General features: G+C 70.2%; 174 protein-coding genes, 1 tRNA gene and 1 pseudogene (1 of these 176 cut by a window edge). 84 read left to right on the top strand and 92 right to left on the bottom strand.

Translation table 11 applies throughout. From position 1 onward, the window contains the following. From AABA78_RS27120 to AABA78_RS27130, 3 genes are all read right to left on the bottom strand, one after another. Positions 1 to 4,123: AMP-binding protein (locus AABA78_RS27120; protein WP_338267229.1), on the bottom strand; the 4,123-nt coding region annotated here is incomplete at its 3' end. Positions 4,124 to 4,206: 83 nt separating this feature from the next. Continuing rightward, positions 4,207 to 5,625: a cytochrome P450 gene (locus AABA78_RS27125; RefSeq protein WP_338267232.1), complete on the bottom strand. Its 1,419-nt coding sequence runs from the start codon at positions 5,623 to 5,625 to the stop codon at positions 4,207 to 4,209. Between the two features lie 39 nt (positions 5,626 to 5,664). Next, the gene (locus tag AABA78_RS27130; RefSeq protein ID WP_338267234.1) at positions 5,665 to 7,461 is read right to left on the bottom strand and encodes an ABC transporter ATP-binding protein/permease; all 1,797 of its coding nucleotides are present in this window, start codon (positions 7,459 to 7,461) and stop codon (positions 5,665 to 5,667) included. Between the two features lie 253 nt (positions 7,462 to 7,714). Between AABA78_RS27130 and AABA78_RS27135 the strand changes: the two genes are divergently transcribed. Beyond that, complete coding sequence (locus AABA78_RS27135; protein WP_338267237.1) at positions 7,715 to 8,977, top strand: winged helix-turn-helix domain-containing protein; 1,263 nt, start codon at positions 7,715 to 7,717, stop codon at positions 8,975 to 8,977. Positions 8,978 to 9,028: 51 nt separating this feature from the next. On the opposite strand, the gene AABA78_RS27140 is transcribed toward AABA78_RS27135, so the two are convergent. The 13 genes from AABA78_RS27140 to AABA78_RS27200 all read right to left on the bottom strand — a co-directional run bounded on the left by AABA78_RS27140 (position 9,029) and on the right by AABA78_RS27200 (position 26,972). Further along, positions 9,029 to 10,183 (bottom strand): cytochrome P450, encoded by a 1,155-nt coding sequence (locus AABA78_RS27140; RefSeq protein ID WP_338267239.1) that lies wholly within the window; start codon positions 10,181 to 10,183, stop codon positions 9,029 to 9,031. Continuing rightward, positions 10,180 to 11,103 (bottom strand): acyltransferase domain-containing protein, encoded by a 924-nt coding sequence (locus AABA78_RS27145; protein ID WP_338267241.1) that lies wholly within the window; start codon positions 11,101 to 11,103, stop codon positions 10,180 to 10,182. Before AABA78_RS27145 ends, AABA78_RS27140 begins: the two co-directional genes overlap by 4 nt. Beyond that, a complete protein-coding gene (locus tag AABA78_RS27150) occupies positions 11,100 to 12,020 on the bottom strand; it encodes a prenyltransferase/squalene oxidase repeat-containing protein (RefSeq protein ID WP_338267244.1) in 921 nt (306 codons plus the stop codon). The genes AABA78_RS27145 and AABA78_RS27150 overlap by 4 nt, the downstream gene beginning before the upstream one ends. Further along, positions 12,020 to 20,104: an RHS repeat domain-containing protein gene (locus tag AABA78_RS27155; RefSeq protein ID WP_338267246.1), complete on the bottom strand. Its 8,085-nt coding sequence runs from the start codon at positions 20,102 to 20,104 to the stop codon at positions 12,020 to 12,022. Before AABA78_RS27155 ends, AABA78_RS27150 begins: the two co-directional genes overlap by 1 nt. Positions 20,105 to 20,132: 28 nt before the next feature. Beyond that, positions 20,133 to 21,155: a hypothetical protein gene (locus AABA78_RS27160; protein WP_338267248.1), complete on the bottom strand. Its 1,023-nt coding sequence runs from the start codon at positions 21,153 to 21,155 to the stop codon at positions 20,133 to 20,135. A gap of 84 nt (positions 21,156 to 21,239) precedes the next feature. Continuing rightward, complete coding sequence (locus tag AABA78_RS27165) at positions 21,240 to 21,950, bottom strand: hypothetical protein (RefSeq protein ID WP_338267250.1); 711 nt, start codon at positions 21,948 to 21,950, stop codon at positions 21,240 to 21,242. A 68-nt stretch (positions 21,951 to 22,018) separates the two neighbouring features. Continuing rightward, positions 22,019 to 22,516, bottom strand: a complete 498-nt coding sequence (locus AABA78_RS27170; protein ID WP_338267253.1) for a hypothetical protein — start codon at positions 22,514 to 22,516, stop codon at positions 22,019 to 22,021. Positions 22,517 to 22,549: 33 nt separating this feature from the next. Then, complete coding sequence (locus AABA78_RS27175; RefSeq protein WP_338267255.1) at positions 22,550 to 23,398, bottom strand: phytanoyl-CoA dioxygenase family protein; 849 nt, start codon at positions 23,396 to 23,398, stop codon at positions 22,550 to 22,552. Between the two features lie 104 nt (positions 23,399 to 23,502). Further along, positions 23,503 to 23,937, bottom strand: coding sequence for a response regulator transcription factor (locus AABA78_RS27180; RefSeq protein ID WP_338267257.1), 435 nt, complete (start codon positions 23,935 to 23,937; stop codon positions 23,503 to 23,505). A 363-nt stretch (positions 23,938 to 24,300) separates the two neighbouring features. Then, positions 24,301 to 24,399 (bottom strand) — tRNA-Sec (locus AABA78_RS27185). 43 nt (positions 24,400 to 24,442) lie between these two features. Continuing rightward, positions 24,443 to 25,411: a methyltransferase domain-containing protein gene (locus AABA78_RS27190; RefSeq protein ID WP_338267258.1), complete on the bottom strand. Its 969-nt coding sequence runs from the start codon at positions 25,409 to 25,411 to the stop codon at positions 24,443 to 24,445. Between the two features lie 164 nt (positions 25,412 to 25,575). Beyond that, the gene (locus tag AABA78_RS27195) at positions 25,576 to 25,869 is read right to left on the bottom strand and encodes a hypothetical protein (RefSeq protein ID WP_171412506.1); all 294 of its coding nucleotides are present in this window, start codon (positions 25,867 to 25,869) and stop codon (positions 25,576 to 25,578) included. A gap of 29 nt (positions 25,870 to 25,898) precedes the next feature. Then, positions 25,899 to 26,972, bottom strand: a complete 1,074-nt coding sequence (locus AABA78_RS27200) for a metallopeptidase family protein (protein WP_171412507.1) — start codon at positions 26,970 to 26,972, stop codon at positions 25,899 to 25,901. An 88-nt stretch (positions 26,973 to 27,060) separates the two neighbouring features. Between AABA78_RS27200 and AABA78_RS27205 the strand changes: the two genes are divergently transcribed. Both AABA78_RS27205 and groL read left to right on the top strand, forming a co-directional pair. Beyond that, positions 27,061 to 27,417, top strand: a complete 357-nt coding sequence (locus AABA78_RS27205; protein ID WP_120529801.1) for a response regulator — start codon at positions 27,061 to 27,063, stop codon at positions 27,415 to 27,417. Positions 27,418 to 27,597: 180 nt separating this feature from the next. Then, positions 27,598 to 29,241 (top strand): chaperonin GroEL, encoded by a 1,644-nt coding sequence (gene groL / locus AABA78_RS27210; RefSeq protein ID WP_171412508.1) that lies wholly within the window; start codon positions 27,598 to 27,600, stop codon positions 29,239 to 29,241. An 86-nt stretch (positions 29,242 to 29,327) separates the two neighbouring features. On the opposite strand, the gene sinK is transcribed toward groL, so the two are convergent. Next, positions 29,328 to 30,845: a hybrid histidine protein kinase/response regulator SinK gene (gene sinK / locus AABA78_RS27215; protein ID WP_338267261.1), complete on the bottom strand. Its 1,518-nt coding sequence runs from the start codon at positions 30,843 to 30,845 to the stop codon at positions 29,328 to 29,330. A gap of 167 nt (positions 30,846 to 31,012) precedes the next feature. Between sinK and AABA78_RS27220 the strand changes: the two genes are divergently transcribed. Next, positions 31,013 to 31,402 carry a demethoxyubiquinone hydroxylase family protein gene (locus tag AABA78_RS27220; protein WP_338267262.1) on the top strand — a complete coding sequence of 130 codons (390 nt, stop codon included), beginning with the start codon at positions 31,013 to 31,015 and terminating at the stop codon, positions 31,400 to 31,402. A gap of 14 nt (positions 31,403 to 31,416) precedes the next feature. Here the strand turns inward: AABA78_RS27220 and AABA78_RS27225 are convergent, their stop codons facing one another. After that, entirely contained in the window at positions 31,417 to 32,799 is a 1,383-nt protein-coding gene (locus AABA78_RS27225) for a GGDEF domain-containing protein (RefSeq protein ID WP_338267264.1), read from the bottom strand. A gap of 52 nt (positions 32,800 to 32,851) precedes the next feature. Between AABA78_RS27225 and AABA78_RS27230 the strand changes: the two genes are divergently transcribed. The 4 genes from AABA78_RS27230 (at position 32,852) to nadC (ending at position 39,474) form a co-directional block, all read left to right on the top strand. Then, positions 32,852 to 33,667, top strand: coding sequence for a chemotaxis protein CheW (locus tag AABA78_RS27230; protein ID WP_338267265.1), 816 nt, complete (start codon positions 32,852 to 32,854; stop codon positions 33,665 to 33,667). 117 nt (positions 33,668 to 33,784) lie between these two features. Continuing rightward, on the top strand, positions 33,785 to 35,053 hold the full coding sequence (locus AABA78_RS27235; RefSeq protein WP_338267266.1) for a response regulator: 1,269 nt from the start codon (positions 33,785 to 33,787) through the stop codon (positions 35,051 to 35,053). 53 nt (positions 35,054 to 35,106) lie between these two features. After that, positions 35,107 to 38,586, top strand: coding sequence for a valine--tRNA ligase (locus AABA78_RS27240; protein ID WP_338267267.1), 3,480 nt, complete (start codon positions 35,107 to 35,109; stop codon positions 38,584 to 38,586). Between the two features lie 9 nt (positions 38,587 to 38,595). Next, positions 38,596 to 39,474, top strand: a complete 879-nt coding sequence (gene nadC / locus AABA78_RS27245; RefSeq protein ID WP_338267269.1) for a carboxylating nicotinate-nucleotide diphosphorylase — start codon at positions 38,596 to 38,598, stop codon at positions 39,472 to 39,474. 89 nt (positions 39,475 to 39,563) lie between these two features. Here the strand turns inward: nadC and AABA78_RS27250 are convergent, their stop codons facing one another. Continuing rightward, entirely contained in the window at positions 39,564 to 41,183 is a 1,620-nt protein-coding gene (locus AABA78_RS27250) for an alkaline phosphatase family protein (protein WP_338267270.1), read from the bottom strand. A gap of 93 nt (positions 41,184 to 41,276) precedes the next feature. On the opposite strand from AABA78_RS27250, the gene AABA78_RS27255 reads away from it, so the two are divergent. From AABA78_RS27255 to AABA78_RS27270, 4 genes are all read left to right on the top strand, one after another. Beyond that, positions 41,277 to 41,687, top strand: coding sequence for an acyl-CoA thioesterase (locus tag AABA78_RS27255; RefSeq protein WP_338267271.1), 411 nt, complete (start codon positions 41,277 to 41,279; stop codon positions 41,685 to 41,687). A 43-nt stretch (positions 41,688 to 41,730) separates the two neighbouring features. After that, positions 41,731 to 42,696: a class II fructose-bisphosphatase gene (gene glpX, locus AABA78_RS27260; RefSeq protein ID WP_171412518.1), complete on the top strand. Its 966-nt coding sequence runs from the start codon at positions 41,731 to 41,733 to the stop codon at positions 42,694 to 42,696. 45 nt (positions 42,697 to 42,741) lie between these two features. Then, complete coding sequence (locus AABA78_RS27265; RefSeq protein WP_014396139.1) at positions 42,742 to 43,167, top strand: type II toxin-antitoxin system RatA family toxin; 426 nt, start codon at positions 42,742 to 42,744, stop codon at positions 43,165 to 43,167. Between the two features lie 419 nt (positions 43,168 to 43,586). Beyond that, positions 43,587 to 43,766 (top strand): hypothetical protein, encoded by a 180-nt coding sequence (locus AABA78_RS27270; protein ID WP_171412519.1) that lies wholly within the window; start codon positions 43,587 to 43,589, stop codon positions 43,764 to 43,766. 107 nt (positions 43,767 to 43,873) lie between these two features. Here AABA78_RS27270 and AABA78_RS27275 read toward each other — a convergent pair whose 3' ends face one another. Beyond that, positions 43,874 to 44,962 carry an ADP-ribosylglycohydrolase family protein gene (locus AABA78_RS27275; protein WP_338267277.1) on the bottom strand — a complete coding sequence of 363 codons (1,089 nt, stop codon included), beginning with the start codon at positions 44,960 to 44,962 and terminating at the stop codon, positions 43,874 to 43,876. A gap of 80 nt (positions 44,963 to 45,042) precedes the next feature. Between AABA78_RS27275 and eno the strand changes: the two genes are divergently transcribed. From eno to AABA78_RS27290, 3 genes are read left to right on the top strand one after another with little or no spacing between them, the layout of a single operon-like run. Next, positions 45,043 to 46,341, top strand: a complete 1,299-nt coding sequence (gene eno / locus AABA78_RS27280; RefSeq protein WP_338267279.1) for a phosphopyruvate hydratase — start codon at positions 45,043 to 45,045, stop codon at positions 46,339 to 46,341. A gap of 2 nt (positions 46,342 to 46,343) precedes the next feature. Next, a complete protein-coding gene (gene surE, locus AABA78_RS27285) occupies positions 46,344 to 47,135 on the top strand; it encodes a 5'/3'-nucleotidase SurE (RefSeq protein WP_338267281.1) in 792 nt (263 codons plus the stop codon). Positions 47,136 to 47,179: 44 nt separating this feature from the next. Continuing rightward, positions 47,180 to 48,064 carry a peptidoglycan DD-metalloendopeptidase family protein gene (locus AABA78_RS27290; protein WP_338267283.1) on the top strand — a complete coding sequence of 295 codons (885 nt, stop codon included), beginning with the start codon at positions 47,180 to 47,182 and terminating at the stop codon, positions 48,062 to 48,064. Between the two features lie 29 nt (positions 48,065 to 48,093). On the opposite strand, the gene AABA78_RS27295 is transcribed toward AABA78_RS27290, so the two are convergent. The 4 genes from AABA78_RS27295 to AABA78_RS27310 all read right to left on the bottom strand — a co-directional run bounded on the left by AABA78_RS27295 (position 48,094) and on the right by AABA78_RS27310 (position 52,407). Beyond that, entirely contained in the window at positions 48,094 to 48,726 is a 633-nt protein-coding gene (locus AABA78_RS27295; protein ID WP_121781480.1) for a CHRD domain-containing protein, read from the bottom strand. Between the two features lie 108 nt (positions 48,727 to 48,834). After that, a complete protein-coding gene (locus AABA78_RS27300) occupies positions 48,835 to 49,719 on the bottom strand; it encodes a LysR family transcriptional regulator (RefSeq protein WP_338267288.1) in 885 nt (294 codons plus the stop codon). A gap of 151 nt (positions 49,720 to 49,870) precedes the next feature. Beyond that, positions 49,871 to 50,881, bottom strand: a complete 1,011-nt coding sequence (locus AABA78_RS27305) for a 2-dehydropantoate 2-reductase (protein WP_338267290.1) — start codon at positions 50,879 to 50,881, stop codon at positions 49,871 to 49,873. After that, positions 50,878 to 52,407, bottom strand: a complete 1,530-nt coding sequence (locus AABA78_RS27310; protein ID WP_338267291.1) for an acyl--CoA ligase — start codon at positions 52,405 to 52,407, stop codon at positions 50,878 to 50,880. Before AABA78_RS27310 ends, AABA78_RS27305 begins: the two co-directional genes overlap by 4 nt. Positions 52,408 to 52,558: 151 nt before the next feature. Here AABA78_RS27310 and AABA78_RS27315 point away from each other — a divergent pair, with 151 nt between their 5' ends. The 7 genes and pseudogenes from AABA78_RS27315 (at position 52,559) to AABA78_RS27345 (ending at position 60,769) form a co-directional block, all read left to right on the top strand. Continuing rightward, positions 52,559 to 53,341 (top strand): SDR family NAD(P)-dependent oxidoreductase, encoded by a 783-nt coding sequence (locus AABA78_RS27315; protein WP_171412528.1) that lies wholly within the window; start codon positions 52,559 to 52,561, stop codon positions 53,339 to 53,341. A gap of 150 nt (positions 53,342 to 53,491) precedes the next feature. After that, the gene (locus AABA78_RS27320) at positions 53,492 to 54,460 is read left to right on the top strand and encodes a hypothetical protein (RefSeq protein ID WP_338267295.1); all 969 of its coding nucleotides are present in this window, start codon (positions 53,492 to 53,494) and stop codon (positions 54,458 to 54,460) included. A gap of 16 nt (positions 54,461 to 54,476) precedes the next feature. Continuing rightward, a complete protein-coding gene (locus AABA78_RS27325; RefSeq protein WP_338267297.1) occupies positions 54,477 to 55,619 on the top strand; it encodes a tetratricopeptide repeat protein in 1,143 nt (380 codons plus the stop codon). Between the two features lie 151 nt (positions 55,620 to 55,770). Beyond that, entirely contained in the window at positions 55,771 to 59,025 is a 3,255-nt protein-coding gene (locus AABA78_RS27330) for a COR domain-containing protein (protein WP_338267300.1), read from the top strand. A gap of 173 nt (positions 59,026 to 59,198) precedes the next feature. After that, positions 59,199 to 59,408: a hypothetical protein gene (locus AABA78_RS27335; RefSeq protein ID WP_338267302.1), complete on the top strand. Its 210-nt coding sequence runs from the start codon at positions 59,199 to 59,201 to the stop codon at positions 59,406 to 59,408. Positions 59,409 to 59,619: 211 nt separating this feature from the next. After that, positions 59,620 to 60,188 (top strand): annotated as a pseudogene (locus AABA78_RS27340) (imm11 family protein). Positions 60,189 to 60,223: 35 nt separating this feature from the next. Next, a complete protein-coding gene (locus AABA78_RS27345; RefSeq protein ID WP_338267303.1) occupies positions 60,224 to 60,769 on the top strand; it encodes a hypothetical protein in 546 nt (181 codons plus the stop codon). Between the two features lie 84 nt (positions 60,770 to 60,853). Here AABA78_RS27345 and lexA read toward each other — a convergent pair whose 3' ends face one another. Further along, entirely contained in the window at positions 60,854 to 61,522 is a 669-nt protein-coding gene (gene lexA, locus AABA78_RS27350; RefSeq protein ID WP_120601829.1) for a transcriptional repressor LexA, read from the bottom strand. A gap of 196 nt (positions 61,523 to 61,718) precedes the next feature. Here lexA and AABA78_RS27355 point away from each other — a divergent pair, with 196 nt between their 5' ends. The 6 genes from AABA78_RS27355 (at position 61,719) to AABA78_RS27380 (ending at position 77,079) form a co-directional block, all read left to right on the top strand. Next, a complete protein-coding gene (locus AABA78_RS27355) occupies positions 61,719 to 65,057 on the top strand; it encodes a response regulator (RefSeq protein WP_338267308.1) in 3,339 nt (1,112 codons plus the stop codon). Further along, positions 65,054 to 66,892 carry a sensor histidine kinase gene (locus AABA78_RS27360; RefSeq protein WP_338267310.1) on the top strand — a complete coding sequence of 613 codons (1,839 nt, stop codon included), beginning with the start codon at positions 65,054 to 65,056 and terminating at the stop codon, positions 66,890 to 66,892. The genes AABA78_RS27355 and AABA78_RS27360 overlap by 4 nt, the downstream gene beginning before the upstream one ends. A 33-nt stretch (positions 66,893 to 66,925) precedes the next feature. Next, on the top strand, positions 66,926 to 67,924 hold the full coding sequence (locus tag AABA78_RS27365) for a FecR family protein (RefSeq protein ID WP_338267312.1): 999 nt from the start codon (positions 66,926 to 66,928) through the stop codon (positions 67,922 to 67,924). A 183-nt stretch (positions 67,925 to 68,107) separates the two neighbouring features. Then, a complete protein-coding gene (locus tag AABA78_RS27370; protein WP_338268032.1) occupies positions 68,108 to 70,012 on the top strand; it encodes an Ig-like domain-containing protein in 1,905 nt (634 codons plus the stop codon). Positions 70,013 to 70,311: 299 nt separating this feature from the next. Further along, the gene (locus tag AABA78_RS27375) at positions 70,312 to 73,935 is read left to right on the top strand and encodes a flagellar motor protein (protein ID WP_338267315.1); all 3,624 of its coding nucleotides are present in this window, start codon (positions 70,312 to 70,314) and stop codon (positions 73,933 to 73,935) included. 24 nt (positions 73,936 to 73,959) lie between these two features. After that, on the top strand, positions 73,960 to 77,079 hold the full coding sequence (locus tag AABA78_RS27380) for a hypothetical protein (RefSeq protein WP_338267317.1): 3,120 nt from the start codon (positions 73,960 to 73,962) through the stop codon (positions 77,077 to 77,079). Here AABA78_RS27380 and AABA78_RS27385 read toward each other — a convergent pair. Next, positions 77,063 to 78,418 carry a DUF4388 domain-containing protein gene (locus tag AABA78_RS27385; protein ID WP_338267319.1) on the bottom strand — a complete coding sequence of 452 codons (1,356 nt, stop codon included), beginning with the start codon at positions 78,416 to 78,418 and terminating at the stop codon, positions 77,063 to 77,065. The genes AABA78_RS27380 and AABA78_RS27385 overlap by 17 nt on opposite strands. A gap of 27 nt (positions 78,419 to 78,445) precedes the next feature. Between AABA78_RS27385 and AABA78_RS27390 the strand changes: the two genes are divergently transcribed. Both AABA78_RS27390 and AABA78_RS27395 read left to right on the top strand, forming a co-directional pair. Further along, positions 78,446 to 78,835, top strand: a complete 390-nt coding sequence (locus tag AABA78_RS27390; protein ID WP_338267321.1) for a VOC family protein — start codon at positions 78,446 to 78,448, stop codon at positions 78,833 to 78,835. Positions 78,836 to 78,894: 59 nt separating this feature from the next. Beyond that, the gene (locus tag AABA78_RS27395; protein WP_338267324.1) at positions 78,895 to 80,634 is read left to right on the top strand and encodes a GspE/PulE/PilB domain-containing protein; all 1,740 of its coding nucleotides are present in this window, start codon (positions 78,895 to 78,897) and stop codon (positions 80,632 to 80,634) included. A gap of 7 nt (positions 80,635 to 80,641) precedes the next feature. On the opposite strand, the gene AABA78_RS27400 is transcribed toward AABA78_RS27395, so the two are convergent. The 5 genes from AABA78_RS27400 to AABA78_RS27420 all read right to left on the bottom strand — a co-directional run bounded on the left by AABA78_RS27400 (position 80,642) and on the right by AABA78_RS27420 (position 86,571). After that, positions 80,642 to 81,601 carry an alpha/beta fold hydrolase gene (locus tag AABA78_RS27400; RefSeq protein WP_338267326.1) on the bottom strand — a complete coding sequence of 320 codons (960 nt, stop codon included), beginning with the start codon at positions 81,599 to 81,601 and terminating at the stop codon, positions 80,642 to 80,644. 161 nt (positions 81,602 to 81,762) lie between these two features. After that, positions 81,763 to 82,683, bottom strand: a complete 921-nt coding sequence (locus AABA78_RS27405; protein WP_338267328.1) for a serine protease — start codon at positions 82,681 to 82,683, stop codon at positions 81,763 to 81,765. Between the two features lie 190 nt (positions 82,684 to 82,873). Beyond that, positions 82,874 to 84,106, bottom strand: coding sequence for a hypothetical protein (locus tag AABA78_RS27410; RefSeq protein ID WP_338267330.1), 1,233 nt, complete (start codon positions 84,104 to 84,106; stop codon positions 82,874 to 82,876). 71 nt (positions 84,107 to 84,177) lie between these two features. Then, complete coding sequence (locus AABA78_RS27415) at positions 84,178 to 86,127, bottom strand: serine/threonine-protein kinase (RefSeq protein ID WP_338267332.1); 1,950 nt, start codon at positions 86,125 to 86,127, stop codon at positions 84,178 to 84,180. 57 nt (positions 86,128 to 86,184) lie between these two features. Continuing rightward, on the bottom strand, positions 86,185 to 86,571 hold the full coding sequence (locus AABA78_RS27420) for a PEGA domain-containing protein (protein WP_338267334.1): 387 nt from the start codon (positions 86,569 to 86,571) through the stop codon (positions 86,185 to 86,187). 349 nt (positions 86,572 to 86,920) lie between these two features. Between AABA78_RS27420 and AABA78_RS27425 the strand changes: the two genes are divergently transcribed. From AABA78_RS27425 to AABA78_RS27485, 13 genes are all read left to right on the top strand, one after another. Further along, the gene (locus AABA78_RS27425) at positions 86,921 to 87,925 is read left to right on the top strand and encodes an isopenicillin N synthase family oxygenase (protein ID WP_338267335.1); all 1,005 of its coding nucleotides are present in this window, start codon (positions 86,921 to 86,923) and stop codon (positions 87,923 to 87,925) included. Continuing rightward, the gene (locus AABA78_RS27430) at positions 87,918 to 88,649 is read left to right on the top strand and encodes a PIG-L deacetylase family protein (protein WP_338267337.1); all 732 of its coding nucleotides are present in this window, start codon (positions 87,918 to 87,920) and stop codon (positions 88,647 to 88,649) included. Before AABA78_RS27425 ends, AABA78_RS27430 begins: the two co-directional genes overlap by 8 nt. After that, the gene (locus tag AABA78_RS27435; protein ID WP_338267339.1) at positions 88,646 to 90,574 is read left to right on the top strand and encodes a glycosyltransferase; all 1,929 of its coding nucleotides are present in this window, start codon (positions 88,646 to 88,648) and stop codon (positions 90,572 to 90,574) included. Before AABA78_RS27430 ends, AABA78_RS27435 begins: the two co-directional genes overlap by 4 nt. Positions 90,575 to 90,613: 39 nt before the next feature. After that, on the top strand, positions 90,614 to 91,717 hold the full coding sequence (locus tag AABA78_RS27440) for a methyltransferase domain-containing protein (RefSeq protein WP_338267341.1): 1,104 nt from the start codon (positions 90,614 to 90,616) through the stop codon (positions 91,715 to 91,717). Between the two features lie 279 nt (positions 91,718 to 91,996). Then, positions 91,997 to 92,572 (top strand): thioredoxin domain-containing protein, encoded by a 576-nt coding sequence (locus tag AABA78_RS27445; protein WP_338267344.1) that lies wholly within the window; start codon positions 91,997 to 91,999, stop codon positions 92,570 to 92,572. Further along, positions 92,572 to 94,071, top strand: coding sequence for a methyl-accepting chemotaxis protein (locus tag AABA78_RS27450; protein WP_338267345.1), 1,500 nt, complete (start codon positions 92,572 to 92,574; stop codon positions 94,069 to 94,071). Before AABA78_RS27445 ends, AABA78_RS27450 begins: the two co-directional genes overlap by 1 nt. A 42-nt stretch (positions 94,072 to 94,113) precedes the next feature. Then, positions 94,114 to 95,325: a proprotein convertase P-domain-containing protein gene (locus tag AABA78_RS27455; RefSeq protein WP_338267347.1), complete on the top strand. Its 1,212-nt coding sequence runs from the start codon at positions 94,114 to 94,116 to the stop codon at positions 95,323 to 95,325. Positions 95,326 to 95,459: 134 nt separating this feature from the next. After that, on the top strand, positions 95,460 to 96,944 hold the full coding sequence (locus tag AABA78_RS27460; RefSeq protein ID WP_338267349.1) for a hypothetical protein: 1,485 nt from the start codon (positions 95,460 to 95,462) through the stop codon (positions 96,942 to 96,944). Between the two features lie 41 nt (positions 96,945 to 96,985). Next, positions 96,986 to 97,555 (top strand): hypothetical protein, encoded by a 570-nt coding sequence (locus tag AABA78_RS27465; protein ID WP_338267350.1) that lies wholly within the window; start codon positions 96,986 to 96,988, stop codon positions 97,553 to 97,555. Positions 97,556 to 97,584: 29 nt separating this feature from the next. Further along, complete coding sequence (locus AABA78_RS27470; protein WP_338267352.1) at positions 97,585 to 98,034, top strand: hypothetical protein; 450 nt, start codon at positions 97,585 to 97,587, stop codon at positions 98,032 to 98,034. A gap of 170 nt (positions 98,035 to 98,204) precedes the next feature. After that, a complete protein-coding gene (locus tag AABA78_RS27475; RefSeq protein WP_338267354.1) occupies positions 98,205 to 99,317 on the top strand; it encodes a tetratricopeptide repeat protein in 1,113 nt (370 codons plus the stop codon). Between the two features lie 72 nt (positions 99,318 to 99,389). Next, the gene (locus AABA78_RS27480; protein ID WP_338267355.1) at positions 99,390 to 100,016 is read left to right on the top strand and encodes an SRPBCC family protein; all 627 of its coding nucleotides are present in this window, start codon (positions 99,390 to 99,392) and stop codon (positions 100,014 to 100,016) included. Further along, positions 100,016 to 100,345 carry an ArsR/SmtB family transcription factor gene (locus tag AABA78_RS27485; RefSeq protein ID WP_338267357.1) on the top strand — a complete coding sequence of 110 codons (330 nt, stop codon included), beginning with the start codon at positions 100,016 to 100,018 and terminating at the stop codon, positions 100,343 to 100,345. Before AABA78_RS27480 ends, AABA78_RS27485 begins: the two co-directional genes overlap by 1 nt. Positions 100,346 to 100,376: 31 nt before the next feature. Here the strand turns inward: AABA78_RS27485 and AABA78_RS27490 are convergent, their stop codons facing one another. Further along, positions 100,377 to 101,558 carry a WD40/YVTN/BNR-like repeat-containing protein gene (locus tag AABA78_RS27490; RefSeq protein WP_338267359.1) on the bottom strand — a complete coding sequence of 394 codons (1,182 nt, stop codon included), beginning with the start codon at positions 101,556 to 101,558 and terminating at the stop codon, positions 100,377 to 100,379. 186 nt (positions 101,559 to 101,744) lie between these two features. Between AABA78_RS27490 and AABA78_RS27495 the strand changes: the two genes are divergently transcribed. Continuing rightward, positions 101,745 to 102,260, top strand: coding sequence for an OmpA family protein (locus AABA78_RS27495; protein WP_338267362.1), 516 nt, complete (start codon positions 101,745 to 101,747; stop codon positions 102,258 to 102,260). Between the two features lie 85 nt (positions 102,261 to 102,345). On the opposite strand, the gene AABA78_RS27500 is transcribed toward AABA78_RS27495, so the two are convergent. Then, positions 102,346 to 104,037: a DUF4114 domain-containing protein gene (locus AABA78_RS27500; protein ID WP_338267363.1), complete on the bottom strand. Its 1,692-nt coding sequence runs from the start codon at positions 104,035 to 104,037 to the stop codon at positions 102,346 to 102,348. A gap of 47 nt (positions 104,038 to 104,084) precedes the next feature. On the opposite strand from AABA78_RS27500, the gene AABA78_RS27505 reads away from it, so the two are divergent. Beyond that, positions 104,085 to 104,822 carry a class I SAM-dependent methyltransferase gene (locus AABA78_RS27505; RefSeq protein WP_338267365.1) on the top strand — a complete coding sequence of 246 codons (738 nt, stop codon included), beginning with the start codon at positions 104,085 to 104,087 and terminating at the stop codon, positions 104,820 to 104,822. 40 nt (positions 104,823 to 104,862) lie between these two features. Next, positions 104,863 to 105,990, top strand: a complete 1,128-nt coding sequence (locus AABA78_RS27510) for a peptidoglycan-binding domain-containing protein (protein WP_338267368.1) — start codon at positions 104,863 to 104,865, stop codon at positions 105,988 to 105,990. A 42-nt stretch (positions 105,991 to 106,032) separates the two neighbouring features. Here the strand turns inward: AABA78_RS27510 and AABA78_RS27515 are convergent, their stop codons facing one another. From AABA78_RS27515 to AABA78_RS27530, 4 genes are all read right to left on the bottom strand, one after another. Next, entirely contained in the window at positions 106,033 to 107,370 is a 1,338-nt protein-coding gene (locus tag AABA78_RS27515) for a peptidoglycan-binding protein (protein WP_338267371.1), read from the bottom strand. A gap of 136 nt (positions 107,371 to 107,506) precedes the next feature. Beyond that, positions 107,507 to 108,265, bottom strand: coding sequence for a PA5033 family protein (locus tag AABA78_RS27520; RefSeq protein WP_338267373.1), 759 nt, complete (start codon positions 108,263 to 108,265; stop codon positions 107,507 to 107,509). 155 nt (positions 108,266 to 108,420) lie between these two features. After that, on the bottom strand, positions 108,421 to 109,446 hold the full coding sequence (locus AABA78_RS27525; protein WP_338267375.1) for a methyltransferase: 1,026 nt from the start codon (positions 109,444 to 109,446) through the stop codon (positions 108,421 to 108,423). 25 nt (positions 109,447 to 109,471) lie between these two features. Next, a complete protein-coding gene (locus AABA78_RS27530; protein WP_171412074.1) occupies positions 109,472 to 110,299 on the bottom strand; it encodes a crotonase/enoyl-CoA hydratase family protein in 828 nt (275 codons plus the stop codon). A 124-nt stretch (positions 110,300 to 110,423) separates the two neighbouring features. Here AABA78_RS27530 and AABA78_RS27535 point away from each other — a divergent pair, with 124 nt between their 5' ends. Beyond that, positions 110,424 to 110,996, top strand: a complete 573-nt coding sequence (locus tag AABA78_RS27535; protein WP_338267379.1) for a hypothetical protein — start codon at positions 110,424 to 110,426, stop codon at positions 110,994 to 110,996. 15 nt (positions 110,997 to 111,011) lie between these two features. On the opposite strand, the gene AABA78_RS27540 is transcribed toward AABA78_RS27535, so the two are convergent. Genes AABA78_RS27540 through AABA78_RS27550 form a run of 3 tightly spaced genes read right to left on the bottom strand, consistent with a single transcriptional unit; the run spans position 111,012 to position 113,541 of the window. Beyond that, a complete protein-coding gene (locus AABA78_RS27540) occupies positions 111,012 to 111,788 on the bottom strand; it encodes an endonuclease/exonuclease/phosphatase family protein (protein WP_338267382.1) in 777 nt (258 codons plus the stop codon). Between the two features lie 10 nt (positions 111,789 to 111,798). Further along, positions 111,799 to 112,560, bottom strand: a complete 762-nt coding sequence (locus tag AABA78_RS27545) for a DUF72 domain-containing protein (protein ID WP_502260925.1) — start codon at positions 112,558 to 112,560, stop codon at positions 111,799 to 111,801. 51 nt (positions 112,561 to 112,611) lie between these two features. After that, positions 112,612 to 113,541, bottom strand: a complete 930-nt coding sequence (locus tag AABA78_RS27550; RefSeq protein ID WP_338267387.1) for a LysR family transcriptional regulator — start codon at positions 113,539 to 113,541, stop codon at positions 112,612 to 112,614. Between the two features lie 104 nt (positions 113,542 to 113,645). On the opposite strand from AABA78_RS27550, the gene AABA78_RS27555 reads away from it, so the two are divergent. Further along, complete coding sequence (locus AABA78_RS27555) at positions 113,646 to 114,284, top strand: glutathione binding-like protein (protein ID WP_338267388.1); 639 nt, start codon at positions 113,646 to 113,648, stop codon at positions 114,282 to 114,284. A gap of 64 nt (positions 114,285 to 114,348) precedes the next feature. On the opposite strand, the gene AABA78_RS27560 is transcribed toward AABA78_RS27555, so the two are convergent. Beyond that, the gene (locus tag AABA78_RS27560; protein WP_338267391.1) at positions 114,349 to 115,635 is read right to left on the bottom strand and encodes a DUF445 domain-containing protein; all 1,287 of its coding nucleotides are present in this window, start codon (positions 115,633 to 115,635) and stop codon (positions 114,349 to 114,351) included. A 413-nt stretch (positions 115,636 to 116,048) separates the two neighbouring features. On the opposite strand from AABA78_RS27560, the gene AABA78_RS27565 reads away from it, so the two are divergent. Together AABA78_RS27565 and AABA78_RS27570 are read left to right on the top strand one after the other, a co-directional pair. Continuing rightward, entirely contained in the window at positions 116,049 to 116,813 is a 765-nt protein-coding gene (locus AABA78_RS27565) for an endonuclease/exonuclease/phosphatase family protein (RefSeq protein WP_338267393.1), read from the top strand. Continuing rightward, entirely contained in the window at positions 116,804 to 117,484 is a 681-nt protein-coding gene (locus tag AABA78_RS27570) for a hypothetical protein (protein WP_338267395.1), read from the top strand. The genes AABA78_RS27565 and AABA78_RS27570 overlap by 10 nt, the downstream gene beginning before the upstream one ends. 18 nt (positions 117,485 to 117,502) lie before the next feature. On the opposite strand, the gene AABA78_RS27575 is transcribed toward AABA78_RS27570, so the two are convergent. The 4 genes from AABA78_RS27575 to AABA78_RS27590 form a co-directional block, all read right to left on the bottom strand. After that, complete coding sequence (locus tag AABA78_RS27575; protein ID WP_338267397.1) at positions 117,503 to 118,426, bottom strand: hypothetical protein; 924 nt, start codon at positions 118,424 to 118,426, stop codon at positions 117,503 to 117,505. A gap of 1 nt (position 118,427) precedes the next feature. Beyond that, positions 118,428 to 121,175, bottom strand: coding sequence for a TonB-dependent receptor (locus AABA78_RS27580; RefSeq protein ID WP_338267399.1), 2,748 nt, complete (start codon positions 121,173 to 121,175; stop codon positions 118,428 to 118,430). A gap of 74 nt (positions 121,176 to 121,249) precedes the next feature. Further along, positions 121,250 to 121,597 carry a hypothetical protein gene (locus AABA78_RS27585; protein ID WP_338267401.1) on the bottom strand — a complete coding sequence of 116 codons (348 nt, stop codon included), beginning with the start codon at positions 121,595 to 121,597 and terminating at the stop codon, positions 121,250 to 121,252. A 105-nt stretch (positions 121,598 to 121,702) separates the two neighbouring features. Continuing rightward, positions 121,703 to 122,467 carry a hypothetical protein gene (locus AABA78_RS27590; RefSeq protein WP_338267403.1) on the bottom strand — a complete coding sequence of 255 codons (765 nt, stop codon included), beginning with the start codon at positions 122,465 to 122,467 and terminating at the stop codon, positions 121,703 to 121,705. 24 nt (positions 122,468 to 122,491) lie between these two features. Between AABA78_RS27590 and AABA78_RS27595 the strand changes: the two genes are divergently transcribed. Further along, complete coding sequence (locus AABA78_RS27595; protein ID WP_338267406.1) at positions 122,492 to 122,659, top strand: hypothetical protein; 168 nt, start codon at positions 122,492 to 122,494, stop codon at positions 122,657 to 122,659. Positions 122,660 to 122,670: 11 nt separating this feature from the next. Here the strand turns inward: AABA78_RS27595 and AABA78_RS27600 are convergent, their stop codons facing one another. The 6 genes from AABA78_RS27600 to AABA78_RS27625 all read right to left on the bottom strand — a co-directional run bounded on the left by AABA78_RS27600 (position 122,671) and on the right by AABA78_RS27625 (position 135,770). After that, the gene (locus tag AABA78_RS27600; protein ID WP_338267408.1) at positions 122,671 to 123,411 is read right to left on the bottom strand and encodes a class I SAM-dependent methyltransferase; all 741 of its coding nucleotides are present in this window, start codon (positions 123,409 to 123,411) and stop codon (positions 122,671 to 122,673) included. Positions 123,412 to 123,463: 52 nt separating this feature from the next. Beyond that, complete coding sequence (locus AABA78_RS27605; RefSeq protein WP_338267411.1) at positions 123,464 to 127,414, bottom strand: M36 family metallopeptidase; 3,951 nt, start codon at positions 127,412 to 127,414, stop codon at positions 123,464 to 123,466. Between the two features lie 90 nt (positions 127,415 to 127,504). Beyond that, a complete protein-coding gene (locus AABA78_RS27610; protein ID WP_338267414.1) occupies positions 127,505 to 131,140 on the bottom strand; it encodes a choice-of-anchor A family protein in 3,636 nt (1,211 codons plus the stop codon). A 133-nt stretch (positions 131,141 to 131,273) separates the two neighbouring features. Beyond that, positions 131,274 to 133,127 carry a Hint domain-containing protein gene (locus AABA78_RS27615; RefSeq protein ID WP_338267415.1) on the bottom strand — a complete coding sequence of 618 codons (1,854 nt, stop codon included), beginning with the start codon at positions 133,125 to 133,127 and terminating at the stop codon, positions 131,274 to 131,276. 63 nt (positions 133,128 to 133,190) lie between these two features. Next, positions 133,191 to 134,510 carry a S8 family serine peptidase gene (locus AABA78_RS27620; protein WP_338267418.1) on the bottom strand — a complete coding sequence of 440 codons (1,320 nt, stop codon included), beginning with the start codon at positions 134,508 to 134,510 and terminating at the stop codon, positions 133,191 to 133,193. A gap of 369 nt (positions 134,511 to 134,879) precedes the next feature. Continuing rightward, positions 134,880 to 135,770, bottom strand: coding sequence for a sigma-70 family RNA polymerase sigma factor (locus AABA78_RS27625; protein WP_338267420.1), 891 nt, complete (start codon positions 135,768 to 135,770; stop codon positions 134,880 to 134,882). Positions 135,771 to 135,961: 191 nt separating this feature from the next. Between AABA78_RS27625 and AABA78_RS27630 the strand changes: the two genes are divergently transcribed. The 4 genes from AABA78_RS27630 to AABA78_RS27645 all read left to right on the top strand — a co-directional run bounded on the left by AABA78_RS27630 (position 135,962) and on the right by AABA78_RS27645 (position 140,031). Next, a complete protein-coding gene (locus tag AABA78_RS27630; RefSeq protein WP_338267422.1) occupies positions 135,962 to 137,032 on the top strand; it encodes a serine/threonine-protein kinase in 1,071 nt (356 codons plus the stop codon). Between the two features lie 130 nt (positions 137,033 to 137,162). After that, positions 137,163 to 138,038: a hypothetical protein gene (locus AABA78_RS27635; RefSeq protein ID WP_338267425.1), complete on the top strand. Its 876-nt coding sequence runs from the start codon at positions 137,163 to 137,165 to the stop codon at positions 138,036 to 138,038. Between the two features lie 41 nt (positions 138,039 to 138,079). After that, a complete protein-coding gene (locus AABA78_RS27640) occupies positions 138,080 to 138,976 on the top strand; it encodes a hypothetical protein (RefSeq protein ID WP_338267427.1) in 897 nt (298 codons plus the stop codon). A gap of 134 nt (positions 138,977 to 139,110) precedes the next feature. Next, positions 139,111 to 140,031, top strand: coding sequence for a hypothetical protein (locus tag AABA78_RS27645; protein WP_338267429.1), 921 nt, complete (start codon positions 139,111 to 139,113; stop codon positions 140,029 to 140,031). A gap of 62 nt (positions 140,032 to 140,093) precedes the next feature. Here the strand turns inward: AABA78_RS27645 and AABA78_RS27650 are convergent, their stop codons facing one another. From AABA78_RS27650 to AABA78_RS27665, 4 genes are all read right to left on the bottom strand, one after another. Beyond that, positions 140,094 to 140,927 carry a hypothetical protein gene (locus AABA78_RS27650; protein ID WP_338267431.1) on the bottom strand — a complete coding sequence of 278 codons (834 nt, stop codon included), beginning with the start codon at positions 140,925 to 140,927 and terminating at the stop codon, positions 140,094 to 140,096. 86 nt (positions 140,928 to 141,013) lie between these two features. Then, the gene (locus tag AABA78_RS27655) at positions 141,014 to 142,342 is read right to left on the bottom strand and encodes a PQQ-dependent sugar dehydrogenase (RefSeq protein ID WP_338267433.1); all 1,329 of its coding nucleotides are present in this window, start codon (positions 142,340 to 142,342) and stop codon (positions 141,014 to 141,016) included. Between the two features lie 60 nt (positions 142,343 to 142,402). Then, positions 142,403 to 143,545, bottom strand: a complete 1,143-nt coding sequence (locus AABA78_RS27660) for an esterase/lipase family protein (RefSeq protein ID WP_338267434.1) — start codon at positions 143,543 to 143,545, stop codon at positions 142,403 to 142,405. A gap of 87 nt (positions 143,546 to 143,632) precedes the next feature. Beyond that, a complete protein-coding gene (locus AABA78_RS27665) occupies positions 143,633 to 147,766 on the bottom strand; it encodes an MG2 domain-containing protein (RefSeq protein ID WP_338267436.1) in 4,134 nt (1,377 codons plus the stop codon). A gap of 189 nt (positions 147,767 to 147,955) precedes the next feature. Between AABA78_RS27665 and AABA78_RS27670 the strand changes: the two genes are divergently transcribed. Continuing rightward, on the top strand, positions 147,956 to 148,408 hold the full coding sequence (locus AABA78_RS27670; protein ID WP_338268035.1) for a GNAT family N-acetyltransferase: 453 nt from the start codon (positions 147,956 to 147,958) through the stop codon (positions 148,406 to 148,408). Positions 148,409 to 148,579: 171 nt separating this feature from the next. On the opposite strand, the gene AABA78_RS27675 is transcribed toward AABA78_RS27670, so the two are convergent. Continuing rightward, a complete protein-coding gene (locus AABA78_RS27675) occupies positions 148,580 to 149,059 on the bottom strand; it encodes a hypothetical protein (RefSeq protein ID WP_338267438.1) in 480 nt (159 codons plus the stop codon). A gap of 13 nt (positions 149,060 to 149,072) precedes the next feature. After that, on the bottom strand, positions 149,073 to 151,895 hold the full coding sequence (locus tag AABA78_RS27680; RefSeq protein WP_338267441.1) for an alpha/beta hydrolase: 2,823 nt from the start codon (positions 151,893 to 151,895) through the stop codon (positions 149,073 to 149,075). A 251-nt stretch (positions 151,896 to 152,146) separates the two neighbouring features. Between AABA78_RS27680 and AABA78_RS27685 the strand changes: the two genes are divergently transcribed. Then, positions 152,147 to 152,530 carry a hypothetical protein gene (locus tag AABA78_RS27685; protein ID WP_338267443.1) on the top strand — a complete coding sequence of 128 codons (384 nt, stop codon included), beginning with the start codon at positions 152,147 to 152,149 and terminating at the stop codon, positions 152,528 to 152,530. 19 nt (positions 152,531 to 152,549) lie between these two features. Here the strand turns inward: AABA78_RS27685 and AABA78_RS27690 are convergent, their stop codons facing one another. From AABA78_RS27690 to AABA78_RS27730, 9 genes are all read right to left on the bottom strand, one after another. Further along, a complete protein-coding gene (locus tag AABA78_RS27690) occupies positions 152,550 to 153,566 on the bottom strand; it encodes a trigger factor (protein WP_338267446.1) in 1,017 nt (338 codons plus the stop codon). Between the two features lie 194 nt (positions 153,567 to 153,760). Then, positions 153,761 to 154,789 (bottom strand): hypothetical protein, encoded by a 1,029-nt coding sequence (locus AABA78_RS27695; protein WP_171412048.1) that lies wholly within the window; start codon positions 154,787 to 154,789, stop codon positions 153,761 to 153,763. A gap of 169 nt (positions 154,790 to 154,958) precedes the next feature. Beyond that, positions 154,959 to 155,393: a hypothetical protein gene (locus AABA78_RS27700; protein WP_338267447.1), complete on the bottom strand. Its 435-nt coding sequence runs from the start codon at positions 155,391 to 155,393 to the stop codon at positions 154,959 to 154,961. A gap of 340 nt (positions 155,394 to 155,733) precedes the next feature. Next, complete coding sequence (locus AABA78_RS27705) at positions 155,734 to 156,699, bottom strand: SMP-30/gluconolactonase/LRE family protein (protein WP_338267449.1); 966 nt, start codon at positions 156,697 to 156,699, stop codon at positions 155,734 to 155,736. Between the two features lie 99 nt (positions 156,700 to 156,798). Continuing rightward, positions 156,799 to 157,164 (bottom strand): formate/nitrite transporter family protein, encoded by a 366-nt coding sequence (locus AABA78_RS27710; RefSeq protein ID WP_338268037.1) that lies wholly within the window; start codon positions 157,162 to 157,164, stop codon positions 156,799 to 156,801. Between the two features lie 12 nt (positions 157,165 to 157,176). Beyond that, entirely contained in the window at positions 157,177 to 158,013 is an 837-nt protein-coding gene (locus AABA78_RS27715) for an SRPBCC family protein (protein ID WP_338267451.1), read from the bottom strand. A 294-nt stretch (positions 158,014 to 158,307) separates the two neighbouring features. Continuing rightward, positions 158,308 to 159,582: a hypothetical protein gene (locus tag AABA78_RS27720; RefSeq protein WP_338267452.1), complete on the bottom strand. Its 1,275-nt coding sequence runs from the start codon at positions 159,580 to 159,582 to the stop codon at positions 158,308 to 158,310. A gap of 258 nt (positions 159,583 to 159,840) precedes the next feature. After that, complete coding sequence (locus tag AABA78_RS27725; protein WP_338267453.1) at positions 159,841 to 161,244, bottom strand: UdgX family uracil-DNA binding protein; 1,404 nt, start codon at positions 161,242 to 161,244, stop codon at positions 159,841 to 159,843. Beyond that, positions 161,244 to 162,494 (bottom strand): putative DNA modification/repair radical SAM protein, encoded by a 1,251-nt coding sequence (locus tag AABA78_RS27730; protein ID WP_338267455.1) that lies wholly within the window; start codon positions 162,492 to 162,494, stop codon positions 161,244 to 161,246. Before AABA78_RS27730 ends, AABA78_RS27725 begins: the two co-directional genes overlap by 1 nt. Before the next feature lie 126 nt (positions 162,495 to 162,620). Between AABA78_RS27730 and AABA78_RS27735 the strand changes: the two genes are divergently transcribed. Together AABA78_RS27735 and AABA78_RS27740 are read left to right on the top strand one after the other, a co-directional pair. Further along, entirely contained in the window at positions 162,621 to 163,562 is a 942-nt protein-coding gene (locus AABA78_RS27735) for a sigma-70 family RNA polymerase sigma factor (RefSeq protein ID WP_338267457.1), read from the top strand. Positions 163,563 to 163,572: 10 nt separating this feature from the next. Beyond that, positions 163,573 to 164,367, top strand: coding sequence for an alpha/beta fold hydrolase (locus AABA78_RS27740; RefSeq protein WP_338267460.1), 795 nt, complete (start codon positions 163,573 to 163,575; stop codon positions 164,365 to 164,367). Positions 164,368 to 164,416: 49 nt separating this feature from the next. On the opposite strand, the gene AABA78_RS27745 is transcribed toward AABA78_RS27740, so the two are convergent. Beyond that, entirely contained in the window at positions 164,417 to 165,328 is a 912-nt protein-coding gene (locus AABA78_RS27745) for a hypothetical protein (RefSeq protein ID WP_338267462.1), read from the bottom strand. A 334-nt stretch (positions 165,329 to 165,662) separates the two neighbouring features. Between AABA78_RS27745 and AABA78_RS27750 the strand changes: the two genes are divergently transcribed. Then, the gene (locus AABA78_RS27750) at positions 165,663 to 166,166 is read left to right on the top strand and encodes a hypothetical protein (protein WP_338267464.1); all 504 of its coding nucleotides are present in this window, start codon (positions 165,663 to 165,665) and stop codon (positions 166,164 to 166,166) included. Between the two features lie 74 nt (positions 166,167 to 166,240). Here AABA78_RS27750 and AABA78_RS27755 read toward each other — a convergent pair whose 3' ends face one another. Both AABA78_RS27755 and AABA78_RS27760 read right to left on the bottom strand, forming a co-directional pair. Next, on the bottom strand, positions 166,241 to 167,194 hold the full coding sequence (locus AABA78_RS27755) for an NmrA/HSCARG family protein (protein ID WP_338267466.1): 954 nt from the start codon (positions 167,192 to 167,194) through the stop codon (positions 166,241 to 166,243). Positions 167,195 to 167,235: 41 nt separating this feature from the next. After that, positions 167,236 to 168,522 (bottom strand): SET domain-containing histone-lysine N-methyltransferase, encoded by a 1,287-nt coding sequence (locus AABA78_RS27760; RefSeq protein ID WP_338267468.1) that lies wholly within the window; start codon positions 168,520 to 168,522, stop codon positions 167,236 to 167,238. Between the two features lie 165 nt (positions 168,523 to 168,687). On the opposite strand from AABA78_RS27760, the gene AABA78_RS27765 reads away from it, so the two are divergent. Beyond that, a complete protein-coding gene (locus AABA78_RS27765) occupies positions 168,688 to 169,218 on the top strand; it encodes a sigma-70 family RNA polymerase sigma factor (RefSeq protein ID WP_171413771.1) in 531 nt (176 codons plus the stop codon). Between the two features lie 16 nt (positions 169,219 to 169,234). On the opposite strand, the gene AABA78_RS27770 is transcribed toward AABA78_RS27765, so the two are convergent. Continuing rightward, on the bottom strand, positions 169,235 to 171,067 hold the full coding sequence (locus tag AABA78_RS27770) for a PHA/PHB synthase family protein (RefSeq protein WP_338267470.1): 1,833 nt from the start codon (positions 171,065 to 171,067) through the stop codon (positions 169,235 to 169,237). A 12-nt stretch (positions 171,068 to 171,079) separates the two neighbouring features. Further along, positions 171,080 to 171,805, bottom strand: coding sequence for an acetoacetyl-CoA reductase (gene phbB, locus AABA78_RS27775; RefSeq protein WP_338267473.1), 726 nt, complete (start codon positions 171,803 to 171,805; stop codon positions 171,080 to 171,082). Positions 171,806 to 172,025: 220 nt separating this feature from the next. Here phbB and AABA78_RS27780 point away from each other — a divergent pair, with 220 nt between their 5' ends. Together AABA78_RS27780 and AABA78_RS27785 are read left to right on the top strand one after the other, a co-directional pair. Then, a complete protein-coding gene (locus tag AABA78_RS27780) occupies positions 172,026 to 173,168 on the top strand; it encodes a patatin-like phospholipase family protein (protein ID WP_338267475.1) in 1,143 nt (380 codons plus the stop codon). A 36-nt stretch (positions 173,169 to 173,204) separates the two neighbouring features. Continuing rightward, positions 173,205 to 173,531 carry a hypothetical protein gene (locus tag AABA78_RS27785; protein ID WP_338267476.1) on the top strand — a complete coding sequence of 109 codons (327 nt, stop codon included), beginning with the start codon at positions 173,205 to 173,207 and terminating at the stop codon, positions 173,529 to 173,531. 75 nt (positions 173,532 to 173,606) lie between these two features. On the opposite strand, the gene AABA78_RS27790 is transcribed toward AABA78_RS27785, so the two are convergent. Continuing rightward, positions 173,607 to 175,058: a hypothetical protein gene (locus AABA78_RS27790; protein ID WP_338267478.1), complete on the bottom strand. Its 1,452-nt coding sequence runs from the start codon at positions 175,056 to 175,058 to the stop codon at positions 173,607 to 173,609. A 184-nt stretch (positions 175,059 to 175,242) separates the two neighbouring features. On the opposite strand from AABA78_RS27790, the gene AABA78_RS27795 reads away from it, so the two are divergent. Then, positions 175,243 to 175,548, top strand: a complete 306-nt coding sequence (locus AABA78_RS27795; protein ID WP_171413765.1) for a hypothetical protein — start codon at positions 175,243 to 175,245, stop codon at positions 175,546 to 175,548. Positions 175,549 to 175,670: 122 nt separating this feature from the next. Beyond that, positions 175,671 to 176,087, top strand: coding sequence for a hypothetical protein (locus tag AABA78_RS27800; protein ID WP_338267480.1), 417 nt, complete (start codon positions 175,671 to 175,673; stop codon positions 176,085 to 176,087). 59 nt (positions 176,088 to 176,146) lie between these two features. On the opposite strand, the gene AABA78_RS27805 is transcribed toward AABA78_RS27800, so the two are convergent. The 4 genes from AABA78_RS27805 to AABA78_RS27820 all read right to left on the bottom strand — a co-directional run bounded on the left by AABA78_RS27805 (position 176,147) and on the right by AABA78_RS27820 (position 185,086). Continuing rightward, positions 176,147 to 176,767, bottom strand: a complete 621-nt coding sequence (locus AABA78_RS27805; protein WP_338267483.1) for a glycoside hydrolase family 19 protein — start codon at positions 176,765 to 176,767, stop codon at positions 176,147 to 176,149. A gap of 72 nt (positions 176,768 to 176,839) precedes the next feature. Next, complete coding sequence (locus AABA78_RS27810; RefSeq protein WP_338267485.1) at positions 176,840 to 181,576, bottom strand: nSTAND1 domain-containing NTPase; 4,737 nt, start codon at positions 181,574 to 181,576, stop codon at positions 176,840 to 176,842. Then, entirely contained in the window at positions 181,573 to 182,778 is a 1,206-nt protein-coding gene (locus AABA78_RS27815; RefSeq protein ID WP_338267487.1) for an ABC transporter substrate-binding protein, read from the bottom strand. The genes AABA78_RS27810 and AABA78_RS27815 overlap by 4 nt, the downstream gene beginning before the upstream one ends. Further along, the gene (locus tag AABA78_RS27820) at positions 182,771 to 185,086 is read right to left on the bottom strand and encodes an MFS transporter (RefSeq protein WP_338267489.1); all 2,316 of its coding nucleotides are present in this window, start codon (positions 185,084 to 185,086) and stop codon (positions 182,771 to 182,773) included. Before AABA78_RS27820 ends, AABA78_RS27815 begins: the two co-directional genes overlap by 8 nt. A gap of 218 nt (positions 185,087 to 185,304) precedes the next feature. Here AABA78_RS27820 and AABA78_RS27825 point away from each other — a divergent pair, with 218 nt between their 5' ends. From AABA78_RS27825 to AABA78_RS27845, 5 genes are read left to right on the top strand one after another with little or no spacing between them, the layout of a single operon-like run. Continuing rightward, complete coding sequence (locus tag AABA78_RS27825) at positions 185,305 to 186,450, top strand: porin (protein ID WP_338267491.1); 1,146 nt, start codon at positions 185,305 to 185,307, stop codon at positions 186,448 to 186,450. Positions 186,451 to 186,466: 16 nt separating this feature from the next. After that, positions 186,467 to 187,225 carry a hypothetical protein gene (locus AABA78_RS27830; RefSeq protein ID WP_338267493.1) on the top strand — a complete coding sequence of 253 codons (759 nt, stop codon included), beginning with the start codon at positions 186,467 to 186,469 and terminating at the stop codon, positions 187,223 to 187,225. Beyond that, positions 187,222 to 189,282: an MFS transporter gene (locus AABA78_RS27835; protein ID WP_338267496.1), complete on the top strand. Its 2,061-nt coding sequence runs from the start codon at positions 187,222 to 187,224 to the stop codon at positions 189,280 to 189,282. Before AABA78_RS27830 ends, AABA78_RS27835 begins: the two co-directional genes overlap by 4 nt. After that, positions 189,279 to 190,331: a D-alanine--D-alanine ligase family protein gene (locus tag AABA78_RS27840; protein WP_338267498.1), complete on the top strand. Its 1,053-nt coding sequence runs from the start codon at positions 189,279 to 189,281 to the stop codon at positions 190,329 to 190,331. Before AABA78_RS27835 ends, AABA78_RS27840 begins: the two co-directional genes overlap by 4 nt. Then, positions 190,328 to 191,308: an ABC transporter substrate-binding protein gene (locus tag AABA78_RS27845; protein ID WP_338267499.1), complete on the top strand. Its 981-nt coding sequence runs from the start codon at positions 190,328 to 190,330 to the stop codon at positions 191,306 to 191,308. The genes AABA78_RS27840 and AABA78_RS27845 overlap by 4 nt, the downstream gene beginning before the upstream one ends. Here the strand turns inward: AABA78_RS27845 and AABA78_RS27850 are convergent. Further along, entirely contained in the window at positions 191,280 to 192,092 is an 813-nt protein-coding gene (locus tag AABA78_RS27850; protein WP_338267502.1) for a hypothetical protein, read from the bottom strand. The two genes, AABA78_RS27845 and AABA78_RS27850, sit on opposite strands and share 29 nt — an antisense overlap. A gap of 130 nt (positions 192,093 to 192,222) precedes the next feature. After that, complete coding sequence (locus AABA78_RS27855) at positions 192,223 to 193,470, bottom strand: hypothetical protein (RefSeq protein ID WP_338267505.1); 1,248 nt, start codon at positions 193,468 to 193,470, stop codon at positions 192,223 to 192,225. Between the two features lie 169 nt (positions 193,471 to 193,639). Here AABA78_RS27855 and AABA78_RS27860 point away from each other — a divergent pair, with 169 nt between their 5' ends. The 5 genes from AABA78_RS27860 (at position 193,640) to AABA78_RS27880 (ending at position 200,046) form a co-directional block, all read left to right on the top strand. After that, a complete protein-coding gene (locus AABA78_RS27860; protein WP_338267507.1) occupies positions 193,640 to 195,385 on the top strand; it encodes a hypothetical protein in 1,746 nt (581 codons plus the stop codon). Between the two features lie 208 nt (positions 195,386 to 195,593). Continuing rightward, positions 195,594 to 195,707, top strand: a complete 114-nt coding sequence (locus AABA78_RS27865; protein ID WP_171420196.1) for an RCC1 domain-containing protein — start codon at positions 195,594 to 195,596, stop codon at positions 195,705 to 195,707. 175 nt (positions 195,708 to 195,882) lie between these two features. Then, positions 195,883 to 196,872 carry an alpha/beta fold hydrolase gene (locus AABA78_RS27870; protein ID WP_338267509.1) on the top strand — a complete coding sequence of 330 codons (990 nt, stop codon included), beginning with the start codon at positions 195,883 to 195,885 and terminating at the stop codon, positions 196,870 to 196,872. A gap of 1,872 nt (positions 196,873 to 198,744) precedes the next feature. Next, a complete protein-coding gene (locus tag AABA78_RS27875; protein WP_338267511.1) occupies positions 198,745 to 199,572 on the top strand; it encodes a hypothetical protein in 828 nt (275 codons plus the stop codon). Positions 199,573 to 199,584: 12 nt separating this feature from the next. Beyond that, positions 199,585 to 200,046: a hypothetical protein gene (locus tag AABA78_RS27880; protein ID WP_338267512.1), complete on the top strand. Its 462-nt coding sequence runs from the start codon at positions 199,585 to 199,587 to the stop codon at positions 200,044 to 200,046. 74 nt (positions 200,047 to 200,120) lie between these two features. Here the strand turns inward: AABA78_RS27880 and AABA78_RS27885 are convergent, their stop codons facing one another. Continuing rightward, complete coding sequence (locus AABA78_RS27885) at positions 200,121 to 200,885, bottom strand: hypothetical protein (protein WP_338267514.1); 765 nt, start codon at positions 200,883 to 200,885, stop codon at positions 200,121 to 200,123. Positions 200,886 to 200,924: 39 nt separating this feature from the next. Next, positions 200,925 to 201,278, bottom strand: a complete 354-nt coding sequence (locus tag AABA78_RS27890; RefSeq protein WP_338267516.1) for a DUF488 domain-containing protein — start codon at positions 201,276 to 201,278, stop codon at positions 200,925 to 200,927. Positions 201,279 to 201,382: 104 nt separating this feature from the next. Between AABA78_RS27890 and AABA78_RS27895 the strand changes: the two genes are divergently transcribed. Then, positions 201,383 to 201,730: a hypothetical protein gene (locus AABA78_RS27895; protein WP_338267517.1), complete on the top strand. Its 348-nt coding sequence runs from the start codon at positions 201,383 to 201,385 to the stop codon at positions 201,728 to 201,730. A gap of 36 nt (positions 201,731 to 201,766) precedes the next feature. On the opposite strand, the gene hrpA is transcribed toward AABA78_RS27895, so the two are convergent. Continuing rightward, positions 201,767 to 205,477, bottom strand: a complete 3,711-nt coding sequence (gene hrpA, locus AABA78_RS27900; protein WP_338268038.1) for an ATP-dependent RNA helicase HrpA — start codon at positions 205,475 to 205,477, stop codon at positions 201,767 to 201,769. An 88-nt stretch (positions 205,478 to 205,565) separates the two neighbouring features. Here hrpA and AABA78_RS27905 point away from each other — a divergent pair, with 88 nt between their 5' ends. From AABA78_RS27905 to AABA78_RS27915, 3 genes are all read left to right on the top strand, one after another. Further along, positions 205,566 to 206,003 (top strand): hypothetical protein, encoded by a 438-nt coding sequence (locus AABA78_RS27905; protein WP_338267520.1) that lies wholly within the window; start codon positions 205,566 to 205,568, stop codon positions 206,001 to 206,003. A gap of 374 nt (positions 206,004 to 206,377) precedes the next feature. Next, positions 206,378 to 209,356: a chemotaxis protein CheB gene (locus tag AABA78_RS27910; protein WP_338267523.1), complete on the top strand. Its 2,979-nt coding sequence runs from the start codon at positions 206,378 to 206,380 to the stop codon at positions 209,354 to 209,356. 97 nt (positions 209,357 to 209,453) lie between these two features. Next, a complete protein-coding gene (locus AABA78_RS27915; protein ID WP_338267525.1) occupies positions 209,454 to 211,139 on the top strand; it encodes an ATP-binding protein in 1,686 nt (561 codons plus the stop codon). A 126-nt stretch (positions 211,140 to 211,265) separates the two neighbouring features. On the opposite strand, the gene AABA78_RS27920 is transcribed toward AABA78_RS27915, so the two are convergent. Then, positions 211,266 to 211,754 carry a VOC family protein gene (locus AABA78_RS27920; RefSeq protein ID WP_338267527.1) on the bottom strand — a complete coding sequence of 163 codons (489 nt, stop codon included), beginning with the start codon at positions 211,752 to 211,754 and terminating at the stop codon, positions 211,266 to 211,268. Between the two features lie 195 nt (positions 211,755 to 211,949). Next, the gene (locus AABA78_RS27925) at positions 211,950 to 212,915 is read right to left on the bottom strand and encodes a M91 family zinc metallopeptidase (protein ID WP_338267529.1); all 966 of its coding nucleotides are present in this window, start codon (positions 212,913 to 212,915) and stop codon (positions 211,950 to 211,952) included. Positions 212,916 to 213,167: 252 nt separating this feature from the next. On the opposite strand from AABA78_RS27925, the gene AABA78_RS27930 reads away from it, so the two are divergent. Continuing rightward, positions 213,168 to 214,499 carry a carotenoid oxygenase family protein gene (locus AABA78_RS27930; protein ID WP_338267531.1) on the top strand — a complete coding sequence of 444 codons (1,332 nt, stop codon included), beginning with the start codon at positions 213,168 to 213,170 and terminating at the stop codon, positions 214,497 to 214,499. A 57-nt stretch (positions 214,500 to 214,556) separates the two neighbouring features. Here AABA78_RS27930 and AABA78_RS27935 read toward each other — a convergent pair whose 3' ends face one another. Then, the gene (locus AABA78_RS27935) at positions 214,557 to 214,853 is read right to left on the bottom strand and encodes a hypothetical protein (RefSeq protein WP_338267534.1); all 297 of its coding nucleotides are present in this window, start codon (positions 214,851 to 214,853) and stop codon (positions 214,557 to 214,559) included. Positions 214,854 to 215,106: 253 nt separating this feature from the next. Between AABA78_RS27935 and AABA78_RS27940 the strand changes: the two genes are divergently transcribed. Continuing rightward, entirely contained in the window at positions 215,107 to 216,408 is a 1,302-nt protein-coding gene (locus AABA78_RS27940; protein ID WP_338267537.1) for a trypsin-like serine peptidase, read from the top strand. A gap of 128 nt (positions 216,409 to 216,536) precedes the next feature. On the opposite strand, the gene AABA78_RS27945 is transcribed toward AABA78_RS27940, so the two are convergent. The 4 genes from AABA78_RS27945 to AABA78_RS27960 all read right to left on the bottom strand — a co-directional run bounded on the left by AABA78_RS27945 (position 216,537) and on the right by AABA78_RS27960 (position 218,101). Further along, on the bottom strand, positions 216,537 to 216,776 hold the full coding sequence (locus AABA78_RS27945) for a hypothetical protein (protein WP_338267539.1): 240 nt from the start codon (positions 216,774 to 216,776) through the stop codon (positions 216,537 to 216,539). 164 nt (positions 216,777 to 216,940) lie between these two features. Further along, entirely contained in the window at positions 216,941 to 217,507 is a 567-nt protein-coding gene (locus AABA78_RS27950; protein ID WP_338267541.1) for a hypothetical protein, read from the bottom strand. Between the two features lie 7 nt (positions 217,508 to 217,514). Beyond that, on the bottom strand, positions 217,515 to 217,928 hold the full coding sequence (locus AABA78_RS27955) for a hypothetical protein (RefSeq protein ID WP_338267543.1): 414 nt from the start codon (positions 217,926 to 217,928) through the stop codon (positions 217,515 to 217,517). Further along, positions 217,925 to 218,101, bottom strand: a complete 177-nt coding sequence (locus AABA78_RS27960; RefSeq protein WP_338267545.1) for a hypothetical protein — start codon at positions 218,099 to 218,101, stop codon at positions 217,925 to 217,927. Before AABA78_RS27960 ends, AABA78_RS27955 begins: the two co-directional genes overlap by 4 nt. Positions 218,102 to 218,475: 374 nt before the next feature. On the opposite strand from AABA78_RS27960, the gene AABA78_RS27965 reads away from it, so the two are divergent. Beyond that, positions 218,476 to 219,909, top strand: coding sequence for a sensor histidine kinase (locus AABA78_RS27965; protein WP_338268040.1), 1,434 nt, complete (start codon positions 218,476 to 218,478; stop codon positions 219,907 to 219,909). A gap of 87 nt (positions 219,910 to 219,996) precedes the next feature. Here the strand turns inward: AABA78_RS27965 and AABA78_RS27970 are convergent, their stop codons facing one another. Then, complete coding sequence (locus tag AABA78_RS27970; RefSeq protein ID WP_338267547.1) at positions 219,997 to 220,737, bottom strand: hypothetical protein; 741 nt, start codon at positions 220,735 to 220,737, stop codon at positions 219,997 to 219,999. A 392-nt stretch (positions 220,738 to 221,129) separates the two neighbouring features. On the opposite strand from AABA78_RS27970, the gene AABA78_RS27975 reads away from it, so the two are divergent. After that, entirely contained in the window at positions 221,130 to 222,269 is a 1,140-nt protein-coding gene (locus AABA78_RS27975; protein ID WP_338267549.1) for a UTP--glucose-1-phosphate uridylyltransferase, read from the top strand. 42 nt (positions 222,270 to 222,311) lie between these two features. Here the strand turns inward: AABA78_RS27975 and AABA78_RS27980 are convergent, their stop codons facing one another. Together AABA78_RS27980 and AABA78_RS27985 are read right to left on the bottom strand one after the other, a co-directional pair. Further along, the gene (locus AABA78_RS27980; protein ID WP_338267550.1) at positions 222,312 to 222,953 is read right to left on the bottom strand and encodes a glutathione S-transferase family protein; all 642 of its coding nucleotides are present in this window, start codon (positions 222,951 to 222,953) and stop codon (positions 222,312 to 222,314) included. A 103-nt stretch (positions 222,954 to 223,056) separates the two neighbouring features. Beyond that, a complete protein-coding gene (locus tag AABA78_RS27985) occupies positions 223,057 to 224,697 on the bottom strand; it encodes a HAMP domain-containing protein (protein ID WP_338267552.1) in 1,641 nt (546 codons plus the stop codon). Positions 224,698 to 225,192: 495 nt separating this feature from the next. Here AABA78_RS27985 and AABA78_RS27990 point away from each other — a divergent pair, with 495 nt between their 5' ends. After that, positions 225,193 to 229,728, top strand: a complete 4,536-nt coding sequence (locus tag AABA78_RS27990; RefSeq protein WP_338267554.1) for a hypothetical protein — start codon at positions 225,193 to 225,195, stop codon at positions 229,726 to 229,728. A gap of 171 nt (positions 229,729 to 229,899) precedes the next feature. Here AABA78_RS27990 and AABA78_RS27995 read toward each other — a convergent pair whose 3' ends face one another. Beyond that, positions 229,900 to 230,686, bottom strand: the 3' portion of a protein-coding gene (locus AABA78_RS27995; RefSeq protein ID WP_338267556.1) for an AraC family transcriptional regulator. The gene runs 149 nt beyond the window's last position; only the last 787 of its 936 coding nucleotides appear in the window; the start codon falls outside the window, past its right edge — the gene reads right to left on this strand; it ends in the stop codon at positions 229,900 to 229,902.

Consider the following 230,686-nt stretch of genomic DNA (forward strand, 5'->3'; position numbering starts at 1 on the left):
AGACGGAGAGGTCGAAGCAGACGGAGGTGCTGGCCAGTACTCCGGAGCGCTCCTCGGGGGAGAAGCAGTCGCGAGCCCAGAAGAGCATGGCGGCAGCGCTGCGGTGGCTGATGGCGACAGCCTTGGGACGCCCCGTGGAGCCCGAGGTGTAGATGAGGTAGGCGAGGTTGTCCGGGAAGAGGTGCAGGGGCGGAGGAAACGAAGGCCGCGAGGCGACTTCGTCGGCCACCTCATCGAGGCACAGCGCACGGTGAGCGCCCGGGGGCAGCCTGTCGCGGAGCGCGGAGTGGGACAGCACCAGGCCCGCGCGAGAGTCCTCGAGCATGAGGGCGAGGCGCTCGGAGGGGTAGGCGGGGTCGAGGGGGACGTAGGCGCCACCAGCGCAGAGGATGGCGAGGAGGCTGGTGGCGAGCTCGTCGGAGCGCTGGAGGAAGACGCCGACGGTGACTTCGGGGCCGACGCCCAGCAGGCGCAGGTGGTGGGCGAGGCGGCAGACGCGCTCGGAGAGGGAGCGGAAGGAGAGCTGCGTCTGCGAGGTGAAGAGGGCGGTGGCGTCCGGCGTGCGCGCGGCCTGGGCGAAGAAGAGGGAGGGGAGGGAGAGCTCCAGCGGGTAGGGTGTGGCGGTGGCGTTGAGCTCCACCAGCAGCCGTTGACGCTCGGCCTCCGGCAGTACCGGCACGGTGGAGACCGGCTGGCCGGGATCCGCGACGATGCTTTCGAGCAGCGTCATGAACCGGCTGCTCATCCGCTCGACTGTCGCCGCCTCGAACAGGTCCGAGTTGTATTGGAACGCGCCGACGAGCTCCGCGTCGTGCTCGGCCATCATCAGGGTGAGGTCGAACTGCGACACCTGCTGTTCGAGCGCGATGGCCTCGAACGGGAGTCCGCCGACCGTCATCGTGGCCCCCGAGGAGCCCAGCGCGAACTCAGGCAGGCCACGCAGCGCCGAAGGCAACTGGGCCTGCTGCAGGGTGAACATGGCCTGGAAGAGCGGTGACCGGCTCGCATCCCGCTTCGGGTGGAGGCGGTCGACGAGCAGGGCGAAGGGGAAGTCCTGGTGCTTCAGCGCCTCCAGGACGACCTGCCGCATCCGCCGTAGGAACGACTCGAAAGCGGGCCGTCCTGACAGGTCGGCCCGGAGGACGACGGGGTTCACGAAGTAGCCCACGACGTGGGCCGTGCCCGCCTCGGTCCGCCCCAGCGTCGGGGAGCCGACCAGGATGTCCTCCTGCCCGCTGTGCCGGTGCAGCAGCACCTGGAATGCCGCGAGCAGCGCCGTGAAGAGGGTTGTCTCGGCGCCACGCGCGAGCGCCTTGAGCTTCCCGCTGAGCTCGGCGCCCACCCTGAAGTGAACGGAGCCGCCACGGTAGGTCTGCACGGGCGGCCGCGGATGATCCGTCGGGAGGTCGAGGACGGGCAGCGTGCCCGCGAGCCGCTCACGCCAGTACGCCCAGAGCCGCTCCCCCTCGCCGCGCTCCAGCCGCGCGAGCTGACGCCGCACCGTGTCCGTGTAGCGCATGGACAGCGCGGGCAGGTTCGCCGGGCGGCCCGCGACCGCGGCGGGATAGAGCTGATCCAGCTCGCGGATCATCACCGTCAGCGACCACAGGTCGGCCACGACGTGGTGGACGACCAGCAGCAGCACGTGCTCCTGCTCCGAGCGCTCGAAGAGGTGGACGCGCAGGAGCGGACCGCGCTCCAGGTCGAACGGGCGGTGGGCCTCCGCGGTCAGCCGCTCCCTCAGCCACGCCTCGCTCGGGGCGGAGGCCTCCTCCAGCAGGAAGCATCCGTCGTGGAAGGGCGCGAGGACCTGCACCGCGCCGCCCGGCTGATCCACGAAGGTGGAGCGAAGCTGCTCATGCCGCTCCACCAGGGCCCGCAGCGAAGCGCGCAGCGCCGCCAGGTCCAGGGGGCCGCGGATCCGGACAGCGCTCGCGATGTTGTACGCGACGCTCCCGGGATCGAACTGCTGAAGGAACCAGAGGGCCTGCTGGCCCGGCGAAAGCGGAACCCTGTCCGAGCCGGCCTCCGCCGTGGGCGCGACGACCTCAACGCTGGGAGCATCCGACTGCGTCTCCAGCGCGCGCAGCACCAGCGCCGCCAGGTCGCCGAGCGTAGCCCCCTCCAGCACGTCCGCCATGGGCAGCGGCACGTGGAGGCACGACTCGACGCCGTGCTGGAGCTCCACGGCCATGAGCGAGTCGAGCCCCAGGCCGCTGACCGGTTGCCCCGAGGGGACCTGTGTGGGCGCCACCTGGAGGAGCCGGGCCACGCGCTCCCGCAGGTCCTGCTCCAGGAGCCCCGGTCGCTCTTCCGGAGCGGCCGCCAGCAGCCGCTCCCGGTCCAGCACGGAGGCCTCGGCTCCCTGTTCGACGCGGGCCGGCCCGCTGCGGCCGATGACGTCCAGGGCGCCCGCGCGGAACTCCTCCCGGCAGGCATTGCGTTGAATCTTCCCGCTCGACGTCTTCGGGATGCCGCCGGTCCGGATGAGGACGACCTCGGAGACGTAGACGCCATGCTGCTCGGAGAGGGCCTTCCGGATGGCGGCGGCCACGGACTCCGGGTCGGTCCGCAGATGCTGGCGGTCCAGCTCGTACACGATGACGAGCTGCTCCTCGCCGTCCGCTTCCATCGAGAACGCCGCGCCACAGCCGGAGCGCAGCGCGGGGTGGCTCTGCTCGGCGGTCAGCTCCAGGTCCTGCGGGTAGTGGTTGCGGCCCCGGAGGATGATCAGGTCCTTGAGGCGGCCCGTGACGAAGAGCTCGCCGCCCTCCAGGAAGCCCAGGTCCCCGGTCCGCAGGAAGGGCCCCTCCGTGCCTCCCGCGAGGTGCGCGTGGAAGGTCTGCGCCGTCTGCTCCGGACGGCGCCAGTAGCCCTGCGCGACGCTCGGGCCAGAGACCCAGATCTCTCCGACGTGCCCGGGCGCCAGCTCCACCCCCGTCCCCGGCTCCACGATGAGGATCCGCTGTTCAGGAAGGCTCTGGCCGCACCCGATGAAGGAGCGTGCGCCGTCGGTGCCGGGAGCCGCCTCGATGAACCGGTTCTGCTCCAGCGCCTCCGCTCGCGCGCTCCGCATCACCGGGAGCGCGGTGTGCTCACCGCCGGAGACGATCAGCGTCGCCTCGGCCAGGCCGTAGCAGGGGTAGAAGGCATTGCGGCGGAAGCCACGAGGCCCGAACACCTCCGTGAAGCGGTCGAGCGTCTCCGTCCTCACGGGCTCCGCGCCGGTGAAGGCGACATTCCACGCGCTGAGGTCCAGCTTCTCCACGTCCTCGGCCGTCGCCCGGCGCGCGCACAGGTCGTAGGCGAAGTTCGGTCCGCCGCTGGTCGTCGCACGCTCCCGCGAGACGGCCTCCAGCCAGCGCATGGGGCGCTGGAGGAACGCCAGCGGCGACATCAGCGTGACGGGGAATCCAACGAAGATCGGCTGGAGGATTCCGCCGATGAGCCCCATGTCGTGGTACGGCGGCAGCCAGATGACGCCCCGGCTCTCGGGCGTGTGCCCGAAGCAGCGCTGGATGAGCGTCAGGTTGTGCAGCAGGTTGCCATGCGTGAGCACCACGCCCTTGGGCGTGGACGTGGATCCGGAGGTGTACTGGAGGAACGCGAGCGTGCCGGAGGTCATCTCCGGGGCCCGCCAGGCCTCCGCGTGCGCGGCGACGTCCTCGCCATCCGTGGCCAGCCACTTCAGCGCCGCCAGGTCCGGCATGTCCGTGAAGAAGCCCTGGAGCATCTCCAGGATGGGCGACGTCGTGAGCGCCAGCTCCGCCTGGGCATCGGCCGCGATGGCCTGGAGCCGGGGGGCCTGGCGGGGCCGCATCGGCGGATAGGCCGGCACCGCGGTGACGCCGGCATACAGGCACCCGAAGAACGCGGCGATGTACTCCGGCCCCGGTGCGTACAGCAGCAGCGCCCGGCGCCCCGCCCAGCCCCCTTGGAGCAGGAGCGCGCCAATGGCCCGGGCCTGACGGTCCAGCTCCGCGTACGTCAGCAGGGCCTCTTCCGACTCACCGTCCAGCAGGAAGGTGAACGCACGGGCGTCGGGCTGATGGAGCGCCCGCGTGCGCAGCAGCTCGACGAGCGTGGAGAACCCGGGGGCGGTAGGGGAGCGCGAAGCATTCATGGCGGAAGGGGCCTTGGCGTGAAGGCATGGAGGTGCGGACGCGGCGTTGCCGCGCCTGCCGTTTCCCCCACACCGCGCTTCGTTCAGGAGAGGTCGACCATCTCGTGGATGTTGCCGCGCACGCCCGCGCGCACCGGCAGGCGTCCGGGCTCGCCCAGCGTCATCGGGATGCCGCGCTTCGGGAACAGCGTCAGCCGGACGCGGCGGTCGATCCTCGCGCCAGCGTCCAGCTGCATGCTGAAGCGCTGGAGCAGGATGGCGAGGACGATCTTCATCTCCATCATCGCGAACTCGGCGCCGATGCAGCGGCGCGCGCCCGCGCTGAACGTCATGAAGCCGTAGGGGTTCGCCGGCGCCTTGTGCCAGCGCTCGGGCTTGAACTTGCGCGGCTCGGGGTACAGCTCCGGCAGCATGTGCGTCATGTAGATGCTGAGGATGACGAGCGTGCCCTTGGGAATCGTGTACGCGCCCAGCTCCACCGGCTCGTTCACCACGCGCATGCTGTAGGTGCCCGGCGGCAGCAGGCGCAGGCTCTCCTTGATGCACCCCTCCAGCAGCGGCAGCTGGCCCAGGTGTTCGACGCCCGGAGCGCCGCCGCGCAGCACGGACTTCAGCTCCTCCAGCACGTTGGCGAGGATCTCCGGGTGCTGGGACAGCAGGAACAGCGTCCAGCCCAGGGCGTTGCCGCTCGTCTCATGGCCGCCGTTGAAGAGGTTGTTGGCCTGGCCGATCAGCTCGTGATCGGTCATCTCCGTCCCCTCCTCGTCGCGCGCCTGCATCAGCAGCCACAGCAGGTCGTGCTGCGACTGCGGGTTGGCGCGCTTCTGCTCGATCTTCTTGAGCAGGTGCGCCTCCAGCGTCTCGGACAGGCGCAGCAGCCGGCGGTAGGGCGTCCCCGGCAGGTCGCGCGGGAAGGCGAACACGCCCAGGCTCGTCTGGGTGTCGATCCACTTGCGGATGACGCCGCCCAGCAGCGAGGCCTCCGTGCGGGAGTCGGTGCCGAAGAGCGTCTTGCCCACGATGATGAGCGCCAGGTGCTGCATCGCCTTGGCGATGTTCAGCGGCTGTCCGACCTTCCACCCGGAGATGTACTCCTCCGTCACGCGGACCATGTCCTCGCAGTACACGTCCAGGTGCTTCTTGTGGAACACCGGCATGATGAGCCGCCGCTGCTTCTTGTGCCGCTCCCCGTTCATGGTGATGAGCCCGGAGTTCAGCCGGTCCAGGCTGGAGCCTGGCGGGATGGGCAGCGTCAGCGACATGGAAGGGATGTGGAACGTCGTGTTGTCCGTGAGGACGCGCTGGTTGTTCTCCGCGCCGAAGGCATAGACCCACTTCGGGTCCTGCTTCGCGAACGCGACGACGTTCCCGTAGGTCGCGTGCGCCTCGCGCATGTGCGCGACGGGATCGAGCGAGAACTTGATGAGGCTTCCCTGGAGTCCCAGCAGCGGCAGCGCGCTCGGTCCGGGGATGGACGGGGAGGATGGACGGGCAGTCGTCATGGAGGGTTCCTGGCGGTGGGTTCCTGGGAGTGCCGGGCGCTACTTCACGTACCAGCGGAGCCAGCGGGACATGGCCCAGAGGCCACCCGCGGCCATCACGAAGAGGACGGCGAGATCCAGGTAGAACCTGGGGCCAATCGTCCCGCCCAGCGCGTGCCGGAGGGCATCCGCCGCGTAGGTGGGGGGAATGGCGTAGCCGAGCATCCTCAGCGGGACGGGGAGGGCGGCCTCCGGGATGAAGACGGGGGCCGCCATGAGCAGGACGAAGACCAGCGCGTTCGTCACCATGACGATGAGGTCCACGCTCTTGAGCGCCGTGCCCAGCGTGACGCCCAGCGACGCGAGCGACAGGATGGTCAGCGGCATCAGCACCAGCACCCACGGGCTGAAGTGCAGGTCCACGTCGTACAGGACGGGCCCGGCGAACAGCGGGATGAGCATGCCCGGCAGCGTGACGGAGAGCCGGGACAGCATCAGGGAGATGACGAAGGCCGTTTTGCTGATGGGCAGTGAGGCGTAATAGAGCAGCAGGCCGTCGCGCTTCATGATGCCCACGCGCTGGGCCATGGTGACGACGCCCTCGACGACCACCGCGAACACGGACGCGCCGCTGATGATGTAGAGCAGGCTCTCGCGGTCGTTCAGCCCGCGGCCGACCCGGGCGAGCCCGAAGATCATGGCCAGCGGCATGAACAGGGAGAAGACGAGGAACAGGGGCCAGGACCTGCGCACCTCCCCCATCTGCTCCAGCCACAGGTGCTGGATGTCCACGAGGAACTTCCGCCAGCCGGTCAGCCGGGGCTCCCCGGGACGAGGCCGGAGGCGGGTGGGCGCCGCGGGCAGCAGCTCCACTGCCGCGTCAGCGGGCGCCGCCTCCACGACGACAGGGGAGGGCGTGGGCGGCGGGACGCCCGGGTCCTTCAGCTCCAGGTAGACGTCCTCGAGCGACGGCGGCGCGAGCCGGAAGTCATCGAGCCGGGCCAGCCCGAGCTGGTTGACCACGAGGTCGGTGGCGAGCGCGACCTGGAGGCTCGGCAGGTAGAGGCGATACCGCCCGGGGTGGGGTTGCTCCAGGTCGCCCATGGCCGACAGCTTGAGGTGGTTCTCCGGGGCCAGGCCCTCGCCGTCCCGCAGCTGCAGCTCCAGCCGGACCCGCGCGCCCAGGCGGGCCTTGAGCTCGCCGGGGGTGCCCAGGGCGATGATGCGTCCGGACTGCATCACCGCGACGCGCCGGATGACCTTCTCCGCCTCCAGCACGTTGTGGGTCACGAGGATGCAGGTCGTCCCGTGCTCGCGGTTCAGCCGCGCGATGACGTCCCACACCAGCCGGCGCTTGTGCGGATCCAGTTCATTGGTGGGCTCGTCCAGCAGCAGCACGGGAGGCCAGCCCATCAACGCCATGGCGAAGTTGACGATGCGCGTCTGGCCACCACTCAGTTGATATACGTACTGTCTGGCGCACTCCGTCAGGCCCAGTTCCTCTATCAGCTCCCGCGCCTGCTTCCGGGCATCCGCTTCCGTCTGTCCACGCAGGCGCCCTACATAGACAAGGGCCTGCTCGGCCTCCACGAAACGCAACCCCAGGCGTGTCTGTGGCAGGAATCCCACCAGTTCCTTGACGAGCTGGGGACGCCGGGTGACATCGATTCCCTCCACCAGGATGCGTCCGGAGCTGGGCTGGAGCAATCCCAGCAACTGGCTCACGAGCGTGGTCTTCCCGGCGCCATTCGGCCCGAGCAGCCCGAAGACCTCGCCTCGGCGGACCTCAAACGACAATGCGTCGTTGGCGACAATCTGGCGTTTGTCGCGCCCCTCGCCCTGGAAGGTGCGGGTCAAGTTCTCGACTGTGATTGAGACAGGTTCCAGAGACATGACCGAGCGTCACCCCAAAGGCGTCTGGCGGGTGCGCAATAAGACAGAGCGAATTGAACAAGTCGAGTAAATATTGATATTTAGGAAAGACACGTAATTCTACGTAGAGCTATGTATGTGATGTCTATTGTCGGAATTGTCTCGCGTGGCTTGAATGGTGAGACGCATCGTGTTGCCTGCGCTGGGACGGTGCGCGTGGTAGGTTCCGCGAGCGTTCATGCGCTCCGCTCAATCCCTCAAGACCCTCTCCCTCACGACGGCACGCCGGCTCGCGCTGTCCCGCCAGCACCTCGCGGGAAGCCGCGCGGCGGGCCCGGCCCGTTTCCTGGACGTGGTGCGCGACCTGTGCTGCCTCCAGCTCGATCCCACCCAGGTCGTGGCGCGCAGCCACCTGCTGGTGCTGTGGAGTCGCCTGGGCGCGTATCCCCTGGCGGACCTGGAGTCCTTCATCTGGAAGGAGCGCCAGCTCTTCGAGTACTTCGCGCACTGCGCCTCGCTGGTGCTGACCGAGGACTTCCCCATCCACCGCGCGCGGATGCGCCACTTCACGGCGGGCAGCTCCCTGCGCGAACAGCAGGCCGCACGCTGGTTGAAGGACAACGCGGGCTTCCGCCGCTACATCGTCGGAGAGCTGCGGCGGAAGGGGCCGCTGCCCTCGGACGCCTTCGAGGACCGGTCGCGCGCGGGCTGGCGCTCTGGCGGCTGGAACACGGGGCGCAACGTGAACCAGATGCTGGAGCTCCTGTTGGGCCACGGGTACGTCCTGGTCGCCGGAAGGGCGGCGGGGCAGCGCCTCTGGGGGCTCCCGGAGCACTGCCTTCCAGGCTGGACCCCGCAGGACGTGCTGTCCGTGCGTGACGCGGTCCGGCTCGCGGCGCAGCGGTCGCTGCGCGCACTGGGGGTCGCGCAGGCGGCGCACATCCGGCGCTACTTCGTCCGGGACACGTATCCCGGACTGCCCGACGCGCTGAGCGACCTGGAGGCGGAGGGGCGCATCCTCCGCGTGCGGATCCGGGACGGGAGCCGCGACATGCCCGGAACCTGGTACGTGCACGCGGAGGAACTCCCCCTGCTCGACAAGCTCGAGGCGGAGGAGGGCTTCTGGGAAGGACGCACCGTCCTGCTCTCGCCCTTCGACAACCTCATCTGCGACCGGGCCCGCACGGAGGCGCTCTGGGACTTCCGGTTCCGGCTGGAGATCTACGTGCCTCGGGAGAAGCGGCAGTACGGCTACTTCGTCATGCCGCTGCTGCACGAGGACCGGATGATCGGCCGGGTCGACCCGGAGCTGGACCGGGAGCACGGACGGCTGATCATCAACGCCATCCATGTGGAGGAGCACGCCGCCCGCTCAGCGGAGCCGGCCCGGGCGGTGGCCAGCGCGCTCAAGTCGCTGGCGACCTTCGTGGGCGCGCGGGAGCTCCACTACCCGGGCCCGGTGCCGAAGGCGTGGCGACGCGCGCTCGTCGCGGGGGCGTGAGGGGGGCTGTCGCTGCATTCGCGGCCCCCTGGGCGCCCAGGAGCTGGAAGCTCACCATCGCAGGGGCAGATGCCGGGGGCCACGGAGGGCCGCGAGCCCATGGGGCTCCATCGCCTGGATGTCGACGTGGAACACGCCCGGCGTTCGCCACAGTCCTTCGAGGATCACCCGGGCCTGCATCATCGCGAGCCCCGCCCCCGGACACCGATGGCTCCCCGCGCCGAACGCCAACCCATGCCGTGGCGCGCGCGAGGCGCCCTCGTTCGCGGACACCGGGCAGGGGTCGCCGCCCGTCGCGCCCAACCGCAGCAGCAACCGGGTGCCCTTGGGAATCCCCACGCCCGCGAGGCACACCTCCTCCGCGGCCTCCCGCACCGTGAGCTGCACCGGCGAGTCCTGCCGCAGCGCCGCTTCCAGCAGCAGGGTCAGGGCCTCCGCGCTTCGGGGCGCGGGAGGTCCTTCCCCCGCGGCCCGTTGCGCCGCCAGCAGCGCGCTTCCCACCAGCAGGCAGGTGGTGTCCGCCGCGCCCTTCATCACCGTCACCGCCAGGTCCAGCACCTGCGCGGCCTGGAGCTCGCCCCGATCCCTCGCGGCGACGAGCGAGGCCAGGAGCCCCGGCTCCGACGTCACCGGGAGCGATGCGAGGGCCTCCGACAGCTCGCGGGTCATGTCCTCGAAGGAGGCCCGCAGCCAGGGGGGACGCGACTGCGCGTTGCACAGCGCGCACACCCGCATCCACCGCGCGACGTCCGCCCGGCGGGCCTCGTCCAGGCCGAGCAACGCGGTCATCACCGCCACTCCCACCGGAACGCAGACGTCATCGATGACATCACACGTCCCACGGGGCGCGCTCACCGCCATCACCGCGTCGAACCCGGCCCGCGCGGTGGCCTCCAGCCGCGCGACATTCCTCGCGGAGAACGCCGCGCCAAGCTGGCGGCGCAGGTGCGGGTGGACCGGCGCATCCGACGCGAGCAGCGTGTCCCGGGCCGCCAGCGGCGCGGCGTCTCCGGGCGCGCGAAGCTCGAAGCTGTCCACGCCCAGCGTGCCCGCGCTGAAGCGCGAGTCGTCGCGCAGCACGGCCTCCACCTCCCGGGCACCGCTCACGACGTAGATTCCGTGGGCTTCGTCGTGGAGCACCCGGGGCGGCTCCGAGCCCTCCGGAGGCTCCGGAGGCACGGCGCTCTTGGCTGGAGCGGAGCTCATGACAGGGCCCCCGCCGTGGTGAGCGCCGTCTCCAGCGAGATGGCGCGCGCGCCCAGCCGTGGCGCCAGCTGGGACATCTCCGCGACGGGGCCGACCTCGATGAGGAGCGGTGCCCCCACCGTGCCCAGGGCCGGCACCGAGTCCAGGAAGCGCACCTGACCGCGGAGCATGTCCCACCAATGCGAAGCCGCCACGGAAGCTCCTGTCTCGAACCACCGCGCCCGAGCGCCGGACAGCATGGGCCGGGTGAGGGGCAGGGACGCACGTCCCTTCAGCGCGGCTTCGAGCGCCGCGCGTCCCTCCCGCAGCGAGCGCACGTGGACGCCCCAGGGAAAGGGCAGTGCCCGGATGCGGATGCCCGCCGCCGTGAGCCTCCGCTCGAGCCCCGCCACCGCGTCCGCGTCTCCCGACAGCACCGTGACGCCCGGCTCCATCCTCGCGCCAATACCCACCGCGCCCTCTGGCAGCGTCGCCAGCAGCGCGGCGCACTCCGACTCCGGCAGCCAGGTGATCAACATGCGGTGACGCCCGGCCTCGGGCTCCAGGCTCCGTCCTCCGTGGAGCGCGATCCGCAGCGCGTCCTCCCAGCCGAAAGCCCCCGCCGCGTGGGCCGCGGAGACCTCGCCCGCGCACACGCCGAAGACCGCATCCCCATCCACGCCGTGGGCGCGCAGCGCCGCCAACGCCGCGACCTGGACCCCCACCACCAGCGGAAACGTCACCGACACCGCGAGCCGGGGACCGCCCTCCGCGCGCAGCTCCAGCAGGGGGGACCAGCCCGCCTCCTGGCGGACGAGCGCATCCCCCGCGTGGAGCATCTCCCGGAACACCGGCTCCCGTCGCGCGAGCCCCAGGACCCACGCTCCGTCCAGTACCGTGCCTCCCGGGAAGGCCAGCACCTGTTTCACCGCGCCGCTCATGCGGACCGTCCTTCCACGCGCGCGAGCGCCTCCAGGCACAGCGCCGTCGTCAGCTCCTCCGAACCCCAGAACACCGCGTGCGGCGTGGGCGGCTCCGGGCCCGCGTAGAACGCCTCCCGCTCCCAACCGCCCTCGGGCGTCTGCCGCGCCAGCAGGGTGTCCACCGCGCGGTGCTCCTCCGGGCCCAGGTCCACCCCGTGCGCGAGGAGCGTGCAGAGCGCCATCGCGAGCGACAGCGAGCCCCCTTCCGCAGCGAGCGCCTGCCTCGAGCGCGCCACCGCCGCGTCCCGGCAGACGCCGAAGCCGCGCACGCCGTGCTCGAACGCCCGCGCCACCGCGTGGTGCAGGGACAGGGGCTGGACGTAGTACGCGCTCGCCCGGTCATCGCGGCCCTGGAGGATCTCCTCGATGACCAGGTCCCGGGCCGCCAGCGTCTCCGGGCGCTCGCCCAGGTACAGCAGCACGTTCGCGTTCACCACCGCGTCCAGGTCGTTGTTCCGGTTGGGCGGACGCAACCACGTCAGGAACAGCCCCGACGCGTGCCGGTTCGCAAGCAGCGCCGGCACGTTGTTCTCGATCCCCGCGTCGTCCCGGAGCGCGAACGAAGCACAGCACGTGTCATCCACGTCGGGGTCAATGGGCTTCCCATTCCGCGAAGACCAGTACCGCCAGACGCCGGGCGCCTCCTGCTCCTCCCGCAGGAAGGCGCGTGCCTTCTGCGTCATGGCCTCCACCGTGGGACCGCTCACGTAGTCGAGCGCGTGCAGCACGAAGGTCGTCACGAACGGGGACGAGTCGAACGTGCCCTCGTCCCGGAGGTGCGAGTCGAAGTGCAGGGTGCTGGCGAACTCCCCGTGCGCGAGCTGCCTTCGCGCCAGGAAGTCCACCGCGCGCTCGATGGCCGGACGGGGGCGCATCACAGCCCCGAGTCGTCGTTGAGGATGGTGTTCTGGGCGTTGAGGGCCTGGTTGCGCCGGAAGGCGTTCTCGTTGGCGCGCGCCTGCTGCCGCTGGACCTGCTTTTCAATCTTGTAGTTGGTGACCTCCGGGACCAGTCCGTTCAGGGCGCCGAAGGCGACACCCTGGATGAAGCCGATGAGCGTGGAGGTGGCATCCGCCTTCGTGAGCGCGGCGTTGACCGGGGCACTGGCCAGGCCTCCCGCCACACCGGCACTCACGCCCCGGATCGTGGCCTGGACCGTGCCCTTCAGGGAGGTGGTGCTCAGCGGCTTCTTGAGGATGCCGCCGACGCTGCCGCCCACCGCCGAACCGATGGTGCCCGTGACGAAGCTCTGCCATGCCGCCGTCGCGGGATCCTCTCCCATCAGCGCCGCCTGCGCCGAGGCCTGGGCCGAGGACACGCCGCCCTCCACCACCGCGCCCACCGCGATCGTCGTGGCGGTGGCCAGGGTCGCGTTGGTGATGACCGATTGCGCCGCGATCGCCACGCCGCCCGTCAGCCCGCCACTCAGCGCGCCGCCCACGGTGCTGATCGCCAGGGTGCCGAAGAAGATGCCCGCCGCCTCACTGCCCTTGGCGCCGGAGCTGGCCACGGACACCGCGCCATTCACGATGCCCGCCACCGCTCCGAGTCCCGCGCCAATCGCGATGGCGGGGGCCACTTCGACGATGGCGGCGGCCACCGCGGTGGCGGCGGCGACGAGCGCGGCGATGAGCTCCACGAAGAACTCGCCGTCCGGGTCGATGTACACCAGCGGGTTGTTGCCCGCGTAGGCGTACGGGCTGCTGAACTGATGGCGCGGATCCGTGGAGCGCAGCCGTCCCTGGCGCGGCGAATACATGCGCGCCCGGAAGTCGTAGTCCCCCGTCTCATCCAGCTCCCGCGCCACGAACCGGTAGGGGATGACGTCCGGCTGCGACCCCAGCGCGCCCCCGTCCGTGTCGCCGTAGGGCAGGTAGTCGTAGCCCGCGAGCAGGTTCGCCTGTTCGTCCAGCACCGCGCGGATGGAGCCGAGCCGGTCCGTGACGATGAAGCCCCGGAGGCCTGCGCCGCGAAGCTGCACGGGCCCGCGCGGGCCCCAGATGTACTGGACGCTGTCTCCACCCGTCACCTCCGCGAGCACGTCGTTGCCCGCGCCCCGGAGGTACAGCTTGGACACCGACTGACCGGTGCCCTGCGTCACCGTCTTCTGGAGCCGCCGGGCGTCGCGGCCGTAGCGCACGTCCACCCGGGTGCCATTGCCCATCCGTGTCTCCAGCACCCGGTCGCGGAAGCCGTCCCAGGTGGACGTGGAGCCTTCATCGCCACCGGTGGTGTCGACGAGGGTCGTCTGGTTGCCGTTGGCGTCGTAGCCGAAGGTGACGGCCTCCGGCGGCGCGCTGAGGCTCTGCGCGCGGTCCTTCGTGGCCGGGGTGTACGTCTGGGTGAGGTCCGCCTGCTTCGTGAGGTTGCCGTTGGCGTCGTAGGTGTAGGGCTGCGCACCCTGGCCGTCGCCGGCGTCGACGCTCGACAGCCAGCCGCGCGGATCCATGCCGAAGTTCGACACGCGCTCGGGGCGGGGACCGCGGGCCGCGGTGGTGATGCGCGAGGGCATGCCCCCGTACCAGCCGGCGCCTCCGCCCGGAGGCAGCGCGTAGTCGGTGGTCTCGCTGAACTGGCTGCCCTGCGTCTGCTGGAGCCAGCCGGGCGGCGCATACGCGAACGTCCGCGTCACGCCCACCTGTTGTCCCGCGTCCGTGTACACGGCCTCCGTCGCGACGCCGCCGTTCGTCCCATACGTGTACGCCGCGACACGCTGGCCGTTGACGAGGATGCCGGCCACCCGGCCCGCCACGTCGCGCTGGTAGTCCAGGGACACGCCGTCGGTGCCCGGGTAGCCGATGAAGCCGACGTCACCCTGGTTGTCGTAGGTGTAGTGCGTCACGTAGACGGTCGGGTCGCCCGACACCTGCACCGAGTACTGGCGGATGGTGATGTAGATGTCGTGGGTGATGATCTCCGTGGACGTGAAGCCATCGGTCCCGGGCACCGCTGGATCCACCTGGTTCTGGCTCACCACCTTCACCAGCTGGCCCAGCGAGAACAGGTTGTCGGGCGTGAGGGTCGGGCTCACCTGGTCATAGGTGTAGAGGTTGGACGCCGTGGCCTGGGGATAGGACTGATCCTCCAGGTGCTGGGCCAGGGTTCCCGGCCAGGCCGAGGGCGCGCAGCCCTCCTCGACGACGCGGGACTTCGCGTCGTACTTCCAGTAGCGGATGTAGGGCGTCGTCGCGGCGGCACCCCGGGCATCCTGCTGGAAGCGCAGCCGTCCCCGGGCGTCGTACATGGAGCGGGTGGTGCCCGCGTTGGCGCGCGTCTCCGTGAGCGGCTGCCCGATGAAGTCGTAGCTGAACGTGTCCGTCCAGCCCATGGGCATCGTCGTCGAGGTGCACCGGCCCGCGGCGTCGTAGACGCTGCGGGTGATCTGCCACGTGGCGGGAGCGGAGGCCGCGCTGCTCCTCACGGCGGTGAGGATGCTGGAGCCGCGCTGGTCCACCATCGCGACGGAGGTGATGCCGTCCGGGGTGATGGAGGTGGTGCGCGCGAGCTTGCCCGCGGTCACGCCCAGGCTGCCGTCGTTGAGGCCGTACTCCCAGCGGGCGGTGTGCGCCGGGGTGCCGGGGCTCGTGGGGATGGCGTAGGCGTCACCCGGCACGCCGCGCTCGACCTCGCGGCCCAGCGGCGAGGCCTCGTAGCGCGAGCGGGTGTAGGGGAACGCACCCGAGGCGGGGTTCTGCGTCTTCACCAGGCCCGACATCGTGAGCGTGCCCCAGTCGAAGGTGGCCAGGTCCTGCCGGTACGCACCCCACGTCGCGCCGGTGGGCGTCACCACGGCCCCCTGGGTGCGGATGGCGTCGCGGCCCATCGTGTCGTGGATCGTCGCGGTGCCGAGCAGCCCGCTGTCGAGCGCCACCTGCTCCTGGTTCAGGCGCCCGCCGCCGTCCAGGTAGCTCAGCTGCACGTCCGAGTCGGTGATGAAGCAGGCTTGATCGAAGGCCACCCCATCCGTCGCGACCAGCGCGAAGTCGCGGGAGGGCGTCTGCGCGCAGAGGTGCGTGAGCGCCAGCCCGCCGTCCGTGATGAGGATGAGCTGCGCGTCCTGCACGAGCACCAGCCACTGCTGCGGGAACGCGGTCACCTGCACCGCGCCATTGCCCGCCACCAGGTAGTAGCGCGCGCGGCTGGCCGCGTCGCTCACGCACCAGGCCTGACCGGACGCCAGGACGACGACCGTGGAGGCCGGGGCCAGCGGGAGGCCGGCCAACATGAACAGGTTCAGGAACTCCGGGGGCAGCGTGCCCGCGTCGAGCGTCCCCGTGAACGACGAGGCCACGTCCAGCAGCGAGCGCACCGGCGCGGTCGCCACCGTGCCGCCGTTCTCCTGAAGGGCCCAGGTGGCCTGCGACGGCTGCCAGAGCAGCTGGAGCGCTGGCCCCAGCAGCATGCCCACCTGCGAGGTGAGCAGCCCGTCCGGACGCACGCGGACCGACACGCCGAAGCGGTCCTGCAGGCCCTCCGTGGGCTCCGGGAAGCCGGTGTAGTGGATGGCGCCCTGCTGGTGGGAGGCGACGTGGTGGAGCGCGGCGCCGCTCGTCGTCCACTCGCTCGGCACCTCGCTGGTCCAGGTCCCCGCGAAGACGTCACCGACGTTGAAGCTGTCGTAGATGCCCACCCCGCGCGGCTTGAGGGTGATGAGGCAGTTGGGGTCCTGGGCGCTGAAGCTCCCCTGGTTGCCCCGGCGGGAGAGGTACGCGCCCTTCATCAGGATGACGTCCTCGAGCGCGTCCACGGTGAGGTCCGTCTCCTGGAAGTCACCCTGCACGCGACGGCGCATCGCACCCATGTCCAGCACCTGCGCGTCCTCCACCAGGCGCACGGCGTCGTAGATGGAGCCGGTGAAGGTGGCGGCGAACGGCGAGAAGCGGATGTTGTCGATGCGCAGCTCCTGGCCCCGCGTGTTGCTGAAGCCGAGCGTCAGCGCCTGGGGCGAGGTGTCCGCCGGCAGGTCGAACAGCACGTAGAAGTACGTCCACGCGCCGCCCGTGTCGGGAATGGCCACGCTGGCGAGCGGGCCCGAAGCGCCGGTGACGTAGCAGCTGGCGCCGCCCGGCCCCGCGTCGAAGCCGGTGGGGGTCTTCAACCAGCAGGACACGATGTAGCGCTGGCCCACGGTCTCCGTCACGTTGAGCGTGCGCTCCAGCGGGGACGCGGCCTGGGTGCCGGCCAGGCCGACCGAGCGCAGGCCGGTGAACGAGTCGCCGGAGGCGATGGCCGCGCTCAGCGTCGCCGCGCTGCCCGCGAGCGTCCAGCCGGTGAGGTCCTCGTAGGACTCGAAGTCCTGGTACGCCACCTGTCCCGCGACGACGCTGGCGTTGCCGAAGGTGGCGACGACCAGCTCCTGGGTGGTGTCCAGGAGCTTCGCGTTCGTGAGCCCGTCCTCGGCGATGTACTCCTGGATCTCCCCGCGCAGGTCCCGCTGCGTCACCTCCCAGCGCCGCTTCCAGTGGGAAGCGGAGGGCAGGGTGGTGTTGGCCCAGTCCGTCGGGCTCAGCGTGGCGCCGGCATCGAGCGCGAGGAAGTTGCGGAAGGCCGCGGGCGCCAGGTAGGCGCCCACCTGCGTCCAGGTGGTGGCCTCGCTGAGGACGATGGCCCCATCCACGGTGACCGTCCGCTGGGCGCGGGGCGCGAGCAGGTTCACCGCGGGCGTGGCGAACGCGGGGTACTTCTCGTAGGCGTAGACGAAGGACTCGGTGACGGTCTCGTCCGCGCCCGTCGCCGGGTTGTAGTTGGTGCTGACGGACGAGCGCACCTGTCCGTTCGCCTCGTCGTAGAGGGTGGACGTCACGCGGGTGAGGGGCGGCTGCGCGGAGGCGCCCATCGGGTTGACGTCGAAGACGGTGTCCGACGTCTGCTTCTGGCGGACGTAGGCGCCCAGCAGCTTCCGGGACGCGCCGGTGGCCGCGTCGATGACGGTGCGCACCACCTCCCATTCCCGCACCGTGCGCGCGACCTCGTGGCCCGCGCTGTCGTATCCGGACACCCGCTTCAAGAGGCCGTTGAGCAGCGAGTACGGCGTGTTCGAGGTGTCACCCTGGGGCGTGAGGCCGTCCTGGTACTCGTAGACGGAGTAGCCCTCCGGGCACGACGTCGTCTGGTTCGTGCCGAGCGCGGCCTTCACCTGGCTGAACTGGCTGGCCAACCCGTACGGACCGCAGTTGCCCACCGAGCCCGGCAGGTTGTAGTCGAACGCCGCCTGCACCGGCACGCCCAGCCCGTCCCGTGACTCCACCGACGCGACCACGAACGTGGGCACCTGCCCGCCGGTCTGCTGGTTGAGCACGCGGTGCAGGGTGAGCGAGTCCGGTTCGTCGAAGGACGACCCCACGTACGTCACGAAGGCGGAGGGGCCCACCAGGTCCGTCCCCGGGCCGGTGGCGTCATCAGGCACGTAGACGCGGCCGGTGAGCAGCGTCGCGTCCTGCGCGAGCACGCCGTTCTTCATCAGCCACGCGTAGGACGTCCCGTCCGGCATGCCATACGCGAGGAAGTACGGCGCCTGGTTCGCCACGTAGACGGAGTCCAGGGGCAGCTGCTGGTCGAGCAGCACGAGCTCGCCCGTGGGCTGCTGCTCGTAGATGCGATTGCGGACGGTGACGAGCCGCCCGTTGAGGGTGGGGGACGCCGGGCCCTGGGTGCCACCCGCGGGGATGAGGGTGACGAACTGGTCGCCGTACGGGTCATAGGTGGCGATGGCGCTCTTGTCGCTGCTCACGCCCACGGCCAGGTCGCCGCCGTAGGCGAAGCGGGCCACGGCCGTGCCTTCGTTGAAGTCGCCAAAGGTGCCGCGCTGCCACTGGTCGCCGTTGAAGCGCAGCAGGTTGCCCACGTTGCCCACCAGGCTGCCGGTGGCGCTGGACTGGAAGATGGGCTCCTTCGTGTCGGCCGGAACGTCCGTGGCGATGATGGCCGGCGGCTGCGGCAGCGGGTTGAAGTCCCGGTCCCACGGATAGACGCGCACCGTGTAGTCCACCGTGTTGCGGGACTCATCCGCCGCCGTCAGGTACGTGGCGGTGACGAAGGTGCTGGAGAGGCTGAAGGACAGCTTGGGCAGCTCCTCGTTCCAGACGTACTGGGGGATCGAGTCCAGGGGCGCGAGGCTGTCGTTCCAGTTCCGCGTCACCGGATCCAGGTAGTGCAGCGTGAGCGTCAGCGGCATGCCCTGCTGGTACTGGCACACGGTCAGCACGTTCTCGTTGGCGCCGAGCACCCACTGGCCATCCATGGTGGTGGTCAGCAGCAGATCATCCCGCACCCAGCTCCGGTCGCGCGGGTTCCAGGTGTACCGGGCGATGTCGGACTGGCCCGCGACGGCGAGCGCCACGAACGCGCGTCCGGTGACGGCCTGGTAGCTGTTGTCCTGGGAGAGGACGTCCGGCGTGTCGAGCGCGACGGCGTCCCAGTCCCCGTAGCGGCCGAAGGCGGGCGTGACGGCCCAGGCGACGAGCTGTCCGTTGGTGCCCGCGCCGCCGGTCATCCCGCTGACGAGGAAGAAGTCGTCCTGGAACGACACGTCCAGCGTGGACAGGTCCAGCCCGTAATCCAGCTGCTGGGACAGCGGCTGGGACGGGAGCCACCGCCCGTTCCAGTCGTAGACGCTGACGGTGAGGCGCTGGCCGTCCGCCGCGTCGTAGTGGGTGACGACGACGGCGTCCGGACCGAACCAAGCGCGGGGGATGCCCGGCACCCAGTCCGGATCCGTGCGTTGCAGCGTCAGGTCCAGCGCGGTGCCCTGCAGGGGCTGGGCGCGGTAGGCGTACGTCACGGTGCCGCCGCTCGGGAAGGTGAGGCTCTTGAGCGCGCCCCGGTGCACCGGCCCGGACGCCGGCTCCGTGCCGGTGTAGTAGTCGAAGCGCATGCCGGGCAGCAGCTTGCCCACGCCGTTCACGGTGGTGATGCCGCGCAGGTAGCGCTTGTAGAGCGACGAGGACGGGCCCGGCGTCGAGGGATCCGCCAGGTTTTCCACGGAGTATTGCAGGCGCAGCGTGAAGACCTCCACGGGCGACTGGGCCACGTCCTGGAGGACGGTGACGCTGTCCAGGAAGCGCGTCTCGTAGCGGTCCTGGAAGGCCTCCACGTTGGACGTCGGGTTCTGGTGCGGCTTCTGGTACTCCGCGATGGTGGGGGTGTTGAGCTTGTCCGCGTAGTGGAAGTTCACCGTGCGCCCGGAGGGGTCGCGGATGCCCGTCAGGTACGAGGCGCGGCTGTACGTGAGGCCGCCCTGTCCACCGATGCGGACCTGATCATCCGAAAAGCGCGAATAGGAGAAGAGGATCTGGTCCCCCCACGCGTTCTGCACGGAGGCCAGGTTCCAGCTGATGGGGAAGGTGCTCTGGCCGCCCTGGACGCTGCTGTCGGTCCAGTTGCCCTGAGTGCCGCCCCACTTGATGGCCATCCGGAGCGCGTTCGGATCCTCTCCGGCCTGGACGTCCGCGCCGTAGATGCGCACCAGCCCGTCCGTGGTGGTGATGCGCCACACCTGCTGCTGGGGCTGGTAGACGATGCGGGAGAAGTCCTCGTTCTCCGACTCGAACGTCCACTCCGTGGACGTGCGGTTCGTGAGGAAGAGCTGGCTGCGGGAGCCGTCCGTCGCGGCCAGGTAGTACGCGTCGTCGTACTGCGACACCGAACCCCGGACATCGAGGACGATCATCTCGTAGGGCAGCGACCAGCCCAGGCCCACGATGCCGGTGGGGCTCTCCAGGTTGCGGGTGGACACCTCCACCTGCACCTCGCTGTCGTAGCTCAACAGGACGTCCGCCTTCAGCCCGCCCCGGTTCTCCAACGTCAGCAGCGGGAGCTGGAAGGACACGTTGCCGCGGAAGAGGTTGACGTTGTCCGTCAGGCCCGCGTCGGAGGCGTTGAGGTTCTGGAAGGTGCGCAGACTCGGGATCGTCGCCTCTTCGGTGACGCCCACGGGGTTGCTGGAGGTTTCGATGCTCATGGTGTGCTCCTAGGCGGGGCGGAAGGGCTCACTGCTGGAAGAGGTAGACGTTCAGCCGGTGCACGCCACCGGGAGCGATGCCGAGCCCGAGACAGCCGATGCCGACCCTCCGGGCGTGCAGGAGGGGCAGCGGGTCGCGGAGCGGAAACGGGTGCAGCGGGAGCACGTCCGTCTGGGTTCGCAGGACGTCCACCGCCTGCTCCAGGGACAGGCCCGCGCTGCGCGTGCACACGTCCGCCTTCGCATCCACGAGCGCGCCGGTGCGCAGCTCGAAGCCGGCGGAGAAGGTCAGGGCCCTGGGAGGCACCGCCCCCCGGACGAGCACGCTCGTGAGGAAGGCGATGAGGGTGGGCGCTTCCAGCAGCGGAAGCGCGAAGGAGGACAGCGGCGCGGGAGCCTCCAGCCGCCAGTAGAGCTTGGCCCGGGCCCGAGCGGGGCTCTCACCCTCGAGCCCCACGCCCAGCAGCCGGCACCCCGGCGCGAGCGTGGACACGAGGCGCAGGGCCTCCTCGGGCCGGGGCAGCAGGGCGCGCACCCAGCGGCGCGCCGCGTCCCAGGCGCCCGCGCCCGGAGGAGGGCTGGCGTAGAGCCCCACGCCCGGGGTGCCCAGCGGGAGCGCGAGCCGCAGGATGCCGGTGGGGTACTCGCGCAGGGACGCTTCGTCCCAGGGCACCACCACGTCCAGCGTGTCCATCAGCGGGGCCGTGAGGGCCTGGGCCCGGCCCGCGGCCAGCGCGGCGCCGAGCGCGGCGCGGCTCGCGTGGGCGCGGGCCACGGCGTCGGGTTCGTCGAAGCAGGGATCGCCAATCAGCCGCGACGCCCAGCGCTCCGCGCGCCCGGCCAGCAGCAGCTGCAGCGGGGAGCCGTTCGCGTTCAGGTCGGAGACGCCCGGGGGATGGCGCCCTTCGGACGGCGCGCCGTGCAACAGCACGCGGGCCTGCGCGGAGAGCTCCTCGCGGGGGCGGCCGGTGAGGGTGGCTGCGACGTCCAGCAATCCCTCCCACTGGAGCGGGGCGGGGGAGGCCAGGGCGGTGGCGTGGGAGGAGGGCATGGAGCGCGAGTGCGGCGGGGAGGGGACGGACAGCGACCCGCGCGGGGCCGACAGGGCGGCACCCGCGCGGGCATGGAGGGGGCCTCAGCCCTGGGGCTTGATGACCTTGATGATTCCGATGTTGCCGGTGGACGAGCCGGGCTGGCCGTCGACGCCGTTGGCGCCCGCAGTCTGGCCCTGGACGCCCTGCTTGCCCTTGTGCGCGTTGTAGCCGGCGCCACCGCCCTGGCCGCCCGCGCCGGGCTGGCCGCCCACGCCGCCCTTGCCCGGCGCGCCGACGACGCCCGCCAGGGCGTTGGTCGTCACCTGCCCGCCCGGGGTGTTCACCGTGACGGTCACCTGCTGGGCGTAGCCGCCGCTGCCGCCGTTGCCGCCGTTGCCGCCGGGCGCGCCATTGGCACCGTTGCCGCCGTCACCGCCGTCGCAGCCCACGGCCTGGCACGAAGGCCCCGTGCCGCCGTTGCCGCCGTTGCCGCCGTTGCCGCCGTTGCCGCCGTTGCCGCCCTGCTGGCCGGGACCGCCCTGGGACCACACGGCCAGCGTGCCCGTCAGCGTGCCGATGCTGATGTCCGCCTGCAGCGCGGTGGAGCCCGTCAGGCCGGGCTGGCCCGCGAGGCCCGCGGTCCCGACAGCGCCGTCCACGCCGCGCTTGCCGTCGACGGAGCAGTGGGAGTTGCCCCAGACGCAGCTGCCGCCTTCGCCAGCCGGGCCGTTGACGCCGGGGTTCCCGTTGCCCCCGTTGGCGGCCTGGTTCTGGACCGCGCCCATGATGCCAATGTGATAGGGTTTGCTCATTGGTAGGTGTCTTCCGTGTGTGTGTTTCAGGGTTGTTCAGCGGGGTTTCACGAACTGGGAGGGATGGCTCAGCTGGGCGTGTACTGCATGACCAGACGGGTCACGTTCAGCGTGAAGTTGGTGGTCTGCGTGGTGATCCACGAACCATCCGGGATGTTGAGGGTGTCGTAATTCCAGACCACCGGATTGCCATTGGGCCCGATGAGCGTCTCTCCGGGCGGCAGGGTGCCGGTCCCCATGGAGACCACCGCGAGCGTCAGCGGGAACGACTCCGCGCAGTGGGCCTCGTGCTCCGCGGACAGCTCGCGGGTCCCGAAGAGGTAGCCATTGACGTGGTGCTCCAGGGGCAGCTCCTGACCCGCCGAGGCGTTCGCCACCGCGTCGAGCATCGCCTGCCGGGCCTCGCGCGCCTTCGGGTCCTGCGGCTGGACCAGCTTCTTCAGCTCCTGCATCGACTGGACCACCACGGTCGTCGCCTGGTGACCCTTGCTGTCGATCTCCGCGCGGCTGTGCCCGAGCTGGGCGGCGCGCGCATAGAACTCGTTGCTACCAACGAACTTCGCCATGGTTCTGCTCCTTGGGTTGTACAGGGGGACTGCTCACGACACCGCGGCGTGGGACGCCCGGAAGGCCTGCTGGTGGAGCTGGTTCAGCTCCGCGGAGCTCAGCTGGGGAATGGCGCCATCGGCGAAGCCGAGGCTCTCCACGCCCTGGGGCCGCTCGCCCACGATGTTGCGCAGGTAGAAGGCGTCATCCACGCGGAAGACCTCCGGGCGCCGGTCCTCGCGGCTGCGGTCGAGGTAGCCGTGGATGAGGTCGGCCTCCTCGGGGACCAGGGCCAGGTTGACGGCGAGCCGCGCCTGACCGCTCACGTTGTGCGGCGAGGCGTGGACGAGACCGTGGTCGTAGATGACGGCGTCGCCCGCGCGCAGGGGCAGCTCGGTGAGGAAGCGCTCGCGGATCTCCTGCGCGAGCGTGACGTAGGGGTTGGGGAAGAACGGGCCGCGAAGGACGCGCACGAAGTTGTGGCTGCCCTTGAAGACGTGGAGGCGGCCGTTGGCGGGCGTGGTGTCCACCAGGGGGCACCAGACGTTGAGGGAGCGCAGGCGCGGCTCCTCCACGAAGCTCCAGTCCTGGTGCACGGGGACCTCGCTGTCGCGGCGCCCGTGCTCCTTCATCACGAAGTTGCCCACGACGGCGCGGTAGCGCGACAGCAGGGGCAGGACCTTGGGGGCCAGCAGCTCCCGCACCGCGATGTCCACCCGCGTGCGCAGGGCCACGTCGCGGCTGAACATGGTGGCGTGAAAGCCCATGCCCACGCTGGGAAGATGGGCGTGGTAGGCCTCATGGAGGGATTGGACTTCGCTGGCATCCAGCAGGGGAACGACGACTGCCCCTTCGCGCTGAAACAGGGCTTCATGCGCGGGGTCACTGAAGACGCGTCTCATGGTTTCTCCCAGACCGTGAATCCATCTGTCTGGGAAAGGAATGACGGATTCCGCCATTCACATCCATGGGCACTTCGGTGACGGTCGCTGCGGTTGACCGTGTTTCACGGGACGTCAGAGGTTGCCACGGCGTGCTGGAGTTCCACGATGAGATCGCGTCGCGAGCTCAGTCTGAGTTTGACGAGCGCGCGGCGCAGGTGCGTCGCGATCGTGGACTCGGTGAGCTTCAGTTCGATGGCGATGAGCTTGTTGGAGTGTCCCTGGATGGCCTGGAGGACGACCTCCTGCTCGCGCGAGGAGAGGCAGGAGAGCGAGGGCCGGTCCAGGCCAGGCTCCGGGGGGCTCACCGAGAACCGGACCAGCAGGTCGGCGCGGGAGTAGACGCCCTGCTTCTGGTAGATGGCGGCGATCTGGTTCGCCACGGTCCCCACGCTGGTGCCACGGCATGCGGCGATCTGCTTGTTGGTCCAGCCCTGGAGGAGGAGGTCGACGATCTCCTGTTCGGCGCTGGTCAGGGGGCGGGAATCGAAGGGATTCACCTGAGCCCTCCTGGCGGGAGGATGAAACACGGACTCGAGGGAAGGGGCGCTTGGTTCATGAGGGGGGGGCGCCGTGAAGCAGGACGCTGCTTGCACGCACACGCGCCGCCGGCTGCAAGGCCAGGACCATTGTCGCGACCTGCTGAAATCACGTGCTACGCCCGTAGCATTCACGGGCGTCCTGCGTGCTGGCCGGACGCAACTGCGTCAGCGTGCGCGCGTCACCCGCGTGGGAGATGGACCTGAGGGGTCGATAACCTTCACACCGGATGGTTACGCCCGGATAGCAAAGCGGCCGTCTGACGCCCGCGCGACCAGTGGCTGGCTTTGAGCGGTTGATTGCGATCAGCGCGCCGTGAGGTTTGGCGGTAGGGCACGGGAATCGAACTCGCCAGGGACTGCTCTCGCAGCCCCTCACCGGTTTTGAAGACCGGGCCGGCCACCAGGTCCGGAGGCCCTACCGCCGCGGATTACCGCCGCTTTGGCGCCGGCCCGTCAACCACCGTCACGGCTTGCGCGCGGACACGACGGCGTACTCGTCGCAATTGAACAGCGCGGTCCACTGGCGCTGCTCCGGCGTCATCCGCATGGCCCGGTGCACGTCCGCGCGCACCTGGTGCAGGGACGTGCTCCCCGGCTTCTTCTCCAGCTGCGTCATCCCGCGCAGCGCCACGATCGCCGTGTTCACCGCCGGGTACACGTCGTCCGCGATGGACTCCACCTTCGCGTCCTGGAACCCCGCCCGCCGCAGCTCCGACAGGTAGCGCTCCGTCGACCAGACGTTCTCCTCCGGAAAGGCAATGAGCCCCCGCCAGTAGCGGTAGCGCAGCCGCTGCCGCAGCCCGGCGCCCGACTCGCGGTCCGTCTTCTGCGCCATGTCCGCCATCACCAGCCGGCCTCCCGGCTTCAGCACCCGGAACGCCTCGCGCAGGAAGTCCTGCCGCGTCCGGAAGTGCATCGCGGACTCCAGCGCGAACACCACGTCGAAAGCCGCCTCACCGCCAGGCAGCGCCGTCGCGCTTCCCACCTCCAGCCGGACCACGCCCTCCAGCCCCGTCAGCTTCAACCGCTCGCGGCCCACCCGGACCTGGTTGGGCGTGATGTTCACCCCGACGATGCTCGCGGGCTTGAACTCCTCCGCCCACAGCAGGTCCTGATCCGCGTACCCGTTGCCGCAGTCCATCACCGCGTCGCCGGGCCCCAGCTTCGCCGTCCTCGCCAGCAGGCGCGCCATCTCCGCCTGCGCGGACCGGAACAGCTCCCCCACGCGCTCCACGTTGGTGTCGTCCACCTTCTCCACGTGCTTCCAGTAGCCCAGGTTGATCCAGAAGGGCTCCCGGCCCGTCGTCACCCGGATGTCCTGCGGCGCCGGCAGCCCCGCCACCCAGGCCCCTGTCTCGTTCGTGTAGAACCGCTCCGGGTCCGCCAGGAGCGCACTCTTCAACCGCGTCGCGACCTGCCTCACGTTGACCATCCCAAGCCTCCTTGGCCGTCCAACCGATGGCCGGAACCCTAGCCGGTGTCACGGTGATTCCAGGCCTGGCTCGCATGTCGGTTTTCACTGGTGAAAGGAGCGGGGACGCCCGCCCGCTGTCCCAGGGGGCGCCGAGCCCGGGGCCTGACGCGTCCGCCGTGGCCCTACTGGCAGATGCCCGGGCAGTCCGCGGACCTGCCGGGCTGGCACGTGTCGGTCGGATCATCCACGCAGTTCGTCCCGGACACGTCCGCCACGCAGGCTCCGAAGAGGCCGCCGCAGCAGCCGACGTAGCCCTCCGGCACGTCACACGGCGTCGGGAACGCCTGGCACGTCCCGGTGTCCGAGCGCGCGAACACCACCACCTGCGGACACACTCGCGGAGTGTCGTCCCCGCCGCCCGTGCATCCCGTCAGGCCCAGCACCGCCATCAGCCCCAGCTTCGTCCATGCTCGCATGACGAGCATCAGGGCAGGGGAGATGCGCGCTAGTCCAGACCCCGCTCCCACAGGTCGTCCTCATCCAGACCCATCAGGTGACCGACCTCGTGCATCACCGTGATGCCAATCTGCTCGATGAGCTCCTCGCGGGTGCGCGCGAAGCGCTCCAGGTTCTTCTGGTACAGCACGATGGAGGGCGGGAAGTGATCCGCCGCGTCCATCACGCTGCGCTCGCCCACGGGCGTGCCCCGGAACACCCCCAGGATGCACGGCGACAGCGGCGGCTGCTGACCCAGCAGGTCCTCGTCCGACGGCAGGTCCTCCACCGCCAGGGTCACGTTGTCCATGTACTGCTTCACCTGCGAGGGCAGGGCGCGCATCGCGTCCTCCACCGCGCGGTCGAACGCCGCCTCCTCCAGGGCCACCGGCGGCGGCAGCTCCTCCGGGGCCAGCACCTGCGCCCGCGTGAAGCGCTTCTTCGCCTCGCGCGCGTCCTTGCGCCGCTCCGCGATGAGCCCCAGGTAGTGGTGCGCCCACGGCTCGTCCGGCGCGTCCTTCAACACCCGCTCGAAGGCCTCCTGCGCGGGCGCGAAGCGGCAGAGTTCAAAAAGCGCGATGCCCCGCTCCAGCTGTGCGTCCGGGGAGCGCGGCATGTGCGTCAGCGCCTGGTCCAGACTCTTGAGCGCGGCCTCGCACTCCCCCAGTTGGTTGAGGCCCATCCCTTCCAGCAGGAGGAACTCGTAGACGAGCTCCACGTCGTCGGCCTTCTGCGCAAGCTTCCGCCCGCGGCCGCACCACTCCAGCCCCTCCTCCACCGCCTCGCGGTCCTCGCCCGTGCGGCACACGAGGAACTCCGCCGCGCCGAAGAGGATCTCCAGGTCCTCCGGGGCGGCCTTCAGGGCGGCGCCATAGGCCCTGCCCGCGTCCTCCAGGCGGCCCACCTCCACCAGCGCGGCGGCCCGGTAGTGCAGGGCTTCTGCCGAGTCCGGAACGTCCCGGAGCAGGGCGTCGGCGCTGGCGAGCGCGGCCTCGAAGTCCTGCGCCTCGAAGGCGTCAGCCACCCCCTCCAGTCGCGCGTCCACGCCCCTCGCCTCCCCTTGCTTCGCCGTGCGCTTCGCCATACGGGCAGGCAGCTAAGAAGCCGTCCTTCGCGTTGTCAACGACCGGCGTGGCTGTTACCTTCCAGCGCCCCGTTTTGGCCCGAACCCCGTGAACATCCTGGTCGTCGACGACGATTACGAGCTGTGCACCATGCTCTCTCGCTACCTGGAGATGCATGGCTACACCGTGTTCTCGGCGTCGGACGCGCTCCAGGCCCTGGACATCATGGAGCGGCATCCCGTGGGGCTGGTCATCACCGACTACCTGATGCCCCACCTGGACGGCATCCACTTCACGGAGATGCTGAAGGCGGACCCCCGCTTCCAGAACATCTCCGTCCTGATGATGACCGCCAGCAACGACGCCAACATCTCCGACCGCGGCCTGCGCAAGGGCGTCGCCATCACCCTGCAGAAGCCCCTGGACATGGGGCAGTTGCTCAACCTCGTGCGCTTCGCGGAGTAGGGCCTTCCAGAGGTCGCCTGAACCCCCCACCCGGGCGGGCCAGAAGGCGTCCTCAGGCCCACACGCCTGCCCCTTTCCGTTGACATCGTCGACGCGACCCTTATGTTGGCGCTCGACATGGCCGAGTGCTAACGGCCATCCCCATTTGTAAAAATTCCCCAAGCATTATCGGAGGTTGCGATGGCAGCGAAGGAAATCTTCTTCCATCAGTCCGCGCGGGATTCCATCCTGCGTGGCGTCCGGATCCTCGCGGATGCGGTCGCGGTGACGCTCGGTCCCAAGGGCCGCAACGTGGTCATCGAGAAGAGCTTCGGCTCGCCCACCATCACCAAGGACGGCGTCACCGTCGCCAAGGAGATCGATCTCGAGAACCGCTTCGAGAACATGGGCGCGCAGATGGTGAAGGAGGTCGCGTCGAAGACCTCCGACAAGGCGGGCGACGGCACGACGACGGCGACGGTGCTGGCGCGCGCCATCTACGAGGAGGGCCTGAAGCTGGTGGCCGCCGGCCACAGCCCCATGGACCTCAAGCGCGGCATCGACAAGGCGGTGGAGGTGGTGGTGGCGGAGCTGAAGAAGCTCTCCAAGCCCACGTCCGACAAGCAGGCCATCGCGCAGGTGGGCACCATCTCCGCGAACGGTGACGAGACCATCGGCACCATCATCGCGGACGCGATGGAGAAGGTGGGCAAGGAGGGCGTCATCACCGTCGAGGAGGCCAAGGGCCTGGAGACGACGCTCGACGTGGTGGAGGGCATGCAGTTCGACCGTGGCTACGTGTCGCCGTACTTCGTCACGAACCGCGATCGCATGGAGGTCGTCATGGACGACCCCTACATCCTCATCAGCGAGAAGAAGGTCTCGTCGATGCAGGACATGATCCCCGTGCTGGAGCAGGTGGCGCGCTCGGGCAAGCCGCTGCTCATCATCGCGGACGACATCGAGGGCGAGGCCCTGGCCACCCTGGTGGTCAACAAGATCCGCGGCGTGCTGAACGTGGCCGCGGTGAAGGCGCCGGGCTTCGGTGACCGCCGCAAGGACATGCTCAAGGACATCGCCACGCTGACGGGCGGCATGGTGGTGAGCGAGGAGCTGGGTCACAAGTACGAGAACCTGACCCTCACCGACCTGGGCCGCGCCAAGCGCATCACGGTGGACAAGGACAACACCACCATCGTGGACGGTGCCGGCCAGAAGGCGGACATCGAGGGCCGCATCAAGCTCATCCGCACCCAGATCGAGACGGTCACCAGCGACTACGACCGCGAGAAGCTCCAGGAGCGCATGGCGAAGCTCGTGGGCGGCGTGGCGGTCATCAACGTCGGCGCGGCGACCGAAGTGGAGATGAAGGAGAAGAAGGCCCGCGTGGAGGACGCGCTGCACGCGACCCGCGCGGCCGTCGAAGAGGGCATCGTCCCTGGCGGCGGCGTGGCCTACATCCGCAGCCTCAAGGCGCTGGACGGCCTGAAGCTGGGCGGCGAGCAGGACTTCGGCGTGGACATCATCCGCAAGGCGCTCCAGGAGCCCCTGCGCAAGATCTCCAGCAACGCCGGCGTCGAGGGCGCCGTCGTCATCAACAAGGTCAAGGACGGCACCGGCGCGTTCGGCTTCAACGCCCGCACGGAGACCTACGAGGACCTGGAGAAGGCCGGCGTCATCGACCCGACGAAGGTCGAGCGCACCGCGCTGCAGAACGCCGCCTCCGTGGCGTCCCTGCTGCTCACCACCGAGGCGATGATCGCCGAGCGCCCGAAGAAGAAGGCCAAGGGCGGCGCGGGTGGCGGCGCCATGCCGGAGTACGGCGGCGACGACATGGACTACTGAGCCGCTTGAAGGCTCCGTAGCGCCGTAGGGTTTTTCCGGCCCCGGTGGGCTCCGCGCGAAGCGGGGCACCCGGGGCCGGAGTCTTTTCAGGGGGACGTCTTCTTGAAGGCCAGGCCCAGCTCCCGGCTGAGCGCCGCGGTGTCGGAGAGCAGCTTGGGCAGGCACGCGGCGGCCCCGGCGCGCAGCGACGCCAGCGCCGTCTCCATGGTGAGGTGCTCCGCCAGCACGACGAAGGGCGCGCCCTGGCTCAGGCCCCGGGCCAGCTCCAGCGCCTTCTTGCCGTAGGCCGGCGCGAAGTCCCACGACACCACCACGCCCACGGGCGGCTCCAGCGCGGCCACCTCCGCGCCCGCGACGACGCGGGCCTCCAGCCCCAGCAGGCCCAGCGCCTCTGAAATCAGCCGCGCGGTGGCCGGGTTGTCCTCCAGCACGTCCACCCGGCGCATGGTGGCGCTGGGGGCTGGGGTGGGCGGCGCCGCGGGCGTGTACAGCGCCTGTCGCAGGAGCGCGCGCACCTGGCGGATGTCGTCGAAGGGCTTGAGCAGGTAGTCCACCACGCCCAGCTGCAGCGCCTGCTGCGTCGTCACCAGCGACGGGTAGCCCGTCATCAGGATGACGCGCGAGGCGGGGTCCAGCTTGCGCGCGTGCTGGGCCAGCTCCAGGCCGGACAGCCCGGGCAGGTTCTTGTCCGTGACGATGAGGTCCACGCGCGACGCGCGCAGAATCTCCAGCGCGGCCTCGCCCGTGGCCGCTTCAATCACCTCGCACTCCTTCTCCATCAGGTCCTTGAAGACCATCCGGATGATGCCCTCGTCGTCCACCACCAAGAGCCGCTTGCGCGGCGGGCGGGGCGCGTCCGTGGGAGGGAAGAGCACGCGGAACACCGTGGCCGGGGGCGGCACCTCGCGCAGCGTCGTCGGCGGCACCAGGGCGATCTGCGCGTGGTGCTCCTGCGCGATGCGCCGACAGACGGCGAGCCCCAGGCCGGTGCCGCGTTTGCTGGCGGAGACGTAGGGCTCGAAGATGCGCGTCTTGAGGTCGTCCGGGATGCCCGGTCCCCAGTCGGACACGTAGAGGGCCGCGGACGCGCCGTCGCGCGCGAGCGTCACCTTCACGCGGCCCCGGCCGGACATGGCGTCGCGCGCGTTGTTGAGCAGGTTGAGCGTGAGCTGCTCGATGAGCCGCGCGTTGCCCTGGATGGTGAGGTCCTCGGGGGCCTCCACCTCCAGGGAGATGCGCGCCGAGTCCGGGTTGACGCTGAACACCTTCGCCGCCGCCCAGATGGGCGCGGCCAGGGCCAGCCGCTGCTGCGGGGCCGGCCGCTCGCTGGCCAGGCGGATGAAGTCGGAGACGATCTGCTCCATCCGCTCCACCTGCGCGAGCAGCAGCTTCAGCGGACCGCTGGCGCCTCCCTCCTCGGCCAGCAGCTGGGCGTAGGCCTTCGCGCCCAGCAGGGGCTGGCGCAGCTCGTGGAGGACCTCCGCGGCCACCTGGTGGGTATGGGCGTTGGCGCGTTGCAGCGCCGCCGCCGCGAGCCGTGCCTTGTCCAGGTCCCCCGCGTCCAGGGCCTGGAGCAGCTGCGCGAGCGGCGAGGGGGTCTCCATGCGAAGGAGCATGACGGACGCGGGTGTTCAGGCGCAACGCACCCCCAGCGGGATTCGGTTGACCCCGCTCGCGACCGAACGGATGCTCGCGACCGCCCTCAGCGGGGCCTGACGGGACGCGCATGCCCGCTCGCCTGCTGGGGACTCTCCCTGTCGCAGAGGCCCTCATGCCGCAGACGAACCCGTTCCACTCGCTGGTGCCCCGGAAGCTGACGGACTCCGAACTGGCCCGCTCCATCCGGCTCAACATCGAGGCGGAGCTGGACGCCATCAACCTCTACGCCGCGCACCTGGACGCGACGGACAACGAGGAGGCGAAGGCCATCCTGCGGCACGTCATGGACGAGGAGCGCGAGCACGCCGCCCTGTTCTGGCAGCTCATCGCGCGGTTGGATCCGGAGCAGGCCCAGCACGACCGCGAGGCGTCGCAGAAGTACCGCCTCATCACCACCGGCGCGTCCCACGAGGAGGTGGAGGCGGTGGGCGAGGGCGGTGGTGCCGAACCCGCGGAGGTGGAGCTGCCCAAGCGCCTCACCGTGGGCAGCCTGCGCAAGTAGCGCGGGCCCTGCCGTCAGCCCTGCGGGGGCGGCGGGTTCTGACGGCGCTCGGCCGGGGTGGCTTCCAGGTCCTGCGCCGCCATGTAGACGACGTTCCGGGTGCCGCGCTTGCCCCGGTACATGGCCCGGTCGGACAGGTCCAGCAGGTGGTCCTTGTCCTGGGCGTGCTCCGGGAAGCTGGCCACGCCGATGCAGGTGGTGAGCTTGAGCGCCAGCCCCTCGCGGCCCAGGAACTGGTGGGTCTCCATGGTGCGGCGGATGCGCTCGGCGACCTTGAGGGCGCCGCCGGAGTCGGTGCCGCGCAGCAGCACCACGTACTCGTCGCCGCCGAAGCGCGCCACCACGTCCGGGTCGCGCACGCAGCCCTTGAGCACGCGCGCGGCCTCCACCAGCACGCGCGAGCCCACCAGGTGCCCGTGCGTGTCGTTGATGGCCTTGAAGCGGTCCAGGTCCAGGAACAGCAGGGAGAAGGGCCGCTGCGTCTGGAGGGCCTCGTTCACCTCGCGGTCCAGCACCAGGTGCAGGTAGCGCGTGTTGAACAGGCGGGTGAGGTCGTCGACGTACGCCAGGTCCTCCACGGCGGCGAAGCGGCCCAGGTTGCGCAGGGCCAGCGCCCAGTTGCGCACGAGGAAGCTCACCGTCTCCGGGTGGTGCTCCGGAGGGGCGCTGTCGTGGAAGAGCACCGCGTGGCCCAGCACCGTGTCGCCGTCCACCGCGGGGAAGGTGAGGGTGCGCGGCCAGGGCACCTGCAGGCCGTCGAGTGACTGGGGCGTGCGCGTTCCCGCGAGCCGCTCGGTGAGCTGCGGCACCAGCGCTTCGTACAGGTCCTCCGGCAGGCCGCGCATGCCGTGCGAGCGGAAGCCCGAGGCCCCGGGGTCGCGCTCCAGGAGCATCACGGCGGAGGCGTTGGCCATGGACTCCAGCGCGTCCGCGGTGGCGGCGGCCAGCCGCTCGCGGTCGAGCGTGGTGGCGATGCGCTGGCCCGCCTCCAGGAGCGCGACGTGCTGGCGCAGGGACGCGTTCTCGCGCATCAGGTCGCGCGTGGTGAGCGCGCGGCGCAGGGCGTGCTGCAGGGCCTCCGGCGCCACCGGCTTGACCAGGTACTCCGCCGCGCCGCTCTTGATGGCGCGCACCGCGGGGGCGACCTTGTCCAGGCCGGTGATGACCACCACCTCCACGCCCGGATAGCGCTCGCGAACGTGGCGGAGGATCTCCATGCCGTCGCCGCCGGGGAGGATGAGGTCCGTCACCACCGCGTCGAACCGGCCCGCGGCGAGGGCGGTCTTCGCATCCGCCACGGTGGCGACCGCCGTGACGATGTGTCCCGCGGCCGTGAGGTAGTCGCCGTAGAGGTTGCGGGCGATCTTTTCGTCGTCGACGAGGAGCAGTCGCGCCATGACTGTTCAGGGCTTAGCACCCAACCCTGGAAGGCTGCTAGGGTCCCCCGCCGTGTCGCCCTTTGAAAGCGGACGGCGGCTCTGCCTGCTGGTGGAGGCCGGTGAGACGCGCTACGCGGTGGAGGCCACGTCCGTCATCGAGGTCGCGATGCCGGGGGCTCGCGGCGCCAGCCTGCGCGGCGTGCTGGAGGTGAAGGATCTCTCCGCGCTGCTCGGCGGCCCCCCCGAGGACGTGCCGGGCATGGTGGTGGTGCTGGACGTCAGCCCCACGCTCGCGGTGCGGGTGCGCTCCGTGGTGGAGGTCGCGGACGTCGCGCGGGATCCGTTCTTCCTCCTGCCCCCCGGCCTGGCGGACTCGCTGGCGCCCCTGAGCCGGGGCGCGGTGCTGCACAAGGACCGGCTGTACCTGGAGCTCATCGTGGAGGCGCTGCCGCACCGGGCGGGCCCCCGGGCGACCCCGCCGGAGCCCCGGCCCGTGCACTGGGCGGACGCGCCCCCGGAGCGGGCGCTGGTGCTGGAGTCCCAGGGCGTGCTGTTCGGCGTCCCGCTGGGCAACGTCTCCCAGGTGGTGCCCCGGGGCGAGGCGTTCAGCGTCCTGCCGGTGCAGAGCGGGCCCGTGGCGGGCGTCTATCCGCACGCACAGGCCCTGTGGCCCATCTGCTCGATTCCGGCGCTCCTGGGGGCGCCGGCCCGGGTGGAGGACCTGTTCGTCCTGACGGAGCTGGCGGGGCGGAATGTGGGGCTGGCGGCCACCCGGGTGCTCGGCGTGCTGCAGAAGTTCAAGCCGGCCGAGCTGACCGGAACCTTCCGGGCGCCGGGGCTACCGGATCCGGTGATGTTACTGGACCTGCAGCGCATGTTTTCTTGATCGGCCCAAAGCGCGAATCCTAAGCTTCTCCGATTGACACAGGGCGTGCAGGCAGGCTTGCTCGCCCGAAATCTCAAACGAATTCAGGGGGGTATGCGCCCCCCGAGGCCGGAGCCGATGCCCAAGAATCTACTGATCGCCGACGACTCGCTCACCATCCGCAAGGTGATCGGGATGATCTTCGCGACGGAAGACTTCCAGGTGACCGCGGTGGACAACGGGCTGGACGCCATCTCCCGCACGCGCGAGCTGCGTCCGGACGTGGTGCTCGCCGACGTGATGATGCCGGGCAAGAGCGGCTACGAGGTCTGCGAGGCGCTCAAGAGCGACCCCTCGACGCAGGCCATCCCGGTGCTGCTGCTGGCCGGCACCTTCGAGGCGTTCGACGAGAACCGCGCGAAGGCCGCCCGGGCGGACGACCACATCACCAAGCCCTTCGAGAGCCAGATCCTCCTCGACAAGGTGAAGGCCCTGGTGGGCCAGAAGTCCAACACCATGCCCGCGTCCGCCGCGACGCGCGTGCTGCCCCAGACCGCCGCGCCGGTGGCCCCGGCCGCCGCGCCGCCCGCCGCCGCCGCGCCTCCGGGTGCGCGTCCCGCGGGTGCGCCTCCTCCGGGCGCCATGCCTCCGGGCGCGCGTCCTCCGGGTCCGGGCATGCCGCCTCCGGGCGCGCGTCCTCCGGGCGCGGGAGTGCCGCCGCCTCCGGGCGCCGCGCGTCCGCTGCCGGGCGCCGTGCCGCCGGGCGCGCGTCCTCCGGGTGCGCCGCCGCCGGGCGCCATGCCGCCGGGTGCGCGTCCTCCGCCGGGCGCCGTGCCGCCGGGCGCGCGTCCTCCGGGTGCGCCGCCGCCGGGCGCCATGCCGCCGGGTGCGCGTCCTCCGCCGGGCGCCGTGCCGCCGGGCGCGCGTCCTCCGGGTGCGCCGCCTCCGGGCATGGCCGCGCGTCCTCCGGGCCCTGGCGCTCCGAACATCCCGGGTGGCTTCCCGCGTCCTCCGGGCGCCGCGCCGCTGCCCTCCGCGCCCCCGCCCGCCGCGGTGCCTCCGGCGGCCCGGGCCCGCGACCCGTTCGGCCTGGGTGCTCCATCCGCTCCGGCCGCGCCTCCCGCCGCGCAGGCCCGCACGGAGAGCATCCGCATCGAGGACTCGCTGCCCGAGCCCAGCGGCGCGGAGGAGATCTCCCTGGACATCGGCGGTCCGTCGCCGGCCACTCCGCCCGCGCGCGCCCGTCCGGCCGCGGATGGCGGCGAGGCGCAGCTTCGCGAGGCGCTGTCGAAGGCGTCCCGCGAGGTCATCGAGAAGATCGCCTGGGAGGTCGTCCCGCAGCTGGCGGAGACCATCATCCGGGAAGAGCTGGAGCGGCTCATCAAGGACCGCGAGACCCAGCACTGATTCGCAGTCCCCCCTGATTCCCCGCCGGCCCCGTCGGGGGCCGGCCGCTTGCAATGACTGACACGACTGAACTGTCCAAGGCCTACGAGCCCTCCGAGGTGGAGGCGCGGTGGTACAACCACTGGCTGGAGCGCGACTACTTCCGCGCCGAAGCCCCTTCCGCCAAGCCGCCGTTCAGCATCGTGCTGCCGCCGCCCAACGTCACGGGCAGCCTGCACATCGGCCACGCGCTCACCGCCACCATCCAGGACATCCTCACGCGCTGGAAGCGCATGAGCGGCTTCAACGCGCTCTGGCTGCCGGGCACGGATCACGCCGGCATCGCCACGCAGATGGTGGTGGAGAAGGAGCTCAAGAAGACCGAAGGCAAGAGCCGCCACGACCTGGGCCGCGAGGCGTTCCTCGAGCGCGTCTGGACGTGGAAGGGCAAGTTCGGCGCGCGCATCGGCGAGCAGCACCGCTACCTGGGCGCGTCGCTGGACTGGAGCCGCGAGCGCTTCACCATGGACGAGCAGTCCTCGGCCGCGGTGCGCGAGGTGTTCGTCCGGCTGTACGAAGAGGGCCTGATGTACCGGGCCCAGAAGCTCATCAACTGGTGCCCGTCCTGCCGCACGGCCCTCTCCGACCTGGAAGTGGAGCACGAGGAGAAGAACGGCTCGCTCTGGCACATCCGCTACCCGGTGAAGGACAGCGACCGCTCGCTCACCGTGGCGACGACGCGCCCGGAGACGCTGCTGGGCGACACGGCGGTGGCCGTGCACCCGGACGACCCGCGCTACCTGGGCCTGGTGGGCCGCAGCGTGTCCCTGCCGCTCACGGACCGCGAGATCCCCATCATCGCGGACGCGGAGCTGGTGAACATGGAGTTCGGGACGGGCGTGGTGAAGGTCACGCCCGCGCACGACTTCAACGACTACCAGACGGGCCTGCGCCACAAGCTGCCGATGCTGTCCATCCTGGACGAAGCGGCGCGGATGACGAAGGACACCGGCAAGTACGCGGGCCTGGACCGGACCGAGGCGCGCAAGCAGGTGCTGGCGGACCTGACGGAGCTGGGCCTCCTGGAGAAGGAGGAGCCGCACAAGCTGAGCGTGGGCACGTGCCAGCGCTGCGCCACGGTGGTGGAGCCGCGCCTGTCGCCGCAGTGGTTCATCAAGATTGAACCGCTGGCGAAGCCCGCCATCGAGGCCGTGCAGCAGGGCCGCACGAAGTTCGTCCCGGAGTCGTGGACGAACACGTACTTCCACTGGATGAACAACATCCACGACTGGTGCGTGAGCCGCCAGCTGTGGTGGGGCCACCAGATCCCCGCGTGGTACTGCACGGCGTGCACGCCCCCGGAGGCGCGCTCGAAGGACACGGCGGACGTCATCGTGTCGCGCACGACGCCGGAGTCCTGCCCCAAGTGCGGCGGCACGGAGCTGACGCAGGACCCGGACGTGCTGGACACCTGGTTCTCGTCCGCGCTGTGGCCGTTCTCCACGCTGGGCTGGCCCAGGCAGACGGCGGACCTGAAGACCTTCTACCCGACGTCCGTGATGGAGACGGGCCACGACATCATCTTCTTCTGGGTCGCCCGGATGATGATGATGGGCCTGCACTTCATGGGCGATGTGCCCTTCCGCACCGTGTACCTGCACGCGATGGTGCGCGACGAGAAGGGCGAGAAGATGTCCAAGACGAAGGGGAACGTGATCGATCCCCTGGACGTCATCCTCGGCGCGAAGGCGGACGCGCTGCAGCCGTCGCTGCGCAACCGCTTCCCTCAGGGCATGCCCGCGCACGGCGCGGACGCGCTGCGCTTCACGCTGGCGTCGCTGACGCAGCAGGGCCGCGACATCAAGCTGTCCATGGATCGCCTGGGTGGCTACAAGGCGTTCTGCAACAAGCTGTGGAACGCCAGCCGCTTCGCCCTGATGAACATGGGCGACTTCAGCCTGGACCGCACGCCGCTGGAGGGCCGCAAGCTGACGCTGGCGGACCGGTGGATCCTCTCCCGGCTGCAGACGGCCACGGAGCAGACGCGCGCGTCGCTGGAGGCGTTCGGCTTCGCGGAAGCGGCCTCCACGCTGTACCAGTTCCTGTGGGCGGAGTTCTGCGACTGGTACATCGAGCTGGCGAAGGGCTCGCTGTACGGCGAGGACGCGGAGGCCAAGGACACCACGCGCGCGGTGCTGGTGACGTGCCTGGACCGCATCCTGCGGCTGATGCACCCGTTCATGCCGTTCATCACCGAGGAGATCTGGCAGAAGCTGCCGATGTCCAGGCCCACGGAGAGCATCTGCATCGCGGCGTACCCGGAGCCGGAGACGGCGTGGGTGGACGCGGCCGCGGAAGGTGAGATGGCGCCGGTCATCGCGGCCATCGAGGGCCTGCGCACGCTGCGCGGTGAGAGCAACCTGCCGCCGTCCGCCAAGGTGAAGGCGGTGGTGCAGAGCCCGGACGCGACGACGCGCGAGCTGCTGGAGCGGTGGCGCGCGTACCTGATGCCGCTCGCGGGCCTGTCCGAGGTGGTGGTGGGCCCGCCGGGCGCCAAGCCTCCGCAGGCGGCGGCGTTCGTCAGCGGCAACCTGGAGATCTACGTGCCCCTGGCGGGCCTGGTGGATCTGGACGCGGAGCGCGACCGCCTGAAGAAGGAGATCGCCCGCGCCGAGCAGGAGCTCTCGAGTTTGCAGCGCAAGCTGGACAACCCGAACTTCGTGGCCCGTGCTCCGCCGGACGTGGTGGAGAAGGACAAGGCCCGGGTGACGGAGCTCCAGGAGCGCACGGTCAAGCTGCAGGATCACCTCCAGCGCATCGCCCCGGAGCCCCCCATGTCCGAGACGCCGTCACCGTTACCGGGCAGCACCGAGTCCGAAGCCCCTGAAGCGTCCGAGAACATCGCGCCCGAGAGCGCGCAGGTGAAGGTGGCCGCCGAGCCGCGGGCACCAAAGGACGAAGGCGTGAACCTGGGCCAGGAGCTGAAGGGCGAGATTGAAGCCGAGGAGGCTTCACAGGCGCCCAAGGCGGCGGACCCGGTGGTGGAGGAGGCGCTCAACAAGCTGCGCGAGGGCACCAAGGAAGGGCTGTCCGCGGCGGACCACCACGACCTGGGCGTCGCGTACATGAGCATGGGCCTCGTGGACGACGCGATGCGCGAGTTCGACCGGGCCAAGGAGGGCGGCGACGCCCGCGAGGCGCCGGAGGGCTCGGCGAAGCCGGTGAAGAAGGCCGCTGGGAAGAAGCCGGCCGCGAAGAAGGCTCCGGCGAAGAAGGCCTCGGGCAAGAAGCCGGCCGCGAAGAAGGCGGCGGGCAAGAAGGCCCCCGCGAAGAAGGCCGCTGGGAAGAAGCCGGCCGCGAAGAAGGCGGCGGTGAAGAAGGCCCCTGCGAAGAAGGCGGCGGGGAAGAAGGCCGCGGGCAAGAAGACGGCCGCGAAGAAGGCCCCTGCGAAGAAGGCTTCCGCGAAGAAGGCGGCGGGGAAGAAGGCCGCCGCGAAGAAGTCCGCGGCGAAGAAGACCACTCGGGGCAAGCCGGCGCGCAAGGCGCGCCGGTAGGAGGCGGAAGTGCAGCAGGATTATCTCGATCGGCTCATCGCGCTGTCCCTCGACGAGGACCTGGGCGCGGCGGGGGACGTCACCTCGCTGGCGGTGGTTCCCGCTGACGCGGAGGGCAGTGGTGAGCTGGTCGCGAAGGAGCAGATGATCGTCGCCGGCCTGGATGCCTTCGTCCGCGTCTTCCACATGGTGGACGCGGAGGTGGAGGTGGAGGTCCTCAAGCGCGACGGCGAGGAGATCAAACCGAAGGTGGTCGCCGCGCGCGTCCACGGCAAGCTGCGCTCGCTGCTCGCCGCGGAGCGCACCGCGCTCAACCTGGTGCAGCGCGCCGCCGGCATCGCGACGCTGGCCCAGCAGGCGATGACCTCCGTGCGGGGGTCGAAGCTGCGGGTGCTGGACACGCGCAAGACACCGCCGGGCATGCGGGGCCTCGCGAAGCACGCGGTGCGGATGGGCGGCGCCTCCAACCACCGCTTCGGCCTCTTCGACGGCATCCTCATCAAGGACAACCACATCGCGGCGGTGGGTGGAGACATCACCGAAGCGGTCCGCCGTGCGAAGCTGAATGGCCCTCGGCTGGTGAAGATTGAAGTGGAGGTCACCAACTTCAAGCAGTTGGAGGAGGCCATCGCCGCGGGCGCGGACGTCATCATGTTGGACAACATGGACGACGCGCAGATCCGCGAAGCGGTGAAGCTGACGGCGAGCCGCGTGCCCATCGAAGTCTCGGGCGGCGTCACGTTGGATCGGCTGCCGAGGCTCGCGAAGCTGGGCGTGGACTTCGTGTCCATGGGCGCGCTGACGCACTCGGCGCGGGCCATGGACCTGTCGCTGGAGATCGCGACGACGAAGAAGCCCGCGCGAAAGTCCCGCCCCACACAGGGCTGACGCGACACTTCATTCCACGTTGTTTGAAGGGCAGGGCGGGCCGGTGGAACCGGATCCGACCTGCCCTTTGCTTTCGACGGGCGCCGCGCTCACCGCGCCCCGGTGAGCGCCTCCGCGCGCGGCTTGCCCTCCGCCGACGCGGGCATGCCCATCTCCAGCAGCGCGGACAGGGTAGGGGCCACGTCCACGGGGTTGATCTCCTCCAGGTACAGCCCCGCCTTCACGCCCTTGCCCGCGAACACCACGGGCACCTGCGTGTCATAGGAATACGGCGTGCCGTGGTTCGTGCCGCGCGGATAGTCACTGATCACCTGGAAGGGCTTCGACATGTACAGCACGTCGCCGCTGCGCATCGGGTAGTAGCCGCGCCGCATCGCCGCCATGAGCCCATCCGGATCCGCCGCCGTGGCCAGGTCGTCCTTCGCCACCGCCCACACGGTGTAGGGCTGCTTCGCCAGCCACGCCGCCGCCGCGCGCCGCACCGCCACCGCGTCCACCTTGCCGTCGTCCAGCGCCTTGCCGCCCAGGTACACGTCCAGCTCCAGCAGCTTCACCGTCACGTCCACGCCGAACTTCGCCTTCAGCTCCTGCGCCAGCCCCTTCGCCGCCTCCACCGGGTTGAGCCGCGCCGCCGGCACGCCCGCCTGCGCCCACGCCTCCGGGATCTCCGCGCCGCCGTGGTCCGCCGACAGCGCGATGACCAGGTTCGCCTTCCCGCCCGCCGCGCGCTCGGCGGCGGCAATGAGCTCGCCCATCGCCTGATCCAACCGCAGCATCGTGTCCTGCATCTCCCACGAGTACGGCCCGAACGCGTGGAACACCGCGTCCGTGCCGCTGAAGCTCACCGCGAGGATGTCCGGCACTTCGTCCCTGCCCAGCCCTTCACCTTCAATGGCCGCCTTCGCCGCCTGCACCAGCAGGTCATGCGAGAACCCCGACACCGCGAACGCCCGGTACGACGCGGGCCCGGGCGCCTGGAGCCCGCCCTTCAGCGCGTGGGGGAACACGCGCCCCATGCCATAGGCCTCCGGCTCCACCGCGCGGTCATCGTCACCCACGTACTCGGCGCGCGGGCGCAACAGCTCCCACGTCTTGCTGAAAGTCGCGTCCGCCAGCTTGCGCGCGTTGAACGCCTGCATCCACGCGGGCTCCGCTTTCGCGTACCAGGTGCTCGTCACCATCCGCCCCGTGGCCTCGTCGAACCACCACGCCTGGCCCTGCCGCCCGGCCAGCGGAATGGCCGCTCGCGACTTGTACGACAGCGCCACCACCTTGCCCCGGCCCTGCGTGGACACGCGCAGCCGGTCCGCCAGCGTCTCCGCCATCAGGTTCACCGGGCTCGTGTCCGACCCCGGGGGCGTCTCCCCGTTCAGCACCGGATGCGTCGGGTCCGTGTAGACCTGCACCGCCTGTCCGGCCGCGCGGTCGTAGACGTCGTTGTCCACGATGCCGTGGCGCCAGGGGTTCGCGCCCGTGGCCAGCGTCGCGTGGCCCGGGGCCGTGCGCGCCTCCGCGTAGGCGTACCGGGCGTAGGGGTAGTACGCGCCCGTGGAGAGCAGGCGGCCCAGGCCTCCGGTGAGGCGCGGACGGCTTCGGAGCAGGAGGTCGCTGCCCATGGCGTCCACGCTGATGAACAGCGTGAGCTTGGGGGCCTTGGCGGCAGCCGGCAGGGCGAACAGGACGAGGAGGGCGGCGAGGAAGCGCGACATGGTGCGGCAGCCTCTCCGGCCGGATGAACAGAAGCAACCAACATGCGCGCCCACCGCTTGGACACGTCACCCCGCCCTGATATGGGCGCCTCAATGGTCGAGGCACGGCTGCGCGTCATCTACGGCGACACGGATCAGATGGGGGTCGTCTACTACGCGAACTACTTCCGCTACTTCGAGTTCGCCCGCAGCGAGTTCTTCCGTGCCCACGGAGGCAGCTACCGCGAACTGGAGAGCACCGGACTGCTCTTGCCCGTGGTGGAGGCCAGCGCCCACTACAAGGCGTCCGCGCGCTACGACGACCTGCTCCTCATCCGCACCACCCTGGACGAGTTGCGCCGTGCGTCACTCGTGTTCACCTACGAGCTGCTGCGCGACGGTGACGCTCCCACGCTCCTGTGCACCGGCCGCACGATGCACGCCTGCGTGGGGCGCGACGGTAGACCCCAGCGACTGCCCCAATCCATCGCCCGCCTGAAGGCCGCGGACGACACCGACACCTGAAGCTTTTCCCCTTCCCGAATTCCCGAACGAGGAGCACCCGACAATGGATCGCAACCTGGCAATGGAGGTCGTGCGCGTCACCGAGATGGCGGCCATCGCCTCCGCCCGGCTCATGGGCCGCGGCAACAAGGACGAGTCCGACCAGGCCGCCGTGGACGCGATGCGCCGCGCCTTCGACGCGCTGAACATCGACGGCACGGTCGTCATCGGAGAGGGCGAGCGCGACGAGGCGCCCATGCTCTACATCGGTGAGCGCGTAGGCGCCCGCGCCGCCGGCGCCCCCGAGGTGGACATCGCCCTGGACCCGCTGGAGGGCACCAACCTGTGCGCCTACGGCCGCCCGGGCTCCATCTCCGTCGTGGCCATGTCCAGCCACGGCGGCCTGCTCAACGCGCCCGACACGTACATGGAGAAGATCGCCGTCGGCCCTCGCGCCAAGGGCGCCATCGACCTGATGAAGTCCCCCACGGACAACCTGCGCTCCATCGCGGAGCGCATGAAGCTCTACGTGGAGGACCTCACGGTCATGATCCTCGACCGCGAGCGCCACGCCGACCTCATCAAGGAGGTCCGCGCCGCGGGCGCCCGCGTGCGCCTCATCGAGGACGGTGACGTGGCGGGCGCCATCGCCACCTGCTTCGAGGGCTCCGGCGTGGACGTGCTCATGGGCATCGGCGGCGCGCCCGAAGGCGTCATCGCCGCGGCGGCCATCCGCGCCACCGGTGGCGACATGCAGGGCCGGCTCGTGCCGCGCAACCAGGGCGAAATCGAGCGCGCCAAGAAGATGGGCATCGCCGACATCCACAAGATCTACGCCGCCGAGGAGCTGGCCCGCGGTGAGGTGATGTTCGCCGCCACGGGCGTGACCAGCGGCGACTTCCTCAAGGGCGTGCGCTTCTTCGGCGGTGGCTGTGAGACGCACTCCGTCGTCATGCGCAGCAAGACGGGCACCGTCCGCTTCATCCAATCCATCCACAAGTTCGACAAGAAGCCGGGCTACGCGCCGTAAGCTGTCCCCCAGCCTGAGTCCTTCACGCCTCCCGGAGACACCGTCATGGCCGGCGCCACGCGCACCATCACCATCAACGCCCCCGTCGAGAAGGTCTTCGACATCATCACGAACTACGACCGCTACGCGGAGTTCCTCCCGGAGGTGAAGAAGGTCTCCACCTCGCAGCGCCAGGGGAACACCGTCCAGGTGCACTACGAGGTCGATGTGGTGAAGCGCATCCGCTACACCATCCGCGTCACCGAGGAGCGCCCCAAGCGCATGTCCTGGACCTTCGTCGAGGGCGAGGTGATGAAGGACAACAAGGGCAGCTGGACGCTGGAGCCCGAGGGCGAGGGCAAGACGCGCGCCACCTACAACGTGGAGATGGCCCTGGGCGCCCTCATCCCCAAGGCCATCATCAACACCCTCACGGAGACCCAGCTCCCCAAGATGCTGGAGGCCTTCAAGCGTCGCGCGGAAGCCCCCTGACGGCTTTCGTCGACGGCCTCCGTCACCGCTGACGTTCCGCGTCAGCTCCCCGCCCGCCAGCCTGTCTTCCCACGCGGCCCACGCCGTGCAAGGGAGCAGGAGGGCGGGCGGGCCCTTTTCGGCTGGAGCCGTGCCGCGCGAGGGCAGGGGGGCCACCTGAAATGAGTCGTGTTGCGGCGCGCGGTGGGCGCATTAGGATCAGGCGAATTTTGAACGTCCACGGACGTCTCCCTGACATCCGTGGCACGGTTGCCCTGTCCCGGATGTCGGGAGCTGGACGAGCAGCCATGCGGAATCAGGGCGGCGTCCCCAGAAAGAAACCGGGGTTCTTAATTTGCATCAAAGAGATGTGGAAGTGGTAAGGGGGCGGGACGGCGGGCGTACATCGGGGTACGTAGGCTGAGGGAGAGACCGAACCCATGCTCGACGCGTTCATCATTGAAGAAATCAAGCGCCGCGAGCGGCTCCGCCGCGAGGATTACGAGCGGCCGGTAGTGGAGCTCCCACTGCCCGCACCCGATGACCGTCCCCACCGGAGGACGGACACCGAGGACGAGAAGCCGTCGCGAGGCGTCGTCGTCATCGACCTCCTCGGCTGATGACCCATCCCACCCGTGGCCCCGGAGCCACGGCGTGTCCTCAAGCCCGCGGACGGGCCTTCCCTCACCGGACGGCCCCCGCGGGCTTCGCATTTGCGGGGCTTTCCTTAGGCCGGGGCCAGCAGCAGCAGGTGCCGGGGGTGGTACACCTCCCACAGCACCGTCCCCTTCTGGAGGGGGTTGTAGGGCTGGAGGGCCAGGAGGACCTTCTCGCACCACTCCTCCGGCAGCGCCCCTTCACCGTGGAAGGCGCCCACCAGCGCGCCGGTGACGGAGGCGTGCACCTCCGTGTCGCCGCCCCGGTGGATGACGTCCAGGAGCGCGGCCTCCGCCGTGGGCACGTGGAGCAGCTCCCAGAAGGCCAGCCGGAACGCGGCACGCACCGCGTTATTGCCGGGCCGGTGCATGTGCAGCTCCGGGCCGTAGAGCTGCGGGTCGTCCTTGGCCGCCAGGGCCAGGTCCTCGCGCAGGAGGCCCGCGGCCTGGGACACCTCCTGGACGTAGTCCTTCTCCTGCTTCCCCAGGGCGGCGGCCGCCAGGGAGATGCCCACCTCCGCGGCCGGCAGCAGGTCCTCGGCCTTCAGGTTCGGCCCTCCCGTCACCGCCTTGGCGATGGCGGCGCACAGCCCCGCGCTGGCCAGCTGGCTGCGCGGGTCGAAGTGGGTGAGGGCGGTGTCCTCCAGCGCGGCCCTGGCCAGGGCGAAGGAGTCCTTCGCCAGGACCACGCCCAGGGGCACCACGCGGGGCAGGGCGCCCGCGGGGGCCAGGCGGCGGAAGTTCTTCTGCCAGACGCGCTTGCCGGCGTCCTTCAGCTGGGGCGTGGGGCTCGCGTCACACTCCTGGAACAGCTCCCGCATGGGCTCGCTGACGGAGATGGCGTGCGGCTGCCACGCCCGGTAGCGCTTGAGCGCGTCCCCTGCGTCATAGCGCTTGAGGTCGCGCAGGCTCAGGGCCAGCGCCACCGCGAGCTGGGTGGGCTCCGTCACCTGCCCCTTGCGCAGGTCGTGTTGTCCACCGCCGTGCATGCCCTGGTACGGCCCCTCGGCGAGCTGGGGGAAGGCCGGTGCGTAGAAGGGCCTTCCTGCGGTGGGCACGGCCAGGGCGTTGCCGATGGCGAGGCCCAGCAGGGCACCCCGGGCGCGTTGACCGGGAAGCGGGTCGGGGCCCGTGGCGCGGCGCTTGGGAGGAGGAGGCATTCGGCGGCTGGACACTGTAGCAGGCGGCCCGTGCGAGCGCGCTTGCCCGTTCCGGCCGTGCCTCGTAGAAACGGCCGCCTATGACCGAGATCGCTCAAATCCTGGCGCGTGAAGTGCTCGATTCCCGTGGCAACCCGACCGTGGAGGCCGAAGTGCTGCTCGTGGGCGGCTCGCGCGGCCGCGCGACGGTGCCCTCCGGCGCCTCCACCGGCGAGCACGAGGCGCACGAGCTGCGCGACGGTGACAAGGGCCGCTACCTGGGCAAGGGCGTGCAGAAGGCCGTGGACCACGTGCGCGACACCATCGGGCCCGCGCTCATCGGCATGGACGCCGTGGACCAGGTCGCCGTGGACCAGCGGATGATTGAACTGGACGGCACGTCCACCAAGTCCAAGCTGGGCGCCAACGCCATCCTCGCCGTCTCCATGGCCGCCGCGCGCGCCGCGGCGGACGCGCACGGCCTGCCGCTGTACCGCTACGTGGGCGGCCTGCAGGCGCGCACGCTGCCCGTGCCGCTGATGAACATCCTCAACGGCGGCGCGCACGCGGACACCCGCGTGGACGTGCAGGAGTTCATGGTGGTGCCCGCCGGCGCGAAGACCTTCGCGGAGGGCCTGCGCTGGGGCGCGGAGGTGTTCCACGCGCTCAAGAAGATCCTCAAGGGCCGCAAGCTGGCCACGGGCGTGGGCGACGAGGGCGGCTATGCCCCGGACCTGCCGGCCAACGAGGAGGCGCTCAAGCTCATCATGGAGGCCATCGACGCCGCGGGCTTCAAGGCGGGCGAGCAGCTGTTCCTGGCGCTGGACGTGGCCGCGAGCGAGTTCTTCGACAAGGGCTCCAAGAAGTACAAGCTCAAGGGCGAGGGCAAGGAGTACGACTCGCAGGGCCTGCTGGAGTACTACCGGGGCCTGACGCAGAAGTACCCCATCATCTCCATCGAGGACGGCATGGCGGAGGATGACTGGGAGGGGTGGAAGAAGCTCACCGACGCGCTGGGTGACAAGGTGCAGCTCGTGGGCGACGACCTCTTCGTCACCAACGTGGAGCGCCTGGCCAAGGGCATCCAGACGGGCACGGCGAACTCCATCCTGGTGAAGGTGAACCAGATTGGCTCCCTGACGGAGACGTTCGACGCGGTGCGCATGGCGCACAAGGCGGGCATGACGTCCATCATGAGCCACCGCTCCGGCGAGTCCGAGGACACCACCATCGCGGACCTCGCGGTGGCGCTGGACTGCGGGCAGATCAAGACGGGCTCGGCGTCGCGCTCCGACCGCGTGGCCAAGTACAACCAGCTGCTGCGCATCGAAGAGGAGCTGGGCGCCGGGGCGCGGTACGCGGGCCGTACGGCCTTCCGCTCGCTCGCGAAGAAGCAGTGACCGTGAGCACTTCGCGCCCCCGCATCCTCGTCTCCAACGACGACGGCTACTTCTCCGAAGGGCTGCAGACGCTCGTGGAGGCGGTGAGCCCCCTGGGCGAGGTGTGGGTGGTGGCGCCTGACCGCGAGCAGAGCGCCGCCTCCCATGCCATCAGCCTGCACCGGCCGCTGCGCATCAAGGAGGTGCGCGAGCGGTGGTTCGCCGTGGACGGCACCCCCACGGATTGCTCGTATCTGGCGGTGAACCACCTGCTGAAGGACAATCGTCCCCAGCTCATGGTCTCCGGCATCAATCACGGCGCGAACCTGGCGGACGACGTCACGTACTCCGGGACGGTGGCGGCGGCCATGGAGGCCGCGTTCCTGGGCGTTCCGGCCATCGCGTTCAGTCTGGTGACGCGGGGGCCGTTCGACTTCGGGCCGGCGGGCCGCTTCGCGCGGGCGCTGGTGACGGAGGCGCTGTCGCGGCCCCTGCCGCCCCGGATGCTCCTCAACGTGAACATCCCGGGGGGCGTGGAGCCGGACGGCTACGTCATCACCCGGCAGGGGCGGCACTCCTACGGCTACAACGTCGTGGAGAAGGAGGACCCGCGCGGCCGCAAGTACTACTGGATTGGCGGCACGGAGTACGCGCACGAGGACATCCCGGGCAGCGACTGCAACACCGTCTTCGACGAGAAGCGCGTGTCGGTGACGCCGCTGCACTTCGAGATGACCGACCACGGTCGCATCCCCGAGCTGTCGGGGTGGAACCTGCAGGGCTTCAAGCGGCACGGTTCGGGCGGCGGTGCCTGAGTTTGGGGCCGGGCGGCTCCAGCCGAGCGGGCAGGGCGCTCTGGGTGTTGCTCGCGGCCGCGCTGTTCAGCGGCTGCGTGGGCACCCAGGCCGCCTCCTCCTCGCAGCTGGACACGGCGGACGCGCGCTCGGTGTCCACGAGTGACGGCAAGCCGCTGTCGTTCGCGCTGAGGCCCACGCACGAGGAGCCGGAGCTGGTGGCGGTGCGCCACCGCGTGGGCCCGGGCGAGACGATGTACCGCATCGCCAAGACGTACGGCATCACGGTGGAGGAGCTGGCGCGGGCCAACGGCATCAAGGATCCGCGCGAGTTGTCCGTGGGCCAGGAGCTGATGATTCCGGGGGAGGAGCCCCCGAAGTACGGCGACCCGGGGCCGCTGTCCGACGAGGAGCCGGAGCTGGTGCTGTCGAAGCCGGGGCAGGCGCCGGTGTCCACGCCGCGCCGCTCGGTGCCCGCGGTGTCGCGCCGCGAGGATCCGCCGCGTGCGCGCGTGGTGTCGGGGCGGCCGGGCGCGCCGTCGCGTCCGAGGCTCGCGACGCAGGGGTTGCTCGACTGGCCGTTGAGAGGCGTGCTGTATGGCCGCTTCGGAAAGAAGGGCAAGGAGCCGCACGACGGCATCGACCTGGCGGCGCCCGCGGGCACGCCCATCAAGACGGCGCAGGAGGGCACGGTCCTCTACGCGGGCGAGCAGAAGGGCTACGGCCTCATCGTCATCGTGGAGCACGCCCCTCCGCTGATCACCCTCTACGCGCACAACCGCGACCTGCGCGTGAAGACGGGACAGAAGGTCCGGCGCGGGCAGGTCATCGCCACGGTGGGCGAGTCCGGCCGCACGTCCGGCCCGCACGTGCACTTCGAGGTGCGCGCGGATGGGAAGCCGGCGGATCCGCTGGAGTACCTGGGCGTGATGCCGTCCGCGTCCGAGTAGTCCTCGTTCCGCCGGACACGAGGCGGCGCTCAGGGCTGGACGGCGTAGAGCTGCCCGCGCATCTCTCCGTAGTAGGTATGGGCCTTGGTGTGCAGGTTGAAATAGAGCACGCCCTTGCGCGCGAGCGACTCGAGCCCGGCCAGCGTCCGCGTCTGGGCCAGGAAGCCCAGCTCCGCCGGACAGCTCTCCGGGAGCCCGGACTTCATGCCCTTCATGTCCTTGACGAAGGTGATGTTCGCGTTGGTCAGCTCCACCGACCAGCGTCCGTTGGCGAGCGTCTTCGTCAGGTTGCCCGACTCGCCGAAATCCACCACCACGGGACCCAGGACGCCCGGCGGTCCGCAGTGGATGTGGAACATGAGGATGTCGGCGGGATTGACGCCGGTCATCTCGACCTCGACGTAGGCCCGCGTCAGGTCCTTGGAGAAGCGCAGCACCCCATGGCCCCGGGACATGCGCTGCTCCCTCGGCGTCGAGGGCGCGGTGGCCCCCAGGCTCTTCTGCAGGAGCTTGGGCGTTTCGGACTCCTCGCCGGGCTCCTGGGCGGGGCTGAGGAAGGCTTCATAGACGGTGAAGGTCGTCGCGCCGAGCGCGGGGTCCTTGGCATGGGAGGACAGCGCGCCGAGGGTCAGGACGAGGGTCAGGGACATGGGGATTCGCAAGGCGGACTCCTGCACGAAGGGAACGCCATATGGCGTAGCGTGGACGCCTGCCCCCGGGGATGGCCAAAAGTGGCCACCCGATGACCGGCTTCGGTCCACGGGCGCGCCTCACAGCGGTGCGATGATCCGCCGGATGTGTTCGAGCACCTGCCGGATCTTCGGAAGCTCACTGAGCGCCTCCGGCACACTCACGCGCAGCGGTTGCTCACGCCCCACGACGTCCGCGAGCACGGGGACCAGTGCCCCCTCCACCTCGCCCGGGTCCGCCAGGTCCACGCTGGGAATCAGCCCGATGCCTTGCCCCGCGAGGCAGCACGCCCGAATGAGATGGATGTCCGTGGAGATGAGGGCGGGTTCCACCTGGAACGCGGGGCCTCGAAGCTGGGGCCACAGGCATGCGTCGCCCCCCGGGCCCTGCCAGGAGAACAGTTCGTGGTTCCGGAGGGCCTCCACGGAGTCTGGCAGACCGCGCTCACGCAGGTAGTCCGCGCCTGCCCAGAGGCGCTCGCGAACTCGCAGCACCACCTGGGAGATCCAGGGGCCACGGGGCATGTCCTCCCCGAAGTGCACCGCGAGGTCCACGTTGTCGAGCGGCTCCCCCAGCGGATGGTCGCTGAAACATGCGTGCACCCGCAGGAGTGGATAGGTGCTCCGCAGCAAGCCGAACAGCGGCGACAGCAGGTGTGGCGGAAGGCCCACCGGCAGCACCACGCGCAGGAGCCCCGAGGGGGCCTGCCCGACCTCGCGCAGTGAGGCCACCAGCGCGCGTGTTTCCTGCATCATCAGCCGGCCGCGACGGGCGAGCACCTCGCCCGCCTCCGTCAACACCACGCCCGTTCGGGTGCTCTTGAGCAGAGGCACTCCCGCGCGCGCCTCCAGCGCCTCGACGCGACGCCGCAGCGTCGTCCTGGCCACTCCCAGGATGTCCGCCGCGGCCAGGAACGAGCCCGTCTCCGCGACGCCGACAAAGGCACGCAACTCTTCCAGGTCCATGCGCTCGACACGCCGGAGCGGACCGTCCAGGCCCGCTCCAACGCTCCTCCCGTCGAGCGAGCATCCGCAGGTCGACCCGTGACTTGCAAGAAGGGGGGGCTTGGACTGGAGCGGAAGCAGGCCGGGAAGAAGGCGCTGGACGCGCTGACGACTAGGTTTCCCCGGGAGCGGGAGGCGTGGCGCGGGGCGGGTAGCCTCCTGCGTGGCGGGCGCGCTCGCGCACCAGGGCGAGGATGTTCTCGCAGGTGGGCATGGGCCTGCCCACGAGCTGGCCCAGCTCCACGACGGCGCCCAGCAGGGCATCAATCTCCATGGGGCGCCCGCGCTCCAGGTCCTGGAGCATGGACGTCTTGTGCGCGCCGACCTGGGACGCGCCTTGGATGCGCTGATCCACGTCGATGAGGAAGCGCGTGCCCAGCGTCTCCGCCACGGCCTGTGCCTCCACCATCATCGCGCGCGCCACGGTGCGCAGGTCCGGCTGGCGGGCGAGGACGTCGAGCGTCGCGCCGGTGAGCGCCGACAGGGGGTTGAAGGCGAGGTTGCCCCAGAGCTTCACCCAGATTTCATCGCGGATTCGGGGGCGCACGGGCGACTTGAGCCCGGCCTTCATCATGAGCTGCGAGAGGGCCTGCACGCGCGGGCTCTTGCTGCCGTCCGGTTCGCCCAGCGTCACGCGGTCGTTGTACGTGTGCACGATGACGCCGGGAGAGACGACCTCCGCGGCCGGGTACACCACCGTGGCGATGACGCGCTCCGGAGGCAGCGTGCGCAGGAGGACGCCGCCGGGGTCCACGCTCTCGATGTGGCGGCCCTCGTACGGGCCTTCGAGTCCGTGGAAGTACCAGTAGGGCACGCCGTTGATGCCGGTGACGAGCGCCGTCTCCGGGCCCAGCAGCCGGGCAATCTGCGGCGCGGCGGCGGGCAGGGCGTGGGCCTTGAGCGTGAGGAACACGTAGTCCTGCGGGCCCGCTTCGTCGGGAGCATCCGTGCAATGCGGATGCACGGTGACCGTCTCGCCGCCGCTGGTGAGCGTGACGCCGTGGGTGCGCATCGCGTCCAGGTGGGCGCCTCTCGCGATGAAGGTGACGTCCGCGCCGGCCTGGAGCAGCTTGACGCCGAGGAACCCGCCGATGGCGCCCGCGCCGAAGATGGCGATCCTCATGACGTGAGCCCCAGCCGCTCCGCGAGTCCGATGCGCTGCACCTTGCCGGTGGGGCCCTTGGGCAGCTCCGTGAGGAAGACGATGCGGCGGGGCACCTTGAAGTCCGCCATGCGTGACGCGACGAAGTCACGCAGCTCGCGCTCGGTGGGGTTGTGGCCCTCGCGCGGGACGACGGCGGCGGCCACGTCCTCGCCGAGCTTCGGGTGGGGCAGGGCGAACGTCACGGCCTGCTGCACGGCGGGATGATCCAACAGCACGGTGTCCACCTCCAGCGGGCTCACCTTCTCCCCGCCGCGATTGATCAGCTCCTTCAGCCGGCCGGTGAGGCGCAGGTAGCCCTGCGCATCGAGCGTGCCCTGGTCGCCCGTGCGGAACCACCCGTGGGTGAAGGCACGCGCGTTGGCCTCGGGGTTGTTCACGTAGCCGGACATGACGTTGGGGCCCCGGATGACCACCTCGCCCAGCGCACCTGGAGGCAGCAGCGTGCCTGCGTCGTCCATGATGGCGACCTCCGGTCCGGCGGCGAGCCCCACCGACCCCGCGTACCGGGGACGCGGTGGCAGCGGGTTGGAGGCCATCTGGTGCGCGGCCTCCGTCATGCCGTAGCTCTCGATGACGGGCACGCCGAAGACGCGCTCCAGCTCCTCCATCACCTGTGGGGGCAGCGATGCGGAGGAGGAGCGGATGAAGCGCAGGCGGTGGTCCTTCAGGCTGTCCGCGTTGCGGCGGGCACGCTCCAGCAGCGCCTGATGCATGGTGGGGACGGCCGTGTACCAGGTGGGGCGGACCTCCTCGAACCAGGAGAAGAAGCGCAGGGCGTTGAAGCCCGGCGTGCACACCACGCGGCCTCCGGCGCCAAGGCTGGACAGCACCGCCGCCACGAGCCCGTGGATGTGGAACAGCGGCATGATGTTGAGACACACATCCGTGGGCCCCAGGCCCAGCTGCGCGCCGATGTGCCGCGCCGAGGCGCTGAGGTTCGCCTGCGTCAGCGGAACCTGCTTGGGCCGCGCCGTCGTGCCCGACGTGTGCAGCACCAGCGCGACGTCGTCCGCGGCGGCGGGCCCGGGACGTTGCGCCCTGCCGGATAACGACGGACTGGCCTTGAGCGTGAAGTGCCCCGCGGGTCCATCCGGCGTCGGGCTCAGTTCGATGAGTGGGAGGCTCCGTGCGCGCGCGACCTCGCGGGCCGGTCCCTCCGTCCCTTCGAGCACGACGAGGGCACGGGCCTGGAGGTCCTCCAGGTAGAACGTGAGCTCGTCCGCGCGATAGGCGGGGTTGAGCGGCGCGGTCGTCGCGGCGCTGGCCACGGCGAGGAAGGCCGCCGCCATCTCCGGCCCGTTGGGTAGCACCAGCGCGATGCGATCACCCTGTCCCAGGCCCCACGCGTTCAACTGCTCGCGGACGCTCGCGGTGAGCTCCCGCAGCGCGCCATATGTCATGCCCCGCCGGCCGGGCGCACCGAGCGCTACATCCTCCGGCCGTCCGCGTGCGAGCAGTGCTTCGAGGGTGTCCATCCGCTCCATGCCGGGCTCCACGTCCTCGGGGTTCCCTTGCCGAATATGGCCGTGGATCCTCGTGGGCAACCGCTTTGTGCGCGGGCCGTCCTGCTCCGGGGATGGCGCCGGAGCGGGGGCCCTGGCGCTCTGCTATATCGGCGCGTCGGGAGGCTTCACCATGTCGCGGAAAGTGGCGCTCATCACCGGCGCATCGGCGGGACTCGGGGTTCAGTTCGCGGAGCAGTTCGCGAAGGATGGGCACGACGTCATCCTCGTGGCGCGCGGCGTGGCGAAGTTGGAGGAGCTGGCTCGCAAGCTGGAGCAGGCGCACGGGGTGAAGGCGCACGTGCTGCCGGCGGACCTGGGCCAGCCCGCCGCACCCGAGCAGCTCTTCGCGCGCGTGCAGGAGCTGGGGCTCGCGGTGGACTTCCTCGTCAACAACGCGGGGTTTGGATCCTCCGGACCGTTCCTGGATCAGGACCTGGGGCGCGAGGCGGAGATGGTGGAGGTCAACTGCACCGCGCTCCTGAAGCTCACGCACCTGTTCGCGAGGCCCATGCGCGAGCGCAAGCAGGGGCGCATCCTCAACATCGCGTCCACGGCGGGCTTCCAGCCGGGGCCGTACATGGCCACGTACTTCGCGACGAAGGCGTTCGTGCTGTCCTTCACGGAGGCGCTCGCGTTCGAACTGGACGGCACCGGCGTGACCGTGACCTGCCACTGCCCGGGTGCCACGAAGACGGAGTTCACCGCGCGCGCGGGCAACGCGGAGTCGCGCCTGTTCAAGCGGTCGGGCGTGGCGGAGGCGCCCGAGGTGGCGGGCCATGCCTACGCGGCGATGATGAAGGGGGAGGTCCTCTCCATCCACGGCCTCCTCAACCGGCTGGCGGCGTTCTCGCTGCGGTTCAGCCCCCGCGCCGCGGTGCGTTTCTTCACGGCGAAGCTCAACCAGCAGGCCTGAGCGGGCAGGGAAGCGGGCACGGAGCCCCTGGGCGCGGGCCGGGAGGAGGGTAGAGTGTCGAGCGTGTTTCGCCCCCCCTGGCTTCTCCTGACGTGCCTCGTGTCCCTGGCGTCACCTGCCCTCGCGCAGGATGGGACGGCTGTCCCCCCAGTGGTTCCCGCTCCGTCGCGGACGCCGTTCACGGTGGCCGTGCTGCCCCTGGAGGCGAATGCGGCGGGGAAGGAGGCCGCGCCGGGCATCACGTCGCTCATCGCCGGCCGGCTCGCGGAGTCGCCCCGGCTGCGCGTGCTGTCCCAGCGTGAGCTCCAGATGAAGGTCGGCGCCGAGCGTCAACAGGAGTTGGTGGGCGACGCCCCTTGCGAGAAGGGGGACTGCGTCCAGGCTCTGTCCTCGCTGACGGGCGCACGCTACGTCCTCACGGGCCGCCTGGACCGTTTCGGAGGGCAGTACCTCTTCACCGCGAGCCTCGTGGACACGGAGGACGGCCGCACCCTCGCGCGGCCGCGCGCGGAGGCCTCCGAGGACGGCGAGCTGTTGCGCGCGGTCGTCGCCGTGTCCGACGAGCTGAGCGTCGCGCTCGATTCGCCCGGCGAAGTCGTCACCGCCCGGCCGCTGCTGGGCGGCGCGGTCGCGTCGTCGCCGGGGGGCGGGCTGACGCTGGGGCTGCGCTTCAACAACAGCTTCATCGACAAGCTGGCGTCGTTGAACCCGGGCGTGGACCTGGAGGTGGGGTACTGGTTCCACCCGGAGTGGCAGGGCTTCGTCCAGGTGGGCTTCACGCTGGTGCGCGCCGGCGGCACCGACGAGGGCAAGGTCAACGTGCTGCCCAGCATCGTGGGGGCACGGCACTACCACCGCCTGGAGAAGACCCTGCGGCCCTACTGGGGCTTCGGCCTGGGCGTGCAGCTGTCGTTCGGCGACTACGGCATCTTCCAGAACACGGGCCCGCTGCCGTCCGTGGTGGGCTTCGTGGGGTTGGAGTACCTGCTGGTGGGCCACGTGGCCTTCCAACTGGAGCTGGGGACGAACATCGCGCAGGCAGTGCTGGGGCTCGCCGACGACGGCGCGGGCGACGGCCTCAACCTGGATGTCAACGCCGGCATCGCGTACCACTTCTGAGTCTTCCGGAGCCTTTATGTCCTCGCGTCTGCGCGCCCTGCCGCTCCTCGTCTTGCTGGCCTCCGGGGCCTGCACCGAACCGCCGAAGATGGATCCGAAGGACCAGGCGGAAGGGCTCTACCTCCGGGGCAACTCCGAGTACCTCCAGGGCAAGTTCGACGCCGCGCTCAAGTCCTTCGACGAGATGAAGGCCCTGGCACCCGGAGACCCGCGGCTGCCCGCCGCGAGGGGCGAGGTGCTCCTGTCGATGAGCCGGCTGGAGGAGTCCGAAAAGGAGTTCGAGGCCGCGCTGCGGTTGGATCCGAAGCGCTCTACGAATTGGAGCCGGTTGGGGTTCATCCAGGCGCAGCTGGGCAAGAAGGACGAAGCGCGACAGTCGCTGCAGAAGGCGCTGGCGCTGCATCCGAAGGACTTCAACGCGCTGGAGCAGCTGGGCGAGCTGGCCGAGGAGCGCGGCGACCACGCCGAGGCCGTGCGCGACTTCACGCAGGCGGCCGAAGCCGCGCCGGAAGCGTCGAAGTCCGACCTGCTGGTGCGGGCGGTGGACGTACTGACGAAGCAGGGGCGGCAGGACGAGGTGCTCGGGCTGCTGCGCAAGGCGACGGGGCAGGGCGTGCGCACGCCGGAGGTGCTGACGGCGCTGGGGGACGCGGAGGTGCGCGCGGGCCGGTTGCCGGAAGCGGCGGCGGCCTACGAGGAGGCCGCGAAGAAGTCGCCCAAGGACCCCACGCTGTGGGAGCTGGTGGCGGAGATCCAGCTCAAGCTGGGCAAGCGCGAGGACGCGCTGAAGGCCTACGGCGAGTCGCTGAAGGTGAAGGACCGCGCCATCGTCCACGTGGCGCTCGCGAGGGCGCACCTGGCGGTGGAGGACCGCGCGGCGGCGGAAGGGGAGCTGCAGAAGGCCCTGGACACGGTGTCGGGGGCGGACGTGGGGGAGATGCAGGAACTCGCGGACCTGCTCACGACAATGGGGCGCAAGCAGGACGCCCTGCGCATTCTGACGAGCCTGGGCTCGGAGCCGGGGCACGCGAAGAACACGGAGTTGCAGCTGGCCACCGCAAGGCTCGCGCAGGACTTGAAGGACACGGCCACGGTCCAGGCCGCGTGCGCCCGGGTGGCCGCGGCGGCGACGGATGGTGGCGTGGTGAAGTGCCCTTGAGGATGCTGGCTCGATGGTAGAATTCTGACAACGCTATGCTCGATCGCACCGTCACTTGCCACAATTGGTTCATTTACCTGTGATTGCAATCTGGCTTGGGTTGGCTTGGTAGACATGCGGTCGAGATGTGCACTTGGCATATGGGTTTGGAATGAACAAAAACAATTCTTCAAATGAAGCTTTCCGGCGCATTGAGGCAGCCATTCGCGGGGGAGGCAAGAAGCTAGAGTTGAGTTGGCTTGGTCTTGACGAGATGTTGGAAGAGATTCGTCATCAAGCCCGACTTTCGTCGGTGGAAGAGATTGACTTGCTGGGTAATCACCTTCGAGGGTTGCCAGGTTGGCTTGGTGAGCTTAAGGGCTTGCGATCGATTGACATTCGAAGAAATCCGATAGGTCGAGTAAATTCTCGTCCTGGAATGACTATTGACTGGGATGTCTATGTGGAAAACAAAGATTCGATCGAACCGGAGCACATCAGGGGATTTCGTCTCGGCTCTCGATTCAAGACTGCGGTTGATGAGATTGGTAATTTCCCAAATCTCGAGATCGTTGATTTCGGCCAAGATGGGCCCAATAACGATTTTGATTCCGAAGAAATGGAGCGAGCCATTGATGTTGTTGTGGAGGCCTTGCCCGGTCTCAAGGAGCTTGAGTTGCTCCATGTCGGGCTGCGAAGAGTTCCAAAATCCATTGCCAAGCTCAGTAAGCTGGAGTCTTTAGATATCTCAAGCAATCCAATTGAGATTCTTCCGGCTTACCTCGTTCATCTGGAGGGTCTGAGGACTTTGTCCTTTGCGGACACGGCGGCGGCCTATATTCCAGATTGGGTTTTTGAACTCTCAAGGCTTGAGGTGCTTCAGGCGGGATATAATGGAATTCGAACCATCCCCAAGGCCATCGGGCGACTTGCGAAGTTGCGGAGCCTATTCGTCAACGACAATCACCTGTCGGATCTGCCAGCGTCGATAGCGGGGCTGTCCGCGCTTGAGTGGATATATTTGTCATACAATCTCTTCAAGAAAATTCCTGACGTGCTGTTTGATGTTGGGAGTCTTGAGCGGATTGCGTTCAATGCTGCAAGTGGCGAGCGCACTGTTTATTGGGCTGCCGGAGATATTCCAATCACTGGGGTGAAGCGCCGGAGGGGAAGGATTCGTGAAGTTGGGGTGGGCATTCTTCGGTTGCAGCGACTGGCTAGTCTGACTCTTGAAGAGCAGCCAATTCAAACTCCTCCGGAAGAAGTGGTCGCGCAGGGCGTTGATGCAATCAAGAACTACTGGAGGCAACGGAATGAGGCGGGGACCGACTACTTGTGCGAGGCAAAGCTCATAATTGTTGGAGAGCCTGGTGCAGGGAAGACGTCGCTGGCGAACAAGATAGTGAATTCGGATTATCGCTTGCGCACGGAGGAGAAGTCGACCGAGGGGATCGATGTTTTGCATTGGGGTTTTCCTGTTAACTTGATTCCCAAGGGCAGTTCTCCTTCTGCCGTGGTTTTGAGGAACTTTAATGTAAATGTCTGGGACTTTGGTGGGCAGGAAATCTATCATGCGACGCATCAGTTTTTCCTGACGCGAAGATCGGTGTATGTTCTTGTTGCTGATGGGCGGCGGGAGGATACGGATTTTTACTATTGGTTAAGTGTTGTGGAGTTGTTGAGTGAGGGAAGCCCGATCATCGTTGTGATGAATGAGAAGCAGGATCGACAGCGGGATATCGACGAGACCGGGCTTCGAGGACGGTTTGCCAATTTGCGCGAAGTGCTTGTGACGAATTTGGCAAGTAACCGCGGACTTGATGAGATCCGTCGTGTAGTGCGATCCCACTTGGAGCGACTTCCTCATATCGGCGAAGCACTTCCCGCAACATGGCGGAGAGTGCGCGAGGTGCTTGAGAGGGATTCGCGAAATTATATTTCTTTGGCCGATTACCTTCGGGTTTGCGAAGAAAATGGGTTTACGAGGCACGAAGACAAGATACAGCTTAGTGGGTACCTTCATGATCTTGGAATTTGCGTCCATTTTCAAGATGACCCGATTTTGAAGGGGATTGTCATCCTGAAGCCTAAGTGGGGGACGGACGCCGTTTATCGTGTCCTTGATGACGCCAATGTCCTCTCCAGGAAGGGACGATTTTCGTCTACAAGGCTCGATGAGATCTGGTCTGAGCCAGAGTACGCGCTTGTCCGCGACGAACTCCTTCAGTTGATGGTAAGGTTTGGGCTATGTTATCGGTTGGAAGAGGGAGATGTGTATATTGCTCCTCAGTTGCTGGGAACTGCCGTGCCGGACTATTCGTGGCCTAGGATGGACGGTATTGCGCTGAGGTATGTGTATGATTTTATGCCCAAGGGCATTGTGACGCGTTTGATTGTTGGGCTGAATCGCCTGATCGCGGATCAAGGGTTGGTATGGCGGAGCGGGGTAGTTCTTGAGCGTGAGGGTAGCCGCTGCGAGATTGTTGAGGATTACGTGCGGCGACAGATTTCCGTGAGAGCGGTCGGGGCCTACTCAAGGGAGTTGCTTGCGATAGTGGACAACGAGCTTGCGCGAATTCATAAGTCATTTCGGCGCCTTCGGTGGAGGGCTTTGGTTCCTTGTCGGTGTGATGTGTGTCGGCAAGGGGCAAGTCCTGAGATGTATGGCGTAGATGTGCTTCGTAGATTTGCCCGTGACGGGCGCAGTATCCAGTGTCAGTTGAGTTATGAGATGGTTGATGCGGGGAGGTTGATTGAGCACAGTTTTCCGGTGTATCGAGAACTTTCGACTATCGATCAGATTAAAGAGTCGGGCGGATTAGTTGTCGCCCAGTTGTCTGGCAGTTCAAGCGAATTAGTCGTAAAGCAGGTTTTTGTTTCGTACGCTTGGGGTGGGGAGAGTGGGGCGGTGGTTGATGATATTGAGCGAATTTTCGGTTCTGGAGGGGTCCGGCTTCTCCGAGATAAGAACGAGGTTGGGTATAGGGATTCAATCCGAAAATTCATGCAGCGTCTGGGGAGGGGGCGATGTGTTGTTGTTGTGTTGAGTAGGGGGTATCTTGAGTCGAAGAGCTGTATGTTTGAGCTGATGGAGATTGCTTCGGCAAATGGCTTTAGGGAGCGCGTGTTTCCGGTTGTTTTGCCGGATGCGAATATTTTCAACGCTATCGGCGTTCTTGATTATGTGAAGCACTGGGAGGTTAAGATTCATGAGCTTGATGGTCGGATGAAAGAGGTTGAGTCTTCTGATTTGGATTGGATCCGAGATGAGATTGACCTCTACAGGAGAATTCGTAGCTTTGTTGCGAAAATTACTGGGGTTCTGCGAGATATGAATGCGCGTAGCCTTGATGTCCATCGAAGTGAGGGATATCGAGAGATTTTGGCGGCTGTAGAGTTGAGTGCTGTCGACAAGCGGGATGATTGACCTTGGGGCTTCTTCTGGAAGTTGTTGAAGCCTTGGTTTTGGCTTCTGTGCGACTTCCTGAGGTTGTTGGGGCTATGCGCGGTCGCCGGTCGAGACCTTTCCTCATGACCTCGCGCTTTTTTGAACTCTCGGATGACGTCTATTGACCTCGGTACTGGCACTTGGATGACTGCATGGTCCTGGTTGTCCGTCGTGTCGTGGCGGTTTTTGCGGACCTTGCTCCCGACAACGTCCATCTCAGTCTCGCCAATGTCGACGGACAAGAAGACTCGTTCGGCATCCTGGTGGCGGCCCGACTGAGCCGCTGCATCGACGAGGCACGATCGAAGGTCCAATTCTGTACTGCAGAGGACGGACTGCCTGAGAAGGTCGGGACGTACTAGGTCGTAGATGATCTGCACATCAACCCAACCCAGGTCGGCGAAGCCAAGGTGTTCCGGCCGGAGGGATGGGCCGGAGCCCTCATTGTCTCAGAGCACATCAAACTAGATTTTGAGCGCATCCGCGCTACAGGAGTGCGATTCACGCCCGTCTGACCCGCCGTCCGGGCCTTCACAAACTGCTCATGCGAAGCGAGTGATTCCGGAGCCATCCATGCCACGGCGCTACTTCCGGCTTCTTGATGACGTCATCATCCCAGGGCGATGGGAGCTGGGCATTCCCCTGGATGCTCAAGGAGACGAGGTAGACGACCCTTCGATGTTCAGGGAGGGCCACCCTGTTCCTCCTCAACAAGCGCTGAGCATTCCCGTGGAGCACCCGGGAACGCCCCTCGACTTCTCTCTGGCGGGTTTCAGCACGCCTGTCGTTCATCCGCGCGTCGCAGCGCTGTTGTCAGAGCTGGCAGCGCAGGACATCCAACTCGTGTCCGTGAACGTCCAGGGCATGCGGAACCGTATTTCATCCTCGTTGCGACCCAGCTCATCCGCTGTATCGATGACGCAGCATCCGAAGAGGTGATCCGCTGGATGCCTCAAGACGGCCGACCAGACCGGGTAGGGCAGTATCGCGACGTCGACGGCATGCGCATTGATCCGACGCAGGTCGGGGATGCACGGGTGTTCCGGACGTGGGGGTGGTCCATCGCCCTCATCGTCTCCGAGGACATCAAGCTCGCCCTGGAACGCATCCGCGCGACGGGAATACGGTTCACCGAAGTTTGATTGTCTCGCCGCGACAGGGAGCCGAGGGGGAAACCATGATGCGCCTGTGCAGTCTACTGGTCCTCGGCCTGACGCTGGCGTGCTCGGAGCCACCGCCTCCACCCGCACCGCGGACCTGGCCCCGTTCCCAGAACTTCGGGCTCGGCACGGTGACCTCCGTTGAACCGGTGCACATCGCCCAAGGCTTCAGCGTCTGGCGCAACGGGCAGGAGGCCCTCGTGCAGGACGGACTGCTGATCCACGTCGAGGTCGCGGACTGGGAGCCGTTCATTCCCCGGGCTGTTTCTCCGCCGTTGTTCGTCCTGGGCGACAGCGTGGGCCTGATGATCCGTACGCCCTTCTCAAAGGGCAAGGCCGTGCTCCTGATGGAAGCACCGCCTCCGGATACGGACATCGCGTTGTGGATGACGGACCCGGGCGTCAGCATGCAGACACTGGCGGGGCCCGCCTTGCGTGACGAGCAACAGCGCGCGCTCGCGCCAGGTGGCGGCTCGGGCGTCAACATCCATACGCCGCCCGCCCATGTGCCGAGGAAGCAATACCCCAGCCGGCGCGAGCTGATGGACGCGCTCAAACGGTGATGGGCCGGAGCGGCCTCGGGGCCTGCCCCGTCCCTTGAGTCTCCCGCCCGGGCTCACCGTGCCCGGGCGGCGTCACCCCCAACCTTACGTCCGGCCGCCCTGCAGCTTCCGGTACACGCCCACCACCTGCCCCAGGATCATCGTGGAGCGGAAGTCCGAGCGGTTCACGTAGATGGGCTGCATCGTCGCGTTCGCCGGCTGGAAGCGGATGCGATCGTTCTCCGGGTAGTAGCGCTTCACCGTGGCCTCGTCCTCGATGAGCGCCACCACGATCTCCCCCGGCTGCGCCGACGGCGTCTTCTTCACGAAGAGGTAGTCCCCGTCGTGGATGCCGTCGTCGATCATCGACTGGCCCTTGACCCTCAGCGCGAACACCTCCCGGCCGTTCACCCCGCCCAGGAGGAAGCTGTCGATCTTGACCGAGTCCTCCATGTGCTCCTGCGCCAGGGCCGGCGCACCGGCCGCCACCTTGCCGAGCAGGGGGATCTCCACCATGCCCGACTCCCGGCTCTTCATCCCCAGGCCCAGGAGCAACCTTGCCCGCTTGGTGGGCACCAGCGAGCGGCTCTGCTGCTCGCCCCGGGTCAGGTAGCCCTTGCGCTCCAGGGCCTTCAGGTGGTCGTTCACCCCGTTGGTGGAGCGGATGTCCATGTGCTCCCCAATCTCCCGGATGGTCGGGGGGAAGCCTCGGACCTCCGTCTCCTTCACGATGAAGGTCAGGATTTCGCGCTGGCGCTCCGTGAGCTCTTCCATGGCCGCACTCCTTCGCTCGGTCGCCCGCCTGCTCTGGCGGTGATGGGCAACAGAATTTCAGTGTCCCATGCTCCCTGAACATACGTGTAGAGTCAATCTGTTCAGTACCCCCACCCATACCCGCCGTGCAGCCCCCGACCTGTCCTTCTCGCGGCTTGAGGAGGCGCGTTGATCTCGGCGTACACTTGGCGCCGCCGTGTCCGACCTCCGCCACACGCTGCTCTTCGTCGATGACGAGGCCGACGTCCTGGACATCCTCAGCCGGATGTTCCAGCGACGCTACCGCGTCCTCACCGCTCCCCACGGCAAGGCAGCCCTGGAAATCCTGCGTACCGAGTCCGTGGACGTCCTCGTCACGGACCAGCGCATGCCAGAGATGACCGGCATCGACCTGGTCAACGCCGCCCGCGCGGAAGGGATGGACGTCACCACGCTGCTGCTGACGGCCTACACGGACCCGCAGGACATCATCGCGGCCATCAACCAGGGGCAGGTGTACCGCTACGTCACCAAGCCCTGGGACGTGAACGACCTGCTCATCACCGTGAAGAACGCGGTGGAGTTCGCTCAGCTCAAGAAGGACAAGGAGAAGCTCATCCGCCAGCTGCACCAGCGGGTGGAGGCCCTCTTCGTCCTCTACGAGGTCAGCCGCGCCAGCGCGAACGACCCGGCCAGCTACGACGCCATCATCGACCGCGTGCTCACCGCCGTGGCCCGCGTGCTGCCGTACGACTGCGGCGCGGCCCTCATCGCGCCGGACGGCCAGCGCGGCGCCACGCTGCGCCTGCGCTGCGTGGGCAACGTGGGGGAAGAGGCGCTCCTGGGCGTCAAGGAGTCCATGCTCGGCGCGTACCGCAAGAGCAGCGGCCTGACGCTGCCGGAGGACCGGGTCATCACCCGCGTCACCGGCACCACCACGAAGGACTCCGCGTCCCCCGTCGTCTACCCCAACCAGCTCACGGTGAACCTCACCGCCGCGGGCAAGCCCGTGGGCATGCTGTCGCTGTTCTCGCACCGCGCGGACGCGTTCACGGAGGACGACGGGCTGCTCCTGGACGTGCTCGCCAACCAGACGGCGGACGCCATCCAGTCGCTGCGGAGCGCGGAGGAAGAGGCCCGCCACCGCATGGAGCGCATGGTCGCGTCCATGGCGGACGGCGTGGTGCTCACCGACGAGAAGAACGACATCGTGGTGATGAACCCCGCGGCCCGCCGCATCCTGCGCGCGGGGGAGGAGGGACAGGTCCCCTCCAACCGCCTCCTGGAGGAGCGCCTGGGCTTCCAGCCGTTCCAGCTGGTGCGCAACCTGGAGTACAGCGGACACCAGGTGCTGCGCGAGGACGTGAAGCTCTTCGAGCGCACCGTGCAGACCACCGTGACGCCCGTCAACGACGCGCGCGGCACCCTGCGCGGCGTGTGCGTGGTGCTGCGCGACATCACCGACCAGAAGCGGCTGGAGGAGCGCAAGGACACGTTCGTGTCCATGGTGAGCCACGAGCTGCGCACGCCTCTCACCTCCATCACCGGCGCGCTGGACCTGGTGCTCAACCGGATGGCGGGGGACATCAACGAGCGGCAGCACCGCTACCTGTCGCTGGCCAAGGACTCCGCGGAGAAGCTCAACAGCATCGTGGACGACCTGCTGGACCTGTCGAAGTACGCGCAGGGCCGGCTGAAGATGAGCTTCGAGCGCATCTACCTGGAGGAGCTGGTCCAGCGCGTGGTGGAGAAGTACGGGCCCGCCTTCGCGGAGAAGCGCATCCGCGTCGTGCCGCTGCTGCCGCAGCACCCGCTGCGCGCCATGGTGGACCCCAACCGCGTGAACCAGGTGCTCAACAACCTGCTCAACAACGCGGTGAAGTTCACGCCGGAGGGCGGCGAGGTGCGCGTGGAGCTGCGCGCCACGTCCAGCCTGCCCGGCTACGTGGTGCTCTCCTGCTGGAACAGCGGCGACCCCATCCCTGAAGAGAGCCTGGAGCGCATCTTCGACCGCTTCGAGCAGGCCCGCACCCAGGCGAACCGCACCGTGCGCGGCACCGGCCTGGGCCTGCCCATCTGCCGCAACATCGTGGAGGCCCACGGCGGCCGCATCTGGTCCGAGCCCTCCCACGACGGCGTGCGCTTCATCGCCGTGCTGCCCACCGAGCCGCCCCCGGACATGCTGTCGCAGGCGGCCGTGGACACGCTCCTGCCGTCGCCGCAGCCCATCCGCGCGGACTCGCGCGGCAAGGTGCTCATCATCGAGGGCGAGCCCGAGGTGGGCCACATCATGAAGGCCCTGCTGGGCGCCCGGGGCTACCGGGTACGCCTGGCGGGCTCCGCGGAGGAGGGGCTCTCCGCCGCTCGCAACCTGCACCCGGACGTGGTGCTGGTGTCGGTGCGGCTGCCGGACGTGGACGGCCTGCGGCTGGCCGAAATCCTGCGGCATGATCCGGAGACGCGCCGCGCGCCGCTGCTGCTCACCTCCGCGTTCGACGAGCGCCAGCGCGCCTTCCGGGCCGGCGCGGACGCGTTCCTCGTGCGCCCCCTGGCCGGCGACAAGCTGCTGGCCACGGTGGACTCGCTCGCGCGGGGCCGCGCCGGGGCGCAACACGGGCGCGTGCTGGTGGTGGACGACGACGTGAAGATCGCCTTCATCTGCCGCGAGGTGCTGGAGGGGCTGGGCTTCGAGGTCGGCGTCGCGCACAGCGTGGAGGAGGGCCGGCGCTCCCTGCGCGAGCGCAGGCCGGACGCGGTGCTCCTGGACGTCACGCTGCCGGACGGCGACGGGTTCGCGTTCCTGGAGGAGATCAAGGCCGAGCGCGCCAGCGGCCACATCTCCGTCATCTTCATCTCCGCGCGCACGGAGACGTCGTCCAAGGTCCGCGCGCTGAAGCTGGGCGGGGACGACTACATCACCAAGCCCTTCGACGCGCTGGAGTTGGGCGCGCGCGTGGAGAGCATGCTGCGGCGCAAGGAGCAGGAGCTGTCCTCGTCGCCCACCACGCAGCTGCCCGGGTCCACCGCCATCGAGCGCGAGGTGCAGCGCCGGCTGGGCGCGCGCCAGCCGTTCGCGTTCTGCTACCTGGACCTGGACAACCTCAAGGCCTACAACGACTACTACGGCTTCGCGAAGGCGGACGGCGTGGTGCGCCAGACGGGCGACCTCATGCGGGAGATCTTCCAGCAGGAAGGCGCCCCGGGGGACTTCCTGGGCCACGTGGCCGGGGACGACTTCGTGTTCATCACCTCCGTGGAGTCGGTGGACCGGGTGTGCCAGCGGGCCATCGAAGCCTTCGACCGGATCATCCCGCTCTACTACGACCGGCATGACCGGGAGCGCGGCCACATCGAGGCGGAGGACCGCTTCGGGGAGATGCGCCAGTTCCCCATCATGAGCGTGTCCGTGGTGGCGGTGATGACGGACGGCGTCGCGCATGACCACGCGGAGCTGGCGCGCCGGGCCGCGGACATGAAGAAGCGGGCGAAGGCCATTCCCGGCTCCGTCTTCCTGCGCAGCGACCTGGAGCGCGTGGTCCGCTCCGTCACCGGATGAGGCTCTACCAGCAGCTCATCCTCTTCATGCTCGCCGCGACGGTGCTGCCCCTGGCCATCGTGGGCTTCCTGTTGCTGTCGCGCTCGGAGCAGGCGCTCGCGCAGCGCATCGATGATCAGCAGCGCGAGCTCGCCACCGCCACCGCGGAGGCGGTGGAAGCCAGCCTGATGGAGGTCGTCAACGGCCTCGCCCGGTCCGCGGAGCTGCTGCCCTGGGAGCGCGCCACGCCCGACGAGGTGCGCGGCATGCTGCTGCTCCTCTACGGCCAGTCCACCACGGTGAGCGCGGTCATCCAGGTGGACGCGAACGGGCAGCCCCTGGGGCCCGCCGTGTTCCGGAGCGCGGAGCCGCTCGAGCGCCATCCCGCCTTCGACCCCGCGAACGTCCCTCAGCTGGCGCACGCGGTGCCGGTGGAGCAGTTCCGGGACGGGGGCAAGGGCCAGGCGGCGCTGGGCAGCGCGTACGTGCACGCGGGCTCGGGCGTGGCCGCGGTGGCGGTGGCGGTGAAGCTGGGGGCTTCCGAGGAGGCGCCGTACGCCGTCGCGGAGCTCGTCTTCACCCAGCTGGAGGCGCTGCTCGCGCGGCGTGCGAGCGATGGGCAGCGGCTGGACGTGGTGGACACCGAGGGGCGCGTCCTGGCCAGCTCCCAGGCCGGCCGGCGCATGGCGGCGCTGGAGCCGGAGCTGCGGGAGGCGCTGACGTCCGTCCAGGGCACCGACGGCGGACGCGGCTTCCAGCTGAAGGACCCCGCGCGCCGGGTGAGCGTGGCGTGGGTGGACACGCTGGAGATGGGCGTCGTCGTGACGGAGGACGAGGCCCTGGCGCTGACGCCGGTGCGGGAGCTGCGCACCACGGTGCTCGCGTCCGTGGCGGGCGCGCTGCTGGTGCTGCTGGCCCTGGGAGCGCTCTTCACCCGGCGGTTGGACCGGCGGCTCTCGCAGGTGGTGCAGGGCGCGGAGGCCTATGGTCGCGGAGAGCTGGAGCGTCGCCTGCCGGTGGAGGGCCAGGACGAGTTGAGCGAGCTGGCGTCCACCTTCAACCGCATGGGTGAGGAGCTGGAGGCGTCTCGCGCGCGGCTGATGAGCTGGAACGACGACCTGCGCGTCCGGGTGGAGGAGGCCACGGCGGACCTGCGGGCGGCGCAGCTGCAACTGGTGGAGGCGCAGAAGCTGGCGGCGGTGGGCCAGCTGGGCGCGGGCGTGGCGCACGAAATCAACAACCCGTTGGCCGGCATCCTGGGCAACGTGCAGCTCCTGCTCCTGGACCGGGCGGCGGACGACACGGACTTCGAGACGCTGCGGAAGATCGAGCAGAGCGCCAAGCGCTGCAAGGAGATCACCCAGAACCTGCTGCGCTTCTCCCAGCAGCGCGAGCGCCCGGACCTGCGGCCCGTGGACCTGAACGCGGTGGTGCGCGACGCGCTGAGCCTCACGGAGAACCAGACGCGCGGGGAGGGCATCGACCTGGTGACGGAGCTGAGCGCGGAGGTGCCTCGCGTGAAGGCGGACCCCGGGCACCTGTCGCAGGTGGTGCTGGCGCTCTTGTCCAACGCGCGCACCGCGATGATGAAGACGCCGGTGAAGCGGCTCACGCTGCGCACGGGCGAGCGCGACGGGATGTGCATCCTGGAGGTGGAGGACACCGGCAAGGGCATCGCGGAGAACATCCGGCCGCGCATCTTCGAGCCCTTCTTCACCACCAAGGACGTCTGGTCCAATGTGGGCCTGGGCCTGAGCGTCGCGTGGCGCATCATCACGGAGGCCGGGGGGACGCTGGAGGTCCGCTCGGAGGCAGGGCAGGGGGCCCGCTTCACCATCGTGCTGCCCCGGGCATAGAAGCCGCCGGGGTGTGCTAGCTAGGGGCTTCGCATGGCCGCTCCCCCATCTCGCAGGCGACAGGTGCCGTTCCTCGTCGGGCTCGTGCTCATCCTGGCCGCGCTGCCGGTGGGCTGGTTCCTCTTCCTGCGAGAGACGCCCGCTCCGCTGCCGCCGCCCCCGCCGCCCCGCGCCGCCGTCACGGCCGCGGAGGCGAAGAAGGCCGTGGAGCTGGTGCTGAGCTCCTTCGAGGGCACCGTGGAGGTGAAGCACGGCCAGGGGCAGTGGGAGCCTGCCCGGAAGGACATGCCGCTGCGGCCCACGGACGTGGTGCGCACCGGCCGCGGGTCCTGGGCGGTGGTGCTCAACGGCGAGTCCGTGGAGCTGCGCATGGAGGCCGACACGGAGATCTCCGTGGAGGAGCTGTCGGACGAACTGTCGAAGGTGCTCCTGGGCAGCGGTCTGGCCACCGCCACCGTGCGGGGCCGCCCCAACGTCCGCCACACCTTCGTCCTGAAGGCGAAGGGCGGCGACGCGGAGGCCAGCACCTCCCAGGGTACCTTCACCATGACCAACAACGGCAAGGGCACCGTGAGCGTGGGCACCCGCGAGGGTGACGTGAAGCTGACGGGCAAGGAGGGCAAGTACGTCATCGTCCGCGCCGGCCAGCGGTCCATCGTCCGTCCTGGCCTGGGCCCTACCGAGCCGTCCCCCATCCCCAGCACCGTGTTCCTGAAGATGGAGTGGCCCGCGGGCAAGACGCAGCGCAAGCCCGAGGTCGCGGTGGCCGGGCGCACGGAGCCGGGCAGCCGGGTGACCGTGGATGGCGTCAGCGTGCCGACGGACGAGGAAGGGAACTTCACGGTCAACGTCGCGCTCAAGAACGGCAACAACAAGGTCCAGGTGAGCGCCGTGGGGGTGGGTGGCGCGCGCGAGGACGCGCAGCGCGAGCTGACCCTGGTCGAACCGCCGCCGCCGAAGAAGAAGAAGCCGGGGACGATCGAGGTCGATTCCCGCATCTTCAACGAGAGCGTTGGCGCCCCCTCGCCCTGATCCACCAGACGGGCCCGTGGGTCCTCCTGGGACGGGCCCACCTGCTGGGTGGGGCGGGAGGGTGGAGCCTTCCCCGGGGCCGACGGGCGGCCCCTTCCCGTGGCCGGTGGCAGCAAAGTGGTGCAGTCCCGGCGGAGGGCCTTGTAGAGTCGGGTGGCCCTGGAACGTCTCCTGCTCTCCGCGCTGGTGTTGATCTGTGCCCCGGTCTGGGCGGCTTCGCTGGAGCTGCTCGGCCCGGACGTGCCCGTGCCTCCGGAGGGCTTCACGGTCGCGGTGGTGCGCCGGGACGCGGGGGGCCAGCCGGTGGCGTTCACCCCGTCATCGGTGACGGCGGAGGGCGCGGAGCTCAAGCCCGGACCGGACGCTCCGCCGCTGCGCACCTGGGTCGTGGTGCCGAAGGCCCTGTCGCGCGAGGTGGTGGTGCGCGTGAAGGGCGACGGCGAGGAGGCCCAGGCCCGCTATGACGTGGGGCCGCCCGCGAGCCACATGGCGCTGTCGCTGGAGCCCGCGCTGCCCGTGAAGGGGCGCGACACGGAGGCGACGCTCACCGTGCGGCGACTGCGCCCGGATGGGACGCCGGACGACAGCGGCGCGCCGCCGGTGCTGCGCGCGAGCACCGGGCAGGTGAAGGACCTCCAGCACACGGGGCCGGGCACGTACACCGCTCGCTACGTGCTGCCCCTGACGCGCCTGCCCGAGGCGGCCATCCTGGTGGCGCTGTCCGCGTGGCCGCATCCGCAGTCGGTGCATGGCGCGTATGGCCGGCTGCTGGTGCCGCTGGCGACGTCGGTGGACCTGCCCGGCCGGAGCGAACCCGGCGGTCAGGTGTCGCTGGAGGTGGCCGGCAAGCGCTTCGGGCCCGTGCCGGTGGACGCGGACGGACGCTTCGTGCTGCCGCTGGTGGTGCCCCCCGGCTACTCGCTGGCGCGGGGCGAGGTGAAGGACGATTCGGGCCACGTGGAGCGGCTCGCCATCGACCTCCAGCTGCCGCCCACGGATGGGCTGGCGTGCGTGCTCAACCCGCAGCGGCTGCCCGCGGACGGCGTGTCCCAGGCCCGGCTCTTGTGCGCGACCAGTGATCCGAAGGGGCTTCCAGTTGCGGACGCGCGCGTCACGGTGAAGGCGAAGTACGGCCGGCTGGAAGGGCCCCAGCGCGACACGAACGGCATGCTGGAGTGGCGCTACACGGCGCCTCGCACGCTCGCGGAGGATGAGCGCATCGAAGCGGCGTGGCCGCAGCGGGGCCCCGGCTCGCGCGAGTCGCTGCCGATGCAGCTGGTGCAGGGCGCGGTGCGCGACGTGACGGTGTCGCTGCCCGAGCCGCTGGTGCACGCGGGAACGACGGCGCGCGTGGTGGTGACAGCGCGCGATGCGGCCGGGCAGCCCCGCGCGGATGCGAAGGTGGCGCTGTCGTCGCCCCTGGGAACGGCGGGCCCGGCGGTGGAGTCCCCACCGGGGACGTTCACGGTTCCCTGGACCGCGCCGCAGGAGCGTTGGGGGCAAAGCGCGCAGGTGACGGTGCGCGCCTACGGCCCAACTGGCACGGAGCCCGCGCGGCTCGCGGTGTGGCGGCGGGACCAGGCGCTCGTCGCGGGCGTGGTGGACCTGGCGGGGTGGCCGGTCCCCCGGCAGCCGCTCCGGGTGAACGGCGCGGAGAAGGTGACGGGGGACGACGGGACGGTGGACGTGGGCGCGGTGGTGCCCGGCAGGGTGCGCGTGTCGCACGGCGTGTGGCCAGGGCTCGACGTCACGGTGCACGTGCTGGGGCCGCAAGGGCCGGTGTTCCCGGAGTCCGTGCCGCTGGTGCCCGCGCCCGTGGTGCGGCAGGTGCAGGTGGCGCCGCCGCTGCCAGTCAACGTGCGGGTGCGCGTGGAGGGGGCGCGGGTGTCGTGCTGGGTGGAGGATGCGAGCGGCCAGGTGCTGAAGGACCGGCCGGTGCACGTCGCGCTGTCCGAAGGCGAACGGGGTGACGAGTCGGTGCAGGACGGGCTCACGCGCTTCACCGTGCGCGGCGCGCGAGGCCCCGTGAGCGTGTCCGTGGCGGACGTGCGCACCGGCGTGACGGCGGTGGAAGAGGTGCGGCCTTGACGTCTCCGCGCCCGGCGCATGGCGAGGTGCTCGCGACCGTGAGCGGCCGGGAGGAGGCGCCTTCGTGCGGCGAGCCGGCTGGATCCACCGGAGGGGTCGCGCCCGGGACAGGTGATGTCCGAACCGGGCCGCTTCCGTGCCAGGAAGCGCTCACGGGCTTGCGCGTGCCCGGGATGGCGAAACGCGATGCCCGGGCAGGAGCATCGGCGTGCCTGTCCGTGCCCATGTCCACCGGCATGCGCGGGCCCATTCAAGTGACACGCGGGGCTCAGCCGGAACTCGAAGACAAGTCACGCCGGATGCCGAGCTCGGCACGGGCCTGGCGGATGGCGGCTGGCCACTGCGCCGCCCTGGTTTGGGTCCTGCTGTCGTCCGTGGCGTCCGCGCAGGCGCTGTCGTCGGACCTGCCCGCGCAGGCGTCGACCATCGCGGGGCGCGTCTGCGTGGACGTGGACGGCGATGGCCTCTGCGGCCTCGACGAGCCCGGGCTCGCGGACGTGCGGCTGGTGCTGGCCACCGGCCGCGAGGTGCGCACCGATGCCTTCGGCCGCTACCACCTCACCGGCGTGGACTCGCGCGTGCCGGACCTGACCGACGGCCCGCACCTGCGCCCGGGACGCCATGCGCTGAAGGTGGATCCGCGCAGCCTGCCGCCGTCCAGCCAGGTGGTCCCCCGGACCGCGACCGTGGAGGTGCCCTGGGGCGCCGCCGTCCTCCAGGACTTCGCCGTGCGTCCTCCGCCCGCGCGCCCCGCCGCGCCCGCCACCACCGCCCCCGTCCGTCCCCCCGAGGCCCGCGTCGCCAACGGAGGCCTGCGCTTCGTCATCACCGGACAGGCCTCCCCCGGCGACCGGGTCCGCGCGGGCGACGTGGACGCGACCGTGGAGGAGTCCGGCGCGTGGCTTGCGACGGTGCCGCTCCAGCCGGGAGGCAACGCCCTCGCCATCACCACCACCTCGCCGGGCGGCGAGGTGGTGTTCACGCAGCAGTCCTTCGACGTGGTGCGACGCGGCGAGCACGGCTGGCTCGTCATCCCTCGCGAGCGGCAGCGCCTGGGCGCCGTGCGCGGGCTCTCCGCCGACGCGCCCCTGCCCGCGGGAGACACGTTCCTGCCCCTGGAGGTGCCTCCCGGCACCCAGGTGACGTCTCCCGACGCGAGCCTCCGAGCGGGCCCCGACGGCGAGGTCCGCCTGCCCGTGCGGCTGGTGCCGGGCCGAAACACCGTCCCCCTCACGCTGGCTCCCCCCGCGCAGGCCCCGAGCACCGTGACGGTGTCCGTCGAAGCGCGGACCCAGGCCTTCGCCGTGGGCCTGCTCGACGTGGAGGCCAGCATCGCGCCGGCCGGCGGCGGCTTCCGGCTGCGGGGCCGGGGCGCCCTTCACGGCGAAGCCCAGCTGGGGCCCGTCCAGGTAGTGGGCGAGCTGGACCTGAGCGACACCGACCTGCGCCAACTGCACGACGCGCCGCTCGCGGACTGGCTGCGCCCCCGGCTGCCCGAACGCTTCGACCGCTGGCCCGACCCCGACCTCGTGCCGGCGGAGTGGGGCGATGCCTCCGTGTCCCTCACGCCCAACCCCGCCGAAGGGCGCCTGCGCCTGGAGGCCCGGCACGAGCAGCACGGCCGCGCGGGCTTCGGCACCTACCGCGCGCTGCTGCAGGACCGCGAGGTGGGCCGCTACCACCGCCCCCTCTTCGGCCCCTACGCGGAGCTGCGCGAACAGCTGGGCCCCGTGCGCGTGGGCCTGGACGTGTTCGCCGGAGGGCTGCTGGACCCCACGCGCGGATTGGCCGCGACGCCCGCGCACGAGGAGCTGGGGGCCACCGGCGGCAGCCTCTACTACCTCGGGGGCGGCACCGTGGCGGAGGGCTCCGAGTTGGTGCGCGTGGAGGTGCGCGACGGCGTCACCGGCCTGCCCCTGGGCGAACAGCATCTCATCCGGGGCCGCGACTACGACATCGACTACCTCGCGGGCCGCATCCTGCTCGCGCGCCCGCTGTCGTTCCTCGCCGGCGCGCCGCTCCTGCGCACGGACGCGCTCACCCAGGCGCCGGAGCCGGTGCTCGTCGTGGACTACGCCGTGCTGCACCCCGGCGATCCGCGCGACTCCGTGGGTGGCGAGGCCTGGGCGCAATGGCGCGACTCCACCGTCGGCCTGTCCGCCGTGCGTGAGCGCAGGCTGGGGGCTCCCTTCCAGCTCTTGTCCGGGCGGGGACAGACGAAGCTGGGCGGCTACTCGCTCCTCGCCGAGGCCGCCAGCAGCCGGGGCCTCGCGCTGGCGCCGGGCGCGCTCGGCGTGTCGGCCGACGGCGGTCTGAGCTTCCTCCGCCCGGTGGGCACGCAGGACGACCACGGCGGCGCGGTGGGCCTGCGCCTGAGCGGCCCCGGCGTCCTGGGCCCCGCATATGGCGGCTCCGTGGACGCCGCGTGGCGCGAGCGCTCCCGGGGCTTCTCCGACGGCGCGCACCTGGACGTCGCCCGCTTCCGGCAGCTGTCCCTGCGCGTCACGCAGCCCGTGGGCCCGGTGGCGCTCACGCTCCTGGGCGACGAGCGCCGCTCGGCGGATCCGCGCCTGCCCTTCGAGGACACGCCCTTCGGCGCCCGCACGCTGGGCGCCGCCGTGGGCTACGAGCGCGGCGACTGGGGCGCGCGCGTGGAGCTGCGCGACAGCTGGCTGCGCGCCACGGACGTGCCCGGGGAGGGCGACGCGCAGGAGGGCGGCCGCACGTCCCTGGGCGTGGCGGGCCACTACGTGCTGTCCCCCCGCCTCACCGTGTCCGCGGGCCACCGGCAGCGGCTGCACGAGCGCGGCGCTGGCCCTGGCAGCATGGACGACACCTTCACCTCCGCGGGCGTGGCCGTGGCGCTGGACGACGACGCCACCGTCGGTGTGAAGGGCGGCTGGGGCCCCGAGCTGGGCCCGCAGGCCTGGCTGGATGCACGCGTGCGGCGCGGCCAGGAGACGTACTACGGCGGCTACTCCGTGGACGTGGACGGGCCGGACTTCGGCGCGGGCCGCGCGGTGACGGGCGCGCGCACGGATGTGGGGGACGGCACCACCGTGTTCGTGGAGGACGTGAGCGCGCACGACGCCATGGCGGTGCGGCGGGCCCGCGCGGTGGGCTTCCAGTGGGCGGCGGGCCAGAGCGGCTTCAGCGCGGGCGCCCGCTACGAGCGCGGCGTGCGCCACCCGCTGGACATCGCCAGCGACCTCACACGCGACGTTGCCAGCGTGTCCGCGCAGTGGCTGCGCGAGCGCTTCCGCGCGGACGTGCGCGCGGAACTGCGCCACGAGGAAGGCACCCCCGCGCGCGGCACCTCCGGCCCGGTGGACCGCACCCAGGTGGTGCTGGCGTTGGCCGCGGAGGCCCAGTTGATGAAGGACGTGACGGCCTCCGGACGGCTGGATTTCGCGCACACCGCGGGCCGGGACGGCCTGGAGGCCCGGTTCGCGGAAGGGTTCGCGGCGCTCGCCTGGCGGCCGGGCCCCTGGCTGGTGGTGGCCCGCTACGGCCTCACGCGCGAGCTGTCCCCCGGCGCCCGCTTCGTCTTCGGGGACCGGGTGCTCCAGACGGTGTCGCTGATGCCGGCGGTGCGGCTGGGCGAGCGGCTCTCCGTGGCGTCCGGCCTGCACGTCGGGCGCTCCAGCCTGGGGCCGTCCTCGCGCTGGGTGTGGACGGGCACGCTGCGGCCCGCGGTGCGGGTGCTGGGCGGACTGGAGGTCGCGGTGGAGGCCGCCCGGCGCACGTCCGCGGCGGATGGCCAGGGCCTGAGCGCGCTGCGGCCGGAAGTGGCTTACCGGCTGGACGAGCGCCTGCGGGTGGCCCTGGGGTACACCGTCCTGGGCTTCAGCGGCTTGGGTCTGGAGGCCAAACCGGAGGATGCTCCGGATCGCCTCTATCTCCGGGCGGAAGTGGCCTGGTAGTCGCCGGGCAGAGGGACGTCGAACGTGCGAGTCTGGCGGATCATCCTGGGGCTGGGATTGTGCGCGGGCGTGGCTCGCGCGGAGTGGAGGAACATCCAGACCCAGACGGGCATCCCGAAGGACGTGACCGTCTTCCGGCCCGGCTTCTTCGCCGTGGCCACCGACACGCAGCTGTACGTGTCGCGCGACGGCGGCGTGACGACCCTGAACGAGGGCATGGCGGGCAGCTTCCTGCGAGCCCCCGACTGCGTGGTGGGCATCCGCACGGACGGCACGCTCCGGAGCCTGGGCGGCTGCTCTCCGGCGGACGACGGCAAGCGCCTGTTCCCCGACGACGGCAACGACTACGAGGTGCGCGCCGTGCGCGTCACCGCGGACGGGGGCGTGGGCTACGCCGTCGCCGCGGAGCTGCCCCTGATGACCCCGCAGTTCCGCTCCTCGCTCGTCCCGTCCGACGGCGGCACGGCCGAGTGGGGCCCCCTGGACAACCCGCAGCCGGGCATGAGCGCCCAGCCGCAGCTCGCGGTCCTGCCCCCGCAGGCGGATGGCCTGGCGCAGGCGCTGTTCTCCGTGTCCGCGTCCAAGGCGAACTTCCTCTGGTACCGGGGCACGACGTCGGTGTCGTACGTGGCCTCCGGCATCACTCCGCCGAACTCGGCGCACGGCGTGGCGCTGCTGCCGGGCGCGACGCCGGACAAGCCGCTCGCGTTCTTCGGCAACGACACGGGCCTGTTCCGCGGGACGCTGGGCACCTCCGCCAACCCGTTCGAGCCCATCCCGCTGGCCCCCGGCGCGGTGGACGCGCTCGCGTTCGACGTGGCGGGCGGCTCCAGCGCGGGGACGGGCTTCGGGCTGCTGCTGCTCAAGCAGTCGGACGGCAAGGTGACGGCGTTCAGCGCGGAGCCGGTGACGCCGCCGGCCCTGCCGGGCACGCTCTGGCGGCAGAACACGGACCTGCCCACGGGCATCACCCAGTCCGCGGTGCGGCTGGCCTGCGCGGACGCGTCCTACTGCGTCGCCATCCTCAACGGGCCCGCCCAGAACGTCCTCATCTACGTGAACGCGAACGCGCCCAGCGTGAACGAGCTGCCGGCCAGCCTCCGCGTGGACGAGGGCACGACGCAGGACGTGCAGCTGAAGCTGCGCGACGCTGACGGGGACGCCGTGCGGCTGTCGGGCACGGTGCGCGCGCCGGGCAGCCCGCTCAACGTGGTCCAGGAGCCGCTCGACTCGCGCGAGGACAGCGGTCTCAAGCTGAAGCTCACCGCGCCTCCGGGCATCTGCGCGAGCCAGACGTCCTACCTGGACCTGGTGGCCTCCGACGGCCTGCGCGCGCACGACACGCCGAAGGCCATTGCCCTGGAGATGCGCCACACCGTCGCGCCCGGCGCGCCCCTGGGGGCCACCCTGGCGGTGGACGGCGGCGCCTTCTTCATGGGCGGGCCTCCGGGCACCCTCACCCCCACGCGGGGCACCGGCTGCGAGCCCGTCAAGTACGCCTGGACGACGCCCGCCCGGGCGCCGGTGCTCACCGAGGACGCCGTGGGCGTGGCCACGCTCACGCCGCCCTCCACCCGGACGGACCGCTGCAAGGAGGGCACGACCTCCTACACCTACGAGGTGCGCGCGTACGACGGCGAGCTGAGCTCCCTGCCGGCGACGGTCCCGGTGCAGCTCCACCCCTGGGGACCGCCCGACGCGCCGTTCACCAGCGGCACGCGCGAGGTCTACTCCGGCGCGGCCCTGGGGCCCCAGGCGACCCACCTGTGCGCGGCGGCTCCGGGGACACCGGCGACGCCGGGACTGCCGCCGGTGTCGACGTTCTGGTCCGTCCTGGAGAATCCCTCGGGCGTGTCGGTGCTGGCCCTGCTGGGGAACACCCGGCGCCCGGTGGGCTCGGAACCGCTGGAGGGCAGCGCCGTGCTGCTCGCCTCGGCGACGTGCGTGGACACGCTCCAGCTGAAGCTGCGTGCCTTCAACCGCATCACCGTGGACGGCTACGTCCTCGACGGCCCCCCGTCCGACGTGGACGTCGCGGTGAAGCCGCGGTGGGTGCCGGTGGACGCGGTGCGGGCGGAGGTGACGTTGGAACCGCCGGAGGAGCGCAAGGTGCGCGGCCGCGTGACGACGAACCCGCCGGTCAACTGCACGGGCATGCGCGCCCTCTCCACGGTGGTGACGCTGGAGGACCCGTCCGACCCGAGCCGCGTGTTCGACACGCGGACGTACCCGTGGGCAGCGGGCACCTTCGAGCTGGACCTGCCCCCCACGTGCGGCAGCGCCAGCTACACCGTGCGCACGCGCGTGCAGGAGGCGGTGGCGGAGGGCTCCGTCAAGACGCCGGAGGTGCTCACACCCTTCCCGCGGGGCGCGCGCCAGGTGGAGCTGGGCGAGCTGGACGGCGAGCTCGTCGCCACCTGCGGCAAGGGCGCCCGGGGCACGCTGCGCCAGACGATTCCGGAAGGGGCGTGCACCGCGGTGGACCTGACGTGGACGCCCGGCCCGAGCCCCGAGCTGGAGCCGCTCGTCTCGCAAGGGGACTCGGTGACGCTGGCCACGGTGGACACGCAGCTGGAGTCCCTGGTGGGCGAGCACGTCACCCTGGACGTGACGGCCACGGGCGAGGGCACCCGCGAGGCGAAGACGCGGACGCACGCGGTGCGCATCGGCGCCCGGCCCTTCGTGACGGTGGAGCGGCGCACGGAGACGACGGGCGTGGGCACCGACTCCGGCCAGTTCGGCGTCACGGTGACGCTGCGCAACGACACCGCCTGCGACGTGAGCTCCATCCGCTACGCGGAGACCGTCACCGGCGCGCAGGTGCTGCCCCGGAGCGTGACGCTGAACGGCCAGCCGGTGACGCCCGTGGAGGTGACGGAGCAGCACTTCGAGGTGGAGCGGGTGCCGCTGCCCGCGGGCGCCACCGCGACGCTCACGTACGTGGTGCGGCCGGCGCTCTTGACGGCGCCGACGTACTCGGGGACCGCGACGCTGCGCGAGGTCGTCGTGTCGCGGGCGGAGGCGCCGCCGGACTCCACGTCGGGCTGCGGGTGCTCCGGCGGGGGCTCGGGGGTGACGGCCTTCGGGCTGGGCGCGCTGGCGTGGGCCGCGCGGCGCAGGCGCGGCGTCAGAGCCCGAAGCTGATGCGCTGGCGGCGGTTGGGCGTCTCCTGCCGCTCCTCCAGCACGCCGGACAGCTCCAGGCCGCGCAGCGTGGCCAGGGCCTCGCGCTCCGACAGGTCGGTGAGGGCCAGCAGGTCCTCCACCGTCTTCGTGCCGTCCGCGAACGCGAGCAGCATCGCCTGCGGCCCGTCCAGCTTCAGCTCGTGCAGGCCGTAGGGCGGATCCGCCGCGGGGAACAGCCGGCGTCCGGGCGCCATGCGCTGGCGCAGCGCCACCAGCGTCTGCGTGCGCGCGACGCCCTCCAGGATGAGGTCCCCGGGGAACAGCGACAGCGGCACCAGGTCCGCGCGCTGCGGCCGCATGGGGCTGAAGCCGTAGCCGCCCTCCGTCCATGCGAAGGTGGACCAGAGGATGTCCTTCACCTGCTCCTCCAGCAGCTGCCGGCGCTGCTTGGGGCTCAGGAGGCCGCGCTTGAGCAGCGCGTCGCCGGTGCGCAGCGAGTGCTCACGCGCGTAGCCCGCGGCCTCCGCGAGCTGGGCTTCGGTGAGCGCGCCCTTGCGCAGGCAGAAGCGGCCGAAGCGCTCCGGGGCCAGGTTGGAGGCGGCGTACACGACGCGGCCCGCCTCGAAGTAGACCACCTTGAGCACCGTGCCCTGGCGCAGCTTCAGCTCGCCGTGGTGACGGGCCTCGTAATAGGCGTTGAGCAGGCGCGGCACCGACGTGTGCGCCAGGTCACCGCCGAGCGACCACTCCGGCAGCTGGCGGCGCTGGCGCGCGGGGGCGGGCGCGGCCTCCGTCCACACGGCGCCGCGCTGGGCGAAGGGCAGGGGCAGGGCCTCCTCCGGGAGCGCGGGCTCGGAGGGTTCGGACGGCTCGGGAGACCCGGCCGCGGCGTCGACGGACTCGAGCGCGGGCTCCTCCTGCGAGGGCGTCTCCTGGACCAGCTCCTCCAGGACGAGCAGGTCCACCTCGTCGAGCAGCTCCCCGTGCGTCACGGGCGGCACGCCGGCGGCCTCCTCCAGCGCGTCGAGCACGGCGTCCAGCTCGAAGGGCTTCTCGAAGAAGGCGCACGCGCCATGGACCTTGATGGCCTCCTGGGCGAAGCGGTCGCCCTTGTAGACGCCGCTGACGGCGATGGCGGGGATGGCGTGGGCACGCAGCGCGCCCAGCACCTCGCTGCCGCGGATGTCCGGCAGCAGCAGGTCCACCAGCGCGGCGTCGAAGCGGGTGGTGGGGCCCAGGGCCTCCAGCGCGGACTCGCCGGTGAAGACGGTGAGCGCCTCATGGCCCCGGGTCTGCGCGACCGTGGCGATGAGGGAGGCGAGTTCCTGGTTGTCCTCCACGATGAGCAGTCGCGCCATGGGCGGCCAGACCCTACCATCAACCCCATGAAGGACGTTCAGGGCTTCCACCACGTGGCGATTCAAGCGAAGGACGTGGAGCGCGTGACCGCGTTCTATCGCGACCTGCTGGGCTTTCCGGAACTCAAGCGCCACCTGCGCGAGGACGGCACCCTGCGGAGCGTCTGGGTAGGCGTCCCCGGGGGCGCCTTCCTGGCCATCGAGGCGGTGGACGGGATGCCGGAGGAGGTGCCGTTCCGCCATCCGGCGCCGGGGCTGTTGATGTTGGTGTTCCGGATTCCCCGCGAGGCACGGGGTGGGGTGGTGGAGACCTTGGCCCGCGCGGGGGTGCCGCTGGAGCACGAGACGCGTTGGACGCTCTACGTGCGGGACCCGGAGGGCAACCGGGTGGGGCTTAGCCACCATCCGGACGACTAGGAGTGCGTGCCCGGCCGGGTGCTTGCGGAGGGTGACGGGGCATGGCTACAAGCGGGCCCATGCGCCTGGGTGAACTGCTCGTGAAGGACGGCCTGGTGTCGGCGGCGGCGGTGGAGGAGGCGCTGGAGTCGCAGGTGGTCCACGGCGGCCGGCTGGGGACGAACCTGGTGGAGCTGGGGCTGCTGTCCGAGCCGGACCTGGCCAAGGCGCTGGGCAAGCTGCACAACTGCGCCTACGCGTCCGGGGAGATGGTGCCCGACCCGAAGGCCGTGGCGCTGGTGCACCCGAACGAGGCGGACGACAAGGAGTTCCTGCCCATGCGGGCGGACGCGACGCGGCTGAGCGTCGCGGTGGTGAACCCGCACGACTTCCCGACGTTGGATGCCATCGCGTTCAAGACGGGCAAGCGCGTGGTGCCGGTGGTCATCCCCGAGTTCCGGATGAACCAGCTGCTGCGGCGGCACGCGAAGGCGTTCCGGCAGCTGCGGGCCATCGACATGGAAGCGGTGCGGCCGAGGCCCGCGAAGGGCGCGGCGGCGGAGCTGGCGAAGGCGGCGGAGCGGCCGCCGGACCTGATGAGCGAGGAGGAGTTCCAGTCCGTCTACGCGCAGGCGCTGCGCGGCGGATCGGATGCGGAAGCGGACGTGCTGGAGGGGGAGCTCATCATCACCGGCGAGGAGGTGATGGAGGCGCCCGTCGCCGCGCCGCCCCAGGTCCGTCCCGCGGTGCCGGCGCAGTCGCGTCCCGGAGCGCCCGTGCCCCCCGCGGCCCAGAGGCCCGGAGCGCCGCGAGTGGACATCCCCGCGCACATGGCCCCGCCCGTGCCGGCGCCCGGAGTGCCCGCGCAGGCGGCCCGCGCCGCGAGCTCCGTGGGGCAGGGCGCAGGGGCGCAGGGACTGCCCGCGCACGTCGCGGCGCAGCCCGGAGCGCAAGGAGTGCCCGCGCACGTCGCGGCCCAATCGGGAGCGCCCGCGCACGTCGCGAGTCAGCCCGGAGCACAGGGAGTGCCCACACATCTCGCGGCCCAGGCGGGAGTGCCCGCGCACCTCGCGGGACAGCCCGGTGCGCAGGGAGTGCCCGCGCACGTCGCGGCCCAGGCGGGAGTGCCCGCGCACCTCGTGGGACAGCCCGGTGCGCAGGGTGTCCCCGCGCAGGCGCGTGGCGGTGCTGGCGTGCCCTCGCACGTCGCGGCCCAGGCGGGGGCCGGTGTGCCCGCGCAGGTGGCGACCCAGGCCAGCGTCGCGGGCGCGATGCCGCCAGGTGCTGTCGCGAGCCCTCCCGTGCCAGCGAAGCCAGCGGCTCCTCCTCCGACGCCGCTCACGTTCCCGGAGGCGCAGGCGGAGCTGGCGCGCAGCTCGGACCGCGAGGACGTGGCGCGCACGGTGCTCCGCTTCGCGATGGGCAAGTGGCGCCGGTGCCTGCTGCTGTCCGTGCAGGGCAACCTCGTCACTGGCTGGCACGGCATGGGGCAGGGCGTGAACGACGAAGGGGTCCGCCGCATCGGCGTGCCGCTGCGCGACCAGAGCACCTTCCGCCTCGTGCGCGACCTGCGCTCCCACTACGTCGGTCCGGTGAAGCGCGACGCGGCGATGGGCATGTTCTACCGGCTGCTCGGCGGCGGATTCCCCACGACCGCGGTCATCCTGCCGCTGCTGGTGCGCGGCAAGGTGGTGCACCTGCTCTACGTGGACAACGGAGCGGAGCAGTTCACCCCGCCGGACGTGGGCGAGCTGCTCATCCTCTCCCAGGGCGTGGGCCGTTCGTACGAAGCGATGATGCGGCGGCGCAAGAGCGCGTAGCGCGGGCTCACCCGTTGCCAGCGGACTGTTCCGGGTCGCGAGCCAGCACGGGCAGCGCATCGGGACGGTCCCACAGGACGAAGTGGCTGCACCCGTCCAGCTCCACCACGGTGAGCCCCGGCTTCGCGCGCACGGCGCTCTCCCGCATGGAGGCGGACTCCAGCACCCGGTCCTTCCCCGGCACGAGCACCGTGCCGCGCCGCACGTTGCCGAACAAGGACGCATCGCGCGATTGACTCCAGGCGTCGATGTCCCGCAGGTTGGCCATCATCGTCGCCACCCGCTTCGGGTTGAACGGGAAGGCCATGATCAGCTCGCGCTTGCGAGCATTCTCCAGCGGCCCCCACGCGCCCCGGTTGTGCCGGGCAATCGGCGCGAGCCGCCACAGCGGGATGAGGAACGGCAGCAGCCAGAGCTGCGACGGCGTCAGGCTCCGGTAGGGACGGGCCTGCGGGAGCACGGGCGCCTCCAGCACCACCTCCACCCGTTCGAACAGGTCCGGCCGCGACTTCGCGGCCTCCAGGACGACGGCGCCTCCGCGCGAATGTCCGTGGACGCGGATGACGTCCGTCCGGGGCAGGTGCTCCAGGGCCTGCACCAGCACGGCGGCATCATGGGCGATGGTGCCCTCCTCCTCGGCTGGCACCTTCGCCCAGGGCGCGGGCTCCTCGCGGTGGCCGGTGATGGGCAGGTGGTAGTCGCAGCTCGTCAGCAGGATGAGCTGGAGGTCGGGTTCGCGGTAGTGGTGCGTGAAGTAGCGCATGTCGGCCACGAAGCCGTGCATGACGATGACCGTGGCGCGGGGCTGCTCGCAGCGCCGTTCCGCGATGACGGCCTTGCCCACCCGGTAGACGTGTCCGTCGAAGGGCTCGCTCGCGCGGGGCGTGCCCACCCGGTGCATCAACCACCAGCGCGCGGTGGGCACGAGCACGGCGGCGCCAGCAAGGACTCCAAGAGCGACGAACATGCATTCACCCGGGACGGAGGGGGACAGGCGCCTTGTAGCGGACGGCCCGTGACACGGTGGCCATCATAAAGGCCAGGTCAGCCTCCCGCCGCCACGAGTGGGCGAAGGCGGCCCTCGCCGCGCGCTGATGTCCGCGGTCAATGAGGAAGGCCCTGCGCGTCCTACCTGACGGCGCTGAGGCTTCGAATCTGCGTGTGGATCCACGGGATGTAATGGGAGACCCGCGTGTAGATGCCGGGCAGCCCTGCCCGCGCACAGCCCACCCCGAAGCTCACGATGCCCTGGAGTACGTAGCCTTGGGAGCCTTTGACGACGAGCGGCCCGCCGCTGTCGCCCTGGCATGCGTCCTTGCCCCCCTGAAGATACCCAGCCCCGAGCATGGCACTCTCGTCGATGACGATTCCTTGTGTCCTGTAGCTGCTGGCGACGTCCTGATGCCGGAGGACGGGGACTCCGACCTGCAGCAGGATGCTGGACGTGTCTGGGCCCCCCTCCCGTGTCAGACCCCAGCCCGCGACCGTCGCCACCGTGTTTTCAGCAACGCGCTCCCCGGAGGCTGGGAGGCAGACAGGGACGCGCGTGTTGCCGCCCGCGAGCTGAGGGGCCAGGTTGGGGCGCATGCCCGAGGACTGGCCGCAAGCCCTGGCGACACTCGTGTCGAACTTGATGGGCTTGTCGAGCTTGAGGACGGCGATGTCGTTCAGCGTCGTGACCGGATTGTACTGGGGGTGGTGGACGGCCCCCGTCACCCGGGCGCTCACTTGCGTGGACGTGGGGTGGTTCAGGTCATGCGCCCCGGCGACCGCCGTGACATTGGAGAAACCGTCATGGACGCAATGGGCAGCGGTGAGGACGATGTCGCTCTCCTCCTTGTCGCTCACTCGCACCAGGCTGCCCCCGCAGAAATGGCTGCCGTACTGCTGCAGACTGACAATCCAGGGGATGGAGTTCGGCCGGGCCTCGATGCCTCCCACGATCTCCTGGTCCGTGTGCCCAACGGTCTCGAAGGAAGGCTGATCGGCCTCCGGACCACCGCACCCGAGAAGACCGACCGCGACGACGACTCCGCTCATGAAGCGCATGCATTCTCCTGGAACAGGTGCGGAGTGAGACAGCAATCGACATGCCGCTGTCATGCGCCTGGGCTGTCGGGGCGAGACGCGCACCTGGACATGTGACGGCACGTCGTCGTCGTCGCCCTGTGACATGTCAGCGGAGGCGCATGACGCGTCAGCCGTCTGGGAAAGCGCGTCGAGCGGGAAGTTTCAGGGCTCAGCGTTCCACGGGCGGTCCGGTCACCACCAGCCTCCTGGCCTTCTGGAACAGCGGCACGGGCGGCTCCTCCGCCACGTACACGCCCCAGTAGTACTCCCCAGGGGCCAGGCCGGGCAGCACCACCTGTTGCAGGCCGCCCTCCCGCACGAGCACCGGTTGTCGCAGCTCCCGGTCGCGCGCGACCACCAGCCGGTAGCGCGGCTCACCGCCGATGGACTGCCACGCGAAGACCAGGTCCTCGGCGGCGAGGGCGTCCGGAGCCTCGTAGCCATCCCGCGGCGTGACGAGCAGGCCGCGGGGCGGCTTGCGCTCCACGAAGATGCGCCGGGCGAAGCCGGACTCGCCCGGCCGTCCCTCCGCGTCCAGCGCGGCCACGCGCCAGACGAACATGCCGGGCTCCGGCGGGAGGAACGTGAAGTCCAGGCCCTCGACCTGCGTGTCCACGATGCGCCGGGTGAAGCCCAGGTCGCGCGCCACCTGCACCTGGTAGCTCCGCGCTCCGTCCAGCGGCCCCCAGCTCAGCGGGATGCGCAGCCCCGGGCTCCACGCGATGCGCGCGTCCACGCCCGGGGAGAGGCTGGTGGGGAAGGGCGGGCCGTCATGCTCGGCGTCCTCCAGGCCGCGCGCGACATCCAGCCAGTATCCGGCCGCGAGCGTGCGGCGGTGCGCGCCCTCGGACAACAGCAGCCGTCCCCGGGAGACGCTGAGGTGCATGCCGCGCGCGGTGCGGGTGACGCGGAACTCCGTGGGGCCTGCGTGCTCCTCCACCGTGAGCGCCACCTGCCGCCCGTTGTCACCGCGCAGCACGAGCGGGCCATCCGGCAGCGCGTCCTCGGGTAGCAGTCCCCGGGCGGTCCCCGACTCCAGCGCCACCACCGAGCCACCCCCCGTGGGAGGCGCGGGGCGATCGACCATCACCACGGTGCGCTCCTCCAGTTCGATGCGTCCGCCGCCGCGAAGCTCGATGCGCGTGGAGGCGCCCGGCCCGGTGCGCACCCAGTCACCGGAGCGGAAGGTGGCCCCCGCTTCGAACGGCTCCCAGTACGCATTCGCCGTGCGCATCGTCTCGACGGGGCCGCGCGCCACGGCGCAGGTGGCCACGATGGCGGACAGCTCCCGCGACACGGTCTCGGAAGCGCCGTCGTCCTCCGCGGTCCGTGCGCAGCCCGCGACCAGCAGGAGCACGACCCACCCCGCGATGCCCCTGCGCGGAACCCCGAGTTCACCCATGACAGCCCTACGGAACCCCGACGCCCGGTGGATCGCTCGCGCCACCGCGCTTCCACGCGGACGGGCTGTGTTCATCGCACCCTCCAACCCGAGGGGGCCTTGCGCAGCTCCTCCTCCAGGAACCGCAGCCGGATGCGCGGCGCGCTCCGCTCCGGTGCCGCCTCCAGCGCGGCGCGCAGGTGCGCCATCGCCTCCGTCGCGTCCCCGCGCTGCGTGGCCTCCGCCGCCATCCGCTCGAACGCATCCGCCAGGGCCGCCAGCCGCGTGCGCACGCGCGGGTCCTCGGGCCGCAGCGCCCGCGCGGCCTGGAGGTGCGCCAGCGCCGTGTCCTCGCCCGCGCCCGTCAGCTTCGCCACCGCGATGAGCCGATCCGCGCGAGACAGATGCCCGGCCACCTCCACCTCCCCGGCATGCCGCGGCCACGTCAACGCCGCGCCCGTCGCGCAGAGGACGGTGACCGCCAGCGCGCCCCACCGCAGGGCCCGTCCATGCCGCGCGACCGCCAGCCTCGCGGCCACCGGGATGCGCTGCTCCACGGCGAAGCGCCACCGGCGGTAGCTCGGGAACGCATGCGGCCGGTCCTTACCCCGCGCGGCCCCCATCAGCGCCTCCGTCTCGCGCTGGGACCGGTCCAGCGATTCGCCGAACAGCTCGCGCATCGTCTGCACCAGGTCGAAGGCGGGCAGGGTGCTCCGCACGCGCTCCAGCGCCTGCCGCAGCACCTTCGCGCTGGGCGCCCGGGCGGACGGCTCCGGCGCGGTGGCCCACTGCACCAGCCGCTCCAGCTCCGGCGTCACCTGGGGATTGAAGAGGGACGGCTTCAGCACCGGCGGCCCCTCCGTGCCGGTGGAGACCTCCGAGGCCCGGTGCAGCGTGAGCAGCTCGTAGAGGACCAGCCCCATGCCGTGGACGTCCCACGCGGGCTCCGGGCGTCCGCCGGCGGCCTGCTCCGGCGCCATGTACGCGCGCTTGCCCACCACCAGCAGGTCATTCCCGCTGGCGATGCTGGCGGACGCCACCCCCATGTCCACCAGCTTCACCTCGCCGTGCAGCCCGACGAGGAGGTTGCCCGGGCTCACGTCCCGGTGCACCAGGTGAAGCGGACGTCCATCCAGGTCGCGCTGCCCGTGCAGGTACTCCAGCGCCTTGCCCAGCTCCAGGGCCAGCGTCACCGCGAGCGCCACCGGCGGAGGCCGGCCCCGTCGCCGCAGCTCCTGCACCAGGTCCGCGCCGTTGCGGCCGTGCACGTACTCCATGGCCATGAAGGGCCGGCCCGCGGCGCTGCCCACGTCGAACACCTGGATGACGTTGGGGTGCTGGAGCGTGGCGCTCAGCCGCGCCTCGGTGAGGAACAGCTCCGACAGGCGCGGGTGCCGCGCGTACTCCTGGAACACCAGCTTGAGCGCCACCAGCTTGTCCACGCCCTCCGCCATCGTGTGCCGCGCGAGGAGGACCTCCGCCATGCCGCCCGCGCCCAGCCGCTGCAGCAGCTGGTACGGCCCGAACGCGTCGAACGGTCGCAGCCCGCCCTGCCACGCCTCCGGGTCTCGCGCGTGCAGCAGCTCCACGTGCGAATAGTCATTCAGCGCGGACGTGCCGCTGACCGTGGAGCGGGGCCGGATGCCCACTGGCGTCGGCTCCTCGCGCCAGGCGTGCTCGCTCCCCCCGGCGGCGCCGCCGGGCGCGCTCGCGGCGGTCGTCCCCTCCGTCGAGGGCGCGGGCGGCTCGCGCGGGCTCAGGGGGAGCGGAAGGCTGCCCGCGTCCAGCGCGACGAACTTGACGAAGTAGCCGCGCGCCCAGCCGGACACGCCGTGCTCCATCACCCGCACGCGGCCGGAGACGGCGGGCCCGTCCCCCAGGAAGGCCACCTGCAGCGGGAACTCCGTCCCGATGGGCTGCGGCGTGTCCTCCGGAACGAACAGGCCGTGCTCCGTCATGCTCTTCCACAGCCGCGCGCGGGACTCCGGCGCGTCCGCGAACGGCAACCGGAACAGCCGGCCCTTCCTCTTTGGCAGCTTCACGCCGGTCCTCCCCCCACGAATATGGCGGTGCGCTTCACGTCCGCGGCCCGCTTCGCTTCACGGCGAAGCGGTCAACGTCACCTGGATGGGCTCGGGCCGGTCGCCCACCATCACCTCCGCCCGCCACGTGGCGTGGCCCTCCAGGCGGACGCTCACCTGGTGGACGCCGGGGGCCAGCGGAAGCAGCGCCCCCAGCTGGCGCGCGAGCCCCATCGCGCGGCCGTCCACGAAGACGCGGGCGCCATCCGGCATCACGTCCAGGCGCAGCCCCGTCGCCGCCGCCCCCTCCACCCGCGCCGCGCGCCCCACCGGCATCGCCGGGCGCACGGCCTCCACCCGCAGGAGCGCCAGGGCATCGCCGTCCCGCGCGACCGGGTGGCGCGCACAGGCGCAGGTGCCAGCCATCAGGGCGGCGATGAGCAGACGTCTCGCATTCGGAGGCATGACAGGGATTGGAGCGCGAGCGCGGGGGCCCCCGTCAAGGCACCGGCCCCCGCGTCGCAATGGCTGTTCCCACCCGTACAACCCGGCGAAAACAGCGCTCCCGGAGGTGCTTTCCAGACCCACCCGCGCAGGTCGTTCTTCCGAGTGAAAAGTGGGTGTTCCCGGGTGGACGGATGGCCCGCGTCCGCGGCTCCTGGCGCCCGTGGGCGTGAGGGACGGCGCGTGCGTGCCGGGTGACCTGGGAGGTGACTGGGTTTGAGAGGAATTGGACCCGGGGCGGGTCCGCGCGGATCCACGCATGTCAGACGCCACCCGTAACCTGCGACACGTTCCAGCCTGAATCCCACCCATGACGACCCGACATCCCATGCCCGCCACCGCGCCCCGGACACCGGCCCCGTCCCTGCCTCCCAGACCCTTCACCTCCGCGCGGGATGGACTCGTGCGCAGACAGCCCCAGCGCTTCACGGACATCCGGCCGCTGCGGCTGGAGGACTTCGTGTCCGGGACGCCGCGCCAGCGGGAGTCCTTCGCGCGGCGGCTGATCACCCACCTGTCGGAGCGCGGCTTCTTCTACCTGGAGCGTCCCGCCGCCTTCCTGGAGCGGCACACCCTGGCGGGGCTGTTCGAGCGCTACGAGGCGACCTTCCAGCACGCCCTGCTGGCGCACCCGTACCTGCACGCGCTGCTGCCCGCGGCCACGGTGTTCCAGACGGGCTACAACGCCACCTGGTACCCGGAGTCGGCGGTGGTGCGGCAACCCATCGAGGCGTTCATGGCCAAGCCCGCGACGTGGACGGGCTTCCGCCGCCGCGTGGTGCCGGAGCCGGTGCGGGAGCTGCTGGAGGCGTCGGAGGACGCGTACGACGCCTGCCACGCCGTGGGCATCGCGCTGCTGGAGGCGCTGGAGCTGGGCTATGGCCTGCGCCCCGGGGGGCTCACGCGGCTGTTCCGCCGCCGCACGGAAGGGGCGGTGCGGTTCGTGAAGTACCACGCGCCCAGCACGGCGCGGCGCAGGCGGGAGGTGGTGGCGCACGCGTCGGAGCCGCACTCGGACAAGAGCTTCTTCACCTTCAACCTGGGGGAGTCGCGGCCGGGGCTGGTGTGGCTGGACGGGAACACGCCGCGCCTCATGCCCAATGACGAAGGGCACTGGCTCATCACCTCCGGCCGCTTCTCCGAAGGGCTGACGCGCGAGCTGGACGCGCCGGTGCGGGCGTTCCGGCACACGGTGCACAACGACGGCGAGCGCGTGGTCATCCTGGGCTTCGTGACGCCCGAGGGCGACCTGCACGACCTGCCGCTGGACGCGTGGCCCGCGCCGCGGCTCGCCGCGGGAGGCGCCCGTGGCTGAGCGCGCGCGCAGCCGAGGGAACGAGGGGCCGGAGCACGTCTTCTTCTCCCCGCATCCGGACGACGTGGCGCTGGGGGCGTACGCGAGCCTGCTGGGCGTGCCCCGGGGCATCGTGCCCACGCTCGTCACGGTCTTCTCGCAGAGCTGCTGGGAGTTCGTGCTGCCGGTGGACCCGTCGCGGGCCATGGCCGTGACGTCGCTGCGGATGGGCGAGGACCGACGCTTCGCCCGGGCGCACGGCGCGGACCTGGTGCACCTGGGCTTCCGCGACACCAGCCTGCGCTCGCCGCCGGGGGGCCCCGCGGAGCCGGAGGAGGCCCGGGCGGCGCTGGCCTCACGCGTGCTGCTGGCGCTGGACGAGGTGCTGGCGAGCGTGTCCGAGGACGCGGTCTGCTACGTGCCGCTGGGCATCTCCAGCCACGCGGACCACCTGCTGGTGCGTGACGCCGTGCGGGCGCTGCGCGGCGAGCGGGGCGTCGTCTACTACGAGGACCTGCCGTACTCCGCGCACCACCCGGAGGACGAGATCGTCGACTACGCGTGGGCGCTCGGGCTGTCGCCCCGGTGCGTGGACATGACGGCGCTGTGGCCCGCGAAGCTGCGCGGGCTGTCCTTCTACGCAAGCCAGCTCGAGCCCCGGACGCTGCCCGCGGTGGAGGCGCACGCGCGCAGGCTGGGCGCGGGCCGGGGGCTGTGCGAGCGCGTCTGGACGGTGGCGCCATGAGCGCGCGGGAGCCCCGCTGGCTCGGGACGCAGGAGGGGGACCTGCTGGTGCACCTCTCCTACGAAGCGACGCGCACGCTGGGCGGGATGGGCGTGGTGCTGGAGCACCTGCTGTCCTCCCCCGAGTACCGGCGGGACTTCCCGCGCACGCTGCTGGTGAGCCCCACGGTGCGGCCGTGCGGGCTGGGGAGCTACGCGCCGGAGGAGTCGCTGGCGCGCGACCTGGAGGCGCACGGCGAGGTGTTCTACAGCGGCCTGCGCCCGGACAACCCGGAGCGGTGGACGCGCGTCTTCCGGCCGGTGGAGGAGAAGCACGACGTGTCGTTCGTCTACGGGCGGCGCGACGCCCCGGGCGGCCCGGTGGAGGTGCTGCTCGTGGACCTCACCGACGTGCTCCGGGGCTACCGGGTGCGGATGGGGACGCTGCCCCGGTTCCTCGCGCGGCTGCACACGCTGCTGGGCGTGGACCTCCCGTTCGACTGCCGGGGCGCGCGTCCGGCGGCGTGGCGGGGGTTGTCGCGCGTGTGGCGCCAGCGCTTCGGCACGCGGCTGGGCGCGGCGCCCTGGGTCAACCGCCTGTTCCGCAAGGCGGTGCGGCACGGCCTGATGGACGCGCCCGCGCTGGACCACGACGCGATGCTGGCCATCGTCCTCGCGGAGCCCGTCTTCGACGCGCTGGAGCGGCTGCGCCCGACGAAGGAGGGGGCGGGGACGGTCATCCTGGCGCAGGAGCACCTGTCGCTGCCGCTCGCGTACAAGGCGCTGCTCGACGGGCGCGGCTGGTGCCGCACCGTGTACTACGCGGGCGAGGTGCGCACGCCCCGCGTGCTGGTGGAGTACGGCGAGGCAGGGCAGGGCGCGTCCGACGCGCGCTTCTACAACATCCAGCGCCTGGGGCTGGAACAGGGGCGGACGCTCGACGAGGTGTACCCCGTCGGCACCTGGCCCAACTTTCAAATCCTGCGCAACGGCCACCTGTGCGACCGCGTGGGCGCGGTGAGCGCCTCCGTGGCGGACGAGCTGCGGTTCCTGGACGCGCGCTACGCGCTCCACCCGGTGACGGTGGTGCCGCACGGCCACCGGCCCATCGAGACGGGCTGGGACGCGAAGGAGGCGGCGCGGGCGCGGGTGCTGGCCCATGCGCGCAAGCAGTGGGGGAAGGGCTTCCGGCTGCTGCTCACGCACATCGCGCGGGACGAGGTCTGCAAGGGGCTCTGGCGCGACGTGGACGTGTGCGAGCACCTGGCCACGCTGCTGCCGCCGGAGCGGAAGCCCGCGCTGCTGGTGATGGTGACGGAGTGGAACGAGGCGGAGCCGTCCGACAACCTGCGCGCCCTGAAGGCGCGGGTGGACGCGTTCAACGTGAAGGACACGGGCCTGCACATCGCGCTGGTGAACCAGCCCACGTGGCCCGCGGGCCTGGACTTCACGCGGGACGACCTGCACCGTGCCACGGACGTGTCCCTGGGGCAGTCGCTGTATGAGTCCTACGGACTGGCGCAGCTGGAGGCCCTGGGCTGCGGCGCCATCTGCGTCATCTCCGGCGTGAGCGGCGCCAGGCGGGCCCTGCGCGAGGTGTGCCTGCGGCAGGGCCTGTCGGAGGCCGCGCACCCGAACCTCGTCGTCTCCGACGCGGCGGCGGACGCCCGGGAGGCGGGGCTGGCGCACACGGTGGAGGCCTGGAAGGCGCTGCCCGCGGCCGTGCTGAGGGAGCAGGAGCTGCGCACCGCGGAGCGCGTGGCGGAGGAGGTGGTGCGCCGGCTTCCGCGCGACGCGCACGAGGGCCGCCTGCTGCTGGCGACGGGCTGGGCGCTGTCGGAGCGGCTTGGCTGGGAGCCGCTCATCCGCGAGCAGTTGCTGCCGCTGCTCCGCTTCCCGAAGCAGGAGGCGGAGGCCGTGTCCGACTGGAGCGCGGCCCACGGCTGAAGGCCGTCACGCAATCACTTTCAAACAGGAGTGCGGCACATGGCAGAGAACAACCCGGCCCCGGCGCTCATCGTCGTGGCCCACCCGGAGGACGTCGTCCGCCTGTTCAGCACGGTGGCGCCGGGGGCGGACCTGGCGGTGGTGACGGAGGACGGAGGCGCGGGCCGGGAGCTGGAGGCGGTGGGCCGGGCCCTGGGCGCGCGGAGCACGCACCTGCTGCTGTCGCCCTCGGAGGTGGGGCCGTGGTGCCGCGAGCAGCGCTCCCGGGGCGACGTCCGCGTCTTCACCCACAGCCCGCAGGAGGACGCCCCCCTGCACCGCGAGGTGGCGCTCCGGGTCAGCCGCGTCTTCGACCGGCTGTGGGTGCCCGCCACGGGCGCCAGGCCCACGGCCTGGACGGTGCTGGACGACGCGGCCTTCCAGCGCAAGCTGGGCCTGCTCAACACGCTCTACCGGGAGCGTCCAGACGGGGCCAGCTCGGGCGCCTGCACGGACCCCGTGCGCGACGGGCCCGGCATCGAGGCCTTCACGGAGGCGCGGGCCGCGGACGTGGTGCGCGCCCTGTCCCTCACGAAGCCGGAGATCTTCTCCGAGCTCGCGGACCCCTGGGGCTTCGCCCGCTCCGCCTACGAGGTCGAGCGCTTCGCCCTCACCGCGAAGGTGCTGGGGACGCTGCGCCACGCCGTCCCGCCCCGGCGCGTGGTGGACGTGGGCGCGTGCGAGGGGATGATGACCGAGCACCTGCTGGCGCTCTTCCCCGACGCGAACATCCAGGCCGTGGAGTCCGAGCCCCGCTTCGTCACGCGCCTGCGCGAGCGGCTGGGCGGCCACGCGCGCGTGCGCATCGTGGAGGCCAGCGCGGAGGACGTGGCGCTGGAGGCGGACCTGGTGCTGCTGGCGGAGGTGCTCTACTACCTGTCCGACGACGCCAGCCGCGACCTCCTGGACCGGCTGCGCGCGTCCCACCTGCTCACGTCCTACGGCGGCGGCTTCGGCGACCAGCTGCACGCCGCGCTCGCCGGCCGTGGCTGGCGGTGCGTCCAGTCCGCGACACTTCCAGGCCGCATCGAACCCGTGGACGGCGCCTCCAGCCCACTGCTCGTCCGCCGCGCAGGCACCGGAATCCGGCTCTGGGAACGGTGATAACAAGAATTCAGGGGCTGACGGCCGGGCTCGCCCGCAAGGCGTGCGCTCCTCTCTCCGGGAAGCGCCCGTCGTCCTGGTTTAATTGTTTTACATGGTTAAGGATTGTATAGCCTTGCCTGCTTGAATATGCATTGCCAATGACACGGGAACTCTTCAGCATGACCGTGCATGGCCGCCCCGGTTGTATCGCATGGCCCCGTGGATGCCCCGGCCCGGGCATCCCTTGAAGCGGGTCTGAAACACAGTGCGCTCCCGCGCCGGGCCCTGCCGTGGTTGATGGGCGGGTGGCTCGTGGCGAGCGTGCTGGGGCTTGGGCTCGTGTGGTCCCACGCGAGCGCCGCGGGGCTTGGGGCCACGCCGCCGTCACGGTTGCCGGAGCGGTTCCCCCGGACGCCGGGCACGTGGACGCTGTTCGTCCTGCTCCACCCCCAGTGCCCGTGTTCCCGCGCGACGCTCGCGGAGCTGGCGAAGCTCCTGGACCGCGAAGGCGCGCGGCTCGCCACGCGCGTGTTCGTCTGGGCCCCCCGCCAGGCGCCGCCGGGCTTCGAGCGCTCGGAGCTGTGGACGCGCGCCCTGGCCCTGCCCGGCGCGCAGGTGGTGGCGGACGTGGACGGCGCGGTGGCGCGCGAGCTGGGCGTGAGCACCTCGGGCCAGGTGGTCCTCTATTCGCCGGACGGCGTGGAGCGCTTCAGCGGGGGCATCACCCCCGCGCGGGGCCACGAAGGAGACAGCGCGGGGGCAGGCGCCATTCGCGACCTCCTTCGCGCGGATGCCTCCCGCGTCGCCACCGCGCCTGTTTTCGGCTGTGCCCTCCAGACGCCCTCCGCGGCGTCCTCCGGTGAGAACCCGTGATGAGAATCCAGCTGTCCGAAGCAGCCGTGTCCGCGCGCTCGCAACAGCTGTTCGCCGCGCAGTGTCTGGCATTGGGCCGGCGGACGGACCGGACCTTCGTGGTCCTGATGGCGTTGCAGTGGCTGGGGGGCATCGTGGCGGCGGTGTACCTGTCACCGCGGGCCTGGGAGGGATTGCAGAGCACGGTCCACTCCCACGTGGTCGCCGCGGTGGGGTTGGGGTTCTTGCTGGGCAGCCTGCCGGTGGTGCTCGCGCTCACGCGGCCCGGGCGTGAGTCCACGCGGCATGTCATCGCGGTGGGGCAGGCGTTGATGTCCGCGCTGCTCATCCACCTGATGGGCGGGCGCATCGAGACGCACTTCCACATCTTCGGCTCGCTGGCGCTGCTCTCCATCTACCGGGACTGGAAGGTGCTGCTCACCTTCAGCGGCGTGGTGGCGTTGGACCACTTCCTTCGCGGCATGTTCTGGCCGGAGTCCATCTTCGGCATGCACGCCCAGGAGTCCTGGCGGTGGATGGAGCACACGGCGTGGGTGGTGTTCGAGGACATCTTCCTCATCGCCTCCTGCGTGCAGGGCGAGCGCGACCTGCGGGCGGCGGCGGAGCGCGAGGCGCAGCTGGAGCTGTCCCGGAGCGCGGTGGAGGAGCAGGTCGTCCGGCCGCTGATGGGGTCCACGGACGCGCTGCGCGACTCCGTGCGGACCCTGACGGAGTCCACCGGCGAGCAGCGCCAGGAGATAGCCCGGCAGGCCCGGGCGCTGGATGAGACGCGGGTGACGGCGGAGCAGATCCGCCAGACGTCGCTCGTCGCCTCCGCGCAGGCCGCGCGGGTGCTGGAGGCCACGCAGCAGGCCGGGGACGTGGGCGCGGCGGTGGAGGAGGCCATCACCCGGAGCGTGGAGGGGCTGGCGGACCTGCGCGCGCAGACGACGGACCTCTCCGAGCGCATCCAGGGGCTCGCGGCCTACACGGAGCGCATCGCGGGCATCACCCGGACGGTGCAGGACCTGGCGGACCAGTCCAATGTGCTCGCCATCAACGCGGCCATCGAGGCGGCGAGGGCAGGGGACGTGGGCCGGGGCTTCGCGGTGGTGGCGCGGGAGATTCGCGGCCTCGCGTCCCAGTCCGTGGCGGCCACGCAGCAGGTGCGCGCGGTGCTGGATGAAACGCGCTCGCGCATCCAGGGGGTGGTGGACCTCACCCGCCAGGGCGGCGAACGGATGGGCCGGGGCATCGAGACCATCCGCGCCTCCGGCGAACGGCTGGGCATGCTGTCCGGGCTGGTGAAGGGCAACGCGGACGCCGTCCGCCAGATTTCGGCGTCGGTGAGCCAGCAGTCCGCGGGCGTGTCGCAGATCTTCACCGCCGTGTCGGACCTGACGGCGCTGATGCAGGCCTCGGTGGCCCGCGTGGAGGCCACCCACACGGCGGCGGACCGCCTCCAGCAGGTCACCACCCAGGTCCACGGCGTCATCGCGCTGTATCAAGACAGGACCTGAACGGTCACCGACACGCGGCCCGTCATGGAGTACATGGAGGCCATGAACTCCAGACTCCGTCGTTTTCTGTCGTTTTCCTCGGTTCCCCTCCTCCTGAGCTGCGGCGCTGCCGCGGTGTCGGACACGCCGGCCGCGGCGCTGGCCGTGCAGACGCAGGAGCTGGCCTCGGGCACGCCCGCGGGCAACGGGGTGGTGCTGTTCCTCAATGACTGGACCACCACGTACGCCGTGCTGGACACGCAGGTGCCGCTCAACGCGCAGGCGGCGCAGAGCATCATCACCTGGCGCAACGGGCCGGACGGCCTCGCGCACACGGGGGACGACCGGCGCTTCGTCTCCATCGAGCAGGTGGATGACCTCCTGTACGTGGGGCCCGCGGCGCTGAGCGCGCTGGAGACGTACGCCCGGGGCACGGGCCGGGTGGAGCTGCCGGTGGACGGCTGGGTGGGCACGTTCCACGGCGTGTCCTTCAACGTCGCGGAGGCGCGGCGGGCGCTGGCGGTAGTGAACACGCAGTCCGCGGCGGCGTTGCAGGCGACGTACAACGTGCCCGCGGCGGCGGCGAACGCGATGGTGGCGGCGCGGCCGTTCTACGACATCCTGAAGCTGGGCCGGCTGCCGGGCGTGGACGCGACGGCGCTCCAGAACCTCAAGACGGCCACCCAGCAGGGCGCGGAGGGCGACCCGTGCACGGGCGCCGCGACGTGCGGGCCCGCGCTGGAGTGCGAGGGCATCCCGTACGACAACTCCAGCCCCTACGGCCGCTGTGTGACGGCGGTGAGCACCCCGGGGGACGGCGCGTCGTGCTCGCGCTTCGTGCCGTGTCAGGACGGGCTGGCGTGCCACGGCCTGGACTCGGGCGCGACGGAGGGCTGGTGCCGGCCGGCGTGGATGTCCGGCGAGTTCACCGCGTACGCGGACCTGACGCTGCAGGGGAACACGACGCCGCAGACGTCGACGCAGCCGGTGGTGGGGCTGGCGACGGTGCCGGAGGACATCACGGTGGAGCTGGACCTGGCGCACAACAACCCGTCCCGGCTGGTGCTGACGCTGGAGGATCCGGGTGGGGAGACGGCGCTCCTGTGGGACGGCCCCAACGAGGGCACGCCCCCCAAGCGCATCCCGGTGACGCGCGGCATCCCGCGTGACGGCTCCGTCAACGGCCTGTGGAAGCTGCACGTCGTGAACCCGTCGGGCGTGGGCAACGGCAAGCTGCGTGAGTGGAAGCTGAAGCTGACCAGCCGCTGGGACTGACGCCCCGTCCTTCGAGCCCATCGAAGGATGCCTTGACGCCCGCGAGGCCTGTCCTCGCGGGCGTCCGGAGAAACCCGCTGCCCGACCTGCGAGCAAGCCCCATGCACCGCATCCCTCGTCGTTGTGCGTCCGCCATGGCCCTGTCGCTGGCGGGCCTGCTGTCACTCGCTGGCTGCGGGCCGGAAGCCCGCGAGCCCGCCGCGGCTCCTCGCGAATCCACCGGCGGCGTGGCGTCCGCGCTGGCTCTTGGGACTGGCGGAGACACCTCCTGTGTCTGGGGGAGCCCGGACTGCAACCTGTGCATCCCCGACGTGCCGCTTCGCTTCCAGCAGCTGCGGGACCACGGCGAGGTGCTGGGCTTCCATCCCGGGCCGTTCAATCTCAACGTGGCCTACCCGGGCGGCAATCACTGGCAGGGCCTCCAGCGTCTGGCGATGGGCTCGGGCCGCTACCTCGTCGTGTCCAAGCGGGATGACGCCCCCGGGGGCAACGTGGGGCACCTGGTGCACATGTCCACCCGCAACGGGGAGGGACGGCGCTTCCGCTCCAACCGGCTGAGCCCCACCATCCGGCAGCCCGAGGACACCCTGCCACCGGGCGGAGACGTCGCGGTGGCGGCGCTGCCGGTGCTCGACGGCTACCGCCACGGCGGCGGCATGCAGGCGGCGGGCAACCTCCTGGCGCTGCCCATGGAGGAGGGGCCGGGCCCGGGGCGCATCGCCTTGTATGACTACAACGCGTCCCTCACGCCGAGCCCGTTCGCCTATGTCCAGGGCCTCACGTCGAACGCGGGCACGGCCTCGCTCGCGAAGCTGTCGGACGGACACTCCCTGCTCCTGCTCGGGCACTTCGACGCGAAGGCGCTGGAGGTCTTCCGCTCCACGGAGTCCGACATCCGCTCCGCGGCCAACCAGTGGCAGCGCGTGGACCTGTGGGAGGCGTCGGAGCTGCCGCAGGGGGAGTGGGGCGCCTTCCAGAACCTCAACCTCGTGACGGACTGCAATGACTCACAACTCTACCTGGTGGGCACGCGGCTGGGGGGCCTGCGCTGGGGCGCGGTGAGCGACGACTACGCCCACCTGTACCGCGTGCACCTGGATGGCCACATGCGCCTGGAGCACGTCGCCTCCAAGCACCTGTACTGCAGCAATGATGGCTCGCGGCAGTGCAACCTGGACGCGGCCGCCGGCGTGTTCGTGGGCCCCGACCGTAGCCTCATCCTCTACGCCACCGAGCACGCGGATGACGGCCCCTCATCGACGGTGAAGCTGATGGAGTTCCGCGGCATCTGGGCGGACCCGCTCTGCCGCACGGACCTCCAGCGCGCCTACGTCGACTTCTACGACGACTCCGACTTCAGCGACCGGGGCTTCATCTTCGACTCCGAGGACCAGGGGCTGAAGAACTGGGCGCGCTTCGACGACGTCGACGCATTCAACGACAAGGCCTCCGCGGTCCGCTGGTGCATTCCCCCGGGCCAGCGGGTGCGGCTCTACGGCGACTCGAACTACAAGGGCAGCTACAAGGACCTCGTGGGCGACGGCCTGCTCCACGAGGTCAACCTGAACAGCTGGAGCTTCGGCGACAAGGTGTCCTCCGCGCGCTGGCTGGCCTTCTGACAGGGGTATGCTGCTCACCAACCTGAAGGCCGAGGTGAGCCATGCAACCCATCGCAGGAGTCGTCTGGTACGCCATCGGGCGCTTCTATGAAGCGGTCGACGGCAAGGTGCAGGACGTGGGCTATTTCGCGCACCTGGGGGACCTGGAGGGGCCGCTCTTCAACGGTCCACCGGGCGAGGCCCACGCCTTCTTCACCTTCCGCGCGGAGCCCTTCACGCCCCAGCGCCTGAGCAACGGGGACCTCACGGTGTCGCTGGACCCGGTGGGCCGCTTCACCCTGTATTTCAACCCGGAGCCGTGCGGAGACTTCTCCGCGCCGGAGAGCTTCGCGGTGGGCCAGCCCATCGCGACGCTCCAGCGCCTCTCCACGGTGGTAGGGACCGCGGTGGGCCCGCTCTCCAGCAACCTCTTCTCCGCGGTGCTGTGCTCCAGCGAGGACTTCCACTTCCGGGGCCGGACGTGGAACCTGGGGCGCAGCCTGCCCCGGGGCATCACCCAGCTGGGAACAGGCAGCACCGCCCCGCTGCAGCCGCCGCCCGCGGGCTACCGGAGCGTCACGGCCTTCGTCGGCTCGGCGATGGCGCTGGGGGGCGAGGTGCGCGCGCCATGAGCCGCCGTCCAGAGGTGTCCTCCAGCCCCATGCGAATCCCACTCACGCTGTCCGCCCGCACCGCGCTGCTCTTTTCGCTGCTGCTGCTGTGCGCGTGTGCAGGCGGCCCGCCGCAAAGGAGTTCCGTGAACCCCACCAATCCATCCCTCCGCCGAGGCGAGGCGCTGGTGCGCCATGGCGCGGGTCGCGATGAACTCTCGCCGGTTGATCCGGCTCCCTCTGCCCAGGACCTCGGCGCCCAGGCGGGCTTCGGCCGGGCCTGGAAGTCGAGCTCGGTCCGGGCGTCGGTCTACCTTTTCAATAACTACCAGGAAGCGTGTACGGCGGAGGACTGGCTGAAGGCACACGTGCCCGAAGGAATGCAAGGCGATGGAACGGTCAATGGCGACCTGCTCGTGTGGGCGACCGCCGATGCGAAGGACGAAGCCGGCCGGGCCATCATCGAGAATCTGATCGGCTCCTTCGCGGGCGAGGAGTGAACCCGTGAGTCATTGAAGGCCCTTCCGGCTGGCATGCGCCGGGCTGGAGTCCATGGGCAGAGCCGAGGCTGGAGGCAGCCCATGCCCGAAGGATGAACAAGGCGTGAGGGTTCCGTGAACCGGCGCGAGCGAGGCCCGCGTACGATGCTCGCGATCCTGAAAGGCGGACCATGCACCGCATCCTCCTGTCCCTGTTCCTGTCGCTCACGCTCGGCTGTGCCTCGACGACAGCGGGCACCCGGAGTGCATCGCCCTCGCATACCGCTCAAGCGGCTCCGGCGGAGCATGGGCGCCTTCTGTCGCTGAAGGAGATCCTCCAACGCATGGAGGCCTCGTCCGTGAAGTACCAGCTGGGCGAGAAGGACTCCCCGCCGGACGGATGGGCGGACACGCTCTGGCCGCAGCGGGTCGAGCCGCTGCCGTATGCACGAGTCGTGAGGGAGGGGGACTCGGCCATGCTCGCGCCGCCCTACGATGACCCCGAGTCAGAGCGCCTGATCGCGGAGGCCGAGCCGCACTTCCAGGCCAACCGCTTCGACGAGGCCGCGAAGTTGTACGCGCGCGCCACCGAGGCCTGCCCGAAGTGCGTGAACGCCTGGATCTTCCGAGGCGACGCGGCGCTCTTCGCCGGCAAGCCCGAGGAGGCGCTCGGCCACTACCGCAAGGCCGCCGAGCTCAACCCCGACGACTACCGCGGGCACTTCTTCCTGGGACACACGCTGGCGCGACTGGGGCGGCGTGCCGAGGCCCGCGAGGCCTTCGCCTCCGCGCTGGTCCTCAACCCGCGCCTGACCACGCTGCGCAAGCTGCTCGCATCGACTCCCCGGTTCGGGCTCGTCATCACGCCAGACGTGGTGGTGCCGCGTGGCATGGCCGAGCGAACGGAGACCGGCGTGGCGGTGTACTACGACGGCCACTACGGCACAGCGTGGCTCGCGTTCGCTTCGTGCAAGGCGCTGTGGCTGGGGGAGCCCTCGCATCGCAAGGAGATGACGGGCAGTGACAGCGACACCCAATTCACCTCCACCGAGGAGCTTGAATGCCTGAACGCCACGCTCACGGGCTACGAGGTCGCGAAGCAACAGAAGGACGCGGACACGACGACTCCAGACAAGGGCCTGGAGCGCCTCGGGCAGATCGCCGAGGCCGGGATGGCCGACATGCTCGTGCTCTTCGAACTCGCGTCGCGCGTCCATCCACAAGCCACGTTGACGATGAGCGATGACGTGCGCCAGCGGCTGCGCGCCTATGTCCTCGAGTACGTCCTGCTGGAGCGCGACTGAAGTCGATTCATATAAGAATTGACTAATATGAGTGCGGCCTGTAATGACCCTGTGAACGCAGGAGGACCGCACATGCTTCACAAGCTCATTGGCGCCGAGTTCCGCGCATGCGTCGAGCGCGACCACGAAGGCAAGCCGGCCCACGTGGTCGTCGCCCAGCGCGTCTATCCCACCGACGTGGAAGACCTGTGGGACGCGGTCACCAACCCCGAGCGCATCCCGCGCTGGTTCATGCCCATCGAGGGGCAGCTGCAGCAGGGCGGGCGCTACCAGCTCAAGGGGAACGCGGGAGGGACCATCACCCGCTGCGATCGGCCCACGGCGTTTGATCTCACCTGGGAGATGAACGGCGGCATGAGCTGGGTGACCGTCCGCCTGGCACCGGAAGGCAAGGGCACGCGGCTGACGCTCGAGCACATCGTGCACGCCGCGGACGTGGAGCAGTTCTGGAGCCAGTTCGGCCCGGGCGCCACGGGCGTGGGCTGGGACCTGGGCTTCCTGGGGCTGGGCCAGTACCTGGAGACGGGCCGGGACGTGGCCGCGGAGGCCGCGGCCAGCTGGGTCGCCTCCGACGAAGCGAAGGCCTTCATGCGCTCAAGCGCCAGGTCCTGGGCAGACGCCCACGTGGCGGCCGGTGAGGCCCCGGACGTGGCCCGAGGGATGGCCGAGCGCACGGCCGCGTTCTATACAGGAGGCTGATGCACGCCTTCGACGTCCTCGGCGATCCGGTACGCCGCCGCATCCTGGAGCTGCTGGCGGAGGGCGAGCACGCCTCGGGCGAGGTCGTGGCCGTGGTGCAGCGCGAGTTCGGCATCACCCAGTCGGCCGTCTCGCAGCACCTGAAGGTCCTGCGGGACAACGGCTTCGCGACGGTGCGGGTGGATGGCGCCCGGCGCCTCTACGCGGTGGACGCCGCGCCCCTGGCGGAGGTGGATGCCTGGCTGAACCGCTTCCGGGCGTTCTGGACGCCGAAGCTGGATGCCCTGGCCACCGAGGTGGCCCGGGGCAAGAAGAAGCGGGGCGACTGAGAAGCCGGCCCCGCTCGTCTCCGTGGGGCTGTCAGGGGCCGTGGAGGAGGGTGCCCCCGGCTCCGACGATCCAGACGTCGTCCGGTCCCGTGCCCGAAACACCAAACAGCTCCTGGGTCGTCGGCGAGGCCACCTGCGTCCAGCCGTCGCCGTTCCAGTGCATGATCACTCCACTTGAACCCACGGCCCAGACGTCGCTCGGGCTGCTTCCCCAGACGCCGTGGAGGAAGGGGAAGGGCGCCCGCTGCTCCATGACCCGGCCGGACGTGGACGTCCACCGCATGAGCACGCCCGAAGAGCCCACGGCGAAGGCCTCTTTGGCGGAAGAAGCCCAGACCCCCTGGAGGATCGTCGTCGTGGGAGTGGTCAGCTGCTCCCAGTCGGTGTCCTTCCACCGCATGATCATGCTGTCCTGGGCGGCGAAGGCCGTGCCGTCCGCGAGCATGAAGACATCCGACACCGTGGTGTACGGATGGGAAGCGCCCGTGGCGAACTTCGTCCACTGCGAGCCGTCCCAGACGAGCGCCTGGCGCTGGTCCCCCTCCTTGCCGACCGCCATGGCGCTCCGCGCGGACACCGCGGAGACACCCGTGAGCAGGGCCGCCGTCGGGGAGCTGCCGTAAACGGACCAGGTGCCGTTCGTCAGGGACAGGAAGGTGCCGCCCGCGCCCACCGCCCAGCCTCCGCCCTCGGCGAGCGTCACCGAGTAGAGATCCTCGGACGTCGGCGAGCCGGCGGCGCTCCACTGGCTGCCATTCCACCGCAGCACGGTGCCACGGAAGCCCACGGCGTACGCCTCCGTGGGTGACACGACGGCCACGTCCCGCAGGGTCGCCGTGGTGGTGCTCGGCACGAGCCGGAACCCGGTCGTCGTGCCCGCGTCCACGTCGGTGCCCGCGTCAGGGGCCGAGCCCGCGTCCAAGTCGGTGCCCGCGTCCAAGTCGGTGCCCGCGTCCGTGCCCGCGTCGACCTCCGCGCCCGCGTCGGGTACCTCCTGTGCGCAGGCGCCCTCCATGCACACGGTGCCGTCGCCACACGCGACACACGCCTCGCCGAAGGAGCCACAGGCCGAATCCTGGGTGCCTCGGAGGCAGACGCCCCGTTCGTTGACGCAGCCCTCGCACCCTGTCGGGGAATTGCACGCCACCGCCAGGACAGCGCCCACGCTCACGCCCAGGAACAGGGCCAGAAAACTCCGTCGAAATGTCGACATCCGTGACCTCGGAACTCCTGCCCCCGGCCGGTCAGGTGACATCCACCCTAACAGATTCAGCGAGCGCTCCGCTGGTTCCGCACCGGGCGGCCGCCAATGCCCCTGTCTTCGCACTGGACGCGACAGTCCGCCCTCGGCAGCCTTCAACCGGGCTCCCTTCCCCCTGGAGCCCAAGGAGTCCTACGGATGAAGCTCAAGGCGTTCTGCATCGCCGTGTCGCTGTTGGCCGTCCCCGGCGTGGCCGCCGCGCAAAGCCCCTTTGATTCCCTGAAGAAGGCCGCGGGCGACGCCAGCAAGTCCACCGTCGAGAAGCGCGTCAACACGAAGCTGACGGACGAGGGCCGCAAGAACCAGTGCAGCTTCAAGACGGGCACCGCCGAGCTGGCCCCCGGCTGCGACGCGAAGCTCAAGAAGCTCACCAACGCCCTCGTCGACGCGAAGAAGCAGCTCGTCGCCGCCGGGGTCAAGAGCTACAAGTTCGAGGTCTCCGGCCACACCGACTCGACGGGTGACGCCGCGAAGAACAAGTCGCTCAGCGAGCAGCGCGCGGAGACCATCGTCAAGGAACTCGTCGCGCGCGGCATCCCTCGCGGGGAGATCACCGCCGTGGGCTACGGCTCCGAGCGCCCCCTGGTGAAGCCGGACAACACCGAGGCGAAGCGCGCGCAGAACCGCCGCTACGAACTCCAGGTCCGCCTGTAATCCCTCTCACGGATGACGGCGGGCGGCGTCGCTGGCGCCGCCCGCCTCGAAGCCCGAGGCGCCCGACCTGCCAGTCAGGCGGGAATCAGGGGGACACGGGGACGAAGACGTAGCCCACGTCCACGTTGGAGATGGAAGGCAGACAGGCCTGGCTTATCCCGGACATGCGAGCCATCCAGCAGGGCTTGCTGCCCGGCGTGCTGGAGACATCGATGATGGCCTCCTGGGCTCCCGCGGCGAACGTCACCGGATGCCAGGTGGGCGTGAAGTTGATGCTGCATGAGCCGCTGGTGCACACGTGGCAGTCCGTGGCCACCGCATAGGAGATGGCGGCGCTGGAATCGCAACCGGCGCCCAGCACGTCGTCCTTGCGCAAGCGCATGTGGCTGATGGCGCAAGCCGGGTCTGGGGAGATGGGGGAGGGGAACAGCACGCGCGACCTCACCTCGCTGCTCGCTTCGCCCCGGAACTGGAAGACGGCGTCGTTGAAGTCCCGGTCACCGCCGCCGGTGAGCTCCTCGAAGGCCAGGAGCCAGTTCTGCGGCGTGCTACTCGGAGCTCCCAGGCTGACGTGCGGCATGTTGCCGTTGCCCGAGACAGCGACCGTGGAGGCTTCCATGGGGAGCGAGGTGTTTCCGTAGGGCGCCGTGCCGAGGCGGGCCAGGGCCTCGTCCTCCAGCCATCCGCACAGGTTCTGTCCCGTGGAGGCGACCGCGCAAGCCCCGTCGAGCGGGTGGGGGGCCCAGGGGTCGCAGTACTCCGAGGACGCGCACCCGATGTTGCGGGTCGCGACAGGCATCTGGCCCACGGGATCCTGGTCCAGGTTCCACTTCGACTTGGAGAAGAACACGGAGGTGGAGGTCTTCAGGTGCAGGGTGCACTGGCCGTTGGCCGCCTTGCGCAGGCACGGATACACCCGGCCCTCGTAGGGGAGGTGGATGGAATCGTTCGCGACGATCAGGAAGAAGACCAGCTCCCGTCCACCCGGGAGGGTTCCCAGGTCCGCCGTCTGGCCATCATCGGCCAGGAAGAAGACCGGATGGCCCAGGCCCCGGTTGTTGTTGGCGGCGTGGGCGGGCTCCAACAGGTTGGGGATGCGCGCGAAGAGCCCGTTGTCCGAGTAGCCGGTGCGAGGGAGCGCGGGCGTGTTGCTCCCCACCACGTCGATTCTCACGTTGGGGTGGCTGCCAGGGCGGGCATCCTGCAGGAGCACGCCTGACGCGAAGGCGCTGGTGCAGGACTCGTTAAGTGCCAGCTCGGGCTGGCTGTACGTGAAGCCTCCCGAGGTGAAGGTGCGGCTACAGCGCCGGGTCGTCCCCACGTAGGGACGCGCCTGGGAGCCCGTGGGCGGGGCCAGGTTGTAGAGATCCTCGTGCAGGTCCGTGATGCCATTGCCGTTGAGATCCAGCAGGTTGCCATTCACGTCGAGGTAGCCCCGTGACTTGAGGTCATCCACGTAGAGGTACCCCAGCGAGGGGCTCGTGCCAGAGGCGTCATGCACGTACGTGGCGGTCACCCGCTGGGACACGGGAAGCACGATGTATTCCGCGGACGTGAGCGCCAGGTGCGGGTTGGCGACAAGCGTCTGCTGTGGCGTGAGCGCCATCTGTTCGAGGAACTGGAAGGACTCGGCCGAGAAGGGCGGCTCGTAGTCGGCCTCCAGGTCGGTGTCGTAACAACTGAGCGGCAGAGCGGCGCTGGCCGGCCCTGGCAGGGCCATGGAGAGCAGGACGCTCCCGGCCATCAGATACGGGATGTGAAGAAAACGCGGACGCATGGATAGAATCCTCGGCAGACGGTGGCTGCCTGGAAAGGTCGTGTGAGATGTCAGCGCAATACGATCAGATTGGCGTGAAGGTCGCGGACTGGGATGTCCTGCCAGTCCGCTCGGAGTACATCGAAGGTCATACCTACTTCAAAGCGCTTGGCTCCGTGAAGGGACAGGCCGTCCTGGATCTGGCGTGTGGCGACGGGTTGTACACGCGGCAGCTCCAGGCACGAGGCGCGAACCGTGTGGTCGGAGTGGACATCTCGGAGGAGATGATTCGCGTTGCCCGGGAGACCGAGGCAGCTCAGTCACTGGGAATCGAGTACCACGTGTCGGACGTGGCCGACATGGCCCCGCTGGGTGTCTTTGATTGCGTGACGGCCGTCTATCTCTTGCATTACGCGCACTCGCCCGAACACCTGCTGCGCATGTGCCGGAACATCCATGCCCATCTGAAGCCCGGGGGCCGCTTCGTCACCTACACGTTCAACCCCGGGTTCAGCGCGAAGGGGCCCAACAGCACCCGCTATGGCATCACGATGTTGGACTTTCCGGAGTCCCCCCTGGAAGGGCAGGCCATCTCCGCGGAGCTGCACACGAAGACGCCCTTCACCATCCACTTCTCCCACTGGAGTCAGGACACGTACGAGCACGCGCTGCGCGAGGCCGGCTTCCGCGACCTCGAATGGATGCGCCCGGAGTGCTCCGCCGAGGGCCTCGCCCGCTACGGCCAGGAGTTCTGGCAGGACTACCTGGACAACCCGCACGCGGTCGCGCTGCGCTGCGAGCGGTGAGCCCCCTTTGGGGTGCAGACGAAGGGGGGCTTGCGCCGCCATGACGCGGCGCGACAGTCTCGGCCGCATCAAAACAAACCGAAGCAACTCTTTCTCTCAGGTGGCGAGAATCGAGAAAATCATGCGAACCCATTCCGCCCACCGCCCCCCTCTCCACGTCGGCTCCACCGGCAACCGCGTTCAGAAGCTCGAGGAGCGCCTGAAATCGGAGGGCTACCTCAAGGGTGCCGCTGACGACCGCTTCGACGCTGGCACCGCCAAGGCGGTGGTCGCCTACAAGCGCGACCACGGTTGGGAGGGGAAGCCGAAGGGGGTTGTCGGCGAGCGGATGGCTCAATCGCTGAAGGGCACCGGCGCCAACACCGGCACCACCGGCGGCAGCGGCACGACCGCCGAGACCAGCCAGCTTGGCGGCAGCGGCGGCAAGGGCAAGACCCCGTCGACGCTCAAGGGCGCGACCTACAACGTCGAGCGCGACCGCGACCCCAAGGACGTGCAGAAGTTCCTGAGCAAGTTCGCCAAGAACAACAAGCTCGACTTCGTCCAGCTCCAGGAGATCAACGGCTACCACAAGGCCCTGGAGAAGATCCCCGGCTACCACCTGGTGACCTTCCCCGGAGCCAAGGACCATGGCGAGACGGGCATCCTCGTCAAGGACAGCCTGCTCCAGAAGCAGGCCATGTCCATCCAGGGCGAGGGCGGCGGCTGGACCACCGTACGCAACGGCCACGCCCCTCCGCGGGCGGCCACCGCGGTCCAGCTCGCGGGCTGGCTGAAGGTGGTCTCGGCCCATCAGCCGCCTTCCGTCGACTGGAAGAACGGGCAACCCGTCGGGCCGCCGAACCGGGTGAGTACCTACAAGTCGCTCTCCGAGAAGCTGCTCGCCTTCGCGAAGCGGCAGCTTGAGAAGAACCCTGATCAGGCGCTGCTCATCGGCGGCGACTGGAACGAGCCGGCGTCGACGAAGGGGAAGTGGTCCCCCGGCTGGATCGCGCAGCAGGCGGGCATGACCACCCATGGCGGCGTGGAGACCCATGGCCACGGCAAGATCGACTATGAGCTGTCCGCCGGGTGCAAGGTCTCGCACGTCAAGGCGGGCCCGACCGGCGGCTCGGATCACAACATCGTCACGTTCACTGTGAGCCGCCCGAAGGACCAGAAGGGCTGAAGCGCTGTCCGTTCTGGCGAACAGCGCCGGCCCGTCATTCCCTCACGACACGGGCACGGGCTTGGGACTCACCTCCACCATGCCGAGGTTGCCGTCCACGTACTCGGCCATCTGCTCCGGCGTCACCTCGATGGGGCCCTTGGGGCAGAGCGGATCATTGACGAGGTAGTTGCCGGACTCCGTCTTGCCCGTCACCGTCACCCAGTGCCCCCCGAAGTTGTGGTCCATCAGGTAGTTGTCCGCGGCGCTCGCCGTGGGCCCCCAGGCCTGGTGCTTGGGGTCGTTGCCGAAGGGATTGCCTCCGAGGATGACGGGGTGCCCGCGCGAGAGCGCATCGTCCACGGCCGCCACGTCGACCTTGTTCTTGCGCACGAGCGTGGCCACGGCGCCCGCCTCCGTCACGCCCTCGGCGACCTGGTCCACGGTCATCGTGACGGACGTGTTGGAGTCGTAGTCGAGGATGTTGTCACGCACGCCGTCGATGGCCTCTCCCGCCCCGGCCGCGTCCGGATGCTCCATCGCGCCCACGGCCGCCGCCGCGATGACCACCGAGGTCGGCCCGCAGTCGTTGCCGCCGTAGTACTCGCTGGCGTCGTTGAAGTCCTTGTAGCCGGCCTCCCCCCACTGGGCGACGTGGAGGGCCTTCGCCTCCTCCAGCGTCGAGACGGTGCTCGGGGGCGTGGGCGGCACCAGGTTCTTGCCGGACAGGTCCTGCACCCGCACCTCGCCGCCCGGCATGCGGGTCAGGGTGCCGCGCTCGAACCGCTGCACCATGGCGCCATCCTTGCCCGGCTCCAGCGGGCTCATGGGCCGCCCGAGCTGCGGCGCGTAGGCGTCCGCCAGGACGCGCATCGTGGAGTCCGTGGCCGGGTGCTGCGGGCGCTGCATGGCGGCCACCGTGGCCGGGCTCAGCTTGCCATCCGCGGGAGTGATGCCCTCCGCCGTCTGGAAGTCCTTCACGGCCGCCTGGGACTTGTTCCCGAAGGTGCCGTAGGCGGCGTTTCCCATGTCCAGGTAGCCCGCGCCCTCGAGGAACTTCTGCAGGCGCGTGACGGGGCCCTCCTGGCCCTTGTCGGACTGGTTGGAGACGATGTCGCCCACGCCCGTGGCGTCGGTCAGTGACGGCGGGCCGCCCGTCGGCTGGGGCGTGGGGAGCGGGCCCTGCGCGGCCACGGTCACCGGCTTCGCCAGCCCCTGCAGCCGCCGCATCGCCTCGCCGTTCACCGCGCTCTCGAAGGCGTCGCGAACGACGTTGCGCGGGGGCGCCGGCTGCGGCCCCACCTGGGCCCCCGGCGGGCACTGCGCGGGCGTGCTCCGCGTGGCGCCCATGGCGGACGACGGCGTGAAGAACGAAAACGGCTGGCTCTGGATGCGCGACATGGACTTCCCCCTCTGGGCTCCCTCGGCCCTGATGAAGCCAGTATCGAGCCCGGCCGCGTTCCGGATGAGTTAAGCCGAGTTAAATCTCCACGAAGGGCCGCGTCTCCAGGGCAGGGGAGACGCGGCGCGGCGGCCTTCAGCAGCCCGTCTGGGTCGTGGTCGTCGTCACCCCGGTCCGGTCCTTGAGGATGTACTTGTTCGTGGACGTGGTGATGAAGAGCTCCGCGCCCACGACCCCGTCCGAGTCACACGCCGCGGTGATGGTGAAGTTGGTGTTGAAGGCGTAGTACTGCGAGGTGCGGTTCGAGTCGTGGATGATGGAGATGCCCTGGCTGGAGCTGTTCTTCGCCACCACGACGATGTCCGCGCCCGCGACGCCGTTCGTGTCGACCACCGTGTTGACCTGATACGTCCCGGAGAACGGATAGAAGTCGCTGCTGGCGCTCCGGTGCCGGATGACGCTGACGCCGCCCTGCGAGGCCGTGACGACCTCCGCGCCCGCCACCCCGTCCGTGTCGCTCACGCTCACGATCGAGAAGCTGCCGGAGAAGGAATAGAACTGCGACGTCCCCTTCTTGTCGGTGATGACGCTGATGCCGCCGCTGGTGACGACCACCACCTCCAGGCCTACCGTCCCGTCCAGGTCCATGGTGGCGTTGTTGACGGCGAAGCTGCCGGTGAAGCTGTAGAACTTCGTCGTCCCCTTCGACGGGTGGAAGATGGAGATGCCCGTCAGGCTGGTGGTGAGCTGGTCGGTGGTGCCATCACCGTCGAAGTCGCCAGAGACGGTGAGCGGCGCCTCCTGGGTCGCGGGGACCGGCTCCACCGGTTGCTCCTCGGGGGCGCCTCCACAGCCAATCGCAAGCACCGCGGCCGCGAGCGCCGTCCCGCGCATACCCATCCACCGTGACATCGCATTCATTCGTGACGTGTTGTTCATGAACTCCCCCATGGGGCTCGCGAAGAATTTCACGAGCCCCTGGGAGAATGCTGTCAGGATCCAGGTTGAATAGTAAATCAGGCAGGAGTCGGTGGTCGTCGAGCCGCGGCTCAGGCCTTCACTGCCTCGATGATGCTGACCCCGCTCCGGGTGGGGGTGATGCGCTCCACCTTCCAGGAGGTCGCGGCGAGCAGCGCGCGGAACTCATCCGTGGTGCGCTCGCGCCCGTCGGCGACCACCAGCATGTTGAGGTCGATGAGGTGGGTCGGGTCCGGCGTCCGGTTGTCTGGGATCACCAGCTCCAGCACGAAGAGCCGGGCCCCGGAGGGAGCCGCTTCGTGGAGCCGGCGCAGGAGGGTGAGGGAGGCGTCATCCTCCCAGTCATGGAGGATGTGTTTGAGCAGGTAGGCTTCGGCGGGGGGAATGCCGGGCTCGAAGAAGCTCCCGGCCACCACGTCCACCCGGTGGGCGAGGCCTCGGGACTCCAGCGCCGTCTTCGCGCCCTCGGCGACCTGGGCCAGGTCGAAGAGGATGCCCCGGCAGGAGGGATGGGTGGCCAGCACGTGCGCGAGCAGATCGCCGTGGCTTCCTCCGATGTCCGCCACGCGGGCGAAGGGGGCGAAGTCGATGTGGTGCGTCACCTCGCTGGCCACCAGGGCGGACAGGTTGCCCATGGCCTGGGCGAAGTAACCCGCCTCCTCGGGGTTCCGGGCGAAGTGTCCCCAGACGTCCGAGCCGAGGGCGGCCTGCACCGGGGACTTGCCAGTGCGGACCGCCTCGGGGAGCAGGCCCCAGGGCAACCAGTGCGCCGGGGCGCTCTGGGTGATGGCCATCTCCCTCAGCGAGCCAGGGACGTTCGAGCGCAGCCCTTCGCCCATTGGAGTCAGCGCGAAGGTCCGCTCGGAGACGGACTCGAAGATTCCGACGGTGAGGCCGCCGCGCATCAGCCGGAACAGGGCGCCCGGGTGGACGCTCAACTCGGCCGCCAGTGAATCACTGTCGCGGGGGCCTCCCGCGAGCAGGTCCGCGATGCCCAGCCGGGCCACGGTGCCAATGACCTGGGTGCGCCAGTAACTGGTGATGGCTGCGTGGAGTTGCTGCGTGGGAGAGGGATTCGCGTCGGGCGTGTTCTTCATGGCAGGACTCCAATCCTATCCTGCGTCAGCGCCCCTCGAAGCGGGGGGGACGGCGCTCGGCGAAGGCGGAGAAGGCCTCCGTCAGGTCATGCGACTGGAGGAAGGCCGAGTTCCACACCGCCACGTAGCGCAGGCCGTCCGCGATGGACTTGTCCGCGCAGTACTCCATCACCTGCTTGGCGCCCTGGATGACAAGCGGCGGGTTGTCCGCGATGCGCCGCGCCGTCGCCCGCGCCTCCGTGAGGAGGGCCTCGGGGGAGGGGAAGACCTCGTTGACCAGGCCCATGCGCAGCGCTCGCGCCGCGTCCACGTCGCCGCCGGTGTAGGCCAGTTCGCGGGTGTTCCCCTCGCCGATGATGCGCGGCAGCCGCTGGAGTGCGCCCAGGTCCGCGACGATGCCGACCTTCACCTCGCGCAGGGAGAACTTCGCGTCCTGCGAGCAGTAGCGGAAGTCACACGCGGCGATGAGGTCCATGCCCCCGCCGATGCACCAGCCGTGCACCGCGGCGATGACGGGCTTCCTGCACCGGGCCACCCCTTCCGTGGCCTGCTGCATCTCACCAATCAGCTTGAGCAACTGGCTGCGCTCCCTCGCCAGGTTGCTCTCCGCGGTGAGCAGCGGCCCGAGCGACTCCATCATCCCCATCAGGTCCAGGCCGTAGGTGAAGTGGCTGCCCTCGCCGCGCACCAGCACCACGCGCACGGCGTCGTCGGCGTCCAGCGCGCGGAGCACCTCGGGCATCTCCCGCCAGAAGTCGGGGCCCATGGCGTTGCCCTTGCCCGGCCCGGTGAGCACCACCTCGGCGATGCCTTCGGCCTTCTCGATGCGCAACGACTTGTACGTGCCGTCCATCCGTTCCCTCCCGGGAAAGTGAGCTGGCGTCACTTGAGCAGATGCCGCGCGGCGGCTCCACTGCGTCTGGCGCCCGGACCGGCGTGCGGATAGAGAGCGAAGGCACACGCCCCTGGGAGGACCGATGTCGCCGCGCCAACTCATGCCGTGGTTGTTGCTGGTGGGTCTCGTTACCGCCTGCGCTTCGTCCTCGCCGGAGGAGCGCCCCGGGCGTCCGCCGCCCCCGAGGATCCTCTTCCAGTCGCCGCTCGCGCTGCTGCTCGAGCACCATGAAGAGCTGGCGCTCACCACCGACCAGCTGATCCAGGTGGGCCAGAAGGAGGAGGCCCTCGAGGTCACCAACCGGCCCTTGCGTGAGCAGCTCCGGCAGGTCTGGCACCCCGAACCGGCGCCAGGGGAGGGGCGTCCGCGCGGGCCTGGGATGGGGAACCGGAACGCCCCCGTGGGGCTGGGAGGTCGGCCCCAGTACAGGCCTCCCGCCCAACCTCTCGGACCCCTGAGCGAAGAGGACCTGAAGCGGCAGCAGGCCCTGCTCCAGGCGATAGAGGAGAACGACACGGCGGCCTACCGCGACGTCGAGGCGCTCCTGGACGAGACGCAGAAGGGGAAGGCGCAAGCGCTGGTCGCGAAGCAGCGCGAGGAGCGGCAGCGGGCGCGGGAGTCCCTGCAGGGCCCCGAGGCCCGGCCGGCGCAGTAGTCCCGGCGGCGCCCTCTAGCGCAGCAGTCGCGCGGAGATCGGCAGGTGGTCGGAGGGCTCCTGCTCCGAGGGCATCGGCGTCCGCGCGTCCAGCGCTGGCAGCCGGTCTGGCGAGGCTCGCAGCGCGCTGGAATGGAAGAGGAAGTCGATGGCCTTGGGCGCGCCGTTCACGTTGCAGGTCGGCTGGTGCCGCTCCGCGTAGGCATCGAGCAGCCCCGCCGCTTCGAAGGCCTGGACCAGCGGCTCCCCTGGCCGGGCATTGAAGTCGCCGCACACGACCCACAGGGCCTCCGGATCCTTCCGGAGCAACGCGTCGATGAGTTCGGTGGCCTGCTGCATGCCCTGGTGTTGTTCCACGGGCCTGTCGGGCCGATCCCAGCGCAGGTGCGTGCAGGCCACGCGCAGCCGCTCACCACCGACGTCGAAGTCCACGACCAGCGCCAGATGCCCGGAGATGCGCCCGTCCTCCAGCCGGTCGCTGAAGTAATGGACCCGGTGGCCGGGACTTCGCTCCAGGCGGTGGAACACCGCGCAGCCATCGGGGCGGCCTTGCTGCTTCTGGGCCATCACCCCCGCGTACCCGCGCGGCGCCAGCGCCTCCTGGAGCGCGGCGAAGCTGTCGGGTTCCACCTCCTGAAGGCAGACGATGTCCGCGTCCAGCCCCACGATGCGGCGTGCCAGCAACGCGTGGCGGCTTCGCGGCCGGAGCAGGTCCGCGGGTGTGTGCGGGAACCACTCGGGTTTGACGTAGGCGTCCGCCAGGATGTTGTACGAGGCGATTCGAAGGTCCACGGTCATGATTTCAGCGTGTCACCGGCTGCCCGTCGAGGCGCAGCAAGGACAGCGCGTTCGGGAGGGCGGCGCCCTCCGCCGTGTTGTCGAAGATGCACCACACGCGCCGGCCGGCCTGCTCGTGGCCGGAGATCTCCTTGGCCAGCGCCTCCAGGAACGCCTGGGAGTACGCAGAGTAATACATCTTCGGCGAGCCGTGCAGCCGGTAGTAGACGACCTCCGCGTCCGGTGGCTCGGGTGCGCTCACCGCGAGCGGATCCGCTTTGACGTAGCGGATGCGTGCGTCCTCCAGCACGCGCCGGGCCTCGTCCGTGAACCAGGTCCGGTGCCTGGGCTCGCAGACGACGTCGACCGCGGTCCGTTCCCGCAGGGCCTGGAAGAAGGCGCGGGCCGTCCCGGGCTCGTGCTGGAGGCTGGGCGGCAACTGCACCAGCAGGCCCCCCAGCTTCGCCTCCAGGTGGCCCGCCTCGCCCAGGAAGCGATCGAGCGGCTCGTGCACGTCGCGCAAGCGCAGCTCGTGGGTGATGACCTTGGGGACCTTCACCGCGAAGCGGAACGTCTCCGGGACGCTGTCCCTCCAGCGGGCGTAGGTGGCGGGCCGGTGCGGCCGGTAGAAGGAGGAGTTGATCTCCACCGCGGGCAGGACGCGCGCATAGCGCTCCAGGTGGGTGCCCGTCGTGGGGAAGTGCTCGCCCACCGCGCTCGACAGGCTCCAGCCGGCGCAGCCGATCCGGCATTGCCCCTGAGCAGGAATGGAAGGTCCCTGGCGCACACCCGGAACGTAGGCACGGGCAGGCGCGGCGTCAGGGTGTCCCGGTCCGGTTCAGCCCACGGCGAGCCCCCGGGGCACCGTGGACTCGAGCGCGGCGAGGAGGCGGAGCGCGGCGTCGCCGACCTCCTTCCGCCATGCCATCCGCCAGGGCCGGCGCAGGGGGCCTGACGCCAGCCGCTTCACGACGAGGTCGCCCCTGCCCAGGTGCGGGGTGGTGATCCACTCGGAGAGCACCGCGACTCCAAGCCCCGCGCGGGCCACGTCGAGGATGGCCTCGGTGAGCGGCAACCGCTCCACGCGGAGCCGGGGCCGCTCGCGGCCGAAGACCTGCGTCATGAACCACTGGGATTCCGCCGCGGGCGTCTGCCCCGTCAGCAGCGTGTTCTCGCGGAGGTCCTCCCGGGTGAGCACCCGCCGGGACGCCAGCGGGTGCGACGCGGCCACCACGAAGATGATCTCATCGGAGAAGAGCGGCCGCGTCTCGATCCCGGTGCGGGGGACGGACGCCGTCGTGAGGAGTGCCACGTCGAGCTCGCCCGCCATCAGGGCCGGGACCGGGTCCTGGGTGTGCTCCACCGCCAGGGAGAGGTGGAGGCCCGGCAGGCTCTTGCGCAGCGTCACCAGCGCGGAGGGCAGCCAGTGATAGGCCGTGTAGCACTCGCAGACGAGCCGCAGGCGGATGGACGGCGCCGCCGGCGCGCGCACGCGGTGCTCCAGGTCGCCCAGCTCCACCAGCAGCCGCGTGGCGCCCGCGACGAGCTCCTGTCCCGCGGGCGTGGGCACCAGCCCGCGAGCTGTCCGGTCGAAGAGGCGCGTGCCCAGCCGCTCCTCCGCCGCGAGCAGCGCGCGGCTCACCGCCGGCTGTGTGAGGTGCAGGACCGCCGAGGCACGGGCCGTGGTCCCGGCGGAGGCCAGGGCCAGCACCACGCGCAGGTCGCGCACGTCGAGGCGGGGGGCAGGGGGCGGAGCAATGTCATCCATGCATCCAGCCTATGCCAACGATGCGTTGGACGCATCCCTGCCGGAAGCGGAGAGTGCCGCCTGTCTCGCGAAGGCTCCACATCCGACGTCCTGGAGGACATCCCATGCAGCTCTACTTCTCCCCGCTGTCCTGCTCGGCCGCGACGCGCATCTGCCTGTACGAGGCGGGCGCGGAGGCGGTGTTCACCGAGGTCGACAGGAAGACGAAGCGCACGCCCGACGGCCGCGACTACCTGGAGGTGAATCCGCTGGGGCTCGTCCCCACGTTGCGCACCGACGACGGCGACCTGCTCACGGAGAACGCCTCCATCCTGCAATACCTGGCCGGGGCGCTGCCCCACGCGGGCCTCGCGCCCGACGACAGCCGGGGGCGAGTGCGGCTCCAGCAGTGGCTGTCCTTCGTCGGGACGGAGCTGCACAAGGCGACCTTCTCCCCGCTCCTCGACGCGGAGGCGCCCGAAGGCGCGAAGGGCTATGCCCTGGGGAAGGCGACTGCCCGGCTCGCGTACCTGGAGCAACACCTCACCGGACGCGAGTTCCTGCTGGAGCGCTTCAGCGTCGCGGATGCGTACCTGGTGACGGTGCTGGGCTGGAGCGTGGCGACTCCCATCGACCTGAAGAAGTGGCCCGCGATCAGCGCCTACCTCGCGCGCCTGCAGGAGCGGCCCAGCGTCGCGAAGGCCTTCTCCGAGGAGCGCAGGCTCTACGGGGCGCGGCTCGAGAAGCTCAAGCCGCGCGCGTGAAAGGCCGGACAACCCTCCTCCATCTCATGAACGGATGGAGGAGGGGGCCCGGGCGCGGTGCGCGTCAGGCCTGGGGCTGGTTGCCGGTGCCGTTGCGCAGCTCCTTGCGCACGGCCTCGGTGACGCGCTCACGGACGACGTCCGACATCCGCTCGCGGAGCTCCTCGCCCACGCGCTCGCGGATGGCGTCCACGATGCCCTCGGTGTCGATCTGGCCGGCGCCCTGCGTCTGGAAGCCGCCCATCCGCTGCTCTCCGACCCCGCCCATCATGTGGCCCATCGGCCCCATGGCGCCCATCGACTCGCGGATGGCGTCACCCAGCCGCTCACGCAGCGCGTCGTGCAGGTGCTCGCGGAGGTTGTTGGACAGCCGCTCGTGGAGGGCGTCGACGAGGCGCCCGCGGAGCGCCTCGGCGATGCGCTCGGGGTCCACCTGCCCGAAGCCCTGCTGCTGGAAGCCCATGAAGCCCCCCTGGGTGCGCTCGCTCAGCCGGGCGCGCAGCTGGTCGGCCAGTCGCTCGCGCAGGGCGTCGCGCACGCGCTCACGCAGGCCGCTCTGGATGCGCTCGCGCAGGGTGTCCGCGAGGCGCTCGCGCAGGGTGTCCGCGAGGCGCTCCGGATCGATCTGGCCCATCTGCATCCGGCGCTCGGTCAGCGCGGTGCGCAGCATGTCCGTCAGGCGCTCCTTCAGCGCCTCGCGGATGCGCTCGCGCACGACGGCGTGGATCCGCTCGGACACGCCGTCGGCGATCCGGGTGCGGAGGGCGTCGGCGATGCGCTCGGGGTCCACCTGCCCGAAGCCCTCCATGCCCATCCTCCGCTCCATCATCGCGGAGCGAAGCGCGTCGCCCAGCCGCTCGCGCAGCGCGTCGCGGACGCGCTCGCGCACGACGGAGCCGACCCTGTCGCGCAGGGCGTCCTCCAGCTTGATGCGCACGCGCTCGGCCAGGCGCTGGGGATCGAACTGCCCGTGCCCCTGCTGCATGCTCATCCAGTGCTCGGCCAGCCCGGCGCGCAGCGCCTCACCGAGCCGCTCCCGGAGCACTTCGCGGGCGCGCTCGTGCACGCCGCTCAGCACGCGCTCGTGGATGGCGTCGGCGACGCGGTGGTGGACGGCCTCGGCGATCCGCTCCGTGTCGAAGTGCTGCCCGCCCCCCTCCCCCTGCTGCATGTTCATCATGCGCTCACTCAGCGCACCGCGAACCGCGTCGCCGACGCGCTCACGGATTTCCGAGCCGATTCGCTCCTCCAGACCGGACACGACGCGCTCGCGCACGGCGTCCACGATGCGAGCCTTGAGGGCTTCGCCATACATCTGCTGCCCCTGCATGGAGTAAGGGTCCTGGTTCATTCAGATGCCTCTTGGGTGCTGCGGGTAGAACGACAGGCGCGGAAGGTTCCGGCCCTCCGCGCGAGTGAATGGATAAGGCTCCTGGTCCCAGGCGAATACAGGGCCCGGGTCTCGTGCGGTGGTTGGCGCAGACACTTCCGGTCGTGCTCGCGGGAGGGCAGGCGCGAGCCTCCATCCAGGATGGACGGTGCGGGGAGCCAGGCAGACAGCCGTTGCCTTCACCCGCTCCGGCCTGGCCGCGACGGTGGAATCTTTGGCATCCCGTACCGTTCATGTCCGGGATGAGTCAGTCCTTGCCGTGCAACACCGTACGCCGGGTCGCCCAGCGGAACAGGGCGTTCTCTCCGAAGAAGGGATCGCCCGTCGTACCGCTGTTCGCGCTCCTGCTCGGGCTCCTGAGCGGATGCGCCCCCATGGAGAGCTACCCCGACGCGGCCGGACCTCGGTACAGCGGAGACCATCGCCCTGTCGCCCCCGTCGCGGTGGCGGCTCCCTCCTCGGTCACCGTCGTGACGTTCAACCTCGCCTTCGCCGAGCACGTCACCGAGGCGATCACGGCCCTGTCGCGCCCCCCGCTCGCGCAGGCGGATGTCATCACGATGCAGGAGATGGACGCGCCCTCCGTGGAGAGGATCGCGAGGGAGCTGGGGCTGGCCTACGTCTACTATCCCGCCTCCGTGGCGAAGGACGGCGACGACTTCGGGAACGCGGTGTTGAGCCGGTGGCCCATCACCGCGGACGCGAAGATCAACCTTCCCCACGACGACCCGTATCACCAGCAACACCGCATCGCCGTCGCCGCGACGCTGGACATCCAGGGGACGCCCCTCCAGGTGGTCTCCGTGCACGGCGCGACCCCCATCGTCGGGCTCGGCGCCCGGCTGGAGCAGGCGGAGACCGTCCTCCACGCGGTCGAAGGAGCGGCGCCCTTGCAGGTCATCGCCGGTGACTTCAACACCTCCGACCCGGGAAGCCTCACGCAGACCGTGAAGCTGTTCACGGACGCGGGCTTCCAGTGGGCCTCCGAAGGAGTGGGGGACACCGTGGACTCCATCATCGGCGGCCTGCCGCTCGACTCCGTCTTCGTGCGGGGGCTCTCGCCGGTGGAGCGCGGCGTGGACCCGCTCCCCGCCGGGAGCGACCACCAGCCGGTCTGGGTGCGCTTCGCATGGCCGTGACGACGCAACGGCATCACCTGCGGCCCCTGTGGATGGGGGCGCTCCTCCTCCTTGCTCCTGGCTGTCTGAGCGGCGCGCGGAACCTGGGCGCGGCGACGACCCCCGTGGGGACGACCGAGGTCGGCGTCTCCGTGAACACGCTGGCCTTCGAGCGCGGCCGGGAGCGGGCCTATCTGCCCAACCCCGAGCTCACCTTCCGCAAGGGGGCTGGCGAGAACTGGGATTGGGGCGGCCGCCTCACCTTGCTGGGCCTCGAGCTCGGGACCCGGCATCGGCTGGTCGACCGTTCACCCTGGACCCTGTCGGTCGCCCCGAGCGCGGGCGTCTGGTACGTCCCCGTCACCAACAACTCCACGGAGCCCGTCAACCTGCGGCTCGGGGCGCAGACGCTGGTCGACTATCGGCTCAACCGGACGTGGACCCTGACGGGGGGCGCCTCGCTGATGGGAGGCTTCGCGGGCCCGCTCACCGTGTTTCAGGGCCGGTTCAATGGCTCGCACCTGCTGGTCTCACCGGGCGGCTCGCTGGGCGTCGCGTACCGGTTGAATCCATCCCTGGAGCTTCGCGCGGAGGCCGGCCTCGAGTTTCCGCTCGACCTCAAGGACGGCCGCCGTCAGCCAACCGGCAACCTCGGGCTGACGCTCCGCTGGGGACGCGCCACCCGGCGATGACGCCCGGGTGCGAAGGGCTCAGGGGCTCCAGCGCGCGCGGCGCACCAGCCAGGAGCTGCCGCCGCGCCCGTCCCGCACCACGGCCCAGAACGTCACCTCCTGGGCCCCCGCGCCGTCGGCCGGCTCCCACTCCACGCGGTGCCGTCCCTCCTGGCCGCCAAAGTCCGCGCCGCCCGTCTCCGACAGGCTGAACTCGCCCAGCGTGCTGTACCAGGCAATCTCCCAGGCCTCCTTGAGGTTGACGGCCTGCAGCCGCAGCCCCGGCACCACGTAGCTCTCCTCCAGGCCCGACACGTCGTCCGCCGTCACCACGAAGGGGCCGGGGCCGCGCAGCTCCAGCGGCTCGCTCTCCGGCCAGGGCACGTCGTCCACGCGCAGGCCCGGGAGCACCGGCTGCACGTTGGCCGTCATGCCCTCCACCACCGGGCACCAGAAGACCATCAGCTTCTGCGCGTACACCTCCTCGTCGCCCGCCACCACCCGGAGGACCAGCGGCATGCGGATGCCGCCCAGCCCCTGGTAGGCGTCCTCCTCCAGCACGCGCTCCAGGAGGAGCCGGTCCTCCGCCACCCGGGCCGCGCCGGGGCGGACGGACAGCGTCAGCTCACCCGCGGTCGTGGTGCCCTCCGCGAGCAGCGCGCGGTCCGCTTCCTTCGCGCACGTGCGGTCCGCCGGATCCGCGCAGGCCCACAGCGTGTACTGGATGGGGCGCCCCTCGCCGGCGGGGTCCACCAGCAGCGCGCGGTACGTCACCTCCGCCGCGAGCTCGTCAAAGGCCTCCGGCGTCTGTTCGCAGGTGGAGGCGATCAGCTCGGGCTTCTCCGTGGAGACGCCGAGCACCCGCAGGTCGTGCACGTTGGAGGGCTTGTCCTCCGGTTCGACGCAGGCGAAGGAAGCCAGCGCCAGCAGCAGCAGGCCTCCGGTGTGGAGCAGGGCTTTCATGTCAGAAGCTTCCTTTCACGCCCACCACGGGAAGGATGGGGATGCCGGGCACCTCGTACTCGCGGCGCTGCCGGTAGTCATTGAAGGTGAACTCGACGTTCTCCGCGTTGTAGAGGTTCTGCACGTCCAGGTAGACCCCCAGGGTCCAGCTCTGGAACTGCCAGCTCTTGTCCAGCCGCATGTCCAGCTGGTGGAAGCCGGACGTGCGCGACGAGGCATAGGGGCCGTACGTGCCGTTGAAGCGGTTGCGGTCCACCTGGTACAGGTCGAACGTGTGGTTGATGGGCGTCGTCGGACGGCCGGTGGTGTAGCGGAAGCGCCCGCCCAGCTCCCAGCCGTTGCCCAGCACGTAGTTGCTCACCAGCGTGAGGATGTGCGTCTGGTCGAAGGGGCTGAGGCCATACGTGTCGTCGCCGTTGCCGCCAAAGCCTCCGCCGAAGTCACTGCCGTTCTGTTCCGGGGCGGGGCCCGTGCGTCCGTCCAGGGACTGGCTGAAGGTGTAGGACAGCCAGCCGGACCACCGGTCCGACGCGGACGCGCGCTGCTTCTTCACCATCACCTCCAGGCCCAGGGCGCGGCCGATGCCCTGGTTGGAGTACGGCACCTGGATGACGCCGCCTCCCGGAAGCGAGCGGAGCTGCCCGGGCGCCGCGATGTTGTCGTAGCGGCGGTTGAAGAAGCCCGTCACGTCCACGTTGAGCACGTCCGTCAGCCGGTGCTCCACGCCGAGGCTGCTCTGGAACGCGCGCTGGTAGGCGAGCTCCGGGTTGCCGTACGGCAGGGTGATGAAGCGGAACGTCTCCGCCGGCTGGCTGTAGAGGCCGAGCGAGCCCTTGAGCTGGGTGCGCTCGGTGGCCTCGAAGCGCACCCACAGCCGGGGATCCAGCGCCACGTTCCGGGCGTCTCCCGCGCGCTGGAAGTTGCCGCGCACGCCGGGGGTGAAGGTGAACCTCCCCACCTTCAGGTCCGCCTCCACGAAGAGCGCGCCGTCGAAGGAGCCCAGGCCGATCTTCTCCACCAGCAGCTCGCCCACGGACTCGGCGCCGGGGAAGGCCACGTACTCGAAGTTCTCCGGGGCGGGGAACTCCACGTCGAAGGCCTGGTGCTCGTACACGAGGTCCAGGCCGGTGCGGACGGTGAGCGCGGAGGACAGCTCCAGGCCCAGCACCTCGCGCGCGCCCACCGTGTAGCCCACGCCGTCCTGCTTCGCGGCGCCGAACTTGAAGCTGGTGCCGTCGTAGCCCACGTACGGCGTGAAGACGGACGTGAGCGCGCCCTTGCGGTACGTCCAGTCGCCCTTGATGCGGTGGAAGAGGGTGTGCGTGTCCACCGACAGGTCGCGCTCCGTCTTGGGGCCGGAGGACACCAGGCGCAGCTGGTCGTCACTGCCGAAGGCCATGACGTAGCCGGTGCTGCGCGCGCCTCCCGCCTGGGCCTGGGCCTCGGCCTCCGAGCGGGCATCCCGCTTCGCGCCGAAGTCCACGCGCACCTGGTAGTCCCAGTAGCGCGGCACCACGGACAGCGTGCTGCCCTCGTCCTTGGGGAGGACGAGCGGCAGGAGCGTGTCGACGTACGAGCGCCGCGCGGCGGCGGCCACGCTGATGCCGTCCGTCACGGGCGCCTCCAGGAAGAAGCCCGCGTCCAGCAGGTCCACCTTCACCGAGCCGTGGAACGTGTCCGCGGCGCCCTTGCGCGTGCCGACCTCCACGATGCCGCCCACCGCGCGGCCGTACTGGCTGCCGTAGCCGCCCGGGAAGAAGTCGAGCTGGTCGATGAACTCGGCGTTCACCACCGAGGGGCCGCCGAGGAGGTGGAAGAGGAGGGGGATGCTGACCCCGTCCATCAGCGTCGCCGTCTGGCCGGGGTTGGAGCCGCGCACCAGCAGCTGGCCGGAGATGAAGGGCGCGCGCGCCACGCCCGGCAGGGTCTGGATGACGCGGATAGGGTCGCCGAAGGTGCCCGGCGTCTTCTGCGCCTCCTGGCGCGTGATGGTCCGGCGCACGACCTCCTTCTTCGGCCGCTCGGAGCGCACCACCGTCTCCAGCGCGCCCGCGGTGGGGGCGAGGAAGAAGTTCACCTCCGTCGTCTCGTTCGCCTGGAGCTGCTCCTTCGTCTGGTAGAGCTGGAAGCCGGACGCCACCACGCGCACCGCGCACTCGCCGGGCGGCACCTCGAGCGTGAAGCGGCCGTCCGCGTCGGAGAGGGCCTCGGGGGCCTCCGGGTCGTCACCGCAGCGCACGGTGGCGCCGGCCACGCGCGAGCGGCTGCCGCGAGAGATGAGCTGGCCGGTGAGCGTGGCCTTCGGCGCCGCCTGGACCTGCTCCGGCCCGGGGGCCTCTTCCGGCGGAGCGGCCAGGGTGAAGTGGTAGACGTACTCCACCTGCACGGGCGCGGGCACGCCGTCCACCTCCGCGGGGGAGAAGCGGAACTGGCGCACCGCCGCGATGGCCGCCTCGTCGAAGCCGTGGCCCACCGGCTCCGTGGGCAGCACGTCCGCCACGGTGCCGTCCGCGGCGATGGTGATGATGAGGCGCACGGAAGCGGTGAGCCCCTGCGCGAGCGCTTCGGGCGGGTAGGGGGCCTCCACCTGCTGCAGCAGCGCCGGAGGCTTCGTCATCACGGGCTGGGCCTGCGCGGCCGCCTCGGCGGTCGGCGCGTCAGCAGCCTGCGGTGCCTGCGCGAGCACCGGAGAAGCCAGCAGGAGCGAGGCCGCGGCGAGCGCGCTTCGGGCTTTCAGGTTCGGGGACATGGGGCGGCGGAGCATACGGGATGTGGACTGGCGGCGCTCGCGAGCCGCCAGTCCACCGCCTCAGGCGCGGCCGCTCACAGGGTGCAGATGACGGTGTTGTTGCCGGTCAGGTACGGAATGAACTTGCTGCAGTTGTAGGAGCCGTACGTGCTGGTGACCCGGTACGGCGACGGGCAGGTCGTGCCGCACGAGGTGAACGACGAGCCCGTGTTGTTGTCGCACTGGACCGCGTTGTTGGTGTTGGTGCAGAAGCTGCCGCACGAGCTGCTGCACAGGTAGGCCGTCGGGTGCTGGCCGCTCGGGCAGTTCAGCCCACAGTACTGCGTCAGTTCCTGCTGCGCCGAAGCCATCATGGGCTCGGCGCCGTCCTCCACCAGCTCGGGACCTCCGCACGCGGTCAGACCCAGGGCCAGGGCACCCATCAGAAGCATTCCCAGTCGAGACATGTGTCTACCTTTGTCGTTGTGTTGTGATGACTGCTGCTTCGTTTCCCCGTCAGGCTTTTGAATTCATGGACAGGGAAGGAGCTACCAGATGCAGGCGAGCTCGCCGGAGAACAGCGGTATGGAGCTCAGCGCACCATCCGGAACAGCGCTGTGCGCGGGGCTGGCCGTGATGGACTTCCGCATGTAGGTGGAGCTGCTGTTGACCCACCCCAGGCTGTACACGGTGCTGCTTGAACGCTCCCGGAGGTTCGCGCCGCACCACGGCTCGTACGTGGTGCTGGCCAGCGTCCCCAGCGGAACCACCTTCACGTTGGACAGCCCTCCGAAATAGTCGAGGTCCGCCGAGGTGGTGACGGGGTACTTGGCGCCAGCAACCCAGAGATAGATCTGGCTCGTCGAGCGCTCCTGGACCAGGACATTGTAGGAGTAGTTGAAGAAGGGAGCCCGCCAGTCGCTGTTCGGGATGTCATTGACCATCCGCCAGTCATCCCAGTAGTCCAGCTCCGTGGGCGACGGGATCCACCAGTACGCCTGCCCCACCACGACGTAGATCGCCGCGGTGCCCTTCTGGCGGATCAGCGTGCCCTCTTGGGGAATCTGAGTGTAGGAGTCGATGGTGGCCTGGGGCAGCGCCACGAGGGTTGCGCCGGAGTACAGGGAGTGCTGCGCGGGAGGGATGTAGAACCTGGCGCCCCCCGCCACCAGGTAGCGGTTCGAGGTTTCGATGCCGAGCAGGACGTAGCCGTCCGGCACGGACGTGTATCCCGCCAGGGCCTGGGCGCCGAAGAGGCCCAGGCACACGGCGAACCAGCGAGGAAGAATCACAAGGAGCAAGGCAGCACGCACGGGTTCGTCTCCGTTCAAGTGGGGATGATTCGGAGAAGTACCGGGCCTGGCGGACGCGAGACATCGTCCTGCCGCCAGTGGCGCCAGGCCCGTGGTGAAGCGGCCCAGGGCGTCCGTGAGCTGGCCTTCACTCCCAAGGCGACCCTGCTGTATCTCTTCAAGGAGCTGCTTGAGGACCTGTTCGGCAAGTGACGGCGGGGCCTCTACCGGGGGATGAGGATCACGTCCTCGTCCTGCTCCAGCCGGTACGTTCCGTCAGGCTGCCGGCAACGCTCGGCATGCGCGCGGATTCGCGCATCGAGCTTGCTCCACGCGTCCGGGCTCATATCCGCCAGCTGCTCGGCCGTGAAGCATCCTTCCAGCACGAGGAAGCGGCAGAGCGTCTCCATCTCCTCAGCGGTGTTCGCGGCGAACCCGCTCATCGTCGCGAGCGTCTCCTGGGGCAGCTGCTTCCGTTGCACTTCGGCGACGACATGCTCGCTGAAGTACAGGGTGTCGGAGAACTCACGGCACATCGCATGCGTCGGCCCCCGGGCGGCGGCCATCACCATCAGACAGGTCCCTCCCGGGCGCACGAAGCCGAGCAGTCTGTCAATGAAGCCGCTCCATTCGGAGACAGGCACGTGGTACATGACGTGTGAGCAGATGATCAGGTCATACCGCTCCTGTGATTCGTACCGCTCCAGGGAGACCGGGAGGACCTTCGCCTTCTCGTGATGAAAGCGGGCGCTCTGCTCGGGATTGGGTTCGAGCAGGGTGAGCGAATCGAAATACGGCGCGAGCCGCTCCGCCACCGTGCCTGCCCCCGCGCCGACGTCCAGCAGGGTGGGGCGCACGGGAAGCTTCGGCAGCAGCCGCTCCGTGACGATCTGGTGGATGTTTTGCGGATGCCTCGCGGACGCCGCAAGCAGGCGGAACGCCGTGGCGTACTCCTGCGGTGACATCGTGATTCCCATGATTCCCCCTGGGTGTCGGGACAACGGCAGGGGGACGCTCTTACTCCAATCGCTTCCTACGAGCGCGCAGCGCCAGGAGCCGTGCCCCCAGCACACCCGCCAGCCACCCCACCCAGGCGGTGGAAGGCTCCTGTGTAGGGGCGGCACTGGCGCAGCCTCCGCCCCCTACATCCGGATCGGGAGGCGGGTCGGGATCCGTCGGGTCGTCGGCCTTGACCCGGATCTCCAGCGTGTCCGTGGCGGAGAACGGTCCGACGCTCACGCGCAGCTCGAAGTGCAGCGGGGTCTCGCTCGAGACGATGGGCGCGAGGAAGAACGCGCTCGCCGTATCGCCACCCGACAGCGCCACGGGAGGACCATCGAGCTGCCGCCACGTGTACGTCAGCACGCTCCCCGTGGCGGTCGAGTGCCCCGAGCCCTGGAGCGTGACCGCGGCGCCACTGGCGACGAGCTGATCCTCACCGGCGTTGGCGCCCGGCTGGCATGTGCCCGCGTTGGGGATCGCGGCCCGGAAGGGCTTCCCGACCACGCCGGACAGGACGACGTTGTCGAGCTCCCAGCCATGGGCTTCCACGTACCAGGGGGAGCCGAAGCGGAACCGCAGCTGCACCGTCTTCCCGGCGAACCGCGAGCCGAAGTCCAGCCGCGTGCCCACGTTCATCCGCGGCCAGGCGCTGCTCTGCGCGACGAACGCCTGACGACCGCCCAGGGTGTTGCTCGTGGTCGAGTCGATCTTCCCGCCGTACCCCGGGGCGACATACAGGCTCACGTCCTCCCAGGTCTGCCCGCCGTCCTGGGTGAGCTCGATGACGCCGCCCGTCCAGAAGGTCTTCCGGCCCGTCCAGGAGTCCACGTCGAAGGCGAAGCGATACCGGTGGTCGAACGTCACCACGAAGGGCGCCGAGTCCGACACCGTGAGGCGGGGCGACACCAGCGCCGTGTCCGCGACGTCAAGGTCATCCGCGATGAACCAGACGTGGTTGGCCGCGTCCGCCGTGGCGTCCGGGGCCAGCACCCGTCGCCACGCCTGATCCGGGGCCCCCGTCAGCACCACCGTGCTCCAGGTCGTCGCGGGGAGCTCCAGGGTGTCCGTCGTGGAGGCCTCCTCGTCGTGATCCAGCTTGAGGCTGTGCCGGAGCGGGACGGGGGCCTGGCAGAAAGCGGAGCCGCTCGGCGTGAACGTCAGCTCCAGATCTCGCGGCTGCGCCGGTGAGACGGCCAGCTCGATGGGGATGGCCATGGAGATGGACCCGAAGGGCGGCACCGGCGGCACGGACAGCTCCCCCGTGGGGAGGGACACCTCGCCCGGCCGGCTGCTGGTGACGGCCACGGTGATGCCCGCGGAGGCGACAGGCCCCAGGTTGGTGACCTTGAGGTGCAGGGAACCCGCCTCCCCGGCATCGAGGACGCCATCGGGCACCGCGTCGCACGCGCGGCGGGCATCATCCACGCTCACGAATTCGAAGCGCAGGTCCGCCTGGACCGTGTAGGCCTCTTGGACCTCCGTGAAGTTCAGGGACCTGCGCGGAGGGGATCGGGCGCAGGTGCCCGCGCCGCGCCGCGCGAAGGCCTCGGCCAGGAGGAGCATGTCGCGCGGGTCCTGGGGATTCCAGCTGCCCGCCGCCATGAGCAGGGCGTCGCGCTGCTCTGTGAGGGTGGGGTCCACGGGTGCCAGCGTCATCCCGGCGACGACGTAGTCCGCCATGCGCCGCTTCACCTCCGCGAAGGACGCGAAGCGCGAGCCCGGCTTCCGGGCCTCGTCGAGCAGCGCCAGGTAGCCATCGAAGAGCATCGAGGCCCAGACCTCGCCCGCGTTGTGCCATTCCGAGTTGAACCCGCCGTTGTCGCGCAGCGGGTGCTCCACGGGCAGGGGCTCGTCGTCGCTGAGGTGGCGGAGGCGGAGCGCGTTCTTCGTGGGGTCGCGGGAGTAGGGGACCCGGCGGACGCCGTAATACGGGCTGTCGCCAAAGACATACGCGGCATAGCCGCCAATCCCATACGTGCCGTTGTAGCCGAAGCCGTCATCCTCCCGGACCATCAGGTGGAGCGCGATGAAGTCCCCCCAGCCCTCGCTCTGCGCGAAGCACACGGGCAGGTTGCAATCCACCAGCCGCTGGTGGAGCAGGTGCCCCCACTCGTGCGACACCAGGGTGGTGTCAATCGCCCCGTCCCGCTCGGGGGCGGACGCGCGGATCATCGTTCCCGTCACCGCGCCGTTGGCGAGCAGGGTCTTCAAGGTCTGCCCCGTCTCATACGAAACGGACAGCAGCGGAAGGGTGGGGTCGAGCAGCGGATCCGACTCGAACATGTCGGGTGGCGCGGCGCCCGCGGTGTGGTTGAGGACGATGAGGCCGGCCGCGCCCGCGGCCTGGGCGTTCACCGCCTTGATCTCGTAGGAGCAGTTGCCGCCCCGGTCGGCCAGGACGATGGCGCCCGAGACGTCGTTGGTCAGCGCCTGGCAGGCGGTGGTCACCGACGGGGAACCGCTCTGGGCCACGACGAGCCGGAGCGAGTCCAGGTGGAAGGTGCGTGCGCCGAAGTGGGCCTCGCCCGTGGCGTACTCCGTCCCCTCGACCTGGAAGGACCGGGTCGCTGGCATCTCGAAGAGGAACATCTCCAGGCGGGGGGCCTGGCCGTCGTCCGGCACGTAGATGGCGACGTTGTTGCGGGACTGGGGGTTGGGCGCCTGGTTCTGGGCTTCGGCGAGCAGCGCGTCGCCTTCCACGCCGCCCCGGCCGTAGTTCTTCAGTTGGGCGTTGCCCGCGGCCTCCGTGAAGCCGGAGGCGTAGAAGTAATCGTGCAGCCAGTTGGTCGTGTAGAAGAGGCTGGTGATGGCGGCCTGTGTCTGCGACGGACGGGCCAGGGGCTCCAGCGTGGGCTCGTAGTCGTAATGGAAGTCACGGGTGGCGGGATTTACGAAGGCCCAGGTGTCGGAGCCCTCGGTATACCCATCCGGGTTGAAGTGGTCCGCATAGGCAGCCACGTTGTTGCCGGAGCTGGTGGTCGCGCCCGGAGGCAACCAGGAATCCACTCCCCCCGCATGGGCGCGTCCGTCCACGGAGATGTCGCGCGGGGACTCGAAGGCCGGCTCGAACGTCGTGTCGGGGATGCCCGTGGGATGCGGCGTGAAGTCCCGCAGGGGCCCATCCCGGGGCGTCCCGTCCGCGTCCGCCCAGACGCGGTAGGAATAGCTGTCATGGAAGATGCGATTGCCGCGCTGGAGCGTGCCGCCCTGGTCGGCATCCACCAGGTATTCGTAGCCGCGCCGGCCTTCCTGTCCGGTGCGCTCCGCGAGCACGTCCACGGCCCAGGCGGGCACGAGCCGGTCCGCCTGGGGGAAGTACACCTGCCGGACCTCGGAGGGGACGACCAATGACACACCCGCGCGCTTCGCGCCCCGGCCAGGAGCGAGGTCGAACCGCTGGCGGCCCGTGGACGTGGCCCCCGCCTGGGCCACCACGGCCTTGTCGTCCAGCGTGATGCCGTAGAGGTCTCCCAGCGAGGCGGCCACCGCCTGGGACGCGGACGTGCGGAAGGCGCTCCGGGCGGTCGCCCGTGCCCCCTCCACGCCGTCATGCAGGCTGCCGGTGATGCCGACGAGCGACAGGTCGCGCGTCATCAGCACCTTCAGCTCGTTGTGGACCACGTCGATGCCGCCCACGCGCTGGCGGAAGGCCACGATGATGCCGCCGCGGCCCGTGTCGTGGATCCGGTGCACGAAGGCGGCCCGCAGCGCGGCGGGGGACAGCCGGTACAGGGCCGCGTGCTCTTCCAGGTACCGCCGCGCCGCGGCCTCAGGCGTTTTCTGCACCCCGAGGGAGGCTGGCCGCCCCGGCGGGGCCCACGCCAGCGTGGGGACGCCGCGCTCCGCGTCCCTGGCGACGACGGTGAGGGACGGTGATGCGTCCGTGACGTCCCCGGCCTGCGTTCCCAGGCCGGGGGCGTTGTCAGCGGGGGCTTCCGCCGCGCAGCCCATCCAGAGGGCGAGCATCAGTCCTCCCGTGGCTGTGCGGCTCCTCAGATTTTTGAGCACCTTGGGCCCCCACTGTCGCGGTTTCTCGCGGACGCGTGAATCCTGCCATCAATTGCAGATATCCGTGTCCCGCAGCCGGCTGAGCATTCCGACGGCATTGCCTTTCAGTGAGCGTGCGTAGATTCCACCCACCCAGCTCCCGTCGGAGAACGAGACGTTGGCATTCGGGGCAAGAACCGTGCCGTAGAAGCCATAGTCAAAGGCGGTGAGGCTGGTGGCCTCCGGGAAGTTGAAGAGGATGCCGTGCTCGTCGATGCCGCCGCTGAAGGTGTGGCCGAAGTTGGTGAAGGTCGCGGACGTGCCCCGGACGTTGATGACCGCCAGGCTGTTGGCGGGGGCGTTGATGGACAGCAGCACGGCGCCGGTGAAGTACGAGGCCTTGACGTCGAAGACATTCACCTTCGGATCCTTGCCGGTGAGCGTGACGCCCCCCCAGGACTCGCGCGTGGCGGTGCCGTTGGTGGGCAGGGCCCCCAGCTCCGCGGAGAGTGCGCGCAGGGCGCTGCCCTGGTTGGTGAAGTTGATGGGCGTGGCCCTGGCCACGTTCCCACGGGGGTAGAAGACGTTGGATTGCTGGGTGAGCGTCCCGCCGTAGCGGGCGTCGCCCCAGACATAGCCATTGGACAGGGAGAGGTTGCCGCCCGCGACCAGGACGTTGGCCGTGTCGCTCGCGGGCAGCATCCCGCCCACGGAGAAGTTCTGGAGGGAGATGTTTCGGCCCGCGGCCAGCTTGCCCTGGACCTCGTTGCCCTGCAGGTAGTCCTCCAGCACGAAGAGGTTGTACTCGCCCAGCCGGACCGGGATGCAGGTCGCGGAGCTCTCGTCGCCCACCGTGACGGTGATGCTGGTGAGCACCGTGCCGTTGCGGACCGCGACGGTGGCCATGCCCTTGGAGACACCCGTCAGCGTCCCGTCAGGGGTGATGGTGGCGATGCCCGTGTTGGAGACCGAGTACAGCGTGCCCCGCGCGGGCGAGGAGATGTCCCGCGTCACGCCGTCCGTGTAACGGCCATTCACCACCAGCTTCCGCTTCGTGCCGGGGCCTCGCAGGGTGGCGTCCCCGTTGAGGACCTGGATGGTGCTCAGCTGGGCGGAGGAGCTGACGGTCAGGGGGATGGTGGCGGAGCGCAGCATCCGGCCCTGGCTGTCGATGCCGTAGGCGACGAGCTCCATCGAGCCAAGGGCCTGCGCGGGGACCTGGAACGAGGTCGTGAACGGCCCCGACTCGAGGATGGAGGCCGTGCCCTCCCCCAGGATGAGGACGGTCTCTGGCTGGAAGCCTCCCGCACCGGCGACGCTCACCGTCACCGTGCCCCCCGGCGATACCACGGTGCCGGGTTGGGGGGACGTGATGACCACGGAGCCCGCGACGGCGGTGGCGCGGGCCTCACGGACGCGCTCCGGGGCCGGCAGCGCGGTGAACCCCGCGCAGCTGTTCACCGGGGGAACGGTGCTGGGCCTGGGAATGGAGGCGACGAAGTCCGGCCCGCCGACAGGGCTGTTGAGCAGCTGGCGGATCCGGTCCCGGTGGGCCGCGTTGATCTGCACCTTGAAGTGCTCCGAGTTCCGGTTCGTCAGCGCCACGGTGAACGGGGTGATGGCGGAGCTGCCCGTCGCGGTGCCGCCCTGCTGTTCCGCGGTCCCGGCGAAGACGTCGTGCGAGTCGTTGCAGAACAGCCTGCTGTTGGAGCCCAGGATGAGCTTCTGCCGCTCCAGCGTGGACAGGCTGCGGGAATACGGGTGGTGGGTCTCCATCTGCTGGTAGAGGACCTTGAGGCCGTCCGGAAGCAGGCCCCACGTCGGGGTCCGTGGCAGCGGCTGTGCTCCCTGGCCGACGAGGAAGTGCGTGGGGACATCCGTCTGCCGGAGGTTGCTGACGAGCGCGCTGCCCACCTGGAGGTCGTCAATGGCCGCGCCTCCAGGGGCATCGAGCGAGATGTTGAACGGAGGCGTCGCGAGGACGTCCTTCACCACCGTCCAGGTGGCGGGGAGCGTGGCCTTGAGGTCGTCGCGCATGCGGACGAGCTCGGTGGCCATGCGCGTCCCCCCGTGGGGCGCGTTCAGGCTGATGAGCCGGTTGATGTCGCCCTCCTTGAAGGTCGCGACGCTCCGGTAGTTGGCCGAGTCGATGTACCTGCGGGTCAGCAGTCCGCCCGCACCGTGGGCGACGACGTCCACCTGGGTGACGGCGATCTGCCCCTGCCGCAGCTCGAGCAGCGCCTCGTAGATGGCGTTGGGAACCGCGAGCTCGTTGTCCGCCTGGGTCAGGCTTTCCGAGCTCGTCGCGGAGTAGTCCGCGCACGTCGTGCGGAAGAGGCTGCTCGTGGCGATGCCCTCCGTCCCCTGCCAGGCGGAGCACGAGGACCAGACGTCGTGGACGAGCACCAGCGGCGGCCGGACGATGGCGAGCTCGACCGTCGACGTGTAGCCCGTTCCCGACGTCGGCGTGTAGGTGCCGGAGAGGGTCACGGGCCGGGTGGTGGCGTTCTCGAAGCCCCCGGTGTTGAAGTCCGGGGGGCTCGTGTAGAGCGCGAACGCGTAGTGCACACCGCCCACGGGGACGGTGGGCACGGTGACGGAGGCCGCCCGGGTGGAGGTCCCCACCGCGCCCAGGCCGCCGTTGGCCGGGCTCGTCCCGCTGAGCGAGAAGGTCATGGTCCCGGCGGAGGGCAGCTTGGAGCGCAGCAGGACCTGCGTCACGCCGTCCGCGGCCACGCCCTGGACCGACGGGATCGCCTCGGACGACGGCGCCGACAGCTGCATGGGGTCCGCCACCACGGCGCCCGTATACGGGTGGATGAGGGTCGGGTTCGGGTTGACCACCTCCATGTTGGCGAAGGTGATGTTGTCGATGACCACCGCGGAGTCCAGGACGCCGTCACCCAGGTCGCTGATCTCGAACTCGATGGTGACCTGGGTGCCGCGCAGGACCTCGAAGTTGACGGTGCGGAAGTCCGTGATGCCGGCATCGGGGAACAGCAGGATGTCGGGCGGGTAGGTGGCGGGGAAGAAGTCCACCCCGGACGGGTCGTCGGAGAACAGCGTGTCGTAGCCGGTGCCCGCCGCGCGCGTGGAGGAGACGTCGAAGAACGTGGCGCTGTTCACCGACGAATCCGCCACGGTGCGCGTGCCCAGCCCGTCGATGACGCGCGCCGTGAACGTGTCGTTGAACGCCGTCCCGACGTACTCGGGGGACTCGGCGCTGAGGAACCGGAAGTCGAAGGCCATCCGGTTGCTGCCGGCCGGCACGTTGAGCGTGACGCGGTAGACGACCTTGTCACCCTCGACGCCCGAGGGCGGATAGTCCGTCCCCGGCTCCGGCAGGTTGGCGACGTTGATGTTGCCCGTGCTCATGATGAACAGCGAGCTGCCCTTGCGCGGCAGGATGTCGCCGTAGGAGGGCGCCACCATGGCCGCCTGGGGGTTGGGGCTGGTGAGCGACGCGGTCGCCACCGCCCCCGCCGGGAGGTCCAGCGCGGACGCGACCTCCGCGGTGGTGACGAGCGAAGCCTTCACGGCCCCGGGCTTCGCCAGGTGCTGGCTCGCGATGCGCTGGCGCTCGGCCAGGGCCTCGGCGCTCAAGACCCGCGGGGGCTTCTCGGTGGACGACGGCTCGGGAGGATCCCCGCACGCCATCCCCAGGGCGGCGAAGAGCGGGAACAGGAAGGTCTTGAACGGCTGCATCGGGTTCACTCCGTGGCGTTGACCGCGTGGGTGCTTCGCGAAGGAAGGCGCGCCCCCACGGCGGCAACGGCACGGCCACCCCACGCTCGTGAGCCGTGGGGTGGCCGCTCAGCCATGCCGTGGGGACAGGGGGCTACTTGCGCTGGAGCGACAGCTGGTAGTCGCGGTGCCAGCGGCTGGGGAGCCGGGCCAGCATGTCGCCCGTCTTCGGCTGCTGGGCGATGGCCTCGTACTTCTTCTGGATCTGCCCGTCGCCCACCAGGAAGCCGTTGGCGTACACCGCCGTCTGGTCCTCGCCGAGGAGGGCCTTCTCCGCCTGGGAGCCGACCTTGACGTTGTAGACCTTGCCGGTGAACGCCTCGCGGGTCACTTCGGTGAGCTTGCTGGGGCCGGTGCGCGTCATCACCAGGTCCCCGGTGCGCAGGTCGCGGGCCTGCACCATGCCGCGCGCCACGGCCTGGATGGGGTGCATCTCCGTCATCAGCAGGCTGCGGCCCGCCGCGTCGCGGATGCGCACCATGGGCGTCGTCTCGATGCCGACGGCCGTGTCCATGATGGTGAGGGACGGGTTGTAGGGGTTGGTGACGTGGTCGCCCGCCTTCAGGGACTCGATGGCGGCCGGCTTGCCCTCGGCCAGGGCGATCTGCGTGCCCTCGGCCAGGCAGCTGTTGGTGACGGTGATCTTCTTGAAGACGTAGTCCGGGCGGACGGCGGCCGGGTCGTTGCTCAGGGTGATGGAGGAGCGGTACTTGGTGCCCGCGGAGACGAGCGGCAGGGAGATGAGCGCGGTCAGCTTCGCGGAGTCCTGCATCTGGCGGCAGCCGTCATCGAAGAAGGCGGCGTTGGTGCCCGTGAGGTCCCAGGAGAAGGTCTTCTTGTCGGTGCTCAGGGTGACGCGGTTCCAGAACTGATTCATCTTGCCCACGAGCGTGTTGCCGTCGGTGACGTCGCAGCCGCCGCCCGTGTTGGTGAGGATGAGCTTCAGGTGGCCGGCGTCCGGGCGGGCCACACCCGAGTTCAGGTCCATCTTGAGCTGGTTGATGGCGGTGTCGTCGAAGGTGTGGCTGCTGGTGACGGAGATGGAGCCCTTGAGCGGCAGCTTGACGGAGTTCAGGTTGCCCGTCAGGTCGTAGTCGCAGTCCTGGGTCCAGGTGCGGTTGAGGCACACGGAGATGAGGTTGTCGTTGAACGCGACGTCGAGCGGCGCGTCCACCGTGAGGTTGCCCAGGCGGGGCGCCTCGTTGACGACGGGGCCGCTCTCGATGCCCATCTCCGTGAAGATGTACGAGTCCGTGACGCCCTGCGCGGCGGACTCCTCGACCTTGTAGGAGGAGACGCGGTAGCGCTTGAGGGTCGTCAGCGCCAGGTTGCCCGTGGCGTTGGTGGTGACGTTGTAGCCACCGTCGAACTCCTCGCGCCACGTCAGGTCGCCCAGCGCGTTGCCGCTGGAGTCCGTGTAGCTGGTGTCGACGTAGGTGTAGATGGCGCCGCCCGGGAAGGTGGAGGTGGCGGTGCCCAGGCCGTCGTTGGCCACCGCTGTCGTCTCACCCGTGCTGGCCTCCTCGATGACGTGCATCTCCTGCTTGTCCGCGGTCCCCACCAGGCTGTTGGCCTCCGGGGGCAGCAGGCCGGGCGCGTAGCCCCGGGCCACCTGGTCCTGGCGCCGCTGCTCCAGGGCCTTGAACAGGTAGGGCGAGTTCTCCGGCGTCTTGCCCGCGAGCTTGAGGCGGGACAGGGCGAAGCGGTGCTGCGCCGGGTCCGCCAGGTTCAGGCGGATCCGCACGTCCGGCTTCGCGATGGAGTGCAGGTACTTCTGGTCGGAGAGGTAGGTGGCCCACTCGGCCCGGCTCAGCCGGCCCGGCTCACCCACGCCCTGCTGGTTGCGGCCGTGGAACTCCGGCATGGACTCCTGGGGATTCGACGTGCAGCCGGACAGCAGGCTCAGGCCGGTGCCCGCGAGCACCAGATAACGACGCATGCGCATCATGTTGCATCCTCCTTGTTTCAGACGGTGGGGTAGGGACGCGGAAGACAAAGGGACGGCTTCCGCTCACTGGCAGGCGTCGGCGTAGTCCGGGCAGCAGTCGCCGTACTGGATGCAGCTCTCCTCGCAGAAGCAGCCGTAGCCGGGGCCACCGCACAGGCCCCTGCAGCTGGCGACCGTGTTGCTGCAGGTGTAGTTGCCCTGGTTCAGGTCGTTGAAGAGGAAGGCGTTGGGGGAGCCGCGCGTATCCGTGACGCACTCCAGGCTCGCGGAGCCCTTGAGGTTGGCCTCCACCTGGGTGGGGCGGGCGTTGAGGTGGTCCGTCAGGTACTGCACTGCGGCGCCCGCGACGTGGGGGCTGGCCATGGACGTGCCGTCGATGGTGTTGGTGGCGGTGGTGCCGCCAATCCAGGCGCCGAGGATGGTCACGCCCGGGGCGAAGATGTCCACGCAGTTGCCGTAGTTGGAGAACCACGCGCGCCGGTCGTTGTCGTCCGTGGCGGCCACGGTGATGGCCCCGGGCGTGCTCGCCGGAGAGCGGGTGCAGGCGTCCGTGGACTCGTTGCCCGCGGCGACGACGAACGTCACGCCCGCGTTGACCGCGTTGGTGACGGCGGTGTTGAGGGTGGGGGAGAGCCCACCGCCCAGGCTCATGTTGGCGACGCAGGGGCCGTTCTGGCTGGCGCAGTTGGCGCGGACGAAGTCCACGCCGGCGATGACGCCCTCCCACGTCCCGCTGCCGCCACAGTTCAGCACGCGCACGGGGTGGATGCGGGCCTGCTTGGCCATGCCGTACTGGGTGCCCGCGGCCGTGCTGCTCACGTGCGTGCCGTGGCCGTGGCAGTCCTCGACGCCGCGCCCGTCGGTGATGGCGGTGAAGCCGTTGCCGATGCGGCCGATGAACTCCGTGTGGGTCGAGTTGATGCCGGTGTCGACGACGTACAGGTGCACGCCGAAGCCGGTGCGGCCGTAGTCGTTGTAGGTGCCGTTGCGGCCCAGCCGCTGATCCACGCGGTCGGTGCCGTCCGCGGGGCTGGGGAACGCGGTGTTGATGCTGACGGCCGCGTTCTCTTCGACATAGGCGACGGCCGGGTTGGCGCGCAGCTTGCCGAGCTCCGTCGCGTCCAGCTTCGCGGAGAACCCGGGCACGATGGAGTACTGGTGCATCAGCGCGTTGGCGCCGCCGGCCTGGAGGACGCCCGCCACCGCTGTGTCGATGGCGGAGGTGCCCACCTCCGAGTTGAACACCACGATGTACTCACCGGAGATGGCCAGGCCCGCGGGCGCCGCGTTCAGGGGCGCCATGCGGCTCACCAGCTGCTCCGGCGGCGTGCGGACGTCCTGGGAGACCGCGTCGCTGCATCCGCCCAGCGCCAGCGTGAGCATGCCCATCCAAGGCAGGAATCGGTTTCGCTTCGCCGTGACGCGGCTGTGACATGTCTGGTTTGTAGGCATGGGGCCTCCTGTGCTGCAGGTGAGGGGGCCACGCGCTTGACGCGGGCCCCACGTGGACGTGCCTGTGGCGTCGTGGCCGTGGGGCCGAACGCGCTCGGGCGGAAACGGCGGTGCTGGGAGCGGTGGGGCAAGGCCGGGTGCCTTGCTCCACCAGGGCAATGCGGTGTGCGGTCCGGCACACACGGGGTGTTCGCGTCTTAAGGACGCGCCCCCGAATCAAGCTATGCAAACTTTCTCAGAGTTCACTGGGTGTGAACTGTTGTTGCATGGCTGTGCGGCGCCGCATCGTGGAAAACCGCATCAGGCTTCGGTGAGGATGCGGCTGAGGCTGAGGTCGAGCTCGCTCTCCACGGAGCGCAGGACGCTGGTGAACTCCTGGGAGGAGAGGTCCAGCCGTTCCTTCAGCAGGCGCCGGGTCTCGTCATGGACGTCCTGCTGGGCGCTCTGGAGCCACCGGGAGGCGGTGGACTGGTTGACGTTGAAGAGGGCGCCAATCTTGGTGGTGGAGAGGCGGTCCACGAAGTGGAGGCGCAAGAGGTAGCGGGGCTTGCTGGGCAGGGCGGCGAAGGCGTCCTCCATGGCCTGGCGGAACTCGCCCTGGTAGCGCCGCTGGATGGCCTCCGTCTCGGGATTGCCGATGGAGGCGGGGAGGAACTCGAGGATGGCCTCGTCTCCCATCGCGTCCTCCTCGCGCACGGTGCGCAGCAGGCTGAGGGCGGTGCGCACGGACACGACGCGCATCCAGTTGGCGAGCGGGCTGCGGCCGGAGTACTCCGCGATCCGCGGCGGCCTGTCGGTGCGCACCAGCAGGCGCTCGCGCACCCGCTGCCGCACGTCGTCGAGCATGGCCTCGCTCAGCTTCATGTGCGCCAGCGTCGCGGGGATGCCGGCGATGTAGCGCCGCTCGAACGCGGCGAGCGCCGCGGGGATGCCCTCCGCGCAGGCACAGGCCAGGTAGAGGTCGCCGGGGGTGAGCTGCGCGAAGAGCCCTGGGATGCCGGCTCCGACAGACGGACTGGGAGTATGTCTGGCCAGGAAGGTGAGGAAGGCCTCCGGCGAGAGGAGAATGTCCGGCCAGGGCCGGCGTCCCTCCGCCCAGACCTGCCCCAGCAACGCCTCCAGGGCTTCGAGCTCCACGGCCTCCGCGACGTGCCAGCCCGCGCGCGCCAGGAACGTTGGTGCGAGTTCCATGCTTCCCCCCCTTCTTACGGCGCTCGGATTATGCCTTGAGTTCATGTTTTGAAGCTAGCCGTATGTTCATGGCCGTGGATCCGCTGACGGCTCAAGGAATCCGGAACGTGGGCGTTTCATGCGAGGCTGTTGCTGGCGGTTCCAAGGGGGGGACGCGATTGCCATCCAATTGCTTGCGCGATGAGGACGTGGTGGCCCTGTTCGAGCGCCGGCTGCCGGTGACAGCGAACGTGCTGGCGCATCATCACGCCGCCCGCTGTGCCGCGTGCCGGACGCTGCTGGTGACGCTGGCGCACGGAGACGCGCTGCCGTCGGAGCTGGCGCCCGGGGCCCTGGCGCCATTGGAGGGAAGACGGCGCTGTTCGCGCCGGTCGTCCGTGCCGGGCGCAACCTGGACGCCGCCGGAGGTGCTGGACGGGTTCCGGTTGGAGCGGTTGCTGGGGCGAGGCGGCATGGGGGCCGTCTACCTCGCACGGGACGCGTCGGTGGATCGCCGGGTGGCATTGAAGGTGTGTGTCGCGCTTCAGCCGGATGCGGGAACGCTCGCGAGCTTCGCGACGGAGGCGCGTGCCATCTCACGGATCCAGCACCCGAACGTGGTGACCATGTACCGCGCGGGGGAGATCGACGGGCGTCCCTACCTCGTCTACGAGTACGTGGACGGCAAGAGCCTGGCGGAGCTGCGGCCGCCGCTGCCGTGGCAGCGGGTGCTCGACATCGCGGTGGGGCTCGCCGCGGGGCTGCGCGCCGCGCACCAGGGTGGGGTGCTGCACCGCGACCTCAAGCCCGGCAACGCCATCCTGAGCCCCGACGGCACGGTGAAGCTGATCGATTTCGGGCTCGCCACGTTCGTGGGGGGCGGAGGCACGGCGCCGCGTGGGGTGAGGGAGGTGGTGGGGACTCCGCGCTACATGGCGCCGGAGGTCCGCATGGGCGAGTCCGCGACCCCGAGGAGCGACCTCCACGCGCTGGGGTTGCTGCTGTTCGAGCTGTGCACGGGACGGCTGCCTCCGGCGCGGCGTGGCGCATGCGCGGCGCTGCTGACCGAGCGGCTGCCTGGAATCGACCCGGGCTTCGCGGCCGTCATCACGTGCTGCCTCGCGGAAGACCCGCTGGAGAGGTTCGCGCAGGCGGACGTGCTCTGCGCCGTGCTGGAGCACGTGCGGCGGCTGGTGGCCTTCCAGCGGACCTCCAGCGTGTTCCCCACGCCGTGGACGGGCCCCGGGTTCCGGCAGGTCTCAAGCCCCCCACCATTATTTTGAGAGGGGGGTGAGGGGAAATTCCTCCGGGTTTCGTTGAGGGGCCAGGGCCGGAAGAAGGCACGGCGAACGCCGCGCGCCTCCGGCCGCAGCAGGCCATCCACACACCCCTGACGGGGCGGAGACTCGGACCATGCAATTCCGGAAGCAGACACAGCCGTGGCGGAGCGCGGCGCTGGCGGGGGCCCTGCTCCTGCCCGCGGCGGCGCTGGCGAACGAGACCCATGTCTACGGCATCGCCAACTTCGGCGGCGCGGGGCAGTGCAACGCCGACTCGCACTCCGTGCATACGAAGACGGCGGCGGAGTTCGCGGGCTATTTCAACTCGCTCGTGAGCAGCGGCCTCTGGTCGGACGTGCGCACCCTCAACAACTCGAGCGCGCGCACGGACCTCTGGACGGACGCGTCCAAGGGCGCGGCGGCCGACGCGAAGGACACCCAGGCCAATGCCGGCGTGGACGACGCGGACGTCCTCTTCGTGCACACCCATGGCGGCCACAATGAGTCGTTCCTGCGCAGCTGGCTCGTGATGGGCACCAACGTGGATTCGTGTGAAGCCATCACGGACATCCACATGAACCTGGGCAACGGCAAGCTGAACATCGCCGTCGTGAAGGCCTGCCAGTCTGGCGACTACCAGGTCTGGAAGCAGGGCGGGTACCGCCAGGCGCTCGTGACGCCCTCCAGCGGCTTCAGCGTCTGGAATGCCTTTCACGGGGACTCGTCGTGCGGCAACTTCGTGAAGCGCTACGTGAAGCGCTACGTGTCGGGCTCGCGGAGCGATGGCGTGGGCGAGAACTGGATTGACGAGGCCTACGACTGGGACATCGGCAAGAACAACGACGACTGCCCGGTGTCCATCGTCTTCGGTGAAACCAAGGCCGCACGCGTGGCGATGTTCGAGTTTGGCGGCTGGCGGGACCGCAAGAACACCGGCAGCAAGGTCGCCTCCTCCTACTTCTACGTCGGGGGCTGCGACCCCTCCAGCGGGCAGAAGCTGCCCGAGTGACCGCTGCCGCCCCCACCTTCGACCAGAAAGAACGAACCGCCATGAAGACCCATCTGCTCTTCCGATTCCTGACCGTCCTGCCGCTCGCCGCCGCGTCTGGCTGCGACAGCGGTGCCCTCATGGAGCCCGACGCCGCCCCCACCACCCAGGTGGCCCGCGCGACCCTCGGCTTCATCTTCGATTCCACGGCGCTCGCCACTCCTCCCACCGGAGGCATCCCCACCACGCTGCTTCCCGGCTCGGCGTTCGATGCCGCCGTGCTGCAGCGTTCGCTGGTGGGAACGACCGAGTCCTTCTCCCAGGCGGAGGTGCCGGTGGGCACCCGCTTCGACATGGAGTCCCAGACCTGGACGATCGAGCGCGACCCGTCCGAAGGCCAGGTGCTGGTGCTGAACAAGGTGGGGAGCGGCCCGGAGACGCCGCAGGATCCCGCCCTGTTGCAGCGGGCCGCGCTGGCGCGCCTGCAGCGCTGGGGCATCCCCACGGCGGAGCTGGGGGCGGTGCGGCAGGTGAAGTCCTTCAGCCAGAGCGAGACGAACGGGGTCGTCGAAGCGCCTACGCTCCACCGCCACAAGACGTTCGTGATGCGCGCCATCAACGGCATCCGCGTGGAGGGCCACCGCGCGGTGGTGTCCCACGGCCCGGATGGCAGCTTCCAGCGCGCGCTCATCAGCTGGCCGGCCCTGGCCCGGTCCGGCCACCTGCTCCGGACGCGGCTGACGACGGCGGAGATCGAGCAGCGGGCGCGCGAGGCGCTGTGGGCCGAAGGGGAGACCACGGGGGCCGTGCACCTCTCCTGGAAGTACGTGCCCACCCAGCTGAGCACGGGTGAATGGGCGCTGACGCTCCAGGTGGCCGCCGTGATGCCCCCGGTCACCGGCACGACGAGCACCGAGGAGCCGCGCGTCATCGACGTGGACGTGAGCGCGGTGCCGTAGTCGCCGGACCTCCATGTAGGGCGTTCACACCGGCGTTCTCTCACCCGGCAACCCGATGGGGGTGTCGGGTTTCCGAGGACGCCGGTGCGGTACGCTGGGTGTGCTTCAGCTTCAGCTCACTCGGGAGACGCACCATGGCGGAAACCGAACTTGTCGCGAAGCTCACCATCCGGCTGCGTGGCTACGTATTGCCAGACACGGATGCGCAGTTCGAGGGCTACGTCGAGCCCGGCACGTACTTCGTGCTCGAGCACAGAAAGGGATACCCGACGAAGGACACCGACTACGCACGGTTGGAGGTGCCGACGCTGGGCGCGCTCGACACGTGGATCTGCACGCGCTGGAGGTCGCAGTCCTACGCGAAGGTCTTCCTCGCGCCAAAGCCCCCGCCGGTGCAACGCCAGACGTACGACGACGAGCCCCTCGCCGTGTCCGAGGAGACGCTCATCGGGCTCCTGAAGGACTTCACCGCGTATCGCTATGACCTGGACCGGGCGTATTACCCGTGGCCGCTCCCCGGTATCCAAGTCCCGCTGGCGCCTCCGCAGCGGAACAACTGCTGCACCTTCGTGGAGGCGCTGACCGTGAAGGCCTTCTCCGACGCGCACGGCGCGGAGTTCGTCTGGGACGCGCGCAGGCACCGGCAGATGATGGTCGCCTCCACGGAGGACTACTTCTCCCCGGTGACCGCCGCCATCGAGAGCGGCATGGCGATCCTCCCGCCCTCCGAGGGCTCTCCTCCCCATCCGTGGACGCTCATCCAAGGCTGGCGCAGGCAGTGGGACTCCGGCCACACCTTCCTCGTCGTGGACCACCACGTGGAGACGGACAAGGTGCTGCTCTTGGAGTCCAATGCCTACGAAGGGCTCAACGGGGTGGGCTTCCGCAACCTCGGCAACCTGCGGGACCTGGGCGTCGACCTGCTGGGTGACAAGCCGCTCGGCGACTGGTGGAACCGCAGCGACGTATGGACCTGGCGGCGCATCTGCGCCACCTACCTGTTCCGGAAGCAGGCGTGGCTGAAGGTGAGGGACCGCAAGCTGTCAGGGCTCTGAGCCCGCTGGCCTTTCCCGAGGGTCGGCTGCGCTTCGGGTTCCTCGGCCGCGCGGCTGGCGGTTCACTCCTTGCCCTTCGGCGGTGGGTACATCTTCCGCAGGAGAGGGTGTTTGTCCATCTGGGCTCCGCCCGGGCCCCCGAAGTTCGTGCAGTCGCCGTAGACCTTGCGTGGCGCCAGCCCATACCTGGCCCGGAATCCGTTCTCGGTGAAGTCAGCGGGAGGTGCGACCAACTCCCGCTTGCCGGCGGCTTCCTTCTCCGTGGCGAGTGGAATGCCACAGGTCGCGAGCTTCACGGTCCCTGTCACCGCGTCTTCGTACGCATTCCGCTCCTTCTCCAGACAGGGGAGGAGCCGCCATCTCCAGTGCAGGTAGTGGATGATTTCATGGCACATCACACAAACCCAGTCAGCCAGGCTGGCGTTTTCAATCTTCTTCTGAAACAGGTGGAAGGGGATGACAGAGATGCTGGGGGAGGGCACCTTGGCGCCGAAGCTGCTCTGCCCGGGCGGAGAGAAGATCATTTCGTCCGAACCGAAGAGCACCAGGCCCCTGAACACGAAATCCAGCGGGTTCGCGTGGAGGAAGTTGTTGGCGAACACCTCGGCCACGACGTTGGCCCACGCCATGTCTTCCGGGCGCACCGTGCCAAACCCCCGGTTGGCCGGGCTCATGGTGGAGATGTACATCGCCGGCATCTTGCTCGCCTTCGTGAATTCCAGCGACGTCTCCAGGTCATCTCCCCAGCTTTGCGCATGGCGCTCCTGCTGGGCGAAGCCAGGGCGTTCCTCTTCCTTCTTGGGGACCGCGTTGGGCTGACGGTCCCGACAGGCCCGGCACAGGTTGTTGCTCAGGATCGCGAGTTCGCCACAGCCCCCACACACTGCTTTCGGCATCGGTTGTTCCCTCGCTCGAGGTCCGCGTCGCCCGTTCCCCTCGGACGGGCAGTGTATCGGACCGGACGAGGCGCTTCACGTCTTGCTCAGGGCGCGCGGCCCGGCGGGGTGGCCCCCGGGGTGAGCTTCCACAGGCGGCCGTTCGAATCGTCCGTGAGCAGGTAGAGCGCACCCTCGGGCCCCTGGACCACCTCGCGGATCCGCGCGTTGCGCTCCGTGAGCAGGCGCTCCTCTCCCACCACGCGGTCGTCCTTCAGGACGAGCCGCACCAGCGCCTGGCTGGACAGGCCGCCGATGAAGAAGTTCCCCTTCCACTCAGGAAAGAGCGACCCCGAGTAGATGGTGAGCCCCGAGGGCGAGATGACCGGATCCCAATAATAGACAGGCTGCTCCATGCCGGCGGCCTGCGTCGTCTTGTGGATGGGCTCGCCCGAGTATTCCTCGCCATAGCCAATCGTGGGCCAGCCGTAGTCCTTGCCGGCTTCCGGGCGGTTGAGCTCATCGCCTCCGCGCGGTCCCATCTCCACGATCCAGAGCCGCTGCCGGGCGTCCAGGGCCGCGGCGAGGACGTTGCGGTGTCCGGAGGACCAGATCTCCGGCCGGGCGTCCTTCCTGCCCACGAAGGGATTGTCCTGGGGGATGGAGCCGTCCGGGAGGATGCGGACCACCTTGCCGAAGTCGCTCTTGAGGTCCTGCGCCTGGACGCGGCCCGGGAGGATGGAGCGCTCGCCGAGCGTGACGAAGAGCTTGCCGTCCGGCGTGAAGACGAGCCGTCCGCCCGCGTGCAGCGTGGACTCGAGCGTGGGCTGCATGCGGAAGATGACCTGGAGGCCCTCGATGCGCGGCTTCGGGCCGTCCACCAGCCGCGCGCGCGCCACCGCGAGTCCGTTGCCGCCCTCGCGCGGCTCGTAATAGGTCCAGTAGATGAGCCCGCTCTTCGCGTAGTCGGGCCCGACCTCCACGTCGAGCAGCCCGCCCTGTCCGCGGCCGTCGACCTTGGGGAGCCCCGCCACCGGCGGCGACTTCTTGCCCGCGGCGGTGACGATGTAGAGCGAGCCCGTGGGCTTCTCCGTGACGAGGAAGCGGCCATCCGGCAGGAAGGCGATGGCCCACGGCTTGTTGAAGCCCGAGGCGACCTCCGTCACGACGATGGGCGTGCGCGTCTTCACCGCCGGGGCGCGCGTCTGCTGCGGGAACGCGGGCTTGAACTCCGGGACGTTGGGGGGCGCGGTCTCCACGGGCGCGCCCGCGGGGATGTCGCCCTGTCGCGGCACGGACTGCTGACTGTCACCCCCGCGTCCCGGGGCGAGGTTGCCCTCCTGGCGCGTCGGGGGCCGGGGCGTCTGGGCCTCCGCTTCGGGGACGGCGCTCAGCAGGAGGGAGGCGAGGAACGGGGTCACGAGTCCATGGCGCATGGGGTGACTCTCCGTCGGGACGGGCCGGACGTCACCCGCCAGTGGGCACGCAGCGCCGCCTCAGTTACCTGGGTGAACAGTCGCGCCGCCGCCCACCGTGAAGTCGATGATGCGTTCCCACACCGCCTGGAATTGGGGTTCCTGGAAGTGGGAGCCCGACTTCAGCCAGCTGATGTACTCCGGGGGCTGATCGAAGTGGCCCACGACGTCCATGTGGTCCGCCTTCGCGACGTGGAGGACCCGTCCCCAGACCTGGGAGCGGCTCGGGACGATGCCGTCGCTCCAGGACTCGAACTTCCTGCCGAAGGCATCCTGGAGGGCCTGGGACTGGGCCTCCGTGCGCTCGGGAACCTGGAGGTCCCGGGACAGCGGCGCGCTCCTCCCATACAGGAAGGAGAAGATGCCGTAGAGGAGCGCGTCCGGGGTGAGCAGCAGGCGCAGGGCCAGCGTGGGCGGCGGCGCGCCCGTGATGACGCAGCCGTAGCGCACGCCCTCCCGGTCCGCCGTGTCCGCGTTGAAGGCCCGCAGGCTGGCCGGCATGAGGTCCTGGATCAGCGTCTGGTTCTCGCCCACCTGGCTGAAGAACCGGATGAGGTCTTCGCGCTCGTTCTCGGAGAGGTCCGCCGTCAGCCGGACGATCTGATTGAAGAGGTTGGGTGGGAGCTTCGCGTCTTCGCTCCTCAGCACGAGCCAGTAGCAAGCCTGGAGCGCCGCGGTCCGGAGAGGCATGGCCTTGCGGTGCAGGGTGAGGAAGGTGAAGAGCCACAGGTAGCGCAGCAGCGTCTTCCCCACGTCGCCCTGGTGGAAGAAGCTGGCCAGCGGGGTGCCGTAGTGCGGGGTGGAGAGGGTCACGACCGAGCGCACGCGCTTCACGAAGGCCGGAGCCTCCCCGGCCATGCGCGGTGAGACGACGCTCCGCGCATCCAGCCCGCCCGTGGAGTGTCCGACGAGGTGGAGCTGCGCGTCGTCCTCGTTCGCGGTGCGAGCCATCTCCCGGAACACGTCGCGGGCACGCGCCTCCAGCCCGGAGGTGGGGGCGGAGGCCACGGCATGCACCCGCGCGTCGATGCCGCGCTCCTTGAACCGCTGCTCGAGCAGACGGGGGACGTTCTGGAAGTAGGCGATGCGCTCCGTTTCCTTGTCACCCATCTGCGTAAAGCCAAAGAAGCCGGGGACCAGATAGACGCGGTGCCGGTTTGCCATGGAGACAAGCCTAACGTGAGGACCGCCCCGATGCCTGGGGGCAGTCCCCACGTACGGTCCACCGTCTGTCCAATGCTCTCCACGCGGCTACGGCTTCGGGGCGATGGTGACCTTCACGCCTTCGCTCCACGTCTTGTGCTCGTCCGCGTAGTACAGGTATGCGCGGCTGGACGGGCCCGTGTACGTGCCGGGCACCGCGGCCACCAGGGACAGCGGCACGTCGATGCGCTTGTGGGGCTCCATGCCCCGCCAGTACAGGACGACGTCGCGCCCGAGCACCTCGTACGCATCCACCACCTGCCGCTTCACCAACTCCTTGAGCTGGTCGTGCCGCACCTCCAGGCCGCCGGGCACGCCGAAGATGGCCACCGCCGTCGGCAGCCGCTGGCCCGTGCGGTTGGCCACCACCACCCGCGCCTCCGTGGGCTCGCCCTCGGTGAGGGCCGTCTTCGCCAGCGCCACCTCCAGCGTCACCGCCGTGTCCTTCGAGCTGTCCGGCGTCACGCTGTTGTAGGTGACCTCCACCGAGTACGGCAGCTCCGCGCCCCCCTCCATCCGCAGCTCCAAGCGGCGCTCACCCGTGACCAGCAGCGCGCTCACGTCGGGCAGCTTGAGGGCCTCCTGGGAGGAGCCATCGAAGCGCACCGGCTCGCCCACCGGCTGGCCGTCCACGTAGACGCGCACCAGGCCCGGGGTGAGCTTCGACGCGCGCGCCTTGTCGTAGGCGATGATGGCGCGCAGCGCGAGCACCGTGCTCTGCGTCGCGCCGTAGCGGCCACCGTCGCTGGACTCCGCGAGGAACTTCATCGCGCGCTCCACGTTGCCCACGTAGGCGGGATCACGCATCCACGCCAGCGCCGCCAGCGCGGTGGTCTCGATGTTCAGCGTCTCTCCGGAGCTGCCCACGATGGACTGCGTCGCTCCGCCCACCACGCCGTCCTTCCCCTGTGAGGAGGCGAGCCGGCCCATCAGCGTCCGGGCGTCGGCGGTGTCACCCGCGAGCGCGAGCGCGTTGGCCGCCAGGGCAACCACGTAGCTGTTGGTGCTCTTCGCCGCGGCGGCCTTCAGCGAGGCCACCTCGCGCGACAGCTCCTTCGCCTGCGAGGCCGGCTGCCCCGCGCTCTCCAGCAGCGTCCAGAGGATGTAGGCATTTGACGTGTCCGCGTCCTCCACCCACACGTGCAGCGCGCGGCGCTTGCGATTGAAGCCGCCCTGGCCATCCCGCTGCTGGAGCAGCCACTCGCGCGTGCGCTCCAGCATCGCGGTGTCCACCTCGCGCACCTGGCGCATGTCCGTGAAGTGCAGCAGGCCGAACGCGGTCAGCGCCTCGTGGCCCGGGTTCTGCCCGAACCACTCGTAGCCCTTCTCGGACGTCTCGTAGCCCACCAGCCGCTGGTAGCCGCGCTCCAGCTTCTCGCGCGCGCTCGCCACCAGCTCCGGGTTCACGCCGGTGTGCGTCTGGAAGTACTGCTGCGCCATCGTCATGGGGTACGTCGTCGAGCTGGTCTGCTCGAAGCAGCCGGAGGGCTCCTGGATGAGGCGGGCCAGCGACTCCGTCATGTTGGCCAGCGGGCCCGGGTACACCGCGATGGACGTCCGCACGCTGCCGGGCACCAGGCTCTTGGGCAGCACCACGCGGTGCTCCGCCGCTGCCTTCGCGGACAGCAAGCCGCCGAAGGACACGCGGCCCGGGAAGCCCCGGGGCTTGATGGACAGCGTGCGGGTGACGACGTCCGTGTACTCGCCCGCGCTCGCGGTGAGCTTCACGTCCACCGGCCGCGCCTCCTGGCCAATCTCCAGGGAGAAGAGCTGCCGGCCCCGCGCCTGTGAGGCCAGGTCCAGCGCGGGGCCGCCGGAGACCTTCACGTCGCCCTTCAGTTCCACCTTCACCCCCGCGCCCGAAAGCCGCGCCTGCGTCCCGTTCACCAGCGCCACCGGCAGCCGCACCACGTCTCCCGACGTCACCTCGAGCGGCAGCTTGGGCTCCGCGTAGAACGGCTGCACGGACTCCAGCTCCGCCACCGCCGAGCCGAGCGCGCCGTCACCGCCCACCGCCCCCGCGAAGGCCTTGAACGTCGTCACCGAGTCGCTCATCGCGAAGGACACCCGCGCCTCGCCGGTGCGGGCATCCGTGCGCACCCCGGCGTTCCAGTAGAGCGTCTCCGCGAAGTCGAGCCGGTCTCCCGCCTTGCGGTTCGGCCGCGCGGTGTGCGCGAACTCTCGCAGGTAGAGCAGCTGCCCCTGGAGGACCTGCTTGTCGTCGAAGCGCATGTCCTTCTTCGCGCGGAAGGCCTTCTCCGCCATCATCGGAGCCTCTTCCTCCTTCGCCACCTGGAGCACGGGGGCCGGGGCCGCTTCCGCCGGCGGCATGGGAGCCGGAGCCGCCGCGGCGACAGGGGCCAAGGCGGGGATGCCCGCTTCCTCGGCCTGGCCGGCGAAGGCGTCCTCATCGACCACGACGTCCCGGTCCATCAGGGGCTGCGCGCCTCCCAGGCTCGCGACAGCGCCGCCGCGCCCGGACCTGCTGACGGACGGCCGGGGCTTGCGGACGGGCTCCTGCGGCCAGCGCACCGCGAGCACGCGCATCGCCGCGTCACCATGCCGGGCGAGGAAGCCCTGCGTGTCGGTCAGCGCGAAGCGCCGCCAGCCCTGCGTCCCCAGCAGCAGGTCCACCGCCAGCTTCGACTTCGGATTCTTCGCGTCGAGGTAGAGCTGCGCGTCGGCCAGCTCCTTCACCTCGGGCTCCAGCAGCACCATGACCGGGAGCTGCGGCGCCTGGTCGCGCTTCTCCAGAAGCTCCAGCACCGCGTCATCCGTCACGGTGAGCATCACCAGCGCGGAGACTGGCTGGCCGCCGCGCGTCGTCCTGGCCGTGAGCTGGACAGGGCCCCCGGGCACGTAGCGCTCGCGGTCCGCCTTCAGCTCCACCGTCAGCTCCTTCGAGGGCTGGCGGAACACCAGCCGCTCCGCGAGGGGCCGCCCGTCGTGGTCCCACACCGTGGCGACGAGCACGCCGTCCGCCTCGCCTGGATCCAGCGTCACCGGCCCGCCCTTCACGTCGCCAATCACCGCCGAGGCGACGCGCACCTCGCGCTGGCTCAGCGTCACCGTCGAGCGGCCGACGCCGGTCAGGCCCACGGAGAGCTGTACGAGCCGGTCCGCGGGCACCACGTCCTCGCGCACGCGGATGACGGCACCCGTCGGCTTCACCTCCGGCAGCGGGAAGCGCTTCTGGATGCCCGACGGCGAGTCGATGCGCAGCGCGTACCGTACCCCTGCCTGCGGGGTCAGCTCGAAGCGGCCACGGCCCTCGTGCTCCGAGCGAACGCGGGCGACCACCCGGCCGCTGTCCACCTCCACCACCCGGCCCACCAGGTCCGCCGGCTTGCGCGAGGGGGTGCGCGCCTCGAAGTAGACGCGCGAGGCGAGCCCCGCCACCAGGTCGCCGCCCTCCGGGTACAGGGCCAGGTCCAGCGTCTGGAGGAGGATGGGGATCGTCTTCGCCGCGGACTCCACCACGCCCCCGTCCTGGATGGTGAAGGCCAGCGTGCCCTCGCCGCGCTCCATCGCCGCGGGCAGCGGGAAGCGCACCGTGCAGCGCCCCTTCGCGTCCACCGTGCACGGCACCTGCGCCACGGTGGCGCCATCCACGAGCGCGTTGGCCGTCACCTTGGCGCCCTCCGGCACGCCGCCCTCCGCGCGCTTCACGTCCAGCGTGGCGGTGACGGTGTCGCCCGGTCCGTAGCCATCGCGGAGGAATTCAATCTGGGACTTGAGGCGGGGGGCCCGGTAGGCGCGCACGTCGAACTTCCGCTCCGCGGGGGCCGCGCCCGTCCACGGGTAGGTGACGCGCAGGGTGTACTCGCCGCCGGGCTGGCCGGCGGGGATGGGCCAGGCGTAGCCCCAGACGGCGTCCGCCGTGGAGGCCGTGCTGGTGGTGACGACGTCCCCCTTGGGCCCCCGCACCTCCACCTGCGCCTGGAGTGAGCCCGCGTACGGCTTGCGGCTCAGGGCCTCCAGCACCAGGCCCCGCACCAGCACCTGCTCTCCGGGGCGGTAGAGCGGCTTGTCGGTGGTGACATGGGTCAGGTAGCGGTTCGCGCCGCCCAGGGAGCGCGTGGTGGCCCGGGCCGCGAGGACCCGGGGCGACAACATCACGAGGAGGGCGGTGAACCCCAGGGGCAGGAGTGCGCGCAGGGGAAGCGGGACGTGGAAGGCCATGGCGTCACTCAACGGACGAGCACGCCAGAAGTTCTGGGCCTCCTGTGGAGCATCGGTCCGCAGCCAACCTGCGGAAGAGGGTGTCGCGAAGGACGGGAGCGGTGGTGCGGGGCACGGCAGCATCGACCCCGGTGTGGGACGCGGGCTAGAGTCGGCTCGTCACTCGGCTCGAGGAGACCGGCTCTCTTGGTGATCCTGCGCAACGTTACAGATGAAGACCTCCCCATCTTCTTCGAGCACCAGCGGGACGCAGTCGCGCTGCGCATGGCCGCATTCCCGTCGCGGGAACGCGATGCCTTCCTGACCCACTGGCGCACGAACGTTCTCCGCCCCGAGAACGTGACCCGCACCATCGTCGTTGGCGGCGGGGTCGCTGGGTACATCGGCAGCTGGGAACAGGAGGGCAAGCGCTTCGTCGCCTATTGGATGGGGCGCGAGCACTGGGGCAAGGGCATCGCGACACAGGCGCTCTCGGAGTTCCTCGTGCATGAGCCGATTCGTCCGCTCCATGCGTGGGTCGCTGTCCACAACGTCGGGTCGATCCGCGTCCTCGAGAAGTGTGGTTTCCGCACGGTGGCCCAGGAGGACCCGCAGCACGCGGACGGAGTTGCCGAGGTGCTCATGACGCTGGGTCCGAAATAGGATGAGCCGGGAACACGCTGGCCGGTTCCCAGCGCACCGCGTCCTTGGCAACTGTTGCCTGCATCTGGACCGCGCCGTGACGGAGTAGGGCGTTGGAGGCCGGGCGTGAAAAGGGCGCGGACCCTCCCCGTGAGGAGAGCGCCCGCGCCCGGAGTCAGCACTGCATCAGGCTCAGGGCAGCATCTGACGGGTCAGCGTGGCCGGACGGGTGGAGCGCGTCTGGGCCTCGTTGCCCAGCCAGGCCACGGTCACCTCGTTCGCATCCTTGAGCGACGCGGCGTCCGGCAGGAAGACGAAGAGGCGGTCGGGCGGCACCGCCCAGGTGTCTCCCACGCGCTCGCCGTTGAGGTAGATCTCCGGCGAGGACGAGCGCTCCAGCGAGCCCAGGGGCTGCTGGGTCTGCACCTCGATGGCGATCGGATCCGTCGCGCGGGCGAGCAGGGCCGGCCCGGCCATCCGGGTCAGCTCGGCGTCCCCGCGCACCTTGCGCGCGGACACCCGGAGCACCTCCACCGGACGGGCCGCGTCCGGCGACGTGGGCTCCGCGCGGATGGGCGCGGGGGCCTGGGTGGTCGGAGGCGTGGCGGGGGGCTCGGCGGCGCCCTTGGGCTCCTCCGCGCAGCCCGTCAGCGCCAGGCAGGCCGCTGCCACGAGGAAGAGACGGCTAGCGGGAGAATTCGACGTCGTCGACATAGATGTCTCCAGTGGAAGGGCTGTTGAAGCGCAGGCGCACGGTGTCGATGTTGGTCAGCGTCACCCCGTTGCCGTTCATGATGAAGGTATGCAGGGGGATGCGCACGGTGGTGAGCACCGTGTGCAGGACGATGTTGCCCGGCCGGACGTACGGCTTGGGGATGACGTCGAACAGCGAGGAGGAGGTGGCCTTGACGGTCGCTCCGGTGGCCAGCTCCACCCGGAAGTCCTGGGTGCCGCTGGCGGGGTTGGACGCGGACGTCGTCTGGGCCACGCGGAAGGACAGCACCTCGTAACCGGTGGTGTCGCGCTGGGCCAGCGGGACGGTGAACGTCGCGGTGGCGGTGTTGCCCGTCCAGGTGGCGCGCATCACGCTGGTGCTGTGCGGCGCGGGGTTGCTCGTGGTGGCCAGCGTGATGGGCCCCGCCGGGGTGAAGCCGGCGGAGGAGCCGCTGTTGAGCCGCGTGTGCGAGTTCTCGTGGTGCGTCGCGTAGATCTTGAAGCCCGCGGTGGACGGGAACGTGAGCTGGCCGCGCATCATGTCCGCGTAGACCGTCTCGTTCTTCAGGTAGATGCGGGTGAAGGCAGACAGGTAGGACTCGCCGATGCGCTGCTGGTTGGGCGCGGTGATGTAGTCGTTGCGCGTGTTGGGTGAGTCATCACCGTCCGCCGCCCAGACCGTGTTGAAGAGGTTGTGGCTGGCGCCATACACGTCGATGGAGCTCTTGGTCCCCAGCGCCCGGTCGTAGATCTTCGCCCCGGAGAGCGACGTCACGTCGCCGTCCGCCGCGGGCAGGATGACGAAGTAGGGCACGCCCGCGGGCAGCGTGTAGAGCTGGCCGTCCACCGGCGCGATGGAGGACACGGAGACGATGTTGAACGCAGTGTTCTGCATGTACGCGGACACCGACGCTTCACCGCCGCGCGAGTGCCCCGACACGGAGATCTTCGACATGTCCACCTTGCCGTTGAAGCGCCCGGCGAAGAAGTTCGGGTAGCTGGGATAGGTGGCGGCGTTGTTGAGGTGCGACCACTGCTCCAGGTGCTTCAGGATGAGCTGGCCGCGCTCGGGGATCCACTGCGGCACGGGCCCGGACAGGTCATACGCGTCGATGGAGACCGCGATGATGCCGTTGCTCGCCAGCGTGTCGAGCAGCCGCATGTAGCCCTGGTGATTGGGCACGCGGTTGGTGCAGGCGGCGTGGTTCTGTGAGTTGTAGCAGATGCGGTGGTTGCCGTGCTGGATGACGAAGAGCGGGAAGGTGCCCGCGGCGACAGCGGTGCCCACGCCCGGGGCGACGGCCGGGTAGCGCACGACGGCGCGCAGGTCGACGTTGGAGGCGCCGCCCATGGTGGGGAAGTAGTCGTCGACGGAGTAGCTGTCCTGGCCGATGGGATAGGTGCCCAGCGCGTACGGGTCCTTCGCCACCTGGAAGCCAATCTGGTTGGAGCCGTCCAGGAAGTCGACGGTGTCGTTGTAGTGGCCGTCGGTGGCGTAGGAGCCGGGCGAGGTGGCCACGGTGGAGCCGAAGTCCACGACGACGTCGTAAGAGCCCTTCACGAGCGGCGGCTGCCAGATGACGACGTCGGTGCCGTTCACGCACCCCGCCTTCACCTGCTGGATTTCAATGCCTCCCGACACGTCCACCAGGTTGTTGTTCAGGGCCCAGCCCAGCACGCTGCGGTGGTTCACCACGTAGTAGGCCGCCCAGGTGCCGCCGGGGTGGCCGGCGGGCACGTAGGTGGGATCCACCGCGCCCCACACCGGGTCGGAGGTGTCCGCGAACGAGTCGGCGAACTCGAAGTAGGGGAAGCTGTTCAGGGGCCGGCCGGCGATGTCCATCGTGGGGCCGCCCACCGGGTAGAGCAGGTAGAGCACCACGCCCGTGTCGATGCCGTAGGACACGACGTCGCTGGCGCTCAGCGTGCCCACCGGCGGGTTGAACAGGGGACGGCGCGCGATGATGTCGTAGACGCCACGGCGCTGGAGGGTTTCGCTCCACGCGGGAATCGTGAAGCGGCCGGAGGCGTCGGTGACGACCTTCTTGGGCGCGGAGGCGAAGCCGTCACCCGTCACGTCCGCGAAGGCGTCGCCCTCGCGCCAGGCGCGCTGGTTGGGGACGATGGAGACCTCCACGGTCTCGTTGCCCCGGAAGCCGGAGCCCGTCACGTACAGGTCGCCCCGGCCCGTCTCATGGGCGTTGAGCAGACAGCCGTCGGCGGTGGACGGGTAGACGCGCGGGGAGGCGCCCACCTTGATGGGGAGGTTGAACGCGGCGACCGGCTCGCCCACGGGGAGCTTCATGGGCGGAATCTCCCCGCTCTTGTCCGCCGCCACGGCCTGCGCGGTGACGAGCAGCGTGCGGCCGTCGAGCGCCTCCCGGGCGCGCTCGAAGCTGGGGAAGCGGTACGGCGACTCAGGCGGGGCCGCGCGCTCCGGGCAGCCCACGACACCGGACTGGAACCAGAGGATGTGCGGCGCGAGCACGCCCTTGGCGTCCGTCGTCGCGCGGGCGAAGCCGACGGCCTCGTTCAGCGTGGGGATCCGCTCCGCGTCCAGCGCGAAGCGCAGCTCGTAGACGGTGTTGGGCTCCAGCCCCTGGGCGCCGACGGTGAGCGAGTCACCCACGGGCAGCACGTCGATGGGCTGCCCCCGGTCATCCACGGGGGTGAAGACAGCCGTCCGGGTGGCGGATTGGATGAGATTGGGAGGACTGCCTTTCGGATTCGTGCTGCCCAGGGCCGCGGTCGAGAACGCGGTGAGCAGCACGAAAGGCCATGCAAGACGTTTCACGGAACCTCCGATGCGTGGGTGGCAATCCCTCCGTTGCACTCACGGTGCCACGCGAGGACGGAGGAGCCGCTCAGAGGAGGGACGCGGACGGGGGGACGCGCGGCTGTCAAGGATTGTAACCAGCAAAGCTACAATTGATAGCTTTACCAGTTACAAACGGATTCGCCGTAAATCTGGAATATTATTTTGAGCTGGATTCAGGGATTGGCGCATCGCGTCCGGCAAGGGCCCTCGTGCTAGAACCGCTGCCCGTGTTCCCCGACACCCCCCAGCGCAGCCCTGAGTCGCCGCCCCCGGAACCGCCCCGCGCCTGGTGGCGGCGCGTCGTGCAGTACCTGGAGCTGGACACCTGGGAGGGGCGGGGGGCCTTCTGGCTGGTGCTGGCCGTGCTCGTCGTCGGCTTCGGGCCGCTAGCGGTGCTGGCGGTCGCGGACGTGAGCGGCACGGCCCGCCGGATGCTGATCGCCGCCGGGCCCGTGTCCATCTGCCTGGGGTTCGCCGTCCTCATCCTGTGGTGTGGCCACCGGTACGGCGAAGGGCTTCGGTGGTCGCGCCGCCAGACGTGGGGAATGGCGGTGATGTTCCTGGGCCTGGGCCTGCTGGGCGGCCTGGGCCTGTGGTTCAGCGAGGGCTGACGCCCGAAGCGGGGCTGCCTCAGCCCTGCTCCGCGCCCTCGAAGGTGACCTTCGCCTTGTTCATCACGTGCTCCACGGCGAGCAGGTACCAGCCCATCTCGGTCAGGCGGCGGGTCGTCTCGGGCGACTCGCGCAGGGCGGCGTGGGCGTCCTCCGCGGTCAGCCCGAAGGGCTCCACGTAGTCGCGGATCAGCTGCTCCAGCTTCTCCGGCGTGAGCTGCAGCTTCTCCGCCTCCGTGACGGCCTTGAGCGCGATGCCGATGTGCAGCCGGCGCTCGGTGTCCGCGCGCGTGGTGGGGTCCGTGAGCCAGCCCTGGAGCGCTTCCTGCTGCTCGTCCACGTCGAAGTTGTAGGCGACCATGGCCTGGCCCTCGGCCTGGACCCAGCGGCGGCGGAGCTCCTCCTCCACCAGCACCCGGGGCAGCTCCACCGGCGCGCGCCGGGCCACCTCGTCCAGGACCATGTCCTGGGCCCGGGCCCACAGCTGCCCCGCGACCTCGTCCTCCAGCTCCTCGCGGATGTTGCTGAACACCTCTTCCAGCGTGCTGCCCATCCCCAGCTTCTGGAGGAACTCCGGGGAGCTGTCCGGAAGCATCGTCACCTGGTGGGCGCCGATGATGTCCACGAGGAAGCGGGCGGGCTTCCCCTGGAGGCCTTCGACCGGGTAGTCCGCCGGGAGCTCCAGGGCGATCTGCATGGACTCGCCCACCTTGCCGCCTTCGGCCAGGGCCTCGCAGAACCCGGGCAGCGCCTCGATGGGCGCCAGCTCCGTCGTCATGCCGAAGCGCGCGGAGAAGGGGATGAGCTTGCCGTCGCAATAGCCCACGATGTTGAGCTGGACGTCGTCGCCCGGCTCCAGCGCTTCGCCCTTCTGACGCTCGCGCGTGGTGGCCAGGGCGCGGCGCTTCTCGTGGAAGGCGCGCAGCAGGTCCTCTTCCGTGAGGTCGTCCGGGGTGGGGACGCGCACGGCGAGCCCCTCCAGGGAGGGGGCCTGCACGCTGGGGAGCTTGAGGGCTTCGGCGGAGACGCTGCTCACCACCGGGCTCATCTTCAGCAGCCGCTCGACGCCACGGCCCGATCCTGCATTCCCTTGAGGGGGGGTCACGAATGCTCCCGGGAGATAGACGACGAGTCCGCGTCCGCGCCAATGGGGAACAAAGCGACGGCTCGGCATGGACTGAGATCTAGTCCAGCCGAGCCGCTCTGACAAACCGGGAGGTTCTTGAACGCCTACTTGAAGAAGGCGCCCACGATGCTGGACACCGTGGAGACCGCGGCGCCCACCTGGCTGACGATGGGGATGTTGGTGGCCGCGGCGATGGAGCCGACGGCGGTGATGACCGAGGTCACCTTCTTGCCGACGCCCGCGTTCTTGTCCATCAGCGTCGCGCCCGCGTTGGCCACGTCCACCGCGGCGATGGCCACGTTGACGCCCGGGGCGAACCGGCCCAGCGCCTTGGCGGCGGTGCCCGCGGCGGCCTTCGCGCCCTGCTTGAGGGCGGCCTCACCGGCCTCGCGGCCCACCGTGGCCAGCGCGGCCTTGGCGGCGGAGCGCGTCCCGCTGCCCAGGATGCCCTTGGCCAGCGTGCTGCCCGCCTTCGCGGCGTCGCCCGCGGCGGTGGTGACGGCGCGGCCCACGTTCTTGAGCGTCGCGCCCTCCATGATGCCCTTGGTGGCGGCGCCCTTGACGGCCTTGAGCACGTCGTCGCTGGCGTTGGGGAGCGCCTTCTTGAAGGTGTCGAAGGCCGCCTTGCCGGCGTCCAGCTTGCCCTTGAAGATGCTGCCGCCCAGCACGCCGCCCATCACCTTGCTGCCGACGATGCCGCCCGTCGCGGCGGAGATGGTGGACTTGGCCGCGTCCAGGGAGGAGCGCGTGGCGGTGATGATGTCGTCCTTGCTGCCGGAGCGGATGGCCTGGCGGACGTCCTTGAAGGCCGTGGCGCCCGCGGCCACCGCGCCGGGGATGCCCGCGTAGCGCATGGCGGCGCCCATCTGCGCGCCGAACTTGGTCAGCCCCTTGAAGCCCTGGGAGAAGGTCGGGTTGCGGACGAAGTCCAGGTTCGTCTTCCCCAGGATGCCCTGGGCGCCGTCCTTGATGTTCTTGATCTGCTGGAAGGCGTCCTTGCTGAAGTTGATCGCCTTGGAAGCCTGGGTCGCGACCGCGATCCCGCCCTTCACGAGCTGCTTGTTGGCCTCGAAGGTCTGCTGGACGTTGGTGCGGACGGCGTTGAAGGTGCGCTTGATGTCGGGGAAACCCATGGTGGGCCTCGTAGATTCGGAAAAGGGGTGGAGCTTGAACGGATTATCGGACGCGGAGCGCGCGAGTTGCTTGGGAGCTGGCTTTCCAGGATTACACGCGCGGGGCAGGTGAGCCAAAGCGCTAAGGTGCTGGAATCCTTGGGCTTTCAGGCGGCTGCGCTCGGGGGCATCACTTCCGGTTCGCGCAGAAGGGGGCGTCGAAGGTTCCCGACAAGCCCGTCTTCATTCCGTCGGATTTGTCCTGGACCTGGACATCAAAGCTTCCAACGAGCTGGTCCGTCGTAGCGGTCGTCAGCCGGATGCTCCCGCTGGTGGCCACCGCGAGCGTCTCCGTCCCTCCGTCCGTGAGGCGCTGCTGGATCTGGACGAACCCGGGGCCATTGGCGCTGCCGACCTCGAATGTCCCTGCCGCAGGGGGGCCGAGGACCGAGACCATCACGAAGCGGGACGGCGGAAGGACATAGCCGGCGTCCGCGGGGGTCGTGCAGAACCCGGAGAAGTCGGTGTCGGCCAGGAGGGCAATCGAGAGAGCGGTCCCGCCGTCGGGGCCGGGCGGCAGGAGTTCGCCGGACCAGGTCACCGGGAAGGCCTTGTCGCCCTGCAAGGACCCCACGCCCTCCGTCTGTTCCGACTTGGAGTCACAGGCCGGAAGGAAGAGCAATCCGATGACGGGAAGGAGGTTCAAGCGCATGGGGCGGCCTCGATGAGCGGGTCGGGTGTTCTGGGGAGCCTATCCAAGCAGCGGGAAGGCAGACCGGCCAATGTGCGAAGCGCGCCCCTGTCGCGGATCGAGCCTGGCCCGACGCTCACCTTTCAATGGAGACGCGCTTCAAACCACAGAGGCCGCGAGGGCCTGCTCCCGTTCCTCTGGCGATAGCCGCGCCTCCACATCCTCCATGCGCAGGTGGCCCGGGTCATGAAGCGGACTCGGGCGGCGTTCGCGCTCAGGGCAGAAGGGGCGCCGGGGGCACCGCGATGCGGCGGGCGCGGAAGGGCAGGGACGGGAGGCCCGGCTGGCCGAAGAGAATGCTCAGCTGCGACTCCAGCACCCACGCGCCCTCCTGGGTGAGCGCGACGGCGGTTGGCTCCAGGAAGTCGTTGGCCAGCACCTCCTTCGTCCCGGACCCGCCCGCCAGCGTCACCAGCGACGCGCGCCCCGCCGAGTTCTCCACCACCAGCAGCCGCCCGTCATCCACCCACTCCAGCCCGTCCGGGGTCTCCAGCGCCGGGGATACAGGGATCGCCACCGGCGCTCCCGCGCTCCCGTCCGGCTGGATGGCAATGGAAAACAGGTCTCCTGTATCGGTCTTCACCACATACAGGGTGTTCCCCCCATCCCATGTCAGCCCGTTGAGGGTGAAGGCCCCCGGCTCCGACGCCTCGAACGCCGCGTCCGACGCCCAGGTCTCCAACTGGGAGCCTCCCACCGGAAGCCGGACGATGGTGTTCGCGAACGAATCCGTCGCATACACGTTGCCCGCCGCGTCCAGGGTGACGTCGTTGCAGCCGCCGCTCTCACCCGGCATGACCAGGTCCAAAGTCTGGGCCCCGGTGGTCAGCGAGTACGCGGCCAGGTGCGACGGCTGCGCGGGCGGAAGGGTGTCGTCATAGGTGCACGCCCACAGCGTGTCGTGCGCCGTGTCCACCGCCATCCCGTAGACGCCGAACGCGGGCCGGCCCGGCACGAAGACGCTCGCGCCCAACTCCCCGGGCCGCGCGCGAGCGATGGCCCCCGTGCCGACGCTGCTGAAGTAGAGCGTGCCGTCCGGCCCGGAGGCGATGCCCTCCGGGTAGAAGGACTCGCCGGGCAGCTGCTTCTCGGTCAAACCGGAGGGCTCCTCCGGCGGGGGCGTGCAGGCGGCGAGCGCGCTGACGCAGGTGATGAGGGACAGCAGGCGGGTGGGGCGCATGGGTCGTTCCTTGGGTGCCATTCGAGGCGACCCGGAAGGGGCCGCTCAGCCGCCCTGACACCGGCCGGAAAAACCCTTGCGAAGAAAGTCAGCGCATCCTCACCAACAAGGCAGGGTGACCTTGAGCGCGGCGAGCCGCACCGCGTGCCGTCCGACCTCGCCGTCGTTCAGGCTGGCCTGTCCCGCCAGCACCACCAGCAAGGCCAGCCCCACCGCGCCGGTGGCGTTGCCGAGCAGCACCAGCGCCCGGTTGCGCAGCAGCTCCCAGCCCGTGATGCGGCCCGCCGCCCAGGCCATCACGAGCAGGTTGTTGCCGGTGAAGAGCTCCGCGCCCGCGACGACCACCAGGATGTGGCCGAGCGAGAAGCACAGGCCCCCCAGCGTGCGCGACAGGGCGAAGCCCAGGCTGGACAGGCATGGCGTTGTTCTTCGTGGACGATGCGGCGCGCGGGTGACAGGTGCCAGGCCCCCGGGGCCTCAAACCGTGGCGGTCGTCTCCCCGAAGCGCTCCATCCGCTCCGCGCGCTCCTTCACACCGAGCAACATCTTCCGCTCCATGACGAAGTGCGGGAACTCGATGAGCTGGCCGAACATCCGCGCCGCCCACCTTCGAGGATCTCCTCCCGTCCGCCCGCGCACGAGCAGCCGCGTCCTGTCCTCACCCAGGGGCTCGAGCACGAACGCCCAGGTCGTCACGCCCCAGGCCGGGGTCTCCTCCTCCATCACCGACCGCAGGACGAGGGCCCGCGCTGGCGCGAGCTCCGCCACCTGCATCCCCGTCCAGCGGCTCATGGGGATGATGTCCCCCACCGCGAGCGCCTGGAGCCGCGGGTGGAGGTGGTCCGCCGAGTGGCCCTCGACGAACTCGCCAGCCCCCGCGGCCCGCTCCAACACGTCGTAGCTGTACCAGCCCGCGCGGCGGTAGCCGATCTGCACCAGCCAGGGCCACACGTCCTGGGGACGCGCATGGATGGTGATGGCGCGCGTGTTCACGGCCACCGGGTTGGGGACCAGCCCGTCCCCGGGCAGGGCACGGAGGACCTCCTCCGAATCCGCTCCCCAGTTGAGCAGCCACGGGCGGACGAGCCGCCAGCCCCAGGGCACGAGCGACGCCACCACGAGGGCTGCCCGGAGTGACCGGCTCCGCGGGCGCACGCCGAGCAGGACCGCCGCCGTCGCCGATGCGGACGCGAGGTCGAGCGCCAGGGAGGGGCCCAGGGTGACCCCCAGGCCGAGCGCCGGCCCCAGCACGGAGGTCGGTCGCTCCAGCGGAGGGGGCGGTGTGCGCCGCTGCTCGCGGGATTGGGTGGTCATGTCCACGGGTCGGCTCCTTGGAGGGGCCATCCCCCCCGCGCCGAAGCTGCCCACGCGAAGGCGCGCGCGCCGCTTCCCTCCAGGGGCACGCTGTTGTCGCCCAGGCGAAGCCCTGTACCGCACCGGATTCTTGAGACACCCGGTTGGCTGTAATCAGGCCGCTTGCTGCTGCATCCGCTCCCGGCGAGGCATGGACTTGACGACTCGGACCTTGTCTCGGTGCGCTGGCGGCCGCTGCGGGTGGACCTGCGCCAGGGGTGCTTCCGGCGACTACCGCGTGCACCCATCCGGTGCTCACGGAGCCGCCGGCGGGAGCGTGGACGCGCGGGTGAGGGTGTCCACGTCCAGCACGCGGGCCTGATGGTCCACCCGCGCGCTGAGGATGTACGTGGGCTCCGAGGGAGCCGCCGACGAGCCCGAGTAGGCCGTCAGGAACAGCCCGCCGCCGTAGGCCACGTCCGGGAGGGCCTCGCGCTCGTAGTCGCTGCTGGAGATGGCGAACACGCCCGGCGCCATCACGGTGCCGTCCTCGTGGACGCGCACGCCCCGGACGCGGCTCAAGCCGTCGAAGTCGCTCTGCCAGACGACGAGGGACTTCGAGTTGTGGTGGGCGACAGCCGGGAAGAGCTGGTCCCCCGTTCCGGTGGCGATCGGGATGCCCTGTGGATCGTCCAGGCGCCCGTTGGACCGCACGCGTGCTCCGTAGATGTCCCGGTCCGCGCCTCGGCCATCGGACCAGACAACGAGGAAGCGCCGCCCCGTCCAGACGACGTCCGGCGAGCGCTGCGCGCCTGGCGCCACGGCGATGGGGAGGCCGCCCGGATCCACCAACGTGCCATCCGGCTTCACCCGGGCGCCATAGATGTCAGGCGTCAGCTCACCGCCGCGCGAGTCGGACCAGGCGATGAAGAAGTCCGTCCCATTCCAGGCCACTGTCGCCTCGTCCATCAGCCGGGCGCCGGGGGCGATTCCGTGGACGAGTTCGGGGAGCACCACGCCGTCCGTCGTCACCCGCCGGGCGTTGATCTCGGAGCCCGTATCGCTGTTCACCGTGAAGGTGACCAGGCAGATCCGCGAGGAGCACGCGATGCCGACGGGACCGGCGACCCTCCCGGACGTGATGACATTGAAGACGGGCCCCACCACCGTGCCATCCGTTTTCACGCGCACGCCTCGGATGGAGTCCTCCGTCTTCCAGAGGACCATGAACTGGTCGCCGTCATAGGCGATGGAAGGCGTGCCTCCAGGCCCGGTGCCGATGTTGATGCGGAAGCCCGCCGGGTTTACCAGCGTGCCATTCTTCCTCACGAGCGTGCCGTAGACGCCGCCCTCCCGCACGTCTTCCCACACCACGAGGAACCGGCCCCACCCGTAGGCCACGGCCGGCTCCGACGTCGCCAGGGGCATCGGGTCCACTTGGGGCGCGGGTATCCTGGACATCGCGGTGACGTCCTGGCCCGTGGAGTCCTCGACCGGAGCCTCGGTATCGGGCACGGGGCCGCAGGCAGTCAGCAGCGCTCCCAGCACGAGGACTCCGCGCAGCTTCGTGAAGGCGTTTCGTCTCTCCATGTGGCCCCCCCTGATTCCAGGACGCGGGCAATGTCGTGCATGCGCGAATGGAGCGCCATCGTCCATAGGGAGGGAACAGCGGCTCGCCCGCACCGCCGGCCTTCTCCAAAGGGCAATGCCTTGTGGAGTAACTCGAGCAATACAGTCATGAGCCCTGCATCGGCGTGGTTTGCTACATCCCTCGCGACAGTCTCCCGGAAAGCTGAGTCCCTTCCGGGAGACGCTCAGCGGAGGCGGCGGGAATCGAACCCGCCGCCTTCACCCCAGCGCGCGCAGCGTGTCCGCCGCTCGTCGCAGGTCCGCCTCGAAGTGGATCCGCGCCTGGGCTCGCGCGCGTTCGTCCGGCATGCGCAGGAGCGCCGAGGGGTGGAAGGTCGCCATCCATGCCTTCGCCCAGGGCGTTTCGAAGATCTGCCCCCGGCTCAGGTTGATGCGGAAGCCCGGCCCGAGGAAGGCCTGCGCCGCCGTGGCCCCGAGGCAGAGGATCATCTTCGGCCTCACCTGCGCCACCTCGGCGTCCAGCCACCCCTTGCATGCGAGCACCTCGCTTCGTCCGGGCTTCGCGTGCAGGCGCTGCTTCTCCTCGCCCTCCACCCATCCGAAGTGCTTCACCGCGTTGGTGACGTAGAGCTGCTCGCGCTCCAGGCCCACCGCGGCGAGCACCGTGTCGAGCAGCTGGCCCGCCGGCCCGATGAAGGGCCTGCCCACCCGGTCCTCCTGGTCTCCCGGTTGCTCACCCACGAGCATCAGCCGTGCCCCCGCCGGCCCTTCGCCGAACACCGTGCGCGTGGCCCGCTCGTGCAGCGGACAGGCCCGGCAGCCTTGCGCCGCCTGGGCGAGCGAGGCGAGGTCCTGGTGCTCGGGCATGAAGCGGCTCGATTCAGAGAGCTCCAGCTTCGGGCTCACCATGCGCGAGGTGCGCTGGGGCGCCTGTCGCACCAGCTCCGGGATGAGCCGGGTCTCGGGCAGCGTGGCCCAGTGCTTCTTGGGCATCTCCGCGCGCATGGCCCGTACGTTGAGCCGCGCCGGATTGAAGGTCGACGCGTAGTACGTCCTCCACATCTCCTCCAACGCATCCCCTTCGGGGGCTTGCGAGCGCGGCACGCCCGGCCCGTAGGTGAGCTGCTCCAGGTCCCAGGACACGCTCGCGTCCGGCGTGAGGATGCTCCAGCGCATGGAGGGGAAGCGCCGCGCGAAGAAGGGCGCCACGTAGCGCACGATGAAGTGCTCGGGCCGGTGCCACGCGATGAAGAACTCCTCGCCCTCCCGCTCCACCCGCCGGAAGCGCACGAAGGCCTTCATCTTGTGCGCGTCGCGCTGCACGCCCTTGGCCAGCGTGAGCACGCGGTAAACGTCTGCGTCGCTCTCCACCTCCAACAACTTGCGCTCCCCGTGCGTCAGCCGCCACAGCACCCGGTAGAGCAGCCCCCAGCGCTCGGGCGAGCGGTGACACGCCACCTTCTGCGCCAGCTCCAGGAACGCGGGAGGCACCGACAGCCCCGCCACGGGCGCGCTCGCGGGTACCACTGCCGGCGCGAGCAGCGAGCCCTGTCCGCTTCCTTCCTCGGTGAACAGCACCTGCTCCGGGGACACCCCCCGGGCGAGCAGTCCGCGCGCCGCCGTCCGGAACGAGTCCAGGTCCGGCCCCACCTCCACCCGCATCAGAGTTCTCCGGTCAGCGCTTCCCGGGCGGAGGTGAACAGGGAGAGCTGGGTGGAGGGCGGCGTCACCCGCTCGGCGAGCCGGGACGAGTCGATGAGCCCCGTGGGCCGGTGATCCGCCGTCACGATGAAGGGCTTCATGCGCGTGAGGGGCACGCGCAGCCGCGCCAGGTCCGCGAGCGTGACGCGGTGCCAGCGACGGATGCGGAGGAGCCGGTCCACCGTGCGCACGCCCATGCCCGGCACGCGCAGCAGGGCCTCGCGCGGGGCGCGGTTCACGTCCACGGGGAACGCCTCACGCCGGCGCAACGCCCACGCGAGCTTCGGATCCAGCTCCAGGGACAGGTCCGGCTGTTCGGGCGGCGTGAGCTCGTCCACGCGAAATCCATAGAAGCGCAGGAGCCAGTCCGCCTGATACAGCCGGTGCTCGCGCACGAGCGGCGGAGACTTCGCGGGCAGGCGGGCGTCGACGAGCGGGATGGGGCTGTAGCCCGAGTAGTACACACGCTTGAGCTTGAAGCGCGTGTAGAGGCGGCTCGCGGTGTCGAGGATGGCCGCGTCCGGCGTGGGCGTGGCGCCGACGATCATCTGCGTGCTCTGGCCCGCGGGGGCGAACTTCGGCGCCTTGGGGCTCTCCTGGCGCTCGGCCCTGGATTGCTCCACCCGGGCGGAGATCTCCTTCATCGTCCCGCCCGTGACGGCGAAGCTCTTCTCCGGCGCGAGCTTCTTCAGGTCGCCATCCGTCGGCAGCTCGATGTTGGCGCTCAGCCGGTCCGCGTACAGGCCCGCCTTGTCGATGAGCTCCTTGGATGCGCCCGGTACCGCCTTGAGGTGGAGGTAGCCCTGGAAGCCGTGCACCTCGCGCAGCGTGCGCGCCACCTCGATGAGCTGCTCCATCGTGTAGTCCGGGCTCTTGATGACGCCGGAGCTCAGGAACAGGCCCTCGATGTAGTTGCGCTTGTAGAAGTCGAGCGTGAGCCGCACCACCTCCGCGGGCGTGAAGCGCGCCCGGGCGGTGTCACTGGAGATGCGGTTGATGCAGTACTGGCAATCGTAGATGCAGAAGTTGGTGAGCAGGATCTTGAGCAACGACACACACCGGCCATCCGGCGTGTAGCTGTGACAGATGCCCATGCCCTCGACGCTGCCGAGCCCTTCCTTCCCGGCCTTCCGTTTGCCGCCGCTGCTCGAACACGAGGCGTCGTACTTGGCGGCATCGGCGAGGATCTCCAGCTTCTTGCGCACGTCCATGGTGACAACCCTAGCCACCGCCCCTGACGCGTGACGTAGGCAGGGAAGGGGGCAACCAAGGAAGCAAGGGGCCGCATTCTCCGCCTGCTGACGTATCCTTTTTCGCCCGTCGCGTGTCTCCCCTGCATGAGCACTGAGTCACAGGACCTGCTGGGACACGCCGTCAAGGCGTCCTGGCGCCGCTTCCTCGATACCTACGAACCCCTGCGCCCGGACCTCTACCGGTACTGCCGGCAACTGACGCGCAGCCCCTGGGATGCCGAGGACATGGCCCAGGAGACGATGGCCCGGGCGTTCGCGAGCCTCGCCATCATGGTGGAGCCGCCGCGCAGCCCGCGGGCGTGGCTCTTCCGGGTCGCGAGCAACCTGTGGCTCAACCGGATGCGGCAGGCGCGCGAGGTACCGGCCCCCGACGCCATCGAGGCTCCGGAGCCGGCGACGCGCGCCGAGCCTCGTGCGACGCGTGAGGCCGCGGGGACGCTGTTGTCGCAGCTCTCGCCGCAGGAGCGAGCGGCGGTCGTACTCAAGGATGCCTTCGGGCTGTCACTGGAGGAGACCGCCGAGGCGCTCTCCACCACGACCGGCGCCATCAAGGCCGCCCTGCACAGGGGGCGGGCGAAGCTGGTGACGCCGGAACCGGATGAGCCGGCTCCGGTGGTGCCCGCCGTCCTCAACGCATTCTGCGACGCCTTCAACGCGCGGGACCTGGATCGTCTCACGGCGCTCCTCCTCGATACGGCGACCCTGGAGTATCCGGGCTTCAAGATCGAGTACGGGGCCCGGGCGGTCCGGGACGGATCGCTCAAGGGAACGCTCTTCGGCTGTCCCGAGGGCGGCTACGTGCTCGTGGATCCGCCGCGTTGCGAACTCCGCGCGCACCGTGGCGAATCGCTCTTCCTCTGGTGGTCGGGAGACGCCGTGCATGCCGTCGTGCGGGTCGAGCTGGACGGCGACCGCATCGCGCGGCTGCGGGACTACTACCATTCGCCCGAGGTCCTGACCGAGATCTGCCGCGAGCTCGACGTTCCCTTCCGCACGCACGGCTATCCCCCTTTTGCCTCGCACTGAAAGAACCGCCATGACAATCCACACCGTCAAGTCCGCCGATGGGACGTCCATCGCGTTCGAGGTCACCGGCAAGGGTCCACCGCTCATCCTGGTGGGCGGAGCGTTCTGCGACCGCACTGCGCCGACCTCGGGAGCACCGCTGGCGGCGCTGCTGGCCCATCGCTTCACCGTGTTCAACCCTGACCGGCGCGGCCGTGGGGACAGCGGGGACACGCTGCCCCATGCGCTCGACAGGGAAGGGGAGGACCTGGCGGCGCTCATCACCGCCGCCGGCGGATCCGCCGCCGTGTTCGGCAACTCGTCGGGTGGCCTCCTGGCCCTGGACGCCGCGGCGCGAGGATTCTCCATCCCGAAGCTGGTTGTCTATGAGCCTCCCGTCATCCTCGATGCGGGCCGGGCCAGGTCATTTGAAGACCTCGCGAAGCAGCTGGACGAGGCCGTCGCGGGGAACCGGCGGTCGGAGGCCGTCGAGCTGTACTTCACGAAGGTGATGCAGATGCCCGCGCCCGCCGTCGCGCAGCTGCGCAAGGCGCCGATGTGGGCGGGCCTCGAGCACCTCGCTCACACGTTGAGCTACGACCTGCTCATCACGGCCCGCGGCCCCTCACGGCTCGAGCAGATGTCGGCCGTCCGCGCGGCGACGCTCGTCATGGACGGAGGCGCGAGCCCGGGCTGGATGCGCGAGGCGATCCAAACCCTGGCACGGGCCATTCCCGGCGCACGTCACCGGACGCTGGAAGGACAGACGCATGCCGTCGACCCCAAGGCGCTCGCCCGGGCGCTGGAGGAGTTCCTGGGCGAATGACCTCTTCGTGGTGCGCTCGGGCACGTCAGCCCAGCTGCCGGAGGGTCTGTCACCACCAGCGCACGTTGCCCCATGGCGCGGCCTGGGACGGATAGACATGCAGTTCGCCAGCCTCCGAGAAGCAGTGCTTCCACCACATGGGCAGGTGGTTGCGGAGCTTGACGGTCTTCGTGCGCTGCACCTCTTGCAGCGTGGCACCCTGGCTCCGGGTCCGGGCGCCCGTCACCTTTGACAGGCGGCTGTGCGCCGCGACGGATTGCTGGGTCTCCGCGAAGAAGCCATCGCACCGGAAGACGAAACCGTCCTTCGAGGCCACCACGGAATCCGCATTGAAATCCCCGACACCACAGGACGTGATGACCTGGACCTGGGGAAGCCAGTCCAGCCAGGCGGTGGGCGACTTCGCGAGCCTGCTGACGAGGTGGTCCGCGCACACCTCCACCGCGAAACGGACCCTTGCTTCGTCGAACACGCCGGTTCCATCGAACGGTCGCTCCTGGTGCTCCTTGCCGGGTCCCCGGTTCTGCACGGCATCGAATTGGGTGCCGTCCTTGAGCCCGACGAGCTGCTCCATCGTCAGGATTCCACGCGCCGGGTTCGTTGTGTTCCTCAAATGTATCGCCGAGAGGAAGTCGTCCGGAGCGAGCGCCTCCTTCATGACGATGCGCGTTCCATCCGGGCCCGAGCCTCCCCGGTGCACCACGGCGGCGTTGATGACCTCGTTCTGGTTGTTCGGGTCGAGGAACGTACCGACCACTGTTCCGAAGAAGAACAGCCAGTCCCGCCACTGTGGGGCGGAGGCCCAATCCCTGAGCTGACTGACGACGGCCTGGAGCCCTTCGAGATCATATGCCCCGGTCCGGCCGCGGAAGTAGAACTCGGGCGCGACGAAGACCTTGAGACAGCTCGAGCTCGTCTCCGCATGGGCCCGGGCCTTCTCGGCCGAGAGCTTCATCAGCATGCAGCGGGAGCGGATGTCCTCCCTCTGGCGCTGCATGGCAATGTAGCGACCGCGTCCGTAGGCCGGCTGCGTGGGGACGGCACAGGCAATGAACTGAAGCTGCGAATACCAGAGCATCGGGGCCTCATGGATGCACCGCTACGGGTTGCCTGTCGAGCGAAGGGACTCAGGACCGGTTTCTCAAGGCAAACATGAGCCGGGTCCTCCGTGCAAACGAAGTCGTCGAGCTGGAGCCGGGGGCTGATCACCGGCCGCGACACCCCGCGCTTCACACGCGCGCAGCTCCTCCGTCTGCTCCGAGGGAGGCATCTCCCACATCCAAGGAGCAATGACCGTGAGCGACGACGAAAAGAAAAAGCAGTATCCGTTCTTCTGGGGCATCTACTACGGCCTCGCGAGCAAGCCTCCCCAGCTGTTCGTCGGTGGGCTTCGCACGCTCGGGCAGCTGGGCTTGCAGGGTCCTCAGCAGCAGCAGGTGATCCAGTACCACAACCTGCTCACGGCCCGGGCCATCAAGGCCGGGCTCCGGTACGCCTCGGGGCTGAACGTCGATCCGACGATCGTCACGACCCTCTGGAACGCGCTGCCTCCCGAGGCCCAGCAGAACACGCTCGACTGGGGACAGCAGCAGGTGGGGCAGCTGATTGGCGGCTCGGCCTTCAGCTGGGTCCTCGGCAAGGGGCTCGTGAAGTACCTGCCCAAGAAGATCGTCACCCCCGCGCTGTTCTTCCTCAGCTGCCAGGGCGCGATGGGGCTCTTCTGGAAGGATGGCTGGGACAAGGGGCCTCCGCCGCCGCCTCCTGGCGTGGGTGGGGGAGGCCGGGAGATCTCCGTCTGAGAGGCCGCGCGGGCTGAAGGACGCCCTGCCTCCGCGGATCGGGAGGCAGGGCCTGGCGCCCGTAACTGCAGACGTCACGCCGCGCGCACGAAGCGCGCCCTGTTGCGTTCAATCCACCGGGCCAACGACTGCACGTGGGGATTCAGCTCGCGCGTGAGTCCGGGGTCCCTGGCGGCGCAGTACTCCGGGGAGAAGTCCCGCATGAACTGGAACATGTTCGCGAGCTCCGACGCGCCGGGGAAGTTGAACGTCCGGTAGACCTCCGGCTCCATGGAGTGGAAGACCACCTCCTGTCCCAGCACCTGCTTCAGCGTCCGGGCGATCTCCTGGCCCGTCAGGTGCTCGCTGGCCAGGCCCACCGTCCGGCCCGCCCAGGCCTCCGGCCCGCGCTGGAAGATGCCGTGGACGCATCCGCCCACGTCCTCCGTGGCGATGCCGGGCAGCTTCCGGTCCTCCGTGGGCAGCACGAAGTCGAGCGTGCCATCCGCGTTGCGCTTTCCTCCCAAGCCGAACGACAGGAGGTTCTCCCACGCGAACGCCGTGCGCACGAACGTCACCGGCAGGTCCAGGCCGCTGAAGTACGCGTCGCTCGCGCCCTTCACGTCGAACTGCGGCACGCGGTAGTGCCCCTTGAGCATGGGCATCCGCTTGTCCTCCGGAGGGATGAAGTGCCGGGTGTCCTCCTGGGTGGACCAGATGACGTGCGCCACCCCCGCCTCCTTCGCGGCGTGCGCCAGCGTCCGCGCCTGGGCCAGCTCGCGCTCCGGGTCGGGCTTCTCCCAGTAGCTGGTGACGCAGAAGGCGCCATGCGCGCCGGTGAAGGCGGCCTTCAGGCTCTTCGCGTCGCTCACGTCCGCCGCGACGACCTCCGCGCCCAGCTTCGCCAGCCGGCGCGCCAGCTCCGAGCCCGGCTTGCGCGTGAGCGCGCGCACCGTGAAGCCGCCCTGCGTGTCCGCGAGGATGGCGCGCGCGAGGCTGCCTCCCTCCTCGCCCGTTGCGCCCACCACCGCGATGATCTTCTTGTCCATGGTCATGTCCTGTCGTTTGGAAGTCTGGGAATGAAGCCGGCTCATCCGCCCACGGCGGGGCCGGCCGGGGTGAGGCTCAGCGCGGGGAGGAAGGCGCGCGCGAGGCCCGCGTAGGCGTGCAGCAGCCGCTTCTCACCGCGCCGCAAGAGCAGGCAGTTGCGCGCGTTGCGCGACAGGTCCGCCTCCTGGAGCAACCGCTCGTCCTCCTCCAGCGTCGTCTCGAAGCCCGCGAGCCGCGCGTCGCACGCCTCGTGGAGGTAGCGGAAGACGCGCTCCTCCGTCTCCGAGCTCAGCGGGGGCACCTCGCCCAGGCCCTGCTCCTCGCGGGCCTCCTCCGCGAGCCGGGCCAGCTCCCGCGCGTTCGCGCACGCCACGCGCAGGAAGGAGAACATCGCCACCGTGGCGGTGTGCCCGTAGTGCAGCGGCACCTCGAAGCGGCGCCGCGACGTCGGAGCCGCCAGCGCGAGCAGCTCCCGCTTTGCCTCCGCCTCCACCGCGTCCTCGGGCACGCCCAGGTAGAGCACCAGCGTGTCGTCCGGGTTGTCCTCCGGCACGAAGCCGTAGCTCAGCAGGAACCGGTAGCTGGGCTTGATGCCATAGCTGATGTGCAGCTCCTCGCCCGCGGCCACCGGCTCTTGCGCCACCAGCACGAAGGCCTCACCGTCCTCCGCGTTGCCCCACACCAGGCGCGGCGAGGCGCGGTGGTTGAGCATGTCCGCCACCGGCACGAAGCACCGCGTGAGCTTGCCCGCGAACGTCAGGCCGAAGGTGCGGCTGATCAACACGTGCTGCGCCCAGAGATACGCGTCGGGCGTGAAGCGCGCGAAGCCCGGCACCCGCTGCGCCAGCGTGGCGTAGCGCGCGAGCAGCATCTCCTTCCACCGCGCCACCTCGCGCAGCGCGGAGGAGCCCTGGAGCAGCGACAGCTCCTGCGCGTCGAAGAACAGCGGCAGGTGCGGGAACGACTGGGGCAGCACGTCCAGGTATGGCTTCCAGGCCGAGTCCTCGCGCTCCTTCTCCTGGAGCAGGAACGCCGCCAGGTAGCACTCCTCGCTGGTGTCGGGCGCGTGCGCGTCGATGAGCCGGCCGATGTCCGACGCTCTCGCGACGTCCAACGTCACCAGGCACGCGCGCGGCACCCGCAGCACCTCTTCTCCGGCCGCGATGGGCACCTTGGCGAAGACGCCACGCTCGTCGCCCTCCAGGTGACCCACCCAGACCTTCGGGAAGCTCGCGCCCGCCTGCCTGCTCCACTGGAGTGCGAGGTGCTCCTTCAGGGGGTTCTCTTCGTCGAGGGTGTCCGGCTCCGCTTCCTGTCGCGCGCTCATTGGCTCCGCCATGCGTTCGGGGGGTGAACGCCAGGAAGACGCCAGTCGCTACGGCTTGTGATTTTCCGTGGATTTCTGGGGTGCCCTTTTTGGGGATGGGTCAAGGGTTATTCACAGACATCTCGCTGCACCGTTTCCAGATGCACTTTTGGAGCCCTGGAAACCGTGAAAGAAAACACCAATCCCTCATTCTGGCGTGTGTGGGAGCAGCACAAGGAGCCGTTGTTCCAGCAGGCGCTGCGGCTGATGGGAGGGAACGTGGTGGATGCGGAGGACGCGGTGGACACCGCGATGCTCCGGGCCCACCAGAACTACGTGTCGCCCGGGAAGATCCTCAACCCGAGGGCCTGGCTGGGACGCATCCTGCATAACGTCTGCATGGACATCCACCGCGAGCGTCAGCGTTGGGGCGACACCGAGGAGTGGATGGAAGACCTGGAGCCCTCGGAGCCCGAGTCACAGGAGCTGCCCGACGCGGGGCTGCTCCAGCGCGAGAGCGCCGCGGCGGTGCATGAATGCATCCAGGCGCTCCCTGCCAATCTGAGGGTGCCCCTGGTGATGCGCTACCTCCAGGACATGTCCTATGCCGACATCGCCGAACAGCTCCGGTTGACCAGCTGCAACGTGAGAAAGCGCATCCAGCTCGCGTACGGCATCCTGCGGACCACCCTTTCGCAAGAGCCGTGCCCCCGCTGAGCACGGCTCTCGCTGCTCATTCCGGGAGGATGCGCGATCGCACGTAGCGCCCCGGAGCCGCCTCGATGATTCGCGTCCCTCCCTCGCCGGGGACGCGAGCCGGGACACGTCCACCCGAACGCCTGGCCTGCCAGGCGTCCCAGTCCGTCCACCACGAGCCTGGGCGCTCCACCGCGTCCTGAAGCCACGCGTCCGCGTCCGCGTGCGACGCAATCCCATCCGCGTCCACCCGGGACGCCGGCGCGTCCGGCTCCGACGCAATCCCATCCGTCATTTCGGACGGCGCAATCACATCCGCGTTCCCGGATGACGCATTTGCGTTTCCATGTGACGCAATCCCATCCGCGTTTTCGCGGGACGCGGGCGCGTCTCCATTTGACGCGGTTGCGTTCCCGGACGACGCATCCGGAGGGGGCCTGGGGACCCAATGGCGATACCGGTTCGCGGACGGCGGGTTGATGACGCCGGCCACATGGCCCGAGCCCGCGAGCACGAACCGCACGGGGCCCCCGTAGTGCCTTGCTCCCCGGTACACCGAGCGGAAGGGCGCGATGTGGTCCTCCCGGCAGGCTTGCACGTAGAGGGGCGTCTTCACCCGGCCCAGGTCCAGGGGCACGCCCGCGAGCGACAGCGCGCCCGGCTGGGCCAGGCGGTTGTGCAGGTACAGCTCCCGCAGGTACGTCGCGTGCGCGCGCGCGGGCATGCGCGTGGGGTCGGTGCTCCACGCGAGGAAGTCGCTGGGGGCCGGCTCCCGGCCGAGCAGGTAGTTGTTCACCACGAAGGGCCAGAGCAGGTCCTTCGCCCGGAGCAGGTTGAAGGTGGTCGTCATCTCCAGCCCCTCCAGATAGCCGCGCTCGCGCATGTGGGCCTCCAGCCGCTCCAGCTGTGGCGCGTCGATGAAGGCCCCCAGGTCGCCCGGTTCGCTGAAGTCCACCTGCGTGGTGAGCAGGGTCGCGCTGGCGATGAGCGCATCCTTCTGGGCGGCGAGCCACGCGAGCCCCGACGCCAGCAGCGTTCCTCCGATGCAGTAGCCCAGCGTGGAGACGCGCTCCTCGCCGGTGACGCGGGCGACGGCCTCCAGCGCGGCAATCAGTCCGTGCACGAGGTAGTCCTCCCAGTCCACTTCCGCGTGCGTTTCATCGGGGTTCACCCAGGAGATGAGGAACACCGTGTACCCGCGCTCCACCGCCCAGCGGACGAACGAGTTCTCCGGGCGCAGGTCCAGGATGTAGAACTTGTTGATCCACGGCGGCACCAGCAGCAGCGGCTGGCGGTGGACGGTGGGCGTGGTGGGCCGGTACTGGATGAGCTGGAACAGGCGCTCCTCGTGGACCACGTCGCCCGGCGTGGTGGCCAGGTTCTCCCCCAGCCGGAACGTCCGCCGGTCCGTCATGCGCGTCGCCAGCCGGCCCTGGCCCCGCGTCAGGTCCTCGCACAGCGCCTCCATCCCCTTGAGCAGGCTCAGGCCGCGGGACTCGCGCGCGGCGCGGAGCACCTCCGGGTTGAGCGCGGGGAAGTTGGACGGCGACAGCGCGTCGGTGAGCTGGCGCGCGTAGAAGCGCGCCTGGTGCGCCGTGTGCCGGTCCACGCCCGGCGCCTGCCCCACCAGCTCCTCCAGCCAGCCCGCGCCGGTGAGGTACGCGCGGCGCAGGCCGTCGAAGAAGGGCTGCTCCCGCCACGCCGGGTCCCGGAAGCGGCGGTCGGAAGGGGCGGGCTCCGGTGGGACGCCCCCGCGCAGGGAGCGTTCCCACAGGTCGATTCCCGCCGCGAGCATCCGCTGGGGGTCCATCGCCAGCCGGAGGAGGACTTCCAGGAAGGCGCGCCGCATGGGCTCCAGGGATGCATCCATTCGCGGCCTCCTTCAGTACATGTGCTGCCCACCATTGATGGTGAGCGTGGAGCCGGTGATGAAGCCGGACTTGTCGGAGGCGAGGAACGTCACGGCGCGGGCGATCTCGTCGGCGCGCCCCAGGCGGCCCACGGGGATGCGCGCGCGGATGCGCACCAGCTCGTCCGGAGGCACGGTGCGCACCAGGTCCGTGTCGATGTAGCCCGGCGCGATGAGGTTGGCGGTGACGCCGCGGGAGGCGCCCTCGCGCGCCAGCGCCAGGGTGAAGCCGTGCATGCCCGCCTTGGCCGCCGCGTAGGCCGTCTGGCCCAGCTGGCCCGTCTGCCCGTTGATGGACCCGATGTTGATGACGCGGCCGAAGCCGCGCTCGCGCATCGGGCCCACCACCACGTTGCACAGGTTGAAGCACGAGGTGAGGTTCGTCTGGATGACCTCGTTCCACTGGTCGGCCGTCATCTTGTGCAGCATGGCGTCCCGGGTGATGCCGGCGTTGTTCACCAGCACCTCGATGGGGCCCAGCGCTTCGGTGATCTTCTTCACGCCCGCGACACACTGGGCGGTGTTGGCGGCGTCGAAGCGGAACGCCGGGATGCCGGTGCGCCCCGTGAAGTTCTGCGCCGCCTGTTCATTCGCATAGTAGGTGACCGCCACGCGGTACCCCTGCTGCCGCAAGGCGTCGGCGCTCGCGGCGCCAATGCCGCGCGTTCCTCCCGTCACCACTGCCACGCGTCCACTCATGTCTGTCTCCAGGGTTGAAAGCTGCGCCTGAAGGACGCGGACGCCCGGCGGGTGTGAAAGCCGTGACGTCAGGCCACGCGTGGATTCACAACCGTGAGGGCGCGGACGTCCCTGGAGCGCTGCCCTGGGGAGCGGGGGACTGGGAAGGGTGGATTGGGATCCATCAGCCCTCCGCTCCTCCGGGGCGGCACTCCACCGCAGCACTCGCGAGAGGACATCCATGACACAGCCGCAAGCACCCCAGGAGCGCCCGCAGGTCATCGTCGTCTTTCAAGGCGGCGGGGCCCTGGGCGCCTACCACGTGGGGGCCTATCAGGCCCTGGAGGAGGCCGGCCTGCGTCCGGACTGGGTCTCCGGCATCTCCATTGGCGCCTTCACCGCCGCGCTGGTCGCGGGCAACCGCCCGGAGCAGCGGCTGGAGCGGCTGGAGGCGTTCTGGCGGGAGGTGTCCTGGCCCGGCACTGAGTGGGGCTCGCTCTTCAAGGGCCGCCTGCGCCAGCTTTTCAACCTGGGCAGCCACATGACCAGCCTGCTCTTCGGCCAGCCCGGCTTCTACGCGCCCCGCGCGGTGCCCCCGATGCTGGCGCCGCCGGGCTCGCCGGAGGCGCTGAGCTTCTACTCCACCCGGCCCATGCGCTCGACGCTGCGGCGGCTGGTGGACTTCGACTACATCAACTCCCGCGCGACGCGGCTGAGCCTGGGGGCCACCCGCGTGAGCGACGGCCACCTGGTGTTCTTCGACAACACGCGCAGCGCCCTGGGGCCGGACCACGTGCTCGCCAGCGGCGCGCTGCCGCCCGCCTTCCCGCCCAGCCTCATCGACGGGGAGCTGTACTGGGACGGCGGCTGCGTCACCAACACGCCGCTCAACGCCATCCTGGACGACCCGCCCCAGCGGCACTCGCTCGTCTTCATGATTGATCTGTTCGAGGCGCGAGCGCCGCTGCCCCAGAACCTGGACGAGGCGAGCTGGCGCATGAAGTCCATCCAGTTCGCGGGCCGCACGTCGCAGCAGGTGGACCAGTTCGCGACGGTGTGGAACCTGCGCCGGGCCTCGACCCAGGTGACGCGGCACATGTCCGCGTCCTCGCCGCTCGCGTTCAGCGACGAGCCCCTGGCGAAGCCCGCGCCCCGGCTGGACATCATCCACCTGACGTACCAGCGCGGTGAGCACCAGATCTCCAGCAGCGACGCGGAGTTCTCCCGCGCCTCCATCGCGGAGCGCCGGGCGGACGGCTACCGCGACATGAAGCGCGCCCTGGCGAGTTCGCCGTGGACGCAGTCCGTGGCGAACGGGCCCCAGGCGTTCGGTGACGAGGACCTGGCGCCGGCCGAAGCGGGCGCCGTCGTCCACCGCCTCTAGCAGCACCCACCTGTCTTGACCCGAAGGAGCAATGCCATGACCGAAGCGAAGAGAGTCGATCCGTATGCCCACCTGATGGACCTGGGGCGGGGCGCCCTGCACCAGGCCATCGCCGCCCAGCGCTCCGCGCTCGAGTACTCCCGCCAGTTCGTGGAGGGGGACGCCGCCGCGCGGCCGCTGCGCGCGCAGCACGAGGAGTGGGTGCGCAAGGCGCTGGAGACCCTGGCGCCGTTCTACGCGCTGGAGCAGCTGGCGCGCGAGCAGCTGCTGAAGGCGCAGGCCAGCCTCTTCGAGCTGGCGGACGACACCCTGCGCAACCTCACGCTGCACGGTGTGGAGCGCGGCGGGCACCGCTCCGCCTGAGTGAGCATCGGGCGTCGCGAAAGCCGAACCCCGGGGGGCTTGCGCGCCTCCCGGGGTTCTTGTCGTTTCCAGCCGTCAGCGCGGAGCCAATGGCAGACGCACGGCCGGGTCGCCCAGGAGCACGTAGCCGCCCAGGTCCTGACGGAGCATCCACAGGTGCGAGCGCCGCAGCGGATCCACCGTGGAGGGCTTCCCGGCGCTCCGGGCCGACTCCTCCTGGTCATACAGCGTGGTCAGCTCCAGGTTGGCCTGGTGGCCCCCGCGCAAGAGCCAGCCCAGCCCCAGGCCCACGCGCCGGCCCCGCGCCAGCTGCTGGAGCGGCTCCAGGAAGCGGGACACCTTGCCCTGGCGGTGGTCGCGGTCCTGGAAGCCATACGTCCACGCCAGGTCCACGTGGCCGATGACCGCCAGCGGTCCCTGGGGGTTGGCCAGCGCGGACTGCGGCAGCGCGGCGACGAAGGGGCGCTCCCCGGGCCGGGGCAGCGCCGCGGTGAGCGAGTCCAGCCTCCCGCTGAACTGGCCTCCCGCCTGCAACTGTTTGAGCCAGTGATGGAAGGCGCTGCGCGACGGCGTGCCCGCGCCGAAGCACGCGAAGAGGAACCAGATGCCGCCGGGCAGGAAGGACCGCTGGGCCAGCGCCGCGCCATCCAGGTGCTGGCCTTCGCCCAGGCTGAGCGCCCCCTGGAGCGCGAGCTTCGCGTCGGTGCTCCGCCAGCCCGCGCGGGGACTGCCCAGGCCGTGGCTCATGGAGAAGAGCAGGGTGGGCTCCTGGAGCGCGGCCTGCTCCAGCAGCGCGTTGGCGCCGGGCTCTCCCGGCACGCCCAGCTCCAGCACGTCCCGCGCGGGGAAGCGGCCCAGCTCCCGCGCCTGCCGGGCGGACGCGATGGCCGGGGCCACCAGCGACTGATAGCCCGTCCGCGTCGCGGCGGTGCCGTCGTGGACTGTGAAGAAGAGCGAGCGGGGCTGGCGCTGCACAGAGGGCGCGTGCTCCCAGCGCAGCACCTTGTCCACGTAGGCCGCGTAGTCCTCGTCGCGCCGGAAGGCCAGCCGTCCCACGTAGGCGTCGTGGGCCGCGGCCTGCTGCAGCTCGAAGGGCACCTGGTGGAAGTCCCCCAGGAACAGCAGGTAGCGGGGCCGGTCCTCCACGGGCACCGCTTCGTCGTCCAGCACGACGCGCACCCAGCGGGTGAAGTCCTCCAGGTTCCGCCCCTCCGCCGCCAGCTCCGGGCCCACCCGGTAGACGCGCACCGGGTGGCCGTCCTGCTGCTCCTGCCGGTGCCGGCGCAGGGGCTCCAGCAGCGCGAGCAGCCGGTCTCCTTCAGGTCCCTCCGGCGCCACCAGCCCCCAGCGCTGCGCGGGCAGGGAGTTGGGGTCCTCGCCGTCGTCCCACAGGTGGCTCTCCTCGCGCCCCTGCGCGTCGTCGTCGCGCGCAACCCCAGCCGCGGCGTCGGCGGGCAGGCCGTCGGGGGCCACCGGCTCGTGTGAATCGGCGTGGGACAACAACAGCTCGACGTTCTGCGTGCTCATCTTGGGGAGGGCTCCTGGCGTCACGCGAACCGGGAAGTCGGGCGCGTGATGGCAGGACGCGGCGGAGGGCGGCCGTGTGAGCCATTGATGTCTGGCGTTGGAATTCACACACGAAAAGCATGCGACGTCCTGTGGACGCAGTGCCCGGCATGTCCGCCGTCAACCCAATCCCAGGAGCACGCCCATGCAGTCCGCCGCACAGCTGTCCGCTTACATCATCGCCTTCGCGGGTGCCGCCCGCACCGCGCAGCGCCTCATGTCGTCGGGCATGGATCCGATGACGATCGCCGAGTACTACTTCGAGGTGAACCTCACGAGCGACTTCGAGATCAAGAGCGAGACGGACGTTGCCCTCAACGTCTGGCGCATGAGCATCAAGGAGAAGCTCACGCTCGACTACAAGGAGCACATGGGGCTCACCGTGAAGTGCACCATCAAGCCCGCGGCGGTGCTCGCGGCGCAGGGTGGCGGCACCGGCGGCGGCGCCTGACGCCCGCTGTCTGTCCAAGCGGAACACGCTGAAGCAAGACACATCCGCCGCCGCCGGTGCTTCGTCCTGGAGCCCCGGCGGTGGCGGCTCGCCATCCACCCTTCTTTCTTCAATCCCATCCCATGGCAAAGCCCAATCCCACGCCTGACCACGCGCAAGTCCTCATCCACGACCTCATCCTGGCCGTCCAGTCCTCGCTGGACATCGCGGAGGAGACGGCCCGCAAGCACTATTCCTTCTCCGTGGTGGAGCTGGAGGTCTCCGCCAGCTTCGACTTCGAGATGACGGAGCAGGACAGCGACATCCCCGAGGACAAGCCGCAGCCCAAGCGCTGGTTCTCCATCTTCGGCGGCGGCACCAAGAAGGAGCACACCCGCCTGCACGACCTCAACGAGAAGGACTCCAGCAAGCTCACGGTGCGCATGCTGTTCCGTCCCGGAGGCAAGCACCTGGCGGGCGGCACCGCCGAGTCCTCCGACGGCAGCGCGCCTGCGGAGGAAGAGGCGGCGCCCGAGCCCGCTCCCGCCAAGCGCAAGTAGGTCCCCCTGAAGACACCGAGCCCGCGGCCTTCGACAGGTCGCGGGCTCTTCGTGTTTCGTTACTTCTTGTCCAGAAGCCGCATCGCGCGCTGGTAGTAGGTGTCGCGCGAGGCCTTGCCGTTGTAGCCGCCGTTGATGCGCCGGGTGATGGCGTCGAACTCGCCCTTGTCGGCGTGCTTGTTGAGGTCGCGGCTGTTCCAGAACCAGGCGGCGGTGCGGAAGCCCACGTCCAGGTCGGCCGCGCGGGTGGGGTTCTCCTCCAGGTCCAATTCCAGCGCCTTGCCCGCGGCGCGGTAGTTGGTGCGGCCGGTGATCTGGATGGGCCCGCGGCCCTTGTAGCGCGCGCCGTCGCCCGGCTTGACGTTGCCCAGGTCCTTGCGCCGCTCGTAGGCGCGGCCCGTCGCCAGCTCCTCGAAGTAGCGGAACTCGGCGCTCTCGTGCGCCAGCTGCGCCAGGAACGCGGCCTGACGGCGCGGGGTGTTGATGCCCGCCTCGGACATGGCGTCGTTCAGGTGCGGCAGTACCTCCTGCGCGCGCGCCTTGGGCAGCCGGGGAAGGAACGAGCGCAGCTGCTCCAGCGTCAGCGGCTGGAAGGTTTCGCCTTTCGGCTCGGTGGGCTCTGAGGATGCGTCGGACTTGGAGGACTTGGGGGACTTGGAACCAAAGCCAAAGAAGGCCATCGGGCGGACTCCCGGGTGGTGGGTGCCTGGAAGACGCCGGGTGCGCGGGAATTGTGAGAGCCGTTGGACGGCTCAGGGGTCGTCCGCGAGCGGTGGGCGTCCATGCCGCTGCTCACACGCGGCGTTGGCCTCCAGGGCCTTCGCGGGCAGGTCGCCCAAGAGGCCTCGTCGCTCGCCGGGCGTCAGGCACGCGGAGCTGGTCGCCTGGAGCTTCTCCTGGAGCCGCTCGATGGGGAGCGGCTCGCGCGGACGCCACACCCGGGCGCTGCCGTCCGTGGAGCCGGTGACGAGCCGGGGCTCCTCCGCGCGGGGGCTGAACACGGCGGAGGTCACCTCGTCTTCGTGCGCGGACAGGACGAGGTACGGCTCTTCCGGCGCGTCCGTGAGCCAGACGCGGGCACGGCCGTCCGCGCACGCGGTGACGACGCGGCCGCCATCCGGGCTCCAGGCGGCCCAGGGCACCGGCGCGTCGTGGCGCAGCACCGCGCGCACGCCCCGCACCCGGCCGTGCTCCACGGTCCAGAGGCGCGCCGTGCCGTCCTGCGAGGACGTGAGCACCTGGGTGGAGTCCTTCGGGTGGAAGGCGGCGGAGAGGACCCAGTCGTCGTGGCTGTAGAGCGTGGCGGTGAGGCGCCCCTCCGCGCTCCAGATGCGGGCGGTGCCATCCTGGGACGCGGTGATGAGGCGCTGGCCGTCGGGGCTGAAGGCCACGGAGCGGACCTGGTCGCCATGGCCCTCGAGCAGGACGGGCGGCCGCGTCCCATCCACGCTCACGATGCGGGTGGCGCGCGGGCTGGAGGCGAGCGCCACGCGCTGGCCGTCGGGGCTGAAGGCGGCGCCGAAGAAGGGCTCGCGCTGGGACGCCAGCACGCGCCGGCCCGACGTGCTCCCGTCCGCCGGCCACAGGCGCGCGGTGCCATCCAGCGAGGCCGTCAGCAGCCACCGGCCATCCGGGCTGAAGACCACGGAGCGCACGTCCTGCGCATGGCCCCTGAGGACGTGCGTGGCCCGCCCGTCCTCCGACCAGAGGCGCACCGCCCCGTCCTGCGACGCCGTGGCCACCTGCGTGCCGTCCGGGCTGAAGGCCACGGACCAGAGGAAGCCTCCGGACGTCTGGAGCGGGAGCGAGTCCTGGGGCGCGTCCAGGCGCCACACCCGCGCGGTGGCGTCGACGGAGGCGGTGACGACCTGCTTGCCGTCCGGACCGAAGCCGCCCCACAGCAGGGTAGAGCGATGGCCGAGCAGCAGCCGGGGCGGCGTGTCCTCCCGCGTGGACCACAGCCGCGCCGTGGTGTCCGAGGAGACGGTGAGGATCCACTCGCCCAGCGGTCCCCCGAAGGTGGCCAGGCGCACGGCGCCCTGGTGGCCGCGCAGCACGCGGGGCTCGCCCCGTCCGTCGGCCCGGAAGAGGCGCGCGGTGGTGTCCGCCGACGCCGTCACCACCCATTGCCCGTCCGGGCTGAAGCGCGCGGTGGTCAGCTCGCCCTGGTGTCCCCTCAGCGCCACGGGGGCGGTGGTGCCGTTGACGGGCCAGACGCGCGCGACGCCGTCCCGGGCCACCGTCAGCACGTGGGTGCCCTCCGGGTCGAACGTGGCGGAGGTGACGGGGGCGGGGTGGGGCAGCTCGCGCGGGCCTTCCGTCCCCTCCACGGGAACCAGGCGCGCGGTGCCGTCCAGCGAGGCCGTCAGCAGCCACCTCCCATCCGGGCTGAAGGCCACGGTCTGCACGGCGCCCCGGTGTCGCACTTCGCGCGGCGCTCCGGTGCCGTCCACTTGCCACAGCCGCGCCAGCCCGTCTCGAGAGGCCGTGGCCACGCGCTGGCCGTCCGGGCTGAAGGCCCCCCACTGCACGACGCCGCGGTGCCGGAACGTCCGCAGGAGCGCGCCGTCCGCCGTGTTCCACAGCCGCGCCGTGCCGTCGTGCGAGGAGGTGAGCACGCGCTGCCCTCCCACCGGGCTGAAGGTGGCGTGGTAGACGGGCCCCTCGTGGCCCGTGAGCACCACCGGCGCTCCCTCGCCGCTGGTCCGCCACAGCCGCGCGGTGCCGTCCTTCGACGCCGTCACCACGCGCTGCCCGTCCGGACTGACCTCCACGTGGACCACGGCTTGGGTGTGGCCGCGCAGCACCGCGCGGCTCAGCGGCTCCTGGAGGACCCCGGACACGTCCTGGGCCCAGCCCCGGAGCCGGCCGGGCTCCTGGACCTCGCGGAGCATGAGCAGGGCCAGCGTGGGGTTGTCCCGCCGCAGCTTCCGGGCGACGTCCAGCAGCACCAGGTCCCGGGCGCGCTGGGCGTGGTGTTGCGCCTCCTGCCGCTCCCGCGAGGCCCGGGCCTCCAACTGGCGCGCGTTCCACGCGAGGGCCGCCATCCCTCCCGCCACCACCAACGCGGCCACCAGCAGCCGCACCAGGCGCTGGCGTGCCGACGCGTCCTGGGCCTCGGCGGAGGCCACGCTGGCGTCCAGCAGTTGGAGGACGTCCTCGCCCGGCTCCTCGCTGTAGCGCCGCAGGATGTCCTGCGCGTAGCCCAGCCGGCTTCCGGACAGCAGGTAGGGCGCGCCGCCGTCGGGAGCGCTCCGGTGCGCGAGCCAGTCCCGGGCCCAGGACTCCAGCTCGCGGAAGTGCTGGAGGCGCTCGCGGTCCGCGCGGGCCCACTCCTCCAACTGGGGCCAGGTGCGCAGCAGGGACTCGTGCGACAGCTGCAACCACTCCACGCCCGACGCGTCCTCTTCCCGGGTCAGCAGCCGCGCGGTGAGCAGCACTCCCAGCACCCGGTCGAAGTCGGCGCGGGGCTCCGGCGGGGTGGGGCGCAGCTGCTGCGAGCGCACCCGCCGGCGCCTGCCATGCGAGGGCCCACCCTGGAAGTCCACCAGCTCCACCAGCAGCCGGCGCGCCTGTCCCTGGGCGCTCGGGGGCAATGACTCATAGAGCCGGTTCGCCGCCCGCTTCAGCGCCCCCGCGACGCCGCCCAGGGCCGCGTAGGCGCGGTGGGTGAGCTGCTGTCCCTCGCGCTCCTCCCAGAGCTGATCCAACGCGTACTGGAGCAGCGGCAGCGACCCGGGCTCCTGCCCCACCTCCTGGAGGAGCCGGTCCACCAGCCCGGCCTCGAAGCGCAGCCCCACCTTGTGCGCGGGGCCCTCGATGGCCGCTCGCAGCGCGTCCCCCTGCAGCTCCGTGACGAAGAGGCGGTGGGCGTCCGAGTACACGGCCGCGTCCAGGCGCGTGCCCTCCGCGTCCACCACCAGGTCGCCACAGCGTCCCAGGTAGTCCACCTGGAGCGTGGCCAGCACCACCACCTGGCGCTCCGGGTCCTTCGCGAGGCTCCACAGCGCGGTGGCCAGATCGCGGCGCGCCGGGGCCTCCATCGCGGTGAAGAGGTCCTCGAAGGGGTCCACCAGCAGGAGCTGCCGGCGCTCCGGTGGAGCCTGGCGCACCTGGTGGAGCACCTCCGCCGCGCCCTGTCCGGGCTTGAGCAGCCGCACCTCCCAGTCCGCGGCCCGGAGCTCCTGGGGCAGGCCCGCGAGCGCGAGCGAGGACTTGCCGCTGCCGGAGACACCGGCCAGCACCTGGAAGCGGGGACGCTGGCCCTCCACCGCCTCGTGGACGCGCTGGAGCAGCTCCTGCTGGAGCGACTCGCGGCCGAAGAAGAAGCGGCGGTCCTCCTGCTGGAAGGGCAGGAGGCCCCGGTAGGGTCTGAGCGCCACCGGGCGCGTGTCCCCGCCGTGCTCCGCGCGCGCGTAGAGCTGGAGCGAGACGTGATCCAACGCGGTGGTGTCCAGCGCCAGCTGGCGCCGGGCGTCCCCCACCGCCTCCTCCAGCGACGCGGGCGTCACCAGCAGCGCGCGGTAGAGGGCGCGCGTGAGCACCACGGAGCCCGGCACGGAGAGCAGCAGCCGCGAGGCCACCACCGCGGGCAGCCCCGCGCGGTGGAGCGCCTGGGCCACGCTGCCCAGGTGGTTGTCCGTCGCGCCCGCGCCACTCTGGCACGCGCACAGCACCACCAGCCGCAGCGTCGCAGCGTGGGGCATGAGCAGCTGGCGCAGCGTCGCGCCGTCCACCAGCTCCGGTTCGCCTCCCTCCCAGGACGCGTCCCAGAGCAGCCCATACGTCTGACCGCGCCGGCCGCCGTGGCACAGCAGGTGGAGCACGGATACGGGTTCGCCGGGCCGGTTGAGCGCGTCCGACAGCGACGCCAGCGAGACGTGGGGCAGGACGTCCCGCTCCGGCTCGAACGGGTACGCGCCCTGTCGGCAGGCCGCGCTGACCTCCTGCTGATGCGCCCGGGCCGGCACCTGGCCTCCGGCGGCGGACCAGGCGAAGAGGATCCGGCCCTGCTGGGAGGTGCCCGGCGCGGGCACGTCCGCGGACGCGGGCCATTCGTAGCGGATGAGGACGCCGGGGAGCTCCGCCACGGCGCGCCCGGAGGTGCCCAGCGTGAGCAGCTCCCAGGGCAGCGCGAAGAGCTCCGCCGCGGCGAAGCGGAAGGTGAGGTGCACCGGGCGCCCCACCTGGACGGCGGCGGCGATGTCGTTCGCCTGGGCATCCCAGCCCACGCCTTCCAGGAACGCGCGCAGCCGTTCCCCCAGACGCTGCACCACGTTGCGGTCCGGCCGGGGCTTCTCCAGCTCCGCGAGGTCCGACAGGAGCGCCGGCTCCCAGTCGAGCGCCGCGCGTGCGTAGCTGCCCCGGGCCCTGCGCAGGAGGTACTCCTGTGGCTCCATCCGGAAGTGGAACGGGTCGCCCGCCTCCTGCGCGCGCACCAGCTCCAGCAGCAGCTCCAGGGGCGCGGGCTTCGCGACGCCAGCGCTCATGGCGAGGCCGCGGGGGCGGACACGGCGGGCTGTCCGTCCTGGCGCACCAGCCGGCCATCCAGGTCGTAGAGGGAGCTGGCCTGCTCCAGGAAGTGGAAGGGCAGCTTGATGTCCAGCTGCCGCGCCCGCCGCAGGTGGATGGCCAGGTCCGGCGGGGAGATGACGCCCATGGGCAGCCGCGACGCCGGGAGGCGCGAGTCCAGCACCTCCAGCATGTAGCGCGCGCCCAGCTGGCCGGCGCTCTTGAAGGGCACGCCGATGGACATGACCGCGCTGGCGTTTCCCTCGCGCACGGCCTCGCGCACGGAGCCCAGCACGGGGATGCCCTCGGAGTACCGGTCGATGCGCTCCAGCTCGTCGTACACTGCGGAGGAGGTGGTGACCCAGAAGAGGCTGTGCCGGCCGCCGGGGTCTATCTGCCGCATCGCGCGGGCCATGCGCGGAAGCTGTTCGGACAGCGTCTCCTCCGCGCCGCGCTTGCCCTCCACCGCCAGCTCCAGCAACTGGAACCCGTCCCGCGCGGACAGCCGCCGCATGGCCTCCGCCTCCACCTCCACCGTGCTCTGGTTGCGGCGGTCGTACACCACCGTCAGCACCTTCAACGGGCCCAGCAGCTCCTGGAGGTAGTGCAGCTGCACGTCGGGGGAGAGCGACAGCGAGACGAAGGCCATGTTGTCGGGCTTGGCCTGCTGTGAAGCGCCTTCCTCGAAGCCCAGCCACAGCTCCGGCGCCTTGCACAGCGCCACCACCGGCGTGGGCTGGTTGCCGAAGCGGTTGTAGAGAAAGCGCGTCGCGTCCGAGCCCATGGCGACGATGAGGTCGAACTGGCCGGAGTCCGCCAGCGCCAGCATCCGCTCCTGCTCCTCGCGGCCCGTGCCGAGCTTGTAGAGCGTGAGGTCCACCCGCACGCGCGAGTTGCGCAGCACGGGCAGCATGCCCTCCAAAATCCAATTGAGGCTGCTCTGGGCCACGGTGAGCAGCACCAGCACCTCGCGCGCCGGGAGCTGGGGCGTGGGGGGCTGTTCATGGGTGATGAGGATCCGCTGCGCGGTCGCCTCCACCCGCCAGCCGCGCAGCGTCTCCGGGGGCAGGGCCACCCAGGCGGAGAGGTCGTCCGGCTGTGCCTGGGCCGGACGGGGAACGCACAGGAGCAGCAGCAGGCCCAGCAGCCACCCGCGCCTGTGGAGAAGACCGTCACGCATGCCGCACCTCGCGACCGGGCGTGGCCCGGGTCATCCAGGAATGGGCGGCCCCCAGCAACAGCACCCCGACGCCCAGCCCTCCGAGCACCGGGAGCGGATCCTCCGTGGGCCTCCAGAAGGCGCTGACGAGGAGCGGCCCCACGCACTGCCCGAGCGCGCCGAGCAGCGGAGCGATGGTGGGCCAGGAGCGCCCGCGCACGCCCTGCGCCGGCGGGTTTTCGAGGTGGTGGTCGAGCGGGACGTGGAGCAGCCCCAGGGACATTCCCAGCAGGCAGAGCGCCAGCGCGCGGACGGGCTCCAGCGTGCCGAAGGCAGAGAGCGCGAGCAGTGACAGCCCGGTGCCCAGCACGCCCCCCTGGAGCAGTCTCCGGCTCCCGTCGACGCGCGCCGGCAGGGCCAGGGGAAGCAACGCGCCCAGCGCGACGAGGGCGAGCCATTGACCGATGCGGTCCGTGTCCTTGCCCTCGCTCACCAGCCACAGGGGCACCACGAGGCCGAGCACGCCCCCGCGCGCGAGCCACGACGGCAGCCCGACGAACAGCAGCGCCCCGCGGTGCTCGCGCGGACTCCACGCCCCGGGAGCCGGGGGCGGAGGCGTGAGGGAGGCCCGGAATGCACGAGGTCCGGCGGAGCGGTCCCGCGCCTCCAGCGGAGGCAGCCAGAGCCGCGAATACGCGAGCGCGCCCAGGCCACAGAGGGCCGCGAACAGGAACACCGGGGACGGGCCCAGGTGGGCCGCCACGAGCGCGCCCAGCACCGTGCCGGCGAGCAGGCCGCCACCCCGCGCCAGGGTGAGTCGCGCGAGGCGCCGCGGCGGCTGTGCCGGGGGAAGCGCGGCGAGCAGATACGCCCGCGTCCCGGCCGCCAGCGCCCCCAACCCGAACCCGCAGAGCCCGCGCAGCACCAGCCACGCGCGCAGGTCCGAGGTGAACGCCATCAACGCGAACGCCGCGGTGGACACCCCCAGGGCCACCACGAGCCAGCGCCCGAGCTGCCCCTGCCGCGCGTAATGCCCGGAGGGGACGAACGCGAGCGCGCAGGCTCCGTGGAAGGCGACGGCGAGCAGCGCGGCGCCGCCCCCCGGGAAGAGGGCCTCCGCGGCGACGGGGAGGAAGGCGAACGGGAGCCCCTCCAGGAAGCCTCCGAGGAAGGCGAGCGGCTGGAGCCGGCCCACCGTCCGCTGCTCGAAGACGCGCGAGCCCGCGCCACGCCGGGGCAGGGGCGCCAGGGCTCCGAGCACCAGCAGGCCCAGCAGGCTCGAGGCGGCGAAGAGGAAGAGGAAGCCCGGGACGGCGCGCCACAGCCGCGCCTGGAGCGCGCCCTTCGCGGCGTCCACCTCCAGGCGCACGGGGAGGTTCCACGGGCCCTCCGTGAGCTCCAGGTCGATGGTGTACTCGAAGCGCTCGTCCCCCGTGCGCCCCGCACCCGCATCCGCCTGGACGAGCACCCGCTCATCCGCGATGAGCGCCAGCGAGCCCAGGTCCGCGTTGGTGCGCTGGTACTCCTCCAGCAGGGTGTCCAGGCCCCGCAGGTGGGAGAGCGTCAGGCCCAGCCGCGCCGCCTCGTTCAGCCGCCGCGCCAGCGAGTGCGCCAGGCTGCTGGTGCGCTGGTGCAGCCCGTCCGAATAGAGCTCCGCCAGCGCCAGGGACGTGGCCACCGTCAGGCCCAGGAAGCCCAGGGAGAACGCCGCGCCCAGCCAGCGCCGGGGACGCCGCATCCACAGCCGCTGCGCGCCCGCCACGAAGGCCCCCAGGAACAGCAGACAGCCCCCCAGTAGCGTGAAGAGGGGCTGGCAGCGCCGCAGCACCCGCTGCGACACCGCCTCCCGGGACATCACCAGCTCCAGGCGGCCCACCTCCCCGAAGCGGTCCGACAGCGGCAGCGACACGCGGAAGGAGCGCGCGTCCTCCGTCACCGCGAAGCGCTGGTGGGGCAGGGGAGGGACGCGGCGGGCCGCGGGGGCAGGGACCTCCGGGCCGGGGGGCTCGGAGAAGAGCAGCCGGCCCTGGTCGTCCAGGACGCGGACCGCCTCCAGCGTGGGGTCCGCCTCGCGCAGCGTGCGCGCCAGCTGGGTGAAGCCGGTGAACTGCTCCAGCGTCATGCCCACGCGCAGGAACATCTCCACCGGCCCCTGGAGGATCGCGCCCTGCGCCGCGAGCCGCTCGAACTGGAGGCGGGCATCCCCGCGCCACGCCTCACCCAGCCCCAGCGCGACGACCCCTCCCAGCGAGGCGGCCAGCACCAGGAGGAGGGCGCCAAGCCGGGCCCGGCGCAACCCGCGCCCGTGCCGGAGGGAATGGACAGACATGGTTCACTCGCGAAAAGGCGGCTTCGTGCGCCGCGCCCTGTCTCCCAGGACGGCCCGGCCCCCGCGGTGTGAACGGTTCACAAAGACATCCATGCCGCCGTCCCATGGGCATGCCCACACCCCCACTGCGTGCCTTTGTCCTGATGTCTGTTTTTGTTTCGCTATTCCTGCCGGCCCTCCAGGCCCGCGCGGAAGCGCCACCCCCCACGGGAGCCACGGTGTTGCAGAGCCGCGACGGCCGATCCGCGCTGCGCGTGGGCATGGGCCTGCAGACGGACCTGCGGCTGACGCCCACCGACGATGGGCTCGCGAGCACCTTCCTCGTCCGCCGCGCGCGCATCAACCTGTCCGGCACGCTGGCGCCCTTCGCGGACGTGCGGCTCATCACCGACGTGGGCCTGCGTGACACGCCCCTCTACCAGGACGCCTGGTTGGAGCTGCGCGCCGCGCCCTGGCTGCGGCTGCGCGCGGGCCGGCTCAAGGTCCCCTTCGGCTACGAGTGGCTGGAGACCTCCTCCACCTTCCTGGACTTCGTCGAACAGTCCCTCCTCTTCTCCCTGGTGCTGCCCCGGTACGACCAGGGCCTGGCGCTCCACGGAGAGCTGGCCGGCAACCGCGTGGAGTACTGGCTGGGCCTCTTCAACGAGGCGAGCAGCAAGGCGCGCGACGAGGACCGCGGGAAGATGCTGGCGGGCCGCATCGCCGCGTCGCCGGCGGAGGGCATCTCCGTCGCGGTGAGCGCCACCCACGCGCTGGGCGACAACCTGCCGGAGGAGGCGCGCGGCAAGCTGGCCACGGGCTTCAACTTCCTGACGGCGCCCCAGTACAAGCTGACGTACGCCACGGGAGCCACGGGCCTGTTCGTCGTCCCGCCTGAATGGCGCCTGGGCGCGGACTTCGTCTCCTTCCAGGGGCCCACGTCGCTGAAGGTGGAGTACGCGCGCTTCTTCTCCCCCTCCCGCGAGGGCTGGCTCACCGCCGCGGACCTGGGCAAGGAGGACCGGCGAGTGCACCTGGCGGGGCTGCGCTCCCAGGCCTTCTACGCGTCCGGCACGTGGGTGCTGACCGGCGAGAAGAAGCAGGAGCGGGGCGTGGAGCCGGAGCGGCCCTTCGACCCGGGCGCGGACAGGTACGGCGCGGGCGCCTGGGAACTGGCGCTGCGCTACGGCTTCGCGCGGCTGCGCTTCGAGGGGCTGCCCGACCACGACGGGCCCTCCGAGGAGCGACTCCAGGAGCTGACCGCCGGCGTCAATTGGTACCTCAACACCAACACCCGCTGGATGTTCAACGCCAGCCGGTACCTCTTCGCCGGAGGGCGCGCGCCCTACGACGAGCTCCTCATGCGCATCCAGTGGTTCTTCTAGAGGGGAGCGCGGGGCCATGAGTCTGTTCTTCAAGCTGGGGGCCGCGACGGCGGCCATCCTGTGCTTCTCCATCGCGCTGATCGTCCTGCTCAACTTCGCCAAGTTCGAGACGACGCTCGGGGAACTCCAGCAGTCCCGCCTGCGCGTGCTGGCGCTGGACGCGAAGGCCTCCACCGAGGCGGCCATCGACCTGGGGCTGGCCCTGCCCGCGGTCCGCGACGCGCAGCAGATCCTCACCCGCGTGTCCGGCATGGATCCGGACATCCGGGGCGTCGCCATCCTGGACCGCCGGGGCACGGTGCTGTTCCAGAGCGGGCTGCACGCCACCACCCACCTGCCCGGCTCCGCCCGGGAGCGGGCCGCCTGGTTCGAGGCCGCCGCCGCCGCGCACGGCGGCACCTGGAGCCATTCGGACCGCGAGGCCCTGCTGGTGGGCGCGCCCATCCTCAACCCCTTCAGCCAGCCCGTGGGGTTGGTGCTCATCGCCTACGACCGCAAGGCGCTGGATGCGCGCGCCAGCGCCTTCCTCCACACCTTCGCCCGCCAGGCGCTGTGGCCGCTGTCCATCGGCTTCGCGCTCGTCTGCGCCCTGATGTGGACGTTGCTCCGGCCGCTGGGCCAGCGCTTCCAGGTGATGGAGCAGGCCTTCCGGAACATGGACGGCCCGGCGCATGTGCCTCCGGCCGACGAGGCGCTGCGCGCCTTCGACGCGCGCTACCAGGAGGCCTCCCAGGCCCTGGCCCGCGCGGAGCGCTCGCTGGAGGGCCCGGCATGAGCGCCACGAACGACGGAAGCCTGTCCCGGGGCCGCATCTGGAAGGTGAGCCTGCTGCCCACGCTGCTCATCGTGGCGACGCTGGTGGCGGCGTCGCTCCAGGCCTCGCGCCTGTTCGAGGAGTCCTTGCGGCCCGACCTGCGCGCCAAGGCGGAGACGCTGGCGCAGACCGCGGCGCTCCAGTTCCACCGCGCCGCGGACCTGGGCATCCCGGTGAACCGGCTGGGCGCGGCGGATGCCTACCTGGATGACGCGGCCCTGGGCCACGAGGAGATCCGCTACATCGGCTTCGCCTCGCCGGACGGCCATCTGCTGTACGCGTCCCGGCACCTGAGGGCGAAGCCCGCGTCCTTCTTCGACAAGGTGCTCAAGGCGCACGCGCTGGAGGAGTCGCGCGGGCTGGCGCGCCTGGACGGGGACCTGGACCTGGTCCACCCCGTGGAGTCGCGGGGGCGCGTCATCGGCCAGCTGCACCTGGGCATCGACGCGACGTACGTCGAACAGCGGCTCCAGGAGATCCACACCGACATCCTCATCACCCTGTTCGTGACGGCGCTGGTCACCGTGGAGGTGCTCATGGCGCTGATGGGCCTGCTGGTCCTCCGGCCGCTGCGGCTCTTGCGGCGCCTGCTGGAGCTGGGCGGGGCAGGGGACTTCACGCGGCAGGCCCGGGTGCGGCTGCACGACGAGGCCACCCGGGCGCTGGCCTCCGCGGGCCGGCTGGTGCGCGGCCTCAACCGCCGCCACGCGGCGCTGGACGCGCGCGCGGCCCGGACGCTGGACGCGCGCTTCCGCTTCGGAGACCCGAAGGCCCCCGCCGCGCTGGAGGAGCCCGGGACGAGCGACCTGCGGCTGCCGCTGTTCGTCTTCCTCTTCGGCTCGGAGCTGTCGCGCTCGTTCTGGCCGCTCTTCGTCAAGCGGCTGTACCAGCCCGGCCCCTACTTCTCCGAGAGCTTCATGGTGGCGCTGCCCATGTCGCTGTGGGTCACCGCGATGGTGGTGTGCACGCCGCTGGCGGGGCGCCTGCTCGACACCCGCAGCAGCCGCGTGGCGATGCTGGTGGGCATGGCGCCCGCGGGCCTGGGGCTGTTCATGACGGGCCTCGCCTCCAGCCTCACGGAGTTGTTCTTCTGGCGCGTCGTCACCGCGGGCGGCTACGGCATCGTGACGACCACGGCGCTGCTGCACGTGGCGCGCACGTCGAAGCAGAGCCACGGCGCGCGGAGCATGGGCGTGTTCGTGGGCGCGTCCACGGCCGCCAGTGTCTGTGGCACCGCCATCGGCGGCATCCTCGCGGACCGCATCGGCTACGCGGCGACGTTCGGGGTGGCCGCGGCGCTGGTGGCCCTGGCCATGGCGCTGGTGCTGCTGCTGGCCCCGGACCTGGGGCCTGTCCGCGCGCGGGAGGAGGCCGGAGCCCGCCCGACGGCGGCCTCCGCCTACCTGGGCATCCTCAAGCGCGGGCGCGTGCTGCTCTTCATCCTGCTGGCGGCCATGCCGGCGCGCCTGGTGCTGACGGGCTTCCTCTTCTACCTGACGCCCCTGCGCCTGCATGAGATGGGCTTCACGGAAGCCGCCATCGGCCGGTTGATGATGGGCTACTTCATCGTCACGGTCTTCGCCACGCCGGTGGTGTCGCTGCTGGCGGACCGCCACGGCTGGCACCGGGGGATGATGCTCGTGGGCGGCGGGCTCTCCGGGCTGGGCGTGCTGCTGTTCGCGTCCGCCAGCGGCTCGTGGCCGCTGCTGGCCGCGGTGCTGCTGGTGGGCCTGGGCCAGGCGCTGGCGGCCACGCCGCTGCTCGCCAGCATCCCGCCGCTCTTCGCCGAGGAGTGCGCCGGGTTCGGCCTGGACGCGCTCCTGTCCGTCTTCCGGATGATCGAGCGCGTGGGCAGCCTCGTTGGCCCGCTGCTCGCCGCCGCGCTGCTGGGCACCAGCGGCTTCGTGCGCAGCACCCACGTCCTCGGCGTCGGGATGCTCGCGCTCACCGCGGGCCTCGCCGCCTACCTCTTCCTGCGTTCCCTTCCACCCACCACTCCCACACCGAAAGCCCCATGACCGCCATGCCCCACGACCTGTTGAAGCTGACGCCCACGCAGCGCGAGCGCCTGGACGTGTTGTTCCTCGCGCAGTACGCGCCGGACCCCGGAGCCCCCTGGCCCGAGCTGCACCCGGAGCACGGCGTGCTCCCGCGCTACAACCACGAGCTGTTCCACACGCTGACCGGCCTGGGGCTGCGGTGCACGCCGTGCCGCTCGCTGGAGGACCTGGTCCACATCCGCAGCGAACCCAACTACGTCTTCACGCTGCTCAACCGCGCGCCGGTCCGCAACTCGGAGGTCTTCACGTCCGCGTTCTGCGAATGGCTGCAGGTCCCCTACCTGGGCGCGCCGCCCAACATCCGCGCGCTGGCGGAGGACAAGCACCTCACCAAGCTGATGGCGCGCGCGCTGGGCATCCCCACGGCGCCCTGGGTGACGTGCCCGGCGGAGGGGAAGCTGCCGCCCGCGCCGGACTTCCGGGGGCCGTGGATCATCAAGCCGCGCTTCGGCGCCGCGTCCGTGGGCATCTCCGAGGACAGCATCCAGGAGACGGAGGCCGGGCTGCACGCGCGCCTGCGCCTGTTCCAGGACCTGGGCCAGGCCTGCATCGTGGAGGCGCTGGTGCCCGGCGTGGACCTGACGGTGCCGGTGCTGGGCGGCGAGGAGCCCCTCGTGCTGGGCGTCGCGGAGGAGACCTCGTCGCTGCCGCACGGCATCGTCACCCACCGGCAGAAGCGGCTGCTGGATGGGGGGCGCGAGCGCCGCATGGCGCCGCACGGCCCGCTCTCGGAGACGCTGCGGACGTACGCGCTCCGGCTGTGCGCCGCGGTGCGGGACTTCGACTACCTGCGCGTCGACTTCCGCCTGCACCGCGACACCGGCGAGCTGTTCCTCCTGGAGTTCAACATCGGCTGCAACCTGGGCAGCCACGCGGCGGTGATGTTCACCGCGCGCGCCGCGGGGCTAAAGCAGGCGGACGTCATCGAACACATCCTGCGGCACAGCCTGGACCGCCAGGGCCGGATGTGGCGGCACGCGGCCGCCCGCACGGAGGTGACGCGATGACGGCCCGGGCGTTCCTCGCCGCGCTCCTCCTGCTGTCCGCGGCCTCCGCCTCCGCCGCGCCGTACCGCGTCTTCATGGTCATCCACCGCACCGGCGCGGAGGCGGACCAGGGCTTCCGGGACTACCTGCTCAGCGCGGGGCTGGAGGTGGAGTTCACCGTCCGCAACATCGAAGGCGACGCGACCCGGCTGCCGGCCGTCATCCAGGAGATCCGCGCGCGGCCACCGGACCTCATCTACGCCCAGAGCACGCTGGTGACGGAGGGGCTCGTGGGCCGGCTGGGCGAGGTGGACCCCGCGCGGCACATCACCGACGTCCCGGTGGTCTTCGCCATGGTGTCGGACCCCATCGCGTCCGGGCTGGTGACGCGGCTGGAGGGCTCCGGGCGCAACCTCACCGGCGCCGTCCACGTGGCCTCGCTGCCCGTGCAGCTCAAGGCCATGCAGTCCTTCATGCCGCTCAAGCGGCTGGGCGTCGCCTACAACCCCTCCGAGCCGTCCCAGCGCAACATGTTCGACAAGCTCAAGCAGCTCACCGCGCAGGCGGGCATCGAACTGGTGGCGGTGCACCCGCTGGGCAAGGACGGGAAGCCGGACGCGGCGCGCCTGCCCGCGATGATGCAGGCGCTGGCGGCCCGGAGGCCGGACCTGGTGTACCTGCCTCCGGTGAACTTCTTCGCGCCGCACAGCCAGCTGCTGATGGACGAGGCCATTCGCCTGGGCCTGCCCACCTTCTGCGCCATCGAGGTGCAGCTGGAGGCGGGCGGCATGATGGGACTGGTGGCGCCCTTCTACAACGTCGGGGGCCTGGCGGGCTTCAAGGCCACGCAGATCCTGCGGGAGCACCGCTCCGCGGCGGAGCTGCCCGTGGAGACGCTGTCCCGCTTCTCCTTCGAGGTGAACATGCCGGCCGCGCACGCGCTGGGGCTGTACCCGCCCATGCACATCCTCAGGTACGCGCGGCTTCGCGAGCGGTAGCGCGCGCCGCCGCCACGGCCCCCAGGGGCAGCAGTTCCTGCAGCAGGTCGAGCAGGAGCTGCTGCCCCAGGTCGTGGCCCACCGCGTGCGAGAAGCAGTGCGCCAGCCGCAGGGCGTCCCAGCGCTGCGCGAGCGTCGCGGGCGCGAGCGCGATGTCCGTCAGCTGCCGGCACAGCGCGTCCAGAGGCGAGGCCACCTGCGAGCCGAAGGCGATGCGGCGCAGCAGCTGGCCGGTCAGCTCCTGGAGGAGGGGGGCGTCCTCCCGTGACGCGTCCAGCGCCAGCGTCTCCGCCTCCGTCAGGTGCGCCTCCAGCCCCGCCGCCAGCAGCACCGCCTCCAGCACGCGGGCGCGCCGCGGGTGCGCGGGCTCCGCCGCCAGCGCGACGGGGGACAGGCCATCCAGGATGCCCAGGCGCATGTCCCGCGCCTGCGCCGGGGTCAGCCCCAGCTCGCGGCACAGCACGGCCAGCGGCAGGTGCGCCGGCCCCTGGCGTCCGTCGTGCGTGGTCGCGGCCCGCAGCGCCAGGCCATAGGCCAGCAGGCGGTTGGGGGTGTCCGGCATTCGCGCGCGCAGCGACGCGAAGAGGGCGTCGCCCTCCAGCGGGGCGCCCGTGCGGCGCGACAGGCGCTCCGCGAGCAATTCGCGCCGCGGGTCGCGGACCTCCGGGTCGCCCAGCACGCGGTGCCAGGCCTCCAGTTGTTTCGCCTGGGTGACGAAGAGCACCGCGTCCAACAGCGCCAGGTCCCTGGCTTCACACGCCTCTGAGATGTGCGTTCGGATCATGTCGCCAGGACGGCACCGGCGGCGAGGCTGTGATTCCTGGCGGAAATAAAAGAAGCCCCACGGGGCGGCTGCCCCGTGAGGCCTGTCGGAAGTCACCGGCCTCCAGCCGGGAACCGCCGCATGCGTGTGATTACTTGAGGGTCCGGTTGATGCGGTTCACCTCGTGGTCGTGGACCGTCACGGCGTCGAGGATGAGGTTGGCGTAGGCCTGGGCCGCGGTGGCCGGCGTCTTGTTCACCCCGTTCGGCCCGTTGAGGAAGGACTCCAGCGCGGTCACGCTGGCGCTCCAGTCCGCGTTCACCTGGGCGGCGCCCTTCTTCAGGCACTGGAGCCCGGCATCGAGGATGGTCTTGCAGTAGGCCTGCCACTGCGTGTTGCACGCCTGCCAGGCCTTGTGCTGCGTGGTGGTGGGGTTGGGGGGCGGGTACAGGGGGCTCCAGGACTCGCCGCGGCCCAGGTGCGTGGAGGAAGCCGGGTGCCCGGTGGCCTCCATGAAGATGCTGCACGGGAAGCAGGAGGCGAGCTTCGTGGTGTCCTTGCCCACGGCGATTTCATACGGCGTGCCGGGGTTGTAGGGCGTCTTCTTGGTCGGGCTGAGGTCGTTGGCCAGCTTCTGGAAGTGCACGTCGTAGATGGCCTGGATCATCCCGTGCGTGTACGCGCAGATGTCATGGCCGCGCTGGGGCGCGGGGCCCTCGAAGTGCATCCCCTGCTGCTTGATGCCCTGCTTCTCCGGGTCGCGGTCCTCGTGGTCCTGCATCGCCTCGGAGCCGATCATCCCCCAGACCCGGTCGGCGGGCGGCTCGGGGGGATGCCACCGCCGTCCGTAGGTGATGTCGAACGGCACGTTGTGCCGGAAGGTGCTCATCAGGCCGGTCTGCCCATCCGTCCGGCCATCGATGAACCCCGTGTAGGCGCCGCGGCCCTGGTAGCCCAGCCTGTCCGCGGTGGCGGCGTTGGTGGCCATCAGGAACAGCTTGGCGGCGTACCCGTCCGGCAGCGGCGGGTTGTAGCGGTTGGGGTCGGTGGCGCTCTTGTCACCGCTGCCGCCGGTGATGCGGCCACCGGTCGTCCAGATGGGCGTCTTGCCCAGCTCCACCTTCTGGTCGGCCTGGAGCCCCGCCGCGCGCAGCAGCTGGTTGAGCTTCTGGATGGCGGAGGTGTGGGTGGCGTCCAGCGGCTGCTCCTCCAACTGCTGCTGGGTCATCTTGTGGCTGTCCTTCACCTCGAAGTCGACCCGCGCGTGCCGCTTGTTCACGTCCGCGTTCGTCAGACGGCTCCACGCCCACCCGAGGACCGCCGCCGTCATGATGACGTCCGCGTCCTTGGCGTACTGCGTCCCCGGACTCAGGATGCCCTGCTGCTTCACCAGGCTCATTGAAGACCTCTCCCTCTGGAGCTTTGAGCGCCCGCTCCCATAGGCGTTGGAGCCAGGACGCGGAGCCGGAGCCTGTTGTGAAGGGGAGGGGCGCGTACGACGGCGCAGCGCTGCATTCTCACCTATGCTTGCGCGCCGCGTCCGTCGCCCCCGTCGTGCTGGAGGTTCGATGCCGTTCACGCCTGTTCGTAATACCTATCCCATCCAATACACCTGGACCAACGGCGCCGTCGCCGCGGTGAACAACCGCATCGCGGCGGTCAATGCCGTCGCCACGGGAGGAGGCGGTGCGGCCACCCAGCTCTCCGCGAAGGACTGGGCCATCGCCATCGACCCACGTGAGTCCGCCGTGGGGGCTCCCCCGCGGCCTTTCGGCGTCGACGCGCGCGCCCGCTACAACACGCTGGGCGCCTGGGTGAACCGCGCGCCTGCGTCCGCCCAGGTCTTCGAGGAGCTGGCGGACAGCGTCCGTCTGGCGGAGAGCGCGGACAGCCTGTTGCCCACCGCGACGCCCGCGGCACGGCTGGCCCACATGCCGGATGGCACCGCGAGCGCGATCGCGATCAACAGCGACATGACCGGCGACCTGTGCTGGCTCATCGTCGCCATGAAGCTCCATCCCGACCTCGCGGTGGCGATTCGCATCGGGCCGACCGAGAAGCATCTGCGGGTCTGCTCCGCCATGATTGAGCAGCTGGTCGCGGCACGCCTGGGCCGGCGGACCATCCTCATCACCGGACCCACGCCGGCCCACGGCGCCCCGGTTCCGGGCTGGGCGACGGGCTCCAAGGCGACGCACTGGCATCCTGTCCACATCGCGCGCGCGAGCCTGCCGGTGGGGACGAATGTCGAAAGCTGCTTGAGCACCTCACGCCGGGTCTTCGAGGCGGCGGTGGAGCAGGCCATGGAGGAGCAGCGCTCCATCGCGGACGTCGCCTGTGAGTTGTATGCGCAGACGTTGACGGAACGCCTGATGGTCACGGAGAAGAATGCCATTGATGCCGCGATCCAGGCATTGACCCAGCCTCCTGGCTGCTTGAGCACCGCCGCCGGGTACATCCTGGTGGCCAACCGCGTCGAGGATTACAACTACCAGCACAACACCACCCCGGCCCGTCTCGCTGCTGTCACCGGAGCCCGTGGAGCTCGAAGGGTGGTGACCTTCGGGCGCCCGCCGGGGGGCGGTGGAGGCAATCACATCGACCTCTATGCGAATCATGCCCGCACCGAGGCACAGCGCGCCTATTTCTGGGCCCGCCTCAAGGCGCGGATGCGGCAGCTGGGGCGCGACGTCGTGATTGTCGGGGGTCGGAGTGGGACCTTCGATATCGCCTACCACTCGGGGGAGGAGCCCACCGGCGGAGGGTTGTGTTGGGACATCGCCGAGGCGGCACACCGTGATCCCGAAGTCGATCGGCTCCAGCAACAAGCGGGCCCCTGCTGTAACAGCGGCCTGAGCCTCGCCAGCCTGGCGGCCGTCGCGTCGCACCCGCGCAACGGCGGCGGCGAGGCAGGAGATATCGCCGCGAGGATGACCGGTCTGCTCTCCGCCGGCCCGGCGGCGGTCCGCAATCCCATCCTTCCCGCCGGCCCGGCGACCACGGTTCCAGGTGCCGAGAGCCAGGCGATGCGCAACGCGGAGGTGGGCCGCGCCATCTTTCAAGCCAACACCGCGGGACACATGGTCTCCGCCCAGCTGGGAGCGACGCTGAACCTGTCCGAGCAGATTGTCAGCGACCTGTGCTGCAAGGAGGCCAACAGGGTCCGTCCGGCGCTGCCGGGGGTGGCCCTGCCCAACCCCGCGGCGGCTCCGAAGCCCAGTCCCCACCCCTACCTGTTCCAGTGCCCGTACTGTGGCGACACACAGCAACAGAAGGCCAAGTACAAGCGCCACCGGTTCTGGAACCGGCATTGAACGGACCCCCGACGACGACGCTCCCGTGGCGGAGCAAGGCTGCTCCACGGGCGGTGCCGGGACTGATCACCTACAGCAACATCTTGCGTGGATTCCCCGGCGCCTGGGACATGGCCCGCTGGGGAGGTGGTTTGCGCTCGCGTCACCCACCTCGTTAGGGTGAGCTTGGCCAAGCCCACTCGCTGCAGGCGCCGAGTACACGCTCACCTTGAAGCAGGACGGCACCGTCTGGGCCTGGGTCTCGAATAACTACAGCCAGCTCGGCGACGGGACCGTCACGAACCGCACCACGCCCGTGCAGGTGTCCGGCCTGAGCCTCTGACGAGGCGCTGGGCGCCTGCGTTTGGCAGGCGCCCAGTACGTCGCAGACGTCTGCGTTCAATCGGTGCGGATCCGCGAGAGCATGGGTGACCTCTTGATCGCCGAGGACGATGGCTGCGAGCTGTTACCCATGGGCTTCCCTGGTGGTCTCCGCATTCCTGTACTTGAGTCAGTCCATGCGAAAACTCCTCCTCCTCTGCTTGCCGCTGTTCGCCTGTGTGACGACGAAGTCCGTCCCGGTCCCGGCTTCTGCCGACTCCAGCGCGTTGCATCAGGCGAAGCGGGTGAAGGTGGCCGAGGGGGTCGAGCTCGAGCTGCTCGACTTCGGAGGCCAGGGACCCGCGCTCGTCTTCCTGTCGGGCCTGGGCAACACGGGCCACGTGTTCGACACCTTCGCGCCGGAGTTCACCGCGGCCCATCACGTCTACGCCGTCACCCGCCGGGGGTTTGGCTCGTCGAGTTGGCCCGAGCAGGGCTACGACACCGCCACCCTGGGCGAGGACGTCGTCCGGGTGCTGGAGGGGCTGGGAATCGCGAAGGCGTCATTCGTGGGCCACTCCGCCGCCGGGCCAGAGCTCACCTGGGTGGCAACCCATCACCCGGAGCGCGTGGAGAAGGTGGTCTACCTGGACGTGAGGACCAACGGTGACCTGCTGGCGGAGCTCCTTTCGGTCCTGCCCATGCCTCCTCCGAGCGAGCCCGCTCCCGAGGGCGTGGCCTCACGCGCCGCGCTCGCCGCCGCGCTCGCGCGTGACGTCGGCGGAGCGTTCCCCGCGCACGAGATCGACGAGACGAACGAGTTCGATCCGAAGACCGGGCACTACCTGCGCGGCCGCAAGTGGCCGCACGCGGAGGAGCGGGTGATGAAGGGTTTCTCGAAGGTAGACTTCGCGGCCGTGACGGCGGCCGTGCTCTTCCTCTACGTGGATCAGCCTCGGTCCGGGCGGGCGGAGGACCTCCCAGGCTTCTCCCAAATGGACCTTCCCGTGCAGGAGAAGTTGAGGACCCTGAGCGCCAGGGCGCTCCAGCGGGACGCCGAAATGCTGAGCGTGATGAGCATGCCGAACTGGAAGGGCATCAAGCTCGAGCACGCGCGGCACTACGTCTGGCTCACCAACCATGAGGAGGTGCTGCGCGAGATGAAGACCTTCCTCGAGACATTTTGAAAGGGCGGCGAAGGCGCGCTGGATGAGCGCATCTCCTTCGCCCCGTCCAGACGGGGCGCGGCGAGCTGTTACGTTAACTTGGGCTGCACCGTCGGAGGCCACCGCAGAACCACGGGGCGCACTTTCTCGGGCGGATTATCCGGTTGGTTTGCATAATCCCCATTATGCGCCCCAGGTAAAAACAAGTACTTAGGGGCGTCCATGGGTTATCTGGACGCCCCCTCTTGAAAGACCCAAATCAGTAACAGATCCCTGCATCCGTTTCGTAATCATAGGCCCAGAAGTCTTGCGAGACTGTTGTTGTGACCGGACATCCAGGCCGCGAAGCAGTAACCGTCAGCGTGAACCAGCCCACCCCCGTCGCAGCTACCCAGTTAGTGGGGTCCGTATACGTCGAGATCAGGTCAGCGGAGTAGGCAGACCAGGTGTACGTGACTCCGCTCTCTCTTCCTGCGACCAGATAACGCCCATACGGCCAATGCGCTGGATAGCAGGCAGGAATCGTTTGGAGTATGCCCGTCATCTTGGGGGCGCAGCTACTCCCGCCCCCATTACATTGTGTTGTCACTCCGTCACAGGTAACGCTGCTCGTTGTCGAAGAGCAATTGCCGGCAGCACTGGAGCACGAAAGCTTCAGACCATTATCGCAGTCCAGATTCACGACACAGGCACCCATTGAATGGATGTCTCTGTCGTTAGAGGGAGGCACTACGCCATCAGAGGCATTCGCTCCCTCCCCACATGAAGCAAGAAGGATCAGCGCTGCAATGAGCAAAGGACGAGCAGGCACAATGTGCTCCAAGCATTGAAATCCGGTCCACATCCCGGTTCGCGCATTATCCCCGCTTCAGATGGATGGTGGAAGCGGAGAGGAAGTGGTGGGGTGAGTCGGGGGCCGGCGCAGCACACCGGGCACGCGGGTACGTAGAATAGTCCATCAGTTGTTATCCGGACGCTGAAGAGCTGCCTCAAGCTCGTTGCAGCAAGCAAGCGCCCGTTCAAGCTGCATTTTGACTTCCATTTGCGGAAGTCGCATGCCGCGCCTGGCACCGCGGAGGTACTCATTCGCCGCTGCGCCGTGCCGGGCAATGGCCGTTTGACGGTGTTGGAGCTGAGGCGTCAGCCGTTCCGCTGCGAGCTGGGGCTTGAGAGCCGCGAGCCGAGCAGCCAGATCGTTCAGGAGTACGTCAGGAGTCCGTGGCATTGCGGACGGACAGCGCTGCGCGCTCTGCGGCATCAACGGCCAGGCCCTCCTCCTCGCGGCGCTTCACGCGCTCCGTGCGAGTGGTCATGGGCTGCTCCGCGGGTCTCGGACGAATGTGTAGCGCTGCGGCCCGTCTGAGGGAGAGGCAGCGCCGGAGTTCACCCGGCGAACAGGCTTCGTCCGCTCTGACTCGCAGCCACGCATCCACACGAAGTGGGCGTCGAAGCGGATGACCTCGCTTTCACGACGCCCCTTCCGCCAGATCTGGCCTGCAGCAAGAACGGGGCGGACATCAGTCTCGTTCATTTGGTAACTCAGTCACGCCCAGGGAGCCAGGAGGGCGCCTGGCAGCTATGAAGCCCAGTCGTTCGGCAAGCGCGGCCACCTCAACAGCGCACCCTCCGGAAGAGTGAGCCTTCCCTGTGCCGGCACCCCCGCGAGGCCGATGAAGAAGAGGACCGGCGCATCGCTGCTAAACGACCATTCATAGCGGCCGTGTGATTCCTGCCCTCCATCAAGGGCGAGCACAAGCTGTGAGCCCGCGTGGATAGGACGCCCGGCCAACGTGTGCGGATGACCACGGCGACTCGTCCGACACCGCGACCTTGCTGCCTGAGGCCGCCAGCATCCCGCTGAGGGGGACCCTGGAGCATGGCGCTGACCAGGACGTGTTCTCCTTCCTCGCCCGCGCGGGGCACGCGTACTCGCTGCGCTGTGACACCCCCGACTTCGGGCCTTGCCGTGACGCCCGCGTCCTCACACGGAGGAGCGAGGTCCTGCTCTTTCCCGTGGGCATTGCCTGGGACGCGTGGCTCCAGGTGCGCGTGGAAGCCAATGGCGAGTGGGGTGCGCATGCCCTGACGCTCCTGGACCTGGGGACGGACCACGGAACCGGCCCCCAGGACGCGGTGCACGTCCTGGGCGACGTGGCGCTCACGGGCTATCTCACCGCCACCGGCGACGTGGACTTCTTTCGCTTCGACGCGGAGGCAGGGCACGTCTACAGCCTGGAGGCGGACGGAGCCTCCGTCGAGGCCGTCCGCAGCGAGGACCCGGGCTCCAGCCTCACCCGTAACGACACCGCCAGGGTGCACCACTTCATGGTGGACGCCGACAGCACGGTGCTGCTGCGCGTCTTCGGTCCCCTGGCGCAGTACCGCCTGGAGCTGCGGGAGGTGGGCGTGGACGACCACGCGGGCACTCCCGCGAACGCGACGGACCTGGGCGGCGCGCTGAGCGCCACGGGCGTGCTGAACGCCTCCACCGACGTGGACTGGTTCGCGCTGACGCTGGAGGCACGCCCCCATGCGTTGAGCCGCACGTCGCTCGACACGAAGTTCGACCTCTTCGAGGCCGACGGCGTGACGCCCGTCCCCTGGGATGCCGCGTCCGGCGCCTGGGTGCCTCGCGCCGCGGGACGCCACCTGCTGCGGGCCGACATGTTCGGACGCTTCCAGGGCCCGGATGTCTATCGCGTTGAACTCCTTCCCCGCTGAAGCCCCACGACCATGCGTGCCTTCTTCTCCTTCCTCCTGGCCACCGCCTTGCTGTCCGGCTGCGGCACTGACGAAATCACCCCTCCCGCCACCGGACCCTCCCAGGACGAGGTGAACCGCGTGTGCGCCGGTGTGCACTGCACCGCGGGCTACTGCACGAGCGAAGGCGGAGTGGCGGCGTGTCGCCCCGCGTCAATGCTCTACGCCGAGGGGTGGATCGACACGTCGTATGACGAGGACTGGTTCGCCTTCGACCTGGAGGCGCGCGCGTACGAGGTGCGCGGCCCCCCGCTGGGGAACGGCTCGCCGGTGTGCGTGCTGTTGGAGGCGGATGGCGTGACGCCCGTCCCGACGCAGGCCGTCTCCGGCGACGTGCGGCCGAACGCACCGGGCAGGTACTTCCTGCGTGTGGGCCATTCCGTCATTCCGGCCACGCCCGGGACCCCGTACCGCTGGGAACTGCACCCGCGCTGACGGCTGCTGACCCAGGGAACGCTCGTGGGCGTCCCGCCTGCGTCCCTGGCCACGCTATTGGGGGCGCTGAGGGTTCAGGGGACGGCTGGCCGGGCGGGTGGCACGCACGTCCCGAGGGAGTAGGGGCGGCTGCGCGCGCACCAGTCCGGCCGTCCCGCGGCGGTCCAGGAGAGGACGAGGTCGGAGGCATCACCTCCCGGGATGTCCCCGGGCCAGGTCTCCACGCGTTGGAGACCCGGGTCAGCGCTCCAGCGGTACAGCTCGATGGGCGGCCCGTCGTGGGTGTTCGCGAGCACGAGCGCCACCGTGTGCTCGGGGCCGCAGAGGACCCGGGCCACGTGGCGCGGGCCCCGGTAGAGGGAGGCGCGGTGGACCTCCGTGCCGTGTTCAAGCCACACGTGCTCCAGATGGGAGCCCCAGCTCTCCCCGGTGGGGCCGGAGTCCTTCACGCTTGCGGAGAGGACGAGCTCCGCGTCGCCGCACCACGCCTCGACGGTGCTTTGGGTGGGCAGCGTCGCGCGGACCGCTCCGGAGCGCGTGTCGATGAGCAGGCTGTCCCCCTGCCGCAGGTTCACGAGGGCCAGCTCCTCGTGAGGGCTCGCCGAAGTGAAATAGACACCCTCGATGCGCCGGGAGCCCGCCGTCATCACGGAGTCCACCCGGCAGGAGGTGTTCTCCCAGTCCAGCCACTGGCAGGTCCTCACGTGCCTGACGACGGCGGAGCCCACGGCTTCGGTGCTATCGGACTCCACGCGCCGGCCACACGCCGTCGCGAGCAGCAGGCCGGAGAGGAGGGCGGCGCGGCGCGGGAGGGGCTTGTCACGCGGAGGAGCAATCATCCGGAGGAGTCTACGGCGGAGGCCGGGGCGAACGACAGCTCACAGCGCCTCCAGCCCCTGCGCGAAGTCCTCCGTCAGCATGTCATCCGCGTAGCCGCGAAAGCTCAGGTTGCGCCAGGCCGCGTTGGGCGAGTCCTTGCGCGCACGCCGCAGCCCGCCGAGCGCTGGCAGGTGCAGGTGCACAACGCCCACCTGGGCCAGCGTCCTCCCCAGCACGTCCACGTTGAACCGCGGGTTCGTGCGGGAGCGCGGCACCGTGCGGATGTCCACCAGTGTCCGCACGCCGTTCGCCCACAGCATCTCCACCAGCTCCTCGAGGGTGCGCGTGGAGTGGCCCAGCGCGAACACCTGGACGCCGCCCCATCCTCGCGCTCGCCTCGGCATTCCCATCATCGGCCCTCTCCAATGTTGGACGTGGGCCCGCGCCTGACAAGGCGTATGCGCGCGGTAGGGACGACAGGCACAGGCGCCAAAATCCCATGTGGTAGCGTTCGGCCATGCTGGTGCTCCTCGTCGTTGCCGTGGTCGTCGTTACGCTCGCTGTCGGACTGGTGGCCCTGCTTCGGTGGACGGTAGGGGCTGACGTACGGCGCGCGAAGGTGCTCGCACAGGGTGAGGCAGGGACGGCGCGCATCCTCGGCTGGGAGCCGAACGGAGGGGGCCACGGAGGCAACGACATCATCCGCTTCGCGCTCACCGTTCGCCTGCCTTCCGAGGCCGCTGAGTTCCAGGCCACGGCGGACCGCCTCGTACGGCCCATGGAGGTGCCGCTCTTTCAAGCGGGGATGCAGCGACCGGTGCGCGTTCTCCGGGAGGGCGAGCGCCTGCTGGTGGAGCTGGAGTAACGCGGGCGCTCGTCGCGGGCGCACCGCCACTCGCTCCTAGCGAAGCGCCGCGAGGGCCGCGCTGACCTTCGCCACCGTCACCGACACGGGCGTCGTCACCTCCGGAGCGAAGATGGCCACGCGGAGCTCCTCGAAGGCCCACCGCAGCTCCTGCGCCGCCTCCAGGTCCCGCACGGTGGCGGACCGGGCGAGGAAGCTCTCCCACAAGGGGGTGAAGGGCGCGGCCTTCCCTGCGTCCTTGGCGGGGTTCGCCACCGCACGCGCCAGTCGTGCCTGGGCCGCGCGGAGATAGCGCGGGTAGTGCAGCAGGCGCCCGAGGGGAATCCACTCGATGAGCTTCGCGGGGAACAGCTGCGCGAGCTGCGAGCGGATGTCCCGCACGGCCGCCGCGCCGCTCGGCCCCTTGGAGGCGGCCTTGAGCGCGGCGAGCGTCTCCGCGAGCTCCGCCGAGGTGGCGACGACGGCGTTCGCCCAGTCCCGGGCCGCCTGCTCGATGCGCGGGGAGCCCTCCTGCACCCGCGCCTCGAAGGCCGCCTTCGTGCGGGGCAGCGGAGCACCCGGTGTGAGCTTGAACGCATCATCGACGCCGCGTGCGAGGACGAGCGCCTTGAACGCGTCGGCCTGGCCCCGCGCGGGCGGCGCGCCGTCCAGGGACGGGAAGGGCAGCGGCATGCGCGCGGCGCTGACGGCCACGTGTCCGCGCGCGGCGATCATCAGGAGCCGGCGGACCCCCGTGCGCGAGGCCGCGTCGGCGGCGGCGGCGGTCTCGAGCAGCACCAGGTCCACGGCGGCGCCGCGGTCGACGAGCGCGGGGTAGCTGCGAACCTCCAGCCCGCCGACCCGCCGGGTGACCACGGGGGGCAGCTCGCCGAAGGTCCAGGCGGTCAGCCCCTTGCGCTCCCAGTCCGAGGTCGGCGCCACGCTGCGCAGCGCCGCCCGTGCGCGTCCTCCGTGCTGCTCAATGAGCGCGTCGGCGTCGCGGCTGCGCGCGAGCTCCTTTCCCCGCTCGTCGAGCACCCGGAGCGTGGTGCGCAGGTACGGCGGCACGGCATCCGCACGGAAGGACTCCTCGGTCACGTCCACGCCGCACAGCCGGGACACCGCGCCCGCGAGCGCTGGAAGCATGGGCCCTCGGAAGGGCACGAGCTCCTTCTGGAGCCGGTCGACCAGCTCCGGCAAGGGCCCCAGCTGCTTGCGCTGGGCGCGGGGGACCTGCTCGAGCAGGGCGGTGAGCTTCTCCCGCTGCCACCCGGGGATGGTCCAGTCCAGCTCACCCGGGACCAGCTGGGCGAGCAGCAGCAGCGGCACGCTCAGGGTGATGCCGTCGTCCTCGGCCGAGGGGTCGAAGGTGTACGTCACCGGCACGGACGCGCCGTGCAGGGGGATGGCATCCGGGTAGTGCGCCGGGGACAGGCCCGGGTCGTGCGCGAGGGCATCCTCCATCGTGAGGACGAGCACGTCGGGGTCGTCCGCCTCGGCCTTGCGGCGCCAGGCCTCGAAGCCTGCTCCGTCCGTCACGTCCGCCGGGACGCGCTCGTCGAAGAACGTCAGCAGCGCCTCTTCGTCGAGCAGCTCGCTGCGCCGGGCCTTGTCCCGCAGGCGCGCCACGCGCTCCAGCACTTCGCGGTTCTCCTCCTGGAACGCACCGCGGGTGCGGTACTCGCCGCGCACCAGGGCGTGCTCGAGGAACATCAGCCGTGCCCGGGCAGGGTCCATGTTGGCCAGGGGCACGGGGCGCTCCTTGAAGACCTGAAGCCCGAAGAGGGTCGCGTTCTCCTTCACGATGGCGCGCGCGGACTTCTCCGACCAGTGCGGTTCGGAGTAGCTGCGCTTGAGCAGGTGGGGGGCCGCCGCCGCGAGCCACTCCGGGTCCAGCTTCGCCACGGTGCGCGCGAACAGCTGGGACGTCTCCACCAGCTCGAACGCCATCGCCCAGGCCGGGGGCTTTCTCGCGAGCGCCGACGAGGGGTGGACCATGAAGCGCGTCTGCTTCGCGCCCGTGTATTGGCGCTGCTCCGGGTTCCACTGGCCAATGCGGGACAGCAGCCCGGTGAGGAGCGCCTGGTGCAGCACGTCCCCGCGCGCCGGGGGGCCCCGGCCCTTGCGCGGCAGGCGGAGCTCCTTGACGGTCTCCTCCAACTGGCGCTGGACGTCCCGCCACTCGCGCACGCGAAGGAAGGACAGGAAGTTGTCGCGGCACACGCGCCGCAGATGGGACGTCCCCCGGCCCTCGGCCTCGCGCACGAAGGCCCACAGCTTGAGCAGCCCCGTGAAGTCCGAGTGCTCGTCACGGAACCGCGCGTGCGACGCGTCCGCCTTCTGGGCGAGCTCCCGTGGCCGCTCGCGCGGGTCCTGCAGGTTGAGCGCCGCGGCGACGATGAGCACCTCGTCCAGGCACCCGTAGTCAGCGCCGGCGAGGATCATCCGCGCGATGCGCGGGTCCACCGGGAAGCGCGCGAGCTGATGCCCGAGCGGCGTCAGGGTGCGCTCCTTGCCCTCGATGGCCCCGAGCTCCTCGAGCACCCGCCAGCCCTCGGCGATGGCCTTCGGCTGGGGTGGGTCGAGGAAGGGGAAGTCCTCGACGTCACCCAGGCCGAGCGACTTCATCCGCAGGATGACGCCCGCGAGCCCGGTGCGCTTGATCTCCGGGTCGGTGAAGCCGGGCCGCGAGGTGAAGCCCGCCTCGTCGTAGAGGCGCACGCAGATGCCCTCGCGCACGCGGCCGCAGCGCCCCTTGCGCTGGTCGGCGCTGGCCTGGGAGACCGGCTCGATGTGCAGGCGCGTGGTGCCCGAGCGTGGGTCGTAGCGCGACAGGCGCGCCACCCCCGTGTCCACGACGTACACGATGCCCGGGATGGTGACCGACGTCTCCGCGACGTTGGTCGCGAGGATGACGCGGCGCTGGGGGATGGTGGCGAAGACGCGCGACTGCTCGGCGGCCGACAGGCGCGCATACAGGGGCTGCACCACGGTGCCGCGAAGCTCGCGTGCGTTCAGGGCGTTCTCGGCCTCGCGGATCTCCCGCTCGCCGGGGAGGAACACGAGCACGTCCCCGTCCGGGTCGAGCGAGATCACGTTCGCCACCGAATCGGCGACGGCGTCGGCGAGCTCGGCGTCGTCGGGGGGCGGCTCGTAGAGCACGTCCACCGGAAAGGTCCGGCCCTCCACCTGGATGACCGGAGCGCCCCCGAAGAACTGCGAGAAGCGCTCCGTCTCGATGGTGGCCGAACTCACCACCACCTTGAGGTCGGGGCGCCGGGGGAGGATGCGCTTGAGCCACCCGAGCAGGAAGTCGATGGTGAGGCTGCGCTCGTGGGCCTCGTCGAGCACGAGGGTGTCGTAGCGGCTCAGGAGCGGGTCGCTGTGGATCTGCGCGAGCAGGACACCGTCGGTCATGAACTTCACGGCCGTCCGCTTGGACGAGCGGTCCTCGAAGCGGATCTGGTAGCCGACGTCCGTGCCCAGCTCCGTGCCAAGCTCACGGGCCACGCGCGCCGCCACGCTCGTCGCGGCGATGCGCCGGGGCTGGGTGACGCCAATCTGGCGCGGCCGGCCGCGCCCCATGGCGAGCAGGACCTTCGGCAGCTGCGTCGTCTTCCCGGAGCCGGTGGCCCCCGCGACGATGACCACCTGATGGGCGGAGATGGCCGCGGTGATGTCCTCCACCCGGCTCGAGATGGGGAGCTCGGGGGGGAAGCGCAGGGTGGGCAAGCCGCCGGGGGCGGGGAGGGGTGAGTCGCCGGACATGGCGGTATGGACTAGCACTGAAGGGCACGCTTCGCCCCTGGCGAATCGTGTGGGTGCTTCTCCCTGCTCGCTGCCGTATCCTCGTCGCGTGACGACGCCGCGTACGCTCACCGACCTGATGGAGCAGATGCCCGGCCGCAACCGCGACTGGTCATTGCCGCAGGACCTCGGCGTCGATCGTGTGACGGTCACGGCCGCCTGGCTGGCGAGCGATGATCCGCCAGCGATGCTGCTCCTGCTCGCCGCGCTTCATCCCAAACGCGAAGTGGAGAAGTGCATCGAGCTGGCGACCGGGATGTCGTTCTTCGAGCCCATGCGGGTCGAAGCACACTCGATGAGTCGCCGCCTCCCCGGCATGAACGTCAATGGCCGGTCTCCGTTCTACTTCATTCATCTCTTCCAGAGGCTGCGTGCCGCCTTGCAGATGACTTGGGACACCGAGAGGTCGCGGCTTGAGCCCGAGCTCGCCGCGGCGATCCGCGTCGTCATCCCCGATCCGTTCACGCTCGTCGGGCCCGCCGCGTAGTGCTCCTCATTGCGGAGGCAGAGCCGAAGCCGGAAGAGGCAAGAGAGCCGCCCTGATGCAGGAGCCGACCCAGGAGCGCACGCCGCGGCTGGATGGGGCCGGGTTGCTCAAGCAGGAGCTTCGCGCTGGATGTCTTCGCCCGCGGCAGGCGTGGAGGCAGGCTTGAGGGCGCTGGTGTCTCTGACGGCTCCAGTGGGGTGCGTGCCCTCCTGGCGCACCTGGTGCTGCCCACGCTGCCTGGGAGACGGGCCCCGGTCCGCTGCCGGCTGGGCGCGGCGGGTGAAATGACGTCCAGCGGCCGGGGGCGCGCTGGGCTATCAGGAGGGAAGGCTCCTTGTGGCGCGATGCCATGACGGGCGCCGAAGGGATTCCTCGTGAAGAAGCAGCCCACCTCCCCCCCGCCGCCACGCCCCCGCGAGGAAGACGCGGGCGCGAAGCCGTTCCTGGAGCGCTTCCCGGTGGTGGGGATTGGCGCCTCCGCGGGCGGCCTTCCGGCCATCCTGTCCCTGCTGGAGCACCTGCCTGCGCGGACGGGGATGGCGTTCGTGTTCGTGCAGCACCTGTCCCCCGAGCACGAGAGCGCGCTGCCGGAGCTGCTGGGCCGGGGGACGGCGATGCCGGTGGTGGAGGCGTCCGAGGGCCTCACGCTCACGCCGGATCACCTCTACGTCAACCCTCCGGGCGTCAGCCTGACGCTGGAGCGTGGGGCGCTGCACCTGGGGGCGTCGCGCAGCTCGCCGCAGGGGCTGAGGCTCATCGACGACTTCCTGGCATCGCTCGCGGCGCAGGCGCCGGGCCGGGCCATCGGCGTCATCCTGTCCGGCACGGGCTCCGACGGCACCCGGGGGCTGCAGGCCGTGCGCGAGGCGGGCGGCACCACCCTGGCCCAGGAGCCGACGTCCGCCCACTTCGACGGCATGCCCCGGAGCGCCATCGCGGCGGGCTGCGTGGATCACATCCTGACTCCCGAGGGCATGGCGGTGACCCTCGCGCAGCTCGCCCACCTGGGCACGCTCGCGCCCCAGGCCCGCGCGGCGCCGGACGCGGCCGCGCCCCCGGCGCTTCCGGAGGAGGGGCTGCAGCGGGTCTTCCGGTTGCTGCGCGAAGGCGTGGGCGTGGACTTCACGCACTACAAGCCCAGCACCATCCACCGACGGCTGGAGCGACGGATGCTCCTGTGCAAGGTGGAGGACCTGGACACCTATGTCCGCCACCTGGAGGCGCACCCGGAGGAGCTGGACCTGCTCCACCAGGACCTGCTCATCCACGTCACCAGCTTCTTCCGGGACGCCCCCGCCTTCGAAGCGCTCCAGCAGAAGGTCTTCCCGGAGCTCTTCCAGGGCCGCCCGCCCGAGCAGCCCTTCCGCGTCTGGGTCCCCGGCTGCTCAACGGGCGAGGAGGTCTACTCGCTCGTCATGTGCCTGATGGAGTACCTGGGCGCCTCGGCCACGGGCCACTCCCTCCAGGTGTTCGCGACGGACGTGAGCGCGACGGCCATCGAGCAGGCCCGCACCGCCGTCTACCCGGAGGCCAGCGTCTCCGGCGTGTCGCCCGAGCGCCTGCGCCGCTTCTTCGTGAAGACGGAGGGCGGCTATCAGATCCACAAGTCGCTGCGGAACGTCTGCGTCTTCGCGCAGCAGAACCTGGTGAGCGATCCGCCCTTTTCGCGGGTGGACCTCATCAGCTGCCGCAACGTCCTCATCTACCTGGGCCCGGTGCTGCAGAAGAAGATCCTGCCCGTCTTCCACTACGCCCTGCGCCCGGGTGGGTTCCTGATGCTGGGCACGTCGGAGACGGTGGGCGCTTCCGCGGACCTGTTCTCCCTGGTGGACAAGCGCAACAAGCTCTACCGCAAGAAGAACACCGCCCCCCCGCAGAGCCTCTCCTTCACCTATCGGGAGTCCCCGGCGGAGCGCCCCTCCAGCGCGCGGCGCAAGCTGGAGCCCCGGGGCGCGGACCTGGATGCGCAGCAGGAAGCGGACCGGCTGGTGCTCGCCCGCTACGGGCCCCCGGGCGTCATCGTCAACGAGGACCTGGAGATCCTCCACTTCCGGGGCCACACCGGGCCCTACCTCGAACCGCTCCCGGGGGTCGCGAGCCTCAACCTCATCCGGATGGCGCGCGAGGGGCTGTCGCTGGAGCTCCGGGCGGCCCTGCACCGGGCGAAGAAGAGCGACAGCCGGGTGCGCAAGGAGGGGCTGACGCTGTCGGAGGGGGCCCGGCAACGCAAGATCAACCTGGAGGTGCACCCGCTGCGCGCCGCGCATGCGGGCAAGGAGCACTGCTTCCTCGTGCTCTTCGAGGAGGTGCAGGAGGCCGCCCCGGCCCCGGAGCGCGAGGGCCACGCCTCCGCGCCCGACGGACGCGAGGGCGAGCACAGGCGCGAGGCGGAGTGGCTGCGCGAGGAGCTGCTCATGACGCAGGAGCACCTGCAGACGGTCACGGAGGAGCAGGAGGCCACGCACGAGGAGCTGCGCTCCGCCACCGAGGAGCTCCAGTCCAGCAACGAGGAGCTGCAGTCCACCAACGAGGAGCTGGAGACCGCCAAGGAGGAGTTGCAGTCCACCAACGAGGAGCTGACCACCGTCAACGAGGAGCTGCAGAACCGCAACCTCGAGCTCAGCCAGCTCAACAGCGACCTGAGCAACCTGATTGGCAGCACCCACATCGCCACCGTGATGCTGGGCAACGACCACCGCATCCGCCGCTTCACCCCCATGGCGGAGGAGGTGCTGAAGCTCTCGTCCTCGGACATCGGACGCCCCCTGCGCGACGTGAAGCTGGCCCTGCCCCTGCCGGACCTGGAGGCCACCGTGACCGAGGTCACCGAGCGGCTGAGCGTCATCGAGCAGGAGGTGCGCGACAGCAACGGGCACTGGTATTCGCTGCGCCTGCGCCCCTACAAGTCCGTGGACAACAAAATCGAAGGCGCGGTGATGACGCTCCTGGACATCGACCGGCTCAAGAGCAGCCTCGACGAGTCCCAGCGGTCCCGCGAGTACGCCAGGGCCATCGTGGAGACGATGCGCGAGCCCTTCCTGGTGCTGGACGCGGGCCTGCATGTCATCAACGTCAACCCGGCCTTCTACGCCACCTTCCAGGTGAGCGAGGAGCAGACGCTGGGGCACCCGCTCTACACGCTCGGCAATGGCCAGTGGAACATCCCCCAGCTGCGCCACCTGCTGGAGGAGATCCTGCCCTTGAACAAACACCTGCGGGACTTCGTGATGGAGCACGATTTCGACACCATCGGGCACAGGCGCATGCTGCTCAATGCCCGCCAGCTCACCAGCGGGACGTCGGGGGTGCCGTACATGTTGCTTTCCATTGAGGATATAACCCGGAGGACCTGAGCACCTGGGAGGGCCCCCGCTGGAGGGGCCCCGCCCGGAAGGGCTTCAGGTGAGTCTGATCTGAGTGGGGGAGTCCATGGATGGGCGGCGTAGCGGGATGACACGGGCGGATCTCACCCAGGCGATGCAGGCATTGGAGAACAACCCCAGCGCTCCGGAAGAGCTGCGCGGCCTGCTGCGGGAGCTGCAGCGCCACCAGCTGGAGCTGGAGATGCAGAACCGCGAGCTGCAGGAGGCCCAGCAGGCATTGGAGGAATCCCGCAACCGCTACATGGAGCTGTACGACTTCGCGCCCATGGCCTGCGTGAGCCTGGATGCGAAGGCCTGCATCCAGGATCTCAACCTCACGGGCGCGGGCCTGCTGGGACAGGACCGTACGCACCTGCAGGGGATGCCGTTCACGCCCTTCGTGGACCCGGCCGACCTGGGCCGCTTCTTCGCCCACGTGCGCCAGTGCATCGACGGGGAGACGGTGAGCACGGAGTTGCGGCTGCGCATCGCGCGGAGGCGGATTGAAGTCCGGCTCCACAGCGCGCCGCTCGAGGACGGGAGGCTGCCGGGGCGCATGTGCCGGACCGCCATCATCGACATCACCGAGCTGCGGCAGATGCAGGTGCGCCTGAGCATGTCCGAGCGCCTGGCGGTGGTCGGCACGCTCGCGGCGGGGATCGCCCACGAGATCAACAACCCGCTGGCCTTCCTCATGGGCAGCCTGAGCCTGGCCACGCACGCGCTGCGGGCCCCGGCACCGGCGACGGTGGATGCGGAGCTGCTCGCCTCCACGCGCCACCACACCGGCGCGACGCAGGCGCTCGAAGCGCTGTCCCATGCGCAGGCCGGCGCCGAGCGCATCCAGGACATCGTCAAGGACCTGGGCACCTTCGCCCGTCCCACCGCACCTCAGGGTCGCACCGTCGACGTGGAGCAGGTGCTGGAGCTGGCCCTGAAGATGGCCACGGTGGAGATCCGCCACCGGGCCCACGTCGTGCGGGACTACGTGAAGGTGCCGGAGGTCGTCGCCGACAGCGTCCGGCTGGGCCAGGTCTTCCTCAACCTGCTGGTGAACGCGGCCCAGGCCATTCCGGAGGGGGCGGCCTCCCGCCATGAGATCCGCGTGCGCCTCCGGACCTCCGACGAGGGCGTGCTCGTGCAGGTCCAGGACACGGGCCAGGGCATCGCACCGGACGTCCTGGAGCACATCTTCGATCCCTTCTTCACCACGAAGCGGATGGGCCAGGGCCTGGGGCTGGGGCTCGCCATCAGCCACAGCCTGGTCGCCCAGATGAACGGGAACATCAGCGTGGAGAGCACGCCCGGCGGGGGCAGCACCTTCACCGTCCAGCTCCCGGCGTCCTCGGCGCCGCGAGAGGTCCCTGTGGCGCACGCTCCACGCTCTCCCGCCCTGATACCCCGGCGCGGAAGGATCCTCATCGTGGATGACGAGCGGTCGTTCGGGGTGACCCTCCGCCTGCTGCTGATGGACGTCCACGAAGCGGACTACACCCCCCGCGCGAAGGAGGCCCTGGAGTGGATCCGCGAAGGGCGGCGCTACGACGCCATCCTCTGCGACCTGATGATGGCGGAGGTGACGGGGCGGCAGTTCCACGAGGCGCTGCGCGAGGAGCTGCCCGAGCAGGCCCAGCGCATCATCTTCATGACGGGAGGTGCCTACACGCCCAGCTCCCGGGAGTTCGTGGAGCAGACGACCCGCCCCCTCATCACCAAGCCCTTCAAGCGCGAGGCACTCGACGCGCTGCTGGTTCCCCTGCTTCCGTGCGCATGAACTCGCGTCCGCGGCCGGGAGGCGACTCATGCGCGCGTTGCAGCTTCAGAGGCTCACTTCCTCGTGCTGATTCCCGGTGCGGAGCTGGTAGGGGCAGGGACGTATCAGCTCCAGGTTGAGCCGCCCTCAGCCCTTGCGCGCCGCATTGATGGCCGCGATGTCGATCTTCCGCATCTCCATCATCGCGGCGAACACCCGCTTGCGCGCGGCCGGATCCGGATCGCTCATGCCGTCCGACAGGGCGGCAGGGGTGATCTGCCAGGAAATTCCCCATTTGTCCTTGCACCACCCGCACTGGCTCTCCTGCCCGCCGTTGCCGACGATGGCATTCCAGTAGCGGTCCGTTTCCTCCTGATCCCGGGTGCTGACCTGGAACGAGAAGGCTTCGGAGTGCTTGAAGGTGGGGCCGCCATTGAGGCCGATGCACCGGAAGCCCAGCACGGTGAACTCCACCGTGAGGACATCGCCCTCCTTGCCGTCCGGGAAGTCGCCCGGTGCGCGGTGGACGGCGCCGACGGAGCTGCCCGGGAAGGTGCGGGCGTAGAACGCCGCCGCTTCTTCGGCATTGTGCTCGTACCAGAGGCAGAGGACGGTCTTGTTCACGGGGGGCGTCATGATTTCGCTCCTGTCTTCATTCGCCTTGGCGTCTCACGACACCAAACGCGGCGCCAGCGAGGTCCGTCGCGACGACACCCCGTCGCCGCCGGGCACCCCGTGCGGACCTTGCAGCACCGTACCGCCGTTGGCAACGCTGGCGCGCCGCGCCTCGGCGACCGGGTGACGCTGACGGACCGGCGGCCCCCCGGGGCATCACTTCTCCAGGTCGCCGACGATCTTCTGGAAGGGCGACGGCTGGCCGGACACCTTCTGGAAGAAGTTCCGGGCGTCGGTGCCCTCGTCGTAGTTCTTGAAGGCCACGTCGTTGCTGTTCTTCCCGTCGGGCTTCAGGCCCGAGTAGTCCTGGCGGGCCGGCAGGCCGTGCTCGGCGCGGAGGGCGTTCTCGGTCGGGTTGTTCTTCGTGTGCGGCGTGGGGCGCAGGCCGATGGTCTCGAACTCCTCCCGGAGGCGGAGGCGGTCGTCGACGGTCTCCTTCATGTCGGCCGAGTGCGACGGGTACTGCTTGAAGACGGGGGCGTCGGAGTGCTTGCTGGCGGCCAGGGGGCTCACCTGGAGGCCGTTGGACGCGCGCCAGGCGTGGACCGACTCGTGGCCCAGGCTGTTGAAGCGCTGGCCGCCGCCGTTCTCGTTGTACTTGACGTCGCTGGCCGTGCCGGCGCCGGGCTGGCCGTCGAAGCGGTACGCGGGGCGGGTGGACGACAGGGTGCCGTCGTTGCGGGGCACATGCGAGTTGGGCAGCGCCGCGTTGCGGCCCGAGTAGACGTCCATCGCCGTCAGCGGCTGGCGCAGCGTGCCCGTGGCGCCGAGGTTCACGGCCTGGGTGCGGCCGTTGATGTCGTTCAGCATCTGGTTGCCGACGGGCTTGCTCGTCAGGCGGTTGGTGGAGGTGCGCACGTCCTGCGTGAAGTCCGCGAACTGCGCGCCGCTCTGGCCGCTATCACGGCGGGTCCGGATGCCCTGGAGCTTGGGGTCCACCACGCCGTAGTCGGTGGGCTTGAGGTTGTTCTTGCCCGCCTGCAGCTGCTCGGGAGTGGCCAGGGGCTTCGGCTTCGCGGTCTCAGGCTTCGCCGGCAGGCTGTCGCTGCGGGGGCGGGAGGTGGAAGGGGTGGTGCCGGACGACAAGGACGGCTTGGAGAACGAAGAGGAGCGCAGCTTCATGAGTGGCCTCGGCAGTGGAGTGCAGCGACGGACCACCCCTAGTGCACCCCGTATGCCTGCCGTTTCGTGCCTCTCGCGGTCGCAGGCCCTGTCTGGTTCCAGGGGGTTGCGTTGAAGGAAGGGGCCGGCCCTGGTGACTGGAGTCGGAGGCCTGATGTCTGGAGTCATCAGGCCCGGAGCCAGCCATCGGTCACGACCTGTTTTACCCGGGTGATATTGACGGCGTATTTATATCCGGGTAGAAATGGCGTCATGACCGCATTTGATCTGAACCGCGGCGCCGTCGCTCCGGTCGCCGACGAGGTCGACCTCGTCGACCTGTCCGTCACCGGAGTCATCCCGCGCGAGCTCGACGGAACGCTGCTGCGCAATGGTCCGAACCCACTGCGCGGCCGCTTCGAGGGCAACGGCGTGCTGTCGTGGTGGCCGGAAGCGGCGATGCTGCACGCGATTGCATTCGAGGATGGTCGCGCGGTCAGCTACCGGAACCGCTGGGCGCGCACGCGCCGCTGGGCCGACGTGCACTCGCCTGCCCAGGCGCCGCACCTGCCCGACACCAATCCGAACGTGAGCGTGTTGCTGCATGCGGGCGAAGTGCTGGCGCTGGCGGAGGGTGGGGCGCCGTTCGCGATCACGGCCGAGCTCGATTCGCTCGGCGCGCCCCGACGGCACGCCGGGGTTGCCGGCGGGATGACCGCGCATCCGAAGGTTGATCCGCTGACGGGCGAGCTCATCGCGTTTCGCGCGGACTGGCGCGCGCCGTGGCTGCGCTACGGTGTCGCGGACGCGCAGGGTGTGCAGCGCGTCGACGTCGTGGTCGACGTGCCGGCGCCGTCGATGATGCACGACCTCGCGATCACCGCGACCCGCAGCCTGCTACTCGACCTGAATGTCGGGTACGACTTCTCGCTGCTGAAGCAGGGCCACCGGATGCCGCTGCGCTGGCACGATGACCGGCAGGCGCGCATCGGCGTGCTCTCGCGGTACGGCGGCGACGTGCGCTGGTTCGGCATCGAGCCTTGCTTCATCCAGCACGTCGTCAATGCGTATGACCGCGACGAAGCCTGCGTCGTGCTCGATGCGGTCCGCTATCCGTGGTTCTTGCGGCTCGACGCGAGCACGGGCGGGTTCGCGGACAATCCCGTCGGCGTGCTGTGGCGCTATGTGATCGACACGGCGACCGGCCGGGTCGAAGAAGGCCCGCTCGGCGACGGCGGGATTGAACTGCCGCGCATCAACGAGCGCCGGACAGGGCGCCCCTACCGATACCTGTATGCGACCGAGCAGCCGACTCCCGTCGAGATGCGCGGCGTGGTCCGCTTCGATCACGAGCGCGGCGCGACGACGCGTTACTCGTTGCCGCCCGGCGACCAGAACAGCGAGCCTGTGTTCGTGCCACGCCCGGGAGGCGTCGACGAGGACGACGGCTGGCTGATGGTGGTGGTCTATCGTGCGGCGACGGACTCCAGCGACCTCGTGATTCTCGACGCGCGCGAGATCGACGCGGAGCCCGTCGCGACCGTTCACCTGCCGCGCCGGGTGCCCGCCGGGTTTCATGGCGCGTGGGTGCCGCGGATGCGCTGAGTGAGGGATTGCGCAATCCCTCACGGTCATGTCTGGGGTTGAGTCCCGGGCGCGCGCTCAGCTCTCGGCGGAGGGCGTGGACTCGGACGCCTGCGGCCCCTCGCAGACGGGCGCTGCGTCGTCGGAGGTCTCCATCTCCTCGCTCACGGAGGCCTGCTGCGCGCTGGGGGCGCGGCAGTAGTCGACGCAGAATTGCTCGGCGCCGCAGGTGGTGACGACGGCGCCGATGGTGCAGCGGAGGTCGCAGGGCGCGTCGCAGCCACAGTAGCCTTGGCATTGAGCCGCGTCGGCCGGCAGCGGCGCGAGGGCCAGGAGCGAGGCGGAGGCGAGCAGCGACTTGATCACGGTACGCATGGACAGCTCCCTTGGGTGAACTGCCGCGTCAGCCTCAGGGGATTGTGATTCGGAGTAAATACGTGTTTCCGCGTAACGCGGACCAGGCGTCAGATGTCCGGTCGCGGTTCACGGTCACTCGGCACGGCGCAGGGGCGCACGGCTCGCCTGCTGTGAATTCAGGGGAAGCTACGACTTCTCGTTAAGGAGAAGTTGCGGAGAGTGCGTGTTTGGCGCGAGCATGCGGCCCTCACCCTCAAGGAGTGTTCAGCACATGCGAATCCCCCGGACTTCCGGCCGTAGGACGCTGCTCGGAACGCTGCTGTGTACCCTCTCCCTCGTGGCCTGTGGTCCGGCCCCCGAGGCAGAGCCCACCGACAACGCTGCCCTGGGCACGGAGAAGCAGCCCGTCGTCTACGGGACCGACAACCGCACGGACGTGTACGCGCACGCGGACGCCACGCTGCGCGCCCGCGCTCAGCAGTCCACCGTCGCGCTGATGAGCCCTTCGGACTTCAACGCGACCAACCCCAACAACGTCACCTTCAACGCGTCCACGCTGCGCTCCGCGTACAACCTCTGCACCTCCGAGCGCTTCCTGGACGACCCGACCCCGGCCTTCTGCTCCGGCACGCTCATCGACGATGACCTGGTGCTCACGGCGGGCCACTGCATCACCAGCGCGTCGGCCTGCACCAGCACGCGCTTCGTCTTCAACTTCTACCGCACCGCCGCCGGCGCCCTGCAGACGGTGACGACCGCGGACATCTTCTCCTGCCAGGCGATTGTCGCGCGTCAGCAGGCCACGGTGGGCGGTCGCAACCTGGACTTCGCCATCGTCCGGCTGGACCGGCCGGCCACGCCGCGCTTCACGCCCGCCCCCATTCGCGCGGGCAACGCCGCGCTGCCCGTGGGCACCAACGTGACGGTCATCGGCTCGGGCAGCGGCATTCCCTTCAAGATCGACTCGGGCGGCTCGGTGCGTGATGCGCGCGCCGGCACGCTGGACTACTTCGTGGGCACCACGGACACGTTCGGCGGCAACTCGGGCTCGGGCGTGTACGAGAACAACGGCTACACGGTGGCCGGCATCCTGGTGCGCGGCGAGACCGACTACAAGGCCAGCGGGAGCTGCAACGTCGTCAACACCTGCACGGAGACGGGCTGCCGCGGCGAGGACATCACCTACGTTCGGCCGGCCATCGACGAGTTCTGCGCCGTGGCGACCAGCACGCGCCTGTGCGCGGGCTACCCGCCTCCCCCGACGCCGGTGACGTTCACCTTCACCGCCACCAACACCAACAGCGCCAACCAGAACACCGTCAACCGTGACGTCACGCTGGCCGCGGGGCAGACCCTCAAGTTCGGCACCTGCACGGTGCCGGGCGCCTCCGGCACGGGCGACACGTACCTGCGCCTGTACAGCGGAGCCACCCAGGTGACCTCGAACGACGACGCCTGCGGCACGCTGTCCTACGCGAGCTTCAAGGCCACGACGGCGGGCACCTACCAGATCCGCGCCGGTTGCTACAACAGCGGGAGCTGCAGCGGCACGGTGGCGTACACCATCCAGTAGTCCCTGAAGGACCGAAGCGGGCGGTGGCGTCCGTCACCGCCCGCGCCACACGGCCGCCACCCATTCGAGGCGCTGGCGACTTCCGAGGCCCGACGTGGCGGCGGGCCTCGGGGTCGTAGAGCGCCGTGTCAGCGTGCGGTCCCGCTCTCACAACGGTCCACGCAGAAATTGAACTTCTTATCGCAGAAGGCCTTCGCGTCCGGCGTGGTCGCGTTCTGCAGGCAGCCCTGGTGGGTCGCCACGCACCGGTTCCAACACTGTGTGAAGTCCTGGCCCGTGACCTCCGCGTCCTGGATGTCCTCTTCCATTCCGCCACAGCCCGCGATGAGGCCCACCGACATCAATGCCACGATGACAGACAGATGCATGGTTTGTCCTTGAGGGTTGTCCTGGCGTTCGATGCTGCCTTTCAATGATAGGAGTAGCCTCGATCCCAAGGACAGGCGGGGCAGGGTGAGAATGGGAGGAATTGAACGTCTGGATTTACCTTCGTCTGGAGATTTCCGTCCAACGTGTCCCGGCATGTGAGTGTTCAGGGCTCCGACATGCTCACGGTGAAGCCCTCGGGGAGGTCGTTCGTGCCCTCCACGTGCACCGCGGCCATGGCCTTCCACTCCACGTCGACCGTTCCGGGGACCTCGCGGTCCTTCAGCTCGAAGGCGACTTGAGCGGTCCACGCACAGCCACTGTTCAGCGGGCACTCACGGCCGAGCCCCGTCACACTCCGCAGCTTCACGGTGACAGCGGGTTTCAGGACCTCGGACGTGCCTCCCCGGTCGGTCTGGCCGTCGTAGGCGTTGATTGACAGCCGAGGCTGCGCCGTCTGGGTGGGGGTGCTCGGTGTCCATTTCGCGTTTGCAAGCAGGCGCAGATTGCCCACCGCTGGAACCGACGAACCCTCCTTCGCATCCGCACGGACGACCAGTGTGCGCATGACCTTGGTACTGTCCATCGTCAGGCGGACGGGAGTGCCAGTGAGGACGGGAGACAGTTCGTCCCTGGACCGGATCCGCGACGTGGCCACCACGCTGGCGCAGGCCAGCAGCAGCAGCAGCCGTGACGCCCAGGAACGCGCCGCAGTGGGGATTCGCTTGAGCATTGCGGGCTCAATACCACACACGTCCAGCGCGAAGCGCGCTGGGGCAGGGCTCCATCTCCACCGTCTCCCTGGACCACTTGCTGGCCGGCGAGGACGGCCAGAACTCCGCAGCGAACATGGAGACGCGCCCGGGGCTGGTGGACACGACGGCTGCGCGCCACCAGCATGTGGCTGCGCGCCAGGCAGCCCTCACTGCGCTGTCCATGCGCGCGAGCAGCGGGCGCCTGCGCGACACGTCGGTGACGTCGAAGATACCCGCGCTGTTGGCGCCGCGCGCCAGCGCCACGCCGTTGCCGAAGCCGGTAGCGGCGTTGAAGTCACTGCCCACGTCCACTGCGGGCTCGTCGGCGAGCACCACCGGGGTGCGGTCGGCCACGGCCTGTGCCAGCTTCGCGTTCCCCACGGCGTGGGCTACGTTCACGAAATCCCCCGCGTACGCCCCGTCTTCGCATAGCCGAACACCGCGATGCCGTTGGTCGAGTACGCGGAGAGGCCGCTGGCACCGACCCCCTGCGAGGGGAAGGTGACCGCCTTCACCGCGACGTAGGGCCTGGCGGACGTCACCAGCGCGTAGACACCTAGGGTATTCGACACCCTGTCCACGGGGCCGCCGTTGATGAAGAAGGAGTCTGCCTGACAGGCGACCGTCGCTCTGCTCGCTCGGATGCGGGGTCGCTCAGGTCGTCAACGGGGAAACCCGGACTGGAACACCTCCGGCCACGAGCGCATGGGTTGGTCCCTTTCCAAACGGCCGAAGACCGCTCGGCCCTTGAGCAGGGCGTCCCTGGTGAGGCCACATTGACCTGGAACCGAGGCCGCCAGTAAACCGTCCGAGGGGCGGCGGGTCTCAAGGTCAGGGAGGGAGTCCTTTGCAGGCGTCTTCTTCGGCATCACCGCCCGTCTCGCCGCCGCCGTCCCCATCGGATGGCGGACGACGCTCCCGCGAGGGAGGAGAGGACGCGTTGCCGGTGGTGTGGCTCGTGGAGGACAGCGCGCTCGAGCGTGAGCGTGCCCGGAGGGTGTTGGAGGGGCACTGCGTGCTGGAGGCCTTCGCCGAGGGCCCGACGATGCTGGAGAAGCTGGCGCTCGGGGCACGTCCCGCGCTGGTGCTGCTCGACCTGAACCTGCCGGGGATTTCGGGCATCGAGCTGCTGCGCTTCCTTCGCACCCAGTTGGACGCGGCGGAGCTGCCGGTGTTGATGCTCACTGGGGCGGGGAGCAAGGCGGACGTGGTGGAGAGCCTCCTGGCGGGGGCGAACGACTACGTGACGAAGCCGTATGATCCTTCGGAGCTGATCGCCCGCGTCACGTCGCAGCTGCGCACCCAGCAGCTCCACCAGCGGCTTCAGCAGGCGGAGGAGGGGTTTCGCCGGCTGGCGGCGCACCTGCCGGACGTGGTGGCCCGGTTTGACCGGCAGCACCGCCACATCTTCGTCAGCCCCAGCATCCGTCGGTTCACGACCGAGCCGGTGGAGCACTTCCTGGGGAAGACCAACGCCGATCTGGGGATGCCCGCGGAGCGGGTCCATCAGTGGGGCGCCGCCATCGACGAAGCCTTCACCGGCCGCGAGGTGGTCATCGAGTTCGAGTTTCCCGGTCTTGAGGGGCAGCGGGTGATGGAGTCCCGCCTGCTCCCGGAGCGTGATGCGCGGGGCAACGTGCTGTCGGTGTTGTCCATTGCCCGGGACGTCACCGACGAGCGGATGCGGGCCGAATACGAGCGTCACCTGATTGGCATTGTCAGCCATGACCTGAAGAACCCGCTGGCGGCCATCCTGATGCAGGCGACGGTGGGGCTGCGTCGCGCCCGCGAGGATGCGGGCACCCGCGACATCCTGGAGCGCATCCGCCGGACGGCAACCCGGGCCACGGGGCTGGTGAGCGACCTGTTGGACTTCACGCGGACGCGCCTGGGCGGAGGGTTGCCGCTCGTCACGAGTCATCAGGACCTGCGCGACGTGGTGGCGCAGGTGCTGGAGGAGTCGCGCGTCGCGCGGCCCGACCGCCGGTTGCGCTGGGAGGTGCAGGGGCAGACCGAGCTCGTGGCGGACGGCGAGCGGCTGGCCCAGCTCGCGGCGAACCTGCTCGCCAATGCCTTGCAATACAGCCCGGCGGAGTCGGAGGTCCGGGTCCAGCTGGAGGGATTGCCGGAGGCGGTGGTGCTCACGGTGCATAACGAGGGAGCGCCCATCCCGGCGGAGGCGCTCGCGAGGCTCTTCGAGCCCTTCCAGCGGGCCAGCGCGGAGCAGGATCGCAGCGGGCGCAACGTGGGGTTGGGGCTCTACATCGTCCACCAGATCGCGCGCGCCCACGGCGGCCAGGTCATGGTGCGCTCCTCGCACGAAGAAGGAACGACCTTCGTGGTGAAGCTGCCGCGCGTCCGGGCGGCTGCCTCACCGTAGCGGCATGTGGGGATTCCTCCATGCGCGCCGGACATGCCGTCGCCATCGCCGCCCTGCTTCGCACACGGGCGCGAGCGCGGCGCCGGGTTACTCGAGGGTCGGGGCCTGGCTCATGCCGGCCGTCGGATCCGCGCTGCCCTGGCCGAGCGCGCCGCCCAACAGCGAGCTGCCCGCGGAGCCAACGGCGCCGACGACGCCCGTCACACCCTGGGCCACGCCCTGCACGCCCTGGCTCACGGCCTGCACGCCCTGGGTGGCGGCCTGCACCAGCTCGGTGAGGCTGCTGATCACCGAGACGACGCCCTCCAGCAGCTTGCCAATGCTCTCGGTCTTGCTGCCCCCGGCCGGAGAAAAGCCGTCCGTCTGGAGCGACTGCATCATGGGGGAGGCGAGCGTGGAGTCAGGCAGCTGGGCGCCGTTGGGCAGCGAGGGCGCGGAGAGCGTGGCGCCCGGCAACTGAGCGCCGCCCTGCAGGAAGGGCGAGGCGAGGTCCGTCAGCTGGGCGCCGGTCTGCAGGAAGGGCGAGGCGAGGTCCGGCAACTGGGTGGCGGCGTCGAGCAGCGAGGACTTGGAGAACTTGGAGTCTGGCTTCTGGGGCGCGTTCGGAGCGTTGGGCGAGGAGGGCTTCGCGTCCGGCTTCTGGGGCGCGTTCGGCGAATTGGGCGAGGACGGCTTCGTGTCGGGCTTCAGGGACGCGTTCGGCGAGTTGGGCTTGGCATCCGGCTTCTGGGGAGCGTTGGGGGTGCTCGGCTTGGAAGACGGGAGGTCCTGCGCGGGGGGACGGCGGATGGCGTTGGTGGAGAAGCCGCGACCGGAGGAGATCTTCATGGGGGAGCTCGTTTCGGAAGAAGAGGGTGGGACCGCGTTCAGCGTTGAGTCCACCCATAGCAGCGGGCATGCCAGGCCCTTCGAAGCCCCATTGCGCGCCCAACCCATTGATCTCACTGGGGCCGCGTGTGGCGCGGCCGCCGTTCCCCCAGGCAGGACCTGGTGACTGCCGTCACGGCCTGATGTCTCCGGTCATCAGGGGGCGGCAATGGAGAGGGGCATCACGCTGCTGACGACCCGATTGAAAGACATCGTCCGCCTGGCGTTGGCCTCCGCTCCAAACCCTGGCACCGACGACGACGCTGTTGTGCCCGGGGCCGAGCCCGCGGACTGACCCGGACCCGTGGGGACGGACCATGCGTTTCGGTGAAGGGCGCTCTATCCTCCCGCGCATGAAGACCCAGACACCGGATGTGGATGGCGAGCTGGATGATCCCCGGCTCGCGCGTGACGGCTTCGACGCGGCCAGCTTCCGTGCGCTGCTCGCCCGCTACCAGCGCGGGGAGCTGACGGAGTCCCAGTCCCTGGCGGGCCCCCTCGAACCGCCACGGCCGGGGGATGTCCAACCGCTGCCGGGCGAGGGCACCCCTGCATACGAAGCCTGCCGTGCGGCGGGGGAGCAGGCCTTCCGCGAGGGCGCGGTGGCCGCCCTGGTGGTGGCCGGCGGGGCGGGGACGCGTTTTGGCGGGGGCGTGAAGGGGCTGGTCCCCGTCCTGGGGGAGCACACCTTCCTGGACCTCAAGCTCGCCGAGGCGCGCCGGTTGGGCGAGCGGCTGGGTCGCCCGGTGCCGGTGGCGGTGATGACCTCCTTTCTCACGCACGAGGTCATCGCCGCGCACCTGGAGGCCCGGGGGCTGGGGCGGGACGTGTTCCTCTTCCGGCAGCGGATGCTTCCCCGGCTCACGCCGGAGGGCGCCTTGTTCCGGGAGGCGGACGGGCAGCTGTCCTTCGCCCCTTCTGGCCATGGGGACGTGTTCCGCGCCCTGCGCGAGAGCGGGGTAGGGCAGACGCTGCGCCAGCGCGGCGTGCGCTGCATGTACTTCTCCAACGTGGACAACCTGGCGGCGACGCTCGACCCGGTCGTCATCGGGATGCACCTGCAACGGGGCTGCGACATGACGGTGGAGGTGACGCCGCGGGCCAACCCCAGTGGCGCGCTGGACGCGGGCGCCGCGCCGGTGCGCGTGGCCGGCCAGCTCCAGCTCGTGGAGAAGGTGGACCCCACGCGGCATGCCTTCATCTCCACCAACAACATCACCTTCCGCTTGGAGGCGATGCTGAACGAGGCGCTGCCCATTCCCTACCGGGTGGTCCCCAAGAAGGTGGACGGCGCGCCCGTCCTCCAGTTCGAGCAGGTGACGGCGGAGGCCAGCAGCCTCACCCGGCCGGATGGCCAGCCGCTCCTGTCGGTCGCCTTCATCGAGGTGGGGCGCACGGACCCCGCGACGAGCCGCTTCGAACCGGTGAAGGCCCCGGATGACCTTCCCCGGGTGGCTGAGCGCCTGCGGCCGCGGCTGGAGTCCTTGCGTTAGGGGCTTTCGCCACGAGCGGGGCGGAGCGCCGCGAGCGGCTGCTCAGCTCCTGGCGGCCGGCGGCGGCATGGGGGGCGCGGTGCGCTGCCACGCCTCCAGCTCCTGCACGCGCCCCAGCCAGGCCCGGAGGTTCGCGTAGCCTTCGAGGGGCAGGCGCGCAGGGCCCGCGAGGGCGAACGACGCGGCGAGCGAGAAGTCCGCGAGCGTCAGTCGATCCTGCGCGACCCACGTCCTGGCCGCCAGGTGCGAGTCCAGTACGGGCGCGGTCTGGGCGAAGAGGGCCTCGCCGCGCGCGACCTCAACGGGGTCCGGCGGCCCGCGGCCGGTGCGCTGCTTCACGAAGTTCTCCTGGACGAGCACGGTGTTCGCCGGGGCCATGTGGGACGAGCACCAGAACAGCCAGCGGTTCACGTCGGCGCGGCCCTGCGCGTCCGTCGGGAGCAGGGTCTGCCTCGGAGTCTTCTCGGCCAGGTACACCATGATGGCGCGCGACTCCCAGAGCACGAAGCCGCCGTCGTCCAGGACGGGGACGCGCCCGTTGGGGTTGATGCCCAGGTACGACACCTCGCGCTGCTTGCCCGTGGTGAGGTCCACCAGGATGCGCTCGAGGGGAATGTCGAGGTGGGCGGCCACGAGCAGCACGCGGCGCGAGTTTCCGGACAGGGGATGGAAGTAGAGCTTCAAGACGGACCTCTGGGAGGCACGGGTGGAGGGAGAGGACCTATCCACCCGGAGTGACAAGGGTCTGTCAGGTATCGTCAGGGGCGCGGTGAAGGAGGCGGGAGGGTCAAGGGCAGTCCTGATTGACACCCACGCACCTCGTGCAGCACCCGCACTCATCCTGGTCGCAGCACTGCCTGCCCTCGCAGCGGTTGCAGCGTCTGTGCTCGCAGTTCGGCTCCACGCTGCAAACGCCGTCCGTGCACTCGCCCGAGAAGCATTGGCCGTTGCAGCACGCCTGGCCGACGTCCCCGCAGGTCCTGCAGACGTTCTGCACGCACCGGCCGCCCGATGAACAGGAGCTCCCGCCGCAACAAGGCTGTCCGCTGCCCCCACACGGGGTGCAGACGTTGTTGATGCACTGCCCGGTGTTGCAGGTGCTTCCGCCGCAACAGAGCTGACCGTTTCCACCGCACGCCGTGCAGACATTCCGGATGCACTGGCCGGAACCGCAGAGGTCTCCCACGCAACACGCCTGGCCATTGCCTCCACAGGGGACACAGGCGTTGTTGAGGCAGCGCCCCTCGCGGCAGGCATTGCCACCGCAGCAGGTCTGATTGAGGCCGCCGCATGCCGCGCAGACTCCCGTCACGCATTGCCCCGTCGCGCAGACGTCTCCGGGGCAACAGGGCTGGCCGGGCTCGCCGCACGCGGCGCAGAGGTCTCGCCGGCACACGCCGGCGGAGCAGGCGTCGCCATTGCAGCAAGGTTGATTGGTGCCACCGCACTCCCGGCAGACATTGGACACGCACACCCCGGCCGGGCAGGAGTTCCCGTCACAGCAGGGCTGGCCGTTCGCCCCGCATGCGCCGCAGACGTCGTTGGCGCACACGGCATCGCTGCAGAGTCCTCCGTTGCAGCAGGGCTGGCCGTCACCGCCACAGGCGACGATGGGAATCTGGTTGGCGTTCACCTTCTGGCCGTTCCACCGCACCTCGAGCTGAACCGCGTCCTTCAATTGGCGGTTCGCCATCATCGTCGCCACGTTGACCGCGTAGTGGTAGTTCGTCTCGCGGTTTCCCATGCGGCGGATCTCCGCCTCCGAGCCGTTCGCATACAGGATGACGACGGACGGCTCCTGCGTGTCGAACAAGCTGAGGTCCACCCCGGAGAGGCTGAGGAACGTATCGGGCTTCCATTGGGCGACGTTGATGCCGACCGGATCCGCCGAGCAGATGATTGGCGTGAAGGGCTCCATCGGCCGGTCGGTGATGCCCTTGTACTTCTGGCTGTTCAGGAACCCCGCGAGGGCGTTCTTCAGCGAGATGCGGGCGTGCGTGTTGAAGATGTCAATCTGGCAGTTGCCGCTCTCCTGGGCGAACTGCCCCCCTTCCTTCGCGAGGTAGCTGGCATGGTTGCTGAGCGCACGCAGATCGCTGACGAGCTGTTTCTCCATGTTGAGCGCATCCTGCGCGGCACGTCGCTGCGCGTCGCTGACGTGCAGCGCGATCTTCGCTTCAATGTCCTTGGTGTCCTTCGCGAGCTGCTGCTCGGTCGCGGCGAGGTCAGCCGCGAGACTGGACTCCAGGCTCGTGAGTGTCGTCTGCCATGACGCCGACTGCCCTCCCAGCGTCTCCACGGCCTTGGACAGCGTCGCGTTGACCTTCTCGACGTTCTGGTCGATGGAGGCTCGCATCCCGTTGATGGCTTTCGCCAGGTCCCCGATACCGCAGGCTGTCCCCAGAACGAAGGCCAGCGCGCCCATCATGAGCCACGGCCCGACGGATGGTTTGAGTCTCATGCCATGCCCCCCAGCGACGCGGCGGCATCCTGTCATGGGCACCCATTGCGGTAGACACGGAAGCGGAGTGTGTCGTCCCACGGACCGCCCGGTGTCCGCCAACGTCACCCGCGCTACACCGTTCCTGCCCCTCCGGGATGGCAACAGGCTGTTCTTGTTGTCGACTTCCGACTCGAGCCGCAGGGCCCCCGTGGCCTCCTCCTTCGCGAGGGCACGGACTGAAGAAGAACATCAGGAAGACGAAGCCACCCGTGCCGAGATAGCCACTCAGCCAGGTGATGATGCGCAATAGAGTGATCTGTCCTAGAGTGGGCCTTGCAAGGGGGGCTGGTTCAACGGGCACGATGCCGCTTCCCCCCGAGAACAGCCTCCATGCGCCATGTCCTCGTCCTGCTCGCGGTCACCTTCCTCGCGTGTTCCTCGGAACCTTCACCCGTTGACGGCGGGCCCGATGCTGGGCCGGTGAACACGGCCGATGCTGGCACGAGCGATGCCGGAGCACCTGACGCGGGCGGGCCCGATGCGGGCGTGACCTGTGGCCCTGGAAACTGCGCGGGCTGTTGTGACAGCACCGGCCAATGTCACGCGGGCACGGAGAACACCGCCTGCGGCCTGACGGGGACGGCGTGCAGCGACTGCCTCACCGCCGTCTGCGTCACGGGCCGGTGCGAGACGCCCGTGGAGCCGCTCGCGGGTGACACCTGCGCCGCTCCCGTCGAGCTGCGCGTGGACTCGGAAGGCTTCGCGAGCGCGACCGTCGACCTGCGCGGCCTGGCCGACGACACCGCCGCGAGCTGCGGCACCGGCGGCGAGGATGCGGTCGTCGCCTTCGACGTCCCGGAGAATGGCACCTTTGTCGAACTGGTCGTGCGCTCGGATGACGACGGGGTGCGGCCCCTCGTGGCCCTGCGCGGCGACTGCGCCCAGGGCGGCTCGGAGTCCCGGTGCGAGCTCGCCCCCGCGGGCTCCCGGAGCGCGCGCCTCACCACGGTGGCACCGCGCGGGCGCCTCTTCGCGTGGGTGGAGGCGGTCGGCACCGCGCGCTCGCCCCTCCATGTCGAGCTGCGGCTGTCTCCTCCCAGGGTGGGTGACACCTGCGCCACGCCCCGCGCGCTCACGCTGTCCGGCGGGAACGCCACGCTCCAGGATGATCTCCGCCGCTACGCGCCTGACGGGCTCAGCTGCGTCCAGGGCGCGCGCGACGCGGTGTACACCTTCACGCTCGCGGCCCCGGCGATCGTGAGCGCCTCCGTCACCTCGCGCACGGCCGGGTTCGACCCCGTGCTCACGGTGGGCCTCGGCTGCACGGGCCCGACCTGCAACGCCTCCGGGCTGGGGGGCTCGCACTTCGAAGGTGAGCTCTTCACGGGGACGTACTCCCTCATCGTGTCCTCGGAGACCCTCGCCGCCGGTGAGTTCGACCTCGCGCTCGGCACCCGGCCACCGCCCAATGGGGAGGTCTGCTCGGAGGCCTCCCTGCTGACCTTTGATTCCAACCGCCAGGTCACCACCTGGGTGCCGACCCAGGGCCGCGCGGACGACTTCACGCTGGACTGCATGGACGGGACGCCCGGGCCCGACTCCGTCTATCGCTTCCGGGTGGACCAGACGAGCGACCTCTCCGCGACCTTCGACGACGGCCTGCTCTCTTCTTCCAACGTGATCGCACTGCGCTCGGCGTGTGATGGCGCGGACATGGGCTGCGGCCCGGCGCTCTCCTACGCCAACCTCCCTCCGGGCGAGTACCTCCTCTTCACGGACTCGTCCTCCTCCGAGACCCGCCCCCTCCCGCTGTCGGTGCAGCTCACCGGAGCACGCCCCCAGGGCGAGACGTGCGGGCGTCCCATCCGCCTCGTCCTTTCGAACGGCGGGGCTGGCGGCACCGCCCGGATCACCGACACCCTGAGCGGCGCGACGGACGACGTGCCCGAGGATTGCGGTGCGACCGGCACCGTGCCCGAGCGCATCTACGCGCTCGTCATCGACCGGACCCTGCTCGTCAACGCCACCGCGACGCGGACGGGCACGAGCGGCTCGCTCGCCCTGCGTCTCATGGAGCGACGCCACTGCGGAACGCCGTACTCCACGTCCTGCCAGGAGGGGACGACCGCCACCGTCCAGAAGCTGCTGCCCGCGGGCACGTACTTCTTCGTCGTCGAGTCCGACACCGGTGTCGACTACACGCTCGACGTGCGCGCGGCGGGGCCTGCCGAGGGGGAGTCCTGCCTCAATCCCGTCGGCTTCGACTTCCCCGCGGGGGGCGGCACGCGCACGCACGAGGCCACCACGAGTGGCAGCTCGCAGGAGAACCACAACAATGCCTGCATGGGCGACGACCTGCCCGACCGCGTGTACAGCCTCACGCTCACCGACCCCGTTTCGAACGTGGTGGCGACGGCCACCGCCCAGGGCTCGAACAATGCCCCGGCCCTCATCCTCGTTCCGGGCTGCACGGAGATCCTGGGCCAGGCGCAGAACTGCAATCCCACGGTCCAGGCCTCGCGCGTGCTCCACCAGACGGCCGTTCCCGCGGGCACCTACTTCCTCTGGGTGAAGGGCCCGAAGGTGGCTGGCACGGGCTACCGCCTGGACGTCTCCGTGACGCCGACCCCGGAAGGCGACACCTGCTCGGTCGCGACCCCGGTGACGCTGTCCGAAGGACCGGCCGGAGGCATGGCCAGCCTCACGGGCACGACCGTGGGCATGGCGGACGACCTCACCGCCTGCAACGTGCTCAGCGAACTCCCGGATCATCTCTACTCCCTCACGTTCGACCGCGAGCTGGACGTGAAGGTGAAGATGACGTCCGCGCAGGCGGCGGCCCGGGGCATGGTGTCGCTCGTCGACGCCACGTGCCAGGTGTCCGGCTACGTGTGCAGTCCATGGGAGGCGACGAACGTGACGACCCTGCGCGCGGGCAGCCTGGGCGCGGGTACCCACTTCTTCTCGGTGGACCACGTCACGGGCGGACCCGACGCGTACGCGCTCGAGGTCTCCGCGGCTCCGCATCAGCCGGGAGAGACGTGCGCGAACCCCCGTCCGCTCGTGTTCTCCGAAGGCGCCGCGGGAGGCACCGCGGTCCTCGCCTTCGACGCGCATGACTTCTTCGATGATCCGAGCGTCGACTGCTATGGCAACGGGGCGGACGCGTTCTTCACGTTCACCATCGACCGGGTGCTCGACCTGTACGTGGCCGTGCCGCGCGATGCCTCCACCGGGACGCCGCTCCTGTCCCTGCTCAAGAGCTGCGGCGAAGCGCTGTCGTGTGAGCCGGTCTTCCAGTCCTCGGGGCCATTCGCGCGGGGCAGCCTGCAGCCGGGCACGTACGTCCTCGCCGTGGACTTCGACTACGCGCAACACGAGGGGCCCCTGACGCTCCAGGCCTCGCTGACGCCGCCCACCCCCGGGGACACCTGCGAGGTCGCCATTCCGCTCGGCCTCTCCCCGGAGGGTGGCACCGTCGTGGTCCCAGGCACCTTCGCGGGCGCCTTCAACAACCACGATGGAAGGTGCACGTTCTACTCTCCGGACCGCGTCTACTCCTTCACCACCACCCAGCCGATGAGCTTCATCGCCGAGGCCACCACCGGCTCGGGCACGAAGGCACCGGCCCTCACGCTGCGCGGCGGCACCTGTGACGGCGCGGAGTCCACCTGCGGCGCGGGCGGCAAGGCGCGGTCGTCCATCCGCGCCACGGACCTGGCGCCGGGCACCTACTACGTGTTCGTGGACAAGGCGTCCTACGACGCCCCTGTCGACTACTCGTTGAAGGTGTCCCTGGGAGCACGTCCGGCGGGTGACGTCTGCGCCAGCGCGCTCCCCCTGGGGCTGCCGACGAGCGGCCCCGGCCAGGTCACCGTCCAGGGCGACACGGGGGGCTTCTTCCACGACCTGACGCCCTCATGCGGGACATCGTCCGGGACGCGCAACGCACCGGACTCCGTCTACACCTTCACCACCACGGCGAAGATGAACCTGCGCCTGGCCACGAAGGCCCTCACCCCCGGGTTCCGGCCCACCGTGTCGCTGCGCCGGGGTTGCGGCGGCTCCGACACCGACCTGCGCTGCGCGTGGACTCCCGACTACGCGCCCGACACGTGGACGAGCTACCGCGACCTGCCCGCGGGCACGTACTACGTCGTCGTCGACGGCTATGACGCCACCCAGGTGGGCGCCTTCGAGCTGGTGGCGCGCCTGTCCCCGTCGGGGCAGGTGGGGGAGAGCTGCACGAGCCCGGAGCCGGTGACGCTCTCCCAGGACACCTACGGCCGCGCGACGCTCACCCGCTCGTTCCCCGACTACTTCGAGGACCACCAGGACTGCTGGAGCTTCGATGGCAGCGACGCTGTCTTCGCCGTCACCACCGACCGCCCGCGGCGCCTCCATGCCCGCGCCAAGGGCTCGCCGGCCACGACGCAGCCGGTGCTGTCCGTCCGGGGCAGCCCCTGTGCCAGCTCGAGCTCGCAGCTCGCGTGCGAGCGCGCCTCGCTGGACGGCCTCTCGCGCGCCTCCGCGGACCTGCCGGCCGGCACCTCGTACCTCATCGTGAAGTCGCCCCTGGCGAACCCCACGGGCACCTTCCAGCTCGACGTGGAGGTGGACGACTTCGCGCCGGGTGACGTCTGCGCGGGTGCCATCCCCGTGGCCTTCTCGAATGGAGCGGCGGGCGGCACGGCGACCGTCTCCCTCTTCGACCCGGCCGCGCATGGCTCGGACGTGAAGCTGTCGTGTGATTCCAGCAACCGGCCCGACACCTTCTTCACCTTCACCACGGATAGGATGCTCAACCTGTCGGCCACGCTCCGGCGCCAGAACACGAGCGACACGTTCTCCATGGGGCTCGTGGCGGGCTGCGGAGGGACGGAGGCGGTGTGCCGCGCCACCGGCTTCTCCACGTCGCCGCTGGTGCTAACGAAGAGCGCCCTGCCCGCGGGCACCCACGTGCTCGTCGTCCGCGGAGGCACGAACTTCAGCGTGGATCTGTCGCTCACCCCGTGAGCGGCCGGTAGGGGAGGACATCCTCATCCATGACCGACTGAGAGGAACGCTCGGCAAGGCCCGCTCGAATGGGTGAGGGCCGTTCAGGGGTCCGAGCGCACGTGCCAGGGCTGGCACGTGCGTGGGGACGCCCCTGGGGACGCGGATGTCAGGGCCCTCACCAACTCCGGTTCAGCCCTCACGGGCCTTGCGCCGGTACTCGCCGGGAGGCACTCCCATCTCCCGCCGGAAGGCCCGGTTGAAGGCGAACTCGGACTCGTAACCCACGCGGCTCGCGATGGCCGCGAGCCCGTCCTGTCCCTCACGCAGCGCGTGCGCGGCCTCCTGCATCCGAAGCCGCGTGAGGTACTCATGAGGCGCCACGCCCACTTCGCTGGCGAAGCGCCGCGCGAGCGTCGCCCTGGAGGTCCCCGAGCGCCGCGCCAGCTCGCTCACGGTCCAGCTCCGCCCCGGCTCCGCGTGCATCCAGCCCAGGGCGCTGGCGAGCGTCCGGTCTCCGAGCGCCCCCAACCAGCCCGCGCCACCCGGCGGCTGCGCGTCTGCCCACGCACGAAGCACCTGCACCAGGAGGATGTCGAGCAACCGGGAGACGATGACCGAGGAGCCTCGTTCTCCCCGCGCATACTCCCGTTCGAGCATCGACACCGTGGGCAGCAGGGCACGCGCGTCCTCGGAAGCCCCCCGCAGGTGGACCCGCTCGGGAAGCAACCGCAACACGGGATGCGCCCCCGGCTCGTCGAACGCGAAGAAGCCGCAGAGCATCCGCGACTCCACGCCGTCCCCGCCCAGCACATACGAGGAAGCCCCTTCTCCACGTGTCGCCAGCCAGTCCTCCACGCGAAGCTTGGGGCTGCGGGGCGAGTCCGCCACGGCATGCCCGTCACCGCGCGGCAGTAGCACGACATCCCCCGGCCCCAGCGTGACGACGTCCCGGCCCTGCGTGAGGTGACAGGAGCCC

It is taken from the genome of Corallococcus caeni, assembly GCF_036245865.1.
Lineage (GTDB): Bacteria > Myxococcota > Myxococcia > Myxococcales > Myxococcaceae > Corallococcus > Corallococcus caeni.

Coding starts and splice junctions, on each gene's coding strand:
- AABA78_RS27735 (WP_338267457.1), top strand. CDS start 162,621: ATGAGCACTGAGTCACAGGACCTGCTGGGACACGCCGTCAAGGCGTCC.
- phbB (WP_338267473.1), bottom strand. CDS start 171,805: ATGAGTGGACGCGTGGCAGTGGTGACGGGAGGAACGCGCGGCATTGGC.
- eno (WP_338267279.1), top strand. CDS start 45,043: ATGACCGAGATCGCTCAAATCCTGGCGCGTGAAGTGCTCGATTCCCGT.
- AABA78_RS27595 (WP_338267406.1), top strand. CDS start 122,492: ATGATTCGGAGAAGTACCGGGCCTGGCGGACGCGAGACATCGTCCTGC.
- AABA78_RS27560 (WP_338267391.1), bottom strand. CDS start 115,635: ATGAACCAGGACCCTTACTCCATGCAGGGGCAGCAGATGTATGGCGAA.
- AABA78_RS27420 (WP_338267334.1), bottom strand. CDS start 86,571: ATGCCTCCGAATGCGAGACGTCTGCTCATCGCCGCCCTGATGGCTGGC.
- AABA78_RS27400 (WP_338267326.1), bottom strand. CDS start 81,601: ATGTTCGTCGCTCTTGGAGTCCTTGCTGGCGCCGCCGTGCTCGTGCCC.
- AABA78_RS27325 (WP_338267297.1), top strand. CDS start 54,477: ATGTCCTCGCGTCTGCGCGCCCTGCCGCTCCTCGTCTTGCTGGCCTCC.
- AABA78_RS27520 (WP_338267373.1), bottom strand. CDS start 108,265: ATGCGCGGGACGGCGCTCGCGGCCGCGGTGCTTGCGATTGGCTGTGGA.
- AABA78_RS27650 (WP_338267431.1), bottom strand. CDS start 140,927: ATGCCGAAAGCAGTGTGTGGGGGCTGTGGCGAACTCGCGATCCTGAGC.
- AABA78_RS27435 (WP_338267339.1), top strand. CDS start 88,646: ATGAGCGCGCGGGAGCCCCGCTGGCTCGGGACGCAGGAGGGGGACCTG.
- AABA78_RS27720 (WP_338267452.1), bottom strand. CDS start 159,582: ATGGAGAGACGAAACGCCTTCACGAAGCTGCGCGGAGTCCTCGTGCTG.
- AABA78_RS27800 (WP_338267480.1), top strand. CDS start 175,671: ATGGCAAAGCCCAATCCCACGCCTGACCACGCGCAAGTCCTCATCCAC.
- AABA78_RS27515 (WP_338267371.1), bottom strand. CDS start 107,370: ATGTCGCGCATCCAGAGCCAGCCGTTTTCGTTCTTCACGCCGTCGTCC.
- AABA78_RS27155 (WP_338267246.1), bottom strand. CDS start 20,104: ATGAGCATCGAAACCTCCAGCAACCCCGTGGGCGTCACCGAAGAGGCG.
- AABA78_RS27255 (WP_338267271.1), top strand. CDS start 41,277: ATGGTCGAGGCACGGCTGCGCGTCATCTACGGCGACACGGATCAGATG.
- AABA78_RS27705 (WP_338267449.1), bottom strand. CDS start 156,699: ATGCGCCCCACCCGCCTGCTGTCCCTCATCACCTGCGTCAGCGCGCTC.
- AABA78_RS27140 (WP_338267239.1), bottom strand. CDS start 10,183: ATGAGCTCCGCTCCAGCCAAGAGCGCCGTGCCTCCGGAGCCTCCGGAG.
- AABA78_RS27345 (WP_338267303.1), top strand. CDS start 60,224: ATGATGCGCCTGTGCAGTCTACTGGTCCTCGGCCTGACGCTGGCGTGC.
- AABA78_RS27655 (WP_338267433.1), bottom strand. CDS start 142,342: ATGCGCCATGGACTCGTGACCCCGTTCCTCGCCTCCCTCCTGCTGAGC.
- AABA78_RS27305 (WP_338267290.1), bottom strand. CDS start 50,881: ATGAGGATCGCCATCTTCGGCGCGGGCGCCATCGGCGGGTTCCTCGGC.
- AABA78_RS27190 (WP_338267258.1), bottom strand. CDS start 25,411: ATGGTCAACGTGAGGCAGGTCGCGACGCGGTTGAAGAGTGCGCTCCTG.
- AABA78_RS27480 (WP_338267355.1), top strand. CDS start 99,390: ATGCTTCACAAGCTCATTGGCGCCGAGTTCCGCGCATGCGTCGAGCGC.
- AABA78_RS27645 (WP_338267429.1), top strand. CDS start 139,111: ATGGCGGAAACCGAACTTGTCGCGAAGCTCACCATCCGGCTGCGTGGC.
- AABA78_RS27405 (WP_338267328.1), bottom strand. CDS start 82,683: ATGCGCTTCATGAGCGGAGTCGTCGTCGCGGTCGGTCTTCTCGGGTGC.
- AABA78_RS27915 (WP_338267525.1), top strand. CDS start 209,454: ATGACACGGGCGGATCTCACCCAGGCGATGCAGGCATTGGAGAACAAC.
- AABA78_RS27525 (WP_338267375.1), bottom strand. CDS start 109,446: ATGAAGAACACGCCCGACGCGAATCCCTCTCCCACGCAGCAACTCCAC.
- AABA78_RS27850 (WP_338267502.1), bottom strand. CDS start 192,092: ATGATCCGAACGCACATCTCAGAGGCGTGTGAAGCCAGGGACCTGGCG.
- AABA78_RS27475 (WP_338267354.1), top strand. CDS start 98,205: ATGCACCGCATCCTCCTGTCCCTGTTCCTGTCGCTCACGCTCGGCTGT.
- AABA78_RS27460 (WP_338267349.1), top strand. CDS start 95,460: ATGGCCCTGTCGCTGGCGGGCCTGCTGTCACTCGCTGGCTGCGGGCCG.
- AABA78_RS27785 (WP_338267476.1), top strand. CDS start 173,205: ATGACCGAAGCGAAGAGAGTCGATCCGTATGCCCACCTGATGGACCTG.
- AABA78_RS27240 (WP_338267267.1), top strand. CDS start 35,107: ATGACTGACACGACTGAACTGTCCAAGGCCTACGAGCCCTCCGAGGTG.
- AABA78_RS27510 (WP_338267368.1), top strand. CDS start 104,863: ATGACGCGGCGCGACAGTCTCGGCCGCATCAAAACAAACCGAAGCAAC.
- AABA78_RS27445 (WP_338267344.1), top strand. CDS start 91,997: ATGGGCGGGTGGCTCGTGGCGAGCGTGCTGGGGCTTGGGCTCGTGTGG.
- AABA78_RS27605 (WP_338267411.1), bottom strand. CDS start 127,414: ATGCTCGCCCTCTGGATGGGCTGCGCGGCGGAAGCCCCCGCTGACAAC.
- AABA78_RS27275 (WP_338267277.1), bottom strand. CDS start 44,962: ATGCCTCCTCCTCCCAAGCGCCGCGCCACGGGCCCCGACCCGCTTCCC.
- AABA78_RS27665 (WP_338267436.1), bottom strand. CDS start 147,766: ATGGCCTTCCACGTCCCGCTTCCCCTGCGCGCACTCCTGCCCCTGGGG.
- AABA78_RS27935 (WP_338267534.1), bottom strand. CDS start 214,853: ATGCGTACCGTGATCAAGTCGCTGCTCGCCTCCGCCTCGCTCCTGGCC.
- AABA78_RS27610 (WP_338267414.1), bottom strand. CDS start 131,140: ATGCAGCCGTTCAAGACCTTCCTGTTCCCGCTCTTCGCCGCCCTGGGG.
- AABA78_RS27455 (WP_338267347.1), top strand. CDS start 94,114: ATGAACTCCAGACTCCGTCGTTTTCTGTCGTTTTCCTCGGTTCCCCTC.
- groL (WP_171412508.1), top strand. CDS start 27,598: ATGGCAGCGAAGGAAATCTTCTTCCATCAGTCCGCGCGGGATTCCATC.
- AABA78_RS27440 (WP_338267341.1), top strand. CDS start 90,614: ATGGCAGAGAACAACCCGGCCCCGGCGCTCATCGTCGTGGCCCACCCG.
- AABA78_RS27790 (WP_338267478.1), bottom strand. CDS start 175,058: ATGAGCACGCAGAACGTCGAGCTGTTGTTGTCCCACGCCGATTCACAC.
- AABA78_RS27805 (WP_338267483.1), bottom strand. CDS start 176,767: ATGGCCTTCTTTGGCTTTGGTTCCAAGTCCCCCAAGTCCTCCAAGTCC.
- AABA78_RS27315 (WP_171412528.1), top strand. CDS start 52,559: ATGTCGCGGAAAGTGGCGCTCATCACCGGCGCATCGGCGGGACTCGGG.
- AABA78_RS27815 (WP_338267487.1), bottom strand. CDS start 182,778: ATGCGTGACGGTCTTCTCCACAGGCGCGGGTGGCTGCTGGGCCTGCTG.
- AABA78_RS27855 (WP_338267505.1), bottom strand. CDS start 193,470: ATGAGCCTGGTGAAGCAGCAGGGCATCCTGAGTCCGGGGACGCAGTAC.
- AABA78_RS27195 (WP_171412506.1), bottom strand. CDS start 25,869: ATGCGAGCATGGACGAAGCTGGGGCTGATGGCGGTGCTGGGCCTGACG.
- AABA78_RS27410 (WP_338267330.1), bottom strand. CDS start 84,106: ATGGGTGAACTCGGGGTTCCGCGCAGGGGCATCGCGGGGTGGGTCGTG.
- AABA78_RS27335 (WP_338267302.1), top strand. CDS start 59,199: ATGGTCCTGGTTGTCCGTCGTGTCGTGGCGGTTTTTGCGGACCTTGCT.
- AABA78_RS27530 (WP_171412074.1), bottom strand. CDS start 110,299: ATGGACGGCACGTACAAGTCGTTGCGCATCGAGAAGGCCGAAGGCATC.
- AABA78_RS27225 (WP_338267264.1), bottom strand. CDS start 32,799: ATGGCGCGACTGCTCCTCGTCGACGACGAAAAGATCGCCCGCAACCTC.
- AABA78_RS27470 (WP_338267352.1), top strand. CDS start 97,585: ATGCGAATCCCACTCACGCTGTCCGCCCGCACCGCGCTGCTCTTTTCG.
- AABA78_RS27450 (WP_338267345.1), top strand. CDS start 92,572: ATGAGAATCCAGCTGTCCGAAGCAGCCGTGTCCGCGCGCTCGCAACAG.
- AABA78_RS27740 (WP_338267460.1), top strand. CDS start 163,573: ATGACAATCCACACCGTCAAGTCCGCCGATGGGACGTCCATCGCGTTC.
- AABA78_RS27890 (WP_338267516.1), bottom strand. CDS start 201,278: ATGATGGGAATGCCGAGGCGAGCGCGAGGATGGGGCGGCGTCCAGGTG.
- AABA78_RS27220 (WP_338267262.1), top strand. CDS start 31,013: ATGCCGCAGACGAACCCGTTCCACTCGCTGGTGCCCCGGAAGCTGACG.
- AABA78_RS27945 (WP_338267539.1), bottom strand. CDS start 216,776: ATGCATCTGTCTGTCATCGTGGCATTGATGTCGGTGGGCCTCATCGCG.
- AABA78_RS27425 (WP_338267335.1), top strand. CDS start 86,921: ATGACGACCCGACATCCCATGCCCGCCACCGCGCCCCGGACACCGGCC.
- AABA78_RS27985 (WP_338267552.1), bottom strand. CDS start 224,697: ATGATGGGCGCGCTGGCCTTCGTTCTGGGGACAGCCTGCGGTATCGGG.
- AABA78_RS27330 (WP_338267300.1), top strand. CDS start 55,771: ATGAACAAAAACAATTCTTCAAATGAAGCTTTCCGGCGCATTGAGGCA.
- AABA78_RS27880 (WP_338267512.1), top strand. CDS start 199,585: ATGCGTGCCTTCTTCTCCTTCCTCCTGGCCACCGCCTTGCTGTCCGGC.
- AABA78_RS27175 (WP_338267255.1), bottom strand. CDS start 23,398: ATGAGACGCGTCTTCAGTGACCCCGCGCATGAAGCCCTGTTTCAGCGC.
- AABA78_RS27845 (WP_338267499.1), top strand. CDS start 190,328: ATGACGGCCCGGGCGTTCCTCGCCGCGCTCCTCCTGCTGTCCGCGGCC.
- AABA78_RS27490 (WP_338267359.1), bottom strand. CDS start 101,558: ATGTCGACATTTCGACGGAGTTTTCTGGCCCTGTTCCTGGGCGTGAGC.
- lexA (WP_120601829.1), bottom strand. CDS start 61,522: ATGGAAGAGCTCACGGAGCGCCAGCGCGAAATCCTGACCTTCATCGTG.
- AABA78_RS27310 (WP_338267291.1), bottom strand. CDS start 52,407: ATGGAGCGGATGGACACCCTCGAAGCACTGCTCGCACGCGGACGGCCG.
- sinK (WP_338267261.1), bottom strand. CDS start 30,845: ATGGAGACCCCCTCGCCGCTCGCGCAGCTGCTCCAGGCCCTGGACGCG.
- AABA78_RS27840 (WP_338267498.1), top strand. CDS start 189,279: ATGACCGCCATGCCCCACGACCTGTTGAAGCTGACGCCCACGCAGCGC.
- AABA78_RS27565 (WP_338267393.1), top strand. CDS start 116,049: ATGGAGAGCTACCCCGACGCGGCCGGACCTCGGTACAGCGGAGACCAT.
- AABA78_RS27950 (WP_338267541.1), bottom strand. CDS start 217,507: ATGCTCAAGCGAATCCCCACTGCGGCGCGTTCCTGGGCGTCACGGCTG.
- AABA78_RS27550 (WP_338267387.1), bottom strand. CDS start 113,541: ATGGATGACATTGCTCCGCCCCCTGCCCCCCGCCTCGACGTGCGCGAC.
- AABA78_RS27970 (WP_338267547.1), bottom strand. CDS start 220,737: ATGAAGATCTCCTCCGGTCGCGGCTTCTCCACCAACGCCATCCGCCGT.
- AABA78_RS27390 (WP_338267321.1), top strand. CDS start 78,446: ATGAAGGACGTTCAGGGCTTCCACCACGTGGCGATTCAAGCGAAGGAC.
- AABA78_RS27360 (WP_338267310.1), top strand. CDS start 65,054: ATGAGGCTCTACCAGCAGCTCATCCTCTTCATGCTCGCCGCGACGGTG.
- AABA78_RS27895 (WP_338267517.1), top strand. CDS start 201,383: ATGCTGGTGCTCCTCGTCGTTGCCGTGGTCGTCGTTACGCTCGCTGTC.
- AABA78_RS27570 (WP_338267395.1), top strand. CDS start 116,804: ATGGCCGTGACGACGCAACGGCATCACCTGCGGCCCCTGTGGATGGGG.
- AABA78_RS27145 (WP_338267241.1), bottom strand. CDS start 11,103: ATGAGCGGCGCGGTGAAACAGGTGCTGGCCTTCCCGGGAGGCACGGTA.
- AABA78_RS27930 (WP_338267531.1), top strand. CDS start 213,168: ATGACCGCATTTGATCTGAACCGCGGCGCCGTCGCTCCGGTCGCCGAC.
- AABA78_RS27820 (WP_338267489.1), bottom strand. CDS start 185,086: ATGTCTGTCCATTCCCTCCGGCACGGGCGCGGGTTGCGCCGGGCCCGG.
- AABA78_RS27150 (WP_338267244.1), bottom strand. CDS start 12,020: ATGCGCCCCCGTCCGGCCATCGAGCGCGCGGTGGACTTCCTGGCGCGA.
- AABA78_RS27660 (WP_338267434.1), bottom strand. CDS start 143,545: ATGGCAAACCGGCACCGCGTCTATCTGGTCCCCGGCTTCTTTGGCTTT.
- AABA78_RS27135 (WP_338267237.1), top strand. CDS start 7,715: ATGCGCTCCGCTCAATCCCTCAAGACCCTCTCCCTCACGACGGCACGC.
- AABA78_RS27250 (WP_338267270.1), bottom strand. CDS start 41,183: ATGTCGCGCTTCCTCGCCGCCCTCCTCGTCCTGTTCGCCCTGCCGGCT.
- AABA78_RS27755 (WP_338267466.1), bottom strand. CDS start 167,194: ATGGACAAGAAGATCATCGCGGTGGTGGGCGCAACGGGCGAGGAGGGA.
- AABA78_RS27170 (WP_338267253.1), bottom strand. CDS start 22,516: ATGGCGAAGTTCGTTGGTAGCAACGAGTTCTATGCGCGCGCCGCCCAG.
- glpX (WP_171412518.1), top strand. CDS start 41,731: ATGGATCGCAACCTGGCAATGGAGGTCGTGCGCGTCACCGAGATGGCG.
- AABA78_RS27925 (WP_338267529.1), bottom strand. CDS start 212,915: ATGAAGCTGCGCTCCTCTTCGTTCTCCAAGCCGTCCTTGTCGTCCGGC.
- AABA78_RS27625 (WP_338267420.1), bottom strand. CDS start 135,770: ATGGAACTCGCACCAACGTTCCTGGCGCGCGCGGGCTGGCACGTCGCG.
- AABA78_RS27640 (WP_338267427.1), top strand. CDS start 138,080: ATGAAGACCCATCTGCTCTTCCGATTCCTGACCGTCCTGCCGCTCGCC.
- AABA78_RS27265 (WP_014396139.1), top strand. CDS start 42,742: ATGGCCGGCGCCACGCGCACCATCACCATCAACGCCCCCGTCGAGAAG.
- AABA78_RS27835 (WP_338267496.1), top strand. CDS start 187,222: ATGAGCGCCACGAACGACGGAAGCCTGTCCCGGGGCCGCATCTGGAAG.
- AABA78_RS27365 (WP_338267312.1), top strand. CDS start 66,926: ATGGCCGCTCCCCCATCTCGCAGGCGACAGGTGCCGTTCCTCGTCGGG.
- AABA78_RS27585 (WP_338267401.1), bottom strand. CDS start 121,597: ATGGGTGCCCTGGCCCTGGGTCTGACCGCGTGCGGAGGTCCCGAGCTG.
- AABA78_RS27870 (WP_338267509.1), top strand. CDS start 195,883: ATGCGAAAACTCCTCCTCCTCTGCTTGCCGCTGTTCGCCTGTGTGACG.
- AABA78_RS27270 (WP_171412519.1), top strand. CDS start 43,587: ATGCTCGACGCGTTCATCATTGAAGAAATCAAGCGCCGCGAGCGGCTC.
- AABA78_RS27860 (WP_338267507.1), top strand. CDS start 193,640: ATGCCGTTCACGCCTGTTCGTAATACCTATCCCATCCAATACACCTGG.
- AABA78_RS27780 (WP_338267475.1), top strand. CDS start 172,026: ATGACACAGCCGCAAGCACCCCAGGAGCGCCCGCAGGTCATCGTCGTC.
- AABA78_RS27495 (WP_338267362.1), top strand. CDS start 101,745: ATGAAGCTCAAGGCGTTCTGCATCGCCGTGTCGCTGTTGGCCGTCCCC.
- AABA78_RS27385 (WP_338267319.1), bottom strand. CDS start 78,418: ATGGCGCGACTGCTCATCGTGGAGGACAACCAGGAACTCGCCTCCCTC.
- AABA78_RS27810 (WP_338267485.1), bottom strand. CDS start 181,576: ATGAGCGCTGGCGTCGCGAAGCCCGCGCCCCTGGAGCTGCTGCTGGAG.
- AABA78_RS27580 (WP_338267399.1), bottom strand. CDS start 121,175: ATGTCCCCGAACCTGAAAGCCCGAAGCGCGCTCGCCGCGGCCTCGCTC.
- AABA78_RS27715 (WP_338267451.1), bottom strand. CDS start 158,013: ATGACCACCCAATCCCGCGAGCAGCGGCGCACACCGCCCCCTCCGCTG.
- AABA78_RS27615 (WP_338267415.1), bottom strand. CDS start 133,127: ATGATGCGCATGCGTCGTTATCTGGTGCTCGCGGGCACCGGCCTGAGC.
- AABA78_RS27575 (WP_338267397.1), bottom strand. CDS start 118,426: ATGAAAGCCCTGCTCCACACCGGAGGCCTGCTGCTGCTGGCGCTGGCT.
- AABA78_RS27635 (WP_338267425.1), top strand. CDS start 137,163: ATGCAATTCCGGAAGCAGACACAGCCGTGGCGGAGCGCGGCGCTGGCG.
- AABA78_RS27795 (WP_171413765.1), top strand. CDS start 175,243: ATGCAGTCCGCCGCACAGCTGTCCGCTTACATCATCGCCTTCGCGGGT.
- AABA78_RS27535 (WP_338267379.1), top strand. CDS start 110,424: ATGTCGCCGCGCCAACTCATGCCGTGGTTGTTGCTGGTGGGTCTCGTT.
- AABA78_RS27830 (WP_338267493.1), top strand. CDS start 186,467: ATGAGTCTGTTCTTCAAGCTGGGGGCCGCGACGGCGGCCATCCTGTGC.
- AABA78_RS27725 (WP_338267453.1), bottom strand. CDS start 161,244: ATGCGGGTGGAGGTGGGGCCGGACCTGGACTCGTTCCGGACGGCGGCG.
- AABA78_RS27555 (WP_338267388.1), top strand. CDS start 113,646: ATGCAGCTCTACTTCTCCCCGCTGTCCTGCTCGGCCGCGACGCGCATC.
- AABA78_RS27300 (WP_338267288.1), bottom strand. CDS start 49,719: ATGGACCTGGAAGAGTTGCGTGCCTTTGTCGGCGTCGCGGAGACGGGC.
- AABA78_RS27745 (WP_338267462.1), bottom strand. CDS start 165,328: ATGCTGATGAAGCTCTCGGCCGAGAAGGCCCGGGCCCATGCGGAGACG.
- AABA78_RS27600 (WP_338267408.1), bottom strand. CDS start 123,411: ATGTCACCGCAGGAGTACGCCACGGCGTTCCGCCTGCTTGCGGCGTCC.
- AABA78_RS27485 (WP_338267357.1), top strand. CDS start 100,016: ATGCACGCCTTCGACGTCCTCGGCGATCCGGTACGCCGCCGCATCCTG.
- AABA78_RS27730 (WP_338267455.1), bottom strand. CDS start 162,494: ATGGACGTGCGCAAGAAGCTGGAGATCCTCGCCGATGCCGCCAAGTAC.
- AABA78_RS27235 (WP_338267266.1), top strand. CDS start 33,785: ATGCCCAAGAATCTACTGATCGCCGACGACTCGCTCACCATCCGCAAG.
- AABA78_RS27620 (WP_338267418.1), bottom strand. CDS start 134,510: ATGCTCACGCTGGCGCTGGGCGGATGCAGCGACGCGGTCTCCCAGGAC.
- AABA78_RS27975 (WP_338267549.1), top strand. CDS start 221,130: ATGAAGACCCAGACACCGGATGTGGATGGCGAGCTGGATGATCCCCGG.
- AABA78_RS27375 (WP_338267315.1), top strand. CDS start 70,312: ATGCCGAGCTCGGCACGGGCCTGGCGGATGGCGGCTGGCCACTGCGCC.
- AABA78_RS27395 (WP_338267324.1), top strand. CDS start 78,895: ATGCGCCTGGGTGAACTGCTCGTGAAGGACGGCCTGGTGTCGGCGGCG.
- AABA78_RS27940 (WP_338267537.1), top strand. CDS start 215,107: ATGCGAATCCCCCGGACTTCCGGCCGTAGGACGCTGCTCGGAACGCTG.
- AABA78_RS27465 (WP_338267350.1), top strand. CDS start 96,986: ATGCAACCCATCGCAGGAGTCGTCTGGTACGCCATCGGGCGCTTCTAT.
- AABA78_RS27505 (WP_338267365.1), top strand. CDS start 104,085: ATGTCAGCGCAATACGATCAGATTGGCGTGAAGGTCGCGGACTGGGAT.
- AABA78_RS27165 (WP_338267250.1), bottom strand. CDS start 21,950: ATGAGCAAACCCTATCACATTGGCATCATGGGCGCGGTCCAGAACCAG.
- AABA78_RS27200 (WP_171412507.1), bottom strand. CDS start 26,972: ATGGCGAAGCGCACGGCGAAGCAAGGGGAGGCGAGGGGCGTGGACGCG.
- hrpA (WP_338268038.1), bottom strand. CDS start 205,477: ATGTCCGGCGACTCACCCCTCCCCGCCCCCGGCGGCTTGCCCACCCTG.
- AABA78_RS27770 (WP_338267470.1), bottom strand. CDS start 171,067: ATGGATGCATCCCTGGAGCCCATGCGGCGCGCCTTCCTGGAAGTCCTC.
- AABA78_RS27760 (WP_338267468.1), bottom strand. CDS start 168,522: ATGAGCGCGCGACAGGAAGCGGAGCCGGACACCCTCGACGAAGAGAAC.
- AABA78_RS27500 (WP_338267363.1), bottom strand. CDS start 104,037: ATGCGTCCGCGTTTTCTTCACATCCCGTATCTGATGGCCGGGAGCGTC.
- AABA78_RS27920 (WP_338267527.1), bottom strand. CDS start 211,754: ATGACGCCCCCCGTGAACAAGACCGTCCTCTGCCTCTGGTACGAGCAC.
- AABA78_RS27695 (WP_171412048.1), bottom strand. CDS start 154,789: ATGGGTTTCCCCGACATCAAGCGCACCTTCAACGCCGTCCGCACCAAC.
- AABA78_RS27885 (WP_338267514.1), bottom strand. CDS start 200,885: ATGATTGCTCCTCCGCGTGACAAGCCCCTCCCGCGCCGCGCCGCCCTC.
- AABA78_RS27125 (WP_338267232.1), bottom strand. CDS start 5,625: ATGACGACTGCCCGTCCATCCTCCCCGTCCATCCCCGGACCGAGCGCG.
- AABA78_RS27160 (WP_338267248.1), bottom strand. CDS start 21,155: ATGCCCTCCTCCCACGCCACCGCCCTGGCCTCCCCCGCCCCGCTCCAG.